Below are 228,865 nucleotides of genomic sequence, written 5' to 3'. Positions count from 1 at the left end.
GACGAGGTGATCGGGCAGCCGCACAACCTCATCCGGCACCCCGACATGCCCCGCGCGGTCTTCGCGCTGCTGTGGGACACGATCTCCGCCGGCCAGGAGCTGTTCGCCTACATCAACAACCTGGCCGCCGACGGCGCCAACTACTGGGTGCTCGCCCACGTCACGCCCTCCTTCGACGAGCGCGGCCAGATCGTCGGCTACCACTCCAACCGCCGGCGCCCCTCCCCCGGCGCGCTCGCCCAGGTCAAGCCGCTGTACACCACGCTGCTGGCCGAGGAGAAGAAGCACAGCACCGCCAAGGCCGCCGTCTCGGCGTCCTCCGCGCTGTTCACCCAGCTGGTGGCCGAGCGTGCCGCCAGCTACGAGGACCTGGTCTGGTCGATCATCGCCGCCGAGGAGAACTGAGATGGCTCTGCTGTCCCGCGGGGGTCACGCCTCCGACGCCGCCGAGCTCGCGGTGTACCGGGCCTTCGTCGCCCAGCTGACCAAGGACTGCGCCGCCGCCGCGCGCGGTGACCTCGAGGCCCGCAGCCGCCCGGTGCCCGGGTCGGAGGACGTGCCCGAGCTGGTCGCCCTGCTCGACGAGGTGAACCGGGTGCTCGACGTGTCCGACGCCTTCGTGCGCGAGGCCAGCGCCTCGCTGACCTCGGCCTCGGAGGGCCGCTACCACCGCAAGGTGCTGCTCACCGGTCTGCCCGGCTCGTTCCGCCGCAGCGCCGCGACCATCAACGCCGCCCGCGACGCCATGCGCGACTCGGCCGGCCGGGTCGACGCCGCCGCCGAGTCGCGGCTGCAGCTGGCCGACGAGTTCGAGTCCGTCGTGCTCTCGACCTCCGAGGGCGTCGCCACCGCCGCCACCGAGCTGTCGGCGACCGCCGCCGGGCTCACCGGGGCGGCCGGTGCGGCCAGCACCGAGGTCGACGCCGCCCGCAGCACCATCGACTCGCTCACCCGGTCGTCGCTGGAGATCCAGCAGGTCATCTCGCTGATCGAGACCGTCGCCGGCCAGACCCGGCTGCTCGCGCTCAACGCCACGATCGAGGCCGCGCGCGCCGGGGAGGCCGGTCGGGGGTTCGCCGTCGTGGCCAGCGAGGTCAAGGACCTCGCCGACCAGACCGGCCGGGCGACCGAGCAGGTCACCGAGCAGGTGGCCGCCATCCAGGCCTCCTGCGGCGACGTGGCCACCGTGATGAGCTCGGTCGGCGAGACCGTGCTGGCCATGACCGGCCTGGTCGAGGGCATCGCGGCCGCCGTCGACGGCTCGGCCTCGCTGGCCGGTGCCGACCAGACCGGTCTGTCGCGGCTGGCCGAGCAGCTCCGCTCGGAGATGACCGGCTTCCTCTCGGCGATGCGGCAGTGACCCCGGGCGGCGGATGAGACCCCTCTCATCCGCCGCTCACCACCGCGTCACCGGCCCTCGGCACGGTCGGCCGGTGACCACCGCACCGCTCCTCGTGCCCGCCGCGACCCCCGCGCTCGCCGAGGGGTGGCCCGCGTCCCTGCAGCTGCTGCTCGGCGAGCCCGCCGTCGACCTCTGGGCGGCGGTGCTCGCCCCCACCGGGGCCGCCCTGCGCTCAATCCGGGCCACCTCGGTGTCGCTGCGGGCCGACGGCGCCGCGACCGTGCAGTACGCGGCCGAGCTGGTCGACGCCGCGGGCACCCCGCTGCGCGACACCCTCGCCGCGACCACCGGCAGCCGCATCCCGCCCGGTGCCGCCGTGGTCGGCGACGGCGCGGGCACCGACGTCGGCCTCTGGCGGTGGCCGCAGGACCCCGCCCTGCCCGCGCTGCGGTGGGCCACCTCGGCGGTCGCCGTCCGCCGCCGGCTGCCCGACCTCGGCGTCCCGGCGGAGGACGCCCGGCTGCGACTGCGGGCCCACCGCCCCGGCCGCCGGGCGGTGGTGGAGGTGACCGCGCCGGCCGGCCGCTGGTTCGTGAAGGTCGTGCGCCCGGCCGACCTGCCCGGGCTGGTGCGCCGGCACGAGCTGCTGGCCGGGCACGTGCCGGTGCCCGAGGTGCTCGCCACCACCGCGGACGGCGTCCTGGTGCTGCCCGCCCTGCCCGGCACCCCCATGGGCGCCGCGCTCGACGACCCCGCCGCCCGGCCGGGCGCCGCCGTCCTCACCGACCTGCTGGACCGGCTGCCGGCCACCGACCTGCCCCGGGTGCGCGGGCCGCTGGACCGGGCTCCGGGGCACGCGACGGTGCTCGGCATGGTGCTGCCGCACCTGCGGCCCCGGCTGAGCACGCTGGTGGACGCACTGGCCACCGCCCCGGGTGGCCACGAGGTCGTGCCGGTGCACGGCGACCTGTACGAGGCCCAGCTGCTGCTCGCCGGCCGGGACGTGGTCGGGCTGCTGGACGTCGACGGTGCCGGCGCCGGGCACCGCATCGACGACCTGGCGAACCTGCTGGGTCACCTCGCCGTGCTGGGCCAGGACGGGTACCGGCACGAGCTGGCCGCCGCGCTGCCGTGGCCTGCGGCCGAGCTGGCCCCGCGGGTGGCGGCGGTGGTGCTCGGCCTGGCGACCGGACCGTTCCGGGTGCAGGGCGCGGGCTGGCCGCGGGCCACCGAGGCGCGGTTGGCGCTGGCCGAGCGGGTGCTCGCCGGTGGATGAGAAGGCGCTCATGGCGCTCTCCTCGGCCGCTCACCGGCGCTGGGCATCGTCGTGGACGTCAGAGAGAGCAGCCCGACCGAGGAGGAACCCGATGAACCGCCCCGCCACCTGGAAGACCGTCACCTTCGGCATCGCCCTGACCGGCCTGGGCATCGCCGGGGCCGGGGTCGCCGCGGCCGACGACGACGTCCCCACCGACCAGCAGAGCACCACCCAGCAGGTCGCCGGCGACGACACCCCCGACGCGACCCCCGACACCACCACCCCGGACGCCACCCCGGACACCGCGACGCCGGACACCCAGACCCCGGACGACGCCACCCCGGACACCAACACCCCGGGCGACGCCACCCCGGACGACGCCACCCCGGACACCCAGACCCCCGACGACGCGACGCCCGACAACACGCCGGACGACACCACCCCCGACGACTGACCCCACGCCGCCACCCCGCCGGGCCCCGCCCCCGGCGTTGATCTTGCAGAACCGCAACGGGGACACGCCGACCGACGGCGTGTCCCCGTTGCCCATGTGCAAGATCAACGCCGGGGCCTACCCCAGCCGGTAGCCCATCCCGCGCACGGTCTCGATGCGGCCGGGGCCCAGCTTCTTGCGGAGGTAGCGGACGTAGACGTCGACCACGTTGGAGCCCGGGTCGAAGTCGTAGCCCCAGACGTGGGAGAGCAGCTGCTCGCGGGCCAGCACCTGGCCGGGGTGGCGCAGGAACGTCTCGGCGAGGGCGAACTCGCGGGCCGAGAGATCGACGGTGCGCCCGTCGACGTGGGCGCGGCGGGTGCGCAGGTCCAGCGACAGGTCGCCGACGGTCAGCACGGTGAGCTCGCCGCCGGCCCGGTCGGGGGCCAGCCGCAGCCGCACGCGGGCCAGCAGCTCCTCGAACCGGAAGGGCTTGGCCATGTAGTCGTCGGCACCGCCCTCCAGGCCCGCGACGGTGTCGGTGACCGAGTCGCGGGCGGTGAGCACGACGACCGGGATGGCGCACCGCTCGGCGCGCAGGGCCTTGAGCACCGCGAACCCGTCGAGCACCGGCAGCCCGATGTCCAGCACCAGCAGGTCGTGCTCGCCGCTGCGGGCGGCGTCGCGGGCGGCCAGGCCGTCGCCGACCACGGTGACGGTGAACCCGTTGGCCTTGAGCCCCTTCTCCACGAACGACGCGATGCGCGGTTCGTCCTCGGCGACCAGGATGCGGCTCACGGGGTGCCTCCACGGGGGTGCGGGTCCTCGGCGGTGGCCGAGGCGTCGTCGACGGTGGCGTCGGGGGTGTCGGTCAGGACGTCGTCCGGCGCGTCGCCCGGTACCGGGTGGGCGGGCAGCACGAGGGCGAAGGTGGCGCCGCGACCGGGGACGGAGTCCAGCGCGACCCGCCCGCCGTGCGCGGCGGCGATGGCCGCGACGATGGCCAGGCCCAGGCCGGCGCCCTCCCTGCGGCCCCGGCCGGCCGAGCCCCGGCCGAACCGCTCGAACACGTGCGCCCGGTCGGCCTCGGCCACGCCCGGGCCGGTGTCGGCGACCCAGAACCGCAGCTCGCCGTCGACCAGCCGGCTGCCCAGGCCGATGCGGTCGCCGGGGCCGGTGACGTGGACGGCGTTGTCGGCCAGCGCGACGACGGCCTGGGTGACCCGCTGGGGGTCGAGCACGGCGTCGACCTCGGCGGCGGACTCCACCACCCAGTCGCGGTCGCCGAGCCGGCGGACCTTGCGGGCGACCTCGGCGGTGAGCGCGGCGACGTCGACCGGGTGCGGGCGCAGGAACGCCGGCTGCTCGGCCTTGGCCAGCAGCAGCAGGTCGCCGACGATGCGGTTCATCCGCTCGAGCTCGTCGTCGACCAGGGCGACGGTCCCGCGGACGTCGTCGGCGTCGGTCGGGTCGAGCACCTCGAGGTGCCCGCGCACGATGGTGATCGGGGTGCGCAGCTCGTGGCCGGCGTCGTCGACGAAGCGGCGCTGGGCGGCGACGCCGTTCTCGACCCGGTCGAGCATGGCGTTCACTGAGCGGGCCAGGTCGGCGAGCTCGTCGCCGGGGCCCTCGGCGACGTCGATGCGGCCGGACAGGTCGGTCTCGGTGATGCCCTGCGCGGTGGCGGCCACGTCGCGCACCGGGCGCAGGATCCGCCCGGCCACCACCCACGCCCCCGCCGCGGCGGCCAGGCTGGTCAGGGCGCCGACGGCGAGCATCAGCCGGGCGGTCTCGTCGGCGGCCTGCCGCTCGGCGTCCGCGGCGAACGCCACCACCACCACGCCCTGCTCGGGGCTGCCCGCCAGCCGCACCGGGACGGCGACCCAGAGCACCTGGCCCTCGGCGGCGGCGTAGGTGCCGCTGGTGGAGTCCGGCACGGCGCCGACCAGCGCGGTGAACGCGGGGTCCTCGGCCAGCCGCAGCGGGGTCTCGGCCCGGCTCTGGAACCGGTAGGCGCCGTCGACGTAGCCGAGGAACTGCTCGTTGGGCCGGGCCTGGTTGTAGGAGAGCGCGGCGCGCAGCACGTCGGGCACCGAGGCGAAGGCCTGCCCGGTGGTGGGGTCGACGCCGTTGCCGACCAGCTGGCGGAACTCGGCGACCTCGGCGCGCAGCGAGGCGGCCATCCGCTCGTCGGTCTCGGCCACGAGCAGCCGCCAGGTGAGGAACGTGACGACGGCCAGCGAGAGGAGCACGAGCAGCAGGACCCAGCCGATGATCCGGGTGCGGGCAGCGCGGGGCCACCACCGTCGCCGGCCCCGGCTGCTGCGCTCAGTCCTCACCGTCGTCGTCAACGTCGTCCGGGTCGTCGGTGTCCCCGTCGTCGTCATCGTCGTCGTCGTCGACCGGGGCGGGCGGGACGACGTCGGTCGGCCCGGACGGCGGGGGCGGCGCCGGGGCCGGGCCGGACGGCGAGGGGACGGCGGTGGGCACCGGCACCGAGATGGGCGCGGGCACCTGGCCGATGCCGTCGGCGGCGGGCCGCACGGTCAGCCACCCGGCCCCGAGCAGCGCGATGCCCAGCACGGTCGCCAGGACCGCGAGCCACACCGGACGGGACCGCACGGGTTCGAGGGTGGCCGGGCGTGGTGACCGGCGGGTGAGACGTCGATGAGAGGACTCTCATCCGATGGGGTGGCCCGGCGGGCCGGAGCCCTCCAGGTCGGCGCCGGCGGGCCGATGGGGCGGACGAGGTGTGCACCGGCACGCCCGCCCCAGGAGGACGTCGTGGCACCCAGCTGGACCGCCGACCGCAGGATCCTCGCGGCCGGCACGGTGATGAGCGTCGTGGTCGGGTTCTCGGTCGCGGCCGCCGTCGACGCCCTGGCGTTGCCCGCCGTCGCGGTGGCCGGCCCGGACGACTACGGCCCCGGCGACGGCCTGACCCGCTGGGTGCTGGGCACGACCGACCCGGCGGCGCTGGTGGTCGCCGCGGCGGCCACCCCCGGTGTCGTGAACGCCCAGCCGCTGTTCGACGGCGGGGTGCTGGTGGCCACCGACACCGCCGGTCCGGCGCAGCTCGCGGGCATCCCGGGCGTGGTGTCGGTGGAGCCGTCGGTGACCGCGCAGGTGATGGCCGACCCCACCGACCCCTACTGGTCCTCCTACGGCTGGAACCTGGAGAACACCGGCCGGAACTTCTACAACCAGACCGGTCGCGCCGACGCCGACGTCGACGCCACCACCGGGTGGGCGGCCTCGACCGGTGCGGGCACGGTCATCGCCGTCGTGGACACCGGGTTCGACTCCGACCACCCCGACCTGGTCGGCTCGTTGTGGACCAACCCGGCCGAGCCCTGCGGATCGGTCGACACCGACGGCAACGGGCTGGCCGGCGACTGCCACGGCTGGAACTTCACCACCACCACGGCCGACGTCGACAACGGCGCGAACGGCACGCACGGCACCAACGTGGCCGGGGTCGCCGCGGCGCGCAGCGGCAACGCCCAGGGGTCGGCCGGGGTGGCACCGGACGCCGCGATCATGCCGCTGGTCGTCGGCAGCGGCAGCAGCATCGACGTCACCCTGGGCGCCCAGGCCATCCGGTACGCCGTCGACCACGGCGCCGACGTGGTCAACGCCTCGTGGGGCGGGCCCGGCACCAGCGCGGCCCTGGACGCGGCGATCGCCTACGCGGGAACGAAGGGCGTCCTCGTCGTGGTCGCCGCCGGCAACGACGGCGGCGACCGGGACACCTCCCGGGTCTACCCGGCGTCCTCCACCGACCCCGCGGTCGTCACCGTGGGCAACTCGACGGCCTCGGACACCCTGACGTCGTCCTCGGCGTACGGGGCGACCTCGGTCGACCTCATGGCGCCGGGCAACCTGGTCTTCACGACCTGGAACGACGGCGGCTACCGCCTGGTGGGCGGCACCTCGATCTCCGCCCCGCAGGTGGCCGCGGCCGTCGCGATGTACCGCAGCCTCATGCCGACCGCGACGGCCGCCGAGCTCAAGCAGGCACTGCTGGCCGACGTCGACCCGGTGCCCGCCTTCGCCGGGAGGAGCGTCACGGGCGGCCGGCTGACCACCGGCGGCCTGCCCTCGCTGGGCAGCCAGGAGGTGCGCTGGACCTACACCGGCATGACCGGCGCCCCCGGCACCCTCACCCCCGCGCTGACCACGAGCTCCAGCCTCCCGGCGGGCGACTACACCGCCGCCCTCGGCCTGGGCATGCAGGTGGGCGGCCAGGTGTACGCGGTGTCCGGGCAGCCGTTCTCGGTGGACGGGACGACGCGGACCACCGACGACACCGGCACCGTCACCGTGCCGCTGGGCACCCTCGGGCCGTCGTCCACCACGCTGGTCATCGCCCCCAGCACCACGCTGAGCGAGGGCCGGTACGTGCTCACCGTGCAGCTCCTGCAGGGCGGCTCGCCGCTGGGCCGGGCCTCCGCAGCGCCGCTCACGGTGGGGACGGCGTCCGCGGCGCCGACCACCGGCGCCGGTCCCTCGGGCTCGGCCCCCACCACGTCGGCGGGCCCCTCGGGGTCGGCGGGCCCGGGCGGGTCCGGTGGCGCCCCGGGCGGCTCGGCCGCCCCGACGTCCGCGGCGCCGTCCTCGGGCGGCCCCGGCGGGTCCGGCTCGACCCCTGGCGGGTCCGGCTCGCCCGCCCCGACCTCGGGTGCGCCGGGCAGCACGGGCACCCCGACCCGGTCGGCCCCGACGTCCGGCGCGCCGGGGACCACGAGCCCGGCCGGCCCGACCTCCCCGGGTGCGGCACCGACCTCGGCGACCTCGCCCACCTCGACGACCAGGGCGGTGCCCACCGCGACCGGTCCGGCCCCGTCGGCCACCGGCGGCGCCCCGTCGGCGTCCCCCACGGCCACCCGGTCCGGTTCACCCACGGCAGCGCCCACGGCGTCGCCCACTGCATCGCCGACGTCGTCGACGGCTCCGCCGAGCGGCTCGACGAGCTTCCCCGACGTCGGCGACTTCCGGGTGACGGCCATGAGCCCGACCCGGGTCGACGCCGCGGGCGGCGCCGCGGTGACCGTCACCGGCACCTTCCCGGCCGAGCCGCGGGTGCTGGTCGGCACCTCGGGGTTGGCCACGGTCGTCTCGTGGAGCCCGACCCAGGTCGTGTTCACCGCCCCGCCGCGGGTGGCCGGCGCCTACGACGTGCTGTTGTCCTCCACGAACGGCACGAAGAAGTCGCTGCTGGCGCGTGCGCTGACCTACGTCTCGACGTCGGCGGCCCCGACGTCCGGGGCTGCTCCGACCAGCGGTGCGGCGCCCACCGCCGCGGTGCCCACCGCGACCCCGACCGCCACCGGCCCGGTGGTGATCACGGGGCCGGGCGGTCAGCGGCTGGTCGGGACGGTGTTCTTCTCGTCGCTGCCGGCCGCGGTGTGGCGGATGGACTGCACGAGCTCGTGCTCGGGCACGCTCATCTGAGCGCGGTCACGGCCCACAGCGGGTCGCCGGGCCCGGGTGGGGTGCGCAGCTCCACCCGGGGCTCGGTGAACCCGCCGGCCCGGCGCACCAGCTCGGCCACCAGCGGGCCGTGCTGCTCGTCGGGCGTCGCCAGCCACCCCCGCACGGCCTTGGTCGGGAAGCAACGGTTGGAGAACGTGACCGCCAGGACGCCGCCGGGGCGCAGCACCCGCGCCGCCTCGGCGATCACCTCGATCGGCCTGGTCAGGTAGTCGACCGAGACGCAGCAGACCACCGCGTCGACGTCGGCGTCGGGCAGCGGGATGCGCGGGTCGACGTTGAGGTCGTGCACGATGCGCTCGGTGGCGGCCGGGTTGGCCGCCAGCTCCTCGGCGTTCATGCCCAGGACGACGAGCTCGGCCGGCGGCTGCTCGAAGTGCGAGACCCACGAGGACATGAGGTCCAGGGCGCGGCCGGTGATGCCCAGCTCGGTGTACAGCGCACCGACGGCGGCGATCGCCCGGTCGTCGATGTGGGTGACCAACCGCGGCGGGGCGTAGAAGACGTCGTCGGGTCGGTCGTCGTCGCGGTCGAAGAAGCCGGGCGGGAAGCCGTCGTACGGGTCCGGGGTCACCCACCGAGTCTGGGCCGGTGCGGGGGTGTCTGCCGGGCGGGACGGGCGCTGCGGTAGTGTTCGGGAGCGCTCACGCGGGTGTAGTTCAATGGTAGAACATCAGCTTCCCAAGCTGACAGTGCGAGTTCGATTCTCGTCACCCGCTCCACTCAGCACCGCAGGCGGCGTCCTGCGCGACCGGACGGTCAGTGCGCCCCGAGCTTGCCCGCAATGGCGGCCAGGGCAGCCAGGTCGGCGGGGTCGAGGGCGTCGAGCACGCGCGCCCGCACCGAACGCAGGTGCGCGGGGGCCGCGGCCACGACCAGCTCCCACCCGGCCGCCGTCAGCTCGACGACCGTCCGCCGGCCGTCGTCGGGGTCCGGACTGCGACGGAGCAGGTCCCGGCCCTCGAGGCGCTTGACCACGTTGGACAACCGGGACGGCGACCCGCTGGCCAGGTAGGCCAGCTCGCCCATGCGCAACCGCCGGTCGGGGGCCTCGGAGACGTGGCTGAGCGTCAGGTACTCGAAGAGCGTGAGGCCAGCGGCCCGCTGCAGGTCGGACTCGAGCTGCCCCGGCAGGAGCAGCGTGAGGGAGACCAGGCCCGTCCACGCCGCGTCCTCCTCGGCGGACAGCCACCGGACGTCGTCCTCACCCACGCCGACGACCCTAGCGCACGTTCGCTTCAACCTTGAGTTCAAGCTTGAATGGATCTACGGTCGGGCCATGACCACCCCGCGCACCCTCGTCGTCACCGCCCACCCCGACCCGGCGTCGCTCACCCACCGGGCAGCCGCTGAGCTCCTCGACCTGCTGCCCCCGGGCTCCACGGAGGTCGCGCACCTCGCCCAGGAGGGCTTCGACCCCCGGTTCACCCTGTCCGACCACCTCACCTACCGGGGCCTGGCTCCGACGTCGGCCGCCGTGCAGGCCGAGCAGCGCCGGGTCGACGCCGCCGACCACGTCGTCCTGGTCTTCCCCGTGCACTGGTGGTCGTTCCCGGCCCTGCTCAAGGGCTGGGTCGACCGCGTGCTGATCGCCGGGTGGGCCTTCGACCCGGGCACCGACGGCCGCATCGCCCCCCGCCTGCAGGACCGCACCCTGCACCTGCTGCCCCTCGCCGGCGCCACCGCCGACAGCTGGGGTCGACGCGGCTACGACCGGGCGTTCGCGACGCAGGTCGAGGTCGGGATCGCGGGGTTCTGCGGGATGCGCACCGGCGTGACCGCCTTCGTGCACGACTCCGAGGCCGACCCCGGCACGACGGCGCGGGCCATCCGCGAGGCAGCGGCGCAGATCGCGGCCGGCATCGACGCCGGCGCACGCCGGTCGGCGGACTCGGTCACGCCGGCGTCGTGCTGCGCGTAGTTTGAGGGCTCAACGACTTTCCCGAGGAGCTGCGCCGTGTCCCGTCCCGTCCTGCAGGTGATCGCCGGCAGCACCCGTCCCGGCCGCAAGGGCATCGCCGTCGCGCAGTGGGTCGCCCGGCAGGCCGAGGCGCACGGCGGCTTCGACGTCGAGCTGGTCGACCTGGCCGACGCCGGCCTGCCGGTGCTCGACGAGCCCGACCACCCGCGCCTGGGCCAGTACACGAAGGACCACACCAAGGCCTGGTCGGCCACGATCTCGCGCGCCGACGCCTTCGTGTTCGTCTTCCCCGAGTACAACCACTCGATCCCCGGCGGGCTGAAGAACGCCATCGACTTCCTGTTCCACGAGTGGGCCGACAAGGCCGCGGGCCTGGTGTCCTACGGCGGCGTCTCGGCCGGCACCCGCTCGGCCGCCGCGCTGAAGCCGGTGCTCGGCGCGCTGCGCGTCGTCCCGGTCGTCGAGGCCGCCACGATCCCGTTCTTCACCCAGTTCATCGACGACGACGGCGTCTTCACCGGCAACGCCGAGCTCGAGACCGGCGCCGGCGCGATGCTCGACGAGATCGCCCGGCTCACCGCCAAGCTGCGGGGCCCGCGAGACTGACCGTCGTGGAGCTGCGCACCCTGCCGACCGCCGACCTCACGGACGACGAACGGGCAGGGCTGCGCGGCCTGCTCGACGAGGCCTTCGCCGACGACCGCTTCACCGACGACGACTGGGGCCACGCCCTCGGCGGCCTGCACGTGCTGGCCACCCGGGAGGGCGCGCTGGTCGGCCACGCGGCCGTCGTCGCCCGGCAATTGCTGGTCGGCGACCGCACGCTGCGCACCGGCTACGTCGAGGCGGTCGCGGTGGCCGCGCACGCCCGGCGGCAGGGCGTCGCCGGTGCGCTGATGGCCGAGGTCGAGCGGCTGGTCCGCGGCGGGTACGAGCTCGGCGCGCTGGCCGCCAGCACCGACGGCGCGGCGCTCTACGAGGCCCGCGGCTGGACCCGCTGGACCGGACCGCTGCGCGCCCTGACCCCGGCCGGCGTGGTGGACGGCGACGACTCCTGGGTCTACGTGCTGCCCGTCGAGCCGGTGGACCCCGCCCTGCCCCTGACCTGCGACTGGCGCCGCGGCAGCCTCTACTGAGGCGCCGGGGCTGACCGCGCAGCGTCGCGACCCGCCGTGCGGTGTCCCGCATGTGACCCCATCAGCCCCAGCAGGGTCCACCACCGCTGGCTGGGCCATGCACGACCGGTCAGGATCGGCACGGCACGTGCGGAACTCATCCGTTCAGCCAGCCGGGCCGTGCCCCCGCCCGGTCCCTCCAGCAGTGGGGGCCTCAGGCCGGCAGCAGCAGCGTCGCGTAGAGCGTCAGACCGGGCCCGAAGGCCATCGCGACCACCGGTCCGTCCACCTCGCCCAGCTCCTCGAGCACCAGCAGCACGGTGGCCGACGAGCAGTTGCCGTGCTCGGCCAGCACCCGCCGCGACGGCGCCATCTGCTCCTCGGTCAACCCGAGCTGGTCACGGGCGACGTCCAGGATGCGGGGGCCACCGGGGTGCACGGCCCAACCGGCGACGTCCTCGACCCGCAGCCCGGCGGTGTCCAGCAGCTCCTGCACGACGTCGCCCACGTGCCGGGCCAGCACGTCGGGCACCCGGGGCGACAGCCCCATCTTGAAGCCCAGGTCGGTGACGTCCCAGGTCATGTGGTCGGCCGTCGAGGAGTCGGTGCGCGCCACGGTGGCCGCCACCCGCATGCCGCGCCGGGCGTCGGGTTCGAGCACGACGGCCGAGGCGGCGTCGCTGAACAGCGCGTGCGCGACCACCTGCGAGAGGTCGTGCCGGGCCGGCTGCACGTGCAGGCTGGTCAGCTCGATGCACAGCATCACCGCCGGCCGCGAGCGGGCGGCCACGTAGTCGCCGACCGCGCCGAGGCCCGGCAGTGCGGCGTAGCAACCCATGTGGCCCACGAGCAGGCGCTGCACCGAGTTCGGCATGCCCAGGTCGCTGGCCAGCCGGATGTCCAGCCCCGGGGTGGCGTAGCCGGTGCAGGTCACCACGGAGAACAGCCCGACGTCGCCCGGGGCCAGGCCGGCCGAGTCCAGCGCGCTCGCCACGGCCTGCTTGCCCAGCGGCATCGCCTCGTCGACGTAGCGGGCCATGCGTGCGCCGGTGCCCCACTGCGAGATGTCCTCGTGCACCGGGTTGACCACCGCGTGCCGCGTGCGCACCCCGGCGGCGGAGAACACCCGGTGGGCCGAGCGCAGCCCCGCGTAGTGCTCGGCGAAGAAGCCGTCCCAGACCTGCTCCTGCGTGTAGGTGGCGGGCAGGGCACGACCGGCACCGGTGATGACGGCGCCGCTCACCGCGACCGGTCCTGGGGAAACGTCACTCCCCGACGGTACGGGCGCCCGCGGCTCAGCGCCTGCGGCCGTAGCCGGCGAACAGGATCCCGCTCCAGCGCATCGGCCGCATGCGCACCGTCGTCCGCCGTCCCCGCTTCCAGGCGACCAGGTCGCGCACCGAGGGCCGCAGGCCGACCAGTCGCAGGTCCAGACCCAACCGGTCGGCCGCGGCCAGCAACCGGCGGCGGTCGACGAACAGCGCGGGGTCGTGGATGCCCGGTGGCGGCCCGCCCGGGATGCGCTCGGCGATCCCGACCGCGACCGGGGCGGCCAGCCACGAGTCGGCGATCGCGTCGACCACCAGGGTGCCGCCGGGCTTGAGGAGCCGGGCGCACTCGGCCAGGACGGCGACGTCGTCCTCGACGTGCTCGAGGATCTCCCCGCACACGACGACGTCGGCGCACCCGTCGGCCAGCGGCACCGCCAGCACCGACCCGCGGACGGCGCCCACCCCGTGCTCGTGGGCCAGCGCCAGCCCGGCCGCGCCCAGGTCGACGCCGACGTGCCGGTACCCCAGCCGCTGCACGTGCGGCGCCATCAGCCCACCGCCGCAGGCCAGGTCGACCAGCACGGCGTCCGACGACGGCGCCGGCGGGATGTGCTCGGCGCGCGACCCCGCCAGCCAGTGCAGCATCGCGAACCCGCCGGCCGGCACCCACCACTGGTCGGCGAGCTGGTCGTACTGGGCGGGGTCGTTCCTGCGCAGCGCCACGCCCGCACGCTACGTCGCCCGGTCATGTTCACCGCCGCACCTGCCGATGACGGCGGCAGAGCCGCGCGCCGCGGGGCGGTGGGGGCTGAGGGCTGTCGTGCGTGCGTGGACCCGATCGATCGTCGCTGCCGGGGTCGCCCTGGCCTGCCTGGCCACCGGCGCCCTGGGCGCACCGGCGGGTGCGGCACCGACCACCGCCGTGCCGCGGGACGTCGTGGCGTGGGGCGCCGTGTACAACGGGCAGGGCACGGTCCCGTCCTGGGTCGGGCAGCTGACGGCGGTCGACGCCGGGTACACCCACACCCTCGGTCTGCGCGCCGACGGGACCGTGGTCGCCTGGGGCTCCAACGGCGGCGGCGAGTCCAGCGTGCCCCCAGGTCTGACCGACGTCGTCCAGGTGTCGGCGGAGGGCTACAACAACCTGCTGCTGAAGGCCGACGGAACGGTCGAGGGCTGGGGCCAGGGCGGCCGCACAGTCCCCTCGCTGACCGGCACCTTCGTCGCCGTGGCCGCTGGGTGGGACCACGACATGGCGCTGCGCGACGACGGGACCGTCGTCAGCTGGAACGACGACCCGTTGCCGATGTACATCACCCCGCCGGCGGGGTTGACCGACGTGGTGCAGATCGACTCCGGCGAGCAGTTCAGCCTGGCACTGAAGAGCGACGGGACCGTGGTGGCCTGGGGCAACCCGTACGGCTACCCCTTCGCCCCGCCGGCGGGCCTGCGCGACGTGACCGCCATCTCCGCGGGCCGCGACCAGGCCATGGCCCTCCGCTCGGACGGCACCGTGGTCACCTGGGGCTCGAACGGCTACGGGGTGAACGACGTGCCCGCCGGGCTCACCGGCGTGGTCGCGATCTCTGCGGGCTACATGCACGACCTGGCGCTGAAGGCCGACGGCACCGTCGTCTCGTGGGGCTACAACGGCTACGGGCAGACCAACGTCCCGTCCTCGGCCCAGGGGGCGGTGGCCATCTCGGCCGGGGGGTTCCACAACGTGGTGCTCACCGGTTCGCCCGCCGCCCTGGCCGTGCCCACCCCGCCGCCCGCAGGAGTCGTGGGCACCCCCTACCCCGCGTTCTCCTTCGCGGCGCCGAGCGCGGCCCCGCGCACGTTCGTCGTGTCCTCCGGGGCGCTGCCGGCCGGCCTGTCGATGTCGCCGTCCGGCGTCCTGTCCGGCACGCCGACGACCCCGGGGACGGCGACCTTCACGGTCACCGTGGCCGTCGGGCCGGACGCCGGTGCGGTGTCACCGCCGCTGACGGTGGTCACCTCCCCGGTGCCGGTGCCGCCGAACCCCACGCCGCCGACCCCCACCCCGCCGGTGACCCCGCCGGTCGCCCCGCCCGTGGCGTTCACCCCGCCATCGACCCCGCCCGCCCCCGACGGCGTGCTGCAGGTGGCCGGGCTCGGTGGTTCGCTCGCCGCCACGGCCCGGCCGGGTGACCGCGCGACGCTCACCGCCACCGGAGCGGCGCCGGGGAGCACGGTGACGTTCGTCGTCTACTCGACGCCGGTCGTCCTCGGCACCGCCGTCGTCGACGCGGCCGGGACCGCCAGTGCGACGGTCACGGTGCCGGCCACCCTGACCGCCGGCCCGCACACGCTGGTGGCGTTCGCGACGGCCACCGACGGCAGCAGCCTGGTGCTCTCGGCGTCCCTGGCGGTCGTCGGCCCCGCGGAGCTCGCCGCGACCGGCGCGGACCCCACCGCGCCCCTCGCCGCCGGGCTGGCCCTGCTCGGGGCGGGCGGCGCGCTGCTGCTCACCACCCGCCGCCGGAGCTAGTCCTTCAGCGGGTCGTGGCCCCAGTTCATCAGCGAGTACCGCCACTTCGAGTCCTCGACGTCGTTCTTCGACGGGCCCTGTGCCAGGTGCCGCTTCACGTAGCCGGTCACCTTCTGCATGTGCTGGTGGTCGTCGTCGGTGAGGTCGGCGACCTTCGTGCCCAGCAACTCGACGATGCGCCGCCCGGATTCATGACCGGTGGACTCGCCCGACCCGCCGGACTTCTGCCCGACCTCCTTCGACTCGTCGGTCTGCAGGAACTTCTCCAGCTCCTTCGCGGTCATGTTCACGGCGTCGTGGAACTCGTCGCGGATCTGCTTCTGGTCGTCGGCCATGCCGGCCCTCCTGTGGTTGATCGTGGGCAACGGGGTACCGCGTCGCCGTGGAGGGGAAACCGGGGATCGCGCGCACGGCCCGACTGCGCGGGGAGACCACCGACGAGGTGCTCGACCGCAACACCGCCGAGCTGCTCCAGGAGCTGCGGGTCACCATCACCGGCGTCCAGGTGCTGTTCGGCTTCCTCCTCACGCTGCCGTTCAGCAGCCGCTTCGGCGACCTCGACGCCTTCGCGACCGTCCTCTACGTGCTGACCCTCATGGCCACCGCGACGTCGGCTGCGCTGCTCATCGCCCCGGTCTCCTACCACCGCGTGGTGTTCCGTCGGCGCGCCCGCGCGGCGCTGGTGCGCGATGCGAACCGGCTGCTGCGGGCCGGGCTGGCCCTGCTGCTGCTCGCCCTGGTCAGCGCCGTGCTGCTGGTCCTCGACGTCGTCCTGGGGGTGGCCGCCGCGCTGACCGGCGGGGCCTTCGTCGCGGCCGTGGGCCTGGGCACCTGGTACCTCCTCCCCCGACGCGCCCTAGGCTCCCGCGGATGAGCGTCGTGGTGGTCGGCAGCCTGAACGAGGACCTCGTGGTCACGGTGGACCAGTTGCCCGGCCGCGGGGAGACGGTGATCGGCACCGACGTCGTGCTGCTGCCCGGCGGCAAGGGCGCCAACCAGGCCGCGGCCGCCGGCCGGCTCGGGGACGGCGTCGCCATGGTCGGCCGGGTCGGGGACGACGACGCCGGCGCCCGTCAGCTCGCCGCGCTGCGGGAGGCCGGGGTCGCCACCGACCTGGTGCACCGCACGCTCGGCGTCCCGACCGGCAGCGCGACGATCCCGGTCGAGGCCGACGGCGGGGAGAACCTCATCGTCGTGGTGCCCGGGGCCAACGGTGCGCTGGCGCCCGCCGACGTCGAGGTGCCCGCCGTGCGCGAGGCCGCCGTCCTGCTGCTGCAGCTGGAGACCCCGGTGCCCACCGTGCTGGCCGCGGCCCGGGCCTGCACCGGCACCGTCGTGCTCAACCCCGCCCCCGCGCAGGCGTTGCCCGCCGAGCTGGTGGCAGCGGTCGACGTCCTGGTGCCCAACGAGCACGAGCTGGTCGGCGTCGCCGGGGCGTCCCCGGCGCAGCGCTCCCCCGCCGAGCTGGCCGAGCTGGCCCGCGGTCTGGGCGGGTCGGTGGTCGTGACGCTCGGCGGCGCCGGCGTGCTGGTGGTGCCGGCCGACGGCCCCGCCCTGCACCAGCCGCCGCTCGAGGTCTCCCCGGTGGACACCACCGGCGCCGGCGACTGCTTCAACGGGGCGCTGTGCACCGCGCTGGGCCGCGGCGAGCCCCTGACCGAGGCCGTGCGCTACGCCGCGGTCGCCGCCGCCCTCTCCACCACCGGGCCCGGCGCCCGGGGCGGGCTGCCCGACGACGCCGCCGTGCGCGCCGCCCTCCCCCGCCTCCCCGACGCCCGCCAGGTCTGACCCGGCTCCCCGACGCCCGCCAGGTCCGACCCGCACGCGGAGTGCGGGGTTCTCGCCCTCTCGCGGGGCCGGCAGGGCGCCGGAACCCGGCAACCGGGGTGCGGCCTTGGCCCCTGGGCGTGCTGGCTGCGCGAGGGCACGATGATGGTTGGCCCCCGCACTGAGCGGGCAGGCCCCAGCGCATGACCGAGACCACGCCTGCCCACTCCGAGGACCCCGCCGAGGGCGCCGACACCGCGTCGACCGACGCGTCGGGCCGCACCCCGCACCCCGAGCAGCCCGCCGAGGGCGCCGACGAGGCCGACGCCGAGGCCGGCCTCGACCCGGAGAACCGCATCACCGGCGCCTGATCCACCCGGTCACCGGGCCGGCTGCCGGTCACCGCCGGGGCATCCGGTCACGGCTGGGGTATCCGGTCACGGCTGGGGTATCCGGTCACCGCACACCCCGACCGGATGCCTGCGGGGTGACCGGATCGCCCCGCAGGGGGCGGCGGGCACCTAGTACGAGCGGGGCAGCCGGAGGTCGTGCTGGGCGATGAAGTTCAGCACCATCTCGCGGCTGACCGGCGCGATGCGGGAGAACCGCGAGGCCGTGATGAGCGCCCCGATGCCGTTCTCCTGCGACAGGCCCGACCCGCCGTGGGTCTGCACCGCGGCGTCCACGGCGTGCACCACGGCCTCGGCCGCCGCGTACTTGGCGCTGTTGGCCGCGGTGCCGGCGTCGTGCCCGCGGTCGATGAGCCAGGCCGCCTTGAGCATCATGAGCCGGGCCAGCTCGACCTCCACCTGCGCCGCGGCCAGCGGGTGCGACACCCCCTGGTGCGCGCCGATCGGGGTGCCCCAGACCCGGCGGTCGCGGGCGTAGGCAGCGGCCCGGTCCAGGGCCAGCCGTGCGGTGCCCAGCGAGTACGCCGCACCCATGACCCGCTCGGGGTTGAGCCCGGCGAACAGCTGCGCGATGCCGGCGTCGGGTGACCCGACCAGGGCATCGACGGGCAGCCGGACGTCGTCCAGGAAGAGCTGGAACTGGTTGTCCGGGCTGACCAGCTCCATCGGGATCTGCGTCCGCGACAGCCCCGGCGCGTCGGTCGGGACGACGAAGAGCGCGGGGCGCAGCGTGCCCGCGGCGGAGTCGGCCAGCTTCGCCACCACCAGGACGGCGCCGGCGACGTCGACCCCGCTGATCCAGATCTTCTGCCCGCGCAGCACCCACTCGTCGCCCTCGCGCCGGGCGGTGGTGGTGATCTGGTGGCTGTTGGACCCGGCGTCGGGCTCGGTGATGGCGAAGGCCATGGTCAGCGAGCCGTCGGCGATGCCGGGCAGCCACCGGTCGCGCTGCTCGGGGGTGCCCGACCGCGTGATGATCGTGCCGCAGATCGCCGGGCTGACCACCATCATCAGCAGCGGGCACCCGGCCGCGCCGAGCTCCTCGAGCACGACCGCGAGCTCGACCATGCCGCCGCCCCCGCCGCCGTGCTCCTCGGGGATGTTCACGCCGAGGAACCCGGCCTGCCCGGCCTCGTCCCACAGCGCCCGCACGGTGCCGCCGCTGCGGGCCTGCTCCAGGAACCAGGCGTGGCCGTACCGCCCGGCCAGCTCGGCGACCGCCGCGCGCAGGTCGCGCAGCTCGTCGCCCTCGTCGAAGTCCAGGGTCATGCGGGGTCCCCCTCCAGGACGGTGAGGACCGCGCCGGCCTCCACCTGGTCGCCGACGGCCACGTCCACGCTGGTCACGACGCCGTCGGCGGGTGCCGTGACCGGGTGCTGCATCTTCATCGCCTCGAGCACCAGCAGTCGCTGGCCGGCGGTCACCCGGTCGCCGGGTGCCACGTGGACGGCGACGACGGACCCGGGCATCGGGGCGACCAGCGAGCCCGCGGCGACGGTGGCCGACGGGTCGGGGAACCGGGGCAGCAGCCGCAGCGCCACCGACCAGCCGTCGCCGTCGACGCGCACGTCGTCCCCGTACGCGGCGACGGCGAAGCGGCGCTCGACGCCGCGCACGGTCAGCACCACCTCGTCGGGGGTGGCGCTCACCAGGTCCACGCCCTCGTGGCCCTGCAGGCCGTCGCGGGCCAGCCGGTAGGCCACCTCGCCGGTGTCGAAGGCGGTGCGCTGCAGCTGGGAGGGCACGTTGCGCCAGCCGCTGGGGAGCCCGCCCAGGACGGCGGCGTCCCGGCGCCGCGCGGCCGCCAGCGCGAGCGCCGCGGCCAGCGGGGCCACGGCCCGGTCGTCGTCCGTGGCCAGCGGCGCGGCGAGGACGTCGAGGCCGTGCCGGTCGAAGAACGCGGTGTCGGTCTCGCCGGCGAGGAACGCCGGGTGCCGCAGGGTGCGCACCAGCAGGTCGCGGTTGGTGGTCGGTCCGTGCAGCCGGGCGCCGGCCAGCGCGGCGGCCAGCCGGGCCGCGGCCTCCGTGCGGGTGGGCGCCCAGGCGACCACCTTGGCCAGCATCGGGTCGTAGTGGGTGGACACGGCACTGCCCGCGACCACCCCGGCGTCGACCCGGGTGCCCGGGCCCGGCGGGACGGCGAACGGCGTGCCCGGGACGTCGAACGCGTGCACCGGCCCGCTGACCGGGCGCCAGTCGTGCGCCGGGTCCTCGGCGTAGAGCCGCACCTCGACCGCGTGGCCGGACGGGACCGGGGGCTCGGCGGGCAACCGCTCGCCGGCGGCGATGCGCAGCTGCCAGGCGACGAGGTCCAGCCCGGTGACGCACTCGGTGACCGGGTGCTCGACCTGCAGCCGGGTGTTGGTCTCCAGGAAGAAGAAGGCCCCGTCGGACCGGACCAGGAACTCGACCGTGCCGGCACCCACGTAGTCGATCGCCCGGGCCGCGGTCACCGCGGCAGCCGACAGCCGGGCCCGCAGGTCGTCGTCCACGAAGGGCGACGGCGTCTCCTCGACAACCTTCTGGTGCCGGCGCTGCAGCGAGCACTCGCGCTCCCCCAGCGACCACACCGTGCCGTGCGCGTCGGCGAGCACCTGCACCTCGACGTGCCGGCCGGCCTCGACGTAGGGCTCGACGAACACCGTGGGGTCGCCGAACGCCGAGGCCGCCTCGGCGCGGGCGGTCGCCAGCTCGCCGGGCAGGTCGGCCAGCGCGCGCACGATGCGCATGCCGCGGCCGCCGCCGCCCGCCGAGGCCTTGACCAGCACCGGGAGGTCGGCCTCGGTGACGTCGTCCAGCTGGAGCACGGGCACACCCGCGGCGGCCATCAGCTCCTTGGCGGCGATCTTGGAGCCCATGGCGTCGATCGCGGCCGGCGGCGGCCCGATCCAGGTCAGCCCGGCGTCGAGCACCGCACGGGCGAACCCGGCGTCCTCGGACAGGAACCCGTAGCCCGGGTGCACCGCGTCGGCGCCCGACGCCCTCGCCGCGGCGATCAGCAGGTCGGCGCGCAGGTAGGTGTCGGCCGGCGCCGCCCCGGGCAGCCGCACGGCGCGGTCGGCCTCGGCGCGGTGCGGGCTGCCGGCGTCCGGGTCGCTGTAGACCGCGACCGTGCCGATGCCCAGGTCGCGGCAGGTGCGGAACACCCGCCGCGCGATCTCGCCCCGGTTGGCCACCAGCACGCGGGTGACGCTCACGGGCGGAACACCCCGTAGGCGGGGGTGCCGTGGCCGGCGCCCGTGCCCGCGACCTCGCCGCTGGCGATCGCGCTCAGGCACAGGCCGAGCACCGTGCGGGTGTCGCGCGGGTCGATGATCCCGTCGTCGTAGACCCGGCCGGACAGGAACCGGGGCATCGACTCCGCCTCGATCTGGGCCTCGACGGCGGCGCGCATGGCCGCGTCGCCGTCCTCGTCGAACGGGGTGCCGCGGGCCTCGGCCGAGGCCCGGGCGACGATCGAGAGCACGCCGGCGAGCTGGGCCGGGCCCATGACGGCGGACTTCGCCGTCGGCCAGGCGAACAGGAACCGCGGGTCGTAGGCCCGCCCGCACATGCCGTAGTGCCCGGCGCCGTAGGAGGCGCCCAGCAGCACCGACAGGTGCGGCACCCGGCTGTTGGAGACGGCGTTGATCATCATCGCGCCGTGCTTGATGATCCCGCTCTGCTCGTACTCACGGCCGACCATGTAGCCGGTGGTGTTGTGCAGGAAGACCAGCGGGGTGTCGGCGGCGTTGGCCAGCTGGATGAACTGGGTGGCCTTCTGCGCCTCGGCGCCGAACAGCACGCCCTGGGCATTGGCCAGCACGCCCACCGGGTGGCCGTGGATGCGCGCCCAGGCGGTGACCAGCGACGGGCCGTAGCGCGGCTTGACCTCGTCGAGGTCGGAGTCGTCGACGACCCGGGCGAGCACCTCGCGGGGGTCGAAGGGCTGCGAGAGGTCGGTGCCGACGACGCCCAGCAGGTCGTCCTCGCCGTACCGCGGGGGGACGACGGCCGCGGGCGCCGGCCCGCGCTTGCGCCGGTTCAGCCGGGCCACGATGCGCCGCCCGATCCGCAGCGCGTCCACCTCGTCGACGGCGACGTGGTCGGCCAGCCCCGAGACCCGCCCGTGCATCGCGGCACCGCCCAGGGACTCCTCGTCGGCGACCTCGCCGGTGGCCATCCTCACCAGCGGCGGACCGCCGAGGAACACCTTGGCCCCGCCGTCGACCATCACCACGTGGTCGCTCATGCCGGGCACGTAGGCCCCGCCGGCGGTGGAGTTGCCGAACACGATCGCGATCGTCGGGATGCCCGCGGCCGACAGCCGGGTGAGGTCGCGGAACAGCTGCCCGCCCGGGATGAAGATGTCCTTCTGGGTGGGCAGGTCGGCGCCGCCGGACTCGACGAGGCTGACCAGCGGCAGCCGGTTCTCCCGGGCGACCTGCATGGCGCGCAGGGTCTTCTTCAGCGTCCACGGGTTGCTCGAGCCGCCGCGCACCGTGGGGTCGTGCGCGACGAGCACGCACTCGACGCCCTCGACGACCCCGACCCCGGTGACCACGCTGGCGCCGACGGTGAAGTCGGTGCCCCAGGCCGCCAGCGGCGAGAGCTCGAGGAACGGGCTGTCGGGGTCGACCAGCAGCTCGATGCGCTCGCGGGCGGTCAGCTTGCCGCGGGCGCGGTGCCGGGCGACGGCCTTCTCGCCGCCGCCGGCCACCGCTCGGGCGTGGTCGGCGTCCAGCTCGGCGAGCGCGGCCAGCACGGCGGTGCGGTTGGCGGCGAACTGCTCGCCCGAGGTGTCCAGGGTGGAGCGGAACACGGTCACGGCAGGGCTCCGTCGTCGGGCGGCAGCAGCCGCAGCGGGATCTCGAGCGTCCGGCCGAGCAGCCACTCGCCCACGGCCTTGCCCTGCGGGTCGAAGCGGGTGCTGGCAGCGACCCCCTGGCCGAGCAGGCCCTCGACGACGACGTCGACGGCCCGCAGGTTCGGCAGCGGGTGCACGGTCACCGGCAGGTCCGCGGCCTCGGGCAGCAGAGCGCGCACGGTGTCCGGGGTGATCGCGGCGGCCAACCACGCGGCACCCTCGTCGGTGGTGGCCCACAGCCCGATGTTCGCCGTACCGCCCTTGTCGCCGCTGCGGGCCCGGGCGACCGCGCCCAGCGGCGCCCGCCGCGTCGGGCCGGGAGCCGCCGGAGCCGGCGGGGGGACGGGCAGGTCGGCGAGCGGGGAGGTCACCGCGGGGGCCGGGACGTCGACGCGCGTGCCGTCGGGCAGGACGGCGACGTGCGGGACGGTGGTCTGCGGGACGTAGGCGGGGGTGTAGACGCCGTAGGCCGAGCCGCCGCCGGGCGGCGCGGTGAGGTGGAAGCCGGGGTAGGAGGCCAGCGCCATCTCGACCGCGGCGCCGGAGAAGGCCCGGCCCACCACCTCGGCGCGGGGGTCGGTGGCCTGGGCCCGCAGCAGCACACTGGCGCCGGCCTCGGTGTCGGCGTCGGGGCGCTGCACCCCGACGGTCGACCACACCAGCTCGGCCGGGCGCGGGTCGAGCGCGGCCTCGAACTGGGCGCGGGCCAGCGCCGCCTTGGCCCCGACCCGGTCGCCGGTGAGCACGAAGGTGACCTCGTTGCGGTGCCCGCCCAGGGCGTTGAGGCACACCTTCGCGTCCGGCGGCGGCGGCTCGCCGCGCACGCCGGACAGCCGCACCCGGTCCGGGCCGTCGAGGGTCAGCCGCACCGTGTCGAAGCGGGCCACCGCGTCGGGGCCGGCGTAGCGGGCGCCGGTGATCTCGTAGAGCAGCTGGGCGGTGACGGTGTCGACGTCGACGACGCCGCCGGTGCCCGGGTGCTTGGTGATGACGGCCGACCCGTCGGCGTGCAGCTCGGCGAGCGGGAAGCCGGGGTGCAGCAGCTGCTCGACCGGGTGCTCGGCGAAGCACGAGAGGTTGCCGCCGGTGGCCTGGGTGCCGCACTCGAGCACGTGGCCCACGGCCATCGCCCCGGCGACCGCGTCGAGGTCGTCGCGGCCCCAGCCGAAGTGCGCGATGCCCGGCCCGACCACCAGCGAGGCGTCGGTGACCCGCCCGGTGACCACGACGTCGGCGCCGGCCCGCAGGCACGCGGCGATGCCGAAGCCGCCCAGGTAGGCGTTCGCGGTGATCGGCTCGCCGAAGCCCAGCTCGGCGGCGCGGGGCAGCAGGTCGTCGCCCTCGACGTGGGCCACCACGGTGGGCAGGCCCAGCCGGTCGGCCAGCGTGCGCACCGCCTCGGCGAGCCCGGCCGGGTTGGTGCCGCCGGCGTTGACCACGAAGCGCACCCCGCGGTCGTGGGCCAGGCCCAGGCACTCCTCGAGCTGGGCCAGGAAGGTGCGGGCGTACCCGCGGGCGGGGTCCTTCGCCCGGTCGCGGCCGAGGATGAGCATGGTGAGCTCGGCCAGGTAGTCACCGGTGAGGACGTCGAGCGGCCCGCCCTCGAGCATCTCCCGCACGGCGGCCCGCCGGTCGCCGTAGAAGCCCGACGCGTTGCCGATCCGCAGGGGCGCGCTCACGCCCCGCTCCTGGCGCCGGGGCGCCCGGCGAAGGCCTGCGCGACGTCGAGCCAGCGGTCGGCGGTCGCCCCGGTGGCGCTCAGCGCGAGCGCGGCGCGGGGGCGCCGTTGCGTGACCCGCAGGCAGAAGTCCAGGGCGGGCCCGGTCACCCGGTCGGCGGCGTCGGCCGCGCCCCAGGTCCACACCTCGCCCGAGGGCGCGGCCAGCTCGACGCGGACGTCGTCGGCGGGGGCGGGGAGCCCGTGCTGGCCGAAGGCGAAGCCGCGGGTGACCACCCCCAGGTGCGCGACCGCCCGGAGCCGGTCGGTCGACGAGGCCGGCAGCCCCAGGGCGTCGGTGACGTCGACGCCGTGCGCCCAGGTCTCCATCAACCGGGCGGTGGCCATCGACGCCGCGCTCATCGGCGGGCCGAACCAGGGCAGCTTCGCCCCCGGCGCGACCCCGGCGAGGGCGGTGGCCAGTGCGGTGCGGGAGGCCCGCCAGCGGGCCAGCAGCTCGGCGGGCGGGGCGGCGGCGCCGGCAGCGGCGGCCTCGTCGACCGCGCCGTCGGTGTCCGGGACGGCGCGGAACGCACCGGGGTCGGTGGCGGCCAGCGCGGCGACGTCGTCGGTCCACGCCAGGTGGGCGACCTGGTGGGCGACGGTCCAGCCGGCCGCCGGCGTGGCGGTGGCCCAGCCCGCGTCGTCGAGGCCGGCGACGACGTCGTCCAGCGCAGCGCCCTCGGCGTCCAGGTCGGCGAGGAGACCCTCCAGCAGCGACACCCGGCCCCCTCCCGATCCGGAGCGGTCAACACTGACCGCCCGTACGGTCAGCTTGCGGTGCGGCCCGGCCCGGCGTCAAGGGCGCCGACCGCCCGGCCGGCCGCGAGGGCCTCCTCGACCACCGCGACGACCGCGCCCGCCGGGTCGGCCAGCCCGCCCGCCCGGGCGGGGTCGGCCAGCACCCCGGCCAGCCAGGTGTCGACGAACGAGGCCGCGACGGCGGCCACCGGCTCGGCCCCGGCCGGGTCGAACCAGGTCCACATCCAGTGCACCGACCCGAACAGCTGCAGGGTGCGCAGCCGCTCGTCGCCGGGCCGGAAGTCTCCGGTGCGCACGCCCTCGGCCAGCACGGCCACCACCAGCCGGCGGTACTCGTCGCGCAGCCCGCGGGAGGTCTCCATGCCCGGTGCGGCGGCGAAGCGGCGCACCTCGCGCTGGAAAGCGATCGTCGCCGTGCGGTCGACCACCTGGTACCGCACCCCGAGGTGCAGGAACGCGGCCAGCCGCTCGGCCGGGCCGGGCAGGGCGTCCCAGACCACCCGCACCTCGGCCAGCCGACTGTGCATGTAGGTCTCGTGCAGCTCGGTGAGCAGCTGCTCCTTGGTGCCGAAGTGGTGCACGATCGTGCCCTTGGACAGCCCCAGCCCGGCGGCGAGGTCGCCGAAGTTGGTGCCGTCGTAGCCCCGCTCGGCCACCATGGCGGTGAACGCGTCGAGGATGTCGTCGCGCCTGCTCTCCCGCCGGATGGGTGCACCCACGTCGGCGCACGCTACCGGGCAGCGGGCGCCGCGGGGAGTCTTGACCGTACGGACGGTCGGGGCCAGGATCCGGGCACCGCCCCGACGACGACGGAGTCGCCATGTACCCCGGCACGTACGCAGACACGACCCCGGACAAGGCGGCGATCATCGTCGCCGAGACCGGTCGGGTGGTCACCTACGCCGAGCTCGACGAGCGCTCCACCCGCCTCGCCGACGTGTTCCGCGCGCAGGGGCTGGTCCCGGGGGACCACGTCGCGTTCATCGCCGACAACACCCCCGAGGTGTTCGAGGTCTACTGGGCCGCGCTGCGCTCAGGCCTCTACGTCACCGGGGTCAACAACCACCTGACCGTCGACGAGGCCGCCTACATCGTGCGCGACTGCGGCGCGCAGGTGCTCGTGGTGTCGGCGGGGGCCGCCGCGCTGGCCCACGGCGTCGCCCAGCAGTGCCCCGACCTGGGCCTGCGGCTGGCCTGGGGCGGTCCGGTCGAGGGGTACGCCGACTACGAGGCTGCGATCGCTGCGGCCAGCCCCGAGCGCCCCGCCGTCGAGCCGTCGGGCGCCGACATGCTCTACAGCTCGGGCACCACCGGGCGACCCAAGGGCGTGCTGCCGAACCTGCCCACCCACCGCATCGACGAGCCCGGCGACGTGTTCACCGCGGTGTTCGGCCCGCTCTACGGCTTCGACGCCGACACCGTCTACTACTCCGCAGCCCCGCTGTACCACGCAGCACCCCTGCGCTTCGGCGGCATGCAGCACCGGTCGGGCGGCACGGTCGTGATGGCCGCGAGGTTCGACGCCGAGACCGCGCTGGCGCACATCGAGCGCTACGGCATCACGCACAGCCAATGGGTGCCGACCATGTTCGTGCGCATGCTCAAGCTGCCCGCCGAGGTCCGCGAGCGCCACGACGTCTCCAGCCAGCGGGTGGTCATCCACGCCGCCGCGCCGTGCCCGGTCGAGGTCAAGCAGCAGATGATGGAGTGGTGGGGGCCGATCCTCAACGAGTACTACTCCTCCACCGAGGGCAACGGCGTCACGATCATCGGCCCGCAGGATTGGCTGGCCCACCCCGGCAGCGTCGGCAAGGCCGCCCTGGGGGTGCTGCACATCTGCGACGAGGAGGGCGCGGAGCTGCCCGCCGGCGAGATCGGCACGGTGTGGGTCGAGCGCGACGCCATGCCCTTCAGCTACCACGGCGACCCGGAGAAGACCGCCGCCGCGCAGCACCCCGACCACCCGACCTGGTCGGCCATCGGCGACGTCGGCCGGGTCGACGACGACGGCTACCTCTACCTGACCGACCGCAAGGCCTTCATGATCATCTCCGGCGGGGTGAACGTGTACCCGCAGGAGGCCGAGGACGTGCTGGTCATGCACCCGGCGGTGGCCGACGTCGCCGTGATCGGGGTCCCGGACGACGACCTCGGCGAGGCCGTGCTGGGCGTGGTGCAGCCGGTCGAGGGCGTGGAGCCCTCCGCCGACCTCGCCGCCGACCTCATCGGCTTCGCCCGCGAGCGGCTGGCCGGCTACAAGGTGCCGCGGCGCATCGAGTTCCAGGCCGAGCTCCCCCGCAGCGCGGCCGGCAAGCTGGTCAAGCGCCGGCTCACCGAGATGTACCGATGATGCTGCTCGACGCGTCGCTGACCAGCGCCGACGACCCGGCGGTCACCGCGGCCGACCTGGAGGCACGCGGGTACGCCGGGGTCTGGGCCTCCGAGGTCGCCCAGGACCCGTTCCTCGTGCTGCACGCCGCCGCGCTCTCGACCACGCGGGTCTCGGTGGGCTCGGCGATCGCGGTGGCCTTCGCCCGCTCGCCGATGACCCTGGCCTACACCGCCTACGACCTGCAGCGGTACGGCCGTGGCCGGTTCGTGCTGGGCCTGGGCACGCAGATCCAGGCGCACGTCGAGCGGCGGTTCTCCATGCCGTGGTCGGCGCCGGCGGCCCGCATGCGCGAGTACGTCGGCGCGCTGCGGGCGATCTGGGCGAGCTGGACCGACGACGTCCCGCTGCGGTTCCGCGGCGAGCACTACCGGCACACCCTGATGACGCCGATGTTCACCCCGGCCCGGCACGAGTGGGGCCCGCCCCCGGTGCACCTGGCCGCCGTCGGTCCGCTCATGACCCGGCTGGCCGGCGAGGTCGCCGACGGGCTGCTCGCCCACTCGTTCACCACCGCCCGCTACCTGCGCGAGCGCACGCTGCCGGCGCTGCAGGAGGGGCTCGACGCCGCCGGCCGGTCGCGGGCCGACGTGCAGGTCAGCCTGCCCGGCTTCGTGGTCGGCGGTCGGGACGACGCCGAACGCGCCCGCGCCGCGACCGCCGTGCGCGGGCAGATCGCCTTCTACGGGTCGACGCCGGCCTACCGCCCCGTGCTCGAGCTGCACGGCTGGGGCGCGCTGGGCGACGAGCTGCACGCGCTCTCGACCTCCCGCCGCGAGGACAAGTGGCAGGCGATGGCCGACCTGGTCGACGACGAGGTGCTGGGCACCTTCGCCGTCGTCGCCGACCCCGACGACGCCGGAGCGGCCCTGCGCGAGCGGTTCGACGGCCTGGTCGACCGGTTCAGCATCTACCCGGGCACCGGCGTGCCCCTCGAGGCCTGGGACCCCGTGGTGCGCGCCCTCACGTGACCCCGGCTGGACGGCGGCACCCCCGGTGTGGTGACATTGGTTCCGAGAACCATTGTCATCTAGTCGCTGGAGTGCCGTCGTGTCCCGCCGTCCCACCGTCCTGGCCGTGCTGGCCGCCTCCGCGCTCACCCTGGCCGCCTGCGGCGGGGGCGGCGGCAACTCGACCGCCACGAGCGAGGCGGACGGCGAGAACTGCCCGGGCGACGTGCTCGACGTCGTCGTCTCGGTCAACCAGTGGGGCGACATCGTGCGGCAGCTCGCCGGCGACTGCGCGGACGTCACCACGGTCATCAACTCCACGGCGCTCGACCCGCACGACTACGAGCCCACCACCGGCGACATCGCCTCCTTCGAGGACGCCGACCTGGTGGTGGTCAACGGCGCCGACTACGACCACTGGGCGTCCGACGCGGTGACCAACCTGGACCCCGCACCGGCCGTGGTCGACGCCGCCGACGTCGTGGGCCTCGAGGACGAGCACGCCGAGGAGGAGGACCACTCGGACGAGGACGGCGAGCACGCCGAGGAGAAGCACGGCCACGGCTCGGTCAACCCGCACCTCTGGTACTCCCCCGAGTACGTCACCGAGGTCGCCGCGGCCGTGACCGACGAGCTCTCGGCCCTGTCCCCCGACGCCGCCGACTACTTCACCGAGCAGGCCGACGCGTTCACCGCCGACCTCAAGCCCTACGACGACGAGCTGACCGCCCTGCAGGGCATGGCCGCGGGCAGCAGCTACGCCGCCACCGAGACGGTGTTCGACTACACCGCGCAGGCCGTCGGGCTCACCGACGCCACCCCCGAGGGCTACCGCGACGCCGCCAGCAACGAGAGCGACCCGTCGCCGTCCGACGTCGCCGCCTTCGAGGCCGCACTGGCCGACGGCAGCATCGACGTGCTGGTCTACAACACGCAGACCGAGGGCAGCGTGCCCGAGCAGCTGCGCGCCGCGGCCGAGGCGGCCGGCGTCCCGGTGGTCGACGTCACGGAATCGGTGCCGGACGGGGATGATTCCTTCGTGACGTGGCAGCTGACCCAGCTGCAGCAGCTCGCAGACGCACTCGGTGGGGGGCAGTGACGACAGGCTCCCCCTCGGAGACCCCGCCGGCCCTGGTGCTGGACGGGGTCTCCGTCGTCCGCGGGGGCCGCACCGTGTGGGACGAGGGCACGCTCACCGTCCCGGCCGGGGCGGTCGTGGGCGTCATCGGGCCCAACGGCGCGGGCAAGACCACCCTCTTCCAGCTCGCCCTCGGCCTGCTGCCCGCCGCGACCGGGCGCATCGAGGTGCTGGGCGGTGCCCCGCGGCGGGGCAACCGCCGGATCGGCTACGTGCCGCAGAACTACACCGCCGCCCTCGGCGAGGCCGTGCGGGCCCGCGACCTGGTGATGCTCGGGCTGACCGGCAACCGGTTCGGCGTCCGGCGGGCCACCCCCGACGAGCGCGCCCGCGTCGACGACGCCCTGCGCCGGGTCGGCGCGGCCGGCTACGCCGACCGGCGGATGAGCGAGCTGTCGGGCGGGCAGCAGCAGCGGGTCGCGATCGCGCAGGCGATCGTGGACGACGCCGACCTGCTGCTGCTCGACGAGCCGCTGGCCAACCTCGACCTGCGCAACTCCCAGGAGATCGTCACCCTGCTCGGCGAGCTGCGCCGCGAGCGGGCGGTCACGATCATGGTCGTCGCGCACGACCTCAACCCGCTGCTGCCGGTGCTCACCGACGCGGTGTACCTGCTCGACGGGCACCCCCACCACGACGTCATCGGCGAGGTCGTGACCGAGGATCTGCTCACCCACCTCTACGGCACCCGCGTGCGCGTCGTCCGCACCGCGCAGGGTGACCTGTTCACCCGCAGCGGCTGAAGGAGCCCTCCCGTGCGCTTCCAGGAGAACTGGCTCCAGATCCTGCAGACGACCTTCATGCAGCACGCCCTGGTCGGCGGCAGCCTGGTGGCGGTCACCGCCGGCCTGATGGGCTACTTCGTCATCACCCGGCAGAACGCCTTCGCCGCGCACGCCCTGGCCCACATCGGGTTCCCCGGCGCGACCGGCGCGATCCTCGTCGGCGCCCCGGTGACGCTCGGCCTGGCGGTGTTCTGCGTCGGCGGCGGGCTGCTCATCGGGCTGTTCGGCAAGCGGGTGGCCGAGCGCGAGATCGCCACCGGCACGATCCTGGCCTTCGCCACCGGGCTCGGCGTGCTGTTCGCCTCGCTGGCCACCGCGAACGCCTCGACCACCACCAACGTGCTGTTCGGCAACCTGCTGGCGATCAGCCGCGACCAGCTGTGGCTGTTCGGCGGTTTCACCCTGCTGGTCGTCGGCGCGCTGGCGCTCATCGCCCGGCCGCTGGTGTTCGCCTCGGTCGACCCGGCCGTCGCCGAGGCCCGCGGGGTGCCGGTGCGGGCGCTGGGGGTGGCGTTCGTCGTCCTGCTCGCGCTCACCGTCACCATGGCCGTGCAGGTGGTGGGCACGCTGCTGCTGTTCGCCCTGGTGGTCACCCCGGCCGCCGCGGCCCTGCGGCTCACGGCGCGCCCCGGCGCGGTCGCCGCCCTGTCCGTCGCGTTCGCGCTGGTCTCGGTGTGGGTCGGCCTGGTGCTCTCGGCGATGGTCGACCTGCCGCCCAGCTTCTTCGTGGTCTCGGTCGCGGTGCTCGTATGGGTCGTCGTCCTGGTGGTCACCCGCGACCGCGGACGCCGGACCGCCACCCCGGCCCGCGGCGGCCACGACCGGCTGCCCGCGGTGCCCGAGCGCACGCACTGACCCTTCGGGACGACCTCGTACCGCCACGACTGGTCAGCGGGCGGTCACCGGGTGCATCCTTCGGGGATGGACGAGCACGACGAGCCGCAGCGCAGCGGCACGACCTCCACCGACGGGGCCGCGCGGGTCGAGACCCCCGACGCACCGGCCGCCCCGGTCATCCGCCTGCTGGCCAACCCCCGGCGGGTCCGCCGCACCTGACCGGTCGGCAGGGTGCCCGTCGGTCGTGACCGGCCAGTCACAACGGCCCCAGTCGCCACCCTCAACACGGGCGGCTCACCAGTACGTATCACGCTCCGTCGCGATGCCGACACACCGGCGTGCCGCGAACCGCTCCGTCACGCAGACGTGCACCATCGCTGACGTGACCGCCGCCATCGACTACTCCGACGCCGCCACCGCCCTCGTGCCGGTGGACCCCCTGGGCGCCCCGCTGCCGGTGCGCCGCAGCCGCGAGGAGCGCCAGGCCATCGTGCTGGACACCGCCGAGCGCCTGTTCGCCGGCCGCAGCTCGCGCAGCGTCGGCATGGACGAGCTGGTGCGCGAGACCGGCCTGGGCAAGATGACGGTCTACCGGCTCTTCAAGAGCAAGGACGACCTGGTCGGCGCCTACCTGTCACGCAAGGCGGCCACGCTGCTCGGGTTCATCGACGCCGAGCTGCACCGCAACGCCCTCGACCCCCGCGGCGCACTGCTGACCATCGTCGACGTCGTCGAGAAGGACGTCACCCGCACCGGCTTCCGCGGCTGCCCGTTCACCAACGTCAGCAGCGAGTACGACGACCCGCAGCACCCCGCCCGGTCGGCCGCCGCGGACTACAAGTACGAGCTGCACATGCGCCTGGTGCACCTGGCCGAGGAGCTCGTGCCCGGCCGCGGCGACGACCTCGCCGCCCAGCTGCACCTGATCATCGACGGCATGCAGCTCTCCGGTGGCCTGCTGGGCCCCGACGGCCCGGCCAGCCACGGCCGCCGCCTGGCCGAGCGCCTCGTCGACGCCGCCGTCACCGGCGCCTGACCCCAGCCGCTGGACGGGCGGACCGACCGGTTGCGCCCTACCGTTCGGGGCGTGACCACCTCGTTCCCCGCCGGCGACCCGACTCCCCCGCCTCCCCCGCCCTCGGCGGCCCCCAAGCGCCGCGGCGGCAGCCTCGGCCGCACCCTGACCGGCGTCCTGCTCGTCGTCGTCACCGTGGTGCTCGTGCTCTTCGTCGTGTTCAACACCCAGACCGTGCGGGTGTCGCTGGTCTTCGGCGTGGTCGACCTGCCGCTGGTCGTCGCCCTGCTGGCCGCGGCCGTGCTGGGCGGTCTGATCGTGGCCCTGCTGTCGATCCGGGCCCGCCGCCGGGACCGCTGACCCGACCGGGCGAGCCACCCTTGCCGCTTGTTACTGGCGAGTAATAGTGTTCGTTACCGGCGGGTAGCAACGGCGCCCGCCGGGACGACGCACGCCGGGAGCACGCACATGGGCCACTACACCGCGGACCTGCGGGACCTCGAGTTCAACCTCCTCGAGTTCCAGTCGACCAAGGACCGCTTCGGCTCCGGCCCGTTCGCGCAGATGGACGCCGAGACCGCCCGCGGCGTGCTCGACGAGGTCCGCCGGCTGGCCGAGGGGCCGCTGGCCGAGAGCTTCGTCGACGCCGACCGCAACCCGCCGGTGTTCGACCCGGTCACGCACTCGGTGACGATGCCCGAGTCGTTCCGGAAGTCGATCAAGGCGATCGACGACGGCGAGTGGTTCCGCCTCGACCTGCCCGAGGAGCTCGGCGGGTTCGGTGCTCCCCCGAGCATGCGCTGGGCCGCCTACGAGATGATCCTCGGCGCCAACCCGGCGGTCTTCATGTACGGCTCCGGACCCTCGTTCGCCACCGTGCTGCACGAGCTCGGCACCCCCGACCAGAAGCGGCTCGCCAAGCTGATGATCGAGAAGAACTGGGGCGCCACCATGGTGCTCACCGAGCCCGACGCGGGCTCCGACGTCGGCTCCGGCCGCACCCGGGCGGTGCAGCAGGCCGACGGCACCTGGCACGTCCACGGCGTGAAGCGGTTCATCACCTCCGCCGAGCACGACATGAGCGACAACATCGTGCACCTGGTGCTGGCCCGCCCCGAGGGGCACGGCCCGGGCACCAAGGGGCTGTCGCTGTTCGTCGTCCCCAAGTTCCACGTCGACCTCGAGACCGGCGAGCTGGGCGAGCGCAACGGCGCCTACGTGACCGGCGTCGAGAAGAAGATGGGCCTCAAGGTCTCCACGACCTGCGAGCTGACCTTCGGCGACGGCCCGGTGCCGGCCGTGGGCACGCTGGTCGGCGAGGTGCACGAGGGCATCGCCCAGATGTTCAAGATCATCGAGCACGCCCGCATGTTCGTGGGCACCAAGGCCATCAGCACCCTGTCGGCCGGCTACCGGGTGGCGCTGGACTACGCGAAGACGCGCGTGCAGGGCGCCGACATGACCGCGACGTCGAAGGACGCACCGCGGGTCACGATCACCCACCACCCCGACGTCCGCCGCTCGCTCATGCTGCAGAAGGCCCACGTCGAGGGCATGCGGGCGCTGTACCTGTACACCGCGACCTTCCGCGACGAGGTGATGGAGGCCGAGGCCGCCGGCACCGCCGACAGCGAGCAGGCCCAGCTGGCCGCCAAGGTCAACGACCTGCTGCTGCCGATCGTGAAGGGCTACGGCTCCGAGCGGGCCTCGCAGCTGCTGGCCGCCGAGTCGCTGCAGACCCTGGGCGGCTCGGGCTTCCTGCAGGACTACCCCATCGAGCAGTACGTGCGTGACGCCAAGATCGACACCCTCTACGAGGGCACCACCGCGATCCAGGGCCAGGACTTCTTCTTCCGCAAGATCGTCAAGGACGGCGGAGTCGCGATCGGCTGGCTGGCGTCGCAGATCCAGCAGACCCTCGACGCGCAGGCCGGCAACGGGCGGCTCAAGGAGGAGCGGGCGCTGCTGGCCACCGCCCTGGACGACGTCCAGGGCATGCTCACCACGATGTTCGGCCACCTGGGCCAGGCCGCGCAGGACATGCGCAACGCCTACCTGGTCGGGCAGAACACCTCGCGGTTCCTGCTCGCGGCCGGCGACCTGGTCACCGCGTGGCTGCTCGTGCGCCAGTCGGAGGTGGCGCTGGCCGCCCTGGCCGGTGAGGTGAGCGAGCGCGACCGGCACTTCTACGAGGGCAAGCTCGCCGCCACCCGCTTCTTCTGCACCCAGGTGCTGCCGAAGCTGACCGCCGAGCGCGCCATCGTCGACGCGACGGACAACAGCCTGATGGACGTCGACGAAGCCGCGTTCTGAGGCCCCTCCCGAGTCGTCGATCTTGCAGAACGGCGACGCCGGCGCGCCGCACCACGGCGTGTCCGCGTTGCCGTTCTGCATGATCACGGGGCGGGGCGGGCAGTGAGCGACGCATGACCGACCCGATAACGAACCCGGCCGACTCCCCCTCCGACGAGAACCTGGTCGACGGCCGCCCCGGCGACACCGCCCCCGACCGCGGCGCCGACGACACCACGCTGACCACGGACGACCAGGCCCAGCGCGACGCCGACGTCGTGGAGCCCGACAACTCGTGACCCCACCCCGGCGTTGATCGTGCAGAACGGCAACACCGGCACGCGGGTGGGCGGCGCGCCGGCGTTGCGCTCCTGCACGATCGACGGCGGGCCCGGCGGCGGGTGGGCTCAGATCCAGCCGTGGCGGCGGGCGGCGTCGACGGCGGCGTGGCGGTTGGGGGCGCCCAGCTTCCCGGCGGCCGAGGACAGGTGGTTGCGCACCGTGCCCACCGACAGGTGCACCTTCGCCGCGATCTCCTCGACCGGCGCACCACCCGCGGCCAGCTCCAGCACGTCGGCCTCGCGCGGGGTCAAGGGTGAGTCGCCGGCGCTGATCGCCTCGGCGGCCAGCTCGGGGTCGACGTAGCGCCCGCCGCCGTGCACGGTGCGCACCACGTCGGCCAGCACCGTGGCGTTCACCGTCTTGGGCAGGAAGCCGCGCACGCCTGCGCTCAGCGCCCGCTTGAGGTGCCCGGCCCGCCCGTGCCCGGTCACGATGACCACGCCGCACCCGGGCAGCGCCTCGGCCAGCTCGCCGGCCACCGAGATGCCGTCGCGGTCGGGCATCTGCAGGTCCAGGACGGCCACGTCGGGCCGGTGCGCCCGCGCCATGGCCAGCGCCTCGTCGCCGGAGGCCGCCTGGGCGACCACCTCGACGTCGTCCTCCAGGCCGAGCAAGGTCGCCAGCGCCGTGCGGATGAGGTTCTCGTCGTCGGCCAGCAGCAGCCGGATCACGCCGGCACCTCCCCCACCAGCACGAACGCGCTGTCCCGGCGCTCGGCGGTGAGCCGGCCACCGGCGGCGGCGAGCCGCTCGGCCAGGCCGGTCAGCCCCGAGCCCCACGCGCCGACGTCGCCGCGCACGTCGTTGGTCACCGTCAACCGCACCTCCGCACCGTTCCTGGTCACGGCGATGGTGCACGTGCCGCTGCCGTGCCGCAGCACGTTGGTCACCGCCTCGCGCACCACCCAGCCGAGCACGACCTGGGCCTCCTCGGCCAGGTCGACGTCCTCCCCGGTCACCGTGCAGTCGATGCCGGCCGCGCGCAGCACCGACCGGGCACCCGCCAGCTCCGAGCGCAGGTCGACCGCCCGGTAACCGCGCACCACCTCGCGCACCTCGGCCAGCGACGACCCGGCCAGCGCCCCGATGGCGGCGACCTCCTCGGCGGCCTCGGGTCGGCCCCGGCGCACCAGCTGCTCGGCCAGCTGCGACTTGACGGCGATCGCCGACAGGTTGCGGCCCATGACGTCGTGCAGGTCGCGGGCGAAGCGCAGCCGCTCCTCGGCGACGGCCAGCTGGGCCTGCACGCCGCGGGCCCGCTCCTGCTCGCGCACCACGTCGAGCAGCCACACGCTGAACCGGAAGGCCCCCATGAACGCGCCCAGGGCGACCCCGATCGACAGCGCCACCACGACACCGCCCACCGGCGGCGAGCCGCGCAGGACGGCGAGCACCCCGGACAGCACCGCCGCCAGGCCCGACCAGCCCAGCAGCGTGCGGTACGGGGTGGTCACCGACAGCGACACGATGACCGCGGCCGAGACGATGGCGAGGTACCAGGGCCCGGTGGGCGTCGGCACGCCCTCGGGGGTCCGGGCGTCGGTGAGCAGCAGGCCCAGCCCGACCGTGGCCGCACCGGCGACCACCGCCGCGGCCAGCGGTCCCCGCGGGACGACGCCCCGCCGGAAGCCGGCCTCGGTGACCGCCGAGCAGGCGACCGCGGTGGTCAGGGCGGCCACCGCCAGGGCGACGTCCCACAGCGGGCCCCGGCTGCGGTGGGTGGAGACCGTCGCCACCAGCAGCAGGAACGGCATCCCCAGCAGGGTCACGTGGAACGACCAGCGGGTGTAGATCTCGATCCGGTCGGTGTCGGAGCGGCTGCTCCACCAACGCGTCAGGCCCGGCACGGCAGCCATGCTGCCGTGCCGGGCCCGAGCCGCGCGAACAGGGCGGCGAACCGTCACCGGCGGGGCGCCCAGCGGAAGCCGCGGCGGGCCAGCAGGGCGGCGACCACGATCCAGGCCACCAGCAGACCGGCGGGGAACGCGGCCCAGGTCCAGACCGAGACGTCGCCGACCGGGTCGCCCTCCCACGTGGTGCCCGAGAAGCCCAGGTGCAGCAGGTCCACGACCGGGGTGACGGGCAGGAAGCGGGCGATGTTCGCCAGCCCCTCGGGCAGCACGGACAGCGGGAAGAACAGGCCGGACAGCGCGGAGGAGACCAGCACGATCGGCAGCGTCGTGATCTGCGCGGACTCGGCGGTGCGGGTGAAGCCGGTGCTCGCGATCGCCAGCAGCACCATGAGCACGAGCCCGCCCAGGACGGCGCCGACCACCAGCAGCGGCTGCACCGGCGCGGTCCACTCGCCCAGCGCCACGACGCCGGCGGTCACCAGCAGCAGCTGGCCGACCGTGACCAGCAGCGTGGGCACCGCGGTGGCCGTGAGCACCTCGCCGTCGGAGAGCTCGCCGGTGCGCATGCGCTGCAGCACGAGGTCCTCGCGGCGGGCCACGTAGGTGGTCACCAGGTTGTAGTACGTGAGGTAGACCAGCGAGATCACCACGGCGGCGGTGAGCATCGTCGGCCCGACGCCCACCTCGCCGCCGCCGATGCCCAGCGCGGGCACCGCGGCGACCAGCAGCAGCGGCATGAGCACGGAGTTGAAGACGGCGGTGCGGTTGCGCAGCAGCAGGCGGGCCTCGGCGGTGGCCGCGGCGCGCAGCCGGGCGATCCGGGACGGTGCGGTGGGGTTGGCGGTGCTCGTGGCGGTGGTCATCGGGGTCTCCTCCGGGGTGTGCGGACGGCGGGTGGCAGCGGGTGCGGTCATGCGGGCACCTCGTCGTGGTCCCCCGCACGGCCCTCGGCGACGGCGAGGAAGGCCTGCTCGAGCGACGCGGCGGTGGCCTGCAGGTGGCGCAGCACCACGCCGTGCTCGGCGGCCCAGGCCAGCACCTCGGCGAGCACCGGCTGCAGCGCCCGCGTGTGCCACTCGTGCCGGGGGCCGGCGGCCACGACCTGCACCCCGTCGGGCACCGGCAGTGCGGGGGCGTCGTCGTCGAGGGTGAACCGGACGACGGCCGGCTGGGTCTCCGCGATCTCCTCCTGGGTGCCCGAGAGCACGATGCGGCCGGCCTTGAGGATCGCGATGCGGTCGGCGAGCTCCTCGGCCTCCTCCAGGTGGTGGGTGGTGAGCACGACCGCGGTGCCGCCGTCGACCATGTCCTGGACCAGCCGCCAGACCTGCCGGCGGCTCTCGGGGTCCAGCCCGGTGGTCGGCTCGTCGAGGACGACGACCTCGGGCTGCCCCAGCACGGCCAGCGCGAGGTCCAGCCGGCGCCGCTCGCCGCCCGAGAGGCTGCGCACCCGGACGTCGGCCCGTCCGGTCAGCCCGACCTGGGCCAGCGCCTGGCCGGGGTCGCGCGGGGTCGTGAGGGTCCCTGCCCAGCTGCGCACGGTCTCGGCGACCGTGAGGTCCCCGGGCAGGCCCGAGCTCTGCAGCAGCATGCCCATCCGGGCCCGGACGGCGGCGCGGTCGCGCACGGGGTCGGCGCCGAAGACGCGCACGGTGCCCCCGCCCGGCGCGGCCAGGCCCTCCAGCACCTCGAGCGCCGAGGTCTTGCCCGCGCCGTTGACGCCGAGCAGCGCGAAGACCTCGCCGGGCCGCACCTCGAAGGAGATGCCGCGCACGGCCTCGAAGTCGCCGTAGCTGCGGCGCAGGTCGGTCACCTCGACGGCGAGCGCGGTGCCGGTCGGGGGTGCTGCGGTGAGGGTCTGCATCGTCGTCCTCCTGGGGTGGCCTCTGCGGTCACCCCCGACGTTGCCCGCCCCCCGGCCCCCGGGCAGGTGCCGACTCTCACGACCTGGCGGCCCCTGCGCACGGGTCACCCATGAGGTTCCTCAGGGGTGTGCCGTGCCCCGCGGTCGGTCAGGCACCGTCGCAGGAGAAGAAGAAGTACGCGGTGCCGTCCAGGATCGCGGCGTGCAGGTCGGCCGAGTAGCCGTCGGTCGTGCCGCGGAAGGTCTGGGTCACGTCGACGGGCAGCACGTACACCTCGCCGCTGGGCTCCAGGCCGGCGTAGCGCCCGAGGTCCGCGCCGAGGGTCCAGCCGTCGTCGGGGACCATGCTGTCGGTGTCGGCCACGTAGTCGACCGTGTAGCCGTCCTCGAGCCCCGCACCCCGGAACGCGCTGAGGCACTCATCGGCGGTGTAGGTGAACTCCGGGTGGTTGTGCTCGGCCATGTACTCGGCGTGCTCCGCGAGCCCCGAGCGGCTGGACCGCGAGAGGCCGTCGAAGAGGTCCGCCACCGCCGCTCGGTCGGCGTCCGAGGGACCCGCGCTCGACGGCGCCGTCGGTGCGGACGGCGCCGTCGGCGCGGCGGGGCTGGCCTGACCCGCGACGGTGGTGCTGCAGGCAGCGAGCAGGAGCACGGCGGGCAGGCCGAGCAGGGCGGTGCGACGCATGGGGACCCCCGTGAGCTGTGCGGTCCCGGCACGGTAGCGCCGGGGCCCGGTCAGATGGGGACTAGGGGATGACCCGGTCGGCGTCGGCGGCGCGCAGCCGACCGCGCAGGGCCAGGACGGTGAGCCCGGCGACGAGCATCATCGCGCCGACCACCCACAGCCCGGCCCGCGAGCTGCCGGTGGCGTCGAGCAGGAACCCGGTGATGTAGGGCGCCCCGAACCCCGAGCTGTTGCCCAGCGTGTTCACCAGCGCGATGCCGGCGGCGGCACCGGCCCCGGCCAGGAAGGTCGAGGGCAGGTACCAGAACACCGGTAGCGCGCAGAAGACCCCGACCGCAGTGACGGTGATGACCGCCATCGTGGCCAGCGGCGACTCCATGTACAGCGCGACCGGGATGCTCACCGCCCCGAGCAGCGCCGGCAGCGCGACGTGCCACACGCGCTCGCCGGTGCGGTCGGAGTGCCGGGACCAGAACACCATCGCCACCGCCCCCACGGCGAAGGGCACCGCGACGATCAGCCCGTTCTCCAGGATCGAGAAGCTGGTGTCGAAGCTCTCGGCGAACCCCGCGACGATGGTGGGCAGGAAGAAGCTCAGCGCGTAGAGGCCGTAGGTGACGCCGAAGTAGACGACGCCCAACGCCCACACCCGGGGGTCGCGCAGCGAGTCGCGCACCCGGTGCTTGCCGGTCGCCTCGGTGGCCTGCTGCTCGGCGGCCATCGTGTCGTCGAGCCAACGGCGCTCGTCGGGGGCCAGCCAGTCGGCGTCCCCCGGGCGGTCGGTCAGGTAGAACCACGCGGCGACACCCAGCAGGACGGCGGGCAGCCCGAGCACCAGGAACATGACCCGCCACCCAGCGAGGCCGAACAGGCCGTCCCAGTACTGCAGGATCGCCCCGGCGATCGGCGCGCCCAGGGCGCTGGAGGCCGGCAGCGCGATCATGAACAGCCCGGTCAGCCGCACCCGCACCGAGCGGGGGAACCAGAACGTCAGGTACAGCATGATCCCGGGGAAGAACCCGGCCTCGGCGATGCCGAGCAGGATGCGGAACGCGTAGAGCATCGGCGCGTTCTGCACGAAGGCCATCGCGGCGGCGATCAGGCCCCAGGTGACCAGGATGCGGGCGATCCAGCGGCGGGCGCCGAAGCGGTGCAGCGCGATGTTGCTGGGCACCTCGAAGAGCAGGTAGCCGATGAAGAACAGGCCGCTGGCCAGGCCGAACATGGTCTCGGTGAGCCCGAGGTCCGCGCTCATCGTCAGCTTGGCGAAGCCGATGTTGGTGCGGTCGACGTAGTTGAGGAAGTACGCCAGGCCCAGGAACGGGATCAGCCGGACGGCGACCTTGCGCACCACCCGGGCCTGCATGCCTGCGTCGCTCTGCTCCGCGGTCAACCGACACCCCCGATCACCGGCCACCCCGTCGTGGCCGCGACCCACCCTAGGAGCCGCGACCGGACGGGGCTGGTTGGATCGCGGGCATGGTCGACGCCCGCTGGATCCCGCTCGCCGGCACCGCCAACACCCGAGACCTGGGCGGGCTCCCCCTGGCCGGCGGCGGAACGACGGTGCCCGGGCGGGTGCTGCGCAGCGACGACCTGCAGGAGCTGACCCGCGGCGACGTCGAGCTGCTCACCGGGCAGCTCGGGCTCACCGACGTCGTCGACCTGCGCACCAGCGCCGAGGTGCGCATGGAGGGCCGCGGTCCGCTGCGCGAGGTCGGCTCCGTGACCCACCGGCACTTCTCGCTGATCCCCGAGGTCGGCGAGTACACCGACGTCTTCGCCGACGACGACGCGGCCGACGTCGAGGTGCCCGAGGACTGGGTCGAGACCCTGCTCCCCCGCACCGCCGCCCCCGGCGACGAGGACGAAAGCCCGTCGGTCAAGGCCTACCTGGGCTACCTGTCCGACGGCGCGGACAACGTGGTCGGCGCACTGCGGGCGGTGACCACGGCCCCGGGCGCGGCCGTGGTGCACTGCGCGGCCGGCAAGGACCGCACCGGCGTGGTCTGCGCGCTGGCCCTGTCGGTGGCGGGGGTGGCACCCGAGCTCGTGGTCGCCGACTACGCGCAGACCGCCGAGCGCATCGAGGGCGTGGTCGCCAAGCTGGCCGCCCGGCCCACCTACGCCGAGGACATGACCCGGCGCGACGTGGCCAGCCACACCCCGCGGGCGGAGACCATGCGCCGGGTGCTCGAGCTGCTCGACGAGCGGCACGGCGGGGCAACCGGCTGGCTGACCGCGCACGGCTTCGGCGCCGACGACCAGGCCGCCCTGCGCGCCAAGCTCACCCAGGCCTAGCGGCCCCCTCGCAGGGGCCCGCGGCGCGCGGAGCGCGTCGTGGGGGCGAGGGGGTCCTTCTGCCCGCACTCCCTGGTGGGAGTCGGGGTCGAGTGCTGTGGGTGCTGGTGTCAGCGCATCACGCTGGTGAACTGGCTGCTGTTGGCCAGGGTCAGCAGGTCGTCGCGCATCGCGGGGCTGCTCGACCGGGCGAGCGCCTTGTCCAGAGCCCGACGGGTCCGCGACGCCTCACGACGCTGACGCCAGGTGCTGGTCACGCTGCTCATGGTGATTCCTTCTCTCGGTGCTGTTCGTGGTAGGTGCACCCCTACTAAAGCAGGCGACCCCTGGTTTGTTCCAACGGAACACAGGTGATGTCGGCCATTGATCTACGAATGTTCACCCGAGGGGGTCAGGAACCTACGAATGGTGTCCGACACCACAACGCAGACGACCCCCGCACACCCGAGGTGTGCGGGGGTCGTCTGCTCCCGGCCGCTCAGGCGGCGTCGAGCACCTCGCGGACGGCGGCGCGCGCGGTCTGCGGGTCGTCGGCGGCCAGCGCGACCTCGGCCGCCCGCTGGCAGGTCGCCAGGGTGACGGTGCCGAGCTTGGCGCCCACCCCGGCCACGGACGAGGCCGCGCACGACAGCGACGTGATGCCCAGCCCGACCAGCACGCAGGCCAGCAGCGGGTCGGCGGCGGCCTCGCCGCAGACCCCGACCGGCTTGCCCGTGCGCTGCCCGGCCTCGGCGGTGAGCTGCACCAGCCGCAGCAGCGCCGGCTGCCACGGGTCGGTGAGGTCGGCCAGGTCGCCGGAGAGCCGGTCGGCGGCCAGCGCGTACTGCGACAGGTCGTTGGTGCCGATGGACAGGAAGTCCAGGTGCTCGAGGAAGCGGTCGGCCAGCAGGGCCACCGAGGGCACCTCGACCATGACGCCGGGCACCAGCCCGCGCTCGCGCACCAGGGCGGCGAACTCGGCGGCCTCGGCCACGGTGGACACCATCGGCGCCATCACCCACGGGGTGCTGCCGGTGGCCTGCGCGGCCTGGGCCACGGCGTCGAGCTGGCGGGTGAGGATGCCCGGGTTCAGCCGGGTGGTGCGCAGCCCGCGCACACCCAGGGCCGGGTTGGCCTCGTCGGCCGGGGTGGCGAAGGCCAGCGGCTTGTCCGAGCCGGCGTCCAGGGTGCGCAGCACGACCTTGCGGCCGGCGAAGGCCTCGAAGACCGCGGCGTAGCCCTTCGCCTGCTCCTCGACCGAGGGCTCCTCGCTGTGGCCGAGGAAGGCCAGCTCGGTGCGCAGCAGCCCCACGCCCTCGGCGTGCGCCTCGGCGGCCGCCCGCGCCCCGGCGCCGTCCTGCACGTTGGCCAGCACCTGCACGGCGTGCCCGTCGGCGGTGGTGGCCGGACCCTCGTAGCCGGCCAGCGCCTCGGCGGCCTGCTCGGCCGCCGCCACCCGCTGCTGCGCGTCGGCCGGGTCGGGGTCGACGGTGACGGTGCCCTGCTCGCCGTCGACCAGCACGACCGCACCCTCGGGCACGTCGTCCAGACCGCCGACGGCCACGACGCAGGGCAGCCCGAGCTGGCGGGCGATGATCGCGGTGTGGCTGGTGGACCCGCCGAGCCGGGTGGCCAGCGCCACCACGCGGGTGGGGTCGAGGCCGGCGGTGTCGGCGGGCGCGAGGTCGTCGGCCAGCAGCACCGACGGGGTGTCGGGGTTGGTCACGCCCGGCTCGCTCTGCCCGGTCAGCTCGGCGACGATGCGGTCGCGCACGTCGTTGACGTCGGTGACCCGCTCGGCCATGAGGCCACCCAGGCTGGCGAACAGCTCGGCGAACTGCTGGGCCGCGCCCACCGTGGCCACCGCCGCCGACGCGCCGGCCTCGATGCGCTGCTCGACGGTCGACAGCAACCCACGGTCCTTGGCCAGGCCGGCCGTCGTCTGCAGCACCGCGGCGCTGACCCCGCTGGCCGCCGCCGCCCGCTCGGTCAGCCGGCCGGCCACCACCTCGGCCGCGGCCGTGAAGCGGGCCCGCTCGCCCGCACGGTCGGCCTCGGCGACCGGGGCCTCGTCGTCGGCGGGCAGCTGCACCGCGCCGTGCGGGCGGATGACCGGACCGAGCGCCACACCGGGGACGACGGGGGTGCCGGTGAGCACCGTCGGGCCGTCGGCGTCGGGGGTGGTGACGACGGGGGTGGTGGACGACATCGAGGTGGACCTCATCTCTGCGCGGGCGGCGGGCGGTGGCCCGGTGACCAGCGTCACCGGAAGGTCTTGACTTGTCAACAAAGCGGACGTAGAACAACACCAACACAAATCCGAAGCAACATGATCGGGCACCTCGACGTGACCCGTCCGACAGCACGAGGGGGTGGCATGTACGCCGAGGAGCGCCAGCAGGCCATCGCCGGCCTCGTGACCCAGCGGGGGCGCATCGCCGTCACCGCCGTCGCCGAGCGGTTCGGGGTGACCACCGAGACGGTGCGCCGCGACCTCGCCGTCCTCGAGCGGTCGGGGATGCTCCGCCGGGTGCACGGCGGCGCCGTCCCCACCGGGGCGCTCACCGTGCTGGAGCCCGGCCTGGGCGAGCGGCGCAGCACCCGCACCGAGCACAAGCGGCGCATCGCGGCGGCCGCCCTGGACTACGTGCCCGCCGCCGACGGCAGCCTCATCCTCGACGGCGGCAGCACCACCGCGGCGCTCGCCGAGGTGCTGCCCGCCGGCCGCCGCCTGCTGGCCGTCACCAACTCGGTGCCCATCTCGCACCGGCTCTCGGTCGCCCCGGGCATCAGCCTGCACGTGCTCGGCGGCCGGGTCCGCGGCATCACCCAGACCGCGGTCGGGGAGACCACCGTGGCCGCACTGGCCGACCTCAAGGCCGACGTCGTCTTCCTCGGCGCCAACGGGGTCACCGGCGCGCACGGCTTCACCACCCCCGACGAGACCGAGGCCGCCTCCAAGCGCGCCATGGTCCGGGCCGCCCAGCAGGTGGTGGTGCTCGCCGACAGCAGCAAGCTCGGCCGCGAGCACCTGGTCCGCTTCGCCGGCGTCGACGACGTCGACGTCCTCATCACCGACGACGAGGCCGACCCGGACGTCGTCTCCGAGATCGAATCGCACGGGATCGAGGTCCGCACCGCATGATCGTGACCCTCACGGCCAACCCCAGCCTGGACCGCACGCTGGCGCTGCCCGGTCCGCTCGAGCGCGGCAGCGTGGCGCGCCTGGCGCCCAGCAGCACCGAGCCCGGCGGCAAGGGCGTCAACGTCTCGCGGGCCGTGGCCGCGGCCGGCGCCGACGTCGTGTCGGTGCTGCCCGCCGCCGCCGACGACCCCATCGTGCGGGCGCTGCAGTCGCTCGGGCTGCGGCTGGCCACCGCGCCGATCGCGACCCCGGTGCGCACCAACTACACCCTCACCGAGCCCGACGGCACCACCACCAAGCTCAACGAGCCCGGGGCCACCCTCGACGAGGCCACCCGCACCGCCCTGGCCGCCGCCGTCGTCGAGCACGCCGCCGGCGCCCGCTGGGTGGCGCTGTGCGGTTCGCTGCCGCCCGGTGCGCCGCAGGACTGGTACGCCGACCTGGTGCGGGCGGTCCGCCCCACCGGCGCGCGCATCGCCGTCGACACCTCCGAAGCGCCCCTGCTGGCCCTGCTGGCCGCCGGGCCCGACGCCGCCCCCGACCTGCTCAAGCCCAACACCGAGGAGCTCGCGCAGCTGGCCGGGGTGAGCGAGGCCGAGGTCGTCGCCGACCCCGACGCCGCCCTGGCCGCCGTCGCCACCCTGCACGAGCGCGGCGTCCGCGAGGTGCTGCTCACCCTGGGCGCCGACGGAGCGCTGCTCTCGACCGCCGACGGCGATCTCGTCTCCGCCCGCCCCCCGGCGATCACCGTGCGCAGCACCGTGGGCGCCGGGGACTGCAGCCTGGCCGGCTACCTGCTGGCCGACCTGGCCGGCGCCTCGCCCGCCGACCGGCTGCGCAACGCCGTCGCCTACGGGGCCGCCTCGGCGTCCCTCCCCGGATCCGCCGTCCCCACCCCGAGCCAGGTGGACGGTGCCGCAGTACAGGTCGTCCCCGGCTCCGCACCGTCCCTCTCCCACTGATCCAGACCCTCGAGATCCTTCTTCCAGACCAGGAGCAACCCCGTGTCCGCACTCATCACCACCGAGCTGGTGGCGCTCGACGTCAGCCCGGGCGCTGACAAGACCGCCGTCATCCGGCAGCTCTCCGAGCTGGTCGCCGGCAGCGGCCGGGCCACCTCGGCCGAGGGCCTGTACTCCGACGCCATGGACCGCGAGGCCAAGGTGGCCACCGGCCTGCCCGGCGGCATCGCGATCCCGCACTGCCGCTCGGCCGCGGTCACCGAGGCCTCGCTGGCCTTCGCCCGGCTGCGTCCGGGTGCCGACTTCGGCGCCCCCGACGGCCCGGCCGACCTGGTGTTCCTCATCGCCGCGCCCGAGGCCGGCGACGCCGACCACCTGACGCTGCTCTCGTCGCTGGCCCGCGCGCTGGTGCGCCCGGAGTTCGTGGCCTCGCTGCGCAACGCCTCCTCCGCGCAGGAGGTCGTCACCCTGGTGCAGGACGTCGTCTCCCCCGCGCCGGCGGCCACCACCCCCGCCGCCCCCGCGGCCACCCCCGCCGCCGCGGCCCCGGCCGCCACCGACGGCCCGACGCTGGTCGCGATCAGCGCCTGCCCGACCGGCATCGCGCACACCTACATGGCCGCCGACAAGCTGGCCGCCGCCGCCCGGGAGATGGGCGTCGAGCTGCACGTGGAGACCCAGGGCTCCTCGGGCGCCACCCCGCTGGACCCCTCGGTCATCAGCAAGGCCGCCGCGGTGATCTTCGCCGTCGACGTCGGCGTCCGGGACCGCGAGCGGTTCGCCGGCAAGCCGGTCGTGCAGTCGGGCACCAAGCGGGCCATCCAGGAGCCCGAGGTCATGATCCGCGAGGCCCTCGCCGCCGCCCAGGACCCGAACGCCCGCCGGGTGCCGGGCGGCTCGGGCGCCGAGGCCTCCACCGCGTCCTCCGGCGGGGGCGCCGGGGTGGGTTCGGAGATCCGCCGCTGGCTGCTCACCGGCGTCAGCTACATGATCCCGTTCGTCGCCGCCGGCGGTCTGCTCATCGCCCTGGGCTTCCTGTTCGGCGGGTACCGGATCGTCCTGGGCGACCCGGCCTCGGACGCCGGCCAGAGCTACGCGCTGAACTGGGCGCTGAACAACAGCTTCTTCAACCTCCCCTCGACCGCCGACGCCGGCCAGGGCCTCAACGACGGCCTGCTCGGCTACCTCGGCGCCCTGTTCACCGTCCTCGGCCAGGCCGCCTTCGGCTTCCTGGTGCCCGCGCTGGCCGGCTACATCGCCTACGCCATCGCCGACCGTCCGGGCATCGTCCCCGGCTTCGTGGTCGGTGCGGTCTCCGGCACCGTCGGCGCCGGCTTCCTCGGCGGCCTGGTCGGCGGCATCATCGCCGGGTTCGCGGCCAAGTGGATCTCCGGCTGGAAGCTGCCCGCGGGCGTCCGTGGCCTGCAGCCGGTCGTCATCATCCCGCTGCTGGCCACGGTGATCTCCAGCGGCATCATGGTGCTGTTCCTCGGCCAGCCGCTGGCCGCCGCGCTGCGCGGTCTGGGCAACTTCCTGACCGGCCTGTCGGGCTCCTCGGCCATCCTGCTCGGGATCATCCTCGGCCTGATGATGTGCTTCGACCTGGGCGGTCCGGTCAACAAGGCGGCCTACGTCTTCGCCACCACGGGCATCGGCGTCGCCGACCCGAGCCCCGCGGCGCTGCGCATCATGGCCATCGTCATGGGCGCCGGCATGGTGCCCCCGCTGGCCATGGCCATCTCCACCACCATCCGCAAGCGCCTGTACACCCAGGCCGAGCGGGAGAACGGCAAGGCGGCCTGGCTGCTCGGTGCCTCGTTCATCTCCGAGGGCGCCATCCCGTTCGCCGCGGCCGACCCGCTGCGGGTCATCCCCTCGATGATGCTCGGCGGAGCCACCGCCGGCGCCCTCATCGCGGCGTTCGACGTCGAGCTGCGGGCACCGCACGGCGGGGTGTTCGTCTTCTTCGCGATGACGAAGTTCGTCCTCTTCCTGCTCGCGGTGCTGATCGGCGCGGCCGTCGGCGCCGTCGCCGTCACCGTCGCCAAGAGCATCGGTCGCAAGCCCGAGGCGGCGCCGGCCGAGGCCACCGAGGCCGCCATGGCGGGGTCGTCCACCGCCACGGGTGCCGCGCTCAGCAAGAACTGACAGGATCGACCCCGACACCGGGGCGCGGGCGGTGATCCCGCCCGCGCCCCGCACTCACTCGACGCAGAGGAGAGCACCTCGATGCCCAGCAAGACCGTGACCGTCGGTTCCGCCGTGGGTCTGCACGCCCGCCCCGCCGCCCTGATCGCCGAGGCCGTCGGCAAGGCCGGGGTGCCCGTCACCCTCGCCACCCCGGGTGGCAACCCGGTCGACGCCGGCTCGCCCCTGATGATCATGACCCTGGGCGCCAAGAAGGGCGCCGAGGTCGAGGTCAGCAGCGACGACGAGGCCGTCCTGGCCGAGATCGCCGGCATGGTCGAGCGCGACCTCGACGCCGAGTAACAAGCTCCGCCACGACGGCCCCCTCCCCGCAGCTGCGGGGAGGGGGCCGTCGTCGTCCCGGGCCACCCAGATCGGGGTGCGCGGGGCCTCCGGGGCGCCCACGAGCCCCCGAACCCCGATCTCGCCGCCGCACTACGGGGTTCCCGCCCCCTCGACGCGGATCGAGAGGGCGAGAACCCCGTGACCGGCCGCTAGAGGGCGAGGGCCACGCCGGGGTCGTGCAGCACCGCGCCGATGTCGGCGAGGAAGCGGCTGCCCAGCTCGCCGTCGATGATCCGGTGGTCGAACGACAGGGCCAGCTGCGTCACCTGACGCACCTTGATCCTGCCCTTGTGCACCCACGGCATCTCGCGGACCGCCCCGAAGGCCAGGATCGCCGACTCGCCGGGGTTGAGGATCGGCGTGCCGGTGTCCACCCCGAACACGCCCACGTTGGTGATCGTGATGGTGCCGCCGGACATCGCGCTCGGCGAGGTCTTCCCGGCCCGGGCCGTGGCGGTGAGGTCGGCCAGTGCCCCGGCCAGCTCGGCCAGCGACAGCCGCCCGGCGTCCTTGATGTTCGGGACGACGAGGCCCCGCGGGGTGGCTGCGGCGATGCCCAGGTTCACGTAGTCCTTGACCACGATCTCCTGCGCCGCCTCGTCCCACGAGCTGTTCACCATCGGGTGCCGGCGGGCGGCCAGCAGCAGCGCCTTGGCCACGAACAGCAGCGGGCTGACCTTGAGGCCGGCCAGCTCGGGCCGGGCAGCCAGCCGCTCGCGCAGCGCCATCATCCGGGTGACGTCGACGGTCAGGAACTCCGTCACGTGCGGGGCGGTGAACGCGCTGCTGACCATCGCCGCGGCCGTGTGCTTGCGCACCCCCTTGATCGGGATGCGCTGCTCGCGCCCCTCCGTCCCCGCCTCGGGTGCGGGGAACCGGACCACGGTGCCGGCGTCGGCGGCCAGCTCGGCCGGGGTGCGGGCCGGCTGGGCGGCGGCGCCCCCGGTGCGGACGGCGTCGACGTCGGCGCGGGTGATGACCCCGCCCGGGCCGGTGCCGGTGACCGTCGCGAGGTCGACGCCGGCGTCCTTGGCGTACTTGCGCACCGGCGGCTTGGCCAGCGGGCGGGGTGCCCGGCGCCCGGGCGCCACGGCCTGCGCCGAGGCGGCGGTGGTGTAGCCGGCGTGCTGCTCGGCGGCCCGGCCGATCTCCAGCCCGCCGTGCCGCACCGGCTTGGTGGTGGCGTCGGGGGCGGTGGCCAGCAGCGGCGGGCGCTCGGTGCCCGACCCGTAGTCGGCCTCGGGGAGGACCTGGGGAGCCGTCGCCCGGTCGGCGACGGCGGCACCCGAGCGGCGGGGGCGGCGCACGGCCTCGGTGTTCTTCGGGCCGTAGCCGACCAGCACCGAGGTGCGCCCGCCAGGGGCCGGGCCGCCGATGAGCCCGGCGGCGGGGGTGTCGTCGGCCGGTGCCGGTGCGGCGGCCGGGCCGTCGCCGCCGAGGTCGATGGTGATGATCGGGGCGCCGACGTCGACCGTCGTCCCGGGCTCGTGCAGCAGCTCGACCACCGTGCCGGCGTACGGGCTGGGCAGCTCGACGGCGGCCTTGGCCGTCTCCACCTCGCACAGCGGCTGGTTGGTCACGACGACGTCGCCGACGGCGACGAGCCACTGCAGGATCTCGCCCTCGGTGAGGCCCTCGCCGACGTCGGGCAGCTTGAACTGGCGCAGGTCGGCCATCAGAACTCCATCGCGCGGTCGACGACGTGCAGCACCCGGTCCAGGTCGGGCAGGTACTCCTCCTCGAGCTTGGACGGCGGGTAGGTGACGTCGTAGCCACCGACCCGCAGCACCGGGGCCTCGAGGGAGTGGAAGCAGCTCTCGGTGACGCGAGCGGCGATCTCGGCACCCAGGCCGAGCGTGGTCTGCGCCTCGTGCACGACGACGCAGCGGCCGGTGCGGCGCACCGACTCCTCGACCGGGGTCAGGTCGAGCGGGGAGAGCGTGCGCAGGTCGATGACCTCGATCGACCGGCCCTCGTCCTCGGCGGCCTGGGCCGCCTGCAGCGCCGTCTTCACCATCGGGCCGTAGGCGAGCAGGGTGAGGTCGTCGCCCGAGCGGACCACCCGGGAGGTGAACAGCGGCTGCGGGGTGGCCTCGAGGTCGACCTCGGCCTTGTCCCAGTACCGGCGCTTGGGCTCGAAGAACACCACCGGGTCGGGGCAGGCGATGGCCTGCTGGAGCATCCAGTAGGCGTCGGCCGGGTTGCTCACCGCGACGACCTTCAGGCCGGTGGTGTGCGCGAAGTAGGCCTCGGGGCTCTCGCTGTGGTGCTCGACCGCGCCGATGCCGCCGCCGAAGGGGATGCGGATCGTGATCGGCATCGGCAGCCGGCCGCGCGAGCGGGCGTGGATCTTGGCCACCTGGGTGACGATCTGGTTGTAGGCGGGGAACACGAACCCGTCGAACTGGATCTCCACCACCGGCCGGTAGCCGCGCATGGCCAGCCCGACCGCGGTGCCGACGATGCCGGCCTCGGCGAGCGGGGTGTCGACGACGCGGGCCTCGCCGAAGTCCTTCTGCAGGCCGTCGGTGATCCGGAAGACACCGCCGAGCTTGCCGATGTCCTCGCCCATGAGCACGACCTTCGGGTCGTCCTCCATGGCCTTGCGCAGGCCGGTGTTGAGCGCCTTGCCCAGGGTCAGGGTGGTCACTTCTCGAAGCCCTCCTGGTAGGCGAGGAACGCCGCACGCTGGGCGGCGATCTCGTCGGTCTGCTCGGCGTAGACGTGGTCGAACATCTCGGTGGGTGCGGGGTCGGGCATGTCGAGGGTGCCCGAGCGGATGTGCTTGGCCAGCTCGTCCCCCTCGGCGTCGACGGCGGCGAAGAACTCAGGCCCGGCCTTGCCCGACCGCGACAGGTGGGCCTTCAGCCGGGCGATCGGGTCGCGCAGCTTCCACTCCTCGAGCTCGTCGGCCAGCCGGTAGCGGGTCGGGTCGTCGGAGGTGGTGTGCGCGCCCATGCGGTAGGTGAACGCCTCGATGAACGTGGGCCCCGAACCCTCGCGCGCCCGCGCCAGCGCCGCCCGGGTCACCGCCAGGACGGCGAGGACGTCGTTGCCGTCGACCCGCACCCCGGGGAACCCGAAGCCCGCCGCCCGGCGGAACAGCGGCACCTTGCTCTGCCGCTCGATCGGCACCGAGATCGCGTACTGGTTGTTCTGGCAGAAGAAGACCACCGGGGCGTCGAACGTGGCGGCCCAGATCATGGCCTCGTTGACCTCGCCCTGGCTGGTGGCGCCGTCGCCGAGGAAGGCGATCGCCGCGGCGTCGGCCGTGTCGCGCTGGATGCCCATCGCGTACCCGGTGGCGTGCAGGCACTGCGCGCCGATCACCACGGTGTAGAGGTTGAACTTCGTGGCCAGGGGGTCCCAGCCGCCGAGGTCGTTGCCGCGGAACAGGCTGATCACCTGCAGCGGGTCAACCCCGCGGGTCCAGGCCACCCCGTGCTCGCGGTAGGTCGGGAAGGCCATGTCGTCGTCCCCGAGCGCCCGGCCGGCGCCGATCTGCGCGGCCTCCTGGCCCAGCAGCGAGGCCCAGATGCCCAGTTCGCCCTGCCGCTGCAGCGCGGTGGCCTCGACGTCCCACCGGCGCACGAGCGCCAGGTCGCGGTAGAGGGCGCGCAGCTCGTCGTCGGTGACGTCGAGGGCGTACTCGGGGTGCTCGACCCGCTCGCCCTCGGGGGTGAGCAGCTGGACCAGCTCGGGCTGGGCCGGCAGGTGCGGGGCGGCGGCCCCGGGGACGGGGTCCACCATCTCCTGGGCCTCGGGCACTGCGGTCACGGGCTGTCCTCCTCGCTGCACGGTGGTGGCCCCGGACACGTCGGGGGCACCGTGTGCAGCACATCACTCCCGCGCCGAGATGCGCAAGGGAGGGGGTGAGAACTGCGCACGATGGTCAGTGACACCCCGGTGTGGCGTGGCACACTGAGCACCGTGACCGGGATCGACGCCACCGACGCCCGCCTGCTGCTGGCGTTGTCGGAGGACCCGCGGGCCACCGTGATGGCCCTGTCGCAGTCGCTGGGGCTGGCCCGCAACACCGTGCAGGCCCGGTTGGCCCGGCTGGAGTCGGGCGGGGTGCTGGACCCCTTCGAGCGGCGGGTGCGGCCCGAGGCGCTGGGCTACCGGCTGGGCGCCTACATCACGGTGACCGTCGTCCAGACCTCGCTGGCCGAGGTGAGCGCGGGGCTGGCCGACATCCCCGAGGTGCTCGAGGTGATCGGCCTGTCGGGGGCGGCCGACCTGCTGGTGCAGGTGGTCGCGGTCGACGCCGACGACCTGTGGCGGATCAGCGAGCAGGTGCTGGCCATCCCCGGGGTGCAGCGCACCGACACCAACCTCGCGCTGCGCCGGTTCGTCGACCACCGCATGACACCGCTGCTGGAACGCGCCGCCCGCCGCTGAGCCGCGGTTAGGGTGCGCCGTGCGGATCCGCCCCCTCCTGCTGCTCGTCGTCCTGCTGCTGGCCGGGTGCCGCATCGACGGGACGGCGTCGCCGGCCCCGCAGGGCTGGGCGTTCGTCTCCGAGGAGCCCTGTGCGGCCGCCACCGGGGCGGGCGACTTCTCGTGCGTGACCCTGAGCGTGCCGGTCGACCACGCCGACCCCGGCGGCGAGCACTGGGACGTCACCTTCGGCCTGCTGCGCGCCGAGGGCGAGCGGCAGGGCGTCTTCGTCACCGCCACCGGCGGGCCCGGGTCCAGCGGGCTGGCCGCCGCCGACGCCTACACGGCCGGCTTCCCCGACGCGGTGCGGCAGGGCTTCGACGTCGTGTTCTTCGACCAGCGCGGCATCGGGCTCTCCCAGGAGCTGCGCTGCGACGAGGCCTACTACGACTACTTCGTGCCCGTCGACGCCGCGTCCACCGCCGCCGAGCGCGACGAGTTCGCCGCCGCGAGCACGCAGTTCGGCGAGGACTGCTTCGCCGAGGCCGGCGTCGACCCGGCCACCGCCCCCCGCTACGCCACCGCCCAGGCCGTGGAGGACCTGGAGGACTTCCGGCAGTGGCTGGGCGCCCCGAAGCTGACCCTGTACGGCGAGAGCTACGGCACCCAGTACGTGCAGACCTACGCCGGGGCCCACCCCGACCGCGTCGCCGGGCTGGTGCTCGACGGCGTGGTCGACCTGACCACCGACCAGCCCGAGTTCGCGGTGCAGGCGGCGAAGGCCTACTCCGGCGTGCTGGCGGCCACCTTCGCCCGCTGCGACGCCGACCCGGTCTGCGCCGACGCCGCCCCGGGCGACTCGGCCGCCGGGTACGACACCCTGCTCGAGCAGCTGGCCGCGGCCCCGGTCACCCCGCCCGGCGGGGACCCGGTCGACGACCTCACCCTGCGGGCGGCCGCCGGGTCCGCCGTGGGCGACCCGTACGGCCGCGAGGACTTCTCCGCCGCCCTGGACGACGCCCTGAACGGGGACTTCGGCGCCCTCGACGAGCTGGGCAACGGCGGCTCCGGCGGTGGCCCGGACCCCGGGTTCTCCGACGCGCTGTTCTACGCCGTCGAGTGCCAGGACTACAACTTCGTGCCGCAGGGCGGGGACCCGCGCGCGGTGCTGGACGAGTGGCTGGACGTCTCGGCGCAGCAGGGCATCGACCAGCTGCGCCTGGGCAGCACGTACTACGGCGACCTCGACTGCCTGTTCTGGCCGGGCTCGACCACGACCGCCGACGTCGCACGCCCGGCGCCGGTCACCGACCCGCCCTACCCGGTGATGGTGCTCAACGCCGACACCGACCCGAACACGCCGTTCGTGGGCGCGCAGGACGTCTTCCGCGACCTGACCCCCGGCGCCGGCCCCGCGGACGCGGCGATCGTGCAGCTCTACGGCCCGCACGTGGTCTACGGCCGCGGCGACCCGTGCATCGACGACCCGGTGAACACCTTCATCGAGACCGGGCAGGTGCCGGCCCAGCGGGTGACCGTCTGCCGCTGGTGACCGTTTGCCGCGGCGCCGGCCCCGGGTACCGGCCGCTCCATGGCGACCAGGACCCCCCTCGGGGCATTCGGCACGGGCAGGCGGGGCATCTCCACCGGCGGGTGGCTGGTCCGCGGGGCGGCCGCCGGCGCCGCGGGGACGACGGTGCTCAACACCGTCACCTACCTGGACATGGTGCTGCGCGGACGGGGCACCAGCGACACCCCCGAGCAGACCGTCGAGGCGCTGGCCGACAAGGCGCACGTCGCGATCCCGGGCGAGGGCGACACCCGGGACAACCGGGTGGCGGGGCTGGGCCCGCTGACCGGCATCGTGGCGGGCGTGGGCGTCGGGGTGCTGGCCGGCCTCGCCCGGGCCGCCGGGTTCCGGCCGAACCCGCTGGTGGGCGGTCTGGTGGCCACCGTCGGCGCCCTGGTCGGCGCGAACGGCCCGATGGCGGTGCTGGGGATCAACGACCCGCGCACCTGGTCGGCCACCGACTGGGCCGCCGACGTCGTACCGCACCTCGCCTACGGCTTGGCCACGCACTCCACCCTGGCAGCCCTCGACCGGGCCTGAACCGACCTCAGCGCCAGCCCGCCGGGTCGACGCCGCCGGGCACCGGGGCGGCGGGGTCGTAGGGCTGCCGGGTGAAGGTGAAGGTGGCGAGGTCGAGGTGGTCGGCGGCGATGCGCAGGGTCTCCCCCGCGTAGTAGCCGTCCAGCCCGACCCAGCCGCCGTCCGAGCGGCGCACGAACCGGCTGGCCCGCCCCGCGCGGCCGGGGAGGGGCCCCAGGTGCAGCACGCCGCCGGCCTGCGCCCGCAGCACGTGCGGCGCCGGGCCCCAGAACCACACCCCGAGGACGTCGAGCGGCACCGGCGGCGGGGACGGCGACCAGGCGGGCACGACCCTGGGTTCGGCGGCCTTGAGGTCGGCGAGCAGGCCGGGCACCAGGGGGTCCAGCCCGCTGGTGGTGTTGGCCAGCATCACCGCGCCGGTCAGCTCGGTGCGGTCGACGAACACCCCGGCCAGGAAGCCGGGCATCGAGCCGCCGTGGCCCACCAGGGTGGCGCCGTCGACCCGCAGCACCTGCACGCCGAGCCCGTAGGCCGACCACCCCGCCGCTGAGGAGTCGACGCCGGCCGGCACCACCATCTCGGCCAGCGTGGCCGGGGACAGCACGTCGCCGGTGTCGCCGAGCAGGAACGCGCCGAACCGCGCGAGGTCGGCCAGGGTGGCCCAGAGCTGGCCGGCGGCGTCCATGACCCCGGCGTCGTGCTCGGGCTCGGGCAGGACCACGTCGGCCCACGGGTGCACCGCGGTGCCCTGCGCCGCCGCACCCGAGGGCCGGGGGGTCGTGCGGGTCATGCCCAGGGGCGCCAGCACCTCGCGGGTGACGACGTCGGCCCAGGACGCGCCCCGCGCCCGGGCGACGAGCTCGCCGAGCAGGCCGAACCCCAGGTTGGAGTAGTGGAACCGGCGGGCCGCACCGAGCACCACGTGCTCGGGGCCCAGCTGGAGGTCGGCCAGCGACCCGCCCGGGACCCGTTCCCACCAGCCCCCGGGGCTCTCGCTGGACGCCCCCGCCAGGTGGGAGAGCAGCTGGCCGACGGTGCGCGCCCCCAGCGGGGTGCCGGGGAGGTGCTCCTCGAGCGGGTCGTCGAGGTGCAGCCGGCCCTCGTCGCGCAGCCGCATGACGGCCACGGCGGTGACGGTCTTGCTGATCGAGCCGAGCCGGTACTGGACGTCGGTGTGCGGGTCGGCCACGTCGCCGCGACCGGCCGACCACACCAGCCCGCCGTCGCGCACCACGCCGGCCACCAGGCTCGGGGCGCGGCCCTCGGCCTGCACGCGGGCGGTGCGGGCCAGCAGGGTGCGCGCGGTGGCGGGCTCGACGCTCGGCATGCCCTGCAGGCTAGGGGGTGGTCGCCGGGGCACCCAGGGGGAGCCGCCCGGTGCGGACGGCCCACCGCTCGAACCACACGGTGGCGAACGGCGGGACCGAGGCGACCAACGCGAGCGCGGTCGTGCGGAGGTCCCAGCGCAGCACCCGCCAGCAGGCCAGCGCCAGGACGACGTAGACGACGAACACCGCGCCGTGGATCGGCCCGGCGACTTGGACGCCGACCTCGGAGGTGCCCAGCACCCACTTCACGAACATGCCGGCCAGCAGCAGCGCCCAGCTCACCGCCTCGGCGAGCGCGACGACGCGGAAGGCGCGGGCAACGGTGCGGGGTGCGAGCAGGGTGGCCACGACCTGGTCCAACGGCGCAGGGCCCAGCGGTGTCCCCGGGTGTGACCGACCCCGCACAGCACGGAACCCCGGTCACCGTGCGGTGACCGGGGTCCCGGGACGTGCGTGCGGGTGTCAGCCCGCGAGGCGCCGGTACGCGGTGGGCGAGGAGCCCATGGCGTCGATGCTGGCCACCTTGACGACGTCGCCGGACGTCGGGGCGTGGACCATCATGCCGTTGCCGATGTAGATGCCGATGTGGCTGACCGGCGAGTAGAACGCCACCAGGTCACCGGGCTGCAGCTCACCGCGCGACACGGCGACGCCCATGGACGCCTGCCCCTTGCTGGAGTGCGGCAGCGAGACGCCGGCCGCGGCGTAGGCGTACTGCACCAGGCCGGAGCAGTCGAAGCTGTCGGGGCCCGAGGCGGCCCAGACGTAGGGGTCGCCCTGCTGGGCCAGCGCGGTGTCGACGGCGGTCTGCGCGGCGGCGGAGTTGGCCACCACGCTGCCGACCGACTGGCTCGCACCGCCGGAGCGGGCCGAGCCGCCCGAGGTGCTGGCGGTGCCGGTGGTCGCGACGTCGCCGGTGGAGGCGACGGCGGCCTGCTCGGCGGCCGTGAGCTGCGCGTACTGCGCCTGGTAGGCGGCGATCTCGGTGTTCAGCGTCGCCTGCTGGGCCGCGACGGCGTCGAACTGGGCCTGCGCGTCGGCGGTGGCCTGCTCGGCCTGCTGCTGCGCGGCCGCCGCGGCGTCGTTGGCGGCCTGGGCCTGGGCCAGGACGTCGGTGGTGTGCTGCGAGATCAGGTCTAGGGTGGCCGACTGCTCGACGAACTCACCGGCCGACTGCGAGGTGAGCAGCGCCTGCAGCGAGTTGAACTGGTTGCCGCCCTGGTAGGCGCTGCGGGCGACGTCGGTGACGGTGCCCTGCGCGGCGGTCAGCGCGGCCTGGGCGGCCTGCGCGGTGGCGGCGGCCTGGGCGGCGGCTGCCTGGTCGGTGTCGAGCGCGACGCGGGCGTCGTTGAACTGCTCGGTGAGGACCTCGAGCTGCTGGCCGCGGTCGACGATGAGCTGGGCGGCCTCGGCGGCGGTGGTGGGCTGCGGGTCGCCGGGGGCGGCCTGCGCCGGGGTGGTGACGAAGGTGCCGGCGGCGACACCGGCCGCGGCGAGGAGGGTGATGGCGGCGCGGCGACCCCGGAGGGCGGGACGGCGCGCAGGCGTGCTGGTACTCGCCATGTGCGGCGGGTGGTCCTTTCTTCCAACAGGCCGCCTACCGGGTTAGCTGACGGATTCGGACGGGAAGTTCGCCCGGCACGTCGGGCCCTCGCGGGCCGTCGGTGCTTCACCCCAGTGCTGCGGTGGGTCCCCGGTCCGTGCCTACCCCGGTGGTGCTGGTGGTGGTGCTGGGACGGCAGCGGTTCGGCGGCGTCCGGCCGGTGCCACCCAGGGGAGGTGGCGGAACGATCCGTCCGGACGGACCGACGGTAGGTGCGTGACCGACTCGTGACAAGCGGGCCCCCTCCGATTGTGGAGTTCCGCACGATCGACCGACGGACACGCCATGGGCACGCTCACAACCGGTGACCGACCGACTCCGCTGGAACCGGTGCGCGACGATGCGGGCATGCGGTACGACGTGGCGGTGGTCGGCGGCGGGCACAACGGACTGGTGGCGGCGGCCTACCTGGCCCGGGCCGGCCGGTCGGTGCTGGTGCTCGAGCGGCGGGCCGTGCTCGGCGGCGCGGCCGTCAGCGAGGCGGTGTTCCCGGGGGTCGACGTGCGGCTCTCGGCCTACTCCTACCTGGTCAGCCTGCTGCCCGACCGGCTGGTGGCCGACCTCGACCTGGACGTCGCCCTGGCCGACCGGGCGGTCAGCTCGGCCACCCTGCTCGGCGACCGTGCGCTGCTGGTGGAGCGCGACCCCGGCCCGGCGACGGCGGCCTCGTTCCGCGACCTGACCGGTTCCGACGCCGAGTGGGCGGGCTGGCAGCGGTTCTACCGCCGGCTGACCACCCTCGCCGAGGACCTCTCCCCCACCCTCGTCGAACCGCTGCCGAGCGCCGCCGAGCTCGAGGGCCGCCTGCGCGACGGGCAGCTGTACCGCGACCTGGTCGAACGGCCGCTGGCCGACGTCGTCGCCGACCACCTGGACTCCGACGTCGCCCGGGGCGTGGCGCTGACCGACGGCCTGATCGGCACCTTCGCCGACGTGCACGCCGCCGACGGCCTGGCCGGGCGCTGCTTCGTCTACCACCTCGTCGGCAACGGCACGGGGCTGTGGCGGGTGCCGGTGGGCGGGATGGGCGCGGTGAGCGGGGCGATGGCCGACGCGGCCCGCCGGGCCGGCGCCGAGCTGCGCACCCGGGCGACGGTCACCGCCGTCGAGACCCGGTCCGACGGCGTCACCGTGCACTGGACCGACGACGAGGGGACGGCGCACGCCGTGGACGCCGCCCACGTGGTGGCCGGTTGCGCCCCCGCCGTGCTCGACCAGCTGACCGGCACCGCCCCCGGTCCGCGCCCGGTCGGCGCGCAGCTGAAGGTCAACATGGTGCTGACCCGGCTGCCCCGGCCCCGCTCGGGCCTGGCGCCCGCGGTGGCCTTCGGCGGCACCTGCCACGTCGACGAGGCGGCCTCGCAGATCGACGCCGCGTACGCCGACGCCGCTGCAGGGCGACTGCCGGGCACCATCCCGTTCGAGGTCTACTGCCACTCCCTCACCGACCCGTCGATCACCGGCGGCACCGGTCTGCACACGCTGACCCTGTTCGGGCTGCACACCCCGGCCGACCTGTTCGCCGCCGACCCGGTGGGCACCCGCACCGAGGCCGTGCGCCGGGTCGTGGCCCAGCTCGACGCCCAGCTCGAGGAGCCGCTGGCCGACTGCCTGGCGACCGACGCCGAGGGCCGGCCGTGCCTGCAGGCGGCGTCCCCGCTGGACGTCGAGGCGTCGCTGGCCATGCCGGGCGGGCACATCTTCCACGGCGACCTCAGCTGGCCGGTGGCCACCGAGCAGCACCCCGCCGGCACCTGGGGCGCGGCGACCGCCCACCCGCGCGTGGTGTCGGCGTCCTCGGGCGGCACGGTGCGCGGCGGCGCGGTCAGCGGCCTCGGGGGCTACGCCGCCGCCCGGCATCTGCTGGGATGAGGCCGTGGAGACGACCGGCGCAGTGCTGCGCAGCCAGGGTGGCCAGTACGAGCTCGTGACGCTGGAGGTCGGCGACCCCGGCCCCGGCGAGGTGCTGGTGGAGATGGCCTACGCCGGCCTCTGCCACTCCGACGAGCACCTGCGGCACTCCAACGCCGGTGGCCGCTACCCGATCGTCGGCGGCCACGAGGGCTCCGGCACCGTCCTGGCGGTCGGCGCCGGGGTGACCCGGGTGGCACCGGGCGACCACGTGGTGGCCAGCTTCCTGCCCGCCTGCGGCACGTGCCGGTGGTGCGCCTCGGGCCGGTCGAACCTGTGCAACCTGGGCGCCACCATCGGCACCGGTCAGCTGCCCACCGGCACCTGGCCCTTCCGGCTGGACGGCGAGGAGCTGGGCGCCTTCTGCATGGTCGGGGCGTTCGCCCGGCACTCGCTGCTGCACGAGGCCTCGGTCATCAGGATCCACCCGTGGCTGCCGCTGGACACCGCGGCCCTCATGGCCTGCAGCGTGCCCACCGGCTGGGGCTCGGCCGTCTACGCCGGCGGCACCCGGCCCGGCGACACCGTGGTGGTGGTCGGCTGCGGCGGGGTGGGCGCCAACGCGGTGCAGGGCGCGGTGCACGCGGGCGCCTCGCACGTGGTCGCCGTCGACCCGGTCGCGTTCCGGCGGGAGTTCGCGCTGACGATCGGCGCCACCCACGCCGTGGAGACCTCACAGGAGGCCGCGGCGCTGGCCCGCGAGCTCACCTGGGGCAACGGCGCCGACGTCGTCGTCCTGGCGCTGGGCTCGACCGACGCCGAGAGCACCCGGCGGGCCGCCCGCTGCCTGGGCAAGGGCGGCACGCTGGTGCTCACCGCCCTGGCCGACGTCGCCTCCGACGTCACGCTGTCGCTGCAGGGCAACGGGGTGACCGCCTACGAGCACCGCATCCAGGGCGCGCTGTTCGGCAGCTGCAACGCCCACCGCGACGTGCCGATGCTGCTGCGGCTGGCCGAGGAGGGCAAGCTCGAGCTCGACCGCCTGGTGACCCGGCGGTACTCCCTCGACCAGCTGCACCAGGGCTTCGCCGACCAGGCCGCCGGCGAGACCATCCGCGGCCTCCTGGTGCACGCCGACTGAGCCCTCCCGGGCCCGCCGTGCCCCGCACCCACGGCACGGGTGCGCCCCGGGTCAGCCCTTGACGGCGCCGTCGTTGGCGCCGGCGACGAAGTAGCGCTGGAAGACGAAGAACACGATGGCCACCGGCAGGGTCATGAGCAGCGCTGCACCCAGGGTCAGCGGGAACTCGTTGCCCGAGCCCAGCTGGCCGGTGGTCAGCGTGGCCACGCCCTTGGTCAGCGTGTAGAGGTCGCGGTCCTGGCTGGCCACGATGAAGTGCGGCAGCTCGTTCCACGACGCCTGGAAGCTCAGGATCGTCAGCGTGATCAGCGCCGGGCGGGCCATGGGCAGCACGACCGACCAGAAGACCCGGAAGGTGCCGGCGCCGTCGATGCGGGCGGCCTCCTCGATCGAGGCCGGCACGCTCTCGAAGAACTGCTTCATGATGAAGACGCCGGCCGCGTCGGCCACCAGGGGCAGGAACAGCGCCACCGGGGTGTCGTAGATGCCGAGCTGGTTGAGCACCAGGAACTTCGGGATCAGCAGCACCACGCTGGGCACGGCCATGACCGCGAGCACGGCGGTGAAGATCGCCGACCGGCCGCGGAAGCGCAGCCGGGCCAGCGCGTAGCCCGCCAGCGAGCAGAGGAACACCCGCCCGACGGTGACCAGCACCGACACCCAGACCGAGTTGAGGGCCCACAGCGTGAAGTCGGTGTCGAGGAGCCGGCTGAACGCCGCGGCGGTGACCGGGTCGGGCAGCAGCGACAGCGGGTTGTTCGTGGCGTCGCTGTTGGTCTTGAACGACGTCACCAGCTGGATGAGGAACGGGTAGACGTAGACCAGCGCGAAGAACACCAGCACCACGTAGGCCAGGAACCGCCCGAGCGGGAACCGGCGGCGACGGCGGGGCGCGGGGACGGGTTCCCCGACGTCCGCACGGGGTGCGGGGAGCGTGGTGGTCATGGTCGCCTCACCGTCCGGCCTGGAAGAACGTGGTCCTCGACGTCGCCGCCCGCGCCCGCTGCGCGGTCCGGGTCGCCTTCTTCTCGGCGATCGCGTCCTTGTCGCGCATGAGGAACCGCTGCAGCGTGGTGAGCACGACGATGATCGCGAAGAGCACGAACGACATCGCCGCGGCCCGGCCCCACTGCCCGGCCTCGAACGCCGACGTGTAGCTCAGGTACGCCGGGGTGAGCGTGGTCTTGGCCGGGTTGCCCTGGCTGATCAGGTACACCTGGTCGAACACCTGCCAGGTGCCGATCAGGCCCAGCGTGGTGACCAGGAACAGGGTCGGCCTGAGCGCCGGCAACGTCACGGCACGGAACCGCTGCCACCGGTTGGCGCCGTCCATGACCGCGGCCTCGCGGACGTCGGCGGGCACGTCCTGCAGCGCGGCCAGGAACATGAGCATGTAGCCGCCGGCCGAGGTCCAGACCACGAGCAGGATCAGCGCGGCCAGCGCGATCGAGGGGCCGCTCAGCCAGTCCCACCAGCTCAGCCCGAGGGGGCCGCCGTCGGTGAGCGCGGCCGGCGGGTTCGCCGAGTCCCAGAACCCGAGACCGTCACCGATCAGGTGCAGCAGACCGCGGCTGTCGCTGAACCAGTTGGGTCCGTCGATGCCGAACACCGCGAGCAGGCCGTTGACCGCGCCGCCCCCGGTGAACAGGAAGATGAAGACCAGGCTGATCGCGACCGAGCTGGTGACGGTCGGGAAGTAGAACGCCGTCCGGAAGAAGCCCTTGGCCCGGATCCTGGAGTTCAGCACCAGGGCCAGGCCCAGCGCGATGGCGGTCTGCAGCGGGACGACGAGCAGCACGTACCAGGCGTTGTTGCGCAGCGAGGTCATGAAGTCCTGCCGCGCCAGGCCCGGCTCGGTGAGGATCGTCGCGTAGTTGTCGAACCCGACGAAGCCCACCGAGCCGCTGAACGGTGACCCCCGGCCGCGCCAGTCGGTGAGGCTGACCCAGAACGCCATCAGGATCGGGATGAGCACGAACAACCCGATGAGCACGACCTGCGGGACGGTGAAGGCCCACCCCGCGCGGCCCTGCCCGGCGCGGGCCGAGGAGCGTCCCGACCCCCGCGAGGGCCGCGTCTGCAGACCCCCCGCGGGGGCCGGGACCGCCGTCATCCGCCGATCGCCTGCTCGAGGTTGGTCTGGGTGGACTCGAGCACTCGCTGCGGGTCGCCGGTGGCCAGGCCGCCGAGCTGACTGTCGAAGTCCAGCAGCACCTGCTCGGCACCGGGGGCGTTGACCGGGCCCTGGGCGTACTCGGCCCCGGCGATGTATGCCTCGCGCTCGGGGAACTGCTGCAGGTAGGCGTCGGCCAGCGACTGGCGCGAGGGCAGCACGCCGGTGTCCTGGGTCAGCGCCGTCATCGCGTCGGCGCCGGTCAGGTAGGTGGCGAGGTCGACGGCGGCGTCCTGGGCATCGCTGTCGGCGGCCACGGCCAGGCAGTTGGTGAACGACAGGGTGCCCGGCCCGCCGGGCCCCTCGGGCAGCGGGACGACGGTGTAGCCGACGTCGGGGTAGTCGTTGGCCAGCGCGCCGACGATCCAGTTGCCCTCGATGGTCATCGCGGCCTTGCCGGTGCCGAAGGCCTCGCCGCCCCATCCGGCGTCCACGCCGGAGGGGTACGTGAAGGAGCCCGCGGCCAGGTTGGTCTGCAGGTACTGCAGCGCCTCGAGGTTCTCCGGGCTGTCGACGGTGGCCTCGGTGCCGTCGCCGTTCAGGAACCAGCCACCGGCCTCGACCATGAAGGCGCCGATGCGGTCGCGGGTGTCGCCGATGACCAGGCCGGTCTGGGTGCCGGTGGTCAGCGTCTGGGCGACCGTGGCCAGCTCCTCCCAGGTGGTCGGGTAGTCGGCCTCGGTGAGGCCCGCGGCCGCCCACGCGGCGTCGTTGATCTCCAGGGCGAGGGTGGAGAAGTCCTTGGGCAGGCAGTACTGCGTGTCCTGGTAGGTGAACGCGTCGACCAGGTTCGGGTAGAAGTCGTCGACGTCGTCGACCTGGTCGACGTAGGGGAACAGGTTGCCGGCGTCGGCCTGGTCGGCCAGCCGGCTGGCGTCGAGGTAGAACACGTCGGGCGGGTTGCCCCCGGCGAAGCCCTGCGCGAGCTCCTGCGAGAGGTCGGCGGCGACCTGGACGTCGACGGTGTTGCCCGACTCCTGCTCGTAGGCGTCGACCTGGGTCTGCACGGCCTCGGTCTCGGCGTCGCCGGAGCTGGCGATGAGCATGGTCAGCGAGGCGCTGCCGCTCTCCTGCTGCTCGGCCGTGTCGTCGAAGCCGCCACCGCAGGCGGTGGCGAGGGACAGCGCTGCGACGGCCACGGCCGCCTGCGCGGACCTGCGGATGGGCGATCTCACGGTGGTTCCTCCTCGTCGAGGGCCGGCGGCGTCGGTGCCGCCGGTCGGGGGCTGGGTGTCAGGGGGCGGGCAGGACCGGCGGGGTGGCGGTCGGGACGGCGGCACCACCGCGGTCGGACGACGACCGCACCACCAGGCGCGGGGTCAGCAGCACCGGTTCGTCGGCGGCTCCCCCGGACACCGGGCCCGGGCCGGGGTCCAGCTGGCCGCGCAGCAGCTCGATGCACGCGGCCGCCGCGGCGGCGACCGGCTGGGCGACCGAGCTGAGCCCGATCGCGGCGGCCACCGGGCTGTCGTCGAAGCCGACCACCGCGACGTCGACCCCGGGGCGGCGGCCGAGCTCCTGCACGGCGCCGAGCGCGCCCAGGGCGAGGGAGTCCGAGGCGCAGACCAGGGCGGTGACCCCACGGGCGGCGAGCAGCCCGAGCGCGGTGGCCTGGGCGACGGCGGGGTCGTCGGGCAGCCCGGCGTCCAGCCCGGCGACGGGCAGGCCGGCCGAGGACATCGCGTCCACCCAGCCGGCCCGCCGGTCGTCGCCGGTGCCCGACCCCACCGGCCAGCCCAGGAAGGCGATGCGGGTGTGCCCCTGGGCGACCAGGTGCTCGACGGCGGCGCGGGTGCCGGCCGCACCGTCGGTGTCCACCCAGCTGCGGCCTGCCGGGTCGTCCCACGGCCGGCCGAAGCTGGCCACGGGCAGCCGGCGGCGGCGCAGCCACGCGGTGCGGGGGTCACCGTGGTAGGTGCCGGTGAGCACGAAGGCGTCGACGGCGAACGAGGCGACCAGCTCGTCGTAGGCGTCGACCTCGGCCGCGGCGTCGTCGGCGGTGAACAGCACCATGCGGTGCCCGGACTCCTCGGCGCTGCAGGTGAGGGCGTGCAGGAACTGGTCGAGCACGATGCCGCCGATGCCGTCGCGCACCGGGTCGATGCGGATGCCGATGAGCTGCGAGCGGTGGCTGCGCATCTGCTGGGCCGCCCGCAGCGGGCGGTAGCCGACCTCGTCGATGACGGCCCGGACCCGGTCGAGGGTGGCCTCGCTGACCAGGTGCGGGGCGTTGAGCACGTTGCTGACCGTCTGCTTGGACACCTGGGCGAGGGCCGCGACGCTGGCCAGGGTGGGGCGCTCGACGCCGTCGTCCGGGCCCATGACGCCGCCTCCCGATTTGACCGATCCAAAGTGACTGGTCGCACAGTGCTCCTCGGTCCGCCTTAGTGTCAAGCTGTGCGCCCGCTCGCCTTGTGCGTCGCACCACGCATCGGGTTGGATCGGTCGAATGACGAGCGACCCGGGTCTGCAGCCGACCGTCCACGAGCTCGACGTCTGCCTGCGGGCCCCGGTCACGGTGCTCTCCGCGCGGGACGGCGCAGTGCACGGGCAGGGCGCCGAGGGCGTGTTCTGCGGCGACGTCCGGGCGCTGTCGGTGGTCGAGGTGACCGTGGCCGGCCGCCGCCCCGACGGCATCGGCGGTGGCAGCACCGGCACCGGCACCAGCCGGCACGTCGCCGTCCTGCGCGGGCTGGGCGACCCCGGCCCGGACCCCACGATCCGGCTGGAGACCGTGCGCCGGCTGGCCGACGACGGGCTGGGCGAGACCCTGCGCCTGGTGTCCAGCGCTGCTGACCCGCTCGAGGCCGAGGTCGTGCTGACCCTGGCCACCGACCTGGCCACCGTCGAGGAGGTCAAGAGCGGTCAGGTGCGCCCGCTCGTGGCCCCCGACGGGGAGGGCTGGGCCGGCCGCGGCGTGGTCGTCGCCGTCCCGGGGCTGGAGACGGTCGGGGAGCACGGGCGGTTGAGCTGGACGGTCGTCGTCCCGCCGCGGGGGGCGGTCGAGGTCGACTGGTCGGTGCGCGTGGTCGACCCGGGCGGGGTGACCGCCGCGCCGCGCACCGCGAGCAGCTGGTCGACGCCGCGGGTGACCTGCGACGACTCCCGGCTGGCCCCCCTGGTCGAGCAGTCGCTGGAGGACCTCGCCGGGCTGCGGATGGCCACGACCACCGAGCCCGAGGACGTCTTCGCCGCCGCCGGGGCGCCCTGGTACCTCACCCTGTTCGGCCGCGACAGCCTCTGGACGGCGCGCCTGCTGCTGCCGCTGGGCACCGGGCTGGCCGCCGGCACGCTGCGCACGCTGGCCGCCCGGCAGGGCACCCGGCGGGACGACGCGACCGGTGAGGAGCCGGGCAAGATCCTGCACGAGATCCGCCGGCCGCCCGTGGCCGAGGAGGGGGTCACCCCGTTCCTGCCGCCGGTCTACTTCGGCACGGTCGACGCCACCCCGCTGTGGGTCTGCCTGCTGCACGACGCCTGGCGCTGGGGGCTCGACCCCGCCGTCGTCACCGAGCTGCTCGACCCGCTGGAGCGGGCCCTGGAGTGGCTGGCCGCCGACGCCGACCCCGACGGCGACGGGTTCCTGGAGTACCTCGACCGCACGGGCACCGGCCTGGCCAACCAGGGCTGGAAGGACAGCCACGACTCGGTGCGGTTCGCCGACGGCCGCATCGCCGAGGGGCCGATCGCGCTGTGCGAGGCGCAGGCCTACGCCCACGAGGCCGCGCTCGGCGGGGCCGCGCTGCTCGACGCCTTCGGCCGGCCCGGCGCCGACCGCTGGCGCTCGTGGGCCGCCGACCTGCGCGAACGGTTCCGGGGGGCGTTCTGGGTCGGGGACGACGAGGGCCGCTACCCCGCCATCGCCCTCGACGGCGCGAAGGCACCGGTGGACGCCCCGGCCTCGAACATGGGCCACCTGCTCGGCACCGGGCTGCTCGACGGCGAGGAGTCCGCGGCGGTCGCCGCCCGGCTGGGCTCCCCGGCGATGGACTCCGGGTTCGGGCTGCGCACCATGGCCACGACGGCCGGTGGCTACGGTCCGCTGACCTACCACTGCGGCTCGGTGTGGCCGCACGACACCGCGATCGCGATGACCGGCCTGGCCCGCGAGGGGCACGCCGCGCAGGCGGGGTCCTTGGCCCGGGGCCTGCTGGCGGCCGGGGAGTCCTTCGACCGGCGGATGCCTGAGCTGTTCGCCGGCGACGCCGCCACCGAGGTGCGCCGGGCGCTGGCCTACCCCGCCTCGTGCCGGCCGCAGGCGTGGTCGGCCGCGGCGTCGGTCGCCGTCCTCACCGCGGTGATCGGGCTGCGCCCGGACGTCCCCGCCGGCCGGCTCGAGGTCGCTCCCCTCCGCCCCGCACCCCTGGGCGCGGTGCGCGTCGAGGGCCTGCGCATCGGGTCCGACGAGGTGACGGTGGCGGTGAGCGCCACCGGCGAGGTGTCCGTGGAGGGTTGGTCCGGCGAGCTCGTCACCGGCTGACCCCGGGCCCGCGCACCCGTGTCGCGGGTGCGCGGCGATGCGGCCCACCGGGCCGGGTGCCCCGCCTGTCCGCGCAGGCGGCACGTGGGTGCGCGCACGAGCTGGTTCCGGGGTCGCCGTGGCCGCACCAGCGCGCAGTCGGCTCCCCGGCGACCTCCCGTACGGGTTCGGACGGCGGGGCGGGCCGCGGGGTGGTGGAGTGGGTCCGGTGATCCGTTGGCGTGCCGAGACCCGGTTCATCCTGGGCTCGGTGCGGCGCGGGATGCGCGGGCGCGACCTGTCGCTCATCGCCGCGGGGCTCACCTTCTACGCGGGGATCTCCGTCGTCCCGCTGCTGCTGCTGGCCTTCGCGCTGACCTCGCTGATCACCTCGCCCGAGACCGTGCGGGGGTACCTCGAGACCCTCGGTGGCGTGCTGCCCGACCAGCTGGGCGCCCCCGACGCGCTGGCCGAGCTCGCCGACGCCGGCACCACGATGACCCTGCTCGGCGGCCTGCTGGCCCTGCTGCCGATGACCTTCTGGGGCGAGGGGCTGCGCCGGGCGCTGCTGCGCTTCACCGACCGCGAGGACACCTACACCGGGTGGCGGGGCCGGCTGGCCGTCGTCCCGTTGCTGGTGGTCGCCCCGTTCCTGCTGCTGGCCGTGCTCATGGTGGTGCCCGTGCTGGCCGACCTGCAGGCCACCGGCGGGTTCTGGGCCGGCGTCGCGCTGGTGGCGGTCGGCTTCTACTCCGTGCTGTTCGCGCTCGCCGGACCGCTGGTGTGGGGGTTCCGGGTGGTCGCGGCCGGTGAGCTGGGCTGGCGGGCCATCGGCGTCGGGGCGTTCTTCACCGCGGCGTCGCTGGCGGGCTTCCTGCAGGGGTTCGTGCTGTTCCTGCGGCTGCCGCTGTCGATCGGGGCGCCCTTCGGCGGGCTCGACGTCGTCGGCGGCGTGGTGGCGCTCGGGCTGTGGCTGTTCCTGCTGCACCTGGTGGTGATCGCCGGCTGGCTGCTCACCCAGGCCCTGGACGAGCGGCTCGGGCGCGCAGCACCGCCGGCGCGACCGACCCGGGCAGCAACGGCCCCACCGGCCACCGGACCTCGAGGGTGACCCCCTCGGCCAGCCGGTAGGGACGGGTCGCCAGCAGCGGGCCCACGGCGCGCCGCAACCGGGACACCTCGGCGCGCACGGTGACCGTGCGCGAGGGGTCGGCGAACAGGTCCTCGGCCAGCTCGGCCGCCGTCCGTCCCCCGGGCGCCCCGGCGACCGCCAGCAGGATCTCGGCGTGCCGCAGGCCCAGGACGTCGGTCCAGCTGCCCGACCCCGCGCTCACCTGCAGGCGCGGGCGGTCCCCGGACAGGTCGAGGACGGCGTGCGTGGCCACGCCGGCGCCGTCCTCGTCGTCGACCCGCACCAGCCACCCACCGGGCACCGGTTCCACCCGGCACGGGCCCAGACCGGCGAGGACGGGCCGCCCCCCGCCGTCCAGGTCCGCGGGCAGCGCCACCCGGGCCGGTCCGGTGAACCCGGTGACGGCGGCCGTCGTCCCGTCGGGGGCGAGCACCAGGGCCCGGCCGTCGAGCCGGGCCAGCAGCGGGCCCGCGAGCCGGCGCAGCTGCTCCAGCGTGCGGTCGTGCGCGGCCCGCACCTCGTGCTCGGCCAGCGCCGCGACCGCCGACACCAGCGCCAGCGCGCCGGGGTGGGCGGTGCGGGCCGGACCGGAGAGGTCGACGACGCCGAGCAGCCCGCCGCCCACCGGGTCCCGCAGCGGGGCGGCCGCGCAGGTCCACTGCTGGTGGCCGTCGACGTAGTGCTCGCCGCCGTGCACGCCCACCGGGGTGCCCAGCACGAGGCAGGTGCCGATGGCGTTGGTGCCCACCGCCGGCTCGTCCCAGGCCGCGCCGGGCACGAAGCCCAGGCCGTCGGCCCGGCGGCGCACCTCGGGCGCCCCGCCCTGCCACAGCACCCGGCCGTCGGTGCCGGTCACCACGACCAGCTGGCCGCAGGCCCGGGCGACGGGTTCGAGCCGCTCGCGCAGCACCGGGATCATCGGCGCCAGCGGGCCGGCGACCACCCGGCGGGCCACCTCCGCGTCGGGCAGCACGGCGGGTGCGGGGCCGCCGCCGGGGTCGACCCCGGCCGCGGCGACCCGCCGCCACGACGCGTCGATCAGGGGCCGGGGCACACCCCCAGCCTGTGACCTGGACCACGATCCGCGCAACCCTCTGCAACCCTGCCGCAGCGTGCGCGGCGGGTGTCGCATGGAGCTCGGGACGGCGACGAGGCCGCCCCGCGAGGAGGCATCCGCATGACCCAGACCCTGGAACGGCCCACCGACACCCCGGCGGGCCGCGTCGCCATCTGGCTCGAGCAGTTCCAGGCCGCGCTGACCGCCCGGGACGTCGACGCCGCCGTCGAGCTGTTCGCCCCCACCTGCTTCTGGCGGGACCTGATCGCCTTCACCTGGAACATCACCACCGCCGAGGGGCACGACCAGGTGCGCGCCCGGCTCACCGAGGTGCTCGACCGGGTCGACCCGACCGGGTTCCGGGTCACCGAGGGCGAGGAGCCCACCGGCGCCGACGGCGTCGACGAGGCGTGGATCCACTTCGAGACCGCGGTGGGCCGCGGACGCGGGCACCTGCGGCTCCAGGACGGCAAGGCCTGGACCTTGCTCACCACGCTCTACGAGCTGATCGGCCACGAGGAGAAGGCCGGGCGCGACCGCCCGATGGGCGCCGAGCACGGCGCGAACAAGGAGCGGCAGACCTGGCTGGAGCGCCGGGACGCCGAGGCCGCCGAGCTCGGGTACACGCGCCAGCCGTACGTGCTGGTCATCGGCGGCGGGCAGGGCGGCATCGCCCTCGGGGCGAGGCTGCGGCAGGTCGACGTCCCCACGGTCGTCGTGGACGCCCACTCCCGGCCCGGCGACCAGTGGCGCAGCCGCTACAAGTCCCTCTGCCTGCACGACCCGGTCTGGTACGACCACCTGCCCTACCTGCCGTTCCCGGAGAACTGGCCGGTGTTCGCGCCGAAGGACAAGATCGGCGACTGGCTCGAGATGTACGTGAAGGTCATGGAGCTGAACTACTGGAGCTCCACGACGGTCGAGTCCGCGCACTTCGACGAGGCGGCCGGGACGTGGACCGTCGAGCTGACCCGGGACGGCGAGCGCCTGACGCTGCACCCGACCCAGCTGGTGTTCGCCACCGGCATGAGCGGCAAGGCCCGCATGCCGAGCTTCCCCGGGATGGACCGCTTCCGCGGCGAGCAGCAGCACAGCTCGCAGCACCCCGGCCCGGAGCAGTACCGCGGGAAGAAGGTGGTCGTGGTCGGGTCGAACAACTCGGCGCACGACATCTGCGCGGCGCTGTGGGAGCACGGCGCCGACGTCACGATGGTGCAGCGCAGCTCGACGCACATCGTCACCAGCCGCTCGCTCATGGGCACGATGGAGGGCCTGTACTCCGAGAGCGCCGTGGCGGGCGGGATGACCACGCACAAGGCCGACCTGACCTTCGCCTCGCTGCCCTACCGGATCATGGGCGAGTTCCAGAAGCCGCTCTACGACCAGATCCGCATCGACGACGCCGAGTTCTACGCCCGCCTGGAGAAGGCCGGCTTCCAGCTCGACTTCGGCGACGACGACTCGGGCCTTTTCCTCAAGTACCTGCGCCGGGGCTCGGGCTACTACATCGACGTGGGGGCCTCCGAGCTCATCGCGAACGGGTCGGTGAAGCTGGTCGGTGGCCAGGTGCGCGAGCTGACCGAGGACGCCGTCGTGCTGGAGGACGGCACCGAGCTGCCCGCCGACCTGGTGGTCTACGCGACCGGCTACGACTCTATGAACGGCTGGATCGCCGACCTCGTCGACGCCGAGACCGCCGACCGGGTGGGCAAGGTCTGGGGCCTGGGCTCGGACACCACCAAGGACCCGGGCCCGTGGGAGGGCGAGCAGCGCAACATGTGGAAGCCCACCGCCGTCCCGCAGCTGTGGATGCACGGGGGCAACCTGCACCAGTCCCGGCACTACTCCCTCTACCTGGCCCTGCAGCTCAAGGCCCGGTACGAGGGCATCCCGACGCCGGTGAGCGAGCCGGCCGCCGTCCACCACACGAGCTGAGGAGGGGTCATGCGAGCAGCACGCTGGCACGGCCGGGAGGACATCCGGGTCGAGGACATCGCGGCTCCGCAGCTGCAGCCCGGGCACGTGGCGATCGACGTCGCCTGGTGCGGCATCTGCGGCAGCGACCTGCACGAGTACCTGGAGGGGCCGATCTTCATCCCCTCGGGCGCCCCGCACCCGGTGTCGGGCGAGCAGGCCCCGCTCACGATGGGCCACGAGTTCTCCGGCACCGTCGCCGAGCTGGGCGAGGGGGTCACCGACCTGGCCGTGGGCGACTCCGTCGTGGTGGAGCCCTACGTGATCGCCGACGGCGTCGACACCTCGCCCGGGCAGAGCTACCAGCTGTCGGAGGACATGAACTTCATCGGGCTGGGCGGGCGTGGCGGCGGGCTGAGCCAGCGGGTCGTCGTCGCCCGGCGGTGGGTGCACCCGGTCGGCGACATCCCGCTGGACCAGGCGGCGCTGATCGAGCCGCTGGCGGTCGGGTACCACGCCTACCGGCGCAGCGGGGCCGGCGCGGGGGACGTCGCGCTGATCGGCGGGGCGGGCCCGATCGGGTTGCTGCTGGCCGCCGTCCTCACCGCCGAGGGCCTCACCGTGGTGGTGACCGAGATGAGCGCCGCCCGCAAGGCCAAGGCGCTGGAGACCGGGGTGGCCGCGCACGTGCTCGACCCCACCGAGGGGTCGGTGGCCGACCGGGTGCGGGAGCTGACCGGCGGGCGGGGTGCCGACGTCGCGTTCGAGTGCTCGAGCGTGGACGCCGTCCTCGACACGCTCCTGGACGGCGTCAGGCCCGGCGGCGTGGTGGTCAACGTGTCCATCTGGGGGCACAAGCCGGCCGTGGACCTGCAGAAGCTGGTGCTCAAGGAGATCGACCTGCGCGGCACCATCGCCTACGCCGGCGACCACCCGGCGACGATCGAGCTGGTGCGCAGCGGCAAGGTCGACCTGGCGCCGTTCATCACCGCGCGGATCGACCTCGCCGACCTGGTCGACCAAGGGTTCGAGGCGCTGATCCACCGCAACGACACCCAGGTCAAGATCCTCGTCCACCCCTGACCCGTCGACTGCACGACTGCGGTGGTCTCCGCGCCCTGGAGACCACCGCAGTCGTGCGCTCGGCGGCGGTCAGCCGACGGGTTGGCCCGGGATGGACGGCGGGCCGCCCGGTGGGCCCGGTGGGGCGGGAGCGGGCGCCGGGGCTGGGGCGGGGGCGGGGGCGGGCGCGGTGTAGGCCGAGCCGTTGCTGACCCGGATGGTGACCACCTGGCCCACCACGGCCCGGCCACCGGCGGGCGGGCTGGTGCCCAGCAGCGCGCCGGCCGGCCGGTCGCCGTCGACCGTCACCGTCTGCGGCACGAACCCGGCGCCGGCCAGCGCCGAGCGGCAGGCCGACACCGATCCGCACCCGGGCACCGGGAGGGTGTTGCCGTTGACCACCGACGGATCGGCCGGCGGGAACTCACCGCTGCCCCGGGCCTCCAGGATCGGCGCCATCGCCGCCCGCCAGATGGTGGCCGGCTTGTTGCCACCGAACCCGCCGACGTCCTGGTTCTGCTTGGGGTTGAGCACCATGACGCTGGCGGTGATCTCGGGGGTGTAGCCGACGAAGGCCGCCGAGTAGTTGTCCTGCGAGGTGCCGGTCTTGCCGGCGATCTGGTGGCCGGGCACGTAGGCCCGCGAGCCGGTCTGGCCCGGGTTCCCGGGCTCGACGTCGCGGCGCAGGATCTGGTTCATCGTGGTGGCCACCCCCGACGGGATCGCCTCGGGCGTGCACTGGTCGCCGCGGACGATCGGCTGGCCGTCGGCACCGGTCACGGGCTGGCCGAACCGGTCGAGCACCGCGGTGACCGGGGTGACCAGGCATCGGGTGCCGCCGGCGGCGAAGGTCGAGTAGGCACTGGCGAGCGCGAGCGGGCTGGTCTCCTCGGCGCCGAAGGTGAACGAGCCACGGTTCTCGTCGATGATCTGCTGCGCGAGGCCGGGCCGGCTGAACTGGAACAGCCCGGCCGCCTCGGCCATCCGCACCGGTTCCTCGACGCTGCCCAGGGCGTCCTCCAGCGCGAGGAAGTAGGTGTTGGAGGACTGGTACAGCGCGGTGGCCAGGTCGAGCGTGGGCGAGTAGCGGCCGGCGTTGCGCACGTCGTAGGGCTCGGAACCGTCGCGGTAGACGCGGGAGACGTAGGGGTCGCTGGTCGTGAGCGTGTAGTACTGCGAGTACTGCCGGGCCAGCGCAGCAGCGGCGGTGAACACCTTGTACGTGGACCCGGAGCCCTGGCTGGCGGCCACGTTGAGGTTGTAGGACTCCTGCGCCGGGTCGGTGACGTCGTAGCCGAACACCCGGTTGACGCTCATCGCCAGCAGGTGCCCGGTGCCGGGCTGGACGGCGGTGAACAGCCCGGCGAGCGAGTCGCCCATCGGCAGGGTCTCCAGCACCGCGGCGTCGCCGGCCCGCTGCAGGTCGGGGTCCAGCGTCGTCTGGATGGTCAGGCCGTCGTGCTCGAGCTGGTCCTGGGTGAGGCCCAGGGTCTGGGTCAGGTAGCGCTGCACGTAGTCGCAGACGAAAGGGCCGACCGAGGCCTGCACGCACCCCCGCGGCGGCGGCGCGCCCAGCGCCAGCACGATCGGCTCGGCCTGCGCGGCGGCCGCGTCGGCGGCCGACACCGTGCCCAGCTCGGCCATGCGGTCGAGCACCTGGTCGCGCCGGGTGGTGGCCGCCTCCGGGTTGACCGTGGGGTCGTCGTTGGTGGGGCTCTGGGCCAGCCCGGCGAGCATCGCGGCCTGCGGGAGGGTGAGGTCGGCGGCGTCGACGGAGAAGTAGATGCGCGCCGCGGCCTGCACGCCGTAGGCGTTCTGGCCGAAGTACACGATGTTGAGGTAGCGGGTGAGGATCTCGTCCTTGCTGTAGGTCTGCTCCAGCGCCAGGGCCAGGCGGGCCTCGCGCAGCTTGCGGTCGAGGGTCTGCTCGGTGGCGGCGGCGGCCTCCTCAGGGGTCTCCGCGGTCTGCAGCAGCGTCTGCTTGACCAGCTGCTGGGTCAGCGTCGACCCGCCCTCGCGCACGTCGCCGGCCACGACGTTGGTCACCGCGGCGCGCAGCGTGCCCTGCACGTCGAGCCCGTTGTGCGTGTAGAACCGGGCGTCCTCGATCGCGACCATCGCCTGCTTCATGACCTCGGCGATGCGGTCGGCCGCGACCGGGGCCCGGTTCTCGTCGTAGAAGCCGGTGATGACCTCGCCGTTCGCGGCCAGCAGCACCGTGTTGCCCGGCGGGGTGCGGTCGGTGAGCTCCACCGGCAGGGCGTCGAGCAGGGACGCCGAGTTGCGCGCGGTGACGCCCAGCCCGCCGACCACGGGGAACAGGACGGCGGCCACCAGCACCCCGGCCAGCACGACGGCGCCCAGCAACTGGGCGAGCGTGCCGATCCGCCGGGCGACGCTCATGCCGCACCCTTCCTCGCAGGTCACAGGGGTTCCACAGAACCAGAGGACGTCGACGTTCCACAACAACCCGATCGTGGCCCGTTGCCCGGCGTGACGGCGCGGGCGCATCCTGGCCGAGACCTGACCGCAACCTGCGGCAGGCAGTCTGGGGCGCCCACCCCCCGTCCGACGAGGAGCGCCGCCGTCGTGCCGATCCCCAGCATCACCGTGAACGGCGCGACCGTGCCGCTCGAGGGCACCGCGCCGCACACGACGGCGCTGGACTGGCTGCGGGAGAACGGCCTGGTCGGGGCCAAGGAGGGCTGCGCCGAGGGTGAGTGCGGCGCCTGCTCGGTGCTGGTCGCCCGCCCCGGCACGAGCACCCCCACCCGCTGGACGGCGCTGAACGCCTGCCTGCTGCCGGTGCTGGCGCTCGACGGCCAGGAGGTCGTCACCGCCGAGGGCCTGGGCACCCCCGCCGACCTGCACCCCGTGCAGCACGAGATGGCGGTGCGCGGCGGCTCGCAGTGCGGCTACTGCACCCCGGGCTTCGTCTGCTCGATGGCCGCGGAGTTCTACCGCCCGGACCGCGCGGTCGCCGCCCCCGTCGAGGTGGTGGCCACCACGGAGGACGAGGACCGTTCCCCCGAGCACGGCCCGAACGGCTTCGACCTGCACGCCCTCTCCGGCAACCTGTGCCGCTGCACCGGCTACCGGCCGATCCGGGACGCCGCCTACGCCCTGGGCACCCCGGCCGACGGCGACCCGCTGGCCACCCGGCAGGCCGAGCCCGCCCCGGCGCCGGCGCGCACCGCCGTCCCCGGGTTCGTCCGGCCGGCCACGCTGGCCGAGGCGCTGCAGGTGCTCGCCGGGCAGCCCGACGCGGTGGTGGTCGCCGGGTCCACCGACCACGGGGTCGAGGTGAACCTGCGCGGACTGCGTGCGCCGCACGTGGTGGCCGTCGACCGGCTGCCCGAGCTGCGCGGGGTCTCGGTGGCCGACGACGTCGTCGAGATCGGCGCCGCGGTCACCCTCAGCGAGGTGGCGCAGCGGCTCGACGGCGCCGTCCCCCTGCTGGACCTGCTGCTCCCCCAGTTCGCCTCGGTGCTGATCCGCAACGGGGCCACCCTGGGCGGCAACCTGGGCACCGGCTCCCCCATCGGCGACACCGCCCCCGGCCTGCTGGCGCTGGACGCCTCGCTGGTGCTGGTCTCGGCCGCCGGCGAGCGCGAAGTGCCGCTCGCCGACTACTTCACCGGCTACCGGCGCAGCGTCCGGACGGCGGGCGAGCTGATCCGCGCCGTCCGCATCCCGCAGCCGCAGCCCGGGCTGGTCGGGTTCGCCAAGATCGCCAAACGGCGGTTCGACGACATCTCCAGCGTCGCCGTCGCCTTCGGCCTCGATGTGGAGGACGGCGTCGTCACCCGCGCCCGCATCGGGCTGGGCGGGGTCGCGGCGACCCCGATCCGGGCGCTGGCCACCGAGGAGGCCCTGGTCGGGCGCCCGTGGCCGGACGTCGCCGCGGCGGCCGAGGTGCTGGCCACCGAGGGCACGCCGCTCGACGACCACCGGGCCAGCGCCGCCTACCGCCGGGCGATGCTGCGCCAGGCCCTGCTGAAGTTCGCCGCCTCGGAGGTCCCGGCATGAGCGCGTTGTCCGAACGCCCCGCGGGCGCCGTCGTCGGCACCGCCGTCCCGCACGAGTCCGCCGCCCTGCACGTCACCGGTCAGGCGCTCTACACCGACGACCTGGTCGGCCGCACCAAGGGCGTGCTGCACGCCTGGCCGGTGCAGGTGCTCGAGGTCCACGCCCGGGTCACCGACCTGCGCACCGAGGCCGCACTCGCCGTCCCCGGGGTGGTGCGGGTGCTCACCGCCGCCGACGTGCCCGGGGTGAACGACGCCGGGGTCAAGCACGACGAGCCGCTGTTCCCGACCGAGGTCATGTTCCACGGGCACGCGGTGTGCTGGGTGCTCGGCGAGACGCTGGAGGCCGCCCGGCTGGGCGCGGTCGCCGTCGAGGTCGACACCGAGCCGCTGCCCGCGGTGATCACCCTGCGCGACGCCATCGAGGCCGAGTCGTTCCAGGGCGGGAAGCCCACCCTGCTGCGCGGCGACGTCGAGGAGGCCCTCGCCGGCTCGGCGCACGTGGTCAGCGGCGAGATCGAGTTCGCCGGGCAGGAGCACTTCTACCTCGAGACGCACTGTGCGCTCGCCCAGGTCGACGAGGCCGGGCAGGTGTTCATCCAGTCGAGCACCCAGCACCCCTCGGAGACGCAGGAGATCGTCGCGCACGTGCTGGGCCTGTCCAGCAGCGAGGTCACCGTGCAGTGCCTGCGCATGGGCGGCGGGTTCGGCGGCAAGGAGATGCAGCCGCACGGCCTGGCCGCGATCGCCGCGCTCGGCGCCCGGCTGACCGGCCGGCCCGTGCGGCTGCGGCTCAACCGCGCGCAGGACATCTCGATGACCGGCAAGCGGCACGGCTTCCACGCCCAGTGGCGGGTCGGGTTCGACGACGACGGCCGGCTCACCGCTCTCGACGCCACCCTGACCTCGGACGGCGGCTGGAGCCTCGACCTCTCCGAGCCCGTGCTGGCCCGGGCCCTGTGCCACGTCGACAACGCCTACTGGATCCCGGCCGTGCGGGTGAACGGCCGGGTCGCCCGGACGAACAAGACCTCGCAGACGGCGTTCCGCGGGTTCGGCGGGCCGCAGGGCATGCTGGTGATCGAGGACGTCCTGGGTCGCTGCGCCCCGGCGCTGGGGCTGACCCCGCACGAGCTGCGCCGACGCAACTTCTACGTCGACGGCCAGGAGACGCCCTACGGCCAGCCGGTGCGCCAGGCCAACCGGCTGGCCCGTACGTGGGCCCAGGTGCTGGACACGTCGTCGTTCGACGCCCGGACGGCGGAGATCGACGCCTTCAACGCCCAGTCGCTCCACGTGAAACGGGCGCTGGCCATCACCCCGGTCAAGTTCGGCATCTCCTTCAACTTCACCGCCTTCAACCAGGGCGGGGCGCTGGTGCACGTCTACAAGGACGGCTCGGTGCTCATCACGCACGGCGGCACGGAGATGGGCCAGGGCCTGCACACCAAGATGCTGCAGGTCGCGGCCACCGCCCTCGGCGTCCCGCTGGCCAAGGTGCGGCTGGCCCCCACGCGCACCGACAAGGTGCCCAACACCTCGGCCACCGCGGCGAGCTCGGGTGCCGACCTCAACGGCGGCGCGGTGAAGAACGCCTGCGAGCAGATCCTGGCCCGGCTGGCGCAGGTCGCCGCCGAGCAGCTGCACGTGCCGGCGGCCGACGTCCGGTTCGTCGACGGCCAGGTGCGCGGGCTGGCGCCCGACGGGCCGAGCGTGCCGTGGGACGACGTCGTCCGGCTGGCCTACTTCTCCCGGGTGCAGCTGTGGGCCGCGGGCTTCTACCGGACCGAGGGCCTGCACTGGGACTCCGCGGCCATGCGGGGCGAGCCCTTCAAGTACTTCGCGCTCGGGGTGGCCGCCGCCGAGGTGGAGGTCGACGGCTTCACCGGGGCCTACCGGGTGCGCCGGGTCGACGTGGTGCACGACGTGGGCGACTCGTTGTCGCCGCTGGTCGACCTCGGCCAGGTCGAGGGCGGGTTCGTGCAGGGCCTGGGCTGGCTGACCCTGGAGGACCTCCGCTGGGACCCGACCTCGGGCAAGGTGCTCACCTCGTCGGCGTCGACCTACAAGCTGCCGAGCTTCTCCGAGATGCCCGAGGACTTCCGGGTCTCGCTGCTGGAGGCCGCGCACGAGGAGGGCGCGGTCTACGGCTCGAAGGCGGTCGGCGAGCCCCCGCTCATGCTGGCCTTCTCGGTGCGCGAGGCGCTGCGCCAGGCCGCGGCGGCCTTCGGCCCGGCCGGGCACACCGTGGACCTGGCCTCGCCGGCCACCCCGGAGGCCGTGTACTGGGCGGTCGAGGCCGCCCGATCCGCGGAGGGGGCGCACGTGGTCCCCGGTTCGGTCCCGCCGCCGGCGTCGGCCGGCCCGCCGATCCGCCCGGAGTCCGAGCGCGTGCTGGGCCAGATCTGATGCGGGGAGACCTCTGATGCGCTGGGACCGCGCCGTGCAGGCGCTGCGCGACCGGCGCGAGGCCGGCGTGCTGGTGACCGTGGCGACCGCGCGCGGGCACTCGCCGCGGGAGGCCGGCGCCAAGATGGTCGTCTCCGCGTCGGACCAGTACGGCACGGTCGGCGGCGGCAACCTGGAGGCGGTCGCGGTCGAGCGGGCGCGGGAGCTGCTGGTCTCGGGCGGGGGCACCCAGGTCGTGGAGGTCGCGTTGTCGGACAAGGCGCCCTACCGGCACGGCGTGCAGTGCTGCGGCGGCGAGGTCGGGCTGCTGCTCGAGCCGCTGCCCGTCGTCCCGGCGGTGGCGGTGTTCGGGGTCGGGCACGTGGGCCTCGAGCTGGCCCGCATCCTCGCCCGGCACGACCTCGACCTGCACCTGGTCGACTCCCGGCCCGGGCAGCTGACCGCCGAGCGGCTGGCGGTGCTCGACGACGCCCTCGCCGCCGTGCACGTCCACCAGGTGCCGGTGCTGCCCGAGCTGGTGCTCGCCGAGCTGCCGGTCGGGGCGCACGTGCTGGTGATGACGCACGACCACGCCGAGGACGCCGCGCTGTGCGACGCCGCCCTGCGCACGCCCGGCCTGGCCTCGATCGGCCTGATCGGCTCGGCCGGCAAGTGGGCCCGGTTCCGCCGCACCCTGCTCGCCGACGGTGCCCCGGACCCCGACCGGATCGTCTGCCCGATCGGCCTGCCGGAGCTGGCGGGCAAGGACCCGGCGGTGATCGCGGTGAGCGTGGCGGCGTCCCTGCTGGGCGCGTTCGCGCGCGTCCCCTCGTGACCCTCTACCGCGGCACGTTCCTGGACACCCCGGTCGCGGGGTCGCTGCGGGCGCTGGAGGGAGTGCTGCAGGTCGAGGACGGCGTGGTCGTGGCCCGCGGGCCGGCCGAGGACTTCCCGGCGGCGGACGTCGACCTGCGCGGTGGTGTCGTGCTGCCCGGCCTGGTGGACACCCACGTGCACTTCCCGCAGGTGCGGGCCATCGGCGGGCTGGGCATGCCGCTGCTGGACTGGCTCGACCAGTGCGCCCTGCCCGAGGAGTGCAGGCTCGCCTCGCCCGCCTACGCCGCCGAGGTGGCCGCCGAGTTCGTCGACGGCCTGGCCCGCGCCGGGACCACGACCGCGCTGGTGTTCGGCTCGCACTTCGCCCCGGCGGTCGACGCACTGTTCACCGAGGCCGCGCGGGTCGGGCTGCGGGTGACGTCGGGGCTGGTGGTCAGCGACCGCCTGCTGCCGCCCGAGCTGCTCACGTCGCCCGAGCGGGCTTTGGACGAGGGACGGGCGCTCGCGGAGCGGTGGCACGGGGTGGGCCGGTCGCGGTACGCGGTGACGCCGCGGTTCTCGCTGTCGTGCTCGCCGGCGCTGCTGGAGTCGTGCGCATCGCTGCTCGCCGAGGTGGACGGTGCGTTCTTCACCTCGCACGTGAACGAGAACCTGGCCGAGGTGGCTGCGGTCGCGCAGCTGCACGGCGGCTACGTGGACAGCTACGACCGGTTCGGCTTGCTGAGCGGGGCGTCGGTGCTGGCCCACGACGTGCACCCGACCGACGCGGAGCTCGCCGTCCTGGCGGCGCGCGGGACGACGGTGGCGCACTGCCCGACGTCGAACGCGGCGCTGGGCAGCGGGCTGTTCCCGCTGCGCCGGCACCGGGCGGCCGGGGTGCGGGTGGCGCTGGGCTCGGACGTCGGCGCCGGCACCGGGTTCTGCCTGCTCAAGGAGGGGTTGCAGGCCTACTTCGGCCAGCGCCTGCTCGGCGACGAGGGCGAGCCGCTGACCCCGGCGGACCTGCTGCACCTGGCCACCGCCACCGGCGCCGAGGCCCTGGGCCTGCCGGACGTCGGTCACCTGTCGGTCGGGATGCGCTTCGACGCCGTCTGGGTGCGCCCGCAGCCCGGCTGCACGCTGGACGTCGCCCTGCGCACCGCCGCCGACCCCGACGCCGCCCTGGCCAAGGTCTTCGCCCTCGCTGGCCCGCCCGACCTGGCCGGGGTGTGGATCGACGGGCAGCGCATCCGCGGCTGAGCCTCGGGGGTCGGAGCCCGATGGGCGTTGATCATGCACATCGGCAACACCGCCACGCCGCTGGACGGCGCGTCACCGTTGCCCTTCTGCATGATCAACAGCGGAGGTGGCGGGGCGCCGCGTCAGTCGGCTTCGTCGATCAGGCGATCGCGCTGGGCGGCCACGTCGTAGTCGGCGGCCGGGAAGCGGGGCGCCAGGTCGGTGACGGCCTCCTGCAGCAACCGCCCGACCGCCCAGTTGCGGTACCACTTGCGGTCGGCGGGGACGACGTACCAGGGGTTGGCCTGCGTCGACGTGCGCTCGATCGCGATCTCGTAGGCGCGCTGGTAGTCGTCCCACAGGGCGCGCTCGTCGACGTCGCCGGGGTTGAACTTCCAGCGCTTGGTCGAGTCGTCGAGCCGGGCCAGCAGCCGCTGCTTCTGCTCCCACCTCGACACGTGCAGCATGCACTTCACGATCGTGACGCCGGCGGCGGCGAGCTGGTCCTCGAACCGCACGATCTCCTTGTACCGCCGCTCGATGACCGCGGGGGTGGCCAACTCGCGCACCCGGCCGATGAGCACGTCCTCGTAGTGCGAGCGGTCGAAGACGCCGATCATCCCCGCCCCGGGCACCGCCCGGCGCACCCGCCAGAGAAAACCGTGCCGCAGCTCCTCCGGCGACGGCTTCTTGAAGCTGGTGATGGTGACGCCCTGCGGGTTCACCGCGCCCGCCACGGCCTTGATCACACCGCCCTTGCCGCTGGTGTCCATCCCCTGCAGCACGAGCAGGACCCGCCGATCACCCCCCGAGATGCCCTCGGCGTACAGCTTCTCCTGCAGCGTGGACAGCTCGGCCCCGTCTGCGGTCATCTGCAGCTTCGTGGCGTCCTTGTCACCGGGTGCCGACGGGGTCGACCGAGGGTCGACGTCGGCCAACGACACCTCCCCGGCCGGTGCCCGGAGGACCTCGCGCAGGGACGTCGTCGACTTGGCCATGATCGAGACCCTAGTTCGACCCACCGGCTCAGGCCTCAGCCGGCGAGCAGCTCCGGCAGCGGTTCGCGGTGCAGCACGGCCAGGCTGCTCACGGCCCGGGTCAGCGCGACGTACAGCCGGTGCAGGCCGCGTGCCTCCGCGGCCACGATCGCGGCCGGCTCGACCACCACCACGTGGTCGAACTCGAGCCCCTTCACCAGCGTCGCGGGGACGACGGCGACGGGCGCGGGCTCGCCGCCGTCGTCGGCCAGCGCAGCGGCGTCGACCCCCTCGGCGTCCAGCGCTGCCACCAGCTCCTCGACGGAGGCGTCGGCGCACACGACGCCCACCGAGCCGGGGCCGGCGCCCCGCACCACCTCGGCCAGCACCGGGCCCAGCACCGAGACCGGGCGCAGCCGCAGCGACCCCGGCTCCGAGCGGACCGCGGTGGCCGGTGCCAGCCCGGGCACCAGCACTGGCAGCAGCCGGTTGGCGAACTCCAGGACCTCCGCCGGCACGCGGTAGCCGGTGGTCAGCGGGCGCACGACGGCGTCGGGCCGGCCGAGTGCGGCGAGGGTGGTCGACCAGTCGGCCACCGACCACGGGCTGGTGGCCTGCGCCAGGTCACCGAGCACGGTCAACGAGCCCGCGCCCACGCGGCGGGCGACCGCCCGGCACTGCATGGGTGAGAGGTCCTGCGCCTCGTCGACCACCACGTGCCCGTAGCCGGGCAGCCTCTCCAGCAGCCCGGCCACCTCGTCGACGAGGACCGCATCGGCCGCCGTCCACCGGGTGGCCCGCACCGACCGGCCCGGTGCCCGCCGGAGCAGGTCCTGCTCCTCGGCGGTCAGCAGGGACCCGGCCACCGACGGGTCGGCGAGCACCGACGCGACCAGCGCGGCGGCGTCCACCGCGGGCCAGTGCTCGTCGCAGAAGGCGCGCACCTCGGCCGAGCGGGCGCAGCGCCGCGTGTCGGCGTCCGACGGGCTGCCCCCGGCCTCCTCCTTCTGCCGGCGGGCATCCTCGGCCAGCGACAGCGCGAGCCGCTGGCGGCCCGCGCCGTAGGAGATGTCGGCGCGGCGCAGGTCGTCGACGTACCGGCGCAGCCGCTCCTCGGGGATCCGGTAGCGGCGTCCCGACAGCGGCACCTGCACCGAGTCGCGCGGCTTGGTCACCCCGCGCCACAGCGCCCGGTGCAGGACGTCGGCCAGGCGCGGGTCGCCCTTGAGCACGGCGACGTCGTCGGGGTCCTCGGCCCGCACCGGCACCCGGCCGGTCAGGTCGGCGACGGTGGCCTGGTCGACCTCCACCTCGCCGAGTGCGGGCAGCACCTGCTCGATGTAGCGCAGGAAGGCCCGGTTCGGCCCGACGACCAGCACCCCGGTGCGGCCCAGCTGCTCGCCGTGCGTGTAGAGCAGGTAGGCGGCGCGGTGCAGCCCGACGGCGGTCTTGCCGGTGCCCGGAGCGCCCTGCACGCAGATCGACGCGGCCAGCGGCGCGCGCACGATGTCGTCCTGGTCGGGCTGGATCGTGGCCACGATGTCGCGCATCGGGCCCGAACGGGGCCGCTCGATCTCGTCGCGCAGCAGCTCCGACGGGCGGTCGTCGGCGGTCAGCGACTCGTCCTCGTAGGAGGTGAGCTCGCCGTCGGCGAAGCCGAACCGACGGCGGCGCTGCAGGCCCTGCGGGTCGGCCGCGCTGGCCTGGTAGAACGGCCGGCTCATCGGGGCGCGCCAGTCGATCACCACCGGATCGCCGGCGGCGTCGCGCACGTGCCGGCGGCCGATGTGGAAGGTCTCGTCGGCGGTGTCGGTGCGGCCGAAGAAGGGCGGCGCGCCGGGGTCGGCGGCCAGCGACCGGAGCCGCTCGGCGCGGGCAGCGCCCAGGCGTTCGGAGGCCCAGGCATCGACACCGGCGTCGGCGGTGGCGGCGGTGGCCGCACGCATGCCGGTCAGGCAGCGGGCGGCGAGCGCGAGGTGTGCGCGTTCGGCGGTGAGGACGGCGTCGGGCACGGTCGGAGCACGTTACGCCTTCTGGCTGCGCCGTCCAGCGGTTTCCGTGCGCACCGCCGCCGAGCGGATCGGCGGGCCGGCGCGCACCATGGGTCGGTGGACGACGCTGCGGGGAGGTTCGCGGCGGCGCTGACCGCGCTTGAGCTGGGGTCGCCGGACCCCGCCCTCCTCCCCGAGCGGCTGGCCCGCGCCTGCGCAGCCGCGCTCCCCGTCGACGGGGCCGGCCTGACCTGCACGTTCAGCGCCGACCGCCGGTTGCCCATCGGGTCCAGCGACGCCGAGGCCGCGGCAGCGGAGCGGCTGCAGTTCACCGTGGGCGAGGGGCCCTGCCTCACCGCGCACGTCGAGCAGCGGACGGTGGCCACGGCCGGCGACGAGATGGCCGCACGCTGGCCGGTCTACGCCGCCGAGCTCGCCCTGCGCACCCGCTACCGGGGCGTGGTGTCCGCCCCGGTGCCCGGCGCGCTCAGCCGCACGGCGGCGGTCAACGTCTTCCTGCGCCGCGCCGAGGACGTCGCAGCCGTCGACGAGGCCGACCTCCTCGCGGTGGCGGCCGCGATGGGGGCCGCTCTGGGGGACGACCTCGCCGGGAGCGCCGGGCGCCCTCTCGGCATGCCGGCGTGGCTGGACGGCGAGCCGGTCGCCGACCGGCAACAGGTGTGGCGCGCGGTCGGGTTCCTGGTGGGCCGGGACGGCGGCTCCGCGGGTGCCGCCATCGCCCGGCTGCGGGCCCGCGCCTTCACCCTCGGGCGCGACCTCGAGTCCGTGGCCGCCGCGGTCCTGGCCGGGGAGGAACCCTCGGCGCCCTCGTCCGGTCGATAGGGTGGACGGCGGTCGGGCGTCCCCGCCGGCCTGCGCCGAAACCCGCGGCGTGCGTCCGCTCCGACCCGGAGCGGCACCTGGCGACCCGTTCGCCGGGGACAGGTGGGGAGCCGATGGGCCCAGACCTCCCGCACGGCGCCGGCGAGCACCCGGCCAGGTCCGACGCCGCCGTGGACGCCGCGGTCGCTGCCCTGCACCGCCTCTTCCTCGCCGACCACTCCGTGCCCTCGGTGCTGCAGCGGGTGGTCGAGCTGGCCGCCGCCGTGCTGCCCGGCGTGGCCGAGGCCTCGATCACCATCCTGCAGGCCGCCGGCGACGGGGCCACGGTGGCGTCGTCCGGGGTGATGGCCTACGAGCTCGACGAGACGCAGTACCGCAGCGGCGACGGTCCGTGCCTCAGCGCGGCCGAGGCGGGGGACGGCCCGGTCCTGCTGGCCGACACGGCCGAGGAGGTCCGGTGGCCGGCCTTCGTGCGGCATGCCCGTGAACTCGGGGCCGGCAGCGTGCTGTCGGTGCCGGTCGAGCTGCCGCGCAGCCCCGAGGAACGCGCCCAGCACCGCCGTCGCGTGCGGGCCGCGCTCAACCTCTACGCCACCACCCCCGGCGCCTTCGACGACGTCGCGGTGCGCGCCTGCCAGCGCTACACGGACGGGGCGGCCACCGCGGTGGCCAACATGCGCGCCCTGGCCGCCAGCCGGGCCACGGTCGACGGTCTGCGCGAGGCCATCGAGGCGCGCCTGGTCATCGAGCAGGCGAAGGGCATGGTCATGGCCCGCCTGCACTGCACCGCCGACGAGGCCTTCGAGGTGCTGTCGCGGAACTCGCAGCAGACCCGCCGCAAGCTGCGCGACCTCGCCGTCGACGTCGTCGCCGGGCGCGCCCACCCGAGCTGACGGGTCAGCCCCCGGGCCGGCCGAGCAGGGGGTCCAGCACCTCCCGGGCGAGGCCGTCGGCATGGGCCGGGGACACCGGACCCCGCACGAGACGGCCGACCAGCAGGGCGCGCAGCACCTGGGCCACCCGCGATGCGCGGGCGGGGTCGACCGGCCCCCGGCGGGCCAGCAGGGTCGTGGCCAGCTCCGTCAGCGGGGTGTCGACCGCGCCGACGAACGCCTCCGCCAGCGCGGCGTGGTGCCGGTGGGCGCCGACGAGCGACGCCGCGGCCCGCTCGGGCAGGCTGAGGGGGGCCGACCACCCTGCGGCGAGCGCAGCCAGGTCGTCGACGGTGGCGGCCGCGCCCTGCGCCGGCTTCGCGAGGTCGGCGGTGCGGACGACGTCGGCGGCCAGGTCGAGGAGGTCGGGCCACCGCCGGTGCACGGCGGACTTCCCCGCCCCGGCCGCACGCGCCAGGCGGTCGGCGTTCAGCGCCTGCAGTCCACCCTCGGCCAGCAGGCGACGGGCCGTGGCGAGCAGGCGAGGTCGGAGTGTGGGGTCCGGTGGCCGCCCGCGACGGGGCGCGCTCCGGTCGGTCAGCTCGTCCATGGGGACCCAGCTCCTCGACGGGCCCGCGGGCCCGGCGCGCACCTGCGCGACTGGCACCCGGTGCTGGGTGACGAGGTGGAGGCTAGAACGCGTTCCGGTACTCGGCAACTCCGCCGCGCCGACTACCTTGAGTAGGGGAAGAAGCCGCGCCCGGTCTTCCGACCCAGCAGGCCGGCGTCGACCATGCGCAGCAGCAGCGGCGGCGGGGCGTACAGGGGCTCCTTGAACTCCTCGTACATCGACTGCGCGACGGCCGCGGTGGTGTCCAGACCGATCAGGTCGGCCAGCGCCAGCGGGCCCTGCGGGTGCGCGCAGCCCTGCACCATGCCGGCGTCGATGTCCTCGGCCGAGGCGAAACCGCTCTCCATCATCCGGATCGCGCTGAGCAGGTACGGGATGAGCAGGGCGTTGACGATGAACCCGGCGCGGTCCTTGGACCGGATGGTCGTCTTGCCCAGCTGGTCCTCGGCGAACGCGGTCACCGCGGCGAGGGTCTCGTCGCTGGTCAGCAGGCTGGCCACGACCTCGACCAGCGGCAGCACGGGTGCGGGGTTGAAGAAGTGGACGCCGACGACCTTGTCCGGTCGCTTCGTGACGCTGGCCATCTTCACCAGCGGGATCGACGAGGTGTTCGACGCCAGGATCGCGTCGGTCGGCAGGATCTCGTCGAGCCTGCGGAACAGGTCCAGCTTCAGCGCCTCGACCTCGGGCGCGGCCTCGATCACCAGGTCGGCGTGCACGGCCCCCTCGAGCGACGTGGCGACCTCCACCCGGGCGAACGCGGCGTCGGCGTCCTCGGCGGAGATCCGGCCGGAGGACGCAGCGCGCTGCAGGCTCTTCTCGAGCCGGGCGCGGAACCGCTCGGCACCGTCCTCGTCGGCCTCCACCACGACGACGTCGCACCCCGCCCGGGCGCTGACCTCGGCGATGCCGGCCCCCATCTGCCCGCCACCGATGACTGCGATCCGCTGCACTGCCACTCCTCGCTCGACGTGAGCCACCCACGGTGCCACACCGCCCGGCACCCACGACTCCATGATCACCCCAGGTCCACCGTGGCCTCACGTCCGACGAGGCAGCAACCCACCCGGGGTGATCAGCGGCAGAAGGGTGGACCCCGGGCGTAGCGTCGGGGCCGACCGAGCGGTACGTGTGCGGGGGGACCCGCGGGGAGGCAGGTGGCCGCGATGGCCTGGTCGACCCCGAGCCGGACCCGCGTCCGGCTCCGCTGACCCGCGCGATCCACGGCCGCCGAGCGGCCGGTGCGGCGGCGTGCCCGGGACGGGACGACGCATCCCCCACCCCTCCTCCCGCACCGGAGTCAGCTGTGCACGCCCTCACCGAGAAGCAGATCCGTTCCTCCTTCGTCAACGCCTCCCGCCGCGAGGTCGCCGACGCCGTCCTGCCCGACCTGGCCACCCAGCCGTGGGAGCACCTGGAGATGCTGGGCTGGCGCGACCCCAAGGCCCCGCTGCGCGCCTACGTCGTCCTCGAGCTCGACCGCGGGCCCGTCGGCATCCTGCTGCGCGCCCCCGAGCCCGGCGGGCGGCGGAAGAAGGCCATGTGCGCCTGGTGCCGCGACCTGCTCACGGTGCGGGCGGGCCTGTTCGTCGCCCGCCGGGGCGGCGCGTCCGGGCGGGCCGGCAACACCCTCGGCGTGCTGCTGTGCGACGACTTGTCCTGCTCGACCAACGTGCGGCGGCCCCCGACCAGCAGCGAGGCCGGCGACGGCATCGAGGCGATCGCCGACCAGGTCGTCGCCGAGCGCATCGAGGCGCTACGGGCCCGGTCGGCCGCGTTCGCCGCACAGGTCGTCGGCGAGTAGATCTGTGGACGTCCAAGCAATCTCCGCGTAGGTTGCTTGGACGTCCACGTACCCAGCGCCGGAGGACCTCTCGTGACCGACCTGCACGTGCCCGTGAACCCCGTCCGGTTCGTCACCGCCGCGAGCCTGTTCGACGGGCACGACGCCGCGATCAACGTCATGCGGCGGCTGCTGCAGAGCCAGGGCGCGGAGGTCGTCCACCTCGGGCACGACCGCAGCGTGGCCACCGTCGTCCGGGCGGCGCTGGAGGAGGACGCGCAGGGCATCGCGCTGAGCTCCTACCAGGGCGGGCACGTCGAGTACTTCAGCTACCTGAAGGAGGAGCTCGAGCGGCACGGCGCCGGCCACGTGCAGGTGTTCGGCGGGGGCGGCGGCGTCATCGTCCCCGAGGAGATCGCGCTGCTGCGCTCGCGCGGGGTGCGCATCTTCGCCCCCGAGGACGGCCAGCGCCTCGGCCTGCCCGGCATGATCAACGAGCTGATCGCGGCCTGCGACGTCGACCTGACCACCGACGGCCCGGACGTCGGGGCCCTGCTCACCGGCGACCCGGCGGCCCTGGCCCGCGCGATCACCGTGCTGGAGGCCGGCGCCGACCCCGAGCTCGCCGAGCGGGTCACCCGCGAGGCGGCGCAGCGGCACGTGCCGGTCCTGGGCATCACCGGCACCGGCGGGTCGGGCAAGTCCTCGCTCACCGACGAGCTGCTCCGCCGGCTGCGGCTGGACCAGGAGGACAAGCTGCGCATCGCCGTCCTGGCGGTCGACCCCTCGCGCCGCCGCGGCGGTGGCGCCCTGCTCGGCGACCGGATCCGGATGAACGCGCTGGAGACCGGGGACCGCGGGTCCACCTTCTTCCGCTCGCTGGCCACCCGCACCGCGGGCGCCCAGGTGCCCGAGCACCTCGACCACGTCATCGCCGCCACGAAGGCCGCCGGCTTCGACCTCGTCGTCGTCGAGACCCCGGGCATCGGGCAGGGCGACGCGGCGATCCTGCCGTTCTCCGACGTCTCGCTGTACGTGATGACGCCGGAGTTCGGCGCCGCGTCGCAGCTGGAGAAGATCGACATGCTCGACTTCGCCGACGTCGTCGCGGTGAACAAGTACGAGCGCCGCGGCGCCGAGGACGCCCGCCGCGACGTCGCCCGCCAGCTCGTGCGCAACCGCGAGGCGTTCGGGCAGAGCTGGGAGACCATGCCGGTCTTCGGGACGTCGGCGGCCCGGTTCAACGACGACGGCGTCACCGCCCTGTTCCAGGAGCTGAAGCGGCTGCTCGCCGAGAAGGGCCTCCCGCTGGCCACCGGCGTGCTGCCCACCGTCGACGTGATGGCCTCCACCGGGCTGACCAGCGTCGTCCCGTCGTCCCGGGCCCGGTACCTGGCCGACGTCGCCGACACCGTGCGCGGCTACCACCGCACCACGGCCGAGCAGGCCGCCCTCGCCCGGGACGTGCAGCACCTGGGGACGGCGGCCGAGCTCCTGTCCGGCGATGCAGCCGACGCCGCCCGGGCCCGCGCCGCCGAGATCGACCTGCTGCCCGACACCGTGCACCTGCTCGAGGGCTGGCCCCAGCTGGTCGAGGACTACTCGGGCGACACCTACACCTACACCGTCCGGGGCAAGGAGATCGCCGTCCCGCTGACCCGCGAGACGCTGTCGGGCAACCAGGTGCGGCGGGTGTCGCTGCCGCGCACCGAGGACCACGGCCAGCTCGTCGGCTGGCTGCGCTCGGAGAACGTGCCCGGCCGGTTCCCCTACACCGCCGGCGTCTTCCCGTTCAAGCGCGACGGCGAGGCCCCGGCCCGCATGTTCGCCGGCGAGGGCGATGCCTTCCGCACCAACCGCCGCTTCCAGCTGCTCAGCGAGGGCCAGCCCGCGACCCGGCTGTCGACCGCGTTCGACTCGGTCACCCTCTACGGCCGCGACCCCGACCCCCGCCCCGACGTCTACGGCAAGGTCGGCACCTCCGGCGTCTCGATCGCGACGCTGGAGGACATGAAGGCGCTCTACGACGGCTTCGACCTGTGCTCGCCCACCACGTCGGTGTCGATGACCATCAACGGCCCGGCGCCGGCGATCCTCGCGATGTTCCTCAACACCGCGGTCGACCAGCGGCTGGCCGCCCACCCCGACTCCGACCCCGACGAGGTGCGCGCCTGGGTGCTGGCCAACGTCCGCGGCACCGTGCAGGCCGACATCCTCAAGGAGGACCAGGGCCAGAACACCTGCATCTTCTCCACGGAGTTCGCGCTGCGCTGCATGGCCGACATCCAGGAGTGGTTCATCGCCGAGAAGGTGCGCAACTTCTACTCGGTCTCGATCTCGGGCTACCACATCGCCGAGGCCGGGGCGAACCCCATCAGCCAGCTCGCCTTCACCCTGGCCAACGGGTTCACCTACGTCGAGGCCTACCTGGCCCGCGGCATGTCGATCGACGACTTCGCGCCCAACCTGAGCTTCTTCTTCTCCAACGGCATGGACGCCGAGTACACCGTCATCGGCCGGGTCGCCCGCCGCATCTGGGCGGTGGCGATGAAGGAGCGCTACGGCGCCAACCCGCGCGCCCAGCAGCTGAAGTACCACGTGCAGACCTCCGGCCGGTCGCTGCACGCGCAGGAGATGGACTTCAACGACATCCGCACCTCGCTGCAGGCGCTGTGCGCGATCTACGACAACGCCAACTCGCTGCACACCAACGCCTACGACGAGGCCGTGACCACGCCCTCGGCGCACTCGGTCCGCCGGGCGCTGGCCATCCAGATGATCATCGACCAGGAGTGGGGCCTGGCGATGAACGAGAACCCGCTGCAGGGCTCGTTCGTCGTTGACGAGCTCACCGACCTGGTCGAGGAGGCCGTGCTGGCCGAGTTCGACCGGATCGCCGAGCGCGGCGGCGTGCTGGGCGCCATGGAGACCGGCTACCAGCGCGGCCGGATCCAGGACGAGTCGATGCTCTACGAGCACCGCAAGCACGACGGCTCGCTGCCCATCGTCGGCGTGAACACCTTCCTCGACCCGCACGCGGCCGAGGAGGAGCCGCAGACCGTCGAGCTGGCCCGGGCCACCGAGGACGAGAAGCAGTCGCAGCTCGCCCGGCTGGCCGACTTCCACGCCCGGCACGCCGCCGAGGCCCCGGCCGCGCTGTCCGCGCTGCAGGAGGCCGCCATGCACGGCGGCAACGTCTTCGCCGCGCTGATGGACGCCGTCCGGGTGTGCTCGCTCGGCCAGATCAGCGACGCCTTCTTCGAGGTCGGCGGCCAGTACCGGCGCAACGTCTGATGCGCGACGGCACCAGCGGCCAGCCCGGGGCGGAGGCTCGCCGCGAGCTTGCTCGTGGTGAGGAGCCCCGTGTGCTTGATCCGATCGCGGAGGCCGGGCGGCAGTGGTCGGCCCGGGGATGGGACGACGCCACCCCCGGGATGCTCGCGGTCACCTCGATCATGCGGGCGCAGGCGATCGTGCAGGCCCGGGTGGACGCCGTGCTGCGCCCGCTCGGGCTGACCTTCGCCCGCTACGAGCTGCTCCAGCTGCTGTCGTTCACCCGCGAGGGCTCGCTGCCCATGACCAAGGCCGGCGCGCTGCTGCAGGTGCACCCGGCGTCGGTCACCAACGCGGCGCAGCGGCTGGAGGCGGCCGAGCTGGTGGCGCGCCGGCCGTCGCCGTCCGACGGCCGGGTGGTGGTCGTCTCCATCACCGACGAAGGACGGCGGGTGGCCGCCAAGGCCACCGACGCCCTGAACGCCGAGGTCTTCACCCGCCCCGGCCTGGCCCCCGACCGCGTGCAGGACCTGATCGCCGTGCTCCGCGAGCTCCGTGCCGACGCCGGGGACATCCAGTGACCGCTCACCGTCCTGCCCGGACCGACCTCACGTGACACTCGGCCTGGACGACGACCTCGGGCACCCGGTCGAGCTGGCAGGGCCGCCGCGCAGGGTCGTGTCGCTGGTGCCGTCGCTGACCGAGGCGCTGTCGGTCACCGTGCCCGACCGGCTGGTGGGCGCGACCGACTGGTGCACCCACCCGGCGGGCCTCGACGTCACCCGGGTGCGCGGCACCAAGAACCCCGCGCTGGCCACGATCGGCGAGCTGGCGCCCGACCTCGTGGTGGCCAACCAGGAGGAGAACCGGGAGCTCGACGTCCGGCGGCTGCGCGAGGCGGGCGTCCCGGTGTGGGTGACCCGCATCGAGACGCTGGACGATGCCTTCGCCTCGATGCGCCGGTTGTTCGCAGACGTCCTGCAGGTGCCCGCCCCCGACTGGCTGACCGCCGCCGAGCAGGCCTGGGCCACCCCGCCGCCGCCTGGCCCCCGGGTGGCGGTGGCGGTCTGGCGCGACCCGTGGATGTGGGTGGGTGCGCGCACCTTCACCGGCGACCTGCTGACCAGGCTCGGCTGCACCAACGCCGTGACCGCCGAGCGCTACCCGAAGGTCGAGCCCGGGGACGTGGACGCCGAGCTCGTGCTGCTGCCCGACGAGCCCTACGTCTTCACCGCCGACGACGGCCCCGAGGCCTTCCCCGGCCGGGCGACGGCCTTGGTCAGCGGCCGGCAGCTCACCTGGTACGGCCCCTCGCTCACCACCGCCCGCGCCGACCTGACCGCCGTGCTGGCGGGTCAGGGCAGGATGCCGCGTTCGTAGGCGGTGGCCACGGCCGCGGCGCGGTCGGTGGCGCCGAGCTTGCCGAACACGTGGCCCAGGTGGGTCTTCACGGTGGCCTCGCTGACGAACAGCGACGCCGCGATCGCCCGGTTCGGGGTGCCCTGGGCGACCAGTCGCAGCACGGCCAGCTCCCGGTCGGTCAGGCCGTCGGTCTCCCCGCGCAGCCGCGACACCACCTGGGTCGCCACCGCCGGCGAGAGCACCGACTCCCCCGCCGCCGCGGCCCGCAGCGCGGCCACCAGCTGGGCGGCCGGGGTGTCCTTCAGGACGTAGCCGGTGGCGCCGGCCTCCAGCGCCGCGGTGACGTCGCGCCCGGTGGCGAAGGTGGACAGCACCAGCACCCGCACCGGGTCCCCGCGCAGCGCCGCGATGGCGTCGAGGCCGTCGCCGCCGGGCATCCGCAGGTCCAGCAGCAGCACGTCGGGCCGGGTCGCCCGCACCACGGCCACCGCCTCGACGCCGTCCGCGGCCTCGCCGACCACCTCGACCCCGGGGACGGCGGCGAGCATGCCGCGCAGCCCGTCCCGCACCACCGGGTGGTCGTCGGCCAGCACCACCCGGACCTCACCCACGGGGCACCGGCACCCGCAGCGACATCGCCGTGCCCGCGCCGGGCTCGGACTCCAGCACCAGCTCCCCGCCCACCCGGTCGGCCCGCTGCCGCATGCCGCGCACCCCGAACCGGGCACCGTCGGTGACTGCGTCGGTCCGGTCTCCGGCGAAGCCCACGCCGTCGTCGCGGACGTCGAGCACCACCTCGTCGGGCATGAACGACAGGGTCAGGCCCACCCGGCGCGCCCGCGCGTGCCGGTCGACGTTGGCCAACGCCTCACCCGCGACCCGCAGCAGGGTGGCCTCGACCTCGGCCGGCACCGCCCGCGGCTCGCCGGTGACGACCACCTCCAGCGGCGACCCGGTGCGCGCGGTCCACTCGGCGGCCAGCCGTTCGATGGCCGCCGGCGCCGCGGCGCCGTCCAGCTCGGCGGGCAGCAACCCGGCCACCGACCGCCGCGCCTCGACCAGCGCCCCCCGGGCCAGCTCGGTGGCCCGGTCGACCCGCGCCCGGACGGCGACCGGCTCGTCGGACGGCCCGACCGCCTGCAGCTGCGTGACGACGCCGACCAGGCTCTGCGCGATGGTGTCGTGGATCTCCAGCGCCAGCCGCTCCCGCTCCTCGTGCACCCCGGCGTCGCGGGCCCGCTGCACCAGCTCGGCCTGCAGGTCGGCGTTCTCCGCCAGCGCCTCGGCCAGCCGGGCGTTCGTGCGCTCGAGCTCGGCGATGGTGGCCACCCGCTGCGCGCTGAGCAGGTTCTCGTCGAGCTCCATGCGCACGAAGAACCCGGCCAACCCGCCGTTGAGCACCAGCAGGCCGGCGAACACGAGACCCTGGGTGAGGTCCTGCGGCGGCAGCCCGCCCGACTGCGAGCCGGCCATGGTGACGGCGGTGACCAGCACGACCGGGGTGACCCACCGGCGGCGCACGTGCTCGAAGGCGTCGAAGTAGCCGACGAACGCGAAGAGCGCGAAGAACGGGTTGACCCAGGTCAGCACGAAGGCCAGCGCCGTCCGGCCGGCGACGTAGGCGGCACCGACCCGGTCCGGGCCGGGGCTGGTCTCCCCCCAGCGCCGGTCGACGGCGAACCGGTGGGCCACTGCGATCACCACGGCACCGGCCAGCAGCAGGCTCCACGCAACCGGCCCGGCGCCGAACAGCGGCATCGTGCCCGCGGACACCGCGGTGGCCAGCGCCAGCAGCAGGTAGGGGCCGCGGCGGAGCAGGGCGCGCCAGCGCAGCTCGATGCTGCTGCCGAGGTCGGTCACCGGTCCTCCCTGCCCGTCACTGCCACCGGAAGCATCGCACCGCCACCGCGGTCAGCCCGACCGCCCACGCGGCCACCACCAGCAGGTGGACGGCGTCCGGCCAGACCCCGGCCTGGGCCTGCTCCAGCGCCAGCGCCGCCGCACCCAGCGGGGTCGCCGCCACGACGTCGCGCAGCGCCCCGCCCATCCCGCTCACCGGGAACCAGACGCCGGCGGTGAACATGAGCGGGAAGAACACCGCCGTCCCCAGGGCCGTGGCGATCCGCACCGAGGGCGCGGTGCCGGCCACCAGCCCGCCCACGGCCAGCACCGCCACCAGTGCGAGCAGGAAGGCGAGCCCCCAGCCGGCGAGCTGCGCCGGCAGCGCGACGCCCAGGACGAGCCGGGCGCAGGCGAGGACCACCACGACCGACAGGGCCACCGCGGTGCCGTGCAGCACCACCTGGGCGCCGAGCACGTGCCCGGCCCGCGCCGGCGTGGTGGCGATGCGCCGCAGGATCCGCTGCTCGCGGTAGGTGGCCACCACCGTCGGCAGCGCCATCGCCCCGGCCATGATCGCGGCCAGCAGGCAGGACACCGGCACGTACAGCTCGACGAAGCTGCGCCCGCCGAGGTCGTCGTCCGGCTGGGTCATGCCCGGCACCAGACCGAGGACCACGAGCAGCAGGGTGGGGAAGGCCAGCACCCAGAACAGCGAGCCGGGCTCGCGGAGGAACAACCGCGTCTCCGCGGCCAGGACGGCGCGCCCCGGGCGGGCACGGCCGGTCGTGCGGACGGCGGTGGTCATCGGGACTCCTCGGCGACGGTGCTGACGGGGGCGGTGCTGGCAGGGGCGGTGCTGAGGGACGTGGTGCGGACCAGTTCCAGGTAGGCCTCGTCGAGGGTGCTGGCGGCCACCCGCAGGCCCGCGGGCTCGACGCCGTGCGCGGTGAGCGCGCGCAGCACCGCGCGGACGCCGTCGTCGGACCCGGTGACCTCCACCCGGTCACCGGCCCGGCGCACCCCGACGACGCCGGGCAGCCCGTCCAGCGCACCGGACGGCAGCGCAGCGGTGGGGAGGAAGGACATCGTGGTGGCCGCGGACCGCCCGGCGACGACCTCGTCCGGGGTGCCCTCGGCGACCACCCGGCCACCGGCGACCACCGTGATGCGGTCGCAGAGCTGCTGGGCCTCCTCCATCAGGTGGGTGACCAGCACGACCGTCGTCCCGGCGTCCCGGACGTCGCGGACCAGGTCCCAGGTCCGGCGGCGGGCCTCGGGGTCCAGGCCGGTGGTCAGCTCGTCGAGCAGCACCACGCGGGGCCGGCCGACCAGGGCGGTGGCGATCGCCAGCCGCTGCTGCTGGCCGCCGGAGAGCTTGGCGTACCGGGTGCCGGCGACCGGCCCCAGCCCCAGCCGGTCGACCAGCTCGTCGGGGTCGACCGGGTCGTCGTGGCAGGCGGCGACCATCTGCACCGCCTCGCGGGCGGTGAGCTTGGCCGGCAGCCCGGAGCTCTGCAGCTGCACCCCGAGCAGCCGGGTCACCGGCCCGCGGTCGCGCCAGGGCACGTGCCCGGCCAGCGACACCGTGCCGGCGTCCGGGCGGGTCAGGCCGGCGACGCACTCGACGGTGGTCGTCTTGCCCGCCCCGTTGGGCCCCAGGACACCGACCACCTGCCCCTCGTCGACGTCCAGGTCCAGCGAGTCCACCGCGACCGTGCGGCCGTAGGTCTTGCGCAGTCCGCGCACCTCGATCAACGCCATGCCACGACCCTCGCGGGCGGCGGCCCGCACCGGCATCCACCGACCGGCTCGTCCTCCCTCCACCGATCGGCTCCGCCGCGCTACAGTCAGAGCTGACCGTTCAGCGTCGGCAGCGGAGCCGGCGCCCCACGAGAGGAGTCGCCGGATGCGCGACGCAGTCATCGTCGAGGCCGTGCGCACGCCCGTCGGCAAGCGCAACGGGGGCCTGTCCGGCGTCCACCCGGCCGACCTGTCCGCCCACGTGCTCAGCGCACTGGCCTCCCGCTCCGGCCTGGACCCGGCCCTGGTCGACGACGTCATCTGGGGCTGCGTCTCGCAGAGCGGCGAGCAGACCTTCGACATCGCCCGCACCGCCGTGCTGGCCGCGGGCTGGCCCGAGTCGGTCCCCGGCACCACGGTCGACCGGCAGTGCGGCTCCTCCCAGCAGTCCGTGCACTTCGCCGCGGCCGGCCTGGTCGCCGGGCACTACGACGTCGTCGTCGCCGGTGGCATCGAGTCGATGTCGCGGGTGCCCATGGGCTCCTCCCGCGGCACCCAGGACCCCATGGGCCCGAAGTTCATGGACCGGTACGACGGCGTGAGCCCGAACCAGGGCATCGGCGCCGAGATGATCGCCGCCCGCTGGGGCCTGTCGCGCACCCAGCTCGACGAGTTCGCCCTCCGCTCCCACGAGCGCGCCGCCGCCGCGCAGGACGAGGGCCGGTTCGACGCCCAGCTGGCCCCGGTCGACGCCCCCGAGGGCCGCGTGGGCGCCGACGAAGGTGTGCGCCGCGGCGGCACCGTCGAGGCCCTGGCCGGCCTCAAGACCCCGTTCCAGGCCGACGGCGTGGTCAGTGCCGGCAACGCCAGCCAGATCTCCGACGGCTCGGCCGCGCTGCTCATGATGACCAGCGAGAAGGCCGCCCAGCTGGGCATGACCCCCATCGCCCGGGTGCACAGCGTGGCGCTGGCCGCCGACGACCCGGTCATCATGCTGACCGCGCCCATCCCGGCCACGAAGAAGGTGCTCGACCGCTCGGGGCTGCGGCTCGACGAGATCGGCGTCTTCGAGGTCAACGAGGCCTTCGCCTCGGTGCCGCTGGCCTGGCAGGCCGAGATCGGGGCCGACGAGAAGATGCTGAACCCCCTCGGCGGGGCCATCGCCCTGGGCCACCCGCTGGGCGCCTCGGGCGCCCGCATCATGACCACGATGGTCCACCACATGCGCGACAACGGGATCCGCTACGGCCTGCAGACCATGTGCGAGGGCGGCGGCCAGGCCAACGCCACCGTCCTCGAGCTGCTCTGACGCCCGGCGTGGATCAGCTCAGCTGATCGAAGTCCGTCCTGGCTCACCGACGCCGGTGAGCCAGGACGGACATCGGTGGACCCGGCTCATCACTGCCGCGCCCCGGTCACCCGGTCAGGTGCACCCGGACGGCGCGGAACTGGGCCGGGGTGGCCAGCAGCACCTCCTTGGTGGGTTCGCCCACCTCCACCGGGTCCAGCCGGCGCAGGGCCGCGAGGTCGGCCAGCCGCCGGTCGCCGAGGACGTCGTCGACCAGGCCGCGGTCGCCACCGGTCACCAGCGCCGCGCAGGTGGCGACGTGCAGTCCGAGCACCCGCAGCGCGGTCTCCACGGCGTGGTCGACCACCGCGTCGGTCTGGTTGCCGCGCCGCCGGGCGAACCGTTGCTGCGACCACCCGCCCGCCGCGGTGCGGCCCTGCACGAGCCGGCTGTCGACCTTGGAGACGACCAGGTCGGGGCCGTCGAACACCCCGACGGCCCACCGCCCGCGGCGCACCAGCAGCACGGCCACCCGGTGCCGGGAGCGGGCAGCCACCCCCAGCCGGGTGAGCGCGGCCGGGCCGGGACCGTCCCACCCGAAGGGCGGCACCAGGCGCAGGACGTCGCCGTCGGCGCAGGTGAGCATGACGCCCTCGGCGTCGGCCGCGACGTCGGCGAACGAGCCGTGCCGGGCCGCGGCGTTGTCCAGCCACCGCTCCACCCGCTCGGGCGGCACCAGCACCAGCCGGCCACCGCCGGCGGCCGCGCGCGATCGGGTCATCGCCCCACCCTGCCAGGCGGGGCTGCGCGCCGGTGGACGACGCCCGGCCCGCGGCACCCCTCCGTCGGGTGCGCGGGCCGGGCGGGTCTCAGACGGCGCGGGCGCCGTACCCGGGCACGTGCGGCAGGCCCGCCGCCACCCAGGCGTGGAAGCCGCCGACGACGTCGGTGGCGGTGCGCAGGCCCAGCGAACGCAGGGCGTCGGCGGCCAGGCTGGAGGTGTAGCCCTCCGAGCACAGCACGACGACGTCGAGGTCGTAGCCGGTGGCCTCGGGCAGGCGGGCGTCGCTGGTCGGGTCGAACCGCCACTCGAGCACGTTGCGCTCGACGACGGTGGCCCCGGCGACCCAGCCCTCGCGGTTGCGCTGGGCGGCGGGGCGGATGTCGACCAGCAGCGCACCGGCGGCGATGCGCGCCGCGGCCTGCTGCGGGGTGACCCGCTGGATGCGCGAGCGGGCGTCGGCCAGCAGCTCGTCGACCGAGACCGCGCCCGGGGGCCGGAGGGCGGGGGCGCGCCGGGTGACCGGCTCGAGGACGGCGGTCACCAGTCCACCCCGGCGCGCTCGGTGCCGACGCGGACCAGCCCGGACTCGTCGATGCGGTAGGTGTTCATCAGCGTCAGCCGCGGGGCGTAGACGTGCACGCTGACCGCGGGCTCGTGCAGCGTGTTCACCACCTGGTGCACGTAGTGGGCACCGAAGAACCGCACGCGCCCGGCCGCGAGGTCGGCGGTGCTCTGGCGCGGCGCGCCGTCCACCCCCCGGGCGACCACCCGCTCGGTGAGCCCGCCGCGGGCGACGGCGAACGCCCCGGCCGAGGTGCCGTGGTCGTGCAGCGGGGTGCCCTGGCCGGGCAGCCAGGACAGCAGCCAGATCTGGGCGTCGTGCAGCTCGGCGTGCAGCGAGGGGTCGATGGCGTGCGCGACGTCGGCGGGGTCGAGCAGCGAGGTCCAGCGGGACTCCTCGCGGTACTCGACCCGGTCGGCCCACAGGTCGGTGCGGATGGCGAGGGCGACGGCGAGCGCGGCGGCGCCGGCGGGTGCGGTGCTCGGCGCCGCGGCGGGGACGGCGCTCGGGGTGGCAGGGGGCAGCACGGTGGTCATGCGGGATCTCCGGGAGTGCGGGCGCGGCGGGACCGGGGTCGTCCGGGTCCTCGCGGCGGGTGACGGGTGCGGGCGCTGGGGAGAGGTCAGCAGCCCGGACACAGCGCGCTGGCGACACGCAGCAGGTCCACGGCGGACCTCCGGTGGAGCGCGAGCGAGTACGTCACGCCGGAGAGGCAACCACACGACGGCAGCACAGCGCAAGAAACCGCACCGATTCGGTGCACTTCTCCGTGCGGATCGCCGTCAGCGGGCGAGCGCGGGGTCCCCGGCGTGCTCGGCGGGGACCACCAGCAGGCGCTGGAACACCGCCACGACCACCCCGGCGGCCGCGGCGCCGACCGTGGCGACCAGGAAGGCCTGGTTGGCCCCGGCGACGTCGACGACCTTGCCCGCGACCGAGGCCCCGACCGCGACCCCGATGGCCAGCGCGGTGCCGATCCAGGTGAACGCCTCGGTCACCACCGCCCGCGGCACCAGCACCTCGGTGAGGGTGAAGGCGCTGATGAGCGAGGGGGACACGGCCAGACCGGCCAGCACGACGAACGGGATCATCACCCAGAGATCGGTGACCAGCACCAGCGGCAGGCTGAACAGCACGAACACGGGCAGGACGACGAGCAGCCGACGGCGCACCGGCGACCGGAAGTGCACCGTGCCCCAGCCGATGCCCGAGACCATCGAGCCGATCGCCAGCGCGGCGATGAGCACGCCCGAGTAGGACTTCGCGCCGACCTCGTCGGCGAAGGCGACCAGGGCGATCTCCAGCGTGCCCAGGATCGTGCCCACGGCCAGGCCGACGACGAAGAGCACCCGCAGCCCCGCCGTGCGCATGGCCGAGGGCCCCTGCCGGCTCTCGTGGCCGTGCGCGGGCGGCTCGGTGCGCCCCTGGGCGGCGAAGGCCAGACTGCCGACCACGGCGAGGCTGAACGCGGTGACCACACCGGAGGTGGTGTGCCCGGTGGTGGACAGGAACGTGACCAGCACCGGCCCGACGATGAAGACGAACTCGTCGACCACCGACTCCATCGCCAGCGCGGTCGGCAGCCGCGGGGTACCGCGCAGCAGGTGGGTCCAGCGCACCCGGATCATCGAGCCCACCGGCGGGATGCACGCCCCGGCCAGCGCACCGGTGGCGAACACGATCCACAGCGGCCAGCCCTCGCGCACCGAGAACAGGAAGCCGAAGCCGGCCAGCACGAAGACCACCAGCAACGGCAGCAGCACCCGGCGCTGGCCCAGGGTGTCGGCCAGCCGGCCCAGGACCGGCCCGCTGATCGCGGTGGCGATCGCGCCGGCCGCGGCGACCCCGCCGCCGAGGGCGTAGGAGCCGGTGTAGTCCTGCACGAGCAGCACGCTGCCCAGCCCGATCATCGACAGCGGGAGCCGCCCGATGAACGCCGAGGCCACCATCGGCAGCGCGTGCGGCGTGCGCAGCACCTGCAGGTAGGGGTTGGGCACGAGCGGGAGGCCTCCGACGGCAGGGTCCGGGGGACGTGCGGGACGGCGGCGCAGGTGGCGCCGGCCCGGTGGTCAGGACGAGGGCCGGTCCAGCGGGGGCCGCTCGTAGGGGGTGGCCGAAGGATAGGCGTTGGTGCTCGGGCCACCCGAGCGCCAGGCCTCCGGCTCGGCGGTGGGCACCGCGGTGAAGCCGTCGTCGTCGCGGCCGTCGTCACCGCGGTCGAGCCGGGCACGGCGCCGCCCCTGCGGCACCAGGGCGAGCAGCACCAGCACCACGCCGACCACCAGCGCGCCACCCACCCCGGCGAAGGCGCGCAGTCCGTCGAGGACCTCGCCGCCGATGCGCGGGGCGAACCGGGCCAGCTGCTCGGGGGCGAACTGCACGAGCACGCCCAGGGCCACGAACGGGGCACCGGCCAGCAGCGGCACCAACGGCGAGAGCCGACGCAGCGCCGCGGCGACACCGAGGACGCCGGCGCCGACGGCCAGCCAGACGAAGCCGTCGGTGCTGGTCGCACCGCGCAGGACGGCGGCGCCCAGCCGCAGCGCACCGTTGCCCACGGTCAGCAACGCGGCGGCAGCCAGGACGAGCCCGACGACGAACCCCGCGACATGCCTCATCCCGTCACGGTAGCCGGGCGGAGCCCGACCGGCATGCAGGTCGGGCTCCTCGCCCCCGGCGCGCACGGCGCACCGGGGGCGAGGGTGGCCTCGCTCAGGCCAGGCGGCTCTTGAGGATCTCCAGCTCGTCCCACATCGTCGTGGGGAGCTTGTCGCCGAACTTCTCGAACCACTCGGTGATCTGCGGGATCTCCTCGCGCCACTCCTCCGGCTCCACCGCCAGCGCCGCCTCGACCTGCTCGCGGGTCATGCCCAGGCCCTCGACGTCGAGGGAGTCCACGGTCGGCACGTGGCCGACCGGGGTCTCGACGGCCGACGCGGTGCCCTCGAGCCGCTCGACGACCCACTTGAGCACGCGGGAGTTCTCGCCGAAGCCCGGCCACAGGAAGCCGCCCTCGTCGTCCCGGCGGAACCAGTTGACGTAGAAGATCGACGGCAGCTTGCTCGCGTCGGCCGACTTGCCGGTCTCGACCCAGTGGTTGAAGTAGTCACCGGCGTTGTAGCCGATGAACGGCAGCATCGCGAACGGGTCGCGGCGCACGACGCCGACCGCGCCGGTGGCGGCCGCGGTGGTCTCCGAGGAGAGCGTGGCCCCCATGAAGACGCCGTGGTTCCAGTCCCGCGCCTGGGAGACCAGCGGGATCGTGGTCTTGCGGCGACCGCCGAAGAGGATCGCCGAGATGGGCACGCCCTTCGGGTCGTCGTACTCGGGGGCGAGGATCGGGCACTGGGTGATCGGCGTGCAGAACCGGCTGTTCGGGTGGCTGCTGGGCTCGTCGGAGTCCGGCGTCCAGTCGCGGCCCTTCCAGTCGGTCAGGTGTGCCGGCGGCTCGTCGGTCATGCCCTCCCACCAGACGTCGCCGTCGTCGGTGAGCGCGACGTTGGTGAACACCGAGTTGCCCTGGTCGATGGCGCGCATCGCGTTGGGGTTGGTGTCCCAGCCGGTGCCCGGCGCCACGCCGAACAGGCCGAACTCGGGGTTCAGGGCGTAGAGCCGGCCGTCCTCGCCGAACCGCATCCACGCGATGTCGTCGCCGAGGGTCTCGACCTTCCAGCCCGGGATGGTGGGCTCGAGCATCGCCAGGTTGGTCTTGCCGCAGGCGCTCGGGAACGCCGCGGCGATGTAGTGCACCTTCCCCTCGGGGTTGGTGAGCTTGAGGATCAGCATGTGCTCGGCGAGCCAGCCCTCGTCGCGGGCCATGACCGAGGCGATGCGCAGCGAGTAGCACTTCTTGCCCAGCAGGGCGTTGCCGCCGTAGCCCGAGCCGTAGGACCAGATCATCCGCTCCTCGGGGAACTGGACGATGTACTTGGTGGAGCTGCAGGGCCACGGGACGTCGGCCTGGCCGGGCTCGAGCGGGGCGCCGAGGGAGTGCATCGCCGGCACGAACGGCCGGTCGGTGCCCATGGCCTCCAGCGCCCGGGTGCCGATGCGCGCCATGACCCGCATGGAGACGACGACGTACTCGGAGTCGGTGATCTCGACGCCGAACATGGGCGACTCGGCCTCGATGGGCCCCATGCAGAACGGGATGACGTACATCGTGCGACCGCGCATGCACCCGCGGTACAGCTCGGTCATGACGGCCTTCATCTCGGCCGGTTCCATCCAGTTGTTGGTGGGACCGGCGTCGGCCTCGTCGACCGAGCAGATGTAGGTGCGGTCCTCCACCCGGGCGACGTCGCTGGGGTCGGACTGGGCCAGGAACGAGTGCGGCTTGGCCTCCAGCCGGGTGAACGTGCCGGCCTCGACCAGCTGGTCGGTGAGGCGGGCGTACTCGGAGTCGCTGCCGTCCACCCACACCACGCGGTCCGGGGTCGTCAGCTCCACCATCTCGGCCACCCAGGCCAGCAGGCGCGAGTGGGTGGTGGGGGCGTTCTCCAGACCGGGGGTGGCCACGGACGTCACAGGGCGTCTCCATCCTCTGTTCCCGCCGCTGCGGAGCTCGCACCGGCGGTGGTGCTCGCGCCCGCCCGGCGGGTGCGATCCATGGAGGCTAGCGCCGACGCGCGGTCCAGGACAGCCGAGACGTACATGACGTCTACCACTGGGCAAGACGTATCAGACGTCTTGCTCCTGCTCCTGGGAGGCGAGCGTCGTCAGGGCCTCCGCGACCGCGGCCGGGGACTCCAGCGCGGTGAGGTGGCCCGACCCCGGCACGACCAGCGCGACCGCGTCCGGGCGGAGCTCCTGCAGCCCGGCCAGGCGTTGCGCCGGCGGGGTGGGTGCGTCGTGCTCGCCGAACACCAGCAGCACCGGGCCCGGGAAGTCGCGCACGGCCTGCGACGTGTCGGGCCGGGCGGCCAGGGCGCGGCACACCCACGCGACGTCGTCGGGGTCCTGCGACCGGATCATCGTCTCGACCCGGCCGGCCAGCTCCGGGCCGGCGTGCGGGCCCAGGCCCTCGGCCACGGAGTCGAGCACCACCTCGATGCCGTGCTGCTCCAGGTCGGCGGCCACGGCCAGCCGGTCGGCGGGGACGTCGGGCGGGCCGACCTCGGTGGTCGTGTCGCACAGGGCCAGCGCCGCGACGCGGTCCGGCGCGTGGCCGGCCAGCAGCGCGGCGACGTACCCGCCCGTGGACAGCCCCGCGACCACGGCCCGGGCGGCGCCCAGGTGGTCCAGCAGCTCGACGACCCCGTCGACGGCCACCTGCAGCGACGGCTCACCCGCCGCCGTGGAGCCGAGCCCGGGCAGGTCGACCGCGACCGGCCGCAGCGGGGCGGGCAGGAGGGCTGCGACGTCGTCCCAGAGCCGGTGGTCCAGCGGGAAGGCCGGCAGCAGGACGACGACCGGGCCGGGCCGGTCGGGGAAGGGGTCGGCGTGGTTCAGCACCGGCGTCCCCTACCCGGCCCTCAGAACCGGAAGCGGCCGATCTCGTAGGGGTACCGGACGACGACGTCGCCCATCGACACCTTGCCGCGCACCACCACGTGCAGCTGACCGGGCTGCGGGCCGGCCGGCACCTTGTTCTTCACGCTGCCCATGCCGGCCGAGACGCCGTCGACGTCAGCGGTGGCGCCGTCCGGGAGGATCAGCTTCGCCGTGCCGGCGCCCAGCTTCAGCCGCAGCTCGATGACCTGCTGGGGAACCAGCGCCTGGGTGAAGTCCAGGACGGCGTTGCCCATGGTGCTCTGCACCTCCAGCACGGGTGGCACCTGCCAGGCGCCGTTGCGCTTGATGTCGCCCATGCCCGTCTTCAGCACGACGGGGGCGGGGCCGGCCGGCGGCGCGGGCTGCCACGCGGTGGTCGTGGACGGCGGCGGAACGGCCAGACCGGACGGCGCGGGGTGCTCGGGCGGCAGGTCGGCCAACGGCGGTTCGAGGTCCTCGGCGTACAGGGCCGCGTAGACCTGCGCCAACCGCTCGTCGAGCTCGGTGAAGGTGATGCGACCCTCGGCCATCGCGGTGTGCAGCCGCTGGGCCGCCCGCTCGCGGTCGGCGTCGGAGATGCGGTACCGGCGCGGGTCGACCATGCCGCCGACCCTAGGTCACACGGTGCAGCTGTCGCCCTCGCACCCGGCGGCCGGCGGCACGGTCGCCAGCGGGTGGCTGTCGGTCCAGGCGCGCTGCAGCAGCTGGAGCAGGACGTCGGGGTCCTGGGCGCCGGAGGCGCCGTAGGCGCGGTCGACGACGAAGAACGGGACGCCGGTGGCGCCGAGCGCCCGGGCGGTGGCGATGTCCTCGTGGACGGCGGCCAGGTACCGGCGGTCGGTGAGCGCGGCGCGCACCTCGTCGGCGTCCAGGCCGACCTCGACGGCCAGCGGCACCAGGGAGTCGACGTCGAACACCGACGCGCGCTCCTCGAAGTAGGCGTGCAGCAGGCGTTCCTTCATCGCGTCCTGCACGCCGCGCGCGGCGGCGAGGTGGATGAGCTGGTGGGCCAGCAGGGTGTTGCCCGCCATGCCGTTCGCGAGGTCGTAGTGCAGGCCCTCGCGCAGGGCGAGCGCGTCGAGGGAGGTCATCTGCTCGCGCATCTCGGCCTCGCTGCGGCCGTACTTGCGGGCCAGCGCCGGCAGCGTCGGGTGGACGTCGCCCTCGGCGACCGTGGGGTCGAGCTGGAAGCTGCGCCAGACCACCTCGACGTCGTCGGCGTGCTCGAACCTCGACAGCGCGGTCTCGAACCGGCGCTTGCCGATGTAGCACCACGGGCAGACGACGTCGGACCAGATCTCCACCTTCACGACCGGCCCCAACAGCACGCCCCCGCCGGGTGTTCCCGACGGGGGCGCGGTGAGGGGCTCGACCGGGTCAGCGGACGCCGACGAGGTCCACGACGAAGACCAGCGTGGCGCCGGGCTTGATGACGCCGCCGGCGCCGCGGTCGCCGTAGGCCTTGTGCGGCGGGATGGTGAGCCGGCGGCGACCGCCGACCTTCATGCCGGCGATGCCCTCGTCCCAGCCGGCGATGACCATGCCCACGCCGAGCTGGAACTCCAACGCGTCACCGCGGTCCCAGGAGGCGTCGAACTGCTCACCGGTGTCGTGGGTGACGCCGACGTAGTGCGCCGACACGCGCTTGCCCACGGTGGCCTCGTCGCCGTCACCGACCACGAGGTCCTCGATCACCAGGTCGTCGGGGGCCGGGCCGGTGGGGGGCTCGACGTCGGGGCGGGTCAGCTCGGCCACGGGGGGCTCCTTCTCGCGTCACGGGCCGGGGACCACCCCGGCGCTCGCCTCCAGCCAACCAGACCCGCTCAGCCGGGGACGGCCGCCCGGTCGGCCGGGACGACCTGGGCGACGACGGCGGTGACCCCGGCCTGCAGGTCGGCGGCGGCCGCGGGGTCGCCGGCCAGCTGGCGCAGCAGGGCCTGCTGGAAGAGCCCGTCGAAGAGGGCGTACATGACCGGCGGGGTGACCAGGGGCGGGGTGCCGACCAGGTCGGCGTAGCGGGAGACGACCCGCCAGACCATGCGCTCGAGGCTGTCGTCGATGGCGGCGACGTCGACCCGGAAGGAGGGCTCGAACATCGACTGGTTGCGCAGGTCGTACCAGAGCCGGTGCATGTGCGGCTCCTCCACCAGCGTCTGCGCGAGCTTCTCGAGGAAGCCCTCGCGCAGCTGCGCCGGCGTGGTGGCCGTGGCGACGACCTGGTCGTAGCGGGTCACGCAGATCGCCTTGTACTCGCGCACGCAGTGCGTGATCAGGTCGACCTTGTCCTGGAAGTAGTAGTGCAGCACCCCGTGGCTGAACTCCGAGTTCTGCGCGATCTCGCGCAGGCTCGTGCGGGCGTACCCCAGCTCGGCCAGCGTCCGCAGCGTCGCCGCCGCGAGCTCGGCCCGCCGCGCCGCGACCTTGTCCACCCGTTCGGCCACGCCGTCACCCCCTCCGATCCGGCCGAGCGTACCGGCCCGTCCGCCCTCTGGACAGTCGTCAAGATTTTCCTTGACAGTCGTCAAGACGACAGCGAAGCATGACCGGCGTCACAGCGGGGACCGCCGGCCAGCGTCGGCCGGCGGCCCGGTGACCGGACGCAGCGGAGGCACTGATGTCGGTGTTCGACCTGACCGGGCGCAAGGCCCTGGTCACCGGAGGGGCCCGCGGCCTCGGCCAGGGCATGGCCGAGGCCCTCGTGCGGAACGGCGCGTCGGTGGTGGTGGCCGACCTGCTCGACGACGAGGGCCGCGCCACGGCCGAGGAGCTGGGCGCGGACGGTGCCACCACCGGGTTCGTGCACCTCGACGTCACCGACGAAGCCGGCTGGGAGTCCGCCGTCGCCGAGGCCAGCGGGATCATGGGCGGGTTCGACGTCCTGGTGAACAACGCCGGCATCGAGATCTCGTCGCTGATCACGGAGTTCGACCCGGCCGACCTGCGCCGCATGCTCGAGGTCAACGTGCTGGGCACCGCGCTGGGCGTCAAGCACGGCCTGCGGGCCATGCGCCCCGGCGGGGTCGCCGGCACCGGCGGCTCGATCGTCAACATCGCCTCGGTCGCCGCCACCATCGTCTTCCCCGGCATCTCGGGGTACTCGGCCACCAAGTCCGCCGTCGACCGGCTCACCCGGATCGCCGCGGCCGAGTCGGGCAAGCTCGGCTACGGCGTGCGGGTCAACTGCATCTACCCCGGCCTGGTGCCCACCACGATGGGCAACCAGCTCGCCGTCGACATGGCCGAGCTCGGCCTGTTCCCCTCGGTCGAGGAGGCCGTGGGCGCCGTCGTCTCGCTCACCCCCTCGGGCCGGCTCGGCGAGGTCGCCGACATGGCCGACGTCGTCGCCTTCCTGGCCTCGGACGCCGCCCGGTTCGTCAACGGCACCGGCATCTCGGTCGACGGGGGGATGGGGTCGTGACCGACACGAAGCCGGTCGTCGTCTACGGCGCCAGCGGCTACACCGGCCGCCTGGTCTGCGAGTACCTGCGCGAGCTCAACGTGCCCTTCGTGGCCGCCGGCCGCGACGCCGCCCGCGTGCGCGAGGTGGTCGAGAAGATCCCCGGGATCGAGACCGCGCAGTACGAGGTGGTCGAGGTCGAGCACACCGTCGAAGCGCTCACCGAGCTCTTCACCGGCGCCCAGGTGGTCTGCAACATGGTCGGCCCGTTCATCAACCTCGGCCCGGCGGTGGTCGACGCCTGCCTGGCCGCCGGCACGCACTACCTGGACACCACCGGCGAGCAGGACTGGGTGCTGGAGTGCCAGCGCCGCTGGGGCACGCAGTTCGCCGACGCCGGCCTGCTGCTCTCCCCCGGCATCGCGCAGATGTACACGACCGGCGAGATCGCCATCAACATCGCGCTGGAGACCCCGGGGCTGGACACCCTCGACGTCCTGGTGCTCTGGAAGGGCTTCCCGACCAAGGCCTCGACCGAGACGATCTTCACCATCCTCAAGGCCGACTGGTTCCACCTGGAGGAGAACCAGTACGTGAAGTTCGAGCCGACCCACACGTTCGACGTCGTGGTGCCCGGCAGCCACGAGCTGGCCCTGGCCGTGCCGTGGGGCGGCACCTCGCACCCGGTCTGGTTCAAGGACGACCCACGCGTCTCCACCGTCAAGGTCGCCGGCGGCGTCATGAACAAGCCGGTCATGCAGGCCGTCGTGGCCACCACGGCGATGGTCGAGAGCGAGATCAAGACCCTGCCCCGCGACCAGTGGGACGAGAAGCTGGCCGCGATCGCCGAGCAGTGGAGCACCGGCATGCCCCCGCGGGAGAACCCCCGGATCAACACCTCGATCGACTCGGTGCACGCCTCGGGCCCACTGGGCCGCAAGCACGTGGTCATCCACGGCAACAGCAACTACAAGCAGACCGGGCTCATGCAGGCCTGGGCCGCGATGTCGCTGCTGCAGCAGAAGCCGCTGCGGGTCGGGTTCGCCTCGGGCTGCCAGGCCTTCGGCCACCGGCAGCTGCTGGGCGTGCTGCGCCAGTTCGGGCTGGTGCTCGACCCGGTCGTGACCGAGCACCGCTGACATGGGGCTGACCTCCTGGCTCGACAAGGGCGCCTCGCTCGGCCCGGACGCCCCCTGCCTCACGGCCGGGGAGACGACGTACAGCTACGGCCAGGTCCAGGAGGTCAGCCACCGGGTCGCCCGGGCGCTCGTGCGCTCGGGCGTCCGGCCCGGCCAGAGCGTCGCGGTGCTGTCGGCCAACGACCCGGTCGCGTTCGCCTGCGTCTTCGGCATCGCCCGCGCCGGTGCCGTGTGGGCGCCGGTGAACCCGCGCAACCAGGCCGCGGAGAACCGCGAGCTGCTCGACCTGTTCGGCTGCACCGCGCTGCTCTACCAGGCGGCTTTCGCACCCCTGGTGGCGCAGATCCGCGACCAGCTGCCGGCGCTCACCACGCTGGTCTGCCTGGACGCCGAGGACACCGGGGCGCCGTCGCTGGCGCAGTGGCTCGACGGCGTCCCGGCCGACCCGTTCGAGGTCGAACCCGTCGACGACGTCGTCATGGTGGTCGGCACCGGAGGCACCACCGGCCGGCCGAAGGGTGTGCTGCTCACCTCGCGGTCGATCGAGACGATGTCGGCGATCACCTTGATGAGCTACCCGTTCGAGGGCCGGCCGGTCTACCTGGCGCTCGCGCCGCTCACCCACGCGGCCGGGGTGCTCTGCTTCCCGGTGATGGCGCTGGGCGGGCAGGTCGTGGTGCTGCCCAAGCCCTCGCTGGACGACTTCCTCGACGCAGTCCCGCGACACCGGGTCACGCACACGTTCCTGCCGCCGACGCTGGTCTACATGCTGCTGGACCACCCGCGGTCAGCCGTCACCGACCTCGGGTCGCTGCAGTGCTTCTGGTACGGCGCGGCGCCCATGTCGGTGGCCCGGCTGACCGAGGCGCTGGAGCGCGGCTGGCCGATGGCGCAGCTGTTCGGCCAGTCCGAGGCGCCGATGATGATCTCGACGATGTCGCCGGCCGACCACCGGCGACCCGACGGCAGCGTCGCCGTCGAGCACCTGTCGTCGGCCGGCCGGCCGTCGCCGCTGGTCACCGTCGCGATCATGGCGGACGACGGCACCCTGCTGCCGACCGGCGAGCGGGGCGAGATCGTGGCGCGCAGCTCGCTGGTCATGGCCGGCTACCTGGGCGACCCGGCAGCCACGGCGGCGGCGTCGGCGCACGGCTGGCACCACACGGGCGACATCGGGTACCTCGACGCCGAGAACTGGCTGTACGTCGTCGACCGGGCCAAGGACATGATCATCACGGGCGGGTTCAACGTGTACTCCGCCGAGGTGGAGAACGCGCTCACCGCCCACCCGGACGTCGCCGACGCCGCCGTGGTCGGGGTCCCCGACGAGAAGTGGGGCGAGCGGGTGGTGGCCGTCGTCCAGGCCCGGCCCGGGGCGCAGCTCGACGCGGCGGCCGTGACGGCGTTCGTCAAGGAGCGGATCGGCAGCGTCAAGGCACCCAAGGAGCTGCACGTCTGGCCCGACCTGCCGCGGTCGACGGTGGGCAAGGTGCTCAAGACCGACGTGCGGGCGCACGTGCTCGGGTCCGGCTGACCGGTCCGGCATGCTGCCCGGCATGCAGACGTCGACCGGGCGGCCGGCGCGGCGGGCCGGGCTCGGGCTGCTCGCCGGGCTCGGGCTGCTGGCCGGGGTGGCGGCGAAGGCCGCGGACGCCTCCGGGGTGACGTGGCTGGCCGACCTGGGGTCCTACCCGGCCGCGTGGGTGCTCGCCGTCGCGCTCGTCGCCCGGTCGGCAGCGACGGGCAGCGCGGTGTTCTTCGCCGTCATGAGCGCGGGCTACTACGGCTGGGCGGTCGGCGTGCTCGGCTTCGGGCTGCGGGCGAACCTGGTGCTGCTGGCCGCGTGGGTGCTGCTGTCGCTGACCGCGGTGCCGGCCTTCGCCGCCGTCGTCCGCGAGGCGTGCGTGCGGCGCGGTGTGCTGCCGGGGGCGCTGCTGGCCGGGGCGGCGTCGCTGGCACTGGCCGACCGCACGCTGTGGGTGCTGGTCGTCCGGCCCGAGGGGGTGGTCCCGCACCCGGTGCAGGGGGTGGTGTCCGCCGTCGTCGCCCTGGTGGTGGCCGGGGTCCTCCCCCGCCACCACCGCACCCGGGCCGTCGCCCTGGTGCTGCTCGTACCGGCCGCCGTGGTCACCGCCGCCGCCCTCGACGTGCTGTACGGACTGCTCCCCGGCTGACGCCGGGACCCGGACACGGCTCCGGCCCGGCCCCCCGCGGGGGACCGGGCCGGAGCACGGGTGCAGATCAGGCGCCGAGACCGGCCTTGTCCACCTTGCGGTGGAAGCGCATGCCGGCGAGACCGCCGAGCACCGACCCGATCAGCGCGACACCGGCGACGGCCACGGCCACCACCACCGCGGTGGTGGTCAGGTCGCCGTTGCCGACGGGCAGCCGCGGGAAGGCGTTGAGCTGGCCGAGCACGTCGTACTGGTCGCCGGCGACGGCGGCCAGCACGGCCACCACGACGGCGACGACGACCGCGACGCCCCACACGGCGATGCCCTGGCGCATGCCGTGGAAGCGGGCCATGCGGCCGGCCACGTAGCCACCGGAGCAGTAGGAGAGGAAGAGGATCACCAGCAGGGCGATCCCGCCGGTCCAGCCGACGGTCGAGGGGTCGCTGGCGGCCTGGTCGGCGGCCTCGGCCAGCGAGGTGTCGGTGGCCAGCCCGACCGCGGTGCCCGCCGCGGCGACCAGGGCGGTCAGCAGCACGGCCATGCCGGTGGCGGTCAGCCAGCCGAAGAAGGCGGAGCCGATCTTCACGCCGCCGGCGCGCTCCTTCTCGGCCGTGAGGACGTCACGGCGGCTGGGGGTGGCGACCACGGTCTCGGCCGGGGCGGCGTGCGCGGCGGTGCTCGAGGTGGTGGTGGGCGCGGTGGTGCCGGCCGGGGTGGTGGTCGGCCGCGGGTTCGGGTCGATGGACACGGGGGCTCCTCGTCGGGTTCCCCGCGTCGGGCGGGGGTGGTCGGTCAGGTGAGGGGTGGTGCGGTCGGGGTGGGGGATGCCGGGCATCCCCCACCCCCGGCGATCACTTGAAGACGTCCTTGACCTTCTCGCCGGCCTGCTTGGTGTTGCCGGCGGCCTGGTCCCGCTGGCCCTCGGCCTGCAGCTGCTCGTTGTCCGTGGCCTTGCCGACGGCCTCCTTGGCCTCGCCGACGAGCTCCTCGGCCTTGTTCTTGATCTTGTCGATGGCGCTCATGGCACGTCCCTCCCTGGTGGGGCACCCTGTGGTGCCGCGGTGGGTCTGGTCCCTTTGCTCGAAACCAGATCGTCCGCCACTGTTCCTACGGTGTAAGGCAGTGGCGACGAGCCATTGATGCACCGAATCCAGCGAACCCAAACCTGCGTGACCCGTCTCACACGTCGCACCCCTCGACGTGCCGGGGCATCCGTGCAGTGACACCCTCGACCGCGGACCTGACAAGGCAGGACGAGACGCACGAGGAGGCAGCGGTGGCCGCGCAGACGCCACCCGACCCCGACGACGCGGGCCCGGGCGAGGTGGGGGCCATCGTGGAGGGTGGCATCGAACCGCCCGACCACCCCGACGACCCCGACCTCCCGGAGAACCGCGGTGGCCGGCCCGCGCACCAGCCCACCGGCGTCGTCGACCTCGGCACCCGCGTCCCGCTCGACCGGGAGCGGATCATCCGCGGTGCGATCGAGTTCATCGACCACCAGGGGCTCCCCCTGCTGACCATGCGGCGGCTGGGAGCCGCGCTGGGCGTCGAGGCGATGAGCCTGTACCGCTACGTGCCCAGCCGCGACGACCTGCTCGACGGCGTCGTCGACACGGTGGTCGACGAGCTGTTCTCCGACGACGAGGTGCACCTGGAGCCCCGGCACGGCTGGCAGGACTACCTGCAGCGCCTGGCCCACGGCGTGCGGCGGATCGCCCTGGCCCACCCCGCGGTCTTCCCGCTGGTCGCCTCCCGGCCCCCGGCCGCACCGTGGGTGCGCCCCCCGCTGCGCAGCCTGAAGTGGGTCGAGTCCTTCCTCCGGGCCCTGCAGACCTCGGGGTTCACCAGCGTGCAGTCGGTGGTCGCCTACCGGGCCTACACCAGCTTCCTGCTCGGGCACCTGCTGCTCGAGGTCGCCCAGCGCGGCGTCGCCATCAACGCCGTCGACGACCCCGACGGCTCCCCCACCAGCACCGCGCTCGACCTGGTCGAGTTCCCGCTCATCACCGAGCTCCAGCCGCTGCTGTCCCTCGACGAGACGCTGGCCGAGTTCGAGGAGTCGCTCGAGAGCCTGCTGGACCGGCTGCAGGCGATGCTCGAGAGCGGGTCGCGCCACCTGCCCTCGCTCGCCGTCGAGGAGGCCGACCTCGAGGAGCCACCACCCTCCGGGATGTGATCCGCACGGTCCGGTTCCATCCCCTCGAGGTCGGGTAGGGCGGCACGATGAGCCTGCTCGGATTCCTCGACCGGATCGCCGACTCCCCCGCCCTCGACGGCGCCGACCGCCCGGCGCGCGACGCCGTCCAGGCAGCACTGCGCCCGCAGGGCCTCAAGGACGCCCTGCACGGCACCTGGCTGGGGCACCCGCTGCACCCGGTGCTCGCCCAGGTGCCGGTGGGGTCGTGGCTGGCCGCCGGGCTGCTCGACGCCGTCCCGCCGCTGCGCCCGGCGGCCACCGTGCTGATCGGCACCGGGGTGGCCGCCGCCGTCCCCACCGCACTGGCCGGGTCGGCCGACTGGTCCGAGCAGGAGGTCGGCGTCCGCCGGGTCGGGCTGGTGCACGCCGCGCTCAACACCGTCGCGCTCGGGCTCTACGCCGGCTCGCTGGTCGCCCGCCGCCGGGGCTCGGGCACCACCGGCCGGGTGCTGGCCTACGCCGGTCTCGCGCTGGCCGGCGGCTCGGCTGCCGTGGGTGGGCACATGAGCTACGCGCAGAGCTCGGGTGCCTCGCACGCGGCCACCGCCGCCCGGTCGCTGACCCACGACTGGGTGGACCTCGGCCCGCTGGCCGACCTGCCCGACGGCGAGCCCGTGCGCCGGTCGGGCGAGGGCACCGGTGAGCCCGTGGCGCTGGCCGTCGTGCGGCGGGGTGACCGGGTCGACGTCCTGCTCGACGCGTGCGCGCACCTCGGCGGCCCGCTGTCCGAGGGCACCGTGACCCGGGTGCGCGGCCGCGACTGCCTGGTCTGCCCCTGGCACGACTCGGCCTTCGACCTCGAGAAGGGCCAGCCCACCCGCGGCCCGGCCGCCGTCCCGCAGGAGAAGCTGCTGGTGAGGGTCGAGGGCGGCCGCGTGCTCGCCCGCCTTGCCGGCCGCCACACCGGCGACGACTGAGCCGGCGCCGGGTCAGCCGAGCGCGGCGGCTGCGGCGGCGCGGACGGCGTCGGCGACGCGGTCCAGGCTGGGCGAGCGCAGCCGCCACTGCTGCCACCACAGCTCGACCTCGACCGCGCCCCCGGCGTCCAGTTCGACGAGGCCGTCGTCGGGGCCGGTCTGCAGGTCGGGGACCATGCCCCAGCCCATGCCCCACCGCACCGCGGCCAGGTAGTCGGCGCTGGAGGGCACGTGGTGGGTGGGCGGGGGCGGCCCGTCGCCGGCGCGCCGGCGCAGGTAGTGCGCCTGCAGGTCGTCGGTGCGGTCGAAGACCACCACGGGGGCCCGCCGCAGGGCCGCGGGGGTCACCCCGTCGGTGAACCAGCGGTCGGCCACGGCGCGGGCCGCCACCGGGCGGTAGGTCATCGCACCCAGCCGGGTGGCCGTGCACCCCGGGACGGCGACGGGGTCGGCGGTCACCGCGGCCATGACGCTGCCGTCGCGCAGCAGCGCCGAGGTCATCGTCTGGTCGGCCACCCGCAGGTCCAGCTGCACGTCGGCGGCCAGCGGGGCGACGGCGGGCAGGAACCAGGTGGCCAGTGAGTCGGCGTTCACCGCCAGCGGCAGCACCGGCGGCCCCGCCGTCCCCTCGTCCCCGGTGAGCGCGGTGCGGGTGTCGGCCACCAGCAGCTCCACCTGGCGGGCCAGCCGCAGGACGGCGGCCCCGGCCGGGGTCGGGACGACGGGACGGCTGCGCACGAGCAGCACCTGGCCGGTCGAGGTCTCCAGCGCACGCAGCCGCTGGCTGACCGCCGAGGGGGTGACGTGCAGCAGCCGGGCCGCGCCGTCGAGCGTGCCGGCCTCGACGGCGGCCGCCAGCGCCTGCAGCTGGGGGAGGTCCACGGGCCGCGGACCCTAGGGCTGCTGCTCGTCGGACAGCAACGACCACACGTAGTGCGCGGTGACCAGGTCGGCACCTGCCTGGTCACGCCGCCAGCCGACGTCCTCGTACCGGTGCCACACGGCAGCCACCTCGGCCTGCAGGGCGACCATCTCCTCGCGGGTGAGGCGCAGGCGCCCCATGCCCAGGGCGTGCTCCCCGTCCCGCTCGGCCCCCGTGCCGGACCGACGTTCCAGCGTGGCCGCGATGCGGGCGCGCAACGGAGAGAGGTAGGCGTCGACGAGGGCCAGCCGACCCGCCGGGTCGTCGACCGCGCTCAGCCGGATGTCGTAGCGCAGCGCCGGGGCCTCCCACAACCGTTCCCGGCCGTCCCCGCCCGGCGTCGCCCGCCGCACCAGACCCACCCGCTGCAGCTCGCGCAGGTGGTAGCTCATCGAGCTCGGGCTGACCCGGGTCCGCCGGGCGAGCTGGGTGGCCGTCATGGGCACCTGGCTGGCGAACAGTTCCTCGAACGCGATGAAGCGCACGGGCGAGGCGATGACGGCGAGCTGAGCCGCGTCGTCGAGCTCCAGCACCTCCGCCTTGTCGTCCACACCGTCTCCGTCCGCACGCCGGCCAGCTGCGCAGCACGCTAACCCGCCCGGTGCCGCCGCTGCACGACCAACAGCTGTGCTGTCGGTACGTCACGAACACGCATGCTGCTGTCGCGGCCGGGCACCTACGTTCTGCGCTGTGGGAGCTGCTGCACTGGCCGGGCTCGGCCTGGGTCTGTCGTTGATCGTCGCCATCGGCGCGCAGAACGCGTTCGTGCTGCGCCAGGGCCTGCGGCAGGAGCACGTGCTCGCCGTGGTCGCGGTGTGCACCGCGTCGGACGTCGTCCTGATCCTGGCCGGGGTCGGCGGCACCGGCGCCCTGCTGGGGCGGGCGCCCTGGTTGGTCACGGCGGTGCGGGTGGCCGGGGCGGCGTTCCTGCTCGGCTACGCGGTGCTGGCCGCCCGCCGGGCGCTGCGCCCCGCCGTCCTGGCCACCGACGCCGGTGGGTCACGGGCGCCGCTGGCCCCGGTGGTCGGCACCGCGCTCGCGCTGACCTGGCTGAACCCGCACGTCTACCTGGACACCGTGCTGCTGCTGGGCTCGATCGCCGGCACCCACGGGGAGCACCGCTGGTGGTTCGCCGCCGGTGCGTGCACGGCCAGCGTCGTCTGGTTCGTCGGTCTCGGGTTCGGGGCGCGGGCCCTGCGACCGGTGTTCGCCCGGCCGGCCGCCTGGCGGGTGCTCGACGGGGTGATCGCCGCGGTGATGGCCGTCCTCGCCGTCTCGTTGCTGGCCGGCCTCTGACCCCCGGGCCCGTCGGGCCGCCCGGGCACGGTCGAGAGCATGGCGGCCGACGGTGAGCACCAGGACGACGCCGACCACCGACACCGCGTGCTGGACGTCGGCGATGCCCCGGTCGAGCAGGATCCCGCCGGCCATCGCCAGGGCCAGCGCCCCGCCGGCCCCGCGGCGCAGGCGACCGGCCGGCAGCCCCACCACCAGCGCCGCGACCAGCGCCCAGCACCCGGCCGAGGTGCCGCCGTCGACCTCGCGCAGGTGGTCCAGGGCCGCGCCCGAGCCGACCGCCGCGGCCACCCGCAGCCCGACGACCACCGGCACCGAGCCGAGCAGGTCGCCGGCGAAGAAGCCCACCGCCGCCCAGCGACTGCCGAACCGGGCCTCCGCGACCGGGACGACCACCGCCAGCAGCACGTTCACCCAGGCCAGGCCCGGGCTGGCCTGCACGACCGGCGAGGTCAGCAGCCGCCACAGCTGGCCGTGCGCGAGCAGGTCCCACGACGAGCCCGCGGCCGCGAACAGCTGCTGGTGCACCGCCGGGTCGTAGGCGCTGGACAGCATCAACCACAGCTGGACGGCGACGAACGCCGTCGTCACCGGGAACCGGCGCACCAGCGAGCCGGCCCGCACCAGCGGCGAGCGCGGGTCGGGCAGCTCGCCGAGCCGGGCGACGGCCACCGCGACCCGCGGCAGGGCGCTGTCCCCGCTGGTCACGAGGTAGCGGGGCTCCCAGCGCGGCGCCCACTTGCCCTTGAACGCGCGCAGGCCGGGGTAGTCCAGCAGCACCCCGCCGTGGTCGTACAGGGCCCGCATCACCCGGGCCGGGACGCCGGGTTGGTCGGCCAGGCCGGTGAACGGGGCCAGGCCGAGGTTCATGCCGGTGGCGCCGGCCGCGGCGAACCGCTCGCCCATGCCGATGAACAGCTGGTCCATGACCCCGTTGACCGACCCGGGCCGGCGGCGCATGAGGTCGAAGCTGCGCTCGCGGCCCTGGTGGGTCGGGAGCGTGTTGGCGAAGGCCTGCACCCGGCCGTCGGCGTCCACGACGGCCAGCACCGGGGTCTGCCGCAGCTGCTCGGCGTCGAACTGGCCGAGGGTGAACGTGCGCTCGCGGTGCTCGCCGTCGGCCGACCAGGCGTCGGACACCTCCCGCAGGCGGTCGAGGTCGGCGTCGGTGAGCGGGTGCGCGAGCTCGACCACCCGGTAGCCGGCCCGCTCGCAGCGGCGTACGGCCGACCGGATCGACTTGCCCGCTCGGCCCTCGGGTGCGACGGCGCCGTCGAGCGGGACGACGGCCTCGTCGCCGATCTTGTACGCGCGCAGACCGAGCGGCTCGAGGTCGGCCAGCTCGGCCTCGGTGACCTGGTGGAAGCCCGGCGTCCAGCCGTTGCGGCGGCACAGCTCGAGGAACTCCTCGGCCACCGCCCGCCGGCTGCCCGGCGCGCCGATCGGGCCGCCCAGCGCGACCGCCGTCCGGCCGTGCAGGCCGTACCCGACGAAGGCCTCGCCGTCGGCGCCGACCAGCCAGCGCTTGTCGGGCAGCAGCTGGAAGTGCGCCAGCGACGTGGTCGCGTACCGCTCGAGCAGCGCGGCGACGGCCGCCCGGTCGGCCTGGCGCTGCCGGCCGCCCGAGACCGCGGCCACCAGCATCGCCGCCCCGACCAGGACGACGGCCAGCGCGGCCCCGCGCGAGGCCGACACCAACCAGCCGGCGTGCCGGGTCAGCGGCTGCTCGTCGACGGGCAGCATGAGCAGCAACCGGGCGGCGTCGGCGACCGAGCCCCAGAACGTCGTCCCACCGCGGAACTGGTCGTCGAGCTGGTAGAGCCCGACGGTGGCGACGGTGCCGACCAACGCGGACCCGCCGGCGAGCACCGCGATGCCGCGGCGCACGAGCATCGGGTCACCGCGGGCGACGAACGCCCTGCCGCCGAGCCCCACCCCCGCGGTCAGCACGGCCAGCAGGATCGACACCGGCCAGTGCCGGTGCACCACGAGCGACCCGACGGCGGCGGCCGCGAGCGCGGCGACGGCGGCCAGCCATGCGGCCCGACGGCCCCGCAGCAGCGCCCGGACGACGAGCAGCAGCACCAGCCCGGCGCCCAGCAGCAGGTAGCGGCCGCCCTCCACCGCTGCGACCGCCCCCTCGAACGGCCGCAGCCCGGGGACCGGTCGACGGTGCGGGTGCGGCACCACGGCGACGACGGCGGCCAGCGACGCCACGCCCACGACCAGGGCGACCAGCGCGCTGACCCGGCGCACCCATCGCCCCTGCCCGACCACGGTCACGCCGCCACCTCCGCACGCGCGGTGATCCACGCCAGCCCGCCGACGGCGAGCGGCACCCAGAACTCGGCGACCCGGAACAGCAGGGTCGCGGCGGCGGCCACGCCCAGCGGCACCCCGCCCACGGTGAGGGCGGCGGCCGCGCCCACCTCGGCGGCGCCGACCCCGCCCGGGACCGGTCCCAGGATCGCCGCCACGCTGGCCAGCACGTACGCCGACAGCGCCAGCCCGAGGTCCGCTCCCCCGCCGACGGCGGCCAGCGCCGCCCACAGCATGAGCACGCCGGCGACGTCGACCACGGTGGCGGCCAGCAGCGGCGGCAGAGCGCGGGCCGGACGGCGGGTGACCAGCTCGGCGGCCCGCACCAGCTCCTGGGCGCGCTCGGGGTCGGGCTGCTCGACCGGGCGCCGCAGCACCCGCGCCCTCACCCGCAGGGCCCACCCGGCCAGCCGGTGCAGCGCGGCCGGACGGCGCACGGCCAGCACCGTGAGCGCCACCCGCGCCGCGCAGAGGGCCAGGAACAGCACCCCGGCGAGCAGGTCCAGCGCGGTCAGCTGGTGGTGTGCGCCCAGCACGCCGAAGCCGGCGACCATGACCAGCAGGAAGCCCAGGTCGGTGACGGTGGCGGCGAGCAGGTAGCCGCTGGCCACCTCGGCCCGGGCCATCCCGCGGCGCCGCCCGGCCCGGGCCATCGCCGTGAGGCCGGCCAGCCCGGCGGAGGTGACCACCGAGTTGAGCGCGACGGCGGCGACCGCGCCGCGCGCGACCTCGGGCAGGTCGGCCGCGCGCACCCGGGTGACCGCGGCGAGGGCACCGGCGTGCAGCGCGACCCAACCGGACCACCACAGCAGCAGGGCGGCGGCGAGCACCAGCACCCAGCGCGGGTCGCTCAGGTGCACCGTGGTGCCGGTCAGGTCCTCGCGGTGGGTCCAGGCCACCGCCACCACCACGACGCCCACCGCTGCGGCGAGCGCCAGCCGTCGTCCCGTCGTCGCTGCACCCGTCACGTCCGGTGACGGTAGGACCGGTGGGGGCCCGCGGACCCGGCTCCCAGCCGACTCACAGCGCGACATGGCGAACTGGCAGCCGGCTCCCAGCTGCCGGGCGGTAGAACTGCTGCATGAGCAGCAGCAGGAGGCAGTTCCTCGGTCGCGCCGGGCTCGGCATCGGCGGGCTGGCGGTGGGCGGAGCGGTCGGCGGCACCCTGGGCACCGTGCTCACCCGCAGTGACGACGACGTGCGCGACGAGGCGCGGGCCCGGGCGCAGGAGCAGTTCATGGAGGCCGGCGGAGCCGCCGACGAGGGCGAGTCGGTGGCCCGGCTGGGCACCCACCGGGTCGTCTGGAACACCACGGTGACCTCACCGATCGCCTGCATCAGCTTCGACGACGGCCCGACGCCGGAGTACACCCCGCGGATCCTCGAGGCACTGGCCGCCGCCGGGGTGACCGCGACGTTCAACGTCATGGGCCACAACGCCGTCGCGCACCCCGACCTGCTGCGCGAGGTGGTCGCCGCCGGGCACGAGATCGGCAACCACACCTGGGACCACCAGGACCTCACCACGCTGACCGCGGCCCAGACGCGCGAGGAGCTGGTGCGCTGCCGCGACGAGGTGGCCGCGATCATCGACGCGCCGTTCACCAGCTTCCGGCCACCGCGCGGCGAGATCACCGGCTACGCGCTGCGGGTGGCCGCCGAGCTGGGCTACGACACCTACATCTGGTCGGTCACCCGCGGGCCCGGGGACAAGAAGGAGGTCTCCGAGATCGGCGACTACATGGGCCGGACGGTGATCGCCGGCGACGTCCTGGGCCTGCACGACGGCATCGGCCGCGGCACCTTCGACCCCGACGCCTCGTTCGCGAAGGCCCTGGCCGAGCGGCGCGAGCTGGAGGTGCAGGCGCTGCCCTCGGCGCTGCAGCAGATCGCCGACCGCGGCATCACGCTGATGAGCGCGAACCGGCTGCTGGCCCTCAGCGAGGCCGAGCCGGTCGGCGGCCAGCCCGCGACGACGGTGGACTGACCACTGCTCAGCTCTGGGGCGGGGTCACCTCGCCCGCCGGCTTCTCGATCATGGCCTTCGACGTCCCGCCCGGCCGCACCTTCGACCAGGGGTTCGACCCCCTCTACGTCTCGGCGCGCGGGGACGACGCCGAGGAGATCACCCGGTGCTTCACCGGGCTGGCCGACGGCAGCACCGTGCGGGCAGCCCTCGGCCCGGCCGGGTTCTCCCGCTGTACGGCATGGTCACCGACCGGTTCGGCGTCACCTGGGTGCTGGACGTGGCCCCCTCCTGGTGACCCGTGGGTGGGGCAGGATGACCGGGTGAGCACCTGGGAGCAGTCCCGCAACGCCGAGCGGCGCGCTGCCGTCCGGTCCGCGGCCGCCGTGCTGTGCCTCCTGCTGGCGGTCTCGCTGCTCTCCACCTGGGTGACCGAGACCGCCGGCCGGCCCGACCGCGACGTGCTCGGGCTGGGCTACGGCCCGGCGGCGAGCGCCCGGGACGCCGACGGCTCCACGGGGGCGGCGCTCGCGTTCTCGGTGCCGGTGCTGCTGGTGCTGGCCACCGCCGTCGCTGCCGCGCTGGTGTCGGCCGACCCGGGCCGGCGGCGCTCGCAGGTGCTCGCCGGCCTGGGGGCCACCGGCACGGTGGTGCTGCTGCTGGTCGTGCTGGTCGTGTCCGTCGACGACGACCTGGCGGGCGGGCACACCGGGCTCGCGCTCGCCCTGGGCGCCTGCGCCGGGGCCGCCGCCCTGGGGTTCCGGACCGCCGCCGTCGACCTGGACCGCAACCGCGACGCGGCGCGCTGAGCACGTGGGGGGGGGTCAGATGCGCACGACGATCCCCCGCCGGGCCAGCACCTGGCACACCGCCCACACCACGACCACGGAGAACGCCGCGTAGAGGTAGGCCGACGTCGTGGCCGTCGTCCGGTCGGTCAGCCACCCGACGACCGCCGGCTGGACGTCGTACCGCAGCACGGCGCGGAACAGCAGCTCCGACAGCGCGAAGGCCACGATCGCGTTGAGGCCCAGCACCTCCGCCGGGCGGAACGGGCGCCGCACCCCGCGGACGTCGACCAGCCAGATCGCCGCGGCCAGCACGAGCAACCCGACACCCCCGGCGACCAATACGAACGAGGGCGTCCAGAGCCGCTTGTTGACCGGCAGCAGCGGGGCCAGCACCAGACCCAGCGCCAGGAGCACCCCCGCGCCGGCCAGCATGCGGGACAGCGCACCGCGGGCGCCGCGTTCCACCAGCGCCCGGCCGGCCAGCACACCGATGAAGACGGTGACCGCGCTGGGCAGGTACGAGTGCGGCGCCTCGGCGGAGAAGTCGAGCCCGAGCAGGTCGTCGAACCAGTGCGCCCAGCTCGCGTCGGGCTCGACCGCCGTCCGGCCCGTGCCCGGGACCGGCACGAGCACGGCGACCAGCGTGAGGACGGCGAGCACCGCCGCCGCGGTGGGCACCTGGGCGCGACGGGGCAGCCGGAGCAGCAGCCAGCACAGCAGGTACGCCCCGGCGATGTGGCCGAGCACCCCGGCGCCGACCGAGTCGAACCCGTACTTGGCGACGACGATCAACCACCCGAGCAGGGCCAGCTTGAGCACGCGGACGAGCACGGCCCGGGGCCGGTCGGCGCGGCGCGAGAAGGGCATCGACACCCCGACGACCAGCAGGAACACCGGGAAGACGACGTCGGCCAGCCGCAGCCCGTGCCAGGGGGCGTGCACGAACTGCTCACCGATCTCGGCGTTGCCGCGGTTGTCCACGAACAGCATGCCGACGACGGCGAGCCCACGGGCGACGTCCACGCCGTGCAGTCGCACCTTCTCCACGGCCTCGCCCGCCCTGCGCCCGGATCCCACCCGTCCATGGTGGGTGGGCACAGGCTCCGCGCACCGGTTCCGCAGCGACCTCGGAGCACCTCCACAGCGTTCTCCGAGGTCGCGGGAAAACCGTGGTCGCAGGAACCGATCGAGGAGGACGCCATGCAGTCGACCACCACCATGCTGCGCGAAGAGGCCCGCACCGTCCCGCTGGGCACCGCACCCGACGACCTCGCCGCCACCCTCGACGCCCTCGCCGGCTACGAGCAGGTCGCGCTCACCGGCGTCGCCACGATGATGGGCGACGCCCGGGTCGCGTCGCTGCGCACCTGCATCGGGGCCACCCAGGACGCCGTCGACGTCGCGGCCGCGACCCGGCATGTGCTGGCCCGCAACACCCCCGCGAGCAGCGCGGTCTGGCGCTCGGTGCTGGGCACGGCGGTGCACGCCCTGGACCGCGCGGCGCACTGCGGGGCGCAGAACCTGGAGGTCCGCGCCTGCCGCCTGCAGGCCGAGGCCGCCGCGGAGACCGCGCACCGCTGCCGCCAGCTCCGCGCCCGCCTCACCTGAGCTCCGGCGCCGCCGCATCCCGGTCCGGCGTGGATCAGCTGGGTCCACCAGAGGCCGTCCTGGCTCACCGGCGTCGGTGAACCAGGACGGAGTTGGATCAACCCAGCTGATCCAGGCCGAGCGGACGGGTCAGGTGAGGGGGGAGCGGGGCAGCATGCGGTCGCTGATGATCCGCTTCTGGATCTCGCTCGTGCCCTCGAAGATCGTGGTCAGCCGGGCGTCGCGCCAGTGCCGCTCGACCTGCCGCTCGGTGGTGTAGCCGTTGCCGCCGTGCAGCTGCATGGCCTGGTTGGTCACCCGCACCGCCATCTCGGTGGCCTGCAGCTTCACCATCGCCGCCTCGCGCTCGCACGGGACGCCGACGTCGAGCAGGTGGGCCACCTGCCGGTAGAACGCTCGCGACTCCTCGACCTGCGCGGCCATCTCGGCCAGGGCGAACCGCAGCGCCTGGAAGTCGCCGATCGGGTGGCCGAACTGCTCGCGCTCCTGCAGGTAGGTGGTGGTGTCCTCGACCGCGGCCCGGGCCAGGCCCACCGCACGGGCGGCGGTGTGCACCCGGGCGGTGTTCAGGAAGGCCTGCGCCTCGGCGAACCCGGCCTTCGAGCCGCCGTCGCCGTCGCCGTCCCCGGGGCCCACGATGAGGTCGTCAGCCGGGATGCGGACGCCGTCGAACTCCAGGTCCCAGGTCAGGAAGCCGTGGTAGCCGACCTTGTCGATCGGGTAGCCGGAGAGGCCCGCGGGGAACGAGCCGCGCTCCTTGGCCAGCAGCACGTTGCGCAGCCCGCGCGAGCGGGACTCCCCCGGCTCCGGGTCGGCCACCCGCACCAGCACCTGGATGAAGTCGGCGGCCTTCGCGTTGCCGCACCAGCGCTTGTGCCCGGTGATCACCCACTCGTCGCCCTCGCGGACGGCGCGGGTCTGCACGTTGGCGAGGTCGGAGCCGGCGTCGGGCTCGCTGAGCGCCACGGCCCCGATCCACGACCCCTCGGCGGACTTCCGCAGCAGCGTCGCGCGCCGGTCGGGGTCGGCGACCGAGGTGCCCATGCCCTGCGAGCGGGCCAGGATCGAGGCCACGCTCATCCACGCCCGCGCCAGCTCCTCGCTGACCATGCAGTACTCGAAGACGCCGAGGCCCAGCCCGCCGTGCTCGCGGTCGACGGTGATGCCGAAGTACCCGAGCTCACCGAGGCGCTCGAGGATGCGCTGCGGGATCTCGCCCTTCTGCGGGTCGAGCTCGTTCGCCACCGGCAGCACCTCGTCCGTGGCGAACGCCCGCGCCTGCAGCTGCAGGGCCTCGCGCTCGGGGGTGTGCCACGGCGGCAGCAGGTCGGGCCGGCGCGGCTCCATCTCGACGGTGCCGGTGGTGGTCTCGTCGGTCGCAGCGGTCTGCGAGGTCGTCACAGCGGTCTCCTGCACGTCGTCGGGCGGGTTCGGTGCCAAGTTACCGGCGGGTAACCAACGAGGCACCCGCGCCGGTCGAGATCACACCCCGCCGGCCGCCCGCCCGCGACCCGGCACGGCGGCTCGGACGGTCACCACGCGTGCATCCGGTCAGCGCACGCCGCGACCGGATCGCTGCAGGATGACCGGCTGCGCGGGGAGCGACCGGACGGCGCGGCGGCGGCGGAAGACGGCGCAGCGCTGCACCGTGAAGCTCACCGCCACCAGCGTCACCTCGGTGGTCAGCTTCGCCGCCAGCAGCGGTACCCCCACCCAGGTCAGCGCCGAGATGAGCGCCAGGTTCGACCCCAGCAGCACGCCGGCGAGGGCGACGTACCCGAGCAGCGACCGCCGACTGCGCGGCGCGGAGAACACCACGCGTCGGTTGACCTGGAAGTTCACCGTCCCGCTCAGCAGCCGGGCGCCCACCACCGACACCCACAACGACCCGGTCAGCGCGCCGAGCACGAGCAACGCCACCAGGTCGACGGCGAACGCGCTCAGCGACGACAGCAGGAACAGCGCCAGCGGCCGGTACACCCGCAGCGAGTCGCGCACCGGGGAGAAGTGCGAGGAGGCGTTGCCCTCGAGGTAGACGGTCGCGATCGGCACCTGGTCGATCGGGGTGCCGCGCCGGGCCGCCTCCAGCAGCACCCGCAGCTCGTACTCGAAGCGGTCGCCGGTGACGTCCAGCAGCCAGGGCAGCAGGTCGGGGGCGAACCCGCGCAGCCCGGTCTGGGTGTCGGCCAGCGCCCGACCGGTGGCGGCCCGCACCAGGACGGCGGACACCCGGTTGCCGACCCGCGAGCGCAGCGGCACGTCGTCCCCGCCGAACGACCGGACCCCCAGCACGATGCCGCCCCCTGTGCCGGTCCCGGCGGGCACGGCACGGGCCACCCGGACGACGTCCTCGGGCAGGTGCTGGCCGTCGGCGTCCGCGGTGACCACGGCCGACCCGGGCGACACGAGGGCGACGTGGGCGAACCCGCTGCGCAGCGCCGCACCCTTGCCCCGGTTCACCCCGTGGTGCAGCACCGTGGCGCCCAGCGCCCGGCAGTCGTCGAGCACCGGGCCCGGCGAGCCGTCGTCGACGACGAGCAGGTCGAGGTGCGGGTCCAGGCGGCGCAGGGCCGACAGCAGCGCGGGCAGCCGCCCGTCGGGCCGGTACGCCGGGACCAGGACGGTGGTCACGCGATGTACAGGACGTCGGAGGTGCCGCGCTCGGTGCCCTTGCCGAGCGGGTCGTTCACCAGCGCGCCGTCGAACACCATCGTCGAGGAGCCGCCGCCGTCGATGTTGTAGGCGGTCACCGCACCCAGCCCCACGAAGATCTCGGCCAGCTCGGGCAGCGTGACGCCCTCGCTGTAGCCCTCGGCCCGCCCGTCGACCACCACGAACACCAGGTGGTTGCTGTCGATGACCCCGACGGCGGTCCGCGGCTGGTCGCCCTGGATCGAGTGGTTGCCGACGTTGGTGTCCACCTCCACGGAGTCGATCCCGGCGACCACCGCGCCCCCGGAGACGATCGCCGGGCCGAACGAGAGCGTGTTCCAGACCCCGTCGGCGACCAGCTGCGCGGCCGTCGTCGCCGTCTCGTCGTAGACGCGCACGGTGCCGTCCCGGTGGAAGGCCAGGCCCTCCCGTGCGCCGGCGTCGCGGTAGGCCACCCCGTTGCGGATCACGATGCCGGTCTCCCGGAACCCGTAGTAGTCGCCGTTGACCGCCCACACCGCGCCGACGGAGGCCGCGATGTCGGACGGGTCGGCGGTGATGTTCAGCCCGAACTCGTCGTTCGCGAACGCCGAGCGCAGCACCGTGGCGTCGGTGAGCACGACGTCGGCCACGAAGTAGGTCACCGTGGCGTCGCCGCTGCCGGTGACGACGGTGGAGATGGTGATCGAGGCCTGGTCGGAGGTGTAGGCGGCGCCGTCGACCGTGCCGTTGGTGGTGGTCGTCGTCCCCTGGTCGGCGCCGGAGGCGGCCTCGTAGGCCGACGCGTTCGACACCTCGACGTGGTCGATGACGAACCGGTCGAGCGCCCACCACGACCCGCCGCCCGCGGCGGCGGCCAGCACGCCGGCGGCGCCGCCGAGGAAGGCCCGTCTGCTGATGGTCCGGGTGGGTGCGGGAGCAGTCATGAGGACGACGGTGGAGCGCCTCCCCCAGCGCCGGCTGTGCGCCGCGTGAGCGCCCGATGCGCACAGGAACCGCTCAGCCGTCGCTCGGCCACCACCTGGTCAGGCCCTCGACGGTGGGCACCACACCACCCCCGACGAACGGACCGTCATGCCCCAGCTCGTGCTCCTCGCCGCCGATCTCGTCGCCGTCGGCGTCCTGGTCCTCGGCGTCTACTTCCCCCGGCACCGGCGCCGCGACCTGGTCGCGGCCTACCTCGGGGTGAACGTCGGCGTGCTGGCCGTGTCGACCGCGCTGAGCTCCAGCACGGTCGGCGTCGGCCTGGGCCTGGGCCTGTTCGGGGTGTTGTCGATCATCCGGCTGCGCTCGACCGAGCTGGCCCAGACCGAGGTCGCCTTCTACTTCGCCGCCCTCGCCCTGGGCCTGCTCGGGGGGCTCGGCGCGGGCACCACCGGCGCCGAGCTGCTGGTCGGGGCGCTCATGGCCCTCGTCGTGGCGGTGATGTGGGCCGGCGGTCACCCGCGGCTGATGCGCAGCTACCGCCAGCAGCAGGTGGTCCTGGACCGCGCGTTCACCGACGAGGCGGCCCTGGTCGCCCACCTCGAGCAGCTGTTCGACGCCCGGGTGCACCAGGCGACGGTGCAGCGGGTCGACCTCGTCGACGACACGACCACCGTCGACGTCCGGCTCGAGCTGGGCGTCCGGCAGCCCGCGCACCGCCCCGCCGTCCCGGTCGAGCCGCAGCTGACCGGCGCCCTGCGGTGACCGGCCCGGCCCGCCTGCGCGGCACGCTCGCCGAGCTGCCCCCGGTCACCCTCGACGAGCTCGTCGGCACGGCCGCCCTGCTGACCCGGGTCGACCGCAAGTACGTGCTGACCCCCGACGCCGCGGCCACCGTGCTCGGCCGGCTGCCCGGTGCCCGGGTGCTGACCATCAGCGGGCAGCGCAGCTTCGGCTACGACTCGCTCTACCTCGACACCCCCGCGCTCACCGGGTTCCACCTCGCCGCCCGCGGCCGGCGGCGCCGGTTCAAGGTGCGCCGACGCACCTACACCGACAGCGGCGAGCACTGGGTGGAGGTGAAGACCCGCGGCCCGCGCGGGGCCACCGTCAAGGACCGCACCCCCGGCGACGGCCCGGCCCGCGACTTCGTGGACGACGTCCTGGCGCGGTCCGGGGTCGGGCTGGTCGGTGACCTCGTGCCGGTGCTGGGCACCCGGTACTCGCGCTCGACCCTGCTGGTCGGGCTCGCTCGGGTCACGGTCGACACCGACCTCGTGTGGCGCACCCCGGGCGGGCGGCTGCTCCCCCTCGTCGAGCGGGTGGTGGTCGAGACCAAGTCCGGCTCCGCCCCCTCGGCGGCCGACCGGCTGCTCTGGCGGGCCGGCCACCGCCCCGCCCGCATCTCCAAGTACGGCACGGGCCTCGCCGCCCTGCACCCCGACCTGCCGCGCAACCGCTGGCACCCCGTCCTGACCCGTCACCTCCTCGACCACTCCATGGAGACCTCGTGAACCTGCGCCGCATCCGCACCGCCCTCGTGGCCGGTGCCGCCGCCACCCTCGTCGCCGCCTGCGGCACCACGTCCACCGGCACCACGACCACGGCCTCCTCCGCCGAGGTCGTCGCGGCCTCCGCCAGCACCGTCGAGGAGACCCTGGCCGCGAACGACGGCTGGGTGACCTCGTCGTCCGTCGGGTCGGGCACGGCGATCTCGCTGGAGGGCGACACCGCCTCCTCCGACTCCTCCGCCGTGACCGTGGACGGGAACACCGTCACGATCACCGCTGCCGGCACCTACGTGCTGTCGGGCACGTTCGAGGGCCAGGTCGTCGTCGACGCCGCCGACACCGAGGACGTCGTCCTCGTGCTGGACGGCGCCACCATCACCTCACCCACCAGCGCGGCGATCGCGGTGACGGACGCCGAGACCGTCGTCCTGTCGCTCGCCGACGGGACCACGAACACCCTGGCCGACACGGCCGAACACGCCGACGACGGCACCAGCGCGGCAGTCGACTCCAGCGCCGACCTGGTGATCACCGGCACGGGGTCGCTCACCGTCACCGGGGCCTCGAACGACGGCGTCAACAGCTCCGACGGGGTCACGATCGAGTCCGGGACGATCACCGTCGACGCCGCCGACGACGGGATCCGGGGCCAGGACTCGGTGGTCGTGCTCACGGGCGACGTCACCGTCACCGCCGGCGGCGACGGCCTGAAGAGCGACGACACCGAGGACACCACCCGCGGCTACGTCTACGTCGCCGACGGCACGGTCACCGTGACCGCGGGGGACGACGGGGTGTCCGCAGCGACCGATGTCGTCCTCGGCGGCGGGATCCTCGACGTGGCCACCGACGGGGAGTCGGCGAAGGGCGTGGAGGGCGACGTGAGCGTGGTCATCGGCGGCGGCGACCTCACCGTGGACTCCACCGACGACGCCCTGCACTCGAACGGCGCGATCTCGATCACCGGCGGCACGCAGACGCTCACCGCCGCGGACGACGGGGTGCACGCCGACGCCGACCTCACGATCTCCGGCGGCACGCTGACCGTGGTCGACGCGGTCGAGGGCCTGGAGAGCGCGGCGATCACCCTCTCGGGCGGGACGACGACGGTCACGGCCTCGGACGACGGGGTCAACGCCTCGGCCGGGTCGACGTCCGACACCGGCGGCGGCACGGGCGGCGGGGGCATGCAGGACGACGGCAGCACGCTCACCATCAGCGGGGGCACCCTGGTGGTCAGTGCCGAGGGCGACGGCCTGGACTCCAACGGCTCGATCAGCATCACCGGCGGGGACACCACCGTCTTCGGGCCCACCGGCGACGGCAACGGGGCGCTGGACAGCAACGGCGGCATCGCGGTCAGCGGCGGCACGCTGGTGGCCGGCGGCAGCTCCGGCATGGCCGAGTCCCCCGGCACCGACTCCGCCCAGGGCTGGCTGGCCTGGTCGGGGACGGCGACCGCGGGCTCGACCGTGGTGGTCACCTCGGCCGACGGCACCGTCGTGGCCAGCTACACCGCGGAGAAGGCCATCGCCTCGCTGGTGGTCTCGGCGGCCGGGATCACGACCGGCGAGACCTACTCGGTCTCGGTCGACGGCGGCACCGCGACGACGGTCACCGCGGGCGAGGCAGCGGCGGGCGGGATGGGCGGCGGCACGGGCGGCGGTGGCTTCGCCGGCGGCGGCCCGGGCGGCGGCGGCCAGCCCCCCACCCGCTGACCTCGCTCCCACCTCACCCCACCCCACGCCCCGCCCCCGGAGGCGTCACATGACGCTGAGGACCCACTTCCTGCCGATTCTGGGTCCTCAGCGTCATGTGACGCCGGGGGGTGGGGGTGGGGGTGGGGTGAGGGTCAGCGGACGCCGCGGTCGGCGGCCAGCGCCACGTAGTGCTGCACGACCTCGGCGTCGTCGACCGCGCCGAGGTTCAGGGCCTTCTCCGGCGGGACGCCCTGGAACAGGCGCTTGAGCGGGACCTCCAGGCGCTTGCCGGTGCGGGTGTGCGGCACGCCGGGGACGACGAGCACCTCGTCGGGCACGTGCCGCGGGCTGGCCTCGCGCTTCACCGCCTCGCGGATCTCGGTCACCAGCGCGTCGGTCAGCTCGAACCCCGGTGCCAGCTGCACGAACAGCGGCATCCAGTAGCCGCCGTCGCGCTGCTCGACGCCGAGCACCACGCAGTCGGCGATGGCGGGGATGCTCTCGACCGCGGCGTAGAGGTCCGCCGTCCCCATGCGCACGCCGCCGCGGTTGAGCGTGGAGTCCGAGCGGCCGGTGATGATGCAGCTGCCGGTGGGGGTGATCTCCAGCCAGTCGCCGTGCCGCCACACACCGGGCCACGGCTCGAAGTAGGCCTCCCGGTAGCGCGAACCGTCGGCGTCGGCCCAGAAGCGCAGCGGCATCGTGGGCATCGGCTCGGTGACCACCAGCTCGCCGAGCTCCCCCACCACCGGGTGGCCGTCCTCGTCCCACGACGCGGCGGCGACCCCCAGCATCGGTCGCTGCAGCTCTCCGGCCACCACCGGCAGCAGCAGCGACGAGCCGATGAACCCGGTGGCCACGTCGGTGCCGCCGGACAGCGAGCCGAGGAACACGTCGGGCTTCACCGCCGCGTACACCCACTCGAACGTCGACGCCGGCAGCGGCGACCCGGTCGACCCGATCCCCCGCAACGCCGACAGGTCGTGCGCATCACCAGGGCGCAGCCCGGCCTTCTCGCACGCGGTCAGGTACCCGGCGCTGGTACCGAGGTAGGTGGTGCCGCAGCGCTCGGCGACCGCGAACTGGGCGTCGAGCGACGGGAAGCCCGGGGCGCCGTCGTGCACCACCAGCGTCGCGCCGGTCAGCAGCGAGCAGGCCGCGATGTTCCACATGATCCAGGCGGTCGAGGCGTACCAGGAGAACCGGTCGCCGGGCCCGATGTCGATGTGCAACCCGGCCTGCTTGAGCTGCTCGATCGCCACCCCGCCGTGCCCGTGCACGATCCCCTTCGGCAGCCCCGTGGTGCCCGAGGAGTAGACGATCCACAGCGGGTGGTCGAAGGGCAGCGCCTCGAACACCGGCGGCTGGAGGTCGGCCACCGCCTCGGCCCACGGCAGCGCGTCGGCGGGGACCTCGGCGTGCAGGCGGGGCAGCGCGATCGTCGTCCGCACGGTGGGCAGCGCGGCCCGCAGGTCGGCGACGACGTCCCGGCGGTCGTGCTCGCGGCCGCCGAACCGGTAGCCGTCGCAGGCGACCAGCACCACCGGCTCGATCTGGGCGAACCGGTCGAGCACCGCGCGCGGGCCGAAGTCCGGCGCACACGCCGACCAGACGGCGCCGATCGAGGCGCAGCCGAGGAAGGCGACGACCGCCTCGGGCACGTTGGGCAGGTAGCCGGCCACCCGGTCGCCGCGCTGCACCCCGAGCCGGCGCAGCGTCGCGGCGAAGGCGCCCACCTGACCCCGCAGGTCGGCCCAGGACATCGATGCGGGATCGCTCAGTCCCTCGGCGGTCTCGTGCACCGACACGATCGCCGGCCGGTCGTCGGTGGCGTGCCGCAGCGCGAGCTGGGCCAGGTTGACCGTGCGCCGCGGGAACCACTCGGCCCCGGGCATCGCCCGCGACCCGAGCACCTCGTCGTCGGTGACCGGCTCCTCGCCCTCGAAGACGTCGAACCAGGTGGCGACGTCGGCCCAGAACTGGTCCAGGTGCGACGTCGACCACGCCCAGATCTCGTCGTAGCCGCGCAGCGGGATGCCGCGGCGGTCGGCGGCCCAGGCAGCGAACCGCCCCAGCTGGGAGGCGGCGATGGATTCCGGTGTCGGCGACCACAGCATCACCCCCCGCACCCTGCCAGATCCCGGGGTTCGGGCGCCGGTCGATCGGGCAGGGGAGGCAGGACGACGAGCCGACACCGAGGAGACACCTGTGCCGACCCGCCCGCTGACTCGAGACCGCGGTCAGCTGCCCATCGAGGACCACGGCCTGATCGGGGACGGCGCCACGTGCGCGCTGGTCGCCCGCGACGCATCCATCCCGTGGCTGTGCCTGCCCGAGTTCGACTCCCCGCCGTTCCTGGCCGGGATCCTGGACCACGAACGGGGCGGGTCCCTCGACCTCGAGCTCACCGGCCTGCAGAGCGCCGACCAGCGCTACCTCGACGACACCGGCGTGCTGGTCACCGAGCTGCACGGGCCCGACGGCGTCGTCGAGGTCACCGACTGCCTCACCCTGCGCGCCGGCGCCGACCTCACCGAGCTGGTGCCCGGCGGCCGCTCGGAGCTGCTGCGCCTGGCCCGCGTGGTCAGCGGCACCGCCGAGCTCACCGTGCGCCTGCGCCCCCGCGACGACGTGCAGGTGCGCGAGGAGGGCGGCGGCTGGGCCCTGCACTGGCCCACCCGGCCCGAGCTGCGGCTCACCCTCTGGTCCTCGCACCCGCTCACGGTCGGCGACGACGGCGTGCTCGGCGGCACGGTCACCCTGCGCGCCGGCGACCCGCTCACCGTCGCGCTGCACTGGTCGGGCAACACCCGCCTGCAGGACCGGCAGGACCCGGAGACCCTGGTGCAGCAGACCGCCGCCGCCTGGCGGGCCTGGGCCGCGCGCATCCGGTACGAGGGCCCGCAGCGGGCGCTGGTCCGCCGCTCGGCGCTGACGCTCAAGCTGCTCGACCACGCCGCGACCGGCGCGATCATGGCCGCCGCCACGTCGTCGCTGCCCGAGGACGTGGGTGGCGTGCGCAACTGGGACTACCGCTACACCTGGGTGCGCGACGCGGCGTTCAGCGTGTACGCGCTGCGCCGCATCGGGCTGACCACCGAAGCCGACTCGTTCCTGGCCTGGACGCTCACCAACGCCGAGCGCGACGGCGGGCCGAAGATCATGTACGCCCTCGACGGCGGCCAGCCGCCGGAGGAGTGGGAGGACCCCGGCCTGCGCGGCTGGCGCGACTCCGCGCCGGTGCGGTGGGGCAACGGCGCGGCCGGGCAGACCCAGCACGACGTCTACGGCGAGCTGATGGACGTCGCCCACCAGTGGACGACCGACGGCGGCCAGGTCGACGAGCACCTCTGGACGGCGCTGTCGGCGCTGGCCGAGCAGGCCATCGACCAGTGGCGGACCCCCGACCAGGGCATCTGGGAGATCCGCAGCGCCGGCCGCCCGTTCACCTACTCGGTGGCCATGTGCCAGGTGGCGGTCGACCGTGCGCTGCGCATCGCCGAGCGCTGCGGCCTGGACCACCCCCGCGAGCGCTGGCGGGCCGCGGCCGAGGAGATGCGGGCCGCCGTCCTCGAGCGGTCGTGGGACGGCGAGCGGGGCACCTTCACCGAGCACCTCGCCGAGGAGGGCACCGCGAACGACGGCGGGCTGGACGGCTCGCTGCTGGCCTTGCCCCTGCGCGGCGTCGTCCCCTTCGACGACCCGAGGATGGTGGCCACCGTGGAGAAGGTGCGCGCGCACCTCGACGCCGGCGACGGCCTGCTGTACCGCTACCTGCACAGCGAGTCAGACGACGGCCTGCCCGGGCAGGAGGGCGCGTTCCTGCTGTGCAGCTTCTGGCTGGTGGACAACCTGACCGGCCAGGGCCGCCTCGACGAGGCCGAGGCGCTCTACGACTCGCTGTGCGCCCGCGCCACCCCGCTGGGCCTGCTCAGCGAGGAGATCGACCCCGGGGACGGTTCGTTCCTGGGCAACTTCCCGCAGGCGTTCAGCCACCTCGGCGTCATCGCGTCGGGGTGGAAGCTGGCGCAGGCCCGACGCGCAGAGGCAGGCCGCTCGTGAAGCGCTCGTTCGTCGTCCTCGGGGGGTCCGGCGACCTCACCGGCCGGCTCCTCCTGCCCTCCCTCGCCGAGCTGTACGAGCGCGGTGTGCTCGACGGCGACGTCGAGGTGCTCGCCGTCAGCCAGCAGGACTGGGACGACGACGCCTACCGGGACTGGGCGCGCCAGCGGCTGACCGCGCACGCCGCCGACCTCGCCGAGGACGCCCGCGAGCGGGTGGTCGCGCAGCTCGGGCACCAGCCCGGCGACGTGACCAGCCCCGACGACCTGCGGCGGGCGCTGGAGCGGGTGGACGGCGTGCCCGTGGTCTACCTGGCGCTGCCCAACACCGTCTTCCTGCCCGCGCTCACCGCGCTGCGGGAGGTCGGGCTGCCCGACGGTGCCCGCGTGGTGGTCGAGAAGCCGTTCGGCACCGGCATCGAGGACGCCCACGAGCTCAACGAGGTGCTGCACGGCCTGGTGCCCGAGGAGGCCGTGTTCCGCATCGACCACTTCCTGGCCAAGCAGACCGTGCTCAACGTGCTGGGCCTGCGGTTCGCCAACCGCGTCTTCGAGCCGGTGTGGAACGCCCAGCACGTCGAGGCCGTCGACATCGTGTTCGACGAGGACCTGGGCCTGGAGGGCCGCGCCGGCTACTACGACAAGGCCGGCGCACTGCGCGACATGCTGCAGAACCACCTGCTGCAGCTGCTGGCCGTCGTCGCGATGGAGCCGCCGCAGGCCCTGGACGCCGCGACCCTGCAGGCCCGCAAGGCCGACGTGCTGCGGGCGGTGCAGGCCGAGGTCGCCAGCAGCGTGCGGGGCCGGTACACCGCCGGCACCATCGGCTCCCGCGAGCTGCCGGCCTACGCCGACGAGGACGGCGTCGACCCGGCGCGGCAGACCGAGACCTACGCCGAGTTCACCGTGACCGTCGAGAACTGGCGCTGGAGCGGGGTGCCGTTCCGGCTGCGCACGGGCAAGGCGCTGGGCACCAAGCGCAAGGAGATCGTGGTGCGGTTCAAGCCCGTGCCGCACCTGCCCTTCGCCGACGAGCAGCCCGAGCCCGACGTCCTGCGGCTGCAGCTGTCGCCCGACGGCATCGCGCTGGAGATCAACCTCAACGGCGCCGGCGACCCCTTCGACCTCGAGCGCGAGGTGCTGCGGGCCACCTCGCCCGAGCAGGAGCTCCCCGCCTACGGCCTGCTGCTGCGCGAGATGCTGGCCGGCGACCCGACGCTGTCGATCTCCGACGTCGAGGCCGAGCAGGGCTGGCGCATCGTGCAGCCGGTGCTCGACGCCTGGGCCGCCGACGAGGTCCCGCTGGCCGACTACCCCGCCGGCTCGGACGGACCGGCATGACCCCGTACGTGCCCGGCGAGCGCAACGTGCTCGGCGGGCCGCTCGAGGAGTGCGGCAACGACCCGGTCACCGGCTTCTACCGCGACGGCCACTGCTGCACCGGCTCCGAGGACATCGGCAGCCACACGGTGTGCGCGGTCGTGTCGGCGGAGTTCCTGGCGCTGCAGGCCGGGTTGGGCAACGACCTCACCACGCCGCGGCCGGAGTTCGGCTTCCGCGGGCTGACCCCGGGCGACCGGTGGTGCGTGGTCGCCGTCCGGTGGCGGCAGGCGTACGAGGCGGGGGCGCCGGCCGGGGTGGTGCTGGCCGCGACCAACCTGCGGGCGCTGGAGGTCGTGCCGCTGGAGATGCTGCGGGCGCAGGCGGTCGACGTGCCCGACGACCTGTCCGGGTGGGGGGAATCCCCGCCGCCGGCCGCCGGTTCGTGACCTGCGTGACCGATCTGCGCACCGCGGCCGTGACCACCCTGCAGGGCGAGCCGACCACCCTCGGCGAGCTGACCGGCGGGCGCGCCGCGCTGGTGGTGAACGTGGCCAGCCGGTGCGGGCTCACGCCCCAGTACACCCAGCTCGAGCAGCTGCAGCGCGAGTACGGCGACCGCGGGTTCACCGTCGTCGGCGTGCCGTGCAACCAGTTCGCCGGCCAGGAGCCGGGCTCGGCGGCCGAGATCGAGGAGTTCTGCTCGGCCACCTACGGCGTCACCTTCCCCATGACGGCGAAGGTCGAGGTCAACGGGCCGGACGCCGACCCGCTGTTCCGGGCGCTCACCGCCGTGCCCGACGCCGCGGGCGAGGCCGGGGACGTCCAGTGGAACTTCGAGAAGTGGCTGGTCTCGGCCGACGGCGAGGTCGTGGGCCGGTTCCGACCGCGCACCGAGCCCACCGCACCTGAGGTGCGGGCCGCCCTCGAGGCCCAGCTGACGGCGTAAGTCTCCCGGCCCGAGACGGTTGCGCACGATCGTCCCTGGGCACCCCCGACCCGACCGGCTCCCGACGGGGGCCACCGAGCACGGAGGACACCGCATGATCCCCGCTGGCAACATCCGCGACTGGCGCGGCGAGAACGTCGTCGACCCCGAGGGCCACAAGATCGGCACCCTCGAGTCGATCTACGTCGACGTCGTCAGCGACGAGCCCTCGTTCATCGGGGTCGAGGTCGGCGGGCTCATCGGCGGCAAGTCCATCGTGTTCGTCCCGCTGAAGGACGCCACCGTCGGCCCGCGCGAGGTGCGCGTGACCTACGCCCGCGACCTGGCCAAGGCCGCGCCGAGCATCGACACCGACGGGGAGCTCGCCGCCGCCGAGGAGCCCAACGTCTTCGCCCACTACCAGCTGCCCTACGCCACCGGCCCCAATGGCGAACGGCAGCTGGCCCGCAGGTGACGTGATGGAACGACCCCCTCGCAGGGGCCCGGCCCGCATGTGCGCGGGCCGGGGGGCGAGGGGGTCCTCCGATCACCCCTCCAGGGCTGAGGGGTCCATCCAGGCGGCTTCCCAGACGTTGCCGCTGGGGTCGGTGAAGCTGGTGCCGTACATGAAGCCGTGGTCGACCGGCTCGTTGAACTGCCGGCCCCCGTGGGCGACGGCCTTGGCCAGCAGCTCGTCGCACTCGACGCGGCTCTCCGCCGACAGCGCGTTCATCACCGACACCTGCTGAGCCGGGTCACCGGTGGTGGCGCCGGCGGGCAGGAACCCGGTGAACTTCTCCCGGGTCATCACCATCGCCACGATGTTCTCGGCGACCATGAAGGACGCGGTGGTCTCGTCGGAGAACTGCAGGTTCTGCTCGAACCCGAGCCCCGCGTAGAACGCCTTGGCGGCGTCGATGTCGGTCACGGGCAGGTTCACGAAGATCATGCGCACGGCGTGCTCCCTGGGGTGCTCGGGCCGGCCCTCCCGGCCCCGTCCCCACTCTGACGCCCCCGCGCCGCAGAACTCATCGCCGCCCGCCCACTCCCCGGGTGCGCGGCAGCCGGGGCCACCCCGCGCTGACCCGCGTCAGGGCGCACTGGGAAGGGCGGCGCGCCCGGAGCCTGCTCCACGACCCGGGCGACCCGCACCGGGGCGCACGCCGGGGCCGGCTGCTGGCTCCCGCTGCCACCGACAGGGCTCGACCCCGGTCGCCGGGGATCAGGTGGTGGGCTCGGACGTCGCGCCGTCGGTGGTGGTCCCGTCGGTGGTGATGCCGTCGGTGGTGCCGTCCTGGCCTGGCGGGGTGCCGAACTGGTCGCCGTCGGGCGGGGTGACCAGCTGCCCGTCGCCGGGCGGGGTGCCGAACCGACCGCCGCCCGGGAACTCCTGGTCGGTCGTGGACGACGTTGCAGTGTCGGGCGCGGTCGCCCGCCCCACGGCGAAGCCACCCCCGCCGACGGCGGCCAGCCCGACGGCCGCAGCGGCCACCAGTGCCACCCGCGCCTTCCCGCTGCGGCGCCGCGTGTGCGGGGCCTCCTCGACCGGCGCATCGCCGGCGTACGGCTGCGCCTGGGTGTGGACGGCGGGGTCGCTCGGCGGGGTGGCCGGGGGGAACTGCTCGGTGCGGGGGTGCTGCGGGTCGGTCACGTCTGCTCCTGCGCGGGGTCCGGTGGTGGTGCGTCCTGACCACCATCGGACCCCGCGCTGTGGCGCAGCCGAGTTCGACCTCAGCGGTCGCCCAGCGTCAGCCGATGCGGACCAGCTTCTTGTTGACGAACTCGTCGGCGGCCAGCAGGCCCATCTCGCGCGAGGTGCCACTGCGCTTGACGCCGCCGAAGGGCAGTTCGGGCGAGTCGGCGAGCACCAGGTTGACGTAGACCATGCCGGCCTCGATGCGGTTCGCCACGCGCTCGCCCTGCTCGGGGTCGGTGGTGAACACGTAGGAGCCCAGCCCGAAGCCGGTGTCGTTGGCCAGCTCGACGGCGGCGTCCTCGTCGGGCACCGAGTACACGACCGCGACCGGGCCGAAGAACTCCTCGCCGTAGGCCGGGTTGTCCGGCGTGACGTCGGTGAGCACGGTGGGCTCGAAGAACGCGCCCTCGCGCGTGCCGCCCGCGACGAGGGTGGCGCCGGCGGCGACGGCCCGCTGCACCTGCTGGTCGAGGGTCTCGGCGGCGCGCAGCGAGGACAGCGGGCCCAGCTCCGTCTCGGCCTTCGTCGGGTCGGCGGGCTCGATGGCGGTCATCGCGGCGACGATGCCGGCGAGGAAGTCCTCGTACAGGTCGGCGTGGACGACGAACCGCTTGGCCGCGTTGCAGGACTGCCCGCTGTTGTCCATCCGCGCCTCGACCGCGGCCGACACGGCACCGTCGAGGTCGTCGGTGGAGAGCAGGATGAACGGGTCGGACCCGCCCAGCTCCAGCGCCACCTTCTTCAGGTGCTTGCCGGCCACCTCGGCGACCGCGGTGCCGGCCCGCTCGGAACCGGTGAGCGACACGCCCTGCACGCGGGGGTCGCCGATGATGGTCGCGGCCTGGTCGTTGCTGGCGTAGACGTTGACGTAGGCGCCCTCGGGGAAGCCGGCGTCGAGGAAGATCTTCTCGATGGCGGCCGCGGACTCGGGGCACTGCGGGGCGTGCTTGAGGATGATCGTGTTGCCGACCGCCAGGTTCGGGCCGGCGAACCGGGCCACCTGGTAGTACGGGAAGTTCCACGGCATGACGCCCAGCAACGGGCCCAGCGACGCCCGCCGGATCACCGCGGTGCCCTGCGAGCCCTCGGCCAGGTCGATCGGCTGGTCGGCGGTGACCTTCTCGGCGTTGTCGGCGTTGTACTCGTAGATGTCGGCGGCGAAGTCCACCTCGCCCTCGGCGGCGGTGATGGTCTTGCCCATCTCGCGCACGATGATCGCGGCCAGCTCGGCCCTGCGCTCGCGGTGCAGCTCGGCGACGCGGCGCAGCAGGGCGCCCCGCTCGGCGGCGCTCGAGCTGCGCGACCAGCCGCGGTGCGCGGCGGTGGCTGCGGCGATGGCGGCCTCGACCTGCTCGTCGGTGGCGGTGGGGTAGCTGGCCACGGTCTCGCCGGTGGCGGGGTCGACGACGGCGTACTCGGTCACGGCGGGTGCTCCGATCAGGGGGACGATGCGCTCCGCATCACAGCCTAGCGACGGATCCGGTTGTCCGGGAACCCGAGAGCAACGGTTTCCGTCGTTGCCCCGACCCGTTGCACCCGCCCCTCCCGGCGGGCGGCGGTCGGGCGGACGGGCGGCGGGCGGCGGGCGGCGGGCGGGTCAGCCGACCGTCGCGGCGCGGTGCACCGGGGAGCCGCCGACGACGGTGAGCAGCACCGGGCTCTCGGCGGCCTCGTCCGGCGGGGTGGTCAGCGGGTCGAGCGCCAGCGCGGTGAGGTCGGCGCGCATGCCGACCGCGATGCGCCCGGCCACCCCCGACTCCCCCGCCGCGGCCGCGGCGTGGGTGGTGTACCCCTCGAGCGCCTGCCGCGCGGTCAGCGCCTGGCCCGGCTGCACCGGCACCGAGTCCCGGCGGCCGGCCGGACGGCGCAGCTGGGCGTCGGCCATCACCGGCCGCGGGTCGTAGGGCGCGACGGGCCAGTCCGACCCCAGGGCCAGGGTGACGCCGGCCCGGCGCAGGTCGCCGCACCGCCAGGCGCCGTCGGCGCGCTCGTCGCCGAGCCGGTGCGACCAGTTGTCCGAGTGGTCGGCCTGGGAGTACAGGGTGCAGTGGGTCGGCTGCATGCTGGCGACCAGCCCGCTGGCGGCGAACCGGCGCACCAGCTCGCCGGGCATGGTCTCCAGGTGCTCGACCCGGTGGGTGGCCCCGCCGCCCACCCCCTCCAGCGACCGGACGACGTGCGCCACCGCCGCATCGCCGATCGCGTGGGTGGCGGTCGGGATGCCCCGTTCGGCGAGGTGGCGCACAGCGCGGGTGTAGGCCTGCGGGTCGGGCCAGAACGACTCGGTGGACTCGCCGAACGCGTCGGGCTCGTCCAGCCAGGCGGTGCCGCCGTCGATGGTGCCGTCGACCATGAACTTCACCCCGCCGACCTGCCAGCGCCGGCCCGCCGTGCGCTGCAGGTGCACCAGCTCGGCCAGGCCGTCGTCGTCCACGCCGGGCATGCACCACGGGGCGAATCGCAGCCGCAGCGGCAGGTCGCCGTCGGCCTCGACGGCGGCGAGCACGTCGGCGCTGTCGCCGATGAAGTCCATGACGTGCCCGCCGGTCAGCCCGCTGGCCGCCATCCCGCGCAGCAGCTCGCGGAGCTCGTCGGCCCGCGCCGCCACGGGGGCCACCGGGGCGACCTGGGCGACCAGCTCGACGGCGGCCCACTCGAGCAGCAGCCCGGTGGGCACGCCGTCGGCGTCGCAGACCACCCGGGCCCGCTGGTCGAACTCCCGCGGCCCGTCGACACCGGCGATCCGCAGCGCTGCAGCGCTGGCCAGGGCGCCGTGCGCGTCGAACAGCCGCAGCAGCGCGGGCCGGCCGCCCAGGGCGTCCTCGAGCTCGGCGGCGGCGACCGGGGCGCGGCCGAACACGTTGGGGTCCAGCCCCCAGGCCAGCACCCACTCGTCGGGACGGCGCCCGCGGGCCGTCTCGGCCAGCACCGCGCGGAGCTCGCCCAGGTCGCGGACGGCGGACAGGTCGGTGCCGGCGGCCATCTGCAGGCCGCTGACCGGGTGCATGTGGCCGTCGGTGAGGCCGGGGAGCAGGGTCGCCGTCCCGAGGTCGAGCACCTCGGTGCGCGGGCCGCGCCAGTCCGGGACGTCGGCGGCGGAGCCGAGGGCCGTGACGACCCCGTCCGTCACGGCGACCGCCTGCGCGGAGGAGCCGCCGTCCATCGTGTGCACGGTGCCGGCGAGCACCACCAGGTCGGGGCTCACGAGTGCGCCTCGGCGGTGGGCACGGTGCCGCGGCCGACGCGGGCGTACACCTCTGGCTTGGCGCCCTTCAGCCAGCGGGCCACCACGACCCCGACGACCAGCACCACCGGCACGATGCCGACCACGATCCAGTTGGCCGACGACTCGGTGGCGGTGAGCAGGCTGACGTTGTCGACCAGCAGCGCGGTGGCGACGGCGAGCAGCACGGCCGAGAGCACGCCGGCGACGACCGCCACCGGGTGCCGGGCCGGCCGGTCGGCGCGGGTGAAGAAGACGACGACCGACACGGCGGTGAGCACCTGCAGCAGTAGGACGCCCACCACCGCGGGGGTGTTGATCCAGACCAGCAGGCCGCGGAAGGGGTCGGCGCCGGCGAGGCCGAAGGCGACGACGGCCAGGGCGGCGATGCCGCTCTGCACCAGGCCCGCGGTGGTGGGCGACTGGTGCCGCGGGTGCAGGCGGCCGGCGCCGGCGGGCAGGACGCCGTCCTCGGACAGCGCCAGGGCGTAGCGGGTGACGGCGTTGTGGAAGGCGATCTGGGAGGCCAGCACGCTGCTGACGACCAGCAGCTGCATGAGCGTGGCCGCCCACGGGCCGACGTAGGTGGCGATGACCTCGAAGAACAGGCCCGGCAGGTTCGCCGCGGCAGTGCCCTGCACCCCGGCCTCGCCGAACGCCTGCACGACCGACCACACGACGACGCAGTAGAAGATCGCCATGAAGCCGACCGCGATGTAGGTGGCCCGCGGGATGGTGCGCTCGGGGCGGCGAGCCTCGCTGCGGTAGATCGCGGTGGACTCGAAGCCCATGAAGGCCGCGAAGCAGAGCGCGAGGATGGCCGCCATGCCGGGCCCGGTCAGGTTGCCCACGGCGAACGAACCGCCCGAGAGCCCCTCGGCGCCACCCTCGGCGATCACCCCGCCGGCCATGAGGGCGAGGATCGCGGTCTCGGCGACCAGCAGCACCCCGAGCACCTTGGCGCCGACCTCGATGCCGAACCAGCAGACCGCGGTGACGATCGCGATGCCGACCAGCGCGATCACCGGCCAGGGCAGCGAGATGCCGAGGACGTCGAGCAGCGTGGCCTGGGTCTGCTGGGCCAGCAGCCCGTAGACCCCGACCTGCAGCCCGCTGTAGGACACCAGCGCCAGGACGGCGGCCGCGAGGCCGGCGGTCTGGCCCAGCCCGCGGGTGACGTAGGAGTAGAACGCGCCCGCGCTGCCCACGTGCTTGGTCATGGCGGTGAACGCGACGGCGAAGATGGTCAGCACGACGCCGGCGGCGAGGTACCCCGCCGGGGCACCGATCCCGCCGACCAGGAGGGCCAGCGGTGCGACGCCGGCCATCACGGTCAGCGGTGCGGCCGCGGCGACCACGAGGAAGACGATGCCGCCGGTGCCGAGGGCGTTGCGCCGCAGGCCGGGCGCATCGGGTGCGACGGCGGCGGGAGCAGGAGGGAGATCGGTGGCCATGGACGGGGTCCTCTCGGGGACGCTGGGCACTCTTAACCGAATGACGTTCGGATACTGTGAGGTGTGGTCGCCATCACCGTCAAGGGGTCGTCCCCTGTGAACGCGCCCGCGCCCCGGCGCCGCAAGCGCCTGCTCAGCGTCGAGGCGATCCTCGACGCGGCCCTGGCCCTGGTCGACGAGACCGGCCGGCTGACGATGGGCGAACTGGCGACCCGGCTGGGCAGCAGCGCGTCGTCGATCTACCACCACCTGCCCGGCCGCGACGCGATCCTCGAGGCCCTGCGCGACCGCATGGGCCAGGCCATCGGCGCGATCCCCGCCGACCAGCCGTGGGACACCGGGTTGGCCCTCTGGGTGCGCCGCTACCGCGACGCCTTCGCCGCCCACCCCAACCTGATCCCGATGCTCACCGGGCAGACCATCACCGACCCGACGGTGCTGGCCTCCTACGAGCAGGTCACGGGGATGCTGCTGCGCGGCGGGTTCGGCGAGGACGAGGTCGTGCTCTGGCTCAGCGTGGTGGACAACTTCACCCTGGGCTCGGCCCTGGACCTCGCCGCCCCCGACGACGTGTGGTCGCCCTCGGCCCCGGCGGGCGGGGAGAGCCCGACGCCCCGCATGGACGCCGCCGTCCGGGCCGCCCCCCGCGGCCGGGAGCGGGCCGACGCCGCCTTCGAGCTCGGGCTGACGGCGCTGGTCGCCGGCATGCGGGCGCACCTCGACGCCGCTGCCGACAACGGATAACGTCGTCACAGCACATCCGACCGACGGTTTCCGTCGTCCACGAGGGGGAGCGATGGCCCGCTACGGCCCGCAGTTCGGCCCGGACATCACCTACCTCGGCGTCGACCGCTGCGACCACACCGACCCGGCGACGATGGCAGTCGCCGACGTGGTCATCCTGGGCGCCCCGTTCGACGGCGGCACGAGCCACCGCCCGGGCACCCGGTTCGGGCCGCAGGCGATCCGGATGACCGACTACCTGCCGCACGACGGCTCCCGGCCCTCGCTGGCGCTGCGCACCGACGGCCTGCGCGACCTGCGGGTGCTCGACGCCGGCGACGTCGAGATGTACTCCGGCGACATCGAGGTGGCGCTGCCCGCGCTGCGCTCGGCGGTGGCCGACGTCGTCCGGGCCGGGGCGATCCCGGTGGTGCTGGGCGGCGACCACTCGATCGCGTTCGCCGACGCGGGCGGGGTGGCCGACGTGCTGGGGCAGGGCCGGGTGTCGATGATCCACTTCGACGCGCACGCCGACACCGGCGACATCGAGTTCGGCTCGCTGTGGGGCCACGGCCAGCCGATGCGCCGTCTCATCGAGTCCGGCGCGCTGCGCGGCGACCGGTTCCTGCAGATCGGCCTGCGCGGCTACTGGCCCCCGCCGGAGACGCTGGACTGGATGGCCGCCCAGCGCATGCGCTCGTACGAGATGACCGAGATCGGCCACCGCGGGCTGCAGACCTGCCTCACCGAGGCCTTCTCCATCGCCACCGACGACTGCGACGGCGTCTTCCTCTCCGTCGACATCGACGTCTGCGACCCCGGGCACGCCCCGGGCACCGGCACCCCCGAGCCCGGCGGCCTCACCGCCCGCGAGCTGCTGGACTCGGTGCGCCGCATCTGCCTCGAGCTGCCGGTGGTCGGCATCGACGTCGTCGAGGTCTCCCCGCCCTACGACCACGCCGACATCACCGCCGCGCTGGCCAACCGGGTGGTGCTCGAGGCGCTGAGCGCCATCGCCCGCCGCCGCTCGGCCCTCCCCCCGTTCGACCCCTCGCTCCCCCTGCTCGCAGATCGGAACCTGCCGTGACCGCACACCCGCTCGACCCGCTGTCCGCCGACGAGTTCCGCGCCGCCGCGGCGATCCTGCGGCGGGAGAAGGGCGTGGCCGAGGGCTGGCGGTTCGCCTCGATCGAGCTGCGCGAGCCCGCCAAGGACGTCGTCCGCACCTGGACCACCGGCGACCCCAACCCGCGCGCGGCGCGGGTGACCTGCTTCGACCGCGCGACGAACTCCGCCTACAAGGCGGTCGTGTCGCTCACCGACGACGCCGTCGTGGAGTGGACGGCGGTGCCCGGCGAGCAGCCGAACATGACCGTCGACGAGTGGCACGAGGCGCACGTCGAGCTGATCAAGAACCCGCAGGTCATCGCCTCGCTGGCCGAGCGCGGCATCACCGACCTGGACCTCGTGCTCATCGACACCTGGGCCTACGGGCACTCGCTCATCCCGCAGCAGTTCGCCGACCGCCGGGTGGGCTGGACCGACGTCTGGGTGCGCGAGACCCCGAACGGCAACCCCTACGCCCACCCGGTCAACGGGCTGCACCACGTGGTCGACCTCAACACCATGGAGCTCCTCGACATCGAGGACACCTTCTCGGTGCCCGCCCCGCAGGGCGCGATGGGCGAGTACCTGCCGTCGCTGGTGCCCGGCCTGGTCGAGCGCACCGACGTGAAGAAGTTCGAGCTCACCCAGCCCGACGGCGTCTCGCTGTCGATGGAGGGCAACGAGCTGCGCTGGCTTGACTGGTCGATGCGCATCGGGTTCAACCACCGCGAGGGCCTCGTGCTGCACCGGGTGTCCATCGACGGCCGGTCGGTGGCCCACCGCATGAGCTTCGCCGAGATGGTCGTGCCCTACCGCGACCCCAGCACCGACCATTTCCGCCGCACCGCCTTCGACATCGGCGAGTGGGGCCTGGGCTTCATGACCACCTCGCTCGAGCTGGGCTGCGACTGCCTGGGCGAGATCACCTACCTCGACGCGGTGCTGCACGACAGCCACGGCGAGCCGTACACGATCACCAACGCCGTCTGCATCCACGAGGAGGACGACGGCGTGCTCTGGAAGCACGTCGACGAGGTCGCCGGCGCCGAGGTGCGCCGCTCGCGCCGCCTGGTCGTGAGCTTCCACGCCACGGTGGCCAACTACGAGTACCTCGTCTACTGGCGCTTCTACCCCGACGGCCAGATCGAGTGCGAGGTGCGCGCCACCGGGATCATGGTGACCTCGGCGTTCGAGGACACCCCGCCCGAGCACGGCACCGTCGTCGACGACCACACCTACGCCCCGGTCCACCAGCACTTCATCGTGGCCCGGCTGGACATGGAGGTCGACACCCCGGACAACACGGTGGTGCAGTCGCACACCGAGGTGCCGGCGATCGGCCCGGGCAACCCGTACGGCATGGCGCTGACCCCGCGGAAGGCCCCGATCACCACCGAGGGCGGGTTCGACCTCGACTGGGCCTCGCAGCGCGGGTTCGCCGTCACCTCGGCGTCGAGGAAGAACGCCTGGGGTGCGCCGACCAGCTACAAGCTGGTGCCGACGGCGGCCATCCCGGCGCTGGCCGGGCCCGAGTCACCGCTCATGCAGCGGGCCGGCGTGGTCGCCCACCCGGTGTGGGTCAGCCCGTTCGACGAGGACGAGCGCTGGCCCTCGGGCGAGTTCTGCAACCAGAGCTCGCGCGACGCCGGGCTGCCCGAGTGGACGCAGGCCGGCCGCTCGGTGGAGGCCACCGACGTGGTGCTGTGGCACGTGTTCGGCCTGCACCACGTGCCGCGGGTCGAGGACTGGCCGGTCATGCCGGTGGACGTCGTGCGGTTCGAGCTCAAGCCGACCGGCTTCTTCGACCGCAACCCCACGCTGTCGATGCCGCCCTCGGCGTCCGGGAAGCCGCACTGCCACTGATCCAGCCCCCGCCGCCCGCCGTGTCCCGGCGGGCGGCGGGCGAGCTCAGTCCGGGGCGGTGACCGGGCGGAAGGCGCCGGTCGCCGGGCCCGGCCACAGGGCCTCGAGCACCTCGACGGTCTCGTCGCGGGCCCCCGAGGCCGCCCCCACGGTGCGGAAGCGCGTGGGCGGGATGCCGTCGACCATGTCGTCGAGGACGTCGGCCACCACGACGGTCACGTTGTCCGACGCCGGGGCCGACAGCGCAGCGCCGAGCAGGGTGGCGGCGGCCTGGTCGGGGTTCTCCGCCGCGGCCAGCAGCTCGGCCAGCGTCTGCGGGGCCAGCGCGCCGGACAGCCCGTCGGAGCAGACCAGCAGGCGGTCGCCGGGGCGGATGTCCACCGAGAGCACCTCGAGGCCCTCGACGTCGTCGGTCCCGCCGTGCAGGGCCGCGTAGACCGCGGAGCGCTGCGGGTGCACCAGCGCCTCCTCCGGGGTGATCGACCCCTGGTCGATCAGCGCCTGCACCAGGGTGTGGTCACGGGTCAGCTGCACCAGCTCGGGGGCCCGCCAGCGGTAGGCGCGCGAGTCGCCGATGTGGATGAGCACGGCGGAGTCGCCGAGCACGCCGATGCCGCAGAGCGTGGTGGCCATGCCCTCGAGGCGGGGCCGGTGGGTGACCGCGGTGCGGATGCGCTCGTTGGCCGCCGACACCAGCTCCCCGAGGCCGCCGTCGGCCTGCTCGGGGTCCAGCCCCCGCCCGACCGGGGCCAGCCAGCTGATCACCAGGGACGACGCCGCCGCGCCGCCCACGTTGCCGCCCACGCCGTCGGCGACCGCGACCAGCGCGGGGGACACCAGCCCGGAGTCCTGGTTGTCCGGCCGGGGCCCGGTGTGCGACCGGGCCGCGGCGTGCAGGGACAGCGCCACACCCACCCCCGGTTCCACCTCGACCGATCTCCGGTCTGTGATCTTCGCCTGCAGTCAAGCAGCCGTCGGGCCGCGCCGCCCGGGAGAGCACCCCGGTCGGGTGATCACGGTGCGGGGCTGAGCACCCACAGCACCTCGGCCGGTTCGGCGTCCGAGCCGTTGCGCCAGGTGTGCGGGGTGCGGCCGGGGAAGGTGAGCGCGTCCCCGGCGCCCAGGGCCACGACCTCGCCGTCCAGCACGACGTCCAGCGCCCCGGCCAGGACGTAGACGAACTCGACGGCCGAGCGCAGCGTGTACAGGTCGGCGCCGCCGGTGCCGCCCGGTTCGAGCTGCGAGTGGATGACCTGCAGGTCGCGCTGGCCCCCGGGGGTGAGCAAGGTCTCGTGCACCTGCTGCCCGCCGAAGGCGATCGGCGAGCCCGTGCCGGCCCGCACCAGCTGGGTGGACGGCGGGTCGAACAGCTCGCCCATGCCGATGCCGAGCACGCCGGCGACGGTCACCAGCGAGGCCACCGACGGCGACACCTCGTCGCGCTCGAGCCGCGACAGGAAGCCCTTCGTCAGCTCGGCCGCGGTGGCCACCTGGTCCAGCGTCATGCCGCGGGCCTGCCGCGCCGCGCGCAGCCGGCCGCCGATGCGGGCGTCGGGCGGGGTCACGGGGCGAGCTCGATCGCCACGGCACGCACCGGGGCGCCGTCGGCCCCGGTGAGCCGCAGGGGCAGCAGCGAGACGAACGGGTCGGGGAAGTCGACGGCCTCGAGCGCGGTGAGGTTCTCGCAGATGACCCCGCCGGCCGCGGCGACCAGGTGGTGCACGGGGTAGCCCTCGCCCGGGTCGTCGTCGGTGGGGGTGACGTCGAGGTTGGGCGCGTCGAGGCCGATCGTGCGCACCCCGGCGTCGAGCAGGCGGCGGGCGGCGTCGGCGTCGAGGAACGGGTGGTCGAAGTAGGCCGGGGTGCCGTAGTGCGCCGACCAGCCGGTGCGCAGCAGGACGACGGTGCCCGGCCCGACGTCGGGCTCGCCGAGGTCGGCCCAGGTCAGCCGGCTGCGGGGGGCCCGGCCGCGGACGTCGAGCACCAGACCCGGACCGGCGAACAGCGCCAGGTCGAGCTCGTCGATGCGGGCGCCGTCGGGGTCGAAGTGGCAGGGCGCGTCGACGTGGGTGCCGGTCTGCGAGCCCATGCTGATCGCCTGCACCGCGAAGCCGTCGGCCGCGACGGTGGCGTGCGGGCGGGAGGTGAACACCGGGTCGCCGGGGAACACCTGCGTGCCGGCGTCGACCGGCACCGACAGGTCGACCAGCCGTGTGACGCGCACGTGTCCTCGTTCCGTGGTGGGTTTCGCTGCGGTGAACTTTCGTTGCCTTCTGAGCAACAGTGGCCTTACGGTACCGCTCGGTGGCCCACGTCACCCCCGAGCGAGGAGAGCCGCGATGGCCAGCACCACCCCGACCCGCCGCCCGCGGGCGCTGGAGGTCGAGCAGCACGGCATCGACACCATCCCCGACGCAGAACGCACGTCGCGGCCGCTGGACCTGCTGCGCATCCAGTTCGGCGGGGCCAACACCTTCGCCACCATCATCCTGGGCACCTTCCCGGTGCTGCTCGGCCTGTCGCTGGTCGAGGCGGTCGCGGCCACCGTGCTGGGCGTCGTCCTGGGCGGGTTGATCCTGTCGCCGATGGGCCTGTTCGGCCCGCGCACCGGCACCAACAACGCGGTCTCCTCGTCGGCGCACTTCGGCGTGCGCGGGCGGATCGTCGGGTCGTTCCTGTCGCTGCTGACCGCCATCGCGTTCTACTCGATCTCGGTCTGGGTCTCCGGCGACGCCCTGGTCGCGGCCGGCAACCGGCTCTTCGGCCTGCCCGACGGCGACCTCACCCGCGCCCTGGTCTACGCCCTGCTCGGCGGCCTGGTGATCGTCGTGGTGGTCTACGGCTACCAGTTCATGCTGCTGGTGAACAAGGTCGTGGTCGTCGGCAACACCGTGCTCATCCTGCTCGGGCTGGTCGCCTACGCCGGCGTCTTCGACCCCTCGTACGACCCGGGCCCCGACGCCTACGCGCTGGGCTCCTTCCTGCCGACCTTCGTGCTCAGCGTGCTCATCGTGATGGGCAACCCGGTCTCCTTCGGGGCGTTCCTGGGCGACTGGTCGCGCTACATCCCGGCCGCCACCTCGCGTGCCCGGCTGCTCGGCGCCACGGTCACCGCCCAGCTGGCCACGCTCGTGCCGTTCCTGTTCGGGGTCGGGACGGCGACGCTGGTCGCCGGCGAGGCCGACTACGTCTTCGCGCTCGTGCAGGCCTCGCCGCTCTGGTACGCCCTGCTGCTCATGGTCGTCGCCGTGCTCGGCGGACTGTCGACCGGCGTCACGTCGCTCTACGGCACCGGCCTGGACTTCTCGTCGGTGTTCCCGCGGCTGGGCCGGGTGCGCGCCTCCCTGGTGATCGGCGCGCTGTCGTTCGTGTTCATCCTGGTCGGCCGGCTGGCCTTCGACCTGGTCGGCAGCGTGAACGCCTTCATCGGCGCGATCGTCATCTGCACGACGCCGTGGATGGTCATCATGGCGCTGGGCTACGTCGTGCGCCGCGGCCACTACGACCCGGCCGCCGTCCAGGTCTTCAACCAGGGCCGCGAGGGCGGGGTCTACTGGTTCTCCGGCGGGGTGAACTGGCGCGGCATGGTCGCCTGGATCCCCTCGGCGGTCGTCGGCCTGCTGTTCGCCAACTACCCGCCGCTGATCGTCGGCCCGTTCACGAACGCCTTCGGCGGCGTCGACGTCAGCCTGGTCGTCGCGCTCGTGCTGGCCGCCGTGGTCTACCTGGGCTCGCTGTTCCTGTTCCCCGAGCCGCGCTACGTGTTCGGGCCGCAGGGTCCGCGCTGGGTGCCCAGCAAGCCCGGTGAGGCCCCGCCGATCACCGACCCGGTGCGCCCGGCCGGTGCGGAGACGCCGGCATGAGCCGGGACGACGACGTCCTGGCCGCGCTCGACCGGCTGGTGGCCGCCTTCGGGGCGGGCGACGAGGAGGCCTACTTCGCCTGCATCGCACCCGAGGCCACCTTCGTGCTGCCCGGCTACCCCCGCTACGGCTCGCGCGAGGAGTACCGGGCGGCCTGGCGGTCGTGGGTGGCCGACGGGTTCGCGGTGCTCGGCTGCACGTCCACCGACCGGCACGTGCAGTGGGTCGGGGAGACTGCCCTGGTCACCCACCGCGTGCGCACCGCCGTGCGGGTGGGCGACGACCACGCCCGCACCGTCGAGCGCGAGACCGTCGTCCTCGCGCAGGTGGACGGCCCCTGGCTGGTCGTCCACGAGCACCTGTCCCCGGCTGAGGAGAACTCCCCGTGACCACCCCGATCGGCCCCGTCGACGCGACGAAGGTCCCCCGCTACGGCGGCCCGGCGACCTTCGCCCGCCTGCCCCGGCTGGACGAGGTCTCCCGCGCCGACGTCGCCGTCGTCGGCATCCCGTTCGACACCGGCGTCAGCTACCGGCCCGGCGCCCGCTTCGGCCCCGGCCACGTGCGCGCCGGCTCCAAGCTGCTGCGTCCGTACAACCCGGCGCTGGACGCGATGCCCTTCGGCACCCAGCAGGTCGCCGACGCCGGCGACCTGGGGGTGAACCCGTTCGACATCGAGGAGGCCATCCAGACCATCGACGACGGCATCTCGGCGCTGCGGGCCGACGGCGCCCAGGTGCTCACCCTCGGCGGGGACCACACCGTCGCGCTGCCGATCCTGCGCTCGGTGGCCCGTGACCACGGCCCGGTCGCCGTCCTGCACTTCGACGCCCACCTGGACACCTGGGACACCTACTTCGGTGCGCCCTACACCCACGGCACCCCGTTCCGCCGGGCCAGCGAGGAGGGCCTGGTCGACCTCGAGCGGTCGATGCACATCGGCATCCGCGGCCCGCTGTACTCCAAGCAGGACCTCGAGGACGACGCCGTGCTCGGCTTCCAGGTGGTGCGCAGCGACGACTACGAGGTCGACGGCGTGGCCAGTGTGGTCGAGCGCATGCGCCGCCGGCTGGGCGACGGGCCGGTGTACGTCTCGGTGGACATCGACGTGCTCGACCCCGCGCACGCCCCGGGCACCGGCACACCGGAGGCCGGCGGGCTGACCAGCCGCGAGCTGCTGCACACGCTGCGCGGGCTGGTCGGCCTGGACGTCGTGGGTGCCGACGTCGTGGAGGTCTCCCCCGCCTACGACCACGCCGAGCTGACCGCGATCGCCGCCTCGCACGTGGCCTACGACCTGCTCAGCGTCCTGGCTCTCAACCGCGCCTGACGCTCTCCGCGCCGGGGTCCACCACGGGGCCGAGCCGGCGCTGCGGGACCAGGTCCAGGCCCACGCCGCGGGCAGCGAGCAGGGCGGCTCCGGTGGCGGAGGCGCTGCGCACCTGCACGTGCTGCACGGGGCGGCCCAGCGCGTCGGCGAGCAGCTGCTGCACGGCCGGCGTCCGGACCCCGCCCCCGGTGAGCACCACCGGGCCGTCACCGGCGGGCCGCACCGGGTCACCGGCGGGCACCAGCAGCTCGGCGGCCGACGCGATCGCCGCAGCCACGCCGTCCAGCGCGGCCCGGCCCAGGTCGGCGCGGGTGGTGCCGGGGTGCAGGCCGGTCCAGGCGCCGCGGTCGTCCGGGCCCGCGACCCCGCCGCGCTCGCCGGTCAGCCACGGCGCGAACCGCACACCGCCGCTGCCCGGGCGCTCGAGCGTGGCCACCAGCTCGTCCCACCCGAACCCGAGCACCCGGCGCACCCAGTCCCAGGCCAGACCGGCGTTCTGCAGCGCCGCCATCGCGTACCAGCCGTCGGTGGCATCGGCGTAGGTGTGCACCACCGGGTCGAGCACGGGGGCAGGGACGGCGCCGGGCCGCAGCAGCTGTGCGCCGGTGCCCAGGTTGACCTGCAGCCCGGACGTCGTCCCGGTGGCCAGCAGCGCGAGCGGGGTGTCGGCGCCGCCGACCACCACGGGCACCTCACCGATGCCGCCGAGCACCGTCGTCCCCACGACGTCGTGCCCGGGCAGCACCCGCGGGGCACCTACTCCGGCGAGCGCCACGGCGGCGGGTGACCAGTCGTCGGCCGCGACGTCCCACAGCAGGGTGGCCGAGGCGTCGCTGCGGTCGGTGACCAGCGACTCGGCGTCCGGCACGAGGGTGGCCCGCAGGGCGTCCTTGGGCAGCAGCACGGCGGCCGCGCGCCGCACCAGGTCGGGCTCGTGCTCGGCGAGCCAGGCCGCGAGCGGGCCGGTCATGCCCGGGACCAGCGGGTTGGCCAGGGCGGCCCGGGCGTCGTCGGGCAGGTCCCGCCAGCGGTCGAGGGCCGCCCCTGCTCGCTGGTCGGGCCACAGCAGGGCCGGGGCGAGGGCGCGGCCGGCCCCGTCGACCAGCACCGCGCAGTGCATCTGGCCGGCGATCCCGAGCCCGCGCACGGCGTACCCGCTGAGGTCGAGCGAGGCGAGCGCGTCGTCGAGCGCGGCCCGCCAGACGGCGACGTCGATCTGCGCCCAGCCCGGCTGCGGGGAACGCCACGCGTAGGAGACCTCCGCCTCCGCGACGACCGCCCCGGTGGGGTCGAGCGCAGCGACCTTCAGCCCGCTGGTGCCCAGGTCCGCACCGAGGACGACGTCCATCAGCCGGCGACGCCACCCACCAGCGCACCGATGCCGAAGGTCACCGCCATGGCGACCGCGCCGCCGACCACCAGCCGGACGACCGCCCGGCCGACCCGCGAGCCGCCCAGCTTGGCGCTGACCGCGCCGGTGAGGGCCAGGGCGAGCAGCACCACGACGAAGGTGATCGGCACCCGGGCGGCGGTGGGGGCGAGCAGGATCGCGGCCAGCGGCAGCAGCGAGCCGAGGGTGAACGACAGCGCCGAGGCGCCCGCGGCCTGCCAGGGGTTGGTGAGCTCGTCGGGGTCGATGCCCAGCTCGGCCTCGACGTGCGCGGCCAGGGCGTCGTGGTCGGTGAGCTCCTCGGCCACCCGCCGCGCGGTGTCGGCCGACAGACCCTTGGTCTGGTAGATCGCGGCCAGCTCCTCGAGCTCCTGCTCGGGCATCTCGGCCAGCTCGCGCTTCTCCTTCCGCACGAGGGCCTGCTCGCTGTCGCGCTGGCTGCTCACCGACACGTACTCGCCCAGCGCCATCGACACCGCGCCCGCGACCAACCCGGCGACCCCTGCGGTGAACACCGGGCCGTCGGCCGTGGTGGCCCCGGCGACGCCGACCACCAGGCCGGCGGTGGAGACGATGCCGTCGTTGGCACCGAGCACACCGGCGCGCAGCCAGTTCAGCCGCGAGCTCAGCGCGCCGGCGTGCGGCTCGCCCGCGTGGGTGGGTGCTTCCTGCGTGGTCACGCCGCGAAGGTAGGTGGCCGCCGTCCGGCCCGCCAGGAAGGCGAGGCTCGGCTCATCCCTCGGCGCGCCGTGTGCCCCAGGCGTAGGTCTGCTTGGCCAGGCCCAGGTACAGGAAGGTCTCCGTGGACTCGACGCCGTCGACGGCCCGGATGCGGCTGACGGTGTCGAGCAGCTGCTCGTCGTCGGTGCAGACCACCTCGACCAGCAGGTCGAGCGAGCCGGCCGAGATCACCACGTAGTCGACCTCGTCGAAGGCGGCCACCGCGTCGGCGACCACCCGGCTGTCGCCGCGCACCCGGATGCCGACCATGGCCTGCCGCGGGAAACCGACCTGGCGGGGGTCGGTGACGGCGACGATCTGCATGACCCCGGCGTCCTGCAGGCGCTGCACGCGCTGCCGGACGGCGGCCTCGCTGAGCCCGACGGCCTCGGCGATGCGGGCGTAGGGACGGCGGCCGTCCTGCTGCAGCTGCTCGATGATCGCCCGCGAGGTGTCGTCCAAGGCCACTGCTGGTCGCTCGCCCATGCTTCCCCCCACGGATACCGTCGTCCGGTGGTCCCCCGACGACGGGAACAGTAGTGGGCTCAGTCCACCAGTGAGGCCCGCCGGCGCACCCGCCGCTCGAACCGGTCCAGCTGCCCGCCCAGCGGCCGGCCCAGGTAGCGGCCCAGCACGACCCCGGCGGCCAGCGCCAGCCCGACGGCGGCGGCACCGACGAGGCCGGCGGTGCCCCCGGGCACGTCGTCGTCGACCACGACGGCGAACAGGCCGCGGTAGATGGCCAACCCCGGCAGGAGGGGGACGATGCCGCACACGGCCACCAGCAGGGCCGGCACCCGCAGCCGGTCCCCGAGTGCCTCGCCGCCGAACCCGACCACGGCCGCCGCGGCGGCACTGGCCACCGCCGGCCCGGCGCCGAGCGCGCCGGCGCCGGTGAACACGGCCCACGCCAGCGCGCCGGCAGCCACCGCGACGGCGATCGCCCGCGGGCGGCCGTAGGACGCCAGCGCCCACGCCCCGCCCATCAGGGCGGCCGCCGCGGTCGACACCCCGAGGGGGACGACCACCGTCGCCGGGTCGATCACCCGCAGCGGCACCTCGACCCGCCGTGCGACGTCGAGCACGGCGGCGATGCCGACCACGATCCCGGTGGTCAGCGTGAGCACCTCGAACGCCCGGGCCGCCGCGGTGACCGGGAACCCGCTGATCGCGTCCTCCCCGGCACCGACCAGCGAGAGTCCGGCCAGCAGCACGACGATGCCGGCCGCGACCACCAGCGATGCCCGGATCTCGACCCCGGCGGCCACCAGCGCGACGGCGGTGCCGGTGGCGATGGCCGCACCCGCGGCCTGCTGGAAGAACACCGGCAGCCCGCGCCGGTTCAGGGCCCGGATGGTGCGCTCGACGACCGCGGTGGTCACCGCTGCGACCAGGGCCACCAGCCAGCCGCCGCCGAGCAGGGCGGCCACGCAGCCGGCCACGCCCGACCAGCCGAGGGCGTGGATCTGCCGCCGGTAGGGGTGCGGCGCGGCCAGGACGTCGTCCAGCCGCCGGTGGGCGTCCTCGAGCTCCAGCCGCCCCCCGGTGACCTGGGCGGCGAGGTCGGCGATGCCCTGCAGGCGGGTGTAGTCGTTGCCGCGCGGCCGCACGATGCGCATGAGCACCACCGGCGGGACGTCGTCGGGGTCGTAGCCGATGGTCAGCGACGTGAAGGTCATGTCCACCTGGCAGCTGGTCAGCCCGTAGGCCGCGGCCACCCGCAGCGCGGTCGCGGTGACGTCGGCGGCCGAGGCCCCGACGGCCATCATCGCCTCGCCGATGCGCAGGGCCAGCGACAGCGCCGACCGGGCGGTGGCGGCGTCCACCCCGCTGGCTCCGGCCCGCAGCGCGAGCGGCTCGGTCGGCGGCCCGGACCCCGACACCGCCCGCCGCGCCCGGTCGGGCAGCCGACTCCAAACCTGCGACCGCTCGCTCACGCTCCGCAGGCTACGGACCCGTGGATGGCCCGGCGCCCGGCGTCCCGGGCCGGGGGCTCACGCCCAGATGACCACGTTGCGCCGCACCGGTCCGGCCGTGCTCGGCCCGGCGAACAGCTCGGGGGACCGCTGCTGGATGCGCTCGACGTCGTCGAAGACCGCCCGCAGGTGCACGCGCATCGCGGCGCGCGCACGCTCGACGTCGCCGTCGAGCACCGCGGACAGCACCTCGCCGTGCTCCGCGATGCGCTGCGCCTGGGTCTCGGTGCCCGACAGGCCCAGGCGCCGGGCACGGTCGAGGTGCCCCTTGGCCGACAGCACCGTCGACCACGTGCGCCCGTGCCCGGACAGCTCGAGCACTCCCTGGTGGAAGGCCTCGTCGAGGGCGAAGAACGCTTCCCGGTCCAGGTCGGCGACCGCCTGCTCGTCGAGGTTGGCCCGCAGCCGGGCCACGACCCCGGCGTCCAGCTCGCCGGGCAGGTCCTCCAGCGCGGCCAGCTCGACGGCCTCCCGCAGGAACTGGGCGTCGGCGACCTGCGCCGGGTCGACCCGGCTGACGAAGGAGCCGATCTGCGGGAAGACCTGCACCAGCCCCTCCTCGGCCAGGAGGATGAGGCTCTCGCGCACCGGCGTGCGGCTGACCTGCAGCGCGGTGGCCAGCTCGTTCTCCGACAGGGCCGTGCCCGGTGGCAGCTCCAGCGTCAGCACGCGCTGGCGGAGGGTCTCGTAGACCTGCCGGCGGCTGCTGCGTCGTCCCGGTTCGCGTGCCACGGCGTGATCGTACGGGGAGGCCCTTGCCACCTCTGTGCGACACCTGCTTGTATGGCAGTACTGGAAGACAAGATGTGGTCGGTGGGCGAGAGGTCGGTATGAGCAAGATCGAGAAGGTCGAGGTGCTGGTCACCAGCCCGGGGCGCAACTTCGTCACGCTGCGGGTGACAGCCTCCGACGGCGTCGTCGGGCTGGGCGACGCCACCCTCAACGGGCGGGAGCTGGCCGTGGCCAGCTACCTGCGCGACCACGTCGCCCCCCTGCTGCTCGGCCGGGACCCCGCCCGCATCGAGGACACCTGGCAGTACCTCTACCGCGGGGCCTACTGGCGCCGCGGTCCGGTCACCATGACCTCGATCGCGGCGGTGGACACCGCCCTGTGGGACATCAAGGGCAAGGTGGCCGGCCTGCCGGTGCACCAGCTGCTCGGCGGACGCTCCCGCGAGGGCGTGATGGTCTACGGCCACGCCAGCGGCCACGACGTCGCCTCGCTGATCGACGACGTCGCCCGCTACCGGGACGCCGGCTACCAGGCCATCCGCGCCCAGGCCGCCGTCCCCGGACTGCCCGGCTCCTACGGCGTGCGCAAGGGCGCGGTCTACGAGCCGGCCGCCACCTCGCTGCCCGACGAGCAGCTGTGGGACACCGGCGCCTACCTCCGCTTCGCCCCGCAGTACCTGGGCGCCGTGCGCGAGGAGTTCGGGTTCGACTTCCACCTGCTGCACGACGTGCACCACCGGTTGACCCCCATCGAGGCCGCCCGGCTGGGCAGGGCGCTGGAGGAGGTGCAGCTGTTCTGGATGGAGGACCCCACCCCGGTCGAGAACCAGGACTCCTTCCGGCTCATCCGCCAGCACACCACCACCCCGCTGGCCGTGGGCGAGGTGCTGAGCTCGATCTGGGACGTGCAGCAGCTCATCACCGAGCAGCTCATCGACTACGTGCGCATGTCCGTGGTGCACGCCGGGGGCATCACCCACCTGCGCCGCGTCTTCGACCTCGCGTCGCTCTACCAGGTGCGCACCGGCTCGCACGGCGCGACCGACCTGTCCCCGGTGTCGCTGGCCGCCGCCGTCCACCTGGACACGACGGTGCCCAACTTCGGCATCCAGGAGTACATGGGCTTCACCGACGAGACCGGCGAGGTCTTCCGCTCCGGGGTCACCTTCAGCAAGGGCATGCTCGACGTCTCCGACGCGCCGGGCCTGGGCGTCGAGTACGACGACGAGGCCGCGGCGCGCTTCCCCTACGAGGCCCGGTACCTGCCGGTCGCCCGTCGCCTCGACGGGTCGGTGCACGACTGGTGAGCGCGCCCGGTACGCCGCTGTGCCGGGCCGCGCTCCCGACCCTGCCCGCCCGCACCCGCCCCCTCGTGGACCCGGCCGACCTGCGACCGGGCACGGCGCACCTGGGCTACGGCGCGTTCCACCGCGCCCACCAGGCGGTGTACACCGAGCGGGCGGCCCAGCTGACCGGCCGACCCGCCGGCACCGTCGTGGTGGTCCCCCGCTCGGCGGCGACCGCGGCCGCGCTGCGCGCCCAGGACGGGTTGTGCTCGGTGGGCGAGGTCGGTCCCGAGGGCACCACCACCCGGGTGGTCGCGGCGGTGGCCGACGTGGTGCTGGCGACCGAGGAGCCCGAGCGCCGCGACGCCGTCCTGGCCGACCCGGCCGTGGCCACCCTGACCCTCACCATCACCGAGGCCGGCTACTCCCGGCGCGCCGACGGCGGCCTGGACACCGCCGACCCGGCGATCGCGGCCGACCTGGCGGGCGGGCCGGTCAGCGCGGTCGGCACGGTGGCCCGGGCGCTCGCCGTCCGGGCCCGGGGCTGTGCGGCGCCGGTCGCCGTCGTGTCCTGCGACAACCTGGCCGGCAACGGGCCGGCCACCCGCCGCGTGGTCACCGACTTCGTCGCGGCCAGCCGATGGGCCGACGCCGACGCCGTCCTCGCCTGGATCGACGACGCCGTCACCTTCCCCTCCACCCTGGTCGACCAGATCGTCCCGGCCGCCACCGACGAGGTGCGCCGCGCGGCGGCTGCCGAGCTCGGCGTCGTCGACGAGCTCGCCGTCGTCGCCGAGCCGTGGCGGCAGTGGGTGGTCGAGGACGCGTTCCCCGGGCCCCGGCCGGCCTGGCACCTGGCCGGCGCGCAGCTGGTCCCCGACGTCGCGCCCTTCCAGCTGACCAAGCTGCGACTGCTCAACGGCGCGCACTCGCTGCTGGCCTACACCGGGCTGGCGGCCGGGTGCACGACCGTGGCCGACGTCCTGGCCACGACGTGGGGTGCCGACCTGGTCCGCGGCCTGGCCGCGGAGGTGGCCCCCACGCTCCCCGCCGGGGGCCCGGACCCGGCCGGCTACGCCGAGGCGCTGGTGGGGCGGTTCGCCAACCCCGGTACCCGGCACCGGCTGGCCCAGATCGGCGGCGACGGCTCGGCGAAGGCGCGCGAGCGGTGGTTCGCCCCGCTCCGCGAGCTGCGCACCGCCGGCCGGCCGGCCCCGGTGCTGGAGACCGCGCTGGCCGCGTGGGCGAACGCCACCCGCCCGGCCGCCGGGGGTCAGCTGTTCGGCACCACCGACCCGGCCGCTGCCGACCTGGCCTCGTGCTGGCGACCGCAGCGCCCGACCGCCGACGTCGTCGCCGCCCTCCTGCGGGTGGCCGGCGCGCCGGACCTCGCCGACGACGCGGACCTCACCGCGTCGGTGGCCCACCGACTGCCGGCGGTGGCCGCCGGCCGCGTCGACCCCTGACGCCGCGCGGGCCCCGGCCCGCACCGACCCACCACACCGTTCCACTCCCCGCGCAGCCGCCGGCCAGCGGGACACCCATCGCAGCAACGGAGCACACGATGACCGACAGCACCCAGGCGCCACCGGCACCCGCGACGGCGAACCGCTCGACCAAGGACCTCACCCGCGCGGCGGTGTCGGGCTGGCTGGGCACGGCCATGGAGTTCATGGACTTCCAGCTCTACTCCCTGGCCGCCGCGATCGTGTTCAACACGATCTTCTTCCCCGACGTCAGCCCGGCGATCGGGCTCATCGCGGCGATGGCCACCTACGGGGTCGGCTACGTCGCCCGCCTGGCCGGCGCGGTGTACTTCGGCCGGATGGGCGACCGGATCGGTCGCAAGCAGGTCCTGATCATCACCATCGCCATGATGGGCGTGTCCACGACGCTCATCGGCGTCCTGCCGACCTACGCCATGATCGGCATCTGGGCGCCCATCCTGCTGGTGGTCCTGCGTCTGGTGCAGGGCTTCGGGGCCGGCGCCGAGATCGCCGGGGCCACCGTCATGCTCGCCGAGTACGCCCCCACCCGCCGTCGCGGCGTCGTGGCCTCGCTGGTCAGCCTGGGTACGAACTCGGGCACCCTGGCCGCGACCGGCATCTGGGCGATCCTGCTCGCCGTCCTCACCGAGGACCAGCTGCTGTCGTGGGGCTGGCGCATCCCGTTCCTGCTCAGCTTCGTGCTGCTCGTCCTCACCCTCTGGATGCGGCGCAACCTGAAGGAGAGCCCGGTCTTCGAGGAGCGCCCCGACGTCGTGGACGGCGTCGCGCTCTCCAAGGACGAGGCACTGGCCGTGGCCGCGCGCGAGCAGGCCAGCACCCTGGAGGCCGGGCTGAAGCAGCGCAAGGGCCGCAGCTTCTTCCTCGCCCTGGGCCTGCGGTTCGGCCAGGCCGGCAACTCCGGCCTGGTGCAGACCTTCCTGGTCGGCTACCTGGCCACCACGCTGATGATGGACCGCTCCGTGCCGACCGACGCCCTGCTGATCGGCTCGGCCATCGGGTTCGTCACCGTGCCGCTGGTCGGCGTCCTGGGCGACCGCTTCGGCCGGCGTCCGCTGTACGCCGCGCTGTCGGCCACCACGATGGTGGCGGCCTTCCCCCTGCTGATCATGATCACCAGCGGCAGCACCGTGGCGGTCACCATCGGCATGGTGCTCGCGCTCAACCTGGGCGTGCTGGGCCTGTTCTCGCTGGAGAGCGTGACGATGGCCGAGCTGTTCGGCTCCCGCACCCGGTTCACCCAGCTCGCCCTGGCCAAGGAGATCGGCGGCATCCTGGCGACCGCCATCGGCCCGGTCGTCGCCGCGGGGCTGACCGCGGCCACCGGCAGCTGGTGGCCCATCGCGGTCATGCTGGTCGTCTACTCGGCCATCACGCTGGTCACCGCGCTGGTCGCGCCGGAGACCCGCGGCCGCGACCTGGTCGACGTGCGGGACGCCGCGTGAGGGCCGCCGTCGTCCACGGGCCCGGCGACCTGCGGGTCGACGAGCTGCCCGACCCGCAGCCCGGCCCCGGCGAGGTCGTCGTCGCCATGGAGTGGGGCGGCATCTGCGGCTCCGACCTGGCCTACTGGCGGCACGGCGCCTCCGGCACCGCCGTCCTGCGGCACCCGCTGGTCCTCGGCCACGAGGTCGCCGGGCGGGTGGCCGCCCTCGGGTCCGGCGTGACCGGCCACGAGGTCGGCGAGCCGGTCACGGTGCACCCGGCGACGCTGGTCGGGGACGGCGAGCTGCCCGCCCGCATCGCCGGCCGCACCAACCTGTGGCCCCAGGTGCGCTACTTCGGCAGCGCCGCCTTCGACCCGCACACCGACGGCGGCTTCAGCGGCCTGCGGGCGGTGCGCGCCGACCAGCTCCGCCGCCTGCCCGACGGGGTGGACACCCTGCGCGGGTCGCTCGCCGAACCGCTGGCGGTGGCTCTGCACGCCGTGTCCCGGGCCGGGGACCTGCGCGGGCGCGACGTCGTGGTCAACGGCGCCGGGCCGATCGGGTCGCTGGTCGTCGCGGCGGCGGTGCACGCCGGCGCGGCCTCGGTCACCGCGTGCGACGTCTCCTCCGCTGCGCTGGGGGTCGCCCGCGCGATGGGGGCCGCCGACGTGCGGGACCTGTCCGCCGGCGACGACCTGCCCCCGGACGCCGAGCTCGTGTTCGAGGCCTCGGGCGCCGCGGCTGCCCTCGGTGGCGTGCTGCGGGCCACCGCGCGCGGGGGCACCGTCGTCCAGGTCGGCAACCTGCCCGGCAGCGCGGTGCAGGCCGTCCTCGGCGACCTGGTCACCCGTGAGCTGACCTGGATCGGGTCCTACCGGTTCGTCGAGGAGATCGACGACGCGCTGACCGCCATGCGCGACGGCCTGGACGTCGCACCCGTGGTCACCCACCGCTTCGCGCTGGCCGACGCCGCACGGGCGATGGAGGTGGCCGGGGACCGCAGCACCGGCAGCAGCAAGGTGCTGCTGCGGTTGGACGGCGGGGACCTCTCGTGACCGGCGTCGTGACCGTGGGCGAGACCATGGCGTTGCTGACCACCCCGCCCACCGGCCGGCTGACCGCCGGGTCGGTCATGCCGGTGGGCATCGGCGGCGCGGAGTCCAACGTCGCGGTCGGGTTGGTCCGGCTCGGCGTTCCGGCCACCTGGGTCAGCCGGGTGGGCGACGACGCGTTCGGCGCCCTGGTGCTGCGCGAGCTGCGCGCCGAGGGCGTCACGGTCCGGGCCGAGGTCGACCCGGACGCACCGACCGGGCTGATGGTCAAGGAGCTGCGGGGCGGACGCCCCCGCCGCGTCCGGTACCACCGGGCCGGCAGTGCGGCGTCCCGGCTGACCCCCGCCGACGTCGACCGGGTCGCCGAGGACATCCGCACCGCGGACGCGTTGCACCTGACCGGGATCACCCCGGCGCTGGGCCCCGGCCCGGCCGCCGCGGTGGACCGCGCCGTCGAGCTGGCCCGGGCCGCCGGGGTCGCCGTCGTGCTCGACGTCAACCACCGCACCGCGCTGTGGTCCGACGAGGTCGCCGCCCCGGTGCTGGCCGACCTGGCCCGCCGGGTCGACGTGCTGCTCGCCGGCCCCGACGAGGCCGCCCTGCTGCTGGGCGGCCCCGTCGGCGCCGACGTCGAGGCCGGGCTGACCGCAGCCCGGGCGCTGGTCCGCCGCGGGACCGGCACCGTCGTGGTCAAGCTCGCCGGCCTCGGGGCGGTCGAGGTGGGCGGTGGGCGCGAGGTGCACGGCCCCACGACGCCGGTCGAGGTCGTGGACCCCGTGGGCGCCGGGGACGCCTTCGCCGCGGGGTGGCTCGCCGCGTCGGTGGCCGGCGGGTCGGCCGAGGAGCGGTTGGCGCTGGGCAACGCAGCCGGGGGCGCGGTGTGCCGGGTCCCCGGCGACTGGGAGGGGCTGCCCACCCGGGCGGAGCTGGCCGAGACCGGCCCGATGACGGAGGTGCGTCGGTGAGCGTGCTGTCGACCTGTCCGGTGGTGCCCGTCGTGGTCCTGGACAGCGCGGACCAGGCCGTGCCCCTGGGCGAGGCCCTGCTGGCCGGTGGCATCGAGGTGGTCGAGGTGACCCTGCGGACGGAGGCGGGTCTGCCCGGCATCGCGGCGCTCGCCGGGCTGGCCGGGATGACCGTCGGCGCCGGTTCGGTGGTGCTGCCCGAGCACGTGGACGCCGTGGTCGACGCCGGGGCCCGGTTCGTGGTCAGCCCGGGGACTGCGGTGCCGGTCCTGCGCCGGTGCGCCGTCCGCGGTGTCCCGGCACTGCCCGGGGTGGCCACGGCCTCCGAGGTCATGGCGTGCGTGGCCGAGGGGTTGACCGAGGTCAAGGTGTTCCCGGCCGGCCTCCTGGGCGGTCCGGCCCACATCGCCGCCCTGTCCGCCCCCTTCCCCGGTCTGCGCTTCATGCCCAGCGGCGGGGTGGGGCCCGAGACCATGGGCGACTACCTGGCGCTGCCCTCCGTGCCCGCGGTCAGCGGGAGCTGGATGGTGGGCCGGGACTTGCTCGGTGCCGGTCGGTGGGACGAGGTCACGGCCCGGTCCGCGGACGCGGTGGCCCGGGCGACGGGGCACGGCGGCCCCTAGAACGGCGAGGGTCCCCGCCCGGCCCGTCCCCGGTCAGGTACCGACGGCGGCCAGGAGCTGGAGCTTGCCGTGGGTCTCCGAGCCCGGTTCGGCCGTGTAGACCAGCAGGGAGTGGCCCTGGTGCGGGTCCTGCAGGGTCTGGCACTGCAGCTCCAGCAGACCCAGCTCGGGGTGCACGAGGCGCTTGCGCTCGCCGGGGTGGACGCCGACCTCGTGCAGCTCCCACACCCGGCGGAACTCGGGGCTGCTGGCCAGCAGGTCCTCGGTCAGCTGGGCGGCGCGGGACCCGGGGCCGCGCAGGGCCAGCACGTGCCGCAACCCCGACGCCCACGCGCGGCCGAGCAGGTCGTGGTCGTCGGGGTGGTAGCGGGCCCGGACGGCGGGGTCGGTGAACCACCGGTAGCCCAGGCTGCGCGCCGGCCCGGTGCGCAGCGAGGCATCGCCCAGCAGGGCGACGCCGGGCCGGGTCTGCCGCAGGGTCTCCCCCAGCTCGGTGACCACCTCGGCCGGGGTGTCGTCGAGCCGGTCCAGGATGCGCAGCATGCCCGGGCTGAGGTGCTCGCCGGCGCCCCGCACCGGCGGGTGGTGGCCGGCCAGCCGGTACAGGTGGTCGCGCTGGTCGAGCGCGAGGTGCAGCGCCTGGGCGATGGACGCGACCATCGACTCCGAGGGCTGCGGGCCGCGCCGGCGCTCGATGCGGCCGTAGTAGTCCACCGACATGTGGGCCAGCGCGGCGACCTCCTCGCGGCGCAGCCCAGCCGTGCGGCGGCGCTGCCCGCGCGGGAGCCCGACGTCCTCGGGCTGCAGCGACTCGCGGCACCGGCGGAGGAAGTCCGCCAGTCCGCTGCGGTCCATCTCCACGTGGGCTCCCCGGATCGGTGTCCCCCCGTTCTACCGGGCGACCGGCCCCGCAGGCAGGGCCTGCCGATCCCCGGCTGAGCAGGGCGTGGTGCGCGTGCGCGGTGCCGCCGACGCTGGGCGCACACCACCGATCCCGAGGAGCTCCCCGTGGCCCGCACCCCGATCCACATCCCCGACCTGTCCGGCACCCGCGCCGTCGTCACCGGCGGGAGCGACGGCACCGGCCTGGTGATCGCCACCCGGCTGGCCGCGGCCGGGGCCGAGGTGGTGCTGCCCGTGCGCAACCCGGCCAAGGGCGCCGCGGCCGTGGACACCATCCGCCGGGGGGCGCCGGGTGCCGCGGTCTCGCTGCGCGACCTGGACCTCTCGTCGCTGGCCTCGGTCGCCGCGCTGGGGGCGGAGCTTGGCGCCGAGGGGACGCCGGTCGGGCTGCTGGTGAACAACGCCGGGGTGATGACGCCGCCGTCCCGGCAGACCACCGCCGACGGCCACGAGCTGCAGTTCGGCACCAACCACCTCGGCCACGTCGCGCTGGTCGGCCACCTGCTGCCCCTGCTGCGCGCCGGCCGGGCGCGGGTGGTGTCCCAGATCAGCATCGCGGCGAACCAGGGCGCGGTGCACTGGGACGACCTGGACTGGACGGAGCGCTACGTCGGCGGGCGCGCGTACAGCTCGTCGAAGATCGCGATGGGGCTGTTCGGGCTGGAGCTCGACCGTCGCAGCCGGGCGCACGGCTGGGGGCTGAGCAGCGCGCTGTCGCACCCGGGCATCGCGCCGACCAACCTGCTGGCCGCCCGCCCCGAGCTCGGCCGCAGCCGCGAGACGGTCGCCCGCCGGGTCGTGCGGGCGCTGTCGGCGGTCGGCCTGGTCGGCACCGTCGAGAGCGGTGCCCAGCCGGCGCTGCTGGCGGCCACCGCCCCGGACGCCGGCGGCCGGTTCTACGGTCCGGCCGGCCCCGGCCACCTGGGCGGGGAGCCGGCGGAGCAGGAGCTCTACAGCCGGTTGACCAGCACCGCCGACGCCGCCCGCATCTGGGAGGTATCGGTGCGCCTGGCGGGGGTGCCGGCGCTCGACGTCCCGGCCGGCGTGGATCAGCTGGCCTGATCGAACCCCGTCCTGGTTCGCCGACGCCGGTGAGCCAGGACGGCGGTCGGCGAACCCAGCTGATCCACGCCGGGCCCGTCAGAGCCCCAGGACGAGGTCGCGCACCGTCGCGCTGCTCAGCCCGGGTGGTGGCAGACCGCCTCGAGGTTGATGCCGTGCGGGTCGTCGACGAAGCCCCCGTAGTAGTCGGGGTGGTACTCCGTGCGGACGGCGGGCGCCTCGCGCTCGGTGGCCCCGGCGGCCAGCGCGGCCCGGTGGAAGGTGTCGACCTCCACGCGGGTGTCCACGGTGAAGGCCAGGTGCATGTTGGTGCCCACGGTCCCCTGGTCGACGAGCCAGAAGTAGGGCTTGCGGTCGGGCCAGCCGTACCCGGTCATGGCCGGCCCGTGGGCGCCGGCGGGGATGACGAGCATCTGGGTGATGCCGATGGCGGCGAGCACGGGCTCGTAGAACGCCATGGCCGCCCCGATGTCGGGGACGGCGATGTTGAGGTGGTCGATGCGGGATCCGGAACGGTCGGTCATGGGATGAGCCTGCGGGGCATCGCGGACGCCGGTTGTCCGCAACACTGACCCCGTGCCGACGACGTCCGCCCGCGCCCTGACGCTGCTCTCGCTGCTCGCCACCGGGCGCCCGCGCACCGGGGCCGAGCTGGCCGCCCGGCTCGAGGTGAGCGAGCGCACCCTGCGCCGCGACGTCGACATGCTGCGCTCGCTCGGCTTCCCGGTCGCCGGCACCCCGGGCCCCGCCGGGCGCTACCAGCTGGGCGCCGGGAGCACGCTGCCGCCGTTGCTGTTCGACGACGAGCAGGCGGTGGCGGTGACCCTCGCCCTGCAGACGGCTCCGGTGACGGTGACCGGCACCGGCGACGGCGCGGCCCGGGCGCTGACCACCCTGCGGCAGGTGATGCCCACCCGTCTGCACCCGCAGGTGGACGCGCTGCGGGTCACCGCGGTGCCCAACGCCTGGGACTTCGGCGCCCCGCCGGTCGACCAGGCCACGCTGGCCGCGGTCGGGGACGCCGTCCGCCGCGGCCACCTGCTGCGCACCGACGTGGTCGGCGGCGCGGATGCCCTGCTGGTCGAACCGCACCACCTCGTGGTGTGGGCCGGCCGCTGGTACCTCGTGTCCTTCGACGTCGTCGGCGCACGGTGGTCGGTGCACCGGGTCGACCAGCTGCGCCCGCTCGCCCCGACGCAGCGCCCGTTCACCCGGCGCCCGCTGCCCGCCGACGACGTTGCCGAGTACGTGATGACCCGGCACGACCGCGGCGACACCGTGGCGGCCTGGCCGTGCACCGGCCGGGTCACCATGGCGTTGCCGGCGGGCGTGGTGGCCCGCTGGGTGCCGGCCGGGGCGGTCGTCGAGCCGCTGGACGACGGGTCGTGCACCGTCACCCTGGGCGCGTGGTCGTGGGCCGGCGTGGTCGGCATCCTGGCCACGTTCGACGCCGACCTGGCCGACGTCGAACCGGCCGAGCTCCGGGCGGCGATGACCCGCACCGCCGACCGCCTGGCCGCTGCTGCCGCACCCGGCCCGTCCGGTGTGGATCAGCTCAGCTGATCGGACTCCGTCCTGGCTCGCCGACGCCGGTGACCCAGGACGGCTCCTGCTGGACCCAGCTGATCCAGGCCGGGCCGGAGGCTCAGGCGAGGGAGAGGATGCTGCGGGCCTGGCGGGCAACGGCCTCGTCGAGCAGCTTCCCGTCGGCGCCGACGGCCACCCCGGGCGACGCCGCGAGCCTCGCCAGGACGTCGCGGGCCGTGGCCACCTGCTCGGGCGTCGGCCGGCAGACACGCTCGACCACCTCGACCTGGGCGGGGTGGATGCAGGCCCTCCCCCGGAAGCCCATCGCGGTCAGCCTGCGGGTCTCGGCCTCGAACGCCGCCAGGTCGCGGAACTCCACCGACACCGCGGCCGGCGGCGGCGCGATCCCGGCCGCTGCCGACGCCATGACCACCGTCGAGCGGGCCAGCAGCAGCTCGGCGCCGTCTGGGCCGGGGGTGACGCCGAGGTCGGCGGCCAGGTCGACCTCGCCGAGCTGCAGGCAGCGCACCCGCGGCCCGCCGGCCAGCGCGGGGGCGGCCAGCACGCCGGCGGCGCTCTCGACCAGCGGGCTCACGCCCAGGCTGCACGGCGCCCGGCCGGTCGCGGTCTCGGCGGCCAGCAGCTGGTCGTGCACCCGCTCGAGCAGCGCCCGGGACGACGACTTCGGCAGCACGACGCCGGTGAGGCGGGCACCCCGGGCGACCGCGTCGACGTCGTCCCGACCTCGCTCGCCGGTGTTGACCCGCACCCAGACCTGCACGTCGGACGGCGGCCCGGCCAGCCAGTCGACGACGGCCGCACGGGCGGCGTCCTTGCCGGCGGGGGCGACGGCGTCCTCCAGGTCCAGGACGACGGCACCGGCACCCGACGCGACACCCTTGGCGAACCGGTCGGGCCGGTCGCCGGGCACGTACAGCCAGGAGCGGACCGTCACCCGACGACCGTCGCGCCGCTGACCAGCGACTTCGCGATGACGGTGCGCAGCACGTCGTTGGTGCCCTCGCCGATCGCCATGAGCGGGGCGTCGCGGTAGAGCCGCTCGACCACGAACTCGGTGGAGTAGCCGTAGCCGCCGTGGATGCGCATCGACTCCAGCGACAGCGACAGCGCGGTCTCCGAGGCGAACACCTTGGCCATGCCGGACTCGGCGTCCACCCGCTCGCCGGCGTCGGCGCGCGAGGCGGCCCAGTAGGTGAGCAGCCGGGCGGCCTGCAGCTGGGTGGCCATCTCGGCGAGCTTGAGAGCGATGGCCTGGAACTCGGCGATGGGGTGACCGAACGCCTCGCGCTCGCCGGCGTACTTCAGCGCCGCGTCGTAGGCGGCCTGCGCGACACCGACGCTGCGGCCGGCGATGTTCAGCCGCCCGATCTCCAGGCCGCTCAGCGCCTGCTTCATGCCCTTGCCCTCGACCCCGCCGAGCAGGTCGCCCACCGGCACCCGGACGTCGACGAGGCTGATCTCGCACGACTCGGTGCCCTTGTAGCCCAGCTTGCCCAGGTCGCGGCTGACCTCGAAGCCCTCGGACGACGTGTCCACCAGCAGCAACGACATGCCGCGGTGCCGGGGCTCGGCCTTCGGGTCGGTCTTGACCAGCACCGGCAGGACGTTCGCGTGCCGGGCGTTGGTGATCCAGGTCTTGGTGCCGTTGACGACGTAGTGGTCGCCGTCCAGGACCGCCGTGGTGGAGATGCCCTGCAGGTCGGTGCCGGCGCCGGGTTCGGTGAGGCCGACACCGGTGCGCCACTCACCGGTCGCGAGCTTGGGCAGGAAACGGTCCTTCTGCTCCTGGGTGCCGTGCTTGGCGATCATCCAGGCCGAGAGGCCGTGGCTGCCGAGGATGCCGGCGATGCCCATCCAGCCGCGGGCGATCTCCTCGTAGACCAGCGTGAAGCTGACCATGTCCAGGGCCAGGCCGCCGTACTCCTCGGGCGTGGTGAGTCCGAACAGGCCCAGCTGCTTGAGGTGCTCGACGATCTCGGTGGGGTAGCGGCCGGTGCGCTCCCACTCGGAGGCCACGGGCACGATCTCGCGGTCGACGAAGCGGCGCAGCGTCTGCTGGAAGTCGCGCTGCTCCTCGGTGAGGGTGAAGTCCACGTCAGCTCTCCTGGTGTCCGAAGGCCCCGGCGGCGGCCAGGGCGGCCACCTTGTCCGGGGAGTAGCCGAGCAAGCTCGTCACGTCGTCCTGGTGCTCGTTGCGGTGCGGGGCGCGGCGGTGCTCGGTGAACGGCTCGCCGAAGCGCACCGGGCTGCCCACCTGCTTCACCGTGCCCCAGTGCGGGTGCTCGGTCTCCAGCAGCAGGCCGCGCGCGGCCGCCTGCGGGTCGGCCAGCGCCTGGCCGACGTCGTTGATCGGGGACGACGGCACCCCGGCGGCCTGCAGCAGCGGCAGCCAGTGGCCCACGGTGTTGGCCGCGAACGCCGCCTTGAGGTGCGGCAGCAGCTCGTCACGGTTCTGGTCCCGAAGCGCGAAGGAGGCGAAGCGCTCGTCGTCCCCGAGGTCGGGCCGTTCGAGGACGGCGACCAGCCGCTGCCAGAACTTCTCCTTGGCGCAGCCGACGACGAGCCAGCCGTCGGCAGCCTGGAACGCCTGGAACGGGACCAGCGAGGGGTGCGCGGAGTCGACGGTGCGGACCGGTTCGTACCCCGCCGTCATGGCCCAGGTCGCGGGGTAGGTGAGCAGCGAGACGGCGGTGTCGTAGAGCGAGACGTCGCAGTCGCCGCCGACGCCGTCCCGTCGTGCTGCGTGCAGGCCGGCGAGCAGGCTGAGGGCGGCGACGAAGCCGCTGGAGAAGTCGACGAGGCTGAGGCCGGTCTTGGTGGGCGGGCCGTCGGGGTCGCCGGTGAGGCTCATCCAGCCGGCGATGCCCTGCAGTACGTAGTCGTAGCCGGGCTCGCTCTGCCGTGGGCCGGTCATGCCGAAGCCGGTGAGGCTGCAGCAGACGATGGCCGGGTTGAGGTGGGCGAGGTCGGCGTACCGGATGCCGATCTTGGCCGGGACGTCGCCGCGCAGGTTCGACCAGACGGCGTCGCTGGTGCGCACGAGGTCCTCGAACACCTCGCGACCGGCCGGGGTGGAGATGTCCAGGCTCAGGCTCTGCTTGTTGCGGTTGAAGGTCTCGTAGAACAGCGAGTCCTCGCCGTGCACGTAGGGCGGGACGTAGCGGCCGATGTCGCCGCCGGTGCGGGGGTCCTCGATCTTGATGACCTGGGCGCCGAGGTCGGCCAGGTGCACGCTGCCGAAGGGGCCGGCGCCGTACTGCTCGAGCGCGATGATCCGGACGTCCTCGAGCGGCCTCATGCTGTGATCGGGCCGTTCTTCGCCTCGGGGAAGTGGTTCTGCCCGATGCCCGACTCCCGCGTGGCCACCATGACAGACCGCTTGAACGAGATGCACTCGTCGCCGTCGGAGTTCAGTCCCCGGGTCACCATCGAGACGATCCCGGCGTAGGGCCGGGACTTCGACGCCCGCAGCCCGGTGCAGAGACTCTCGGCGTAGAGGGTGTCGCCGACGTAGACCGGGTGGGTCAGCTTGACGTCGGTCATCTCGAGGTTGGCGACGGCGTTCTGGCTCATGTCCAGCACGCTCAGGCCCAGCGTCAACGCGATCGTCAGCCCGGAGTTCACGATGACCCGGCCCCCGGTGATCGGGTTCTGCGCGGCCAGGTGCGCGTTGACGTGCTGCTGGTTGGTGTTCATCGTCAGCATCGTCAGCCAGGTGTTGTCGGCCTCGGAGATCGTGCGGCCGAGCGGGTGCTGGTAGACGTCGCCGACGACGTAGTCCTCGAAGAACCGCCCCAGGACGGCGGGGTGCGTGGCCATGGATGTGCCTCCCTCGACACCGGCACGCTAATTGTCTGATGATTAGGTGCGCAAGCCCCTCGACACCCTGGAGGACCCGTGGACGGCGCCAACTCCGTGATCCGCCGGGTCGACCGGCCCGAGCCCCCGGCCGGCCCGCTGTCCGGGGTGCGGCTGGGGGTGAAGGACAACGTCGACGTCGCCGGCGGGCCCACGACCTGCGCGTCCGCGTTCTTCGCCTCCCGGGTTCCGGACCAGGATGCCGAGGTGGTGCGGCGGCTCGAGGGCGCGGGGGCCTCGCTCGTGGCGACCCTGAACCTCAGCGAGTTCGCCGTCGGGGTGACCAACCAGAACTCCGCGGCCGGGCCGTGCCGCAACCCGTGGGACCCCTCTCGAATCCCGGGTGGCTCGTCGGGCGGGTCCGGGGCCGCGGTGGCGGCCGGGATCGTCGACCTGGCGCTGGGCACCGACACCGGCGGCTCGATCCGGCTGCCGGCGTCGTGCTGCGGGGTGGTCGGCCTGCGACCCACCCACGGCTCGATCCCGCTGCACGGCGTCTTCCCGGTCTGCGACGACGTCGACACCGTGGGGCCGCTGGCCCGCACCGTCTCGCTCGTGGCCCAGGCCCAGCGGGTGCTGACCGGGTCTGTTTCTGCCCTCCCGGAGCCCGCCGCCCCGCGGCGGATCGGCATCCCGGTGCAGCTGCTCGACGACGTCGACCCGGGGGTGCAGGCGGTCGTCGACGCGGCGGTGGCGGTGTTCGGCGCCGAGGTGGTGCCGGTCGAGGTCGAGGGCCTGCTCGACGCGCAGGACATCGTCTACACGCTGGTCTACGCCGACCTGGCCCGCATCCACGCCGCACGGCTCGCGTCGGAACCCGAGCGGTTCCACCCCGACAGCCTGGTGCGGATCGGCCTGGGCCGGGGCATCGCTCCTCCGGAACGCGCCGCCGCCGCCGAGGCCCGCGCGGCGCTGCAGGCCCGCATCTCCGCGGCCCTGGACGGCGTCGACCTGCTGCTGACGTCGACGATGCCGGTCGACGTCCCCCGCGCCGACCCGGACGACGTCCTGCGGGTCTCGCGGCGGCTGGGGCAGCTGACCTACCCGTGGTCCCTGCACGCCGGGCCCACCCTGGCGCTGCCGGTGGGCTTCCACCCGGTGTCGGGCATGCCGGTCGGCATCCAGCTCACCGCCCCCGAGGACGCCGAGGACGTGCTGTTCGCCGCCGGCCTCTGGTTCCAGCAGCAGACCGACCACCACACCCGCCGCCCGCCCCGCTGAGCCGACCGGGCGAGTGGCACGTCAGCGGGCGCTCACGAACGCAGCACGCCCGCTGACGTGCCACTCGAGGTCTCCCCCTCTCCCGCGGCGCTGATCAGTAGGCGGCCGACGGCGGCCACCTCGCGGCGCAGCTCCTCGGGGGCCGCCACCTCGAAGGGGCGCTGCAGCCCGACGAGCAGGGCCGGCACCCAGTCCAGGCGCTCGGCCCGCAGCTGCAGCCGGACCCACCCCGGCCGGCCGGGCTCCTCCCGTACGTCCGCCAGGCCTGCGGGCAGGCGCTGCACGACGTCGTCGACGACACCCTCCACGACCACCTCGACCTCGTGCCGCCACGGGGCCGCGGCCAGCCCCGCGGTCACGTGCTCCACCGCGTCGAACCCCGCGGGGACGGCGAAGGTGCCCGGCCTCGGCGACGGCGCGGAGATCCGGTCGAGCCGGAAGTTGCGCATCCCGTCGTCGCTCGCGTCGGCGGCCACCACGTACCACCGACCCGAGTGGACGACCAGGCCGTAGGGGTGGAGGGTCCGCTCGGTGCGCGTGCCGTGCCGGTCGGTGTAGTCCACGACCACGGGCCGCCGGGCTGCCGCCGCGTCGGCCAGCACCAGCAGTGTCCGGGCCTCTGCGCCGTCGGCGTCGTGGTCCGGTGCGGTGAACCGGGCCGCCTGCAGCAGTGCGGTGATTCGTCGGCCCAGCGCCTCGGGCAGCACCCGGCGGATCTTGGCCACAGCCGACGCCGACCCCTCGTCGGGCACGACCGAGGGGATCAGGCGGCGTGCGGCGACCAGGCCCAGCAGGACGGCGACCGCCTCGTCGTCGGTGAACATGAGCGGGGGCAGCCGGAACCCCGGGGCGAGCTGGTAGCCGCCGAAGCGGCCGCGCACCGAGCGGACCGGCACGTCCAGCTCGAGCAGGTGCTGCACGTAGCGCCGGACCGTCCGCTCGTCGACGCCCAGCCGGCCGGCGAGGTCCGCGACGGTCCACCGGCCGCCGGACTGCAACGTCTCCAGCAGCGCCAACACTCGCGCGGTCGGCTTGGCCACGGTCGCCATCGTGCCATCGATACCGGGCGGATTGCGCCCTGATGCGCTGCGACGGTGACTCCGCCAGTCCACCAACACCGGGAGATCACGTGTCTGTCCAGTTCGCCTCCGTCCGCCTCATCACCGACCGCATCGACGACGCCGTCGGCTTCTACGCCGAGGTCACCGGGGTGGAGCCCACCTGGGCCACCCCCGAGTTCGCCGAGCTGCGGTGGCCCGGCGTCACCCTGGCCATCGCCGGCGCCAGCACCATGGCCCGGTTGGGCGACCACCTCGATCCGTCGGCCGGCAACCGGTCGAGCATCATCGAGTTCCAGGTCGAGGACGTCGACGCCGAGGTCGCCCGCATCCAGCGCGCCTTCCCCCAGGCCACGTGGGTTCTCCCCCCGACGACGATGCCGTGGGGCAACCGCTCGGCCCTGCTCCGCGACCCCGACGGCACCCTGGTCAACCTGTTCTCCCCGCCCGCCGGCGGACGCCGCACGCCGGCCACCGCCTGAGGCGTTTCCGCGGAAACGCCTCAGCCAGCGTTTCCGCGGAAACGCCGTCGTCCGATCAGCCAGTCGCGAGGCAGGCTGACGGGGCCGCTCGACGCCGGGCCGGACGGCTGGACGATCCCGTCACGTCCGCCGGCGGCCGCGGACAGCGGGTTCTGAGCCGTCGCCGTCGTGGTACCGGACCTCGACGTCGAGGCCGCGGGCGTCGAACTCCGGCTGGACGTCGTGCGCGAGCGCCCAGCCCTCGTCGATCCAGGTGCGCGACGTGCCGTGGGCGCCGTACCGGTCGTTCCAGTCGAACAGCCGAGCCGTGAGCCGGTCCGACAGACGGAGCACGCGGGGATCGAGGGTGTAGCTGTCGTGCCACGGCGACCGCACCGGCGACCGGTTCCACAGCACGACGTCGGCGTGCTCGGCCATCAGCACGACGACCGTGGGCGGCGGCCACGGCTCGGTCCAGCCGTGCCAGGCGCCCGGGTCCGGCCACGGTTCGGTGTCCACGTCCGGCGGTTAGGGGTCACGACCGAACCGCGTGCGGTACTGCTCGGCGCTCAACCAGATCAGCGTCGGCTCCCGATCGTGCCTCCGCCGCCCCATGTGCCCATGGAACCGTTCGGGTCAAGGCGGAAGGCGATTCCGCGGAAGCGCCGCGCGACGTCGACCAGGAGCTCGTGCGGGTTAGCCTTCGCCATGACCCTCGACGAAGCAGTCGCCGCAGTGGAGCGGACGCTTCCCCCGGCCGCCCGTCTGCGGGTGGACCGAGCGCGGGCCAGGGAGAACGACCAGTCGTTCCTGCTGATCGTGCTCGACGTCCAGAGCGCCCGAGATGCTGCGGACGGGACCGGGGAGAACGGACCACGGCTGGTGGACCGCACCTCCGGACGCGTCGACCGCTTGACCATTCCTGAGGCTCTGGCGATGGGCGCCGGCATGCGCGCGTGCGTTCCGACGAGGGTTGCCTGACCGCGCGTACTGCTCAACGGGGGACGCCGGGGCACGATTACGTCACCGGGAGGTCTGCGTCCTGACCTTCGTGAACCCGTCACCGGAACAACCCTGCTGCCCGCACCGCCAGGTAGGTCTCGGGCGCGGACCTAGCCCCCCGTGCTGAGCGCGTGGTCGAGGGCGTCGACGAAGCGGAAACGCGTGCGCGCCCACCCACTGGAGCTTGCGCCGCGTCAGGTGGACGGCTTGGTCCACACGATCAGGTGCCGCCAAAGCGCGAGTCGGCGCCAGGTCGCACCGGGGAGCGCCCGCTCGGCAGCCCGCCGCACATCGGCGTGCGTCCACGGCGATGAACCCGTCAGGCCGTCCGGGCGAGTGCGTTGACGGTGGCCGTGGTGACGACGCCCTGCGGCGCCCCGCCGGTGACCGCGGCCAGCATGGCGCGACCAACAGCTTCGGTGCTGGTGACCCCACGGGGGAACAGCCGGGACAGCAGCGGGAACGCCGGGCGCAGCGCGGCGTACACCGCGCCGTAGAACCGTGTCGCCGGGCGGGCCCCGTGCAGTGGCTGGATCAGCGCCGGCCGGAACGACCAGCTGCGCAACGGCAGGGCCGCGACCGCATCCTCGGTCTCCCCTTTCACCCGAGCCCACATGAACCGGCTGTCCCGGTTCGTGCCGACCCCGGACACGTAGACGAACGCCGACCCGGGCGAGGCGTCCGCCACCGCCCGGGCGATGCCGACCGTGAGGTCGTACGTCAGCCGCCGGTACTCGGCCTCGCCCAGGCCGTTCGCCGACACCCCGGCGCTGTCGAAGGTTGCATCGACCCCGACCAGGTGTTCCCCCGCAGTCGCGAGGTCCTCGGTCACGACCGTGCGTAGCTTGGGGTGGTGGGTGCCCAACGGCCGCCGGACGACGGCGCGGACCTCGCGCACCCGCTCGTCGAGCAGACATTCCCGCACAACACCCTGACCGACCATCCCACTCGCCCCGAACACCAGCACGATCAATCCGTCCGCCATGCCGTTCACTCTCCCCAGCGACCGCCCGGCGGGTTCGGGCTCACGCATTGATCTCCTCGAAGGAGTCGATGGTGAGCGGTCGGGCGAGGAGCTCACCGAATCGCACCAGGACGTCGGCGCTGGTCTCCGTCCGCCACGCGACGTAGGCCTCCTGATCTGCCTTGGTGTCCCACTGCTCGATCAGCGCGAACTCGGTGTCGTCGTCGATGCTGCGGATGACCCGTACCCCGATGCAGCCGGGCCGCGAGCGGGTGGCGGCAAGGGTCTCGCGGTAGAAGTCGACGACGTCCTGACCACGGCCGGACTTGGCTGTGGCGCGCAGGAGGACGGTGAAGGCCATGGGGAACTCCGATGTCTCGACGAGCTGGACGATGCCCCCGCAGCTCCGTGAGCCTCCCGCCTCGGCTCGAGTTGACGGGAACGGGGTCCAGTCCAGCCTGTCGGCCGGTCCTCGGATGGAGAATCATCGAAACCCCGCAATCCTTTCGCGAGAGTCCTAGGGTGCCGGCATGGATCTCGTCTCCGAACTCCTCGAGGTCTCCCGCGCGCGATGCGTGCTGTCCGGTGGGATCTCTGGATCAGGCGCGTGGGCAGCCCGGTCCCCCGCCCCGGGTCGGATCAAGATCTTGGGGGTCGTCAAGGGTTCCCTCCGGTTCCGGGTCTCCACCGAGCCCGCGATCCTGCAGGTCGACGCAGGCGAGGTCCTGGTCGTGGACGGGCACACGCCGTTCGAGCTGGGAAGCGATCTCGACGAACCACCGGTGCAGCTCCGCGAGTCCGATCCGGTCCGTCCCGTCCATCGCGACGCCGACCACGTCTGCATCACCGCGCACGTCGAGTTGTTCGAGGCCGGCGACGACTTCCTCCGGGACGCCATCCCACCCGTGATGCGCCTGCATGGTGGCGCGCGGGAGGCCACGACCGCGCGCTGGCTCCTCGAGGAGCTCCTCGAGGAGTTCGCCCACGAACGTGCTGGGCGCAGCGCTGCCTCAGCTCAGCTGACGCAGCTGCTGTTCGTGCAGGTCCTCCGCGCCTGGGCGGCAGCGGACGAACTCCCCTCGGGGTGGGTCCGTGCCGCCACCGACGACCGGTTGAGCCCAGCGTTGACGCTCATGCACGGCGACCTGAGCAGGGACTGGCGCATCTCGGAACTGGCCACGGCGTGCGCGATGTCGCGCAGCAGCTTCGCCGACCGGTTCACCAAGACCGCCGGCGTTCCCCCCGTCACCTACCTGTTCCGATGGCGCATGCGCCACGCCGAACGGGCACTGACAGAGGGATCGGCATCGATCAACGAACTCGCGACGTCGCTCGGCTACCGGTCCGAGAGCGCATTCAGCGTTGCTTTCAAGCGCTGGTCCGGGATCGCGCCGAGTCGATTCCGCCACAGTGCCCCCGCCGCCGGTCGACACCGAGCCCCGTCGAGCCCCTGACCTCGCCCGGGCTCAGCCGCGGCTGAGGCGGTCCGAGCATTCCCGAGCCGGGTGCGCTCCCAACCCGGGCTTCCTGCCGGTTGGCCCGCTTGCCGGCGCACCGCCGCTGCCGGCGCGCCCCAGCGCGGGCAACCGCTCCGCGCCACCCGTCTGGGCGCGCACCCGGGCGGGCTCTCAGCTCCCGGTGCTCAGCGCGTGGTCGAGGGCGTCGACGAAGAAGTCGGCGGATTCCCGGGTGAGCACCAGCGGCGGCTTGACCTTGAGGATGTTCAGCCCGTCGCCGGTGGGCTGCATGAGCACGCCGAGGTCGAGCAGCCGGTCGCACAGCCGCGCCGTGCGAGCGGTGGCCGGCGCCCGCGTCGTCCGGTCGGTGACCAGCTCGACGCCGGCGTACAGGCCGAAGCCGTGCACCGCGCCGACCACCTCGTGCCGGTCGGCCAGCGCGTGGAGCCGGGCGTGCAGGTGGTCGCCGACCTCGCGGGCGTTGGCCTGCAGCCCGCCGCGGATTCGGTCGAGGACGACGCTGCCCACCACGCTGGAGACGGGGCTGCCGCCGGCGGAGGAGAAGAAGTAGCCCTGGGTGCGGTACCGGTCGGCCACCGCCTTCGAGGTGATGACGGCGCCGAGCGGGTGGCCGTTGCCCATCGCCTTCGCCACGGTGACCACGTCGGGGACGACGCCCTGCTGCTCGAAGCCCCAGAACCAGTGCCCGAGCCGGCCGTAGCCCACCTGCACCTCGTCGGCGATGGCCAGCCCGCCGTGTCGCCGGACCGCGGCGTAGACGGCGGCCAGGTAGCCCTCGGGCAGCGCCATGCCACCGGCGTTGCCGTAGACCGGCTCGGCGATGAAGCCCGCGGGCAGGGTGCCTCCAGCAGCGAGGGCGTCGATGCGGGCGACGGCCTCGCCGGCGTAGGCCGTGGCGTCGCCGTCCCGGTGCCTGCCGCGGAAGTGGTTGGGGGTGTCGAGCACGTGCACCCAGTCGGGCCGGCTGTCCAGGGCGTTGGGGTTGTCGGCGATGGAGGTGGAGACGGCGTCGGAGGCGTAGGTCCAACCGTGGTAGGCCTCCGCCACCGCCCAGACGTCGCGCCGGCCGGTGGCCGCCATGGCGATCCGCAGCCCGAGATCGACCGCCTCGGAGCCGGAGTTGACCAGGAAGACGGTGTCCAGCGGCTCGGGCAAGGTGGCGGTAAGCGCCTGCGAGAACTCGACGACGGCCCGGTAGTGGAACCGAGAGTTGCTGTTGAACCGGCGCAGCTGCCCCGCCACCGCGTCGGCCATCTCGACGTCCCCGTGCCCGAGCGCGGCGACGTTGTTGACCATGTCGAGATAGCTGCGGCCGTCGGTGGCGACCAGGTGCTCGCGCCAGCCGCGCTCGATCTGCGGCGGCGCGGCGTAGTAATGCTCCTGCACCTCGGCGAGGCTGTGCTCGCGCCGGGCCAGCAGCTCGTGGGAGACGGCGGCGGGGTCGGCGCTGTCCGTGTGCAGCCCGAGCAGGGGTGCCGGGTCGGCTACCAGCCCGCGCCAGGCGGCGGCCAGCTCAGGGACGACGAACTCCGGGACGGCGTCGGCCGCGGTGGAGACGGTGACCCGCAGCCTGGTACGGGCCTCGAGCCTGCCCAGGGGCGAGCCGATCTCCACGTCACCGCTGGTCAGCGGCTCGACGCGGGCCAGGTGCAGCCGGTGCGTAGCAGCGACCAGGACCGTTCCGTCACCCTCGCGCTGCAGCCGCCCGGCCCAGGGCGCGGTCAGCTCGACGGGGGCTGCGGTCCACAGGTCGAGGCCGGTGGCGACGGTCGCGGGGGCGGTGCGGGACAGCGGGACCGACCGGGTCAGCCGGTGCTCGCCGGCCCGGGCGACGACGGCGTCCGCGCCCTGCAGGGCCTCGAGCGCGAGGGTCTGCTCGATGTCGGGTTCCAGCCAGCGGCCGCCGTCCAGGTCGCCGTCGACCGACAGGTCGAGCACGGCCACGCTGCCGAGCCGGGCCAGCGGACCGTGCCCGGAGGGCAGGTCGGCGGGGACGGCGGGCAGCCCGAGCGCGAGCCGGGTGGCGTGCTGCATGACCCGCACCGGGACGGCGACGGCGCCGGCCAGGATGCGGCGTTCCTGCTCCAGCCCCTCGATGGCGTAGGCGTTGGCGTCGCCGTCCAGGCTGGTCTGCTGATACCCGCTGGCGACCAGGACGGCGCCGCGCAGCGCGACCAGCGGCCAGAGCGCGTCGGCCTCGTCCTCGCTGAGCGGGCGCACCTGGTGGAACGCGGCCGCGGCGCGCAGCGCGCCGACCGGGGTCATGCCGTGGTGGTGCAGCAGCGACGAGATGCAGATGGCCAGCTCGCCGACCGCCCAGGTGTGGACGACGTCGCCGAAGTCGATGACGCCGTCGGGCACGCGCAGCCCGTCCACCTCCCGGCAGACGACGTTGTCGTCGGTGATGTCGCCGTGCACGGCCTGGCGCGGGAGGTCGGCGGCCTCGACCAGCGGCCAGGCCTCGTCGCGGACCTGCTGCACGCGGGCGCGGTCGACGGGGTCGGTGACGTGGTCGGCGAGGACGTCGAGGGCGCGGGCGGCGTGCTGGAGGTCCCACTGCAGGGTGCGGTGCAGGGCGGGGTGCTCGACGTCCCGCAGCGCCACCGAGGCGCGGCCGACCAGCGCGCCGAGTTCCGTCACGACGGCAGGGGCGAGGTAGGCCGAACCGTGCAGGGTGCCGCCGGGGAGGAAGCGCAGGACGCGGGCGGTGCAGGTGCCGCCGGGCTGGTCGAGGTACCCGCGGGTGCCGGGCAGGGCGGTGGCGAACCGGAGGTCAGGCAGCGCGGCGGCGAGATGGTCGGCCACTGCGTCCTGCGCGTCGGCGTCCTCGTCGCCGAACCCGACGTTGGCGACCTTGAGGACACCGACGACCTCGTTCCCGTCGCTGAGCAGGAAGTTCGCGTCCTGCTGGCTGCCGAGTTCCTTCGCCCGGACGTCGCGGCCGGTGAGTCGGGACCCCAGCGCAGCGGCACCGGCCTCGTCGACGGCGGGCACGGGCAGGGCCGGTGCGGCGAAGAAGTCGAACAGCGGCATCCTGGTGCTCCACGGTCGGAGTTGAACGATCGTCCAAGTTGAGCACGTCGACGCGTCGCAGTACAAGTCGCAGGCAGGATGGGTGCCGTGACCGAGCCGCCGAGCCGCAGGGGCGCCGAGCGCAAGGCCGAGCTGCTGGACGCGACGCTGCGGATCATCGCCCGCGACGGCCTGGCCGGGCTGTCGATGCGCGGGCTGGCCGCCGAGGCGGGGGCACCGCTAGGGGCGGTCAGCTACTACTTCGCCGGCAAGGACGAGCTGGTCGAGGCCGCGTTCGCCCGCCACTCGGAGATCGAGGGCGCGAGGATGGCCGCCATGATCAGCCGCGTGGGCGCGGGCACGCTCGACGAGGCGGCCGACGCCGTGGCCCACTTCGTGGTCGAGGGCTGCACGGTGCGCCGGCGGCAGCTGATCACCGAGTACGAGCTGATGGTCGAGTCGGCCCGCCGGCCGGCGCTGCAGGAGTCGACGGCGGTGTGGCTGCGCAGCCTGCGAGGCCAGATGGTCGAGGCCATGACCGCGCTGGGGTCAGCCGTCCCGGAGCTCGACGCCCGCCTGCTGCTCGCCGTCATCTCCGGCCTGGAGGTCGACAGCCTCGCCGATGAGCACAGTTCAGGTGACTCCCAACCCTTCTACGAAATCATCCGCCGACACCTGAGCACCCGACATGAATAAACCGTAATCCGCTACTCAAAAAGAGTAGCGTAGCGCGAATGATCACCCTCATGCCAAGTATTGATTGAGGCAATCTACACAACTTACTGAGGGCGCCCCGCCCCTGTAGCTGCGGTCCAGGTTCATAAGAATGCTCATCCGACCTCCTCGCGAGTGAGGCGATCGAGAAGCGCCACGACTGCACCCGGGATGAATTGCGGCACGTCGCGAGCGGCCATCTCGAGAACCGTCTGCATCAGCTTTCGATACCGGCGCAACATCGGATATCGATCTACATACAAGTTTTGCAGGTCGTGACCGCGCAAGCTCAAGAAGCCGTCCGGGATTGGTACGGAAAATCCGCCACGATAGGTGACCGATGTTCGTGCGCCCTCGTCGATGTTCAATTTCTGCGCAATTGCAGCCACCATGCTCGACGAGTGCTCAACCCCGAGTGCAAAATGGCGAGTTCCAACAGGTAGGCCTAACTCTTGCGCCGTGGCGAAATTTTGCATCAACAGGAGGGCGCCCACCAACAGCGGATCGAGCGCATAGTTTTCGATGGAGTAGCGCTCCTCCGACACCAAGATTGCAGCATCGCCCGAGCTTGCGGCATCTCGGTCGATAATTCCGAAAATTGTGTCGTTCCCAGCTCCCCGAAGCTCTCGGACAAGTCTGCGAACCTCGAATGAGCTTCCAGAATTTTCTGGATGCTCGGCCGACCCCGAGCCCGAACTGACAAATTGCAAAGATCGCGGACCGGTCATTTCGCCACGCACAAGCCGATAGATGTGCTCGTAGACCTGCACATCGTCTTGCTCCTCCACGACCACTGTCCGCCTGTCTTCAACGCGGACGCTTAATGTCGGGATGCCCACCGCCAAAGCGGCGATAGCTTGATCTTTAGTGACCTTGCGCATTCGACGACCGACACCTCGGCGCATCTGAAAAAGGCTTTCTTCTGGAGCAATAGCGACGGTCGACGGGGAGTGCGAAGTCATGATCACATGGACTCCGTGGGTTGCAACAAAGACGTCTTGAAGCACATTTATAAGCCCAACGACCATACTCGGATGGAGGCTGGCGTCCGCCTCGTCAAGCAACAGGATTCGGGGCAGTTGAAGATACGAACTAGCGCGGCTACTGCCGGTGTACAGGCTAAGGGCAATGGCAAGCAGCGTCCTCTCTCCCGTTGATAGGTTCTCAACCTGGAGCTCGAGATCCTCGCCACGGCGACGCAAGACTGGGCTGTATGGAAGCGACTCAGGGATCTCCACCGGTGCGGAGAACTCGTAGTCGAGGCCGATAGCGAGAAGTGCTTCATTGAGGACCAGCCAGGGCGGCGGCCCATACTTGTGAGTAAAGTCGTCGTCAGAAAGGTAAGGCGCAGCATCCAAGCCCTGAGCCTCTTTGTAACGCTGATAGGAGTTATTATCTCGTCGAAGAAAGTAGGTTGCGAACACCTCGGATACTGAAAGTCGAAACGGATCAACCTCCGCATGCTGCAGCGGCAGAGCGTCTCGTATTTCGTTTAGAGAATATTCAGAGAGCGGTTTATCGAGATAGGAAACTAAATCGGACAGTGCACCTTCGCTAAGCATTCGGTTCGCTCGAATGTTGTCGATGATTAGCTGATCTAACCCGCCTGGATTCTGCGGGTACGCATTCTGGTTCCCTTGAACAATATTCCTAATGTGTTGGGCCACCTGAGCCCATCGCTCCCGAAACGCGCCAATGGATTGGGGCGCTTCGACCTGCGCCATCAGTTCAGAGAGACGAAAAACCCTTACTTGGCCCAAGGTCCCCATCATGGGCACACCATCAACTTGCAAGCAACCAGCTTCGATCGCATCAAGCACTTGCGATTTTCCCGCCCCATTCGGTCCCGTGAGGACGACAAGCGGAGGCAGCGGGTCGTCGATGGGGTTCTCGTGGATTGATTTCCACGGCCGAATGAAGGTCATCTGCACGCTGGAGATAATAGGGCTTCACCAGCAAAGATTGTCGACCCCCGTCAGATTTCCTCGCTTGAAAAGCGCACGCCCCTACGTCATCACTCCGAGCCGGGCGGCGAGTCATCGAGCACGGCTGAGGCGGTCCATCTGCTGGTAGGCGCCGGTCAGGTGGTCCAGGTGCCGCCGCATGGCGGTCACCGCGCCATCGGCGTCCCGCGCCGCAACCAGGTCGTGCAGCTCCGCGTGGTCGTCGGCCACGCACGACCAGAACCCGTCCGGCGCATGGTCCCGCCCGAAGCGCGTGGCCAGCACCCGGAACAGCGGCGCGGTGATCACCTCCAGCAGCGGGTTCCCGGTGGCCCGCAGCAGCACCAGGTGGAAGTCCTGGTTCGCCGCGTAGGTCGCCTCCCCCACCGCCACGGCCGGGTCGAACTCGGCCCGGCGCAGGTCCTCCAGCTGCTCGTCGGTCCGGTGCTTCGCAGCCTCCCCGGCCGCGGGCACCTCCAGCAGGTGACGCAACGCCATCAGCTGCCCGACCGTCACCCGCTCGGCCGCCGCCATCAGCGCCACCCCGGTCTCCAGGTGCGCCGACAGGTGCCTGACGGTCGGCACGCTCACGAAGCTGCCCCCCGACACCCCGCGCGTCGTCTGGATCAGGTCCTGCGACGCCAGCGCCCGCAACGCCTCGCGCACCGTCGAGCGGCCCACGCCGAACTCGACCGACAGCTCCTGCTCGTTGGGCAACCGCTGCCCGGGCGCCAGCTCGCCGCTCACGATCCGGGCACGCAGCGACCCGGCCAGCACGGCGTACGCGGGCCCGGTCACGCTGCGCAGTCTGCCAGCGGAACGGGTTCACACGGAGTTGACACCGCAGGCGTTGACGACCGCAATCGTCTGACACTTTGATGGGGTCGTGCCTGCCACCCCCCGCATCGCCGTCGTCTTCTACTCCGCCACCGGAAGCCTGGCCGCCATGGCGGAGGCCCTGGGCCGGGGCGCCGAGGAGGTCGGCGCGGAGGTGCGGCTGCGCATCGTCCCCGAGCTGGCACCGGCACAAGCCATCGCCGCCAACCCGAAGTGGCAGGCGTTCGTCGACGACGCGAAGTACGAGACCGCCACCCTCGACGACCTCGAGTGGGCCAACGGCATCGCCCTCGGCAGCCCCACCCGCTTCGGCCTGCCCTCGGGCCAGCTCAAGGAGTTCCTCGACACCACCGGCGGCCTGTGGTTCCAGGGCAAGCTCGCCGACAAGGTCGGGACGGCGTTCACCAGCGCCTCCACCGGCCACGGCGGCCTCGAGTCGACGATCCTCGCGATGAACAACGTGCTCTACCACTGGGGCTCGCTCGTCCTCCCCCTCGGCTACGGCGAGCGGCACCTCATGAAGGAGTCCGGCAACCCCTACGGCGGCTCGTTCGTCTCCCGCTCCGGCGCCGCCCCCGACGACGTCGCGATCGAGGCCTGCCGCCTCCAGGGCGCCCGCCTCGCCAAGTTCGCCGGGCTCGTCGCCACGGAGGTCGAGGGATGACCGCCGAGCCCGTCCGGGTCGGCATCGGCCGGCTGGACACCACCGAGCGCCCCGGCCTGGTCCTGGTCGACTGCCAGAACCTCTTCACGCTGGACCCCGCCGTCGACGAGGCCGCGAAGGCCTGCGGTCGAGCAGCGGCGGCAGCCAGGGCCCTGGGCGTGCCCGTCGTCTGGCTGCGGGTCCTCTTCGACGACGACGCCGAGCTCGGCCCGGTCTGGACCGCGAAGGCCCCCGCACTGAAGCAGCTGCGCCCCGGCGCCGAGCTGTCGGAGTTCGACCCCCGCGTCGGCTACGCCGACGGCGAGCACGTCGTCACCAAGAAGCGTGCCTCGGGCTTCGTCCGCACCGAGCTCGACGACCTGCTGCACGACCTCGACGTGCACACCCTCGCCGTCGCCGGGTTCACCACCGCCGGCTGCGTGCGGGCCACCGTCGTCGACGCCGCCTCGCTCGACTACGCCCCCGTCGTCCTGGCCGACGCCGTCGCCGACCGCTCGCCGGCCATCCACGACGCCGCGCTGGTCGACCTCGACGCCCGCTACGCCGACGTCGTGCCCGACGGGGCCGCCTGGTTCCGCGCGCTGGGGACTTCCGCCCGGTAAACGTCTGACATATGGTCGCGATCACAGGAGGGGAGTCACCATGAGCATCGCCCGACAGGTCGCCGACGTCGTCGCCCGCACCACCTGGGACGACGTCCCCGCCCCCGTGCTGGACCGCGCCCGCCACCTCGTGCTCGACGCCGTGGGCCTGGCCTTCGCCTCGTCCGCGCACCCGTTCGCCGACGTCGCCGCCGATGCCCTGTCCACCTTCGGCACCGGCGACGTCCCCGTGCTGGGCACGAAGACCCGGCTGCCCGCGCGCGACGCCGCCGTCCTCAACGGCGTGCTCGTGCACGGCCTGGACTTCGACGACACCCACATCGGCGCCGTCACCCACGTCTCCGCCGCCGCCCTGCCCGCCGCCATCAGCGCCGCGGTCGCGACCGACGCGTCGACGAAGGACCTGCTGCTGGGCTACCTGCTCGGCGTCGAGGTCAGCGCCCGGGTCGGCCTGGCCGGCGCCGGCCACTTCCACGACCTGGGCTTCCACCCCACCGCCGTCGCCGGCGCCTTCGGCTCGGCCGTCGCCGCCGGCAAGGTCATGGGCCTCGACGCCGACCAGCTCGTCGCCGCGCAGGGCGTCGTCGGCTCGATGGCCGCCGGGCTGCTCGAGTTCCTCGAGGACGGCTCGTGGACCAAGCGGCTGCACCCCGGCTGGGCCGCGCAGAGCGGCATCACCGCCGCGACGTTCGCGCGTGCCGGCTGGACCGGGCCCGAGGCCGTCTACGAGGGCCGGTTCGGCCTGTTCACCACTCACCTGCAGGGCCGCGACGCCCACCCCGAGCTGGTCGCCGACGGCCTCGGCGAGCGCTGGGAGACCCCCGAGACGGCGGTCAAGCCCTACCCGGTGTGCCACTTCGCGCACGCCTTCGCCGACGCCGTCCTGCTGCTGCGCGCCGAGCACGGCCTCACCGCCGCCGACGTCGCCGCCGTCCGGTGCGCGATCCACCCCACCCCCGGCAAGGTCGTCTGCGAGCCCGCCGCCGCCAAGTGGGAACCCCGCGACGAGTACGACGCCAAGTTCTCACTGCCCTACATCGTCTCCACCGCACTGGCCCGCGGCCGGTTCACCCTCGCCGAGCTCTCGGACGACGCGCTGCGCGACCCCGAGGTGCTCGCCCTGGCTCGCAAGGTCGAGGTCGTGCCCGACGACGAGAGCGCCTTCCCGCAGGCCTACTCCGGCTGGGTGCAGATCACCACCACCGACGGCCGGGTGCTCACCCACCGCGAGCAGGTCAACCGCGGCCATGCCGACCGCCCGCTCACCGACGCCGACGTCGTCGCCAAGTACCGGGAGTCGATGGCCCCGGTCGCCGACGAGGCCACCACCGAGCGGGTGCTCGACGCCGTGCTGTCCCTCGGGGACGGCGGCTCCGCCCGCGACTTCGCCGAGGCCTGCGCCGCCGGCTGACCCCCTCCAGACCCCCGGCAACGACGCCGGAAACCCTTCCAGACACAGGAGCAGGCATGGACTTCGGCGTCTTCATCCCGATCGGCAACAACGGCTGGTTGATCAGCGAGAACGCTCCGCAGTACATGCCGAGCTTCGAGCTCAACAAGCGCATCGTGCAGGAGGCCGAGGCGCAGGACTTCGCCTTCGCGCTGTCGATGATCAAGCTGCGCGGGTTCGGCGGGAAGACCGAGTTCTGGGACCACAACCTCGAGTCGTTCACCCTCATGGCCGGCCTCGCCGCCGTCACCGAGAAGATCAAGCTCTACGCGTCGACCGCCGTCCTCACCCTGCCGCCGGCCCTCGTGGCCCGCATGGCCACCACCATCGACTCGATCGCGCCGGGCCGGTTCGGCGTCAACATCGTGTCGGGCTGGGCGTCGGGTGAGTACTCGCAGATGGGCCTGTGGCCCGGCGACCAGTACTTCGGCGAGCGCTACGACTACTCCACCGAGTACGTGCAGGTGCTGCGCGCGCTGTGGGAGACCGGCACGTGCGACCTGGACGGGAAGTACTTCCAGATGACCGACTGCAAGCTCTCGCCGCAGCCCAGCGCCCCCATCGACATCGTCTGCGCCGGCCAGAGCGAGCGCGGCATGCGGTTCTGCGCCGAGCACGGCGACTACAACTTCATCCTCTCCCCGGGCATCAACACCCCCGAGACCTACCGCGAGCCCACCGAGAAGCTGGCCGCCGCGGCGGCGAAGAGCGGCCGGGACGTCGGCTCGCTGCCGCTGTTCATGGCGATCATCGCCGACACCGACGAGGAGGCCCAGGCCAAGTGGAAGAGCTACCACGACGGTGCTGACCTGGCCGCGCTCGGCTACATGAACGACGAGGGCTCCAAGGACACCTCGGCCGACTCCGGCGGCACCGCGCGGACGATCAACCTGCCCGAGGGGGCGGTCAACTTCAACATGGCCACCCTCGTCGGCTCGCCCGAGACCGTCGCCCGGCAGATCGACGAGGTCGCCAAGATGCCCGGGGTCAAGGGGATGATGTTCACCTTCGACGACTTCGAGAAGGGCGTGAAGACCTTCGGCGAGAAGGTCAAGCCCCTGCTCGGCTGATGCCGCCGGCGGGGCTCCCGTTCCCCCGTGCGGAGCCCCGCCGGCCCACCTCCTGGAAGGACCCCCGTGACCTCGTTCGTCACCCCCCGCACCAACCCGCGCGCCCGCCTGCGCGAGCTGCTCGCGGCCCCGGGTCCACTGATCGCGCCGGGTGCCTACGACGCCCTGAGCGCTCGGCTGGTGCAGCAGGCCGGTTTCGACGTCGTCTACATGACCGGCTTCGGGACGTCGGCCTCGCTGCTGGGCCGCCCCGACATCGGGCTGCTCGGCGGCGCGGAGATGACCGACAACGCCCGGCGCATGGCCCAGGCGGTCGAGGTCCCGCTCATCGCCGACGCCGACACCGGCTACGGCAACGCGCTCAACGTCGTCCGCACCGTGCGCGAGTACGAGCAGGCCGGCGTCGCCGGCCTGCAGCTGGAGGACCAGGTCTCCCCCAAGCGCTGCGGGCACATGAGCGGCAAGGCGGTCGTCGACACCGACGAGGCCGTCGCCAAGGTGCGCGCCGCCGTCGCCGCCCGCACCGACCCCGACCTCGTGGTCATCGCCCGCACCGACGTCGCCCAGGTCGAGGGCACCCGGGCCGCGATCGATCGCGCGCTGCGGTTCGCCGACGCCGGAGCCGACGTCCTGTTCGTCGAGGCCCCCCGCACCGCCGAGGACGTCGAGCTGGTCGCCACCGAGCTCAAGGGCCACCACCTGCTCTTCAACTGGGTCGAGGGCGGCCAGACCGAGGGCCTGACCATGGACACCGTCGCCGAGCTGGGCTTCTCGCTCGTGCTCTTCCCGATCAGCACCCTGCTGGCCGCCACCCACGCCATGCAGACCGCGCTCTCGACGCTCAAGCAGACCTCCTCGACCGCGGGCGCGCCGATGGGCGACTTCGGCGGGTTCCTGGAGACCATCGGCCTGCCCGAGATCCGCGAGGACGAGGCCCGCTTCGCCGTCTGAGGCGCGGCCGTCCGAGGTCAGCGGGTGCGGCGGCCCAGCACGGCACCGGTGAGCCCGGCCGCGGCGGCCAGCCCGATGCTGAGCCACCAGCCCCGGTCGGCGACGTCCACGCCCTGGGCTGCGTCGAGCGGGACGACGGCCAGCAGCAGCGCCACCCCGAACGTGGCGCCAAGCTGCCGCGCCGCGGTGAAGGTCGCCGTCCCGGTGGCCACCTGCGCCGGCGGCAGCGACGCCGACGCCGCCGTCGACAGGTTGGCGATCGAGAGCCCCACCCCCAGGCCGGTGAGCAGCTGCCCGGGCAGGAAGGCCACGGCGTAGTCCGGCGTGGCCGTGACCAGCCAGACCCACCAGAGCGACCCGAGGGCGAAGCTCAGCCCGCCGAGGGCGGCGGCGTTGCCCGGCCCGATCCGGCGCCCGAGCCGGCCACCGGGGACGGCGCTCAGCGCGGCCACCACCGGGCCCGGGGTCAGCGCGACGCCGGCGGCGACCACCGACATGCCCCAGCCCTCGGTCAGCCAGAACACGTTGTGCAGCAGCATCGCCCCGAAGCCGGCGAAGAACAGCGCCGCGGCCAGCGAGGCCAGCGCGAACCCGGGCACCCGGAACAACGCCAGGGCGAGGGCGGGCTCTCGTCGCTCGCCGACCGTGGCCGACCGCAGCACCGCGAGCACGAGCAGCACCACGCCGCCGACCAGCACGAGCACGGTGCTGCGGCTGCCCCAGCCCCGCTCGGGCGCCTCGACCAGGCCGTAGGAGAGCACCGCGACCCCGGCCACCAGCAGCGCCGTGCCCAGCAGGTCGGTGCGCCGCAGCTCGCCCTCGTTGCGCGACTCGGTGATCGCCGACAGGCCCACCACGACCGCCAGCACCCCGACCGGCACGTTGACCAGGAACACCCACCGCCAGCTCAGCTCGACCAGCAGGCCGCCCAGCGGCGGGCCCAGAGCGGCGGCCACCGCGCCCACGGCGGCCCAGATCGCGATCGCCGGGCCGCGGCGGGCCGGCGGGAAGGCGTGCAGCAGCAGGGCCAGCGACGTGCCGGTGACCATGGCGCCGCCGACGCCCTGCAGCACCCGGAAGCCGACCAGCGGCCACACGCCCCAGGCCACTGCGCAGCCGACCGAGGCCGCGGTGAACACGACCAGACCGGCGAGGAACACCCGCTTGCGGCCGTACCGGTCGGCCAGCCGGCCCGCCGGGGCCAGCAGAGCGGCGAAGGTGATCGTGTAGCCGTTCAGCACCCAGGCCAGCGACGACCCGGCGGCCGGGTACGCCGCCTGGAGCGAGGGGAAGGCGATGTTGACGATGAACAGGTCCAGCGACGCCAGGAAGGTCGCGGCGGACACCACCGCGAGCAGCACCCGCAGCTGGCGATCGGTGGGCGGGGCCTCCGCCGTGGTGGTCATGCGATAGAGTTAGCACACAATCTATTCGAGCGGGAGGTACCCGGTGCCCAGGGCGTCACGGGAGCAGCGCGAGGTCCACCACGAGCGGATCCTCACCGAGGCCGCCCGCCTGGTGCGCGAGCACGGGCCCGACGGCGTGACCGTGCCCGGCGTCATGGCGGCGGCCGGGCTGACCCCCGGCGGGTTCTACAAGCACTTCGACTCCAAGGACGACCTGCTCGCCCAGGCCGAGGACGCCGCGATCCGCACCCGGGCCGACCGGCTGGCCGGTCTCGTCGCCGAGGACCCGACCACGGCCCGCGACCGGTTCCTCGACACCTACCTCTCCACCGCCCACCGCGACCACCCCGGCCGGGGCTGCCCGACGGCCGCGCTGGCCACCGACGTCGGTCGTCCGGGTGTGGCCGACGCCGTGCGCGACCGGTACGTCGACGGCGTCCGCGAGATGGTGGGCACCCTGAGCTCGCTGCGGGGCGACGACGAGCCCGCGGCCCTCGCCGACCTGGCCACCATGGTCGGCGCCGTGCTGCTGGCCCGGGCCACGGCCGGCGACCCGGTCTCCGAACGGTTCCTCGCCGCGGCCCGCGAGCGGTTGGCGGACCCGTCGTGACCGGCACCGTGACCGGTACGCCCGCGGGCACCTGGACCTTCGACGGCACCTGGCGGACCTTCACCGGCCTCGAGGGCGGCCTCGTGCTCGGCGCCATGGCCGAGGCCGCCCACCGGGTCACCACCGAGCACGCCCGGCCCGGGTCCCTGGTCACCGTGCGCACCGTGCAGGCGCACTTCCTGCGCCCGGTCGACACCGGCCAGGAGTTCACCGTGCTGGCGCATCCGTGGCGCACCGGCGGCACCACCAGTCTGCAGCTGCAGGCCGAGCAGGGCGGCGACGCCCGGGTCGTGGGCCAGGCACTGGTCGGCGCCGTGCCCGGCCCCCCTGGCCCGCGGCCCGGGCAGCCGCTCCCCGACGGCCCGGACGTCGGCGAGGCGCTGGTGCTGCCGGTGGACTTCGTGCCGGTCAGCCAGCACGTCGAGATCCGGGCGGTGGGGCCGGGCCGACCGCTGGCCGGCGGCACCGACCCCCGGCTGGCCGCCTGGCTCCGCGTGCGGGAACCGGCCGCGGTCCCCGACCCCCACGTGGCGCTCGGCCTGCTGGTCGACGTGCTGCCGCCCAGCCTGTACGCCGTGTCCACCGCCCCCGCGGTCATGCCCACCGTCGAGCTCACCCTGCACCTGCACGGCACGCCGCCGGCCGCCGGCTCCTGGCTGCGCCTGGAGCAGTGGACCGACCTCGTCGACGACTTCGGGTGCGTCGACGAGGCCGTCGTCCACGACGAGGGCGGCCGGCTGGTCGCCCGGGCCCGCCAGACCCGCCGGGTCGCCCGCCCTCAGTAGGTGAACGTGCTGACGCTGGTGCGCAGGTCGGCGGCCATGCGCGACAGCTCGTCCACGGCCACGCGGGTCTGCGACAGGGCCTGCGTGGTCGAGTCCGCCGCGGTCGAGACACCGGTGATGTTGGCGGCGATCTCCGTCGTCCCGCCGGCGGCCTCCGCGACGCTGCGGGACATCTCGTTGGTCGTGGCCGTCTGCTCCTCCACCGCACTCGCGATGGTCAGCTGGTAGTCGTTGATCTGGCCGATGACCGTGCCGATCCGCCCGATCGCGTCGACGGCACCACCGGTGTCGGCCTGGATGGCCTCGACCCGCCGCGCGATGTCCTCGGTCGCCCGCGCGGTCTCCTGCGCCAGCTCCTTGACCTCGTTCGCCACGACCGCGAAGCCCTTGCCGGCCTCGCCGGCCCGGGCGGCCTCGATCGTGGCGTTCAGGGCCAGGAGGTTGGTCTGCTCGGCGATGCTGGTGATGACCTTGACGACGTCGCCGATCTCCTTCGACGACAGGCCGAGCTTCTGGATCGTCTGGTTCGTCGCCTCCGCCTCGCTCACCGCCTCCGCCGCGACCCGCGCCGCCTCGTTCGCGTTCTGCGCGATCTCCCGGATCGACGCACTCATCTCCTCCGCGCCGGCGGCCACCGTCGCCACCGACCGCGACACCTCGTCCGCGGCACCCGACACCACCGTGGACTGCACCGAGGTCTCCTCGGACGACGCCGAAATCTGCGCTGCCGACGCCGACAGCTCCTCGCTGGAGGCCGCCACCGCGTCGGCGGAGGTGACCACCTGGGCCATCACGCCGCGCAGGTTGACCAGCGCCGTGTCGATCGAGGAGGCCATGCGGCCCAGCTCGTCCTTGCTGGTCAGCCCCACCGACACCGTCAGGTCACCCTGGGCCAGACCTTCGGCGGCGTCCTGGACCTTCTTCACGCTGCGGGCGATCCCCGAAGCGACCAGGTAGCCGATCGACAGCGCGGCGAGCACCCCGACCACCAGGATCACGATGCTGGACGTCCGCGACCGGGTCGCGGACGCCTGCGCGGCGGCCGCGGCCTCGGCGGCCTGCGCGGACTCCAGCTGGGTCAGCTGGTCCAGGTCGTCCTGGATCTTGTCGAACAGCGGCCTGATCTGCGCGTCGTTGGCCGTGACCCACTCGTCGTACGCGTTGGCCAGCGCGAGCGGTGCGGTGACCTGATCGGCGGTCTGCTGCGCGGTCTGCAGCTGGGTCGTGGCGTCGTTCACCAGCGCCCACTTCTGGTCGTCCATGCCCACCGAGGTGTACGTCGCGGTGTTCTCGACGAAGGACGCGGCGGCGTCGTCGGCGGCCTGCAGCGCGGTGCGCGTCGCGTCCTGGTCCGCGGCCAGGATGGCGTTGCGGTTCTGGATGCGGACGTCCTGCATGTCCGAGTTCATCGCGGCGATGGCGGCCACGCTGGTGAGGTTGCTCTCGTAGATCCGCTGCGTGGTCGCCGAGCTGTCGTTCAGCGCGACGATGCCGACCACGCCGATGGCGCCGGCCACCGCCGAGGCCGTCGCGACTGCGGCCAACACCTTCGTCTTGACACTGCGGTCGCCCCAGAAACGGGTGAGGGCGGTGGACGTGGACATGGCTCTCCTCGACGGGCCGGACCGGGCCCAGGTGGGCCCGTGGGCACGAGGACGGCTGCCGTGACCCCGTGTTGAGCACAACCGATGAAGTCCTACGAGAAAGATCGGCGGAACCGGTTCGGCCCGTTGACTTGTCGACGCGGTCGCGCCCCACGGCGTGCGTGGGCACTGAGCCGGCACCGGGTCCGGCGCGCTCCCGCAGCCCGCTGAGCAGCGGGTTCTCCCCGTCCGACCACGTCCGCACCGCTGTCGTCATGGCGTCCGCCCGGTCTGCAGACCGGTCGGAGCGGTACGCACATGAACCGTTCCGGTACTACTGGTCCATCGGTTCTCGCGTGGCTGCGCGCCGCAGGCCGACCTACCCCAGGACGACGAGCAGGTCACCGCCCTCGACCTGCTGCACCTGGCCGATCGCGACGCGAGCCACGGTGCCGGCCCGCGGCGCGGTGATGCCGGCCTCCATCTTCATCGCCTCGATGGTCGCCAGGGTGTCGCCGGCGGCCACCTGGTCGCCCTCGGCCACCTGCAGCGTGACCACGCCGGCGAACGGCGCGGGCACCTGGCCCGGGTCGGACCGGTCGGCCTTCTCGGCGGCCTTGACCGCGGAGTCGACCGAGCGGTCGCGCACGCTGACCGGCCGCAGCTGACCGTTGAGGGTGCACATGACCGTGCGCATGCCGCGCTCATCGGGCTCGCTGACCGCCTCGACGCCGATGAGCAGCCGCACCCCGGGCTCGAGGTCGACGGCGTGCTCGGTGCCGCGCCGCAGCCCGTACAGGAACTCCTTGCTGGGCAGCACCGAGGTGTCGCCGTAGGTCTCGCGGTGCGCCTCGAACTCCCGGGTCGGGCCGGGGAAGAGCAGACGGTTCAGCGTGGCCTGCGGCAGCTTCTCCAGCCCCGCGAGGTCGTCGTCGGACAGCTCGGCGGCCGGCTCGGCCGCCCGGCGGCCCTCCAGCGCCTTGCTGCGGAACGGCTCGGGCCAGCCGCCGGGCGGGTCGCCCAGCTCGCCGCGCAGGAAGCCGACGACGGAGTCGGGCAGGTCGTAGGTGCCGGGGTCCGCCGCGAAGGCGGTGACGTCGACGCCGGCACCCACCAGCTGCAGCGCGAGGTCACCGACCACCTTCGACGACGGCGTGACCTTCACCAGGTGGCCGAGCAGCCGGTCGGCCGCGGCGTAGGCGTCCTCGACCTCCTCGAACCGCTGCCCCAGGCCCAGCGCGATGGCCTGCTGGCGCAGGTTGGACAGCTGCCCGCCGGGGATCTCGTGGGTGTAGACCCGCCCGGTGGGGCTCGGCAGCCCCGACTCGAAGGGCGCGTACACCCGGCGCACCGCCTCCCAGTACGGCTCGAGGTCGTTGACCGCGGCCAGGTCGAGACCGGTGGCCCGCTCGGTGTGGTCGGTGGCGGCCACGATCGCGCTCAACGGGGGTTGGCTGGTGGTGCCGGCCATCGACGCGACCGCGCCGTCGACGGCGTCCACCCCGGCCTGCCAGGCCGCCATCAGCGTGGCCAGCTGCCCGCCCGCGGTGTCGTGGGTGTGCAGGTGCACCGGCAGGTCGAACCGCTCGCGCAGGGCGCTGACCAGTGCGGATGCCGCCGGTGGGCGGAGCAGGCCGGCCATGTCCTTGATCGCCAGCACGTGCGCACCGGCCTCGACGATCTGCTCGGCCAGCCGCAGGTAGTAGTCGAGGGTGTACAGCGTCTCGCCCGGGTCGGACAGGTCGCCGGTGTAGCAGAGCGCCACCTCGGCCAGCGCCGTGCCGGTCTCGCGCACCGCCTGGATGGCCGGGCGCATCTGCAAGACGTCGTTGAGCGCGTCGAACACCCGGAAGACGTCGATGCCGGTGCGGGCGGCCTCGTGCACGAACGCCTCGGTCACCCGGGTCGGGTAGGGGGTGTAGCCGACGGTGTTGCGACCGCGCAGGAGCATCTGCAGCGCGATGTTGGGCACCGCCTCGCGCAGCGCGGCCAGCCGCTCCCACGGGTCCTCGTGCAGGAACCGCAGTGCGACGTCGTAGGTGGCCCCGCCCCAGCACTCGAGGCTGAGCAGCTGCGGGGTGGTGCGGGCGACGTGCGGTGCGACGGCCAGCAGGTCCTTGGTGCGCACCCGGGTGGCCAGCAGCGACTGGTGGGCGTCGCGGAAGGTGGTGTCGGTGACCGCCAGCGCCGACTGCGCACGCAGCGCCCGGGCGAACCCGACCGGGCCGATCTCGAGCAGCTGCTGGCGGGACCCGGCCGGCGGCTGCCCGACCAGCTCGACGGCCGGCAGCTTGTCGGCGGGGTCGACCAGGTGCGGGCGCTCGCCGTGCGGGGCGTTGACGGTGACGTCGGCCAGGTAGGCCAGCAACCGGGTGCCGCGGTCGGCGGACTGCCGCGCCGTGAGCAGCTCGGGCCGCTGCTCGATGAAACTCGTGGTGACCCGGCCGGCGCGGAAATCGGGGTCGTCGAGCACCGCCTGCAGGAACGGGATGTTGGTGGCCACGCCGCGGATGCGGAACTCGGCCACCGCCCGGCGGGCCCGGGCCACCGCGACGCCGAAGTCGCGCCCGCGGCAGGTGAGCTTCACCAGCATCGAGTCGAAGTGGGCACCCACCTCGGCGCCCATCGACGAGCCGCCGTCCAGCCGCACGCCGGCGCCACCGGGCGAGCGGTAGGCGGTGATCCGGCCGGTGTCGGGGCGGAAGCCGTTGGCCGGGTCCTCGGTGGTGATGCGGCACTGCAGCGCGGCGCCGCGCAGCACGATGCTGTCCTGGCTCAGCCCCAGGTCGGCCAGCGTCTCACCCGCGGCGATGCGCAGCTGGGCCTGCACGAGGTCGACGTCGGTGACCTCCTCGGTGACCGTGTGCTCGACCTGGATGCGCGGGTTCATCTCGATGAACACGTGGCGGCCCGACTCGTCGAGCAGGAACTCGACCGTGCCGGCGCACGAGTAGCCGATGGCCCGGGCGAAGGCCACGGCGTCGCTGCAGATGCGCTCGCGCAGCGCCGGGTCGAGGTTGGGCGCGGGAGCCAGCTCGATGACCTTCTGGTGCCGGCGCTGCACCGAGCAGTCGCGCTCGAAGAGGTGGATGACCTCACCGGCGGTGTCGGCGAGGATCTGCACCTCGATGTGCCGCGGGTTCACCACCGCCTGCTCGATGAACACGGTGGCGTCGCCGAAGGCGGACTCCGCCTCGCGCATCGCGGCCTCGACGGCGCCGCGCAGCGCACCGGGCTCCTCGACCCGGCGCATGCCGCGGCCACCACCGCCCGCGACGGCCTTGACGAACACCGGGAAGGCCATGTCCGCGGCGGCGGCGAGCAGGGTGTCGACGTCGTCGGAGGGTTCGCTGGAGCCGAGCACCGGCAGACCGGCCGCCCTCGCGGCGGCGATCGCCCGGGCCTTGTTGCCGGTCAGCTCGAGCACCTCGGCGCTGGGGCCGACGAAGGTGATGCCGGCCTCGGCGCAGGCCGCGGCGAGGTCGGGGTTCTCGGACAGGAAGCCGTAGCCGGGGTAGACGGCGTCGGCACCGGCGCGGCGGGCCGCGGCCACGACGGCCTCGACGTCGAGGTAGGCCCGCACCGGGTGCCCGGGCTCGCCGATCTCGTAGGACTCGTCGGCCTTGAGCCGGTGCACCGAGTTGCGGTCCTCGTGCGGGAACACGGCGACGGTGCCCGCGCCCAGCTCGTAGGCGGCCCGGAACGCACGGACGGCGATCTCCCCGCGGTTGGCGACCAGGACCTTCGTGAACACGGGCACTCCCGGGGACGGCGACGCGGTGGGGGCACCGTAGCCCGGAGGTCCGACGGTTCGGGGGCGAGCGCGGGTGTGCACCCCCCCGACCGCTGGGCACGACGGGACGGTGACCACACCCCGCACCGCCCTGATCACCGGTGCCTCCAGCGGGATCGGCCGGGCCACCGCCCTGCTGCTGGCCGCCGAGGGCGCCTCGCTCGTGCTGCTGGCCCGCGGCCGCCCCGCCCTGGAGACCACGGCCGCCGAGTGCCGCGCCGCCGGGGCCGCCGACGTCGTCGTCGAGACCTGCGACATCAACGACCGGGCCGCCGTTGCCGCCGTCGTCGAGCGCGCCGGGGCGCTGGACCTCGTCGTCCACTCGGCCACCGTGATGGCCTACGGCGACGTCGAGGACCTGCCCGCCGACGTGTTCGACCAGGTCGTGGACACCGCCATCAAGGGGACGGCGAACGTGGCCCGCCCCGTGCTGGCCACCTTCCGCCGGCAGGAACGCGGTGACCTGGTCGTGGTCAGCTCGCTGCTCGCATCGATCACCGCCCCCACGATGGGCGCCTACGCCACCGCGAAGTGGGGCCAGCTGGGCCTGGTGCGCACGCTGCAGCAGGAGACCCGCGACGTGCCCGGCATCCGCATCGCCGCCGTCTCCCCCGGCGGGGTCAACACCCCGATCTACTACCAGGCCGCGACCGTGCTCGGGAACACCGGCCACCCGCCGCCCCCGGTCTACTCCCCGCGCCGGGTCGCCCGCACGATCCTCGACGTCGCCGGGTCGCACCGCCGGCTGCGGCAGTCGGGCTTCGCCAACCCGGTGATCATCGCCGGGTACCGGCTGGCGCCGGCGGTGTTCGACGCCGCGGTGGGTCCGTTGCTGCGCGTGTTCGGCATGGCCCGTGACTCGGTGCCGCCCACCGAGGGCAACGTCTTCGCCTCGGTGCCGGACAAGAACGCCGAGAAGGGCCCCTGGCACGACATCTGACCCCGCTACGGTGCCGGCGTGGAGCTGCTGGGCACGCTGACCGCCGTCGGGTGCGCGCTGGTCGGCGGGGTGTTCTTCGCCTTCAGCGGGTTCGTGGTGTCGGCGCTGGCCCGGGTGCCCGACGGCGCCACGGCGATGCGGGCGGTGAACGTGGCCGCCGTCCGACCACCGTTGATGGTGCTGCTGTTCGGGACGGCGGCCGCGTGCGTCGCGGTGCTGGTCGTCGGCGGGGCGCTGGACCGGGTGGGGGCGGGGGCGTACCTGCTGGGCACGGTCGGGGTCACCATCGCCGGCAACGTGCCGCTCAACGACGCGCTGGAGCGCGACCCCGCCACCTGGCCGCGGTACCTGCGCGTGTGGACCCGCTGGAACACGCTGCGCACCGTCGCCGCCGCGGCCGCCGCGGTGCTGCTGCTGGTCTGAACACCCCGGCCGCCGTCGGACGGCGCCGTCCCTCGACGGGTGGGCGGCGGTGCAGCGCAACCCGCACAGTGGGGTGGTGAACCCCTTCGACGCGGCCCGGGCTGCCTTTCGCGGACGGGTGTCCGGCGACCCGACCGGTGCGCCCGACTGGGTGCGCGAGATCGCCACCGTGGGCAGCGGCGACGGCTGGTTCGACCCCGACGGCGTGGTCTGGCGGGTGCACGGCGACCTGTCCACGCTGGTCGGCGGGGTGGCGGCGCTGCTCGGCCAGGGCGCGCACCCGCTGGCGCTGGCCGGGGTGCAGCGGCACTCGGCCTACCGCGAGGACCCTTGGAAGCGGCTGGCCGGCACGGCTCGCTGGCTGGTGGTCAGCACCTTCGGCTCGGCCGAGCTGGCCGAGCGCGAGTCCGGCCGCGTGCGCGGGATGCACACGAGGGTGAAGGGCACGCTGCCCGACGGCCGCCGCTACTCCGCCGGCGACCCCGACCTGCTGCGCTGGGTGCACCTGGCCTTCACCGACGCCTTCCTCGCCGCGCAGACCGCCGTCGGCCGCTCGATGTCCCGCTACGGGCCCCGCTGGGGCGACGAGTACGTGGCCGACTGGGCCCGCTCGGCGCAACGGCTGGGCGCCACCGACCTGCCCCGCTCGCGCACCGAGCTGGCCGAGGCGATCCGCGCCTACCGGCCGGTGCTCGAGCCGGTGCCCGACGACCTGCTCACCTTCCTGCAGGGCCCACCGGGGCTGTCGGCGCCCGAGAAGGTCGTCTACGCCGGGTTCTCCGCGGGCGCGGCCCGCCTGGTCTCCCCCACGATCGCCCCGCTGGCCCGCGTCCCCGGCCGGGGCTCCCGCAGTGCCCGCGACCGCGCCCAGCTGCTGGTCACCGAGGCGCAGCTGCGGGCGCTCAACCTCGCCCTGGGTTCGCACAGCCCGAGCGAGGAAGCGGCGCGCTGGCGCCTGGGTACCGGCCCCGCCCCAGCCTGGGCCGCTTGATCCCGTGCCACCGGGCCACCGGGCCACCGGGGAGGTTCGGTCGGCACAGCTCGTGCTCTGCGTCGTCCAGCGACGCAGAGCACGACATCGGCCCCAGAGCTGCGGGGACCGGCCCCGGGCGGCACTGGCCATGCGACGGACCTCGTGCTCTGCGTCGCCCGGCGACGCAGAGCACGAGCTCGCCCGACGAGGTGGTGGGGACCACGCGCGGGCGGCGCAGGGTTGCTCGGGAGGCGGTGGGGACCACGCGCGGGCGGCGCAGGTCGCTCGGGGAGGATGTCCGCCGTGACCTCCTCCTTCTCCGCCGAGGTCGAAGCCGCCGTCGCCCGGCTCGACGGCGTCGCGCTGACCACCCCGGTGCAGCGCAACGCCCGGCTGTCCGACCTCACCGGCGCCGAGGTGTGGACCAAGCGCGAGGACCTGCAGGTCGGCCGCTCGTACAAGGTGCGCGGCGCCTACAACACCATCGCCCAGCTCGACCCGGGCACCTCGGTGGTCACCGCCAGCGCCGGCAACCACGCCCAGGGCTTCGCCCACGCCTGCGCAGCGCTCGGCGTCCGGGGCACCGTCGTCGTCCCGGGCACGACGCCCAAGCAGAAGCGGCAGCGCATCGTCGCCCTCGGCGGCGACGCGATCACGTTGCGGGTCGAGGGCGACACCTACGACGACGCGGCCCGCATCGCCGCGGAGCTGGCCATCGCGTCGGGCGCCGTCGTCGTCCCTGCGTTCGACGCGCTCTCCACGGTCGCCGGGCAGGCCACGGTGGCCGTCGAGCTCCTGGCCCAGCTGCCGGTGGCGCCCGACGTCGTCGTCCTGCCGGTCGGTGGCGGCGGACTGCTCGCCGGGTGCGCGAGCTGGCTGCGCGAGCACTCCCCCACGACCCGGGTGGTCGGCGTCGAGCCGGCCGGGGCCGCCGGGATGGCTGCCGCGCTGGTCGCCGGGGAGCCGGTGACGCTGGCCGAGATCGACACCTTCGTGGACGGGGCCGCCGTGCGCCGGGCCGGCGACGTGACGTTCCCGCTGGTCCGGGACGCGGGGGTCGAGCTGGTCGCCGTCCCCGAGGGCGCGGTCTGCACCGAGATGCTCGAGCTCTACCAGGTGGACGGCGTCATCGCCGAGCCCGCGGGCGCCCTGGCCACCGCCGCGCTGGCCTCGGGCGCCGTCGCCGTCGAGCCGGGGCAGACGGTGCTCGCGCTGCTGTCCGGCGGCAACAACGACGTCAGCCGGTACGCCGAGGTGGTCGAGCGCTCGCTGGTGCACCGCGGGCTCAAGCACTACTTCCTGGTCGAGTTCCCGCAGGAGCCCGGGGCGCTGCGCCGGTTCCTGCACGAGGTGCTCGGCCCCGACGACGACATCGTGCTGTTCGAGTACCAGAAGCGCGACAACCGCGAGACCGGCGCGGCGCTGGTCGGCATCGAGCTGGGCGCCGCCGCCGGCCTCACCCCGCTGCTGGCCCGCATCGCCGCCGGTCCGCTGACGATCCAGCACCTGGCGCCGGGGACGACGGCCTACCGCTTCCTGGTCTGAGCCCGGCGGCGTGGAACAGCTGGGCCGATAGAACTCCGTCCTGGTTCGCCGGCGTCGGCGACCCAGGACGGCCACGGGGGAACCCAGCTGATCCACGCCGGACCCGTCTCCCGCCACCGGAGTCCATCCCCTCCACCAGAGTTCGTGGAGGGGGATGGACCTTCGTGCACACCCCTGATCGATGCTGCGCGGGAGGGCCTCAGTCGACGAGGTCCAGGGCGGCGGCCACGACGGAGTCGGTGTCGATGCCGTGGTAGGCGTAGACGCTGGTCAGGTCGCCGGACTGCCCGAACCGAGTCACGCCCAGGTGGGCGGCGGGCACCCGGTGGACGCCGGCCAGGAACGCCAGCGTGTGCGGGTGGCCGTCGAGCAGGGTGACCATCGGCGCGGCCCGGTCGGCCGGGAACACCTGGTCCAGCACCGCGGTGGGGGCGTCGTCCCGACCCTTGCGGGCCTGCAGCGCGCGGAACAGCAGCCCCGGCGAGGTCACCACGACCACGTCGGCGGGGTGGCCCAGGCCGGTGAGCCGGTCGGCGGCGGCCAGCCCCTCGGTGATCATCGCGCCCATCGTCACCACGGTGACGGCAGGGCGGTCGACCCGGCGCAGCGCGTACGCCCCGGCCACCACCTGGCGCCGGCGCCGCTCGCGGGCGGCCGGGTCGGTCGGGATCGCGGCCAGCGCCTGGTCGACCGGACGGGTCGACAGCCGCAGGTAGGCACTGGTGCCGTCGGGGCGACCGAGCCGCCCCAGCGAGGCGAGCAGGCACCACTCGGTGTCCAGGGCGAACCCGGGCTCGTAGGTGACGACGCCCGGCTGCTCGAGCCCGATGGAGGGCGTGGTGATCGACTGGTGTGCCCCACCCTCGCCGGCCAGCGTGACCCCCGACGGCGTGCCGACCAGGATCGACTGGCCGCCGGCGTACACCCCGAAGCTCCAGGGCTCGAGCGCGCGGGAGACGAACGGGTCGTACATGACGCCGATCGGCAGCAGCGGCTGCGACCACCTGTTCCACGTGGAACCCAGCTCGCCCATCAGCCCCACGAGGTTGACCTCGGCGATGCCCAGCTCGACGTGCTGGCCGCTGGGCCGCTCGCGCCAGTGCAGGATCGTCTCGGGGTCGTCGGAGAACCAGTCGCGGCGGTCCTCGGCCGACCACACGCCGACCTTGTTCACCCAGCCGCCGAGGTTCGTGGACGACGACACGTCGGGGCTGACGGTCACCACCCGGGCACCGGCCTCGGGCGCGGCGCGGTTGAGGTCGAGCAGGGTGCGGCCCAGCGCGGCCTGCGTGGTCGCCGTCCCGTTGGGGGTGCGGCCCAGGTCGGTCGGCACGGCGGGGGCCGGGGCACCCTCGTGCTCCGTGCGCCGCAGCCGCTCGGCCGCCGCGGTGAGCAGCCGCCCCGGCTCGGAGGGCGCCTCGAAGCGGGCCCAGGGGTCGGCCGGGTCGACGCCGACGCGGGCAGCCAGCTCGTGCAGCTGGGCCTCGGTGAGCAGCGCCGAGTGGTTCTGCGGGTGGCCCTCGGTGGCCAGTCCGTAGCCCTTCAGCGTGTACGCCAGCACGACGGTGGGCCGGGTGTCGTCGATCTGGGCGAACGCCGTGCGCAGCGCCGCCAGGTCGTGCCCGCCCAGGTTGCGCACCGCGGCGACCAGGTCGTCGTCGGGCACCCCGGCGATGAGGTCGGCGACCGCGGCGGCCCCGGCGCCGTCCCCGGGCAGGACCTCGCGCAGCTCGTCGGCTGAGCGGCGCAGCATGCGCTGGTACTCCGGGTTGGTCATCTCGTCGATGCGGTCGCGCAGCTCCGGACCGCCCTCGCGGGTGAACAGCTCCTCGAGCAGGGCGCCGTACTTGACGGTGAGCACCTGCCAGCCGGCCGCGGCGAACATGCCCTGCAGCCGGGTGGCGCCGAAGGTGGGCACCACGCGGTCCAGCGACTGCCGGTTGAGGTCGACCACCCACACGACCTCGCCCAGCTCGGCGACCATCGGGTCGACCACGGCCTCCCAGACGGCGCCCTCGTCGAGCTCGGCGTCCCCGACCAGCGACCACTGGCGCCCGGCGCCACCGGTGCCGAACTGGGTGTTGACGTACCGGCGGGCGATCGCACCCCAGATCGGCGCGGTGGCCCCGATGCCGACCGAGCCGGTGGAGTAATCGGCGGGCACCGGGTCCTTGAGCCGCGAGGGGTAGCTCTGCAGACCGCCGAACTCGCGCAGCGTGGTCAGCTTGTCCGCCGGCAGCTGGCCGAGCAGGTACTCCAGCGCGTGCAGCACCGGCGAGGCGTGCGGCTTGACCGACACCCGGTCCTCGGGGCCGAGGGTCTCCAGCCACAGCGCGGTCATGATCGTGGTGATCGAGGCGCTGGACGCCTGGTGCCCGCCCACCTTGAGGCCGGTCGGGTTGGGGCGCACCCGGTTTGCGTGGTCGACGATCGCGCTGGCCAGCCACAGCACGCGCTGCTCGACCTCGCGGAGGGCGGCGTCGTCGGTGCTGGTACCGGCAGCGTTGCCGAGGGTGGCGGTCATGCCCCCAGCATGCCCACCGCGACGGGCCTAGGGTGCGGGCGGGTTGTGGTCCCGGACACATCCCACCCTGCGCACCCCACCCGACCGGGCACCGCACCCAGGGAGCACCCGTGGACCACACCGAGCTGACGGCAGCCTTCCTCGCCCCACCCCCGCCCGGTCGACCGGCGCCCCGGGTGCCGGCCGGGCCGGCCCGTGCGCTGCGCGACGCCGCCGAACCGCTGGCCACCATCAACTTCTGGGGTCGGCCGGCCTACGCCGCGGTGGAGGCGCTCGGGCTGGAGTTCCTCACCGGCTACGTGTGGGCGCGCGCCGCCCCGATGGGCGAGCCCACCGCCCCGGTCGTCGTCGCCGCCTTCGGCGTGTTCGAGCCCGGGCTGGTCACCTCGCTGTACGACCAGGCCCGCGGCACCGCCACCCGCGCCGACGTGCTGGCCGCTCGCGAGCAGGGCGCGGTCGAGTCGCTCCACGAGCTGCTGGGCGACGTCCCGACGTCGGAGGTCGAGACCGCGGTGGCCCAGCTGCGCCGGGCCACCGACGTCGCCGTGGCCGACGTCGCCGGCCGCCCCCTGGTGGCCGGGCTCGCCTCGCTGGCGTGGCCGACCGACCCGTGGGGCCAGCTGTGGCACGCCGTGACGATCCTGCGCGAGCACCGCGGCGACACCCACCAGGCGGCCAACGTCGCCGCGGGGCTGTCGGGCGTGCAGATGAACCTGGTGACCGAGTACTGGATCGGCTGGGAGCCGCGCGCCTACGCAGGCACCCGCGGCTGGTCGCCCGAGGTCATGGACGCCGCCGACGCCGACCTGCGCGAACGCGGCTGGCTGGCCGACGGCGAGCTCACCGCCGCCGGCCGCGCCGAGCGCGACCGCATCGAGCAGGCCACCGACGACGCGATGGACCGGGTGCTGGCCCCGATCGGCACCGACCTGGCGGCGCTCACGGCCCAGCTCGACGGCTGGAGCAACCGCATCGTGGCCGCGGGCGCCGCGCCGTCCGACCCCTACAAGCGGGTGTCCGGGTGACCGCGCCCGACCCCGTCCTCGTCGAGCTCGCCGCCGCCCAGGCGCTCCCGCCCGACGAGGCCCGGGCACGGATGGGCGAGCTGTGGGAGCGGGCCACCGACCCGCTGCACCGGTGCGCGATCGCGCACACGCTGGCCGACCAGCAGCCCGACGTGGCCGACGAGCTGCGCTGGGACGAGCGGGCCCTCGCCGCGGTGGCCGACGTCGACGACGCCCGGGTGCAGGCCGCCGGCGCGGGCGCGCAGGTGGCGGCGTTCCTGCCGTCGCTGCACACCAACCTGGCCGACGACCACCGGCGCCTGGGCGACCCCGCCCGCGCCCGCGAGCACCTGGCGCTGGCCCGGGACTCGATCGGCGCGCTGGGCGACGACGCGTACGGCGACCTGCTGCGCAGCGCCGTCGAGCACGTGCAGGCCGCGCTCGACGCCGGCTCCACCGACCGGCTGCCGAGCGCGCCCTCCACCTGAGACCGCGGGTCAGGACGTCCCGGTCATCAGCTTGCCCACGTAGTCCTCGAAGGTGATCGCGCCGCCCGCCCGCTCGGTGGCGCTGCGGTCCTCGTCGGTGAGCACGTCCTGCACCGCGTCGATCCGCTTCCACGCCGGGGTCGGCTGCGCGCCGTCGGCGTCCGGGACGTACTTCGACGCCTCGACCCGCTGGTGCTGGTGGATGTACCGGCCGCAGTTGTGGAACACCGTCTCGACCGTCGCGACGGTCACCAGCTTCGCGCCAGGCCACCGCGCGAGCAGCGACGCGTCGTCGGTGACCCGCTGGACGTCGGCCTGCAGCCTGATCCGGTTGGGCGTCTCCAGGTCGATGAACAGCAACCCGATCCGGCCGGTGTCGGCGGCGTTGCCCACCGACAGGAACATGCCGTTGCCGTCGAAGTGCGGGAAGGCGATCGTCGTCGGGTCCAGGATCGCCACCACCCCGGGAGCCCCGCCCTTGTAGGAGACGGTGGGCCGGCCCTCCGCGTCGACGGTGGCCAGGAAGAAGAAGTCCCGCGAGCCGATGAACGCCCCGTAGAAGTCGTCGATCTCGGTGCGCACGATCGAGTCGACCACCCGGTCGGCCAGCGGCTGGGCGTCGAACCTGTCCTGCCACTCCCGGTGGGCGGCGGTGTAGAAGGCGTCCTTCTCGGGGGTGGTCACGCCTCGACCTCCTCGAGCTGGGCCAGCGGCGCCCGGTCGACCACCACCGGTGAGGGCTCCCGGTTCAGCAGCAGCCGGACGACGTCCGGGCGGGAGTAGTGGCCCACCGGGTCGGCGGCGGACTTGGCGATCGCGATGAGCGAGAAGTCCAGGTCGGCGTACAGGATGCCCTCCTCGGTCTCGGCCAGCGGTTCGGCGAGCACGCTGCCCTCGGGGCCGTAGATCTGGGTGAACCCGCCACCGAGCTGCAGCAGCTGTCCCTTGACCTCGGTGTCGCAGAACAGTGCCTGCCCCGCCTCGCCGACGACCGCGCAGGGCGCCAGCACGAACGCCTGGCCCTCGACCGCGTAGGTGAGGCTGGCGGCGTTGTTGACCTGGGCGCCGAGGGCGTTCGCGGCACCCTTGTAGAGGGAGAAGCTGGGCCACGAGCCGACGTGGATCTGCTCGCCCAGGGAGTACATGGCGTACTTGGTCAGCGGCTGGAAGTGCTCCCAGCAGTTGAGCGCGCCGACCTTGCCGAGCTTCGTGTCGTGCACCTGGATGTCGCTGCCGTCGCCCTCGCCGAACACCGAGCGCTCGACATGGGTGGGCTTGAGCTTGCGGCGCACCGAGATGACCTCGCCGGTGTCGTCGATGAACGCCTGGGACATGTAGAGGCTGCCGCCGGCCCGCTCGCTGAACCCGAACACGACGTGCACCCCGTGCTGGCGGGCGGCCGCGGCGATGCGCTGCATCTCGGCGCCGTCGCGGGTCATCGAGTTCTCGGCGTACCGGGCGACGAACTGCATGCCCCACGCCGGGGAGTCCAGCCAGATCCACCACGGGTACCCGGGGATGAACGTCTCGGGGAAGGAGACCAGCTGGGCGCCGTTGCCGGCCGCCTCACCGATCAGGTCGATCAGGGCGGTGACGCCGGCCTCGAGGTCGAGCCACTTCGGCTCGGCCTGGACGGCGGCTGCGCGGACGACGCGTGCGGTCATGGTGCGGGCTCCCTGGGTCGTGTGGATGCCGTGACCCTCCCCCCGCACGGCTGACGCTGGGTGCCAGCTCACCGACCGTGCGTGCCAGCCCGGTGCTCGGCGGGGGTCATGCCGGTGACCTGCCGGAACGCCCGGTGGAACTGCGCCTCGCCGGCGAACCCGCACGCCGTGCCGACCGAGGCGACCGGACGGCGGGGCTGGGCGACCAGCAGCTCGGCGGCCCGCTCCACCCTGGTGCGCCGCAACGCCGATGCCAGCGACTCCCGCCCCTCGAAGAGCCGGAACAGCGCGCGCCGCGAGAGGTGGCAGGCCGTGGCCACGGCGTCGGCGTCCAGGTGCGGGTCGCCGGCGTGCCGGCGCAGGTGGGCCAGCACCCGCTCCCGCGCCAGCCCGGCGTCGTCCGGCCCGGCCCCCTGCCCGGCGGCCAGCCGCAGCGCCGACGCCAGCAGGGCCGGGGCATGCGCGCTCAGCTGCAGGGCCCCGGCCGGGTCGCGGTCGTGCACCAGGGCCAGCGAGGAGAAGAAGCCGGCCAGCACCGAGCCGGGCCCGCCGGCCTCGAGCGCGACGGCGGTCAGGTGGACGCCGTCGTCGGGCACGCCGGCGGCGGCCAGCAGCGGGCGGCGGGGCAGCTGCACGACCAGCTGCTCGAAGGCGTCGTCGAAGTGGAGGGTGTAGGGCCGGGTGCTGTCGTAGAACGTCATCGCGCCCGGGGTGAGGACGGCGGTGCGCCCGTCCTGCTCGACCCGGCCCCGCCCGCCGAGCTGGATGCTGGACAGCAGGTAGTCCTCCGAGCTGCCCGCGATGAGCTGACGGGTGCGCCGGACGTGCTGACCGTGGGAGCGCACCTCGGTGAGCTGCACCGCGGGGTGGGTGACCACCCGCAGCTCGCCGCGGAAGGGCCGGTCGGTGGTCGGCACCGCGGTGAGCGGCACGAAGGTGTCCGAGATGAGCGCCCGCCAGTGCTCGAAGGCCTCGGGTCCCGCCGCACCGCAGGTCAGCACCTGCTGCGCGGGTCCGGAGGCGTGCACGGGCCGATGATGACCGGGGTCACCACCCTTGTCGACCGTCCGGCCGTCAGTTCGCCGTGGCGTAGAGGATCGACCAGACCAGGGCGACCACCGAGATCCCGGTGACGACGATGCCGACGACCAGCGGCAAACCGCGGCGCCGCGCACCCGTGCCGCGCCCGACCGCCTTGGTGCCGCGGCGGGCCAGGTTGTCGTTGGCCCTGGTCCACCGCAGGGTGTTGCCCACCCAGACCGCGGCGACGACCGCCACGACGGCGAAGAAGACGACCGCCCACCATCCGGTGCTCATGCTGCTCCTCGGGGTCGTTCGTCGGCGGCCGATGTCGGACCGGACCGTTCCGTCCGGTCCAGCATGCCTCCGCGCCGAGCGGGGCGCAGCGTGTCCCGCACCGGGCGCGGGGTGCAGGACGGGTCGCTGCTGCGCCCGGCGAGCACCCCGCCGCCGGTCACGGCTCGACGGTGACCTTGATCGCCTTGCCGCTCTTGACGATGTCGAAGGCCTCGAGCGCGCGGTCGAGCGGGATGTGCTCGGTGATGAGGTCCTTGACCGGCACCTGGCCGGTGGAGATGTACTCCAGGGCCCGCTTGTTGTGCGAGGGGGCCGAGCCGTTGGCGCCGTGGATGTGCAGCTGGCGGTAGTGCACGACGTTGGAGTCGCAGGTGATGGTGGGGTTGGTCTTGGGCAGCCCGCCGAAGAAGGAGATGCGGCCGTTGCGGGCCGCCATGGCGATGGCCTGCTCCTGGGTCACGTTCGCGGCGGTCGCGGTGATGACCACGTCGGCCCCGCGGCCACCGGTGAGCTCCATGACGCGCTCGACGACGTCGACCTCGGCGCCGTTGATCACCTCGTCGGGCTGCACCGCGTCGGCGCTCATCTGCAGCCGCTCCGCGTTGACGTCGACCAGGTAGACCTTGCCGACCTTGTGCACGCCGCGGGCGATGCGGATGTGCATGCAGCCGATCGGGCCGGCGCCGAAGACGACGAGGGTGTCGCCCTCCTCGATGCCCAGCAGCTCCTGGGCGTTGATCGCGCAGGCGAAGGGCTCGGCGGCCGAGGCCTCGTCGTAGCCCACGTTGTCGGGGATGCGGTTGAGGCCGTCGACCTTGAGCACCTGCTGCGGCACGACCATGTACTCGGCGAAGCCGCCGTCGTACTGGTAGCCGACCGAGGTCTGGTTCGCACAGACCGCCATCCAGCCCTTGCGGCACTCGTGGCACTCACCGCACGGGACGGCGGCGATGACCTGCACACGGTCGCCGGGGGCCCAGCTGCTGCCGTAGGTGCTGTTCACGTCGGCGCCGACCTCGACGACCTCGCCGGCGACCTCGTGGCCGATGGTGCGCGGCGGGGTCAGGTTCTGGTGCCCGTTGTGGAAGATCTTGACGTCGGTGCCGCAGGTGGAGCAGTTCTTGACCTTGATCTTGACCTCGCCCGGGCCGCACTCGGGCTCGGCGACGTCCTCCAGGCGGACGTCCTCGGGGGCGTAGAAACGCAGTGCCTTCATGTGTCCTCCACGGGGTGTCGACCGCTCCGGTGTGCCCGGAATCACTGTAGTGACGGGGCCGCTCGCATCGGAGCGTACGCATCCGGGTCCGATCGGGCCCATGTCGTTCGTGAAACCCCTCTTGACCGGGCACGAAACGGCGTATACAAACGCATTCACAGATCCGTGACAGCTGTCACAGGCTGTGCCTACGATCCGGTCCGACACCGTCCGCACGGGGGCGGTGGCGGCTCACCCCTCATCAGAAGAAGGTCCTCGATGGCCACCACCACGGACGGGGCGCAGCGCACCAGCGCCCGGCTGCGGGTCCAGCGGTTCGGCACGTTCCTGTCGAACATGGTCCTGCCCAACATCGGCGCGTTCATCGCCTGGGGCCTGATCACGGCCCTGTTCATCAGCACGGGCTGGATCAAGCTCATCGGCGACGCCCTCGGCTACGAGGGCGGCTACGGCTTCGTCGAGCAGCTGGGCAACTGGGACGGCACCCCGGGCGGCGGCATCGTCGGCCCGATGATCACCTACCTGCTGCCGCTGCTCATCGGCTACACCGGCGGGCGGATGGTCTACAACGACAACCTGCGCGGCGGCGTCGTCGGCGCCATCGCCACCATGGGCGCCATCGCCGGCGCCAGCGTGCCGATGTTCCTGGGCGCCATGATCATGGGCCCGCTCGGCGGCTGGTCGATGAAGAAGCTCGACGCGCTGTGGGCGCACAAGATCCGCCCCGGCTTCGAGATGCTGGTCAACAACTTCTCCGCCGGCATCTGGGGCGGCTTCCTCGCCGTCGTCGGCTTCGTGCTCGCCGGGCCGTTCGTGCAGGGCTTCAGCACCTTCGCCGGCAACGTCGTCGACTTCCTGGTCGAGCGCAACCTGCTGCCGCTGACCTCGATCTTCATCGAGCCGGCCAAGATCCTCTTCCTCAACAACGCGATCAACCAGGGCATCCTCACCCCGCTGGGCACCAACGAGGCGGCCAGCGCCGGTCAGTCGATCCTCTTCCTGCTCGAGGCCAACCCCGGCCCCGGCCTGGGCCTGCTGCTCGCCTTCGCGGTCTTCGGCAAGGGCGCGGCGAAGTCGTCGGCCCCCGGCGCGATCCTCATCCAGTTCATCGGCGGCATCCACGAGATCTACTTCCCCTACGTGCTGGCCAAGCCGAAGCTGATCGCCGCGGTGATCCTCGGCGGCATGGCCGGCGTGGCCACCAACCTGGCCTTCGGCTCGGGCCTGCGCTCCCCGGCCTCGCCCGGCTCGATCATCGCCGTGTGGGCGTCCTCCCCGCCGAGCAGCCTGCTGGGCGTCACCGCCTCGGTGGTCGTGGCCGCGGCCGTCTGCTTCGTCGTCGCCGCCTTCCTGCTCAAGATCGACAAGAGCGACGACGACGGCGACCTCGCGGCCGCCACCGCGCAGATGGAGGCCAACAAGGGCAAGAAGTCCTCGGTCTCCGGGATGCTCGGCGGCTCCGCGGCGTCGTCCGGCCCGATCCGCTCGATCGTCTTCGCCTGCGACGCCGGCATGGGCTCCTCGGCCATGGGCGCCTCGGTGCTGCGCAAGAAGGTGCAGGGCGCCGGGTTCTCCGACGTCACGGTCGTGAACAAGGCGATCTCCAACCTGCGCGACGACGTCGACCTCGTGGTCACCCACCAGGACCTCACCGACCGCGCCCGCAAGCAGTCCCCCTCCGCGGCGCACGTCTCGGTGGAGAACTTCATGGGCAGCCCGCGCTACGACGAGATCGTCGAGCTGCTCCGCGAGCGCAACGGCTCCGGCGCGGGCGGGGCCGCCGCGGCCCCGGCCGCCGGTGGGGCCAGCGGCCTGCTGGCCCGCGAGTCGATCGTGCTGGACGCCTCGGGCGACCGGGCCGCGGCGATCCAGCAGGCCGGTGAGCTGCTCGTGGCCGCCGGGTCGGTCGACGAGTCCTACGTGCGGTCCATGCACGAGCGGGAGACGTCGGTGTCGACCTACATGGGCAACCTGCTGGCGATCCCGCACGGCACCAACGAGGCCAAGCCCTCGATCCGCCGGTCGGCGATCTCCTTCGTCCGCTTCCCGCAGGGTGTGGACTGGAACGGCCGCGAGGTGCGCTTCGTGATCGGCATCGCCGGCGCCGGCGACGACCACCTGGCGCTGCTGGCCCGCATCGCCGAGGTGTTCAGCGACCAGGCGCAGGTCGCCCGCCTCGAGCAGGCGCGCACCGCGGACGACGTCCTCGCCGTCCTGGGCGCCATGCAGCCCGCGTAGCACCCGGCCCCACCAGCGGCCCCCGGTTCCCCAGCGGAACCGGGGGCCGCTGTGCGTTCCCGCCGGCCCCGTCCCCGCCGAGGCAGGGGGTGCGAGGCGGCGGGGGAGGATGGGCGGCATGAGCACTTCTCGGCCGGTCACCGTCGTCACCGGGGGGAGCCGCGGCATCGGGGCGGCCACCGTCGCCGCCCTCGCCCGGGCCGGGCACGACGTCGTCGTCGGGTACCGCTCGGGTGCCGACGACGCCGCCGCCGTGGTGGCCGGCGCCGAGGCGGTCGGGGTGCGGGCGGTGGCCGTGCGGGCCGACGTCACCGACCCCGCGGACGTCGACCGGCTCTTCGCCACCGCGCTGGGCACCCCCACCGGTCTGGTGGCCAACGCGGGGCTGACCGCCCACCTCGGCGACCTGGCCGACACCCCGGTCGACGTCGTGCGCACCGTGCTGGACACCAACCTGCTCGGCGTCGTCCTGTGCTGCCGCCGGGCCGCGCAGGTGATGGCCACCGACCGGGGTGGCGCCGGCGGGTCGGTCGTCTGCGTCTCGTCCGCGGCGGCGACGCTGGGGTCGGCGCACGAGTACGTGCACTACGCCGCGGCGAAGGCCGGTGTCGACGCACTCGTGGTAGGCCTGGCCAAGGAGCTGGCCACCGCCGGGGTGCGGGTGAACGGGGTCGCGCCCGGCCTGGTGCGCACCGGCATCCACGCCGGCGCCGGCGACCCCGGACGGCTGGAGCGGGTCAGCGGCCGGGTGCCGATGGGCCGCGCCGGGGAACCCGACGAGATCGCCCCGGCCGTCGTCTGGCTGCTGGGGCCCGAGGCCGGCTACGTCACCGGCACCGTGCTGAGGGTGGCCGGCGGGCTGTAGGGACCGTTGCGGGAGGTTGCACGACCGCAATTCATCGTGATCGGCGTCACCATCGTCTGACGAATGCGTTTATGGTCACACCGGCACGTGACACCGAGTGCCGAAGGCCGAGCGAAGCAGGAGAGCAACGATGCCCACCACCACCCGCGCCTCGATCATCCGCCAGTCCCCGGGCGAGTACGAGACCGTCACCCTGGAGCTCGACGACCCGAAGAAGGGCGAGGTCATGGTCAAGCTGGCCGCCTCCGGGTTGTGCCACTCCGACGACCACCTGCAGACCGGCGACCTCCAGGTGATGACCTACCCGTTCTGCGGCGGCCACGAGGGCTCCGGCGTCATCACCAAGGTCGGCCCCGACACCCCGGGCTTCGAGGAGGGCGACCACGTCGTCTTCTCCTTCGTCCCCTCGTGCGGGCAGTGCATGGCCTGTCGCCGCGGCGACTTCAACCTCTGCGACAAGGGCGCCCTGCTGCTGGTCGGCTCGCGCGCCGACGACGCCGAGGACTTCCGCATGAAGCTCGACGGCCAGAACGTCGGCCAGATGTGCGGCATCTCGACCTTCTCCGAGTACACCGTCGCCGACGTCGCCTCGGTCATCAAGATCGACAAGGACATCCCGCTCAAGTCCGCCGCGCTGGTCGGCTGCGGCGTACCCACCGGCTTCGGCACCGCGGTCAAGGCCGGCGACGTCAAGCCCGGCGACGTCGTGATCGTCATGGGCATCGGCGGCATCGGCATCAACGCCGTCCAGGGTGCTGCCCACGCCGGCGCCACCAACGTCATCGCCGTCGACCCGGTGCCCTTCAAGCGCGAGATGGCGCAGGAGTTCGGCGCCACCGACGTGTTCGAGGACATGGAGAAGGCCACCGAGTTCGCCCAGTCGATCACCCAGGGCCAGGGCGCCGACGTCTGCCTAATCACCGTGGGCGTGCTCAAGCCCGAGCACCCGGCCCAGGGCCTGGCCTCGATCCGCAAGGGCGGCACCGTCGTCGTCACCGGCCTGGGCAGCATGACCGAGACCACGCCGATCTCGGCCTTCGACCTGACCCTGATGCAGAAGCGGCTGCAGGGCGCGATCATCGGCGCGCAGTCGCCGCACTCGGACATCCCGAAGCTGCTGCGCATGTACCAGGCCGGTCAGCTCAAGCTCGACGAGCTGATCACCAAGGAGTACACCCTCGACCAGGTCACCGAGGCCTACCAGGACATGCACGAGGGCAAGAACATCCGCGGCGTCATCGTCTTCGACTGATCGGCCACGGCGTGGATCAGCTCAGCTGATCGAACTCCGTCCTGGCTCACCGGCGTCGGTGAGCCAGGACGGACATCCGTGAACCCAGCTGATCCACGCCGCCCGGCGGAGGATCAGCGGGCGTACCTCGCGGCGGCCTTCTCGCGGGCGCGGGCGGCCAACACCTCGCGGTCGCGCGGCGGGGCCGCGGTCACCAGGTCGGCCAGCAGGTGCCTCGTGGCGTGCGCGATCTCGGCGACCGCCCGGTCGAAGGCCTCCTGGTTGGCCTGCGACGGCTTCACCGAACCGCTCACCTTGCGCACGAACTGCAGCGCGGCGGCGTCGACCTCGTCGGGCGTGGTGGCCGGCTCGAGGTTGTGCAGGACCCTGATGTTGCGGCACATGCCCGTCACGCTAGGCCGCCCGCACCCGCTCAGGCCAGGGCGAACTCCGCCGGGGCCACCGCCGTCGTCACCGCGCCGCCCTTGGCCAGCGCCCGGCTGATCACCAGCCGCTGGATCTGGTTGGTGCCCTCGAAGATCTGCATGACCTTGGCCTCGCGCATGTACCGCTCGACCGGGAAGTCGCGCGTGTAGCCGTACCCACCGAGCACCTGGACGGCGTCCGTGGTCACCTTCATCGCGTTGTCGGTGGCCACGAGCTTGGCGATCGAGGCCTGCTGCGAGTACGGCAGGCCGGCGTCCTTGAGCCGCGCGGCGTGCAGGGTCATCGCCCGGGCGGTCTCGGTGCCCGCGGCCATGTCGGCGAGCAGGAAGCCCAGCCCCTGGTGCTCGATGATCGGCACCCCGAAGGTCTCGCGCTCCTGGGCGTAGGCCAGCGCGTCCTCCAGCGCCCCCTGGGCCAGCCCGACGGCGACCGCGGCGATGCCCAGCCGGCCGGCGTCCAGCCCGGCGAGCGCGATCGGCAGGCCCTCGCCCTCCTCGCCGAGGCGGCGGTCGGCGTCGACCCGTACGCCCTCGAAGCGCATGAGCGCGGTGGTCGAGCCGGTCAGGCCCATCTTCCGCTCGGCCGGGTCGGCCACGAGGCCGGGGGCGTCGGCCGGCACCAGGAAGCAGGAGATGCCGCGCGAGCGGTGGTCCGAGGTGCGCGCCATGACCTTGTAGAAGTCGGCCTGCCCGCCGTGCGTCGTCCAGGCCTTCTCGCCGGTGAGCACGTACGAGTCGCCGTCGCGGACGGCCTTCGTGCGCATCGCGGCCGGGTCGGAGCCGGCGTGCGGCTCGCTCAGGCAGTAGGCGCCGAGCAGCTCACCGCCGAGCATGTCGGGCAGCAGCCGCTGCTTCTGCTCGTCGGTGCCCTTCGTCGCCAGCCCGAAGCACGAGAGCCCGTGCACGCTCACCCCGACGCCGACGCTGGCCCACACCGCGGCGATCTCCTCGAGCACCTGCAGGTAGACCTCGTAGGGCTGCCCGCCGCCGCCGAACTCCTCGCCGTAGGGCAGGCCCAGCAGGCCGGCCCGGCCCAGGGTGCGGAACACCTCGCGGGGGAACTGCTCGTCGGCCTCGGCCGCGGCCACCTTCGGCGCCAGCTCGTCGCGGGCGATCTCGCGGGTGAGGTCGAGCAGGTCGGCCGCCTCCTGCGTGGGGACCAGACGCTGGACCGGCATGACGGGCACCTCTCATCGGTACTGCAGGACGCTTCTCAGTACCGAAGATAGCCTGGACGGCGTGACCAGCGCGAGAACGGCGACCCGTGGGCCCGCCCGCCGCGCCGCCGTGCTCGACGACCTGGTCGAGCTGTTCCTCGCCGAGGGGTTCGCCGCCTGCACCCTCGACGACCTCGCCCGCCGCCTGCACTGCTCCAAGAGCACGCTCTACGCGGTCGCGGCGAGCAAGGAGCAGCTGGTGGTGGCCGCCGTCCGGCGGTTCTTCGCCCGGGCCACCGAGGCCGTCGAGGCCCGGGCCGCGCAGCCGGCGGACGCCGGCGCGCGCATCGAGGCCTACCTGCTGGCCGTGAGCGAGCAGCTGCGCCCCGCCTCGGCCGCGTTCTTCGCCGACCTGGCCGCGTTCGCCCCGGCGGGCGAGGTCTACGCCCGCAACACCCGGACGGCGGCCCGGCGGGTGCAGCAGCTGGTCGACGAGGGCGTCGCGGCCGGCACGCTGCGCCCGGTGCACGCCTCGTTCGTGGGTGCCGCGGTCACCGAGGTCATGTCGGCCATCCACGCCGGGCGCATCGCGGCAGCGACCGACCTCGACGACGCCGCCGCCTACGCCGAGCTGGCCGCCCTGGTCGTCGGGGGCCTCCACCGCCCTTGACCTGGACGGGTGCAGCGTGGGTAAGGTGAGGCTTACCGATCAAGGTCCTCCGGGGCCGCCCCGCTGACCGCCCGGAGGAGTCGCTCGTGCCCGAGCCCGCCGTGCAGTCGCGCCGGGCTCCCGAGCAGCTGGTCGCCGAGGCCGAGCGCGAGCACCGCCGGCGCGGCCTGCTGCGCGGCCCGGCCACCCGGATCGGCGGGCTGTGGCTGCTGCTGGTCCTGGTCGCGGTCGTGTGCGGGCTCAGCATCGCCGTCGGCAGCCGGGCGATCCCGTTCGGCACCGTCTGGCAGACCCTCACCGACACCGGGTTCACCGGCGACGACGCGGTGGTCATCCGCGAGCTGCGCATCCCGCGCACCCTGCTCGGCGTGCTGGTCGGCCTGTCGCTGGGCGCGGCGGGTGCCCTCATGCAGGGCCACACCCGCAACCCGCTCGGCGACCCCGGGCTGCTCGGCGTCGCCGCCGGGGCGTCGGCCGCCGTCGTCCTGGCGATCTTCCTGCTCGGCATCGGCAGCCCGTCCGGGTACGTCTGGTTCGCCTTCCTGGGCGCGATGCTGGGTTCGGTGGCGGTGTTCGCCATCGGCTCCAGCGGTCGCGGCGGGGCCACCCCGATCAGCCTGGCCCTGGCCGGCGCCGCCCTCTCCGCCCTGCTGTTCGCCCTGGTGCGGGCGGTGCTGATCACCGACTCCTCGACCCTGGACAGCTACCGCTTCTGGGTGGTCGGGTCGCTGTCGGGCCGCGACGCCTCGATCGCCTGGCAGGTGCTGCCGTTCATCGTCGTCGGCCTGGTGCTCGCGCTCGCCAACTCGCCCGCGCTCAACCTGCTCGGTCTCGGCGAGGACGTCGCCCGGGGGCTGGGCCAGAACGTGCTGCTCGCCCGGGTGGTGGGCATCGCCGGCATCACCCTGCTCACCGGCGCCGCCACGGCCGCCTGCGGGCCGATCGGCTTCGTCGGCCTGGTCGTGCCGCACGTGGCCCGGGCGATCACCGGGCCCGACCACCGCTGGCTGGTGCCCTACTCCGCGCTGCTGGGCGTGGTGCTGCTGCTGGGCGCCGACGTCGTGGGCCGCGTGGTCGCCCGCCCGGGCGAGCTGCAGGTCGGCATCGTGCTCGCCCTGGTCGGCGCCCCGTTCTTCATCGCGCTCGTGCGCCGCCGCAAGCTGGTGGCGGTGTGAGCCCCACCCTCACCCGGCCGCGGCTGGGCCCGGACAAGCGCCGCGCCGTGCGCATCGGCCCGTTCTCCGGCGTCGTGCGCACCCGGCAGCTCCTCGTCCCCGTGGTCGCCCTGGTCGCCGTCGTGGTCGTCAGCGCGGTCAGCATGGGCCGCGGCGACTACCCGATCGGCGTGGTCGACGTGCTGCGCACCCTGGTCGGCCTCGGCGACCCCACCCAGCAGTTCATCGTCACCGAGCTGCGCGCGCCGCGCGTCGTCGTCGGCGTGCTGGTCGGGCTCGCGCTGGGGCTGTCCGGGGCGCTGATCCAGACCTTCGCCCGCAACCCGCTGGCCTCCCCCGACACCCTGGGCATCAACGCCGGCGCCTCGGCCGCAGCCGTGGCGGTCATCGTGCTCGGCGGTGGGACCGCGGGCGGCGGCCAGCTCCTGGGCGGGCTCGGCCTGCCGCTGGCTGCGCTGCTCGGCGGTCTGACCACCGCGCTGCTGATCTTCGGGCTCGCCTGGCGCAAGGGCGTCGACGGCTACCGGCTGATCCTCGTCGGCATCGGCCTGTCGGCGGTCGGCATCGCCGCGGTCGACTACCTGCTCACCCGCTCGACCATCCAGGACGCCACCGCCGCCACCGTCTGGCTCACCGGCTCGCTCAACGGGCGCACCTGGGACCAGGCCTGGCCGCTGGGGCTCGTGCTGCTGGTGCTCGTGCCGGTGGCGCTGGCCTGCTCCCGGCAGCTCGGCGTCCTGCAGTTCGGCGAGGAGACCGCCCGTGCGCTGGGCGTGCGGGTCGGGCCCACCCAGGCCGTCGTCGTCCTGGTGGCGGTCGCGCTGGCCGCGGTCTCGGTGTCCGCGGCCGGGCCGGTGGCCTTCGTCGCGCTCGTCGTGCCGCAGGTCGCCGTCCGGCTGGTCGGCGGCTCGCGGCCGCCGCTGCTGGCCTCGGCCCTGCTGGGCGCCCTGCTCGTCGTCTCGGCCGACCTGCTCACCCGCACCGTCCTGCCCGTGGCCCTCCCGGTCGGCATCGTCACCGCCGTCGTCGGGGCCCCCTACCTGCTCTGGCTGCTCGTCCGCGGCCGCCGCGCACTGACGTAGGAGGAGAAGGACCCCGTGCCCCCCACCACTCGCTCCGCTCGCAGCGGGCCCCTGCACGCCGGCCGAACCACCACCGGAATGAGGTACCCCTCGTGACCGCTGTCCTGAGCCACCCGACCGACCTGCGCAGCACCGCACCGCGGGTGCGACTGGCCGCCGAGCGCGTGCGGCTGGCCTACGGCGACCACGTGGTCGTCGACGACCTGGACATCGAGCTGCTCGACGGCTCGTTCACCGTGGTCGTGGGCCCCAACGGGTGCGGCAAGTCCACGCTGCTCAAGGCGCTGGGCCGGCTGCTGCGCCCGGACTCCGGCCAGGTGGTGCTCGACGGCAAGCCGATCGCGAAGACCCCCACCCGCGAGGTCGCCCGCACCCTCGGCATGCTGCCGCAGACCCCGGTCGCCCCCGAGGGGTTGACCGTCGCCGACCTGGTCGCGCGTGGCCGGCACCCGCACCAGTCGTGGCTGCGCCAGTGGTCGCACGACGACGAGGACGTCGTGGCCGAGGCGCTGGCCTGGACCGACATGGCCGAGCTCGCCGACCGGCCGGTCGACGCCCTCTCGGGCGGGCAGCGGCAGCGCGCCTGGATCTCGATGGCGCTGGCGCAGGGCACCGACCTGCTGCTGCTCGACGAGCCCACCACCTACCTCGACCTCTCGCACCAGATCGACGTGCTCGAGCTGGTCGCCCGGCTGCACGCCGAGCGCGGCCGCACCGTGGCCGTGGTGCTGCACGACCTCAACCTGGCCGCCCGGTACGCCCAGCGGCTCGTGGCCATGAAGGACGGCGTCGTCGTCGCCTCGGGCACCCCGCACGAGGTGCTCACCGAGCAGCTGCTCGCCGACGTCTTCGACCTCGAGGCCCGGGTGATCGACGACCCGGTGTCGGGCACCCCGATGGTCGTCCCGGTGCGCCGCCTGCGCTGAGGCAAGCCTCCGCTTCGTGGCGGACCGGGGCGACCGCTGCCACCCTGACCGGCATGACGAGCACCCAGCAGATGCCCCAGGTCCAGGACTGCTCCGTGAGCAGCTGTTCCTACAACGCCGAGCACAGCTGCCACGCCGGTGCGATCACCGTCGGCGGCGACCACGCCCACTGCGGCACCTTCGTCGAGATCTCGTTCCGCTCGGGCCTCGAGCGCACCGGCGTGGTCGGCGCGTGTCACCGCGCCGACTGCGCGCACAACGAGAAGCTCGAGTGCACCGCGGCGTCGGTGCAGGTCGGTGCCGCCGCCGACAAGGCCGACTGCCTCACCTACTCGGCGCGCTGACCGCCCGCTGCTGACCTGCCGGCCAGCAGAGCGGCCACTACCCGGCCAGCAGAGCTGCGACGTCGGGGAGCTCCTCGAGCTCGACCCGACCGGTCGCGTCGACCCGCAGCGCCGCGTCGGCCACGGCCAGCGCCGCCACCGGGTCGGCGTCGTCGACCACCACGGTCGCGCCCCGGTCGGCCAGGGCACGCAGGCCGGCCAGCACCGTGCGGCGCTGGGTCGACGTGAGGCCGTCGGTCAGCCGGTCGACCAGCACCACCGGGGTGGTCGCCTCGGCCAGCATCGTCATGCGCTCGGCCAGCGTCAGCCCCGGTCGGGCGCCCAGCCGCGCCACGCGCAGGTTCGCGTGCCCGGCACTGCAGCGAGCGCTGTCCTCGTCGAGCGCTGCGCACACGGCGGCGCGGACGGCGTCCGGACCCGCCAGGGCGACGACGGACGCGACGGGCAGCTTCAACGGCACGGGACGGACCTCCAGGACGGGTGAGGTCAGGCTAACCTGACCTCACCCGTCCTGTCGAGGAGCTCAGTCCCGCGGCTCCTGCGGCCGACCGGCGCCGAGCGGCTGCTCGGACGGGCGGGGCAGGGGCGAGCCCACCTCGCGGGCGGTCAGCCCGCCGGGCGTGCGCGCGGCCACCGTGCGGCTGGGCGTCGGGCCGTCGGCCACGCCGTCGCCGTCCTCGTCCGGGGCGTGCTGGACGCTGAGGACGAAGTCGTCGCCGTGCGTCTGCAGCCCGTGGACGACGGCCTGCTCCACCGCCTCGGTGGCCACCACGCTGCGCAGCATCATCGGGTCGCTGCGCAGGTCCTTGGCCAGCGAGACGGCCAGGCCGATCATCACGAGGACGAACGGCAGCGCCACGATGATCGTGAGGTTCTGCAGCCCCTCGAGGCCGGCGTCACCACCGATGATCAGCATGATCGCCGCGACCGACCCCATGACGACGCCCCAGAACACGACCACCCAGCGCGAGGGCTCCAGCGTGCCGCGCTGGCTGAGCGAGCCCATGACGATCGAGGCGGCGTCGGCGCCGGAGACGAAGAAGATGGCGACGAGCACCATCACCAGCACGGTCGCCGCCGTGGCCAGCGGGTACCGCTCGAGGACGGCGAACAGCTGCCCCTCCGACGTGTCCTGCCCCGCGATCGCCCCGCCGTCCTGCTGGGCGGCGATGCCGGCCCCGCCGAACACGGCGAACCAGACCAGGCTGACGGCGCTGGGCACCAGCAGCACGCCGGTGACGAACTGCCGGATGGTGCGGCCGCGGCTGATCCGGGCGATGAACAGGCCGACGAACGGCGTCCAGCTGATCCACCAGGCCCAGTAGAAGACCGTGTAGCCCTGCAGCCAGGTGGCCATGGCGTCGCCGCCGGAGGCCTCGGTGCGGGCGGCCATCTCGCCGAGCTCGCTGAAGTAGCTGCCCAGCGCGGTCGGGATCAGGTTGAGGATCAGCACGGTCGGGCCGACGACGAACACGAAGACGGCCAGCACCAGGGCCAGCACCATGTTGGTGTTGGACAGCCACTGGATGCCGCGCGAGATGCCCGAGACGGCCGAGGCGACGAACGCCATGGTCAGCACGGCGATGATCACGACCAGCACGCCGTTGCCGACGTCGCCGGCCCAGCCCAGGATCTCGACGCCCGAGCCGATCTGCAGGGCGCCCAGGCCCAGCGAGGCGGCCGACCCGAACAGCGTGGCGAAGATGGCCAGGACGTCGATGACCTTGCCGGCCGGGCCCTCGGTGCGGCGCTCACCCAGCAGCGGGGCGAACGCCGCGCTGATCAGCTGCTTGCGGCCGCGGCGGAAGGTGCCGTAGGCGATGGCCAGCCCGACGACGGCGTAGATGGCCCACGGGTGCAGCGTCCAGTGGAAGAGCGTGGTCGCCATGGCGGTCGAGACGGCGGCGGCGCTCTCGGCGTCGACCGTGCCCGGGGGCGGTGACGCGTAGTGCGCCACCGGCTCGGCGACGCCGAAGAACATGAGGCCGATGCCCATGCCGGCGCTGAACATCATCGCGATCCACGAGACGGTCCGGAACTCCGGGCCCTCGTCGTCACGGCCCAGGGGGATGCGCCCGTAGCGCGACGCGGCCAGCCAGATCACGTACACCACGAAGCCCGAGGCGGCCAGCACGAAGAACCAGCCGAGGTTGGTCTCGATCCAGCCCAGCGCGCTCGAGCTCGCCGTCCCCAGGCCGGTCGGGCTCAGGAAGCCCCACGCCACGAACGCCAGCGCGAGCGCGGCGGAGACGCCGAACACGACCGTGTCCAGGTGGCCCTTCTCGTCCGCGACCGTAGGTGGCGGCTCGGCGATCGCCGGGTGCTCGCCGGTGTCGGTCGGGCGTGGCTCGGGGTGCTCGGACGCGCTCTCGGGTCGGGGTGCAGTCGTGGTCACAGTCGGGTACGCCGCATGGTCTCGGGCGCCCTCCCTCCGGTCTCGGGTGCAGGTCCGCCCACGTCTGCGCAGGTGGGAGACGTGGACCGACCACCCACCGTCCGCTGCGAGGGCCTTCGACGCAAACCGAGACCGTCAGGTGCAACTCTTCCGTGATGTGCCGATCGCCCCGGCCCGGGGTCCGGGACGGGGCGCTCGGGGACGCAGCGGCGGGGTCAGCCGGCCAGTGCGGTCCGGATCTGCGGCACGAGCTGGTCGAGCGCGAAAGGCACGCTGAGCACGTCGTTGTAGCTGATCGCACCGCCGCCGGTGAGCGGGTCGACGTAGACGATCCGGCCCGCCTGCACCGCCGGGACGCTGCCGAACACCGGGTCGGCCTCGAGCGTGGCGCGGGTCTCCTCGACGCTCTCCAGCGCCAGGACGACGACCAGGTCGGAGTCCAGCAGCTGCACCTGCTCGGCCGAGACCGTGACGAAGAACCCACCCTCGGCGTCGAGGTCGGCGATGCCCGGGGTCAGCTCGAAGCCGAGGTCGGTGAAGAACTGCGTGCGGGTGTCGCCCTCGACGTAGGCGGAGTAGCCGCCGCTGCCGTCGGTGGCCGGGAGCGCGACGACCACGGTCTTGCCGGCGAAGTCGGGGTTGGCGTCCCGGGCGTCGGCGAAGGCCTGGTCGACGCCGTCCACCAGCTCCTGGGCCTCGTCCTCCTGGCCGACGGCCTTGCCGATGGCCAGCGTGGCCTCGTCGCGGTCGACCAGGTAGGCCGTCGAGCCCTCCGGCCGGGCCAGGACGGGCACCAGGGCCGACAGCTGGTCGTACTCCTCCTGCTCGATGCCGCTGCTGACGGCGACCACGAGGTCGGGCTTCAGGGCGAGCACCTCCTCGACGCTGGGCGTCTCGGCCACCGGGAAGACCTGCATCTCGGCCTCGCCGGCGAGGTCCTCGGCCCAGGGGCCCAGCGCGGGGACGGCGGCGTCGGGGAAGGTGACGAACTCCTGGAAGGCGACCGGCTGGACGCCGAGGGCCAGCAGCGGGTCGACGTCGGTGTAGCCGATGACGACGATGCGCTCGGGGGCGGTCTCGATCGTGGTCTCGCCGAAGGCGTTGGGGATGGTCACCGGGAAGGCGCCGTCGGCCGACCCCGAGCCGGCCGAGGAACCCGCGGCGTCGTCGTCGGAGGAGCCGCCGCAGGCGGTCAGGGCGAGGGCGGTGACGGCGGCGAGCGCGGCCAGGGTGGAGCGGCGGGACACGGTTCTCCTCGGTGGATCAGGACGTCGGTTAGGACAGCCTCACCTGCCCGCGGCGTCCTGACCAGCGCCGAGACCGGATCGTGATGCGCCCAACCGGTCGAGCAGCGCCGCCCGGATGGCCGGCCGGGACCCGAACACGAGCAGGAACAGGGCCTCCCGGGTGAGCCGCTCGGCGGGGTGGCCGCGCGACACCGACCGGCTGCCCGTGGCCACCGCCAGCAGCCCCGCCGCCCGGTGCGCGAGCGCCGCCGCCTCGGCCCGTGCGCCGGGCAGGTCGGCCGGGCCCGCGGCGTCCAGGCGGGCGCGGGTGTCGGTGAGGTCGGCGGCCAGCCCGGGCAGGTCGGCCAGCCGGGTGCACCGGCCGACCAGGCCCAGGGCCAGCGACCCGTTGGTGCGCAGGTTGCCGGGGTCGGCGGCCTGCCACTCGGCCAGCGGCACCGAGCGCACCAGCCGGGACGCCGGCACCTCGTGCCCCTGCAGCCGGAGCTCGACCGTCGAGCTGGCCTGCACCGCGACCAGCTGCTGCTGCACGGCCTCGAGCGTCGGGCCGGCGACGGCGTCCACCAGCAGGAAGTGGACGACGTCGGCGTCGTCCCGGGCGGCGACCAGCACGACGTCGACGTGGTCCCAGCCGGTCACCCACGGCACCCCGCCGTCGAGCACGAACACCTCGCCCTCGCGGCGGGCGGTGATCGCGACCGGCTGCGGGCGGGTGGCCGCGAGCAGCGCGATGCCCGACCGCACCCGCCCGGCGCAGAGGTCGGACAGGTACTCCTCGGCCAGCGGCGACCCGGCGACCATCGCGGGCACGGTGAGGTGCTGCAGCCAGACGAAGGCGGTGGACAGGTCACCGCCGGCGAGCGCCTCGGCCACCGCGTGCACCGTGCCCGGGTCGGCGGCCAGCCCGCCGTGCGCGACCGGTCCGGTCAGCCCGTAGAGACCGGCGTCGGCCAGTGCGTCGAGGACGGCGGTGGGGACCGCACCGGCGGCGTCGACCCCACCCGCACCGGGGAAGAGCAGGTCGTCGGCGAGGGCCCGGGCGCGGGCGACGATGTCGGACACCCGGCCATGCTGCCCCGCCACCGGCCGCGGCACACTGGATCGCGATGGATGTCCTCGCGATCGCTCCGCTGTCGAACCTGACCGACTGGGTCCGGGGCCGTGGCCTGGCCGTCGTGATGATCGTGGTCGGCGCCGTGCTGCTGGCCCGCTTCGTCACCTGGCTGGGCGGCAAGATCACCAGCCGCATCGACGCCGGGGCCTCCGGCGGCGACGCCCTGGTGCGCTCGGAGGCGGCCAAGCACCGGCACTCGCTCACCCAGGTGCTGCAGTGGGTCGCCGTCGTCGTGATCTACACGGTCGCCACCGTCACCGTGCTCTCCACGCTGGGCCTGCCGGTCACCAGCCTGGTCGCGCCGGCCACCGTGCTCGGCGTCGGCCTGGGCTTCGGCGCCCAGCGCATCGTGCAGGACGTGCTGGCCGGGTTCTTCCTCATCACCGAGCGGCAGTACGGCTTCGGCGACGTCGTCTCGATCGCCGTGGTCGGCGGTGGGGACCCGGCCGAGGGCACCGTCGAGGACGTGACGCTGCGCATCACCCGCATGCGGTCGATGAACGGCGAGGTGGTGATCATCCCGAACGGGCAGATCGTCAAGGTCATCAACCTCTCGCGCGACTGGGCCCGGGCGGTCATCGACGTCCCCGTGCCCGCCAGCACCGACGTCAGCCACGTCCAGGACGTGCTGCGCGAGGTCGGCGAGGAGGCCTTCGCCGACGAGCACCTGACCAAGCTGCTGCTGGACGCCCCCAGCGTCATGGGCGTCACCAGCCTCGGGCTCGACGAGGTCAACGTGCGCATCGTGGCCCGCACCCTGCCGGGCAAGCAGTTCGACGTCGGCCGCGACCTGCGCTCGCGCATCGCCCTGGCCTTCCGGCGGGAGGGGATCGTCGTCCGGCCGCAGAGCCCCGAGGAGCCCGTGACCGCCCACGACCCGCGCGAGGTGAGCTCGTGACCGACCGCCCCGCCGACGACCGGGCCCCCGACGCCCCCGACGCCCGCGCCGCCGAGCAGCCGACCACGCAGCTGCCGACGGTCACCGCGGACCCGGGCGCCACCAGCGGTCCGACCGTCACGGCCGCACCCGCCACCCGCCGCCGCTCGCGCCTGTGGCCGCGCCGGGTGCCCTCCCGCATCGGTCGCGCCCGCACCTCGACCGTGGTCCTGGCGCTGGTGTTCGTGGCCGCCTTCTTCACCTGGGACCCGCGGCTGATGACGACGTCGATCAGCGATCCGGCGCCGGCGTCCACCGAGCAGTCCGTGGTGCCCACCGAGCCCACCGAGCCGACGACGCCGACCGCCCCGACCGAGCCGACGGCGCCGACCAGCACCGGGACGCCGACCACCACCGCGCCCTCGACGACGCCCCGGACGACCACCTCGGCGCCCTCGACGACGACACCGGACGACGAGTCGACCCCCACCACCACGCCCGCGCCGACCACGACGGCCCCGGCCCCCACGACGACCGCGCCCCCCACCACCCAGGCCCCGCCCACCACCGCCGTCCCCACCGGCTGACGGCCCACGCCGGTGCGGCGCCCGGGGCCGCACCCCGGACGCCGTGCACGCGGCGGTGCGCCCGCACGCGGGTGACGGGCCGAGGTGAGCCGCCTGCACGCGCAGTGGCCGGGGCGGTGCGCTCGCAGCGTGGTCAGAACCGGGTGATGACCGCGATGCCGGGGGTGCGGCCGACGGCGACCAGGGCCTCGGCGGCGTCGTCCAGGGACAGCTCGCGGGTCACGAGGTCCTGGGGACGCAGGCGGCCGGCGGCGATCATCGACAGCATCGCCGGGTAGTCGGCGGCGGCCATGCCGTGGCTGCCCAGCACCGCGAGCTCGCGGGCGACCACCAGCTCCATCGGCACCACCGCCCGGCCCTGCGCGGGCGGCAGCAGCCCCACCTGCACGTGCCGGCCGCGCGGGCGCAGCGCCCGGATCGAGGCCTCGCAGGTGGCCGGCGAGCCCAGGCAGTCCAGGCCCACGTGCACGCCGCCGCCGGTCAGCTCGACGGCCAGCTCGACGAAGCCGTCGGCCGAGTCGAGCACGTGCTCGGCGCCCGTCGCCGCAGCCAGCTCGCGCGCCCCGGGCGAGGGGTCGACGGCGACCACCCGCGCCCCGACGGCGACCGCGACCTGGACCGCCGACAGCCCCACCCCGCCGCAGCCGACGACCAGCACCCACTCCCCCGGCGCCACCCGACCGACCCCGGTGACGGCCCGGAAGGCGGTGGCGTACCGGCAACCCAGCGCCGCGGCGGTCGCGGTGGACAGCTCCTCGGGCAGCGCGACCAGGTTGATGTCGGCGGCGTCGAGGGCGACGTACTCGGCGAACGAGCCCCAGTGGGTGAAGCCGGGCTGCGTCTGGCGCAGGCACACCTGGCCGGCGCCCTCGCGGCACGGCGGGCAGGTGCCGCAGGCGCACACGAACGGCGCGGTGACCCGGTCGCCCACCGACCAGCCGCGCACCCGCGCACCGACGGCGGCCACGGTGCCGGCGAGCTCGTGGCCGGGCACGTGCGGCAGGACGACGTCCGGGTCGTGGCCCGACCAGGCGTGCCAGTCGCTGCGGCAGACCCCGGTGGCCCCCACGGTGACGACGACGCCGTCGGGCGCGGGGGTCGGGTCGGGCACCTCCCGCACGGTCAGCGGGCCACCGAACTCCTCGAACACCAGCGCGCGCACGCGCCGAGGATGCCCTACCGCTGGGCGTCGGCGCGGGCGCGGGCGGCGCGGGTGCGGGCCTCCAGCGCGGCGGCCTCGGCCTCGGCGGCGGCGACCTCCAGCGCCTCGGGGCTCGACGGCTCGGTGGTGCCGACCGCCCCCGGGCGCACGGGCTGTGCGGCGGTCGGGCGGCCGTCGTCGGCCATGCCCTTCATCTCGCCCTTGAAGATGCGCAGCGAGCGCCCGAGGGACCGGGTCGCGTCGGGCAGCTTCTTGTAGCCGAACAGGACGAACACCGCCAGGACGATGAGCGCGATCTCCGGTGCACCCAGGTTCATGCCCCCCAGGGTGCCAGCCGCGGCTGCGAGGAACCCGTGGGTCAGCTGTCGGCGAGCAACCGGCGGAGCAGGCGGGCCAGCTCGGCGCGCTCGTCGGCGGGCAGCCGGGCCATCAGGGCCCGGGAGTCGGCCCGGCGGGCGGCGTGCACCTCGGCCTGCACCCGCTGGCCCTCGTCGGTCAACTGCACCCGCACGGCGCGGCGGTCGGCCGGGTCGGGCGCCCGCTCGACCAGGCCGCGCTCGACGAGGGCGTCGACGACCTCGGTGGCCGACCGCGGGGCGATGTGCAGCGCGCCGGCGAGCTCGGACAACCGCATGCCCTGCGACCGGGCGACCACGAGCAGGGCACGGGCGTGGTGCGGGGACAGGTCCCACGGTTCCAGCACCTCGCGCCAGCGACCCCGCAACGACCGGGCGGCCCGCAGCAGCAGCTCGCCGACGTCGTCGGTCCCGGGTCCGCCCACGCCGGGAATGGTAGCGACCTCGGCGAGGTTGCCTCACCGTGAGGTAACCTCAGCATCAGTCCCGACAGAGAGGGGGTCGTGCATGCCACGCCCCGAGACCCGGCCGAACCCGGCCGACACGACGCAGCTGCAGCGCTCCCCGGTGTCCCTCCGGCGGGTGCTTGCGCTCTTCGCGCCCTACCGGCCCCAGGTGGGCACCGTCGTGGCGCTCATCGTCGTGAGCTCCGTGGTGGCCCTGGCCACCCCGTTCCTCGTGCGCACCGTCATCGACGACGCGATCCCCCAGCAGGACGTCGCCCTGCTGGCCTGGTGCGTGGCCGCCATGGTCGCCGTCGCCGCCACCACCGCCCTGCTCGGCGTCGTGCAGACCTGGCTGTCCACCACGGTCGGCCAGCGCGTCATGCACGGCCTGCGCACCGCCGTCTTCAGCCACCTCCAGCGCCAGTCGCTGGGCTTCTTCACCCGCACCCGCGGCGGTGAGGTGCAGTCGCGGCTGACCAACGACATCGGCTCCATGCAGTCGGTGGTCACCACCACCGCGACCAGCCTGGCGTCCAACGCCACCACCGTCGCCGGCACGGCCGTCGCGATGGCCGCGCTGAGCTGGCGGCTGTCGCTGCTGTCCCTCGTCGTCCTCCCGCCGGCGGTCTGGCTGACCCGCAAGGTCGCGCTCATGCGCCGGGAGGTCACCGCGCAGCGGCAGGCCCGCATGGCCGACATGCAGACCCAGGTCGAGGAGGGCCTGTCGATCTCCGGCGTGCAACTGGGCAAGACCCTGGGCACCGGCCCGGCGCAGTCGGCCCGCTTCGCCGCCACCTCGCAGGAGCTGGTCGGGCTCGAGGTCCGCTCGCAGCTGGCCGGCCGCTGGCGCATGGCCAGCATGAGCATCGTCTTCGCCGGCATCCCGGCGCTGATCTACCTGTTCGCCGGTCTCCCGGCGACGTCGGGCGGGATGACGATCGGCACCCTGGTCGCGTTCACCGCGCTGCAGGGCACGCTGTTCCGGCCGCTCATGGGCCTGCTCGACGTCGGCGGGCAGCTGATCACCTCGATGGCCCTGTTCAGCCGGGTGTTCGAGTACCTCGACCTGCCGGTCGACATCGACGACCCCGCGAGGCCGCGCACCCTGGGCGCGGCCAGCGGCGAGGTGCGCCTGGAGCACGTCGGGTTCAGCTACGACGGCGACCGGCCCGCCCTGGCCGACGTCGACCTCGTCGTGCCGGCCGGCAGCACGCTGGCCCTGGTCGGGGAGACCGGGTCGGGCAAGTCCACGCTCGCCTCGCTGGTCAGCCGGCTCAACGACGTCACCACCGGCCGCGTGACCATCGACGGGGTCGACGTCCGCGACCTCACGCTCGCCGAGCTGGCCCAGGTGGTCGGCGTGGTCAGCCAGGAGACCTACCTGCTGCACACCACGGTGCGCGAGAACCTGCGGTACGCCCGGCCCGACGCCACCGACGTCGAGATCGAGGACGCCGCCCGGCGGGCCCAGGTGCACGACGTCCTGGTCGCCCTGCCCGACGGCTACGACACGATGGTCGGCTCCCGCGGGCACCGGTTCTCCGGCGGGGAGAAGCAGCGGCTGGCCATCGCCCGCACCCTGCTGCGCGACCCCCGGGTGCTGGTGCTCGACGAGGCCACCAGCGCACTGGACAACGAGACCGAGCGCGCGGTCCAGGCCGCCCTCGACGAGGTCGCGAAGGGCCGGACGACGATCACGATCGCCCACCGGCTGTCCACGGTCCGCGACGCCGACTCGATCGCCGTCCTGTCGCACGGCCGGGTGGTCGAGCAGGGCACCCACGACGAGCTGGTCGCCGCCGGTGGCCGGTACGCCGCGCTGGCCGGCTCCCCCACCGGAGCGGCTGCCGTCCCGGCCTAGGGTCCGGCCAGCAGGGCGGTGAGCCGGTCGGGGTCGCCGCCGTCGACCTCGGCCACCTTGGTCCGCGACGTCGCCCCGGTGACCAGCGCGACCTGACGGCGACGCACCCCGAAGGCGTCGGCGAGCGCGGCCAGGGCGGCGTCGGTGGCGGCCCCGTCGACCGCGCGGGCGGCCACGCGGACGACGAGGGCCCCGTCGTGCGAGCCGGCCACCACGGTGCGCCCCGACCCCGGTCGCACCCGCACCGTCACCCGCACGCCCGCACCAGCCAGTCCGCCAGCACCTGGCGCTGCTCCGCGGCGTCCCGGCGGTGCGGCCAGGTGACCAGCCCGAACGCGATCCCCTCGGTCAGCGCGTGCAGCTCGACCACCGCAGCCGGCCGCGCCCCGGGGGCGACCAGGGCCACGACCTCGGCGCACGAGGCGAGCAGGGCGGCGTCGACCTCGTCGGCGATGGCGGCCAGTGCCGGGACGGCCCGGGCCCGGGCCACGTAGGCGTAGTACACCTGCGCCTCGGCCCGGGTCTCCTCGGCGAAGGGCATGACCTGGTCCAGCAGCGCGAGGGCGCAGCGCACCGGGTCGCCGATGCGGGGCACGGCCGCCGACCGTGCGGCCACCCGTTCGGCGACGGCTCGCATCGCTGCGGCGTGGAGCTGCTCCTGGCTGGCGAAGGTGCGGGTCACCGCGCCCAGCGAGAGGCCCGCCGCCGCGGCCACCGACCGTGCGGTCACCGCGTCCAGCCCGTCGCGGACGGCGACCTCGCACACCGCGGCGACCAGCCGGTCCCGGCGCGCGTCGACGTCCACGGTGCGGGGCACGGC

The 228,865-nt window shown here is 74.4% G+C and carries 217 protein-coding genes, 1 tRNA gene, 1 pseudogene and 1 riboswitch (1 of these 220 cut by a window edge); of the genes and pseudogenes, 109 read left to right on the top strand and 110 right to left on the bottom strand.

Going from position 1 to position 228,865, the window contains the following annotated elements:
* The 4 genes from BLP29_RS07360 to BLP29_RS07345 all read left to right on the top strand — a co-directional run.
* Positions 1–405, top strand: the 3' portion of a protein-coding gene (locus BLP29_RS07360; protein ID WP_092801919.1) for a PAS domain-containing protein. Its footprint begins 162 nt before the window's first position; only the last 405 of its 567 coding nucleotides appear in the window; its start codon lies beyond the left edge, outside the window; it ends in the stop codon at positions 403–405.
* Position 406: 1 nt separating this feature from the next.
* Complete coding sequence (locus BLP29_RS07355; RefSeq protein WP_092801916.1) at positions 407–1,360, top strand: methyl-accepting chemotaxis protein; 954 nt, start codon at positions 407–409, stop codon at positions 1,358–1,360.
* A gap of 73 nt (positions 1,361–1,433) precedes the next feature.
* Positions 1,434–2,618, top strand: coding sequence for a protein kinase family protein (locus tag BLP29_RS07350; protein WP_207798362.1), 1,185 nt, complete (start codon positions 1,434–1,436; stop codon positions 2,616–2,618).
* A 91-nt stretch (positions 2,619–2,709) separates the two neighbouring features.
* Complete coding sequence (locus BLP29_RS07345) at positions 2,710–3,054, top strand: hypothetical protein (protein WP_092801910.1); 345 nt, start codon at positions 2,710–2,712, stop codon at positions 3,052–3,054.
* A gap of 117 nt (positions 3,055–3,171) precedes the next feature.
* On the opposite strand, the gene BLP29_RS07340 is transcribed toward BLP29_RS07345, so the two are convergent.
* From BLP29_RS07340 to BLP29_RS07330, 3 genes are read right to left on the bottom strand one after another with little or no spacing between them, the layout of a single operon-like run.
* Positions 3,172–3,831, bottom strand: a complete 660-nt coding sequence (locus BLP29_RS07340; RefSeq protein ID WP_092801907.1) for a response regulator transcription factor — start codon at positions 3,829–3,831, stop codon at positions 3,172–3,174.
* Positions 3,828–5,372 (bottom strand): sensor histidine kinase, encoded by a 1,545-nt coding sequence (locus BLP29_RS07335; protein WP_243469765.1) that lies wholly within the window; start codon positions 5,370–5,372, stop codon positions 3,828–3,830. Before BLP29_RS07335 ends, BLP29_RS07340 begins: the two co-directional genes overlap by 4 nt.
* Positions 5,362–5,655, bottom strand: coding sequence for a hypothetical protein (locus BLP29_RS07330; RefSeq protein WP_133379071.1), 294 nt, complete (start codon positions 5,653–5,655; stop codon positions 5,362–5,364). Before BLP29_RS07330 ends, BLP29_RS07335 begins: the two co-directional genes overlap by 11 nt.
* A gap of 162 nt (positions 5,656–5,817) precedes the next feature.
* Between BLP29_RS07330 and BLP29_RS07325 the strand changes: the two genes are divergently transcribed.
* Positions 5,818–8,487, top strand: a complete 2,670-nt coding sequence (locus BLP29_RS07325; protein ID WP_165839316.1) for a S8 family serine peptidase — start codon at positions 5,818–5,820, stop codon at positions 8,485–8,487.
* Here BLP29_RS07325 and BLP29_RS07320 read toward each other — a convergent pair.
* A complete protein-coding gene (locus BLP29_RS07320; protein ID WP_092801896.1) occupies positions 8,480–9,100 on the bottom strand; it encodes a class I SAM-dependent methyltransferase in 621 nt (206 codons plus the stop codon). The two genes, BLP29_RS07325 and BLP29_RS07320, sit on opposite strands and share 8 nt — an antisense overlap.
* 74 nt (positions 9,101–9,174) lie before the next feature.
* Here BLP29_RS07320 and BLP29_RS07315 point away from each other — a divergent pair.
* Positions 9,175–9,248 (top strand) — tRNA-Gly (locus BLP29_RS07315).
* Between the two features lie 37 nt (positions 9,249–9,285).
* On the opposite strand, the gene BLP29_RS07310 is transcribed toward BLP29_RS07315, so the two are convergent.
* Positions 9,286–9,738, bottom strand: coding sequence for a MarR family winged helix-turn-helix transcriptional regulator (locus tag BLP29_RS07310; RefSeq protein WP_207798361.1), 453 nt, complete (start codon positions 9,736–9,738; stop codon positions 9,286–9,288).
* 67 nt (positions 9,739–9,805) lie between these two features.
* On the opposite strand from BLP29_RS07310, the gene BLP29_RS07305 reads away from it, so the two are divergent.
* Genes BLP29_RS07305 through BLP29_RS07295 form a run of 3 tightly spaced genes read left to right on the top strand, consistent with a single transcriptional unit; the run spans position 9,806 to position 11,583 of the window.
* Entirely contained in the window at positions 9,806–10,447 is a 642-nt protein-coding gene (locus BLP29_RS07305) for an NAD(P)H-dependent oxidoreductase (RefSeq protein ID WP_092801891.1), read from the top strand.
* A 36-nt stretch (positions 10,448–10,483) separates the two neighbouring features.
* Positions 10,484–11,053, top strand: coding sequence for an NADPH-dependent FMN reductase (locus BLP29_RS07300; RefSeq protein ID WP_092801888.1), 570 nt, complete (start codon positions 10,484–10,486; stop codon positions 11,051–11,053).
* A 5-nt stretch (positions 11,054–11,058) separates the two neighbouring features.
* Complete coding sequence (locus tag BLP29_RS07295) at positions 11,059–11,583, top strand: GNAT family N-acetyltransferase (protein ID WP_092801885.1); 525 nt, start codon at positions 11,059–11,061, stop codon at positions 11,581–11,583.
* Positions 11,584–11,776: 193 nt separating this feature from the next.
* On the opposite strand, the gene BLP29_RS07290 is transcribed toward BLP29_RS07295, so the two are convergent.
* Positions 11,777–12,805 carry a type III polyketide synthase gene (locus tag BLP29_RS07290; RefSeq protein WP_092801882.1) on the bottom strand — a complete coding sequence of 343 codons (1,029 nt, stop codon included), beginning with the start codon at positions 12,803–12,805 and terminating at the stop codon, positions 11,777–11,779.
* Positions 12,806–12,857: 52 nt separating this feature from the next.
* Entirely contained in the window at positions 12,858–13,556 is a 699-nt protein-coding gene (locus BLP29_RS07285) for a methyltransferase domain-containing protein (RefSeq protein WP_243469764.1), read from the bottom strand.
* Between the two features lie 97 nt (positions 13,557–13,653).
* Between BLP29_RS07285 and BLP29_RS07280 the strand changes: the two genes are divergently transcribed.
* Complete coding sequence (locus BLP29_RS07280) at positions 13,654–15,345, top strand: RCC1 domain-containing protein (protein WP_165839315.1); 1,692 nt, start codon at positions 13,654–13,656, stop codon at positions 15,343–15,345.
* Here BLP29_RS07280 and BLP29_RS07275 read toward each other — a convergent pair.
* Positions 15,342–15,680: a DUF3140 domain-containing protein gene (locus BLP29_RS07275; protein ID WP_092801876.1), complete on the bottom strand. Its 339-nt coding sequence runs from the start codon at positions 15,678–15,680 to the stop codon at positions 15,342–15,344. The genes BLP29_RS07280 and BLP29_RS07275 overlap by 4 nt on opposite strands.
* Before the next feature lie 47 nt (positions 15,681–15,727).
* Here BLP29_RS07275 and BLP29_RS07270 point away from each other — a divergent pair, with 47 nt between their 5' ends.
* The 3 genes from BLP29_RS07270 (at position 15,728) to BLP29_RS20950 (ending at position 17,483) form a co-directional block, all read left to right on the top strand.
* Positions 15,728–16,219 carry a DUF6328 family protein gene (locus BLP29_RS07270; protein WP_092801873.1) on the top strand — a complete coding sequence of 164 codons (492 nt, stop codon included), beginning with the start codon at positions 15,728–15,730 and terminating at the stop codon, positions 16,217–16,219.
* Positions 16,216–17,133 carry a ribokinase gene (locus BLP29_RS07265; protein ID WP_092801870.1) on the top strand — a complete coding sequence of 306 codons (918 nt, stop codon included), beginning with the start codon at positions 16,216–16,218 and terminating at the stop codon, positions 17,131–17,133. The genes BLP29_RS07270 and BLP29_RS07265 overlap by 4 nt, the downstream gene beginning before the upstream one ends.
* A gap of 182 nt (positions 17,134–17,315) precedes the next feature.
* Entirely contained in the window at positions 17,316–17,483 is a 168-nt protein-coding gene (locus BLP29_RS20950; protein WP_165839314.1) for a hypothetical protein, read from the top strand.
* Between the two features lie 150 nt (positions 17,484–17,633).
* Here BLP29_RS20950 and BLP29_RS07260 read toward each other — a convergent pair whose 3' ends face one another.
* Genes BLP29_RS07260 through BLP29_RS07235 form a run of 6 tightly spaced genes read right to left on the bottom strand, consistent with a single transcriptional unit; the run spans position 17,634 to position 25,566 of the window.
* Positions 17,634–18,791 carry an acyl-CoA dehydrogenase family protein gene (locus tag BLP29_RS07260; protein ID WP_207798360.1) on the bottom strand — a complete coding sequence of 386 codons (1,158 nt, stop codon included), beginning with the start codon at positions 18,789–18,791 and terminating at the stop codon, positions 17,634–17,636.
* Positions 18,788–20,719: an acetyl/propionyl/methylcrotonyl-CoA carboxylase subunit alpha gene (locus tag BLP29_RS07255; protein WP_092801867.1), complete on the bottom strand. Its 1,932-nt coding sequence runs from the start codon at positions 20,717–20,719 to the stop codon at positions 18,788–18,790. Before BLP29_RS07255 ends, BLP29_RS07260 begins: the two co-directional genes overlap by 4 nt.
* On the bottom strand, positions 20,716–22,329 hold the full coding sequence (locus BLP29_RS07250; RefSeq protein WP_092801864.1) for an acyl-CoA carboxylase subunit beta: 1,614 nt from the start codon (positions 22,327–22,329) through the stop codon (positions 20,716–20,718). The genes BLP29_RS07255 and BLP29_RS07250 overlap by 4 nt, the downstream gene beginning before the upstream one ends.
* A complete protein-coding gene (locus tag BLP29_RS07245) occupies positions 22,326–24,047 on the bottom strand; it encodes an acyclic terpene utilization AtuA family protein (RefSeq protein WP_092801861.1) in 1,722 nt (573 codons plus the stop codon). Before BLP29_RS07245 ends, BLP29_RS07250 begins: the two co-directional genes overlap by 4 nt.
* The gene (locus BLP29_RS07240) at positions 24,044–24,808 is read right to left on the bottom strand and encodes a TIGR03084 family metal-binding protein (RefSeq protein WP_243469763.1); all 765 of its coding nucleotides are present in this window, start codon (positions 24,806–24,808) and stop codon (positions 24,044–24,046) included. The genes BLP29_RS07245 and BLP29_RS07240 overlap by 4 nt, the downstream gene beginning before the upstream one ends.
* Before the next feature lie 47 nt (positions 24,809–24,855).
* Entirely contained in the window at positions 24,856–25,566 is a 711-nt protein-coding gene (locus BLP29_RS07235; RefSeq protein ID WP_207798359.1) for a TetR/AcrR family transcriptional regulator, read from the bottom strand.
* A 101-nt stretch (positions 25,567–25,667) separates the two neighbouring features.
* On the opposite strand from BLP29_RS07235, the gene BLP29_RS07230 reads away from it, so the two are divergent.
* The 10 genes from BLP29_RS07230 (at position 25,668) to BLP29_RS20945 (ending at position 34,552) form a co-directional block, all read left to right on the top strand.
* The gene (locus tag BLP29_RS07230) at positions 25,668–27,197 is read left to right on the top strand and encodes an acyl-CoA synthetase (protein ID WP_092801858.1); all 1,530 of its coding nucleotides are present in this window, start codon (positions 25,668–25,670) and stop codon (positions 27,195–27,197) included.
* Positions 27,194–28,207: a TIGR03617 family F420-dependent LLM class oxidoreductase gene (locus BLP29_RS07225; RefSeq protein WP_092801855.1), complete on the top strand. Its 1,014-nt coding sequence runs from the start codon at positions 27,194–27,196 to the stop codon at positions 28,205–28,207. Before BLP29_RS07230 ends, BLP29_RS07225 begins: the two co-directional genes overlap by 4 nt.
* A gap of 79 nt (positions 28,208–28,286) precedes the next feature.
* Positions 28,287–29,285, top strand: coding sequence for a metal ABC transporter solute-binding protein, Zn/Mn family (locus BLP29_RS07220; RefSeq protein WP_207798358.1), 999 nt, complete (start codon positions 28,287–28,289; stop codon positions 29,283–29,285).
* Positions 29,282–30,067 (top strand): metal ABC transporter ATP-binding protein, encoded by a 786-nt coding sequence (locus tag BLP29_RS07215; RefSeq protein WP_092801852.1) that lies wholly within the window; start codon positions 29,282–29,284, stop codon positions 30,065–30,067. The genes BLP29_RS07220 and BLP29_RS07215 overlap by 4 nt, the downstream gene beginning before the upstream one ends.
* A gap of 12 nt (positions 30,068–30,079) precedes the next feature.
* The gene (locus tag BLP29_RS07210; protein ID WP_243469762.1) at positions 30,080–30,964 is read left to right on the top strand and encodes a metal ABC transporter permease; all 885 of its coding nucleotides are present in this window, start codon (positions 30,080–30,082) and stop codon (positions 30,962–30,964) included.
* A 66-nt stretch (positions 30,965–31,030) separates the two neighbouring features.
* Positions 31,031–31,165 (top strand): hypothetical protein, encoded by a 135-nt coding sequence (locus BLP29_RS21750; RefSeq protein ID WP_279385439.1) that lies wholly within the window; start codon positions 31,031–31,033, stop codon positions 31,163–31,165.
* 163 nt (positions 31,166–31,328) lie between these two features.
* The gene (locus BLP29_RS07205) at positions 31,329–31,982 is read left to right on the top strand and encodes a TetR/AcrR family transcriptional regulator (protein WP_243469761.1); all 654 of its coding nucleotides are present in this window, start codon (positions 31,329–31,331) and stop codon (positions 31,980–31,982) included.
* Positions 31,983–32,033: 51 nt separating this feature from the next.
* Positions 32,034–32,321: a lipopolysaccharide assembly protein LapA domain-containing protein gene (locus tag BLP29_RS07200; RefSeq protein WP_243469760.1), complete on the top strand. Its 288-nt coding sequence runs from the start codon at positions 32,034–32,036 to the stop codon at positions 32,319–32,321.
* A 108-nt stretch (positions 32,322–32,429) separates the two neighbouring features.
* Positions 32,430–34,274: an acyl-CoA dehydrogenase family protein gene (locus BLP29_RS07195; RefSeq protein WP_092801843.1), complete on the top strand. Its 1,845-nt coding sequence runs from the start codon at positions 32,430–32,432 to the stop codon at positions 34,272–34,274.
* Positions 34,275–34,387: 113 nt separating this feature from the next.
* Positions 34,388–34,552, top strand: coding sequence for a hypothetical protein (locus BLP29_RS20945; RefSeq protein WP_165839313.1), 165 nt, complete (start codon positions 34,388–34,390; stop codon positions 34,550–34,552).
* 108 nt (positions 34,553–34,660) lie between these two features.
* Here the strand turns inward: BLP29_RS20945 and BLP29_RS07190 are convergent, their stop codons facing one another.
* The 6 genes from BLP29_RS07190 to BLP29_RS07165 all read right to left on the bottom strand — a co-directional run bounded on the left by BLP29_RS07190 (position 34,661) and on the right by BLP29_RS07165 (position 40,389).
* Positions 34,661–35,266, bottom strand: coding sequence for a response regulator transcription factor (locus tag BLP29_RS07190; RefSeq protein WP_092801840.1), 606 nt, complete (start codon positions 35,264–35,266; stop codon positions 34,661–34,663).
* Positions 35,263–36,441: a sensor histidine kinase gene (locus tag BLP29_RS07185; RefSeq protein ID WP_207798357.1), complete on the bottom strand. Its 1,179-nt coding sequence runs from the start codon at positions 36,439–36,441 to the stop codon at positions 35,263–35,265. The genes BLP29_RS07190 and BLP29_RS07185 overlap by 4 nt, the downstream gene beginning before the upstream one ends.
* A gap of 53 nt (positions 36,442–36,494) precedes the next feature.
* The gene (locus BLP29_RS07180) at positions 36,495–37,361 is read right to left on the bottom strand and encodes an ABC transporter permease (RefSeq protein ID WP_092801837.1); all 867 of its coding nucleotides are present in this window, start codon (positions 37,359–37,361) and stop codon (positions 36,495–36,497) included.
* Positions 37,358–38,311: an ABC transporter ATP-binding protein gene (locus BLP29_RS07175; protein ID WP_092801834.1), complete on the bottom strand. Its 954-nt coding sequence runs from the start codon at positions 38,309–38,311 to the stop codon at positions 37,358–37,360. Before BLP29_RS07175 ends, BLP29_RS07180 begins: the two co-directional genes overlap by 4 nt.
* 148 nt (positions 38,312–38,459) lie before the next feature.
* Positions 38,460–38,996, bottom strand: coding sequence for a hypothetical protein (locus BLP29_RS07170; protein ID WP_092801831.1), 537 nt, complete (start codon positions 38,994–38,996; stop codon positions 38,460–38,462).
* 61 nt (positions 38,997–39,057) lie between these two features.
* A complete protein-coding gene (locus BLP29_RS07165; RefSeq protein ID WP_243469759.1) occupies positions 39,058–40,389 on the bottom strand; it encodes an MFS transporter in 1,332 nt (443 codons plus the stop codon).
* 86 nt (positions 40,390–40,475) lie between these two features.
* Between BLP29_RS07165 and BLP29_RS07160 the strand changes: the two genes are divergently transcribed.
* Positions 40,476–41,297: a tyrosine-protein phosphatase gene (locus BLP29_RS07160; protein ID WP_092801828.1), complete on the top strand. Its 822-nt coding sequence runs from the start codon at positions 40,476–40,478 to the stop codon at positions 41,295–41,297.
* 110 nt (positions 41,298–41,407) lie between these two features.
* Here BLP29_RS07160 and BLP29_RS20940 read toward each other — a convergent pair whose 3' ends face one another.
* Together BLP29_RS20940 and BLP29_RS07155 are read right to left on the bottom strand one after the other, a co-directional pair.
* Positions 41,408–41,554, bottom strand: coding sequence for a hypothetical protein (locus tag BLP29_RS20940; RefSeq protein WP_165839301.1), 147 nt, complete (start codon positions 41,552–41,554; stop codon positions 41,408–41,410).
* 221 nt (positions 41,555–41,775) lie between these two features.
* Positions 41,776–43,485, bottom strand: a complete 1,710-nt coding sequence (locus BLP29_RS07155; RefSeq protein ID WP_092801825.1) for a phosphoenolpyruvate--protein phosphotransferase — start codon at positions 43,483–43,485, stop codon at positions 41,776–41,778.
* A 168-nt stretch (positions 43,486–43,653) separates the two neighbouring features.
* Here BLP29_RS07155 and BLP29_RS07150 point away from each other — a divergent pair, with 168 nt between their 5' ends.
* The 4 genes from BLP29_RS07150 (at position 43,654) to BLP29_RS07135 (ending at position 47,873) form a co-directional block, all read left to right on the top strand.
* Positions 43,654–44,421 carry a DeoR/GlpR family DNA-binding transcription regulator gene (locus BLP29_RS07150; RefSeq protein WP_092801822.1) on the top strand — a complete coding sequence of 256 codons (768 nt, stop codon included), beginning with the start codon at positions 43,654–43,656 and terminating at the stop codon, positions 44,419–44,421.
* Complete coding sequence (locus BLP29_RS07145) at positions 44,418–45,383, top strand: 1-phosphofructokinase family hexose kinase (RefSeq protein WP_092801819.1); 966 nt, start codon at positions 44,418–44,420, stop codon at positions 45,381–45,383. Before BLP29_RS07150 ends, BLP29_RS07145 begins: the two co-directional genes overlap by 4 nt.
* Positions 45,384–45,425: 42 nt before the next feature.
* Positions 45,426–47,531, top strand: coding sequence for a PTS fructose transporter subunit IIABC (locus tag BLP29_RS07140; protein ID WP_092801816.1), 2,106 nt, complete (start codon positions 45,426–45,428; stop codon positions 47,529–47,531).
* A gap of 81 nt (positions 47,532–47,612) precedes the next feature.
* Complete coding sequence (locus BLP29_RS07135; protein WP_092801813.1) at positions 47,613–47,873, top strand: HPr family phosphocarrier protein; 261 nt, start codon at positions 47,613–47,615, stop codon at positions 47,871–47,873.
* A 191-nt stretch (positions 47,874–48,064) separates the two neighbouring features.
* On the opposite strand, the gene BLP29_RS07130 is transcribed toward BLP29_RS07135, so the two are convergent.
* Genes BLP29_RS07130 through pdhA form a run of 3 tightly spaced genes read right to left on the bottom strand, consistent with a single transcriptional unit; the run spans position 48,065 to position 51,692 of the window.
* Complete coding sequence (locus tag BLP29_RS07130; RefSeq protein ID WP_092801809.1) at positions 48,065–49,591, bottom strand: dihydrolipoamide acetyltransferase family protein; 1,527 nt, start codon at positions 49,589–49,591, stop codon at positions 48,065–48,067.
* A complete protein-coding gene (locus BLP29_RS07125) occupies positions 49,591–50,565 on the bottom strand; it encodes an alpha-ketoacid dehydrogenase subunit beta (RefSeq protein WP_092801806.1) in 975 nt (324 codons plus the stop codon). The genes BLP29_RS07130 and BLP29_RS07125 overlap by 1 nt, the downstream gene beginning before the upstream one ends.
* Positions 50,562–51,692, bottom strand: a complete 1,131-nt coding sequence (gene pdhA, locus BLP29_RS07120) for a pyruvate dehydrogenase (acetyl-transferring) E1 component subunit alpha (RefSeq protein ID WP_243469758.1) — start codon at positions 51,690–51,692, stop codon at positions 50,562–50,564. The genes BLP29_RS07125 and pdhA overlap by 4 nt, the downstream gene beginning before the upstream one ends.
* Before the next feature lie 153 nt (positions 51,693–51,845).
* On the opposite strand from pdhA, the gene BLP29_RS07115 reads away from it, so the two are divergent.
* From BLP29_RS07115 to BLP29_RS07105, 3 genes are read left to right on the top strand one after another with little or no spacing between them, the layout of a single operon-like run.
* The gene (locus BLP29_RS07115; RefSeq protein ID WP_207798356.1) at positions 51,846–52,316 is read left to right on the top strand and encodes an Lrp/AsnC family transcriptional regulator; all 471 of its coding nucleotides are present in this window, start codon (positions 51,846–51,848) and stop codon (positions 52,314–52,316) included.
* Between the two features lie 19 nt (positions 52,317–52,335).
* A complete protein-coding gene (locus BLP29_RS07110; protein WP_092801800.1) occupies positions 52,336–53,847 on the top strand; it encodes an alpha/beta fold hydrolase in 1,512 nt (503 codons plus the stop codon).
* A 39-nt stretch (positions 53,848–53,886) separates the two neighbouring features.
* The gene (locus tag BLP29_RS07105) at positions 53,887–54,405 is read left to right on the top strand and encodes a hypothetical protein (RefSeq protein WP_207798355.1); all 519 of its coding nucleotides are present in this window, start codon (positions 53,887–53,889) and stop codon (positions 54,403–54,405) included.
* 7 nt (positions 54,406–54,412) lie between these two features.
* On the opposite strand, the gene BLP29_RS07100 is transcribed toward BLP29_RS07105, so the two are convergent.
* The 3 genes from BLP29_RS07100 to BLP29_RS07090 form a co-directional block, all read right to left on the bottom strand.
* Positions 54,413–55,732: a serine hydrolase domain-containing protein gene (locus BLP29_RS07100; RefSeq protein ID WP_092801797.1), complete on the bottom strand. Its 1,320-nt coding sequence runs from the start codon at positions 55,730–55,732 to the stop codon at positions 54,413–54,415.
* Between the two features lie 10 nt (positions 55,733–55,742).
* Positions 55,743–56,081 carry a DUF3817 domain-containing protein gene (locus BLP29_RS07095; protein ID WP_243469757.1) on the bottom strand — a complete coding sequence of 113 codons (339 nt, stop codon included), beginning with the start codon at positions 56,079–56,081 and terminating at the stop codon, positions 55,743–55,745.
* Positions 56,082–56,195: 114 nt separating this feature from the next.
* Positions 56,196–57,296, bottom strand: coding sequence for a C40 family peptidase (locus tag BLP29_RS07090; protein WP_092801794.1), 1,101 nt, complete (start codon positions 57,294–57,296; stop codon positions 56,196–56,198).
* A gap of 15 nt (positions 57,297–57,311) precedes the next feature.
* Positions 57,312–57,461, bottom strand: a riboswitch (cyclic di-AMP (ydaO/yuaA leader).
* Positions 57,462–57,684: 223 nt separating this feature from the next.
* Here BLP29_RS07090 and BLP29_RS07085 point away from each other — a divergent pair.
* Together BLP29_RS07085 and BLP29_RS07080 are read left to right on the top strand one after the other, a co-directional pair.
* Positions 57,685–59,208 (top strand): phytoene desaturase family protein, encoded by a 1,524-nt coding sequence (locus tag BLP29_RS07085; RefSeq protein WP_092801792.1) that lies wholly within the window; start codon positions 57,685–57,687, stop codon positions 59,206–59,208.
* A 4-nt stretch (positions 59,209–59,212) separates the two neighbouring features.
* Positions 59,213–60,328, top strand: a complete 1,116-nt coding sequence (locus BLP29_RS07080; RefSeq protein WP_092801789.1) for an NDMA-dependent alcohol dehydrogenase — start codon at positions 59,213–59,215, stop codon at positions 60,326–60,328.
* Positions 60,329–60,379: 51 nt separating this feature from the next.
* Here BLP29_RS07080 and BLP29_RS07075 read toward each other — a convergent pair whose 3' ends face one another.
* From BLP29_RS07075 to BLP29_RS07060, 4 genes are read right to left on the bottom strand one after another with little or no spacing between them, the layout of a single operon-like run.
* Entirely contained in the window at positions 60,380–61,273 is an 894-nt protein-coding gene (locus tag BLP29_RS07075) for a carbohydrate ABC transporter permease (protein ID WP_092801786.1), read from the bottom strand.
* Between the two features lie 7 nt (positions 61,274–61,280).
* Positions 61,281–62,441: a carbohydrate ABC transporter permease gene (locus tag BLP29_RS07070; protein ID WP_092801783.1), complete on the bottom strand. Its 1,161-nt coding sequence runs from the start codon at positions 62,439–62,441 to the stop codon at positions 61,281–61,283.
* The gene (locus BLP29_RS07065; RefSeq protein ID WP_092801780.1) at positions 62,438–63,676 is read right to left on the bottom strand and encodes an extracellular solute-binding protein; all 1,239 of its coding nucleotides are present in this window, start codon (positions 63,674–63,676) and stop codon (positions 62,438–62,440) included. The genes BLP29_RS07070 and BLP29_RS07065 overlap by 4 nt, the downstream gene beginning before the upstream one ends.
* Positions 63,677–63,734: 58 nt before the next feature.
* On the bottom strand, positions 63,735–64,823 hold the full coding sequence (locus BLP29_RS07060) for a LacI family DNA-binding transcriptional regulator (protein WP_092801777.1): 1,089 nt from the start codon (positions 64,821–64,823) through the stop codon (positions 63,735–63,737).
* A 127-nt stretch (positions 64,824–64,950) separates the two neighbouring features.
* Between BLP29_RS07060 and BLP29_RS07055 the strand changes: the two genes are divergently transcribed.
* Together BLP29_RS07055 and BLP29_RS07050 are read left to right on the top strand one after the other, a co-directional pair.
* On the top strand, positions 64,951–66,981 hold the full coding sequence (locus tag BLP29_RS07055) for a glycogen debranching N-terminal domain-containing protein (protein WP_092801774.1): 2,031 nt from the start codon (positions 64,951–64,953) through the stop codon (positions 66,979–66,981).
* A 208-nt stretch (positions 66,982–67,189) separates the two neighbouring features.
* Complete coding sequence (locus BLP29_RS07050; protein WP_243469756.1) at positions 67,190–68,071, top strand: YihY/virulence factor BrkB family protein; 882 nt, start codon at positions 67,190–67,192, stop codon at positions 68,069–68,071.
* On the opposite strand, the gene BLP29_RS07045 is transcribed toward BLP29_RS07050, so the two are convergent.
* Complete coding sequence (locus BLP29_RS07045; protein WP_243469755.1) at positions 67,974–69,146, bottom strand: GAF domain-containing protein; 1,173 nt, start codon at positions 69,144–69,146, stop codon at positions 67,974–67,976. The two genes, BLP29_RS07050 and BLP29_RS07045, sit on opposite strands and share 98 nt — an antisense overlap.
* 123 nt (positions 69,147–69,269) lie before the next feature.
* Between BLP29_RS07045 and BLP29_RS07040 the strand changes: the two genes are divergently transcribed.
* Positions 69,270–71,084, top strand: a complete 1,815-nt coding sequence (locus BLP29_RS07040; RefSeq protein ID WP_092801768.1) for an NAD(P)/FAD-dependent oxidoreductase — start codon at positions 69,270–69,272, stop codon at positions 71,082–71,084.
* Positions 71,085–71,093: 9 nt separating this feature from the next.
* Complete coding sequence (locus BLP29_RS07035; RefSeq protein WP_092801765.1) at positions 71,094–72,146, top strand: 2,3-butanediol dehydrogenase; 1,053 nt, start codon at positions 71,094–71,096, stop codon at positions 72,144–72,146.
* A gap of 69 nt (positions 72,147–72,215) precedes the next feature.
* Here BLP29_RS07035 and BLP29_RS07030 read toward each other — a convergent pair whose 3' ends face one another.
* Positions 72,216–74,528: a penicillin-binding protein gene (locus BLP29_RS07030; protein ID WP_092801762.1), complete on the bottom strand. Its 2,313-nt coding sequence runs from the start codon at positions 74,526–74,528 to the stop codon at positions 72,216–72,218.
* Between the two features lie 186 nt (positions 74,529–74,714).
* On the opposite strand from BLP29_RS07030, the gene BLP29_RS07025 reads away from it, so the two are divergent.
* Genes BLP29_RS07025 through BLP29_RS07010 form a run of 4 tightly spaced genes read left to right on the top strand, consistent with a single transcriptional unit; the run spans position 74,715 to position 80,617 of the window.
* Positions 74,715–76,154 (top strand): xanthine dehydrogenase small subunit, encoded by a 1,440-nt coding sequence (locus tag BLP29_RS07025; protein ID WP_092801759.1) that lies wholly within the window; start codon positions 74,715–74,717, stop codon positions 76,152–76,154.
* Complete coding sequence (gene xdhB, locus BLP29_RS07020) at positions 76,151–78,562, top strand: xanthine dehydrogenase molybdopterin binding subunit (RefSeq protein ID WP_133379069.1); 2,412 nt, start codon at positions 76,151–76,153, stop codon at positions 78,560–78,562. The genes BLP29_RS07025 and xdhB overlap by 4 nt, the downstream gene beginning before the upstream one ends.
* A 16-nt stretch (positions 78,563–78,578) precedes the next feature.
* Complete coding sequence (gene xdhC, locus BLP29_RS07015; RefSeq protein ID WP_092801756.1) at positions 78,579–79,376, top strand: xanthine dehydrogenase accessory protein XdhC; 798 nt, start codon at positions 78,579–78,581, stop codon at positions 79,374–79,376.
* A complete protein-coding gene (locus tag BLP29_RS07010) occupies positions 79,373–80,617 on the top strand; it encodes a guanine deaminase (RefSeq protein ID WP_092801753.1) in 1,245 nt (414 codons plus the stop codon). Before xdhC ends, BLP29_RS07010 begins: the two co-directional genes overlap by 4 nt.
* A 122-nt stretch (positions 80,618–80,739) precedes the next feature.
* Here the strand turns inward: BLP29_RS07010 and BLP29_RS07005 are convergent, their stop codons facing one another.
* Complete coding sequence (locus tag BLP29_RS07005; RefSeq protein ID WP_092801750.1) at positions 80,740–81,594, bottom strand: PPK2 family polyphosphate kinase; 855 nt, start codon at positions 81,592–81,594, stop codon at positions 80,740–80,742.
* A gap of 35 nt (positions 81,595–81,629) precedes the next feature.
* Entirely contained in the window at positions 81,630–83,585 is a 1,956-nt protein-coding gene (locus BLP29_RS07000) for a HelD family protein (RefSeq protein ID WP_243469754.1), read from the bottom strand.
* Between the two features lie 96 nt (positions 83,586–83,681).
* Here BLP29_RS07000 and BLP29_RS06995 point away from each other — a divergent pair, with 96 nt between their 5' ends.
* Both BLP29_RS06995 and BLP29_RS06990 read left to right on the top strand, forming a co-directional pair.
* Positions 83,682–84,407 carry a hypothetical protein gene (locus tag BLP29_RS06995; protein WP_092801746.1) on the top strand — a complete coding sequence of 242 codons (726 nt, stop codon included), beginning with the start codon at positions 83,682–83,684 and terminating at the stop codon, positions 84,405–84,407.
* A 113-nt stretch (positions 84,408–84,520) separates the two neighbouring features.
* Entirely contained in the window at positions 84,521–85,300 is a 780-nt protein-coding gene (locus BLP29_RS06990) for a GAF and ANTAR domain-containing protein (RefSeq protein WP_092801743.1), read from the top strand.
* Between the two features lie 4 nt (positions 85,301–85,304).
* On the opposite strand, the gene BLP29_RS06985 is transcribed toward BLP29_RS06990, so the two are convergent.
* Positions 85,305–85,889 carry a TetR/AcrR family transcriptional regulator gene (locus BLP29_RS06985; RefSeq protein WP_092801740.1) on the bottom strand — a complete coding sequence of 195 codons (585 nt, stop codon included), beginning with the start codon at positions 85,887–85,889 and terminating at the stop codon, positions 85,305–85,307.
* A 122-nt stretch (positions 85,890–86,011) separates the two neighbouring features.
* Positions 86,012–86,863, bottom strand: a complete 852-nt coding sequence (locus BLP29_RS06980; protein WP_243469753.1) for a 3-hydroxybutyryl-CoA dehydrogenase — start codon at positions 86,861–86,863, stop codon at positions 86,012–86,014.
* Positions 86,864–87,216: 353 nt separating this feature from the next.
* Between BLP29_RS06980 and BLP29_RS06975 the strand changes: the two genes are divergently transcribed.
* The 4 genes from BLP29_RS06975 (at position 87,217) to BLP29_RS06960 (ending at position 92,346) form a co-directional block, all read left to right on the top strand.
* Entirely contained in the window at positions 87,217–87,714 is a 498-nt protein-coding gene (locus BLP29_RS06975) for an FBP domain-containing protein (RefSeq protein ID WP_092801737.1), read from the top strand.
* Positions 87,715–87,786: 72 nt separating this feature from the next.
* A complete protein-coding gene (gene icmF, locus BLP29_RS06970) occupies positions 87,787–90,987 on the top strand; it encodes a fused isobutyryl-CoA mutase/GTPase IcmF (RefSeq protein ID WP_092801734.1) in 3,201 nt (1,066 codons plus the stop codon).
* Positions 90,988–91,058: 71 nt separating this feature from the next.
* A complete protein-coding gene (locus tag BLP29_RS06965; RefSeq protein WP_243469752.1) occupies positions 91,059–91,547 on the top strand; it encodes a MarR family winged helix-turn-helix transcriptional regulator in 489 nt (162 codons plus the stop codon).
* A 31-nt stretch (positions 91,548–91,578) separates the two neighbouring features.
* Positions 91,579–92,346 carry a helical backbone metal receptor gene (locus BLP29_RS06960; protein WP_243469751.1) on the top strand — a complete coding sequence of 256 codons (768 nt, stop codon included), beginning with the start codon at positions 91,579–91,581 and terminating at the stop codon, positions 92,344–92,346.
* On the opposite strand, the gene BLP29_RS06955 is transcribed toward BLP29_RS06960, so the two are convergent.
* The 4 genes from BLP29_RS06955 to BLP29_RS06940 are packed head-to-tail and all read right to left on the bottom strand — an operon-like array spanning position 92,322 to position 95,931.
* The gene (locus BLP29_RS06955; RefSeq protein ID WP_092801728.1) at positions 92,322–92,939 is read right to left on the bottom strand and encodes a response regulator; all 618 of its coding nucleotides are present in this window, start codon (positions 92,937–92,939) and stop codon (positions 92,322–92,324) included. The two genes, BLP29_RS06960 and BLP29_RS06955, sit on opposite strands and share 25 nt — an antisense overlap.
* Entirely contained in the window at positions 92,932–94,188 is a 1,257-nt protein-coding gene (locus tag BLP29_RS06950) for a sensor histidine kinase (protein WP_092801725.1), read from the bottom strand. The genes BLP29_RS06955 and BLP29_RS06950 overlap by 8 nt, the downstream gene beginning before the upstream one ends.
* Before the next feature lie 16 nt (positions 94,189–94,204).
* Positions 94,205–94,975, bottom strand: coding sequence for an ABC transporter permease (locus BLP29_RS06945; RefSeq protein ID WP_092801722.1), 771 nt, complete (start codon positions 94,973–94,975; stop codon positions 94,205–94,207).
* On the bottom strand, positions 94,972–95,931 hold the full coding sequence (locus BLP29_RS06940; RefSeq protein WP_092803028.1) for an ABC transporter ATP-binding protein: 960 nt from the start codon (positions 95,929–95,931) through the stop codon (positions 94,972–94,974). The genes BLP29_RS06945 and BLP29_RS06940 overlap by 4 nt, the downstream gene beginning before the upstream one ends.
* A gap of 145 nt (positions 95,932–96,076) precedes the next feature.
* Between BLP29_RS06940 and BLP29_RS06935 the strand changes: the two genes are divergently transcribed.
* The gene (locus BLP29_RS06935; RefSeq protein WP_092801719.1) at positions 96,077–97,219 is read left to right on the top strand and encodes a thiolase family protein; all 1,143 of its coding nucleotides are present in this window, start codon (positions 96,077–96,079) and stop codon (positions 97,217–97,219) included.
* Between the two features lie 106 nt (positions 97,220–97,325).
* Here BLP29_RS06935 and BLP29_RS06930 read toward each other — a convergent pair whose 3' ends face one another.
* The 11 genes from BLP29_RS06930 to BLP29_RS06880 form a co-directional block, all read right to left on the bottom strand.
* Positions 97,326–97,979 carry an acVLRF1 family peptidyl-tRNA hydrolase gene (locus tag BLP29_RS06930; protein ID WP_092801716.1) on the bottom strand — a complete coding sequence of 218 codons (654 nt, stop codon included), beginning with the start codon at positions 97,977–97,979 and terminating at the stop codon, positions 97,326–97,328.
* A gap of 88 nt (positions 97,980–98,067) precedes the next feature.
* The gene (locus tag BLP29_RS06925) at positions 98,068–98,523 is read right to left on the bottom strand and encodes a rhodanese-like domain-containing protein (RefSeq protein WP_092801713.1); all 456 of its coding nucleotides are present in this window, start codon (positions 98,521–98,523) and stop codon (positions 98,068–98,070) included.
* Positions 98,520–99,080: a cysteine dioxygenase gene (locus BLP29_RS06920; protein ID WP_092801710.1), complete on the bottom strand. Its 561-nt coding sequence runs from the start codon at positions 99,078–99,080 to the stop codon at positions 98,520–98,522. Before BLP29_RS06920 ends, BLP29_RS06925 begins: the two co-directional genes overlap by 4 nt.
* A 246-nt stretch (positions 99,081–99,326) precedes the next feature.
* Entirely contained in the window at positions 99,327–100,541 is a 1,215-nt protein-coding gene (locus BLP29_RS06915) for an MFS transporter (protein WP_092801707.1), read from the bottom strand.
* Between the two features lie 72 nt (positions 100,542–100,613).
* Complete coding sequence (locus BLP29_RS06910; protein WP_133379067.1) at positions 100,614–101,162, bottom strand: hypothetical protein; 549 nt, start codon at positions 101,160–101,162, stop codon at positions 100,614–100,616.
* A 94-nt stretch (positions 101,163–101,256) separates the two neighbouring features.
* Complete coding sequence (locus BLP29_RS06905; RefSeq protein WP_092801701.1) at positions 101,257–103,071, bottom strand: phosphoenolpyruvate carboxykinase (GTP); 1,815 nt, start codon at positions 103,069–103,071, stop codon at positions 101,257–101,259.
* Between the two features lie 153 nt (positions 103,072–103,224).
* Positions 103,225–103,998, bottom strand: a complete 774-nt coding sequence (locus BLP29_RS06900) for an alpha/beta fold hydrolase (protein WP_092801699.1) — start codon at positions 103,996–103,998, stop codon at positions 103,225–103,227.
* Positions 103,999–104,018: 20 nt separating this feature from the next.
* The gene (locus BLP29_RS06895; protein WP_092801696.1) at positions 104,019–104,639 is read right to left on the bottom strand and encodes a DUF1707 SHOCT-like domain-containing protein; all 621 of its coding nucleotides are present in this window, start codon (positions 104,637–104,639) and stop codon (positions 104,019–104,021) included.
* A gap of 15 nt (positions 104,640–104,654) precedes the next feature.
* A complete protein-coding gene (locus tag BLP29_RS06890; RefSeq protein ID WP_243469750.1) occupies positions 104,655–105,341 on the bottom strand; it encodes a DsbA family oxidoreductase in 687 nt (228 codons plus the stop codon).
* A 73-nt stretch (positions 105,342–105,414) separates the two neighbouring features.
* On the bottom strand, positions 105,415–105,792 hold the full coding sequence (locus tag BLP29_RS06885) for an FKBP-type peptidyl-prolyl cis-trans isomerase (RefSeq protein WP_092801693.1): 378 nt from the start codon (positions 105,790–105,792) through the stop codon (positions 105,415–105,417).
* A 68-nt stretch (positions 105,793–105,860) separates the two neighbouring features.
* Positions 105,861–106,478: a TetR/AcrR family transcriptional regulator gene (locus tag BLP29_RS06880; protein ID WP_243469749.1), complete on the bottom strand. Its 618-nt coding sequence runs from the start codon at positions 106,476–106,478 to the stop codon at positions 105,861–105,863.
* 173 nt (positions 106,479–106,651) lie between these two features.
* Here BLP29_RS06880 and BLP29_RS06875 point away from each other — a divergent pair, with 173 nt between their 5' ends.
* The 4 genes from BLP29_RS06875 to BLP29_RS06860 are packed head-to-tail and all read left to right on the top strand — an operon-like array spanning position 106,652 to position 110,747.
* The gene (locus tag BLP29_RS06875; protein WP_092801689.1) at positions 106,652–107,455 is read left to right on the top strand and encodes an SDR family NAD(P)-dependent oxidoreductase; all 804 of its coding nucleotides are present in this window, start codon (positions 106,652–106,654) and stop codon (positions 107,453–107,455) included.
* Positions 107,452–108,573, top strand: a complete 1,122-nt coding sequence (locus tag BLP29_RS06870) for a DUF5938 domain-containing protein (protein WP_092801686.1) — start codon at positions 107,452–107,454, stop codon at positions 108,571–108,573. The genes BLP29_RS06875 and BLP29_RS06870 overlap by 4 nt, the downstream gene beginning before the upstream one ends.
* Position 108,574: 1 nt before the next feature.
* Positions 108,575–110,107, top strand: coding sequence for an AMP-binding protein (locus BLP29_RS06865; RefSeq protein ID WP_092801683.1), 1,533 nt, complete (start codon positions 108,575–108,577; stop codon positions 110,105–110,107).
* A gap of 22 nt (positions 110,108–110,129) precedes the next feature.
* Positions 110,130–110,747: a hypothetical protein gene (locus tag BLP29_RS06860; RefSeq protein WP_133379065.1), complete on the top strand. Its 618-nt coding sequence runs from the start codon at positions 110,130–110,132 to the stop codon at positions 110,745–110,747.
* A 67-nt stretch (positions 110,748–110,814) separates the two neighbouring features.
* On the opposite strand, the gene BLP29_RS06855 is transcribed toward BLP29_RS06860, so the two are convergent.
* Both BLP29_RS06855 and BLP29_RS06850 read right to left on the bottom strand, forming a co-directional pair.
* Positions 110,815–111,495 (bottom strand): hypothetical protein, encoded by a 681-nt coding sequence (locus BLP29_RS06855; RefSeq protein ID WP_092801678.1) that lies wholly within the window; start codon positions 111,493–111,495, stop codon positions 110,815–110,817.
* 103 nt (positions 111,496–111,598) lie between these two features.
* Positions 111,599–111,769: a CsbD family protein gene (locus BLP29_RS06850; RefSeq protein WP_092801675.1), complete on the bottom strand. Its 171-nt coding sequence runs from the start codon at positions 111,767–111,769 to the stop codon at positions 111,599–111,601.
* A 254-nt stretch (positions 111,770–112,023) separates the two neighbouring features.
* On the opposite strand from BLP29_RS06850, the gene BLP29_RS06845 reads away from it, so the two are divergent.
* Complete coding sequence (locus BLP29_RS06845) at positions 112,024–112,926, top strand: TetR/AcrR family transcriptional regulator (RefSeq protein ID WP_243469748.1); 903 nt, start codon at positions 112,024–112,026, stop codon at positions 112,924–112,926.
* Positions 112,927–112,973: 47 nt separating this feature from the next.
* Positions 112,974–113,864 (top strand): Rieske (2Fe-2S) protein, encoded by an 891-nt coding sequence (locus BLP29_RS06840; RefSeq protein WP_092801672.1) that lies wholly within the window; start codon positions 112,974–112,976, stop codon positions 113,862–113,864.
* Between the two features lie 12 nt (positions 113,865–113,876).
* On the opposite strand, the gene BLP29_RS06835 is transcribed toward BLP29_RS06840, so the two are convergent.
* Together BLP29_RS06835 and BLP29_RS06830 are read right to left on the bottom strand one after the other, a co-directional pair.
* Positions 113,877–114,746, bottom strand: a complete 870-nt coding sequence (locus BLP29_RS06835; protein WP_092801669.1) for a LysR family transcriptional regulator ArgP — start codon at positions 114,744–114,746, stop codon at positions 113,877–113,879.
* A 12-nt stretch (positions 114,747–114,758) separates the two neighbouring features.
* On the bottom strand, positions 114,759–115,337 hold the full coding sequence (locus BLP29_RS06830) for a winged helix-turn-helix domain-containing protein (protein ID WP_092801665.1): 579 nt from the start codon (positions 115,335–115,337) through the stop codon (positions 114,759–114,761).
* 139 nt (positions 115,338–115,476) lie between these two features.
* On the opposite strand from BLP29_RS06830, the gene BLP29_RS06825 reads away from it, so the two are divergent.
* The gene (locus BLP29_RS06825) at positions 115,477–116,082 is read left to right on the top strand and encodes a LysE/ArgO family amino acid transporter (protein WP_092801662.1); all 606 of its coding nucleotides are present in this window, start codon (positions 115,477–115,479) and stop codon (positions 116,080–116,082) included.
* Positions 116,083–116,799: 717 nt separating this feature from the next.
* On the opposite strand, the pseudogene BLP29_RS21495 reads toward BLP29_RS06825, so the two are convergent.
* A pseudogene (locus tag BLP29_RS21495) lies at positions 116,800–117,726 on the bottom strand (bifunctional lysylphosphatidylglycerol flippase/synthetase MprF); the annotation flags it as partial.
* A gap of 635 nt (positions 117,727–118,361) precedes the next feature.
* On the bottom strand, positions 118,362–119,369 hold the full coding sequence (locus BLP29_RS06815; RefSeq protein ID WP_165839312.1) for a lysylphosphatidylglycerol synthase domain-containing protein: 1,008 nt from the start codon (positions 119,367–119,369) through the stop codon (positions 118,362–118,364).
* A 113-nt stretch (positions 119,370–119,482) separates the two neighbouring features.
* Here BLP29_RS06815 and BLP29_RS06810 point away from each other — a divergent pair, with 113 nt between their 5' ends.
* Entirely contained in the window at positions 119,483–120,388 is a 906-nt protein-coding gene (locus BLP29_RS06810) for a polysaccharide deacetylase family protein (RefSeq protein WP_092801653.1), read from the top strand.
* A gap of 50 nt (positions 120,389–120,438) precedes the next feature.
* Positions 120,439–121,176: a VOC family protein gene (locus BLP29_RS06800; protein ID WP_207798354.1), complete on the top strand. Its 738-nt coding sequence runs from the start codon at positions 120,439–120,441 to the stop codon at positions 121,174–121,176.
* 15 nt (positions 121,177–121,191) lie between these two features.
* Here BLP29_RS06800 and BLP29_RS06795 read toward each other — a convergent pair whose 3' ends face one another.
* Positions 121,192–122,235 carry a heparan-alpha-glucosaminide N-acetyltransferase domain-containing protein gene (locus BLP29_RS06795; RefSeq protein WP_133379063.1) on the bottom strand — a complete coding sequence of 348 codons (1,044 nt, stop codon included), beginning with the start codon at positions 122,233–122,235 and terminating at the stop codon, positions 121,192–121,194.
* Positions 122,236–122,358: 123 nt separating this feature from the next.
* On the opposite strand from BLP29_RS06795, the gene BLP29_RS20610 reads away from it, so the two are divergent.
* Positions 122,359–122,766 carry a hypothetical protein gene (locus BLP29_RS20610; protein ID WP_133379061.1) on the top strand — a complete coding sequence of 136 codons (408 nt, stop codon included), beginning with the start codon at positions 122,359–122,361 and terminating at the stop codon, positions 122,764–122,766.
* Positions 122,767–122,895: 129 nt separating this feature from the next.
* On the opposite strand, the gene BLP29_RS06790 is transcribed toward BLP29_RS20610, so the two are convergent.
* The 3 genes from BLP29_RS06790 to BLP29_RS06780 all read right to left on the bottom strand — a co-directional run bounded on the left by BLP29_RS06790 (position 122,896) and on the right by BLP29_RS06780 (position 126,344).
* Entirely contained in the window at positions 122,896–124,167 is a 1,272-nt protein-coding gene (locus tag BLP29_RS06790; protein WP_243469747.1) for an acyl-CoA dehydrogenase family protein, read from the bottom strand.
* A 150-nt stretch (positions 124,168–124,317) separates the two neighbouring features.
* On the bottom strand, positions 124,318–125,397 hold the full coding sequence (locus BLP29_RS06785) for a glycosyltransferase (protein ID WP_092801644.1): 1,080 nt from the start codon (positions 125,395–125,397) through the stop codon (positions 124,318–124,320).
* Positions 125,394–126,344, bottom strand: coding sequence for a phosphodiester glycosidase family protein (locus BLP29_RS06780; RefSeq protein ID WP_092801641.1), 951 nt, complete (start codon positions 126,342–126,344; stop codon positions 125,394–125,396). Before BLP29_RS06780 ends, BLP29_RS06785 begins: the two co-directional genes overlap by 4 nt.
* Positions 126,345–126,492: 148 nt before the next feature.
* Here BLP29_RS06780 and BLP29_RS06775 point away from each other — a divergent pair, with 148 nt between their 5' ends.
* From BLP29_RS06775 to BLP29_RS06765, 3 genes are read left to right on the top strand one after another with little or no spacing between them, the layout of a single operon-like run.
* Positions 126,493–127,107: a DUF4956 domain-containing protein gene (locus BLP29_RS06775; RefSeq protein WP_092801638.1), complete on the top strand. Its 615-nt coding sequence runs from the start codon at positions 126,493–126,495 to the stop codon at positions 127,105–127,107.
* On the top strand, positions 127,104–127,856 hold the full coding sequence (locus BLP29_RS06770; protein ID WP_092801635.1) for a VTC domain-containing protein: 753 nt from the start codon (positions 127,104–127,106) through the stop codon (positions 127,854–127,856). Before BLP29_RS06775 ends, BLP29_RS06770 begins: the two co-directional genes overlap by 4 nt.
* Entirely contained in the window at positions 127,853–129,571 is a 1,719-nt protein-coding gene (locus tag BLP29_RS06765; RefSeq protein ID WP_092801632.1) for a carbohydrate-binding domain-containing protein, read from the top strand. Before BLP29_RS06770 ends, BLP29_RS06765 begins: the two co-directional genes overlap by 4 nt.
* A 134-nt stretch (positions 129,572–129,705) precedes the next feature.
* On the opposite strand, the gene BLP29_RS06760 is transcribed toward BLP29_RS06765, so the two are convergent.
* Entirely contained in the window at positions 129,706–131,670 is a 1,965-nt protein-coding gene (locus BLP29_RS06760; protein WP_092803013.1) for an acetoacetate--CoA ligase, read from the bottom strand.
* Between the two features lie 91 nt (positions 131,671–131,761).
* Between BLP29_RS06760 and BLP29_RS06755 the strand changes: the two genes are divergently transcribed.
* The 5 genes from BLP29_RS06755 to BLP29_RS06735 all read left to right on the top strand — a co-directional run bounded on the left by BLP29_RS06755 (position 131,762) and on the right by BLP29_RS06735 (position 136,337).
* Positions 131,762–133,615, top strand: coding sequence for a glycoside hydrolase family 15 protein (locus BLP29_RS06755; RefSeq protein ID WP_207798353.1), 1,854 nt, complete (start codon positions 131,762–131,764; stop codon positions 133,613–133,615).
* Positions 133,612–134,955, top strand: coding sequence for a glucose-6-phosphate dehydrogenase (locus BLP29_RS06750; RefSeq protein ID WP_092801629.1), 1,344 nt, complete (start codon positions 133,612–133,614; stop codon positions 134,953–134,955). Before BLP29_RS06755 ends, BLP29_RS06750 begins: the two co-directional genes overlap by 4 nt.
* Positions 134,952–135,383, top strand: coding sequence for a DUF2237 family protein (locus BLP29_RS06745; RefSeq protein WP_092801626.1), 432 nt, complete (start codon positions 134,952–134,954; stop codon positions 135,381–135,383). The genes BLP29_RS06750 and BLP29_RS06745 overlap by 4 nt, the downstream gene beginning before the upstream one ends.
* Positions 135,384–135,388: 5 nt before the next feature.
* Positions 135,389–135,883: a glutathione peroxidase gene (locus BLP29_RS06740; RefSeq protein WP_092803007.1), complete on the top strand. Its 495-nt coding sequence runs from the start codon at positions 135,389–135,391 to the stop codon at positions 135,881–135,883.
* Between the two features lie 94 nt (positions 135,884–135,977).
* On the top strand, positions 135,978–136,337 hold the full coding sequence (locus BLP29_RS06735) for a PRC-barrel domain-containing protein (protein ID WP_092801623.1): 360 nt from the start codon (positions 135,978–135,980) through the stop codon (positions 136,335–136,337).
* 72 nt (positions 136,338–136,409) lie between these two features.
* Here BLP29_RS06735 and BLP29_RS06730 read toward each other — a convergent pair whose 3' ends face one another.
* The 5 genes from BLP29_RS06730 to BLP29_RS06710 all read right to left on the bottom strand — a co-directional run bounded on the left by BLP29_RS06730 (position 136,410) and on the right by BLP29_RS06710 (position 142,235).
* The gene (locus BLP29_RS06730; protein ID WP_092803004.1) at positions 136,410–136,811 is read right to left on the bottom strand and encodes a VOC family protein; all 402 of its coding nucleotides are present in this window, start codon (positions 136,809–136,811) and stop codon (positions 136,410–136,412) included.
* Between the two features lie 273 nt (positions 136,812–137,084).
* The gene (locus BLP29_RS06725) at positions 137,085–137,513 is read right to left on the bottom strand and encodes a hypothetical protein (RefSeq protein ID WP_092801620.1); all 429 of its coding nucleotides are present in this window, start codon (positions 137,511–137,513) and stop codon (positions 137,085–137,087) included.
* A 97-nt stretch (positions 137,514–137,610) separates the two neighbouring features.
* A complete protein-coding gene (locus BLP29_RS06720; protein ID WP_092801617.1) occupies positions 137,611–138,981 on the bottom strand; it encodes an NAD-dependent succinate-semialdehyde dehydrogenase in 1,371 nt (456 codons plus the stop codon).
* Positions 138,982–139,155: 174 nt separating this feature from the next.
* A complete protein-coding gene (locus tag BLP29_RS06715) occupies positions 139,156–140,763 on the bottom strand; it encodes an amidohydrolase (protein WP_207798351.1) in 1,608 nt (535 codons plus the stop codon).
* The gene (locus BLP29_RS06710) at positions 140,760–142,235 is read right to left on the bottom strand and encodes an APC family permease (RefSeq protein ID WP_092801613.1); all 1,476 of its coding nucleotides are present in this window, start codon (positions 142,233–142,235) and stop codon (positions 140,760–140,762) included. The genes BLP29_RS06715 and BLP29_RS06710 overlap by 4 nt, the downstream gene beginning before the upstream one ends.
* Positions 142,236–142,331: 96 nt before the next feature.
* Here BLP29_RS06710 and BLP29_RS06705 point away from each other — a divergent pair, with 96 nt between their 5' ends.
* Genes BLP29_RS06705 through BLP29_RS06695 form a run of 3 tightly spaced genes read left to right on the top strand, consistent with a single transcriptional unit; the run spans position 142,332 to position 145,928 of the window.
* Positions 142,332–142,979 carry a TetR/AcrR family transcriptional regulator gene (locus BLP29_RS06705; RefSeq protein ID WP_207798350.1) on the top strand — a complete coding sequence of 216 codons (648 nt, stop codon included), beginning with the start codon at positions 142,332–142,334 and terminating at the stop codon, positions 142,977–142,979.
* Positions 142,980–143,031: 52 nt separating this feature from the next.
* The gene (speB, locus tag BLP29_RS06700; protein ID WP_092801609.1) at positions 143,032–144,045 is read left to right on the top strand and encodes an agmatinase; all 1,014 of its coding nucleotides are present in this window, start codon (positions 143,032–143,034) and stop codon (positions 144,043–144,045) included.
* Positions 144,042–145,928, top strand: a complete 1,887-nt coding sequence (locus BLP29_RS06695) for a primary-amine oxidase (protein ID WP_092801606.1) — start codon at positions 144,042–144,044, stop codon at positions 145,926–145,928. The genes speB (BLP29_RS06700) and BLP29_RS06695 overlap by 4 nt, the downstream gene beginning before the upstream one ends.
* Positions 145,929–145,973: 45 nt before the next feature.
* Here BLP29_RS06695 and BLP29_RS06690 read toward each other — a convergent pair whose 3' ends face one another.
* The 3 genes from BLP29_RS06690 to BLP29_RS06680 form a co-directional block, all read right to left on the bottom strand.
* On the bottom strand, positions 145,974–146,843 hold the full coding sequence (locus BLP29_RS06690; RefSeq protein ID WP_165839311.1) for a PP2C family protein-serine/threonine phosphatase: 870 nt from the start codon (positions 146,841–146,843) through the stop codon (positions 145,974–145,976).
* A gap of 98 nt (positions 146,844–146,941) precedes the next feature.
* The gene (locus tag BLP29_RS06685) at positions 146,942–147,493 is read right to left on the bottom strand and encodes a helix-turn-helix domain-containing protein (protein WP_243469746.1); all 552 of its coding nucleotides are present in this window, start codon (positions 147,491–147,493) and stop codon (positions 146,942–146,944) included.
* Complete coding sequence (locus BLP29_RS06680) at positions 147,490–148,152, bottom strand: cyclase family protein (protein WP_092801599.1); 663 nt, start codon at positions 148,150–148,152, stop codon at positions 147,490–147,492. The genes BLP29_RS06685 and BLP29_RS06680 overlap by 4 nt, the downstream gene beginning before the upstream one ends.
* Positions 148,153–148,267: 115 nt before the next feature.
* On the opposite strand from BLP29_RS06680, the gene BLP29_RS06675 reads away from it, so the two are divergent.
* The 3 genes from BLP29_RS06675 to speB (BLP29_RS06665) are packed head-to-tail and all read left to right on the top strand — an operon-like array spanning position 148,268 to position 151,121.
* Positions 148,268–149,791 (top strand): purine-cytosine permease family protein, encoded by a 1,524-nt coding sequence (locus tag BLP29_RS06675; protein WP_092801596.1) that lies wholly within the window; start codon positions 148,268–148,270, stop codon positions 149,789–149,791.
* Entirely contained in the window at positions 149,788–150,180 is a 393-nt protein-coding gene (locus BLP29_RS06670) for a YybH family protein (RefSeq protein ID WP_092801593.1), read from the top strand. The genes BLP29_RS06675 and BLP29_RS06670 overlap by 4 nt, the downstream gene beginning before the upstream one ends.
* The gene (gene speB / locus BLP29_RS06665; protein WP_092801590.1) at positions 150,177–151,121 is read left to right on the top strand and encodes an agmatinase; all 945 of its coding nucleotides are present in this window, start codon (positions 150,177–150,179) and stop codon (positions 151,119–151,121) included. Before BLP29_RS06670 ends, speB (BLP29_RS06665) begins: the two co-directional genes overlap by 4 nt.
* Here speB (BLP29_RS06665) and BLP29_RS06660 read toward each other — a convergent pair.
* From BLP29_RS06660 to BLP29_RS06640, 5 genes are all read right to left on the bottom strand, one after another.
* On the bottom strand, positions 151,108–152,469 hold the full coding sequence (locus BLP29_RS06660; RefSeq protein ID WP_092801587.1) for an FGGY family carbohydrate kinase: 1,362 nt from the start codon (positions 152,467–152,469) through the stop codon (positions 151,108–151,110). The two genes, speB (BLP29_RS06665) and BLP29_RS06660, sit on opposite strands and share 14 nt — an antisense overlap.
* On the bottom strand, positions 152,469–153,191 hold the full coding sequence (locus BLP29_RS06655; protein WP_092801584.1) for a VIT1/CCC1 transporter family protein: 723 nt from the start codon (positions 153,189–153,191) through the stop codon (positions 152,469–152,471). The genes BLP29_RS06660 and BLP29_RS06655 overlap by 1 nt, the downstream gene beginning before the upstream one ends.
* A gap of 52 nt (positions 153,192–153,243) precedes the next feature.
* Positions 153,244–153,699 (bottom strand): Lrp/AsnC family transcriptional regulator, encoded by a 456-nt coding sequence (locus tag BLP29_RS06650; RefSeq protein WP_243469745.1) that lies wholly within the window; start codon positions 153,697–153,699, stop codon positions 153,244–153,246.
* 77 nt (positions 153,700–153,776) lie between these two features.
* Positions 153,777–155,168: a threonine/serine exporter family protein gene (locus BLP29_RS06645; protein ID WP_243469744.1), complete on the bottom strand. Its 1,392-nt coding sequence runs from the start codon at positions 155,166–155,168 to the stop codon at positions 153,777–153,779.
* Positions 155,169–155,225: 57 nt separating this feature from the next.
* Positions 155,226–155,939, bottom strand: a complete 714-nt coding sequence (locus BLP29_RS06640; RefSeq protein ID WP_092801578.1) for a GntR family transcriptional regulator — start codon at positions 155,937–155,939, stop codon at positions 155,226–155,228.
* Positions 155,940–156,037: 98 nt separating this feature from the next.
* Between BLP29_RS06640 and manD the strand changes: the two genes are divergently transcribed.
* From manD to BLP29_RS06610, 6 genes are all read left to right on the top strand, one after another.
* Complete coding sequence (manD, locus tag BLP29_RS06635) at positions 156,038–157,246, top strand: D-mannonate dehydratase ManD (RefSeq protein WP_092801575.1); 1,209 nt, start codon at positions 156,038–156,040, stop codon at positions 157,244–157,246.
* Positions 157,243–158,691: a mannitol dehydrogenase family protein gene (locus BLP29_RS06630; RefSeq protein WP_207798349.1), complete on the top strand. Its 1,449-nt coding sequence runs from the start codon at positions 157,243–157,245 to the stop codon at positions 158,689–158,691. Before manD ends, BLP29_RS06630 begins: the two co-directional genes overlap by 4 nt.
* Before the next feature lie 98 nt (positions 158,692–158,789).
* Complete coding sequence (locus BLP29_RS06625; protein WP_092801572.1) at positions 158,790–160,175, top strand: MFS transporter; 1,386 nt, start codon at positions 158,790–158,792, stop codon at positions 160,173–160,175.
* Positions 160,172–161,212, top strand: a complete 1,041-nt coding sequence (locus BLP29_RS06620; protein WP_092801569.1) for an L-idonate 5-dehydrogenase — start codon at positions 160,172–160,174, stop codon at positions 161,210–161,212. Before BLP29_RS06625 ends, BLP29_RS06620 begins: the two co-directional genes overlap by 4 nt.
* A complete protein-coding gene (locus BLP29_RS06615) occupies positions 161,209–162,174 on the top strand; it encodes a sugar kinase (protein WP_092801566.1) in 966 nt (321 codons plus the stop codon). Before BLP29_RS06620 ends, BLP29_RS06615 begins: the two co-directional genes overlap by 4 nt.
* Positions 162,171–162,797: a bifunctional 4-hydroxy-2-oxoglutarate aldolase/2-dehydro-3-deoxy-phosphogluconate aldolase gene (locus BLP29_RS06610; RefSeq protein WP_092801563.1), complete on the top strand. Its 627-nt coding sequence runs from the start codon at positions 162,171–162,173 to the stop codon at positions 162,795–162,797. The genes BLP29_RS06615 and BLP29_RS06610 overlap by 4 nt, the downstream gene beginning before the upstream one ends.
* 33 nt (positions 162,798–162,830) lie before the next feature.
* Here BLP29_RS06610 and BLP29_RS06605 read toward each other — a convergent pair whose 3' ends face one another.
* Complete coding sequence (locus BLP29_RS06605; RefSeq protein WP_092802989.1) at positions 162,831–163,652, bottom strand: helix-turn-helix transcriptional regulator; 822 nt, start codon at positions 163,650–163,652, stop codon at positions 162,831–162,833.
* Positions 163,653–163,805: 153 nt separating this feature from the next.
* On the opposite strand from BLP29_RS06605, the gene BLP29_RS06600 reads away from it, so the two are divergent.
* Positions 163,806–164,762, top strand: coding sequence for an SDR family oxidoreductase (locus tag BLP29_RS06600; protein ID WP_092801560.1), 957 nt, complete (start codon positions 163,806–163,808; stop codon positions 164,760–164,762).
* 116 nt (positions 164,763–164,878) lie between these two features.
* Here BLP29_RS06600 and BLP29_RS06595 read toward each other — a convergent pair whose 3' ends face one another.
* Complete coding sequence (locus tag BLP29_RS06595; RefSeq protein WP_092801557.1) at positions 164,879–165,286, bottom strand: VOC family protein; 408 nt, start codon at positions 165,284–165,286, stop codon at positions 164,879–164,881.
* Positions 165,287–165,338: 52 nt separating this feature from the next.
* Between BLP29_RS06595 and BLP29_RS06590 the strand changes: the two genes are divergently transcribed.
* Positions 165,339–166,325: a helix-turn-helix transcriptional regulator gene (locus BLP29_RS06590; RefSeq protein WP_092801555.1), complete on the top strand. Its 987-nt coding sequence runs from the start codon at positions 165,339–165,341 to the stop codon at positions 166,323–166,325.
* Between the two features lie 82 nt (positions 166,326–166,407).
* Here the strand turns inward: BLP29_RS06590 and BLP29_RS06585 are convergent, their stop codons facing one another.
* From BLP29_RS06585 to BLP29_RS06570, 4 genes are read right to left on the bottom strand one after another with little or no spacing between them, the layout of a single operon-like run.
* On the bottom strand, positions 166,408–167,244 hold the full coding sequence (locus tag BLP29_RS06585) for an HpcH/HpaI aldolase/citrate lyase family protein (RefSeq protein WP_092801552.1): 837 nt from the start codon (positions 167,242–167,244) through the stop codon (positions 166,408–166,410).
* Positions 167,241–168,404, bottom strand: a complete 1,164-nt coding sequence (locus tag BLP29_RS06580; protein ID WP_092801549.1) for an acyl-CoA dehydrogenase family protein — start codon at positions 168,402–168,404, stop codon at positions 167,241–167,243. Before BLP29_RS06580 ends, BLP29_RS06585 begins: the two co-directional genes overlap by 4 nt.
* 1 nt (position 168,405) lies before the next feature.
* Positions 168,406–169,608: a CaiB/BaiF CoA transferase family protein gene (locus tag BLP29_RS06575; RefSeq protein WP_092801546.1), complete on the bottom strand. Its 1,203-nt coding sequence runs from the start codon at positions 169,606–169,608 to the stop codon at positions 168,406–168,408.
* Positions 169,605–170,129, bottom strand: coding sequence for a MaoC family dehydratase (locus tag BLP29_RS06570; RefSeq protein ID WP_092801543.1), 525 nt, complete (start codon positions 170,127–170,129; stop codon positions 169,605–169,607). Before BLP29_RS06570 ends, BLP29_RS06575 begins: the two co-directional genes overlap by 4 nt.
* 78 nt (positions 170,130–170,207) lie before the next feature.
* Between BLP29_RS06570 and BLP29_RS06565 the strand changes: the two genes are divergently transcribed.
* Complete coding sequence (locus tag BLP29_RS06565; protein ID WP_207798348.1) at positions 170,208–171,389, top strand: amidase; 1,182 nt, start codon at positions 170,208–170,210, stop codon at positions 171,387–171,389.
* Between the two features lie 32 nt (positions 171,390–171,421).
* Here BLP29_RS06565 and BLP29_RS06560 read toward each other — a convergent pair whose 3' ends face one another.
* Complete coding sequence (locus BLP29_RS06560) at positions 171,422–172,429, bottom strand: helix-turn-helix transcriptional regulator (RefSeq protein ID WP_092802983.1); 1,008 nt, start codon at positions 172,427–172,429, stop codon at positions 171,422–171,424.
* Positions 172,430–172,518: 89 nt separating this feature from the next.
* Between BLP29_RS06560 and BLP29_RS06555 the strand changes: the two genes are divergently transcribed.
* Positions 172,519–172,929: a VOC family protein gene (locus BLP29_RS06555; RefSeq protein WP_243469743.1), complete on the top strand. Its 411-nt coding sequence runs from the start codon at positions 172,519–172,521 to the stop codon at positions 172,927–172,929.
* 120 nt (positions 172,930–173,049) lie between these two features.
* Here BLP29_RS06555 and BLP29_RS06550 read toward each other — a convergent pair whose 3' ends face one another.
* On the bottom strand, positions 173,050–173,427 hold the full coding sequence (locus BLP29_RS06550; RefSeq protein WP_092801536.1) for a hypothetical protein: 378 nt from the start codon (positions 173,425–173,427) through the stop codon (positions 173,050–173,052).
* A gap of 189 nt (positions 173,428–173,616) precedes the next feature.
* Here BLP29_RS06550 and BLP29_RS06545 point away from each other — a divergent pair, with 189 nt between their 5' ends.
* Complete coding sequence (locus BLP29_RS06545; protein ID WP_092801533.1) at positions 173,617–173,889, top strand: hypothetical protein; 273 nt, start codon at positions 173,617–173,619, stop codon at positions 173,887–173,889.
* A 340-nt stretch (positions 173,890–174,229) separates the two neighbouring features.
* On the opposite strand, the gene BLP29_RS06540 is transcribed toward BLP29_RS06545, so the two are convergent.
* Together BLP29_RS06540 and BLP29_RS06535 are read right to left on the bottom strand one after the other, a co-directional pair.
* Complete coding sequence (locus tag BLP29_RS06540) at positions 174,230–174,895, bottom strand: Rossmann-fold NAD(P)-binding domain-containing protein (RefSeq protein WP_092802980.1); 666 nt, start codon at positions 174,893–174,895, stop codon at positions 174,230–174,232.
* Between the two features lie 40 nt (positions 174,896–174,935).
* Positions 174,936–175,235, bottom strand: coding sequence for a putative quinol monooxygenase (locus BLP29_RS06535; RefSeq protein WP_092801530.1), 300 nt, complete (start codon positions 175,233–175,235; stop codon positions 174,936–174,938).
* A gap of 169 nt (positions 175,236–175,404) precedes the next feature.
* On the opposite strand from BLP29_RS06535, the gene BLP29_RS06530 reads away from it, so the two are divergent.
* Entirely contained in the window at positions 175,405–176,328 is a 924-nt protein-coding gene (locus tag BLP29_RS06530; protein WP_092801527.1) for a helix-turn-helix transcriptional regulator, read from the top strand.
* Positions 176,329–176,502: 174 nt separating this feature from the next.
* Here the strand turns inward: BLP29_RS06530 and BLP29_RS06525 are convergent, their stop codons facing one another.
* Positions 176,503–179,385 carry an aminotransferase gene (locus BLP29_RS06525; RefSeq protein ID WP_092801523.1) on the bottom strand — a complete coding sequence of 961 codons (2,883 nt, stop codon included), beginning with the start codon at positions 179,383–179,385 and terminating at the stop codon, positions 176,503–176,505.
* An 87-nt stretch (positions 179,386–179,472) separates the two neighbouring features.
* Here BLP29_RS06525 and BLP29_RS06520 point away from each other — a divergent pair, with 87 nt between their 5' ends.
* Positions 179,473–180,060 carry a TetR/AcrR family transcriptional regulator gene (locus BLP29_RS06520; RefSeq protein WP_165839310.1) on the top strand — a complete coding sequence of 196 codons (588 nt, stop codon included), beginning with the start codon at positions 179,473–179,475 and terminating at the stop codon, positions 180,058–180,060.
* Between the two features lie 134 nt (positions 180,061–180,194).
* Here the strand turns inward: BLP29_RS06520 and BLP29_RS06515 are convergent, their stop codons facing one another.
* Positions 180,195–182,003, bottom strand: a complete 1,809-nt coding sequence (locus tag BLP29_RS06515; protein ID WP_243469825.1) for an AAA family ATPase — start codon at positions 182,001–182,003, stop codon at positions 180,195–180,197.
* Between the two features lie 111 nt (positions 182,004–182,114).
* On the bottom strand, positions 182,115–182,819 hold the full coding sequence (locus tag BLP29_RS06510) for a FadR/GntR family transcriptional regulator (protein WP_092801514.1): 705 nt from the start codon (positions 182,817–182,819) through the stop codon (positions 182,115–182,117).
* A gap of 88 nt (positions 182,820–182,907) precedes the next feature.
* Here BLP29_RS06510 and wrbA point away from each other — a divergent pair, with 88 nt between their 5' ends.
* The 5 genes from wrbA (at position 182,908) to BLP29_RS06485 (ending at position 187,595) form a co-directional block, all read left to right on the top strand.
* The gene (wrbA, locus tag BLP29_RS06505; RefSeq protein WP_243469742.1) at positions 182,908–183,522 is read left to right on the top strand and encodes an NAD(P)H:quinone oxidoreductase; all 615 of its coding nucleotides are present in this window, start codon (positions 182,908–182,910) and stop codon (positions 183,520–183,522) included.
* Positions 183,519–184,124 carry an isochorismatase family protein gene (locus BLP29_RS06500; protein ID WP_092801511.1) on the top strand — a complete coding sequence of 202 codons (606 nt, stop codon included), beginning with the start codon at positions 183,519–183,521 and terminating at the stop codon, positions 184,122–184,124. The genes wrbA and BLP29_RS06500 overlap by 4 nt, the downstream gene beginning before the upstream one ends.
* Before the next feature lie 40 nt (positions 184,125–184,164).
* Entirely contained in the window at positions 184,165–185,535 is a 1,371-nt protein-coding gene (locus BLP29_RS06495; RefSeq protein WP_092801509.1) for an MmgE/PrpD family protein, read from the top strand.
* A 56-nt stretch (positions 185,536–185,591) separates the two neighbouring features.
* A complete protein-coding gene (rutA, locus tag BLP29_RS06490) occupies positions 185,592–186,644 on the top strand; it encodes a pyrimidine utilization protein A (RefSeq protein WP_092801506.1) in 1,053 nt (350 codons plus the stop codon).
* Between the two features lie 66 nt (positions 186,645–186,710).
* Positions 186,711–187,595, top strand: coding sequence for an isocitrate lyase/PEP mutase family protein (locus BLP29_RS06485; protein ID WP_207798347.1), 885 nt, complete (start codon positions 186,711–186,713; stop codon positions 187,593–187,595).
* A gap of 17 nt (positions 187,596–187,612) precedes the next feature.
* On the opposite strand, the gene BLP29_RS06480 is transcribed toward BLP29_RS06485, so the two are convergent.
* Entirely contained in the window at positions 187,613–189,001 is a 1,389-nt protein-coding gene (locus BLP29_RS06480; RefSeq protein ID WP_092801499.1) for an MFS transporter, read from the bottom strand.
* A 43-nt stretch (positions 189,002–189,044) separates the two neighbouring features.
* Between BLP29_RS06480 and BLP29_RS06475 the strand changes: the two genes are divergently transcribed.
* Positions 189,045–189,611 carry a TetR/AcrR family transcriptional regulator gene (locus BLP29_RS06475; RefSeq protein WP_092801495.1) on the top strand — a complete coding sequence of 189 codons (567 nt, stop codon included), beginning with the start codon at positions 189,045–189,047 and terminating at the stop codon, positions 189,609–189,611.
* Positions 189,608–190,396: a thioesterase family protein gene (locus BLP29_RS06470; RefSeq protein WP_092801492.1), complete on the top strand. Its 789-nt coding sequence runs from the start codon at positions 189,608–189,610 to the stop codon at positions 190,394–190,396. The genes BLP29_RS06475 and BLP29_RS06470 overlap by 4 nt, the downstream gene beginning before the upstream one ends.
* On the opposite strand, the gene BLP29_RS06465 is transcribed toward BLP29_RS06470, so the two are convergent.
* A complete protein-coding gene (locus BLP29_RS06465; RefSeq protein WP_092801489.1) occupies positions 190,390–192,000 on the bottom strand; it encodes a methyl-accepting chemotaxis protein in 1,611 nt (536 codons plus the stop codon). The two genes, BLP29_RS06470 and BLP29_RS06465, sit on opposite strands and share 7 nt — an antisense overlap.
* 358 nt (positions 192,001–192,358) lie before the next feature.
* On the bottom strand, positions 192,359–195,733 hold the full coding sequence (locus BLP29_RS06460; RefSeq protein WP_092802974.1) for a pyruvate carboxylase: 3,375 nt from the start codon (positions 195,731–195,733) through the stop codon (positions 192,359–192,361).
* 109 nt (positions 195,734–195,842) lie between these two features.
* On the opposite strand from BLP29_RS06460, the gene BLP29_RS06455 reads away from it, so the two are divergent.
* From BLP29_RS06455 to ilvA, 4 genes are all read left to right on the top strand, one after another.
* Positions 195,843–196,712, top strand: coding sequence for an SDR family NAD(P)-dependent oxidoreductase (locus BLP29_RS06455; RefSeq protein WP_092801486.1), 870 nt, complete (start codon positions 195,843–195,845; stop codon positions 196,710–196,712).
* Between the two features lie 18 nt (positions 196,713–196,730).
* On the top strand, positions 196,731–197,135 hold the full coding sequence (locus tag BLP29_RS06450) for an anthrone oxygenase family protein (RefSeq protein ID WP_092801483.1): 405 nt from the start codon (positions 196,731–196,733) through the stop codon (positions 197,133–197,135).
* Positions 197,136–197,211: 76 nt separating this feature from the next.
* Positions 197,212–198,126: an oxygenase MpaB family protein gene (locus BLP29_RS06445; protein ID WP_207798346.1), complete on the top strand. Its 915-nt coding sequence runs from the start codon at positions 197,212–197,214 to the stop codon at positions 198,124–198,126.
* A gap of 285 nt (positions 198,127–198,411) precedes the next feature.
* Positions 198,412–199,653 (top strand): threonine ammonia-lyase IlvA, encoded by a 1,242-nt coding sequence (gene ilvA, locus BLP29_RS06440; RefSeq protein WP_424321709.1) that lies wholly within the window; start codon positions 198,412–198,414, stop codon positions 199,651–199,653.
* A gap of 199 nt (positions 199,654–199,852) precedes the next feature.
* Here ilvA and BLP29_RS06435 read toward each other — a convergent pair whose 3' ends face one another.
* The gene (locus tag BLP29_RS06435) at positions 199,853–202,177 is read right to left on the bottom strand and encodes a transketolase-like TK C-terminal-containing protein (protein ID WP_092801477.1); all 2,325 of its coding nucleotides are present in this window, start codon (positions 202,175–202,177) and stop codon (positions 199,853–199,855) included.
* A gap of 110 nt (positions 202,178–202,287) precedes the next feature.
* On the opposite strand from BLP29_RS06435, the gene BLP29_RS06430 reads away from it, so the two are divergent.
* Both BLP29_RS06430 and BLP29_RS06425 read left to right on the top strand, forming a co-directional pair.
* Entirely contained in the window at positions 202,288–203,202 is a 915-nt protein-coding gene (locus tag BLP29_RS06430; protein ID WP_092801475.1) for an SCO6745 family protein, read from the top strand.
* The gene (locus BLP29_RS06425; RefSeq protein ID WP_207798345.1) at positions 203,199–203,669 is read left to right on the top strand and encodes a hypothetical protein; all 471 of its coding nucleotides are present in this window, start codon (positions 203,199–203,201) and stop codon (positions 203,667–203,669) included. The genes BLP29_RS06430 and BLP29_RS06425 overlap by 4 nt, the downstream gene beginning before the upstream one ends.
* A gap of 9 nt (positions 203,670–203,678) precedes the next feature.
* Here BLP29_RS06425 and BLP29_RS06420 read toward each other — a convergent pair whose 3' ends face one another.
* The 5 genes from BLP29_RS06420 to BLP29_RS06400 all read right to left on the bottom strand — a co-directional run bounded on the left by BLP29_RS06420 (position 203,679) and on the right by BLP29_RS06400 (position 207,866).
* Positions 203,679–204,353, bottom strand: coding sequence for a pyridoxamine 5'-phosphate oxidase family protein (locus BLP29_RS06420; RefSeq protein WP_092801472.1), 675 nt, complete (start codon positions 204,351–204,353; stop codon positions 203,679–203,681).
* Complete coding sequence (locus BLP29_RS06415) at positions 204,350–205,333, bottom strand: carbon-nitrogen hydrolase family protein (protein WP_092801469.1); 984 nt, start codon at positions 205,331–205,333, stop codon at positions 204,350–204,352. The genes BLP29_RS06420 and BLP29_RS06415 overlap by 4 nt, the downstream gene beginning before the upstream one ends.
* Positions 205,334–205,401: 68 nt before the next feature.
* Positions 205,402–206,361 carry an AraC-like ligand-binding domain-containing protein gene (locus tag BLP29_RS06410; RefSeq protein WP_165839309.1) on the bottom strand — a complete coding sequence of 320 codons (960 nt, stop codon included), beginning with the start codon at positions 206,359–206,361 and terminating at the stop codon, positions 205,402–205,404.
* A 46-nt stretch (positions 206,362–206,407) separates the two neighbouring features.
* A complete protein-coding gene (locus BLP29_RS06405; RefSeq protein WP_092801463.1) occupies positions 206,408–206,650 on the bottom strand; it encodes a hypothetical protein in 243 nt (80 codons plus the stop codon).
* Between the two features lie 157 nt (positions 206,651–206,807).
* The gene (locus BLP29_RS06400; protein ID WP_092801459.1) at positions 206,808–207,866 is read right to left on the bottom strand and encodes a zinc-dependent dehydrogenase; all 1,059 of its coding nucleotides are present in this window, start codon (positions 207,864–207,866) and stop codon (positions 206,808–206,810) included.
* Positions 207,867–208,124: 258 nt separating this feature from the next.
* Here BLP29_RS06400 and BLP29_RS06395 point away from each other — a divergent pair, with 258 nt between their 5' ends.
* The 3 genes from BLP29_RS06395 to BLP29_RS06385 all read left to right on the top strand — a co-directional run bounded on the left by BLP29_RS06395 (position 208,125) and on the right by BLP29_RS06385 (position 212,221).
* The gene (locus BLP29_RS06395) at positions 208,125–210,104 is read left to right on the top strand and encodes a PTS mannitol transporter subunit IICBA (protein WP_092801455.1); all 1,980 of its coding nucleotides are present in this window, start codon (positions 208,125–208,127) and stop codon (positions 210,102–210,104) included.
* Positions 210,105–210,222: 118 nt separating this feature from the next.
* Positions 210,223–210,969 carry an SDR family oxidoreductase gene (locus tag BLP29_RS06390; RefSeq protein WP_092801452.1) on the top strand — a complete coding sequence of 249 codons (747 nt, stop codon included), beginning with the start codon at positions 210,223–210,225 and terminating at the stop codon, positions 210,967–210,969.
* A gap of 130 nt (positions 210,970–211,099) precedes the next feature.
* Positions 211,100–212,221, top strand: coding sequence for an NDMA-dependent alcohol dehydrogenase (locus BLP29_RS06385; protein ID WP_092801449.1), 1,122 nt, complete (start codon positions 211,100–211,102; stop codon positions 212,219–212,221).
* A gap of 113 nt (positions 212,222–212,334) precedes the next feature.
* On the opposite strand, the gene BLP29_RS06380 is transcribed toward BLP29_RS06385, so the two are convergent.
* Positions 212,335–212,604: a DUF2277 domain-containing protein gene (locus tag BLP29_RS06380; RefSeq protein ID WP_092801446.1), complete on the bottom strand. Its 270-nt coding sequence runs from the start codon at positions 212,602–212,604 to the stop codon at positions 212,335–212,337.
* A gap of 29 nt (positions 212,605–212,633) precedes the next feature.
* Positions 212,634–213,824, bottom strand: a complete 1,191-nt coding sequence (locus BLP29_RS06375) for an acyl-CoA dehydrogenase family protein (protein WP_092802966.1) — start codon at positions 213,822–213,824, stop codon at positions 212,634–212,636.
* Between the two features lie 61 nt (positions 213,825–213,885).
* Between BLP29_RS06375 and BLP29_RS06370 the strand changes: the two genes are divergently transcribed.
* The 5 genes from BLP29_RS06370 (at position 213,886) to BLP29_RS06350 (ending at position 218,000) form a co-directional block, all read left to right on the top strand.
* On the top strand, positions 213,886–214,473 hold the full coding sequence (locus BLP29_RS06370) for a TetR/AcrR family transcriptional regulator (protein ID WP_207798344.1): 588 nt from the start codon (positions 213,886–213,888) through the stop codon (positions 214,471–214,473).
* A gap of 86 nt (positions 214,474–214,559) precedes the next feature.
* A complete protein-coding gene (locus BLP29_RS06365; protein ID WP_243469741.1) occupies positions 214,560–215,648 on the top strand; it encodes a FecCD family ABC transporter permease in 1,089 nt (362 codons plus the stop codon).
* Complete coding sequence (locus BLP29_RS06360; RefSeq protein ID WP_092801440.1) at positions 215,645–216,730, top strand: FecCD family ABC transporter permease; 1,086 nt, start codon at positions 215,645–215,647, stop codon at positions 216,728–216,730. The genes BLP29_RS06365 and BLP29_RS06360 overlap by 4 nt, the downstream gene beginning before the upstream one ends.
* A 92-nt stretch (positions 216,731–216,822) precedes the next feature.
* Entirely contained in the window at positions 216,823–217,656 is an 834-nt protein-coding gene (locus BLP29_RS06355; protein ID WP_092801438.1) for an ABC transporter ATP-binding protein, read from the top strand.
* Between the two features lie 53 nt (positions 217,657–217,709).
* Positions 217,710–218,000: a DUF1540 domain-containing protein gene (locus BLP29_RS06350; RefSeq protein ID WP_092801435.1), complete on the top strand. Its 291-nt coding sequence runs from the start codon at positions 217,710–217,712 to the stop codon at positions 217,998–218,000.
* A gap of 37 nt (positions 218,001–218,037) precedes the next feature.
* On the opposite strand, the gene BLP29_RS06345 is transcribed toward BLP29_RS06350, so the two are convergent.
* The 4 genes from BLP29_RS06345 to BLP29_RS06330 form a co-directional block, all read right to left on the bottom strand.
* Positions 218,038–218,460, bottom strand: a complete 423-nt coding sequence (locus BLP29_RS06345) for a hypothetical protein (protein ID WP_092801432.1) — start codon at positions 218,458–218,460, stop codon at positions 218,038–218,040.
* Positions 218,461–218,523: 63 nt separating this feature from the next.
* On the bottom strand, positions 218,524–220,395 hold the full coding sequence (locus BLP29_RS06340; protein ID WP_092801430.1) for a BCCT family transporter: 1,872 nt from the start codon (positions 220,393–220,395) through the stop codon (positions 218,524–218,526).
* Positions 220,396–220,610: 215 nt separating this feature from the next.
* Positions 220,611–221,642: an iron-siderophore ABC transporter substrate-binding protein gene (locus tag BLP29_RS06335; protein ID WP_092801428.1), complete on the bottom strand. Its 1,032-nt coding sequence runs from the start codon at positions 221,640–221,642 to the stop codon at positions 220,611–220,613.
* Between the two features lie 39 nt (positions 221,643–221,681).
* Entirely contained in the window at positions 221,682–222,704 is a 1,023-nt protein-coding gene (locus BLP29_RS06330) for an acyl-CoA dehydrogenase family protein (protein ID WP_092802960.1), read from the bottom strand.
* A 44-nt stretch (positions 222,705–222,748) separates the two neighbouring features.
* Between BLP29_RS06330 and BLP29_RS06325 the strand changes: the two genes are divergently transcribed.
* Together BLP29_RS06325 and BLP29_RS21225 are read left to right on the top strand one after the other, a co-directional pair.
* The gene (locus BLP29_RS06325; RefSeq protein WP_092801427.1) at positions 222,749–223,654 is read left to right on the top strand and encodes a mechanosensitive ion channel family protein; all 906 of its coding nucleotides are present in this window, start codon (positions 222,749–222,751) and stop codon (positions 223,652–223,654) included.
* On the top strand, positions 223,651–224,220 hold the full coding sequence (locus BLP29_RS21225; protein ID WP_207798343.1) for an Rv3103c transmembrane domain-containing protein: 570 nt from the start codon (positions 223,651–223,653) through the stop codon (positions 224,218–224,220). Before BLP29_RS06325 ends, BLP29_RS21225 begins: the two co-directional genes overlap by 4 nt.
* 133 nt (positions 224,221–224,353) lie before the next feature.
* On the opposite strand, the gene BLP29_RS06315 is transcribed toward BLP29_RS21225, so the two are convergent.
* Genes BLP29_RS06315 through BLP29_RS06305 form a run of 3 tightly spaced genes read right to left on the bottom strand, consistent with a single transcriptional unit; the run spans position 224,354 to position 226,163 of the window.
* Complete coding sequence (locus BLP29_RS06315; protein WP_092801426.1) at positions 224,354–225,382, bottom strand: zinc-binding dehydrogenase; 1,029 nt, start codon at positions 225,380–225,382, stop codon at positions 224,354–224,356.
* A gap of 14 nt (positions 225,383–225,396) precedes the next feature.
* Positions 225,397–225,699: a Sec-independent protein translocase subunit TatA gene (gene tatA / locus BLP29_RS06310; protein ID WP_092801425.1), complete on the bottom strand. Its 303-nt coding sequence runs from the start codon at positions 225,697–225,699 to the stop codon at positions 225,397–225,399.
* 41 nt (positions 225,700–225,740) lie between these two features.
* Positions 225,741–226,163, bottom strand: coding sequence for a MarR family winged helix-turn-helix transcriptional regulator (locus tag BLP29_RS06305; RefSeq protein ID WP_092801424.1), 423 nt, complete (start codon positions 226,161–226,163; stop codon positions 225,741–225,743).
* An 82-nt stretch (positions 226,164–226,245) separates the two neighbouring features.
* On the opposite strand from BLP29_RS06305, the gene BLP29_RS06300 reads away from it, so the two are divergent.
* Positions 226,246–228,045 (top strand): ABC transporter ATP-binding protein, encoded by a 1,800-nt coding sequence (locus tag BLP29_RS06300; RefSeq protein ID WP_092801423.1) that lies wholly within the window; start codon positions 226,246–226,248, stop codon positions 228,043–228,045.
* On the opposite strand, the gene BLP29_RS06295 is transcribed toward BLP29_RS06300, so the two are convergent.
* Positions 228,042–228,302, bottom strand: a complete 261-nt coding sequence (locus BLP29_RS06295; protein WP_092801422.1) for a DUF167 domain-containing protein — start codon at positions 228,300–228,302, stop codon at positions 228,042–228,044. The genes BLP29_RS06300 and BLP29_RS06295 overlap by 4 nt on opposite strands.
* Positions 228,293–228,862 (bottom strand): TetR/AcrR family transcriptional regulator, encoded by a 570-nt coding sequence (locus tag BLP29_RS06290; protein WP_092801421.1) that lies wholly within the window; start codon positions 228,860–228,862, stop codon positions 228,293–228,295. Before BLP29_RS06290 ends, BLP29_RS06295 begins: the two co-directional genes overlap by 10 nt.
* Between the last annotated feature and the right edge of the window lie 3 nt (positions 228,863–228,865).

Source organism: Klenkia marina (assembly GCF_900101025.1).
Taxonomy (GTDB): Bacteria; Actinomycetota; Actinomycetes; order Mycobacteriales; family Geodermatophilaceae; genus Klenkia; species Klenkia marina.
This window is presented reverse-complemented; position numbering and strand designations above follow the sequence as displayed.

Bases quoted from the DNA above. Each gene is read 5' to 3' on its own strand.
- BLP29_RS06670 (WP_092801593.1), top strand. From the start codon at position 149,788: ATGAGCCGGGACGACGACGTCCTGGCCGCGCTCGACCGGCTGGTGGCC.
- BLP29_RS07130 (WP_092801809.1), bottom strand. From the start codon at position 49,591: ATGGCCGACCTGCGCCAGTTCAAGCTGCCCGACGTCGGCGAGGGCCTC.
- BLP29_RS07305 (WP_092801891.1), top strand. From the start codon at position 9,806: ATGACCACCCCGCGCACCCTCGTCGTCACCGCCCACCCCGACCCGGCG.
- BLP29_RS07345 (WP_092801910.1), top strand. From the start codon at position 2,710: ATGAACCGCCCCGCCACCTGGAAGACCGTCACCTTCGGCATCGCCCTG.
- BLP29_RS06495 (WP_092801509.1), top strand. From the start codon at position 184,165: ATGAGCATCGCCCGACAGGTCGCCGACGTCGTCGCCCGCACCACCTGG.
- BLP29_RS07030 (WP_092801762.1), bottom strand. From the start codon at position 74,528: ATGAGCGTCGCCCGGCGGATCGGCACGCTCGCCCAGTTGCTGGGCGCC.
- BLP29_RS07085 (WP_092801792.1), top strand. From the start codon at position 57,685: ATGCGGTACGACGTGGCGGTGGTCGGCGGCGGGCACAACGGACTGGTG.
- tatA (WP_092801425.1), bottom strand. From the start codon at position 225,699: ATGAACCTGGGTGCACCGGAGATCGCGCTCATCGTCCTGGCGGTGTTC.
- BLP29_RS07090 (WP_092801794.1), bottom strand. From the start codon at position 57,296: ATGGCGAGTACCAGCACGCCTGCGCGCCGTCCCGCCCTCCGGGGTCGC.
- BLP29_RS06990 (WP_092801743.1), top strand. From the start codon at position 84,521: ATGGGCCCAGACCTCCCGCACGGCGCCGGCGAGCACCCGGCCAGGTCC.
- BLP29_RS06515 (WP_243469825.1), bottom strand. From the start codon at position 182,003: ATGACCTTCATTCGGCCGTGGAAATCAATCCACGAGAACCCCATCGAC.
- BLP29_RS07260 (WP_207798360.1), bottom strand. From the start codon at position 18,791: ATGACCCTGGACTTCGACGAGGGCGACGAGCTGCGCGACCTGCGCGCG.
- BLP29_RS06385 (WP_092801449.1), top strand. From the start codon at position 211,100: ATGCCCACCACCACCCGCGCCTCGATCATCCGCCAGTCCCCGGGCGAG.
- BLP29_RS06840 (WP_092801672.1), top strand. From the start codon at position 112,974: ATGAGCCTGCTCGGATTCCTCGACCGGATCGCCGACTCCCCCGCCCTC.
- BLP29_RS07005 (WP_092801750.1), bottom strand. From the start codon at position 81,594: ATGGCCAAGTCGACGACGTCCCTGCGCGAGGTCCTCCGGGCACCGGCC.
- BLP29_RS07135 (WP_092801813.1), top strand. From the start codon at position 47,613: ATGCCCAGCAAGACCGTGACCGTCGGTTCCGCCGTGGGTCTGCACGCC.
- BLP29_RS06350 (WP_092801435.1), top strand. From the start codon at position 217,710: ATGACGAGCACCCAGCAGATGCCCCAGGTCCAGGACTGCTCCGTGAGC.
- BLP29_RS06300 (WP_092801423.1), top strand. From the start codon at position 226,246: ATGCCACGCCCCGAGACCCGGCCGAACCCGGCCGACACGACGCAGCTG.
- BLP29_RS06710 (WP_092801613.1), bottom strand. From the start codon at position 142,235: ATGGCCACCGATCTCCCTCCTGCTCCCGCCGCCGTCGCACCCGATGCG.
- BLP29_RS06920 (WP_092801710.1), bottom strand. From the start codon at position 99,080: ATGACCACCGTGCTGCCCCCTGCCACCCCGAGCGCCGTCCCCGCCGCG.
- BLP29_RS06895 (WP_092801696.1), bottom strand. From the start codon at position 104,639: ATGGTCGACCCGCGCCGGTACCGCATCTCCGACGCCGACCGCGAGCGG.
- BLP29_RS07180 (WP_092801837.1), bottom strand. From the start codon at position 37,361: ATGACCGCACCCGCTGCCACCCGCCGTCCGCACACCCCGGAGGAGACC.
- BLP29_RS06850 (WP_092801675.1), bottom strand. From the start codon at position 111,769: ATGAGCGCCATCGACAAGATCAAGAACAAGGCCGAGGAGCTCGTCGGC.
- BLP29_RS06985 (WP_092801740.1), bottom strand. From the start codon at position 85,889: ATGGACGAGCTGACCGACCGGAGCGCGCCCCGTCGCGGGCGGCCACCG.
- manD (WP_092801575.1), top strand. From the start codon at position 156,038: ATGAGCAAGATCGAGAAGGTCGAGGTGCTGGTCACCAGCCCGGGGCGC.
- BLP29_RS07355 (WP_092801916.1), top strand. From the start codon at position 407: ATGGCTCTGCTGTCCCGCGGGGGTCACGCCTCCGACGCCGCCGAGCTC.
- BLP29_RS07175 (WP_092801834.1), bottom strand. From the start codon at position 38,311: ATGCAGACCCTCACCGCAGCACCCCCGACCGGCACCGCGCTCGCCGTC.
- BLP29_RS06735 (WP_092801623.1), top strand. From the start codon at position 135,978: ATGATCCCCGCTGGCAACATCCGCGACTGGCGCGGCGAGAACGTCGTC.
- BLP29_RS06860 (WP_133379065.1), top strand. From the start codon at position 110,130: ATGCAGACGTCGACCGGGCGGCCGGCGCGGCGGGCCGGGCTCGGGCTG.
- BLP29_RS06775 (WP_092801638.1), top strand. From the start codon at position 126,493: ATGCCCCAGCTCGTGCTCCTCGCCGCCGATCTCGTCGCCGTCGGCGTC.
- BLP29_RS06675 (WP_092801596.1), top strand. From the start codon at position 148,268: ATGGCCAGCACCACCCCGACCCGCCGCCCGCGGGCGCTGGAGGTCGAG.
- BLP29_RS06530 (WP_092801527.1), top strand. From the start codon at position 175,405: ATGGATCTCGTCTCCGAACTCCTCGAGGTCTCCCGCGCGCGATGCGTG.
- speB (WP_092801609.1), top strand. From the start codon at position 143,032: ATGGCCCGCTACGGCCCGCAGTTCGGCCCGGACATCACCTACCTCGGC.
- BLP29_RS06415 (WP_092801469.1), bottom strand. From the start codon at position 205,333: ATGACCGCACGCGTCGTCCGCGCAGCCGCCGTCCAGGCCGAGCCGAAG.
- BLP29_RS07070 (WP_092801783.1), bottom strand. From the start codon at position 62,441: ATGACGGCGGTCCCGGCCCCCGCGGGGGGTCTGCAGACGCGGCCCTCG.
- BLP29_RS06535 (WP_092801530.1), bottom strand. From the start codon at position 175,235: ATGGCCTTCACCGTCCTCCTGCGCGCCACAGCCAAGTCCGGCCGTGGT.
- BLP29_RS06760 (WP_092803013.1), bottom strand. From the start codon at position 131,670: ATGCTGTGGTCGCCGACACCGGAATCCATCGCCGCCTCCCAGCTGGGG.
- BLP29_RS06935 (WP_092801719.1), top strand. From the start codon at position 96,077: ATGCGCGACGCAGTCATCGTCGAGGCCGTGCGCACGCCCGTCGGCAAG.
- BLP29_RS06660 (WP_092801587.1), bottom strand. From the start codon at position 152,469: ATGGACGTCGTCCTCGGTGCGGACCTGGGCACCAGCGGGCTGAAGGTC.
- BLP29_RS06875 (WP_092801689.1), top strand. From the start codon at position 106,652: ATGTCGGTGTTCGACCTGACCGGGCGCAAGGCCCTGGTCACCGGAGGG.
- BLP29_RS06435 (WP_092801477.1), bottom strand. From the start codon at position 202,177: ATGACCGCCACCCTCGGCAACGCTGCCGGTACCAGCACCGACGACGCC.
- BLP29_RS07105 (WP_207798355.1), top strand. From the start codon at position 53,887: ATGGCGACCAGGACCCCCCTCGGGGCATTCGGCACGGGCAGGCGGGGC.
- BLP29_RS06800 (WP_207798354.1), top strand. From the start codon at position 120,439: ATGGCCTTCGACGTCCCGCCCGGCCGCACCTTCGACCAGGGGTTCGAC.
- BLP29_RS07040 (WP_092801768.1), top strand. From the start codon at position 69,270: ATGACCCAGACCCTGGAACGGCCCACCGACACCCCGGCGGGCCGCGTC.
- BLP29_RS06525 (WP_092801523.1), bottom strand. From the start codon at position 179,385: ATGCCGCTGTTCGACTTCTTCGCCGCACCGGCCCTGCCCGTGCCCGCC.
- BLP29_RS06390 (WP_092801452.1), top strand. From the start codon at position 210,223: ATGAGCACTTCTCGGCCGGTCACCGTCGTCACCGGGGGGAGCCGCGGC.
- BLP29_RS06545 (WP_092801533.1), top strand. From the start codon at position 173,617: ATGACCCTCGACGAAGCAGTCGCCGCAGTGGAGCGGACGCTTCCCCCG.
- BLP29_RS07155 (WP_092801825.1), bottom strand. From the start codon at position 43,485: ATGTCGTCCACCACCCCCGTCGTCACCACCCCCGACGCCGACGGCCCG.
- BLP29_RS07145 (WP_092801819.1), top strand. From the start codon at position 44,418: ATGATCGTGACCCTCACGGCCAACCCCAGCCTGGACCGCACGCTGGCG.
- BLP29_RS06380 (WP_092801446.1), bottom strand. From the start codon at position 212,604: ATGTGCCGCAACATCAGGGTCCTGCACAACCTCGAGCCGGCCACCACG.
- BLP29_RS06375 (WP_092802966.1), bottom strand. From the start codon at position 213,824: ATGCCGGTCCAGCGTCTGGTCCCCACGCAGGAGGCGGCCGACCTGCTC.
- BLP29_RS06625 (WP_092801572.1), top strand. From the start codon at position 158,790: ATGACCGACAGCACCCAGGCGCCACCGGCACCCGCGACGGCGAACCGC.
- BLP29_RS07160 (WP_092801828.1), top strand. From the start codon at position 40,476: ATGGTCGACGCCCGCTGGATCCCGCTCGCCGGCACCGCCAACACCCGA.
- BLP29_RS06940 (WP_092803028.1), bottom strand. From the start codon at position 95,931: ATGGCGTTGATCGAGGTGCGCGGACTGCGCAAGACCTACGGCCGCACG.
- BLP29_RS06945 (WP_092801722.1), bottom strand. From the start codon at position 94,975: ATGACCACCGCCGTCCGCACGACCGGCCGTGCCCGCCCGGGGCGCGCC.
- BLP29_RS06325 (WP_092801427.1), top strand. From the start codon at position 222,749: ATGGATGTCCTCGCGATCGCTCCGCTGTCGAACCTGACCGACTGGGTC.
- BLP29_RS06865 (WP_092801683.1), top strand. From the start codon at position 108,575: ATGGGGCTGACCTCCTGGCTCGACAAGGGCGCCTCGCTCGGCCCGGAC.
- xdhC (WP_092801756.1), top strand. From the start codon at position 78,579: ATGCGCTGGGACCGCGCCGTGCAGGCGCTGCGCGACCGGCGCGAGGCC.
- BLP29_RS07230 (WP_092801858.1), top strand. From the start codon at position 25,668: ATGTACCCCGGCACGTACGCAGACACGACCCCGGACAAGGCGGCGATC.
- BLP29_RS06780 (WP_092801641.1), bottom strand. From the start codon at position 126,344: ATGACTGCTCCCGCACCCACCCGGACCATCAGCAGACGGGCCTTCCTC.
- BLP29_RS06405 (WP_092801463.1), bottom strand. From the start codon at position 206,650: ATGAGCACCGGATGGTGGGCGGTCGTCTTCTTCGCCGTCGTGGCGGTC.
- BLP29_RS06930 (WP_092801716.1), bottom strand. From the start codon at position 97,979: ATGACCCGATCGCGCGCGGCCGCCGGCGGTGGCCGGCTGGTGCTGGTG.
- BLP29_RS06595 (WP_092801557.1), bottom strand. From the start codon at position 165,286: ATGACCGACCGTTCCGGATCCCGCATCGACCACCTCAACATCGCCGTC.
- BLP29_RS06745 (WP_092801626.1), top strand. From the start codon at position 134,952: ATGACCCCGTACGTGCCCGGCGAGCGCAACGTGCTCGGCGGGCCGCTC.
- BLP29_RS07075 (WP_092801786.1), bottom strand. From the start codon at position 61,273: ATGACCACCACGCTCCCCGCACCCCGTGCGGACGTCGGGGAACCCGTC.
- BLP29_RS21750 (WP_279385439.1), top strand. From the start codon at position 31,031: ATGGACGAGCACGACGAGCCGCAGCGCAGCGGCACGACCTCCACCGAC.
- BLP29_RS06910 (WP_133379067.1), bottom strand. From the start codon at position 101,162: ATGAGGCATGTCGCGGGGTTCGTCGTCGGGCTCGTCCTGGCTGCCGCC.
- BLP29_RS07055 (WP_092801774.1), top strand. From the start codon at position 64,951: ATGACGAGCGACCCGGGTCTGCAGCCGACCGTCCACGAGCTCGACGTC.
- BLP29_RS07060 (WP_092801777.1), bottom strand. From the start codon at position 64,823: ATGGGCCCGGACGACGGCGTCGAGCGCCCCACCCTGGCCAGCGTCGCG.
- BLP29_RS07170 (WP_092801831.1), bottom strand. From the start codon at position 38,996: ATGCGTCGCACCGCCCTGCTCGGCCTGCCCGCCGTGCTCCTGCTCGCT.
- BLP29_RS07100 (WP_092801797.1), bottom strand. From the start codon at position 55,732: ATGCCGAGCGTCGAGCCCGCCACCGCGCGCACCCTGCTGGCCCGCACC.
- rutA (WP_092801506.1), top strand. From the start codon at position 185,592: ATGGACTTCGGCGTCTTCATCCCGATCGGCAACAACGGCTGGTTGATC.
- BLP29_RS07265 (WP_092801870.1), top strand. From the start codon at position 16,216: ATGAGCGTCGTGGTGGTCGGCAGCCTGAACGAGGACCTCGTGGTCACG.
- BLP29_RS06500 (WP_092801511.1), top strand. From the start codon at position 183,519: ATGACCGCCGAGCCCGTCCGGGTCGGCATCGGCCGGCTGGACACCACC.
- BLP29_RS06400 (WP_092801459.1), bottom strand. From the start codon at position 207,866: ATGAAGGCACTGCGTTTCTACGCCCCCGAGGACGTCCGCCTGGAGGAC.
- BLP29_RS20950 (WP_165839314.1), top strand. From the start codon at position 17,316: ATGACCGAGACCACGCCTGCCCACTCCGAGGACCCCGCCGAGGGCGCC.
- BLP29_RS07195 (WP_092801843.1), top strand. From the start codon at position 32,430: ATGGGCCACTACACCGCGGACCTGCGGGACCTCGAGTTCAACCTCCTC.
- BLP29_RS07150 (WP_092801822.1), top strand. From the start codon at position 43,654: ATGTACGCCGAGGAGCGCCAGCAGGCCATCGCCGGCCTCGTGACCCAG.
- BLP29_RS07275 (WP_092801876.1), bottom strand. From the start codon at position 15,680: ATGGCCGACGACCAGAAGCAGATCCGCGACGAGTTCCACGACGCCGTG.
- BLP29_RS06540 (WP_092802980.1), bottom strand. From the start codon at position 174,895: ATGGCGGACGGATTGATCGTGCTGGTGTTCGGGGCGAGTGGGATGGTC.
- BLP29_RS20945 (WP_165839313.1), top strand. From the start codon at position 34,388: ATGACCGACCCGATAACGAACCCGGCCGACTCCCCCTCCGACGAGAAC.
- BLP29_RS06810 (WP_092801653.1), top strand. From the start codon at position 119,483: ATGAGCAGCAGCAGGAGGCAGTTCCTCGGTCGCGCCGGGCTCGGCATC.
- BLP29_RS06395 (WP_092801455.1), top strand. From the start codon at position 208,125: ATGGCCACCACCACGGACGGGGCGCAGCGCACCAGCGCCCGGCTGCGG.
- BLP29_RS07035 (WP_092801765.1), top strand. From the start codon at position 71,094: ATGCGAGCAGCACGCTGGCACGGCCGGGAGGACATCCGGGTCGAGGAC.
- BLP29_RS06480 (WP_092801499.1), bottom strand. From the start codon at position 189,001: ATGACCACCACGGCGGAGGCCCCGCCCACCGATCGCCAGCTGCGGGTG.
- BLP29_RS06465 (WP_092801489.1), bottom strand. From the start codon at position 192,000: ATGTCCACGTCCACCGCCCTCACCCGTTTCTGGGGCGACCGCAGTGTC.
- BLP29_RS07225 (WP_092801855.1), top strand. From the start codon at position 27,194: ATGATGCTGCTCGACGCGTCGCTGACCAGCGCCGACGACCCGGCGGTC.
- BLP29_RS06605 (WP_092802989.1), bottom strand. From the start codon at position 163,652: ATGGACCGCAGCGGACTGGCGGACTTCCTCCGCCGGTGCCGCGAGTCG.
- BLP29_RS06575 (WP_092801546.1), bottom strand. From the start codon at position 169,608: ATGAGGCCGCTCGAGGACGTCCGGATCATCGCGCTCGAGCAGTACGGC.
- BLP29_RS06570 (WP_092801543.1), bottom strand. From the start codon at position 170,129: ATGGCCACGCACCCCGCCGTCCTGGGGCGGTTCTTCGAGGACTACGTC.
- BLP29_RS06730 (WP_092803004.1), bottom strand. From the start codon at position 136,811: ATGATCTTCGTGAACCTGCCCGTGACCGACATCGACGCCGCCAAGGCG.
- BLP29_RS20610 (WP_133379061.1), top strand. From the start codon at position 122,359: ATGCAGTCGACCACCACCATGCTGCGCGAAGAGGCCCGCACCGTCCCG.
- xdhB (WP_133379069.1), top strand. From the start codon at position 76,151: ATGAGCGCGTTGTCCGAACGCCCCGCGGGCGCCGTCGTCGGCACCGCC.